The organism is Emticicia sp. BO119, from assembly GCF_013912375.1.
Classification (GTDB): domain Bacteria; phylum Bacteroidota; class Bacteroidia; order Cytophagales; family Spirosomataceae; genus Emticicia.
Genome location: NZ_JACETV010000001.1, coordinates 634,386 through 865,071, shown reverse-complemented (window position 1 = coordinate 865,071; position 230,686 = coordinate 634,386). Strand labels below are relative to the sequence as shown.

Here is a 230,686-nt window from a genome sequence, read left to right as displayed (position 1 = left end):
GCTAAATCAGAGTAGTAAGCAGGATAAACAAAATTTGAAACCTTTACCCCGTCTATTTCATAAGCATTGGCCTGTACCGGGTCAGCAATTTCCATGAGCAATTCTTCGTCTGATACACCATCCCCATCAGCATCTAACTTAACCTGAATCTTGATATAGGGGTTAACCAGCTTTTCTAGTACTTCATGGGAACAAGTAATTGTCCAGTTAGCGGAATACTTTACAAGGCCAAAGGGGTTGCCACTATTATTCCCAACGGCGTACCCTTTGATACCTGTCCCTACTATTTTCGATGAAATGTTGTCTATGAAATGATACCCGTTTAAACCCTCCGTATCCATACTATCTACAATCCACGTTAGCCAAGTTCCTGCCGGAGCATCGCTTTGCGTTGAATAGTAGTTAATCTTCGCTTCTTTGCCATACGCTGGAAATAAATCACGGTCAACTTGTATCTGAAAAGCAGCAATAGCCCTTTGCATGTCTGTAAAGGATATTCGGCCTGTTAAATCTATGATACCTATGTTTATCATTTTCTGGCTTTAGCTTTTCGTTTTTTACCTAAGAAGTAAGCAGTAACAGCAACAACCACGACACCTAAGCCAATCCAGAGTTTTGTACTATTATCAGCTACCCATGTTACTACTCCCATTTCTTTTTGCACGACACCCGGTCTATCAGGATAGAAGTAGTTAGGATTGGGCGTATATAGTACATCACTAAAATCCCATTTATAGTACAAGTGGTCACGACTGAAATCTATGGAGCCATCAGAAAGAACGGAATCAGAAGACAGAAACTCTAGGTACTGTACCCCATTATAGACATAGATACCCCCAGTATAAAAGCCCATCAAGTCGCCTTTGAAACTGGTATCAATGACATTCAATGAACCATTGTCTTGTAACTGATAAATTTTAGTCGTCTCATTAGCGGTAAGAATATCGCCTTTTTCAACCGTTTTATAATACTTGATTCCTTTAGCCATTTTCTTAGATTTTTAGCCGGATATAACTTCTTTTCTGGCGTTGTTTCCTGGGTTGCACGCTTTTTATGGCGTTACTGCAGATGTGAATTTTTAGTGTGATTTATTCCAGGTCTATCACACCTGATTAATCACATCGTGAAAAAGTTCATGTGAACATTTAAAGCTTTATCATAGCCGGACATTCACATTTTGTGAAAATTTCTCTGTGAATTTAGGCTGCTGAATCACAATCGATTTATCACAGTTACCATGGTAATTAACGCTACAAATGGAGTTACTCAAGGCACGCCCCAATAGCGTTGACAGTTCTATTTTTTATCCTTTTTCTTGCCTACTACGACAAAGACTATCACCGTAACAGCAATCACTACACCTGAGCCAACCAAAAGTGCATTTTTTTTCAACCAACTTTCTTGCGGCTGTTCTTGTGTTACTACAGCATTATTATTACCGATAGAATTTGAATCATTCGCTGTAGGCCCCGTTACAGTAGTTCTATTACCTGAAAAAATACCCAAAACAGTATTCAGGATACTACCCAAACTGCCCCAGAAATTAGTATTACCAGATGCTACAGCTGTAGTCAGATAATTGTAATCAGGATTAGCTTTAAAACTGACTGGTTCATTTGATCGAATGTAGAATTTATCCGATGAGAAATCAGGTGATTGACTTGCCAACACTCTGTTAATCATTACAAACTCAATATAGCTTGTAGTTCCAATTTTTACGGTTTGCCCGGTAGCATAACCTATTCTGTCACCTAAGACAGCATTGTCATACTCAATTGCTTCAAGCCCGATTTTTTGAAATATTTTTACCTGGCCATCACATTGAATAATATCGCCCTGTTCTACGCCTTTTTTTATTTTTATTCCTAGTGCCATTTATTTAAAATTTATTAGTTAGCTATCTAATCAAGGCGCAATTGAACCGAATGTTTTCCAAGTACCAGGAGTACCCGCCGTAGTGCATACCCAGCCCATCGTACCGCCAGCGATCGGTGCAGAATTATATACTATATCCCCAATAGCCCATGTGCCTGTGCTAGGGGCTGCCGATGCAAATCTGATTTTCGCATTCGTCGAAACGACATAATCTATCAGAGCCGGGCTCGTCCCTGTTCCTGAATACAGAGCCACACTATTATTTTTTGTAGGATTGGTAATACTTACATAAGTCGCATTATTAGCCTGCAAACACTGTGTAAGCATATTGTTAAAGGCACAGTTAGTAAACTCGTAATGACCTCCTGTACCCTCTACATAAGAGGTACTACCACCGTCGAAGATTGTATCCGAAATCTTATAATTCCCTAAACCTAGTCTTGCACAATAGGATACAGGGTTTGCAAAAGAAGCTTTGAAATAACAATTAGAGATGCTGATGCTTGTGCCCAGATTACCGGCAGCAGTAATGTAGCCACGACATTTAGCATCTATATTACAATTAGAAATATTAACAATTGCATCCGCGTTAAGTGTTGATGAAAACAATCCAATTCCTAATCCATAACTAGAAGTAGACTGCTCTACCGTAGAATACACGCTCACGCCGTTGATTCCCAGATATTTATAACTAATCTGATTGGCGGCAGTTCCGCCAATCATTACTAATGCGGGTCCCGGAGCCACCACATTGGAGATAACACTTACATTAGACACCTGTACATTGCCCACATTAAAACGGTAGGTACTTCCATTTCCAACTGATGTAAAATTAAAAGGCGAATAGGCACTATTGCTAGTAATACTCAATCCATTTACAGTAAGCGTATTGTCTGCATTTCTGCTAGAAAAAAAGGCAAACCCATAATAATTGCGGGCGATTGACACACAATTGGATACCGATATATTAATACCTCCTAGTGAGTAACCATTTTTTGAAAGCACATTGGTTATGGTGGCGAATTGCACATTTGAATGGAAATCAAAGGCAGCCTGTGGAAACGCCTGTGCGGGGTCATTATCTGTTACACAACCCGTGATTGATATAAACCGATTGGGGATAGTGCCTCCAAACATAATGCCATGTCTGCCAGCTCGGTAATACCCGCCAACAATGTTCACATTCTGACAGGAAGCAATTGAAAGCCCATAGGCTGTTGGTGCAGAAGCATAATAACTGCCATTGGTGATACAATTACTGATGAGCACATTGTAACTATTATAAACATATATTGCTCTCTCGTTTGCGCCAGAAATATTACAGTTTGAAATTATCACATTGCTCATCTCATGGACAGAAAGACAACGCATATCATTATTTCGCTTAATCGTCAAGCCGTCAATAGTAACGTTTTTATAGTTCAGTTTCCTGATGGAAGCTCCTACGATGTAACTATCTAGAATAGGCGATTTGAGTGTAACAATAGCTGTTAACATGTCTACTGATTCAATTTCAGCGAATTCGCCCTTTATGTAATCAGGTCGCTCAAGACTCCAGAGTGAATCGGTAGAAATTGCTTGTATAAATAACACATCACCTTTAGCGAAGCCAGAAACCGTATTGAGAGAAATTGTTAAGGACTTTGCCGCAATAGGTGCAACATTAGCAGCTAATATAGTTGTACCGTTTACATTAATAGTTGTTGTGTCATTGGTAGTATGGGTAATGACGCTACCGTTTCCTTTGACTGACAAATTATTGCCTGTATAAGTCAGCGTACTGGTTATTTTGTAAGTACCTAAGGGGAGGCTTATGCCGCCATCCTGTGTAGCGGTTGCATTTAAACTATTTTGAATTGGGGTTGTATCATCTGTGACCCCGTCGCCTTTGGCGCCAAACCATTTTACATTCACATCACCGTTATAGACACGCTTTAAGCGTTTGCCTGAACTGGTAACTATAACCGTACCTACATTATCGGGCGATGTGGTATCAGTCGGGTCGTACTGAAAGAATCCCTCTTTATTTTTATCACTGACATACAAGAGATTTTTGCCGTTTAGCTGAGTAATTGTTAAACCTCTTAACTGCTGTAAGGTATACCCTTTTTCAAGTGGCCCAGGTTGAGAAGTCGATTGGGCAACCGAATCAAAAACAATGATAAAAAACAGAAATATGAGTATTTTTTTCATGATTAAACTGGTGTTGAAGTTTCTACTAAAAATATGGTTCCACTTGCATCAAAACTAACGACCGTACTTAATTGTTGTATCTGCCCTAATAAAACTGGGAATTGCCATGTCTGACCAACACCTAATGAAGTATTGCCATTGCCAACATTGATTGTACCCGCAGCATCTCCGATATTAGAAATTTTAATAAAACTTTTCCCGGCAGAAATACTTCCAGATGTACTAGACTCGCTTCTTGTGAAATTATTGTATACAGATGCAAAACTTAGCTGAGTGTTTATCACTGTCGGAGTAATACTTCCCGTTATAGTAGTGGAAGAAGTACCGACTTTGGGGATGCTCAAATTACTGAACAACTTATATAAGAGGTAACCAATACCTGAGATAAGTGCGACTATGCCTATTTTTTTCATTTTGATTATTGTTTACGTCTTAAGAATAAAAAACTGTTTTCGGCTACATTCACCAGAATTGAAACGATAGCGACTTTTCGCCAACCTTTCTTTCTTCTGGTTTCCCTTATGGCTATTGATTTCCAATGAGCCGTTGAATCTTTATAAGTTTTCAGGTCAATAGTCAATAATAACACAGCGGCATTAGCCACATTCAATTTTGCTTTGGTTTCATTGGCCTTTCTGATTTCAGATACAGCCACTTGCACCATATCATCTTGGGCCATTGTCCTGATGGAACCGCTTAATAGCGTCAGCATCAGACTCATTGCGAATAGTATCAATTTTAGCTTCATTATCTTCAAGAGTTTGTTTTGCTGTTTGAATCTCTTTCTGTCTCTTGGCTTCGGAGTGCTTTTCGCCTCTGCAAAACCCTACGGCAAAGACAAATACAGTATAGAGTAATGCACCTGTTGCAACCTTTAATATTTGCTTCCATTTCTCATTCATAGCTTGATAATAGTTCTAGTGAAAATTTTCGAACGTCTCACACTTTATATGGCGTTGCTGAAAATTTCATTTCTTTTTTGAAATACCATTCAGCTTCTCTTTTTCGGCGTATTGTTAAGCCAGGTATAACCACCTTTTGACCATTGATAGTACCTTTGTTCCACTTTAAAAACTCATCTCTGATAGTTGGGTCATTTGGATTAGCCAACACTTTTTTCTTTAAAGTAGACATATTGAAATTGCTTGAACCTATATTATAAATCAATTGACCCAGAGCGTCAAATTGTTGTTGATTAACATTTTGAGGTATATGAGGAGCAAAATCCTTTTTGAATAAATCCATCATTAATTTACTCGCCTCCGCTTCTGTTATAGGCGAGTCGAATTCGCTAACCTTCATTCCATTCGGATAATAGGTACTACCATAACCGATTGTCCATATGCCGACTTTATCTCGGTAAGGCTTCGACCTGAACGCCTCCGACTTTTTCAGTTCGAATAAACTTTTTGCTGATAGTTCCATTACTTAGGGGCTTTGGATTTGAGGACTGCAAAAAGAAAACTACTACCTGTATAGCCCAATGCGATTGCACCGACATTGGTCACCACATAGATTTCTTTTATATCTTCCCTTAAGAAAATTGTTACTATAGTTAAGACGATTGTCATTAAAACACTGGTTAACTGATTTTTCAAGTGAAATCTCAAACCCTGTTTTTTAGCATTGTCCATTTGTTCCAGATAACTAACCAGAATTCCTACCAGCCCCAAAATAGACAGTTGTATAAATTCCGCATTGAAAAGCTGTTCCATGAATGTTAAGGTTTAAAGCGTTTTTTCAAATATTTATTCCAAACCAGCGAACCAATCCCCGATGCGATAGCACCTACAAAACCAAGAAAAATGGTTTTAAAAATATCGAATGTCATAAATGTGCTAGGTTCAATAAAAAGATGTTTCAGTGGTTCTATTAGGGACATAATCAAACCTCCCACAAAAGGAATGTTTATGCTATCATTATTACCGTTTGCGGTCATATTTATAAGGGTTTGGTTATTCTAATTTGATTCTTCTGATACTGGTATACTGCCCGTACAGAATCACATCGACTGTCTGACCTGTACCCGGTATTTTCACTTTGATAGTCTGATTCTGCCACATTTCGTTATAGCGATTTACAGCCAGTAGCAACCATTCATTCTTAGATGGATGTTTCTTCACACGAACCACAGGTATATGGTAAAAGTCGGCCGAAGCAGGTTTTAACTGTTCCCCTGTATAATAAGAATTGCCGTTGTCCGTTGAGAAATCCACTCTTTGAATTGGTTGATTACCTACCAGAATGGTATCGTTTTGCTTGAGTTCATACAAAGCCATTGCTACCTGATCATACCCGATACAAGTTGACACTTCCATCATTCCCACATTTGTACTATATAAGCCTGGCTTTTTCTGCCCACTTATTGGGTCTTTTCCGGCGAGGCCGTGGTAATCAAATCCCTCAACTGCATTATAGGGGTCATGCCAATTCCAAGTACCATCTCCGATAAAGTTTGCCCAGGCAGTGACATTATACATATGAGAGAATGGTACAGCTACTTTGTAGTCTACGAAATAATAGGCCGAATCATTGGTTTTCTTATGATACCTACGAACACTATTAAAATCAGAGCCCGGAACAGTTTCGACATAACTCCAATTAAGGGCTAGAACTTTTTTGCTTGGATGATAAAGTTTGGCTAATTCAAATTCCTGAATCGTAGAATAAAACCATGAATGACTAATAAAATGCTGATAATCACCAGCATTAATTACATCAATATATTCACTCAAATAACCAGATGTACCATCATACTGTCCGGTACTGACGTTTATGTAGTTTACCGTCTTTGTCTCAAATTCTTTGGCAACCTGCGCAAGCGATTGATTATACTTGTTATTTTCGGCCAACATTTCCGGTTGTGTAATCTGTTGTAGGGTTGAGGATTTAAAACCCCTTGTACCCACATAAGACATCAATAATACATTCGGATTTGCTTGTTTAAAAGCGCGAAAAAGGCTTGCCATTTTATCAGCAGCAACCTGATTATCTAAAATATAATATGACCATGCTTCAAAATCGACAAAAAAGAATTTGTGATTAGCGGCGGGTTGAATCACATAAGAATTAAACCAACCATAGAGATTTTGAATAGGTGTATTAGCTACCCATTGGGTTGCACCCGGACCGTTAAGCCTTGGCGCGCCGTTATCGTACGCCCATTCATCATAAGAGGCACCGATGCGATTGATAAGTGGTATGCTGTTGTTCAACTTCCAGTCAATCACATTGAAACCCCTTGTCAAATAGTTTTGATTCTGGTAGTTGTAAGAACCGTCTAATTGACCGAAACCTAAAATATTATATTTATCGGTAAGGGTACCAAATTCAGGAAAAACGTATGGCAATTGAGGTAACCGGTTCGTCGAATTTCGTTTGTAAAAACTGGCTACTTTTGAAGTGTTGTCGCCTTTAAAATGGACAATGCTCTGTTTGGTTTCAGTAATATTGTTTCCATCAAACATACAAGCCATGATGCTGACATCACGACCTTTCATATTCGAAAAGTCGATAGCTTCCAATTGTTGCTTAGTCAACCAGTTGATTGAATTTTCAACTTTGTATTTGACAACTCCCTGACCATTCCCGAAACCTCTGGTATCTAAAGCAACCTGTACAAAGTTGTTGACTGTAGGTGTAACAGAGAACTGACTATAAAACTCATTGTTAGGCTGATAATACCAGTATGATCCACCATTATCAACCTGATAACCTGAATCTCCGGTTAGCCCGGTGGAAAACTGATTGACTACACTAAGACTACCTGCACCCATTGCACAACTCTGCATATCGGTAATCATACCACGCAGATTCGTCTGAAAGGCTGAATTGGTAGAAGGATAATAATAATAACCTCTGGCCAATCTTCGGAATGAGCGATTACTATTATTTAAAAAAGCATAATTTCCGACACTAACTGCCGGAATGTAAATCGTTTTGTCTGAATTATTAAACCCAGAGCCTAAAGCATTTTTAGTACAAGCATCATTTAAGCTACTGTATTTCGTTTGTGAGAAAACAGCAGTTGAAATGAGTAATAATATGAGCCATATTTTTTTCATACAGTACCGTCTTTAATTGGTTGTGCGTTTAATCCGTTTTTATCAATGTCATGGTAGAAATGCATTACCCCCTGTTGGTCAATCAGGAGCATTTCAGTTGTAGGTTCGTAGAAATAGAATCCGGTCGGATAGAAAGTATTTCCACTGACCTCATTAAAAGCGATGCTTCCATCATCCATACTGGTCGTGTAAACCGTTCCGTTCTGGTTGGTAACCTCTTCGTCTAAGTTCTTGTCAAGAGCCTCATCTATTGAAACATAAGACAAATAAATACCATTATCCAGATAAGCTTTTTTAATTGTAAAGGCACTGAGTGTGTTTGATGGAGGCACGTTAGGCGTACCTGTCCCACTACCTCCCCCACCACTAGCACCTACTACCACTGTTGAAGATTTATCAAGGATTACAGGCGTAGATTTTTTTTTAGAAAAATACCTGATAATAGCGACGGTGATTCCCACTACCCCAATGATAGAAACAGCCCCAATGATTTTATTTCGAATCTTTTTTTTCATAGATAAACCTGTGGTATACCTGTCTTTTGAACCATTTTATACAATTCTTGCGGGCTGACTTGTGAAGGAATTCGTTCAGGAAGATTCAGACCTAATTTATATTTCAGAAGTATGTAACAAATCTCACTACAGAAAAACCTGTCGTTGTTTTTCCACTGCATTCTGAGAATCAAATCTGTAATCAATGCTGATTTGTCATACCCTTTCCCATTGTTCAGTGTAAAAAAATCCATGATTTGCGCATCGACTGAACTACCCAAATCGAAAAGCAGAAACTCCCTTTTATTGATTTCAGAAAGAGGTTTGAACTGTACCCCTTTATCTTGCCACGAACTCAAACGGAGATTAGCATTAGGAAAAATGAACTCACAATGAATAATCTCATTGCGATTGCCCAGACTGAGCATAAACTTTCTCCAAAGATTTTTCTCCGCTATTGCGTGTTCAAAACCAATCAGGGCCATGATTAAAGGCTTTCTTCGATGTCCCCTGTTTTGCCCTCTTTGCGATAAGCCGCTAAAGCTTTGGCCGCAACGGCTTTGTATTTGGCAGGGGTTTCGGCATTGGTACACAAATCCAGTTTACTTTCAGCGGTTACGTGCGGAGCCGCATGACTGGCGAAGGTGTGTAACAATCCGTCTTCGGTTTCAACGTACCCCTGAACACCACTGTCGAAAATGAAAACTTTCTTGGCTTCTGGTAATTTTTGAAATGGTTTAATTTTATCTTTCATGATTTTTGACAATTTGAATGAGTTTATAGCTGCGGATAACTCCTTATTTGGCGTTGCTTCAGCTAATTATTTAGAATCTGGCTTTAAATCTTCTGCCCAAATAGTATAATTATGAGCATGACCACTCCATTTTGCAGAACCATCACTGCTAAATTTTACTCCTACTAAACGTGTGCGTCTTTTAGTCTCATAGGCGTTTGCAATTCCTAAGAGCGCGGTTGAGGCAGCTTTTTTAAGCTTTCCTGTCCATTTAACATTTTTTGCCATGATTGATATTTATTAATGACTCCTTATTTGGTGTTACTCAAGTTGAATACGATTTAATTCTAATCCACTCTTACGTTAAAAAGGACAGGGCCTTTACCTTGATACCGATAGGGTTTAGCCGAATAAGTATATTTCTTCCCTTTGTATACCATATTTCCGAATCTATCATTTGTAAGTCCGGCCAAATGGTCAACTTTGGCAGTTTCCTGACGGTTGACTACTACCAATAATTCTGCGGCCGCTTTCTTTTTTAGCATAGGTGTCCATTCAATTCGTTTTTTCGGAGTGATTGTCTCAGTTGTAACTTTCTTAGCAGGCGCTTCTTTTGCTGGTTTACCTCCTAACAAAGTCACATTCTTTTCGAAGTTTTTCTTTAAAGTCTTTTTCCAGACTCCTTTTGGATAAGTTGTAACTGTCACTTCCTTAGCCACTCCTTTTAACTGTGCTTTTGTTTGCTTAACAGCATTTTTCAAGGCTGTTTTATTACGGTTAAATTCTTTAGTTGCCATTGATTAAATAATATTATAAGCGTTTAAAAAATCTTCGTTTGAAATTTCATAGCCGTTGCCAACTTCCTGACGAGTGATGGCAATAGACAGTTTTCGGAGCGTTTCTTGTGTACTGGTTAGTGCCTGATCGCGAGGGATTCCCGTTTCGGCCGCTACAGCCCTAACATATCTTTCAGTTTCATTTTCATTGGCCGGAGCGTATCGGCTGATAATCTTTTCGATTGTGCCGTATGAGAAAATGAAGTTTTTCAATAGAATCAAGAGCGCACGAACCCCATATCTGTACTCAATAAATTCCTCGAATGCGAGGTCTGACTTTTGTGTCAGTGGTATTTTACCTTTCCAGGCATTAGCAGGATTGTATCGGATATTGCCGGGGTTGTTATTGCGAACCCCACGTGGCAAATTCGCCTGACCTAAATAAGATTTTTGTTTGCTGTCTTTTACAGGAGGTAACTGAGAAATAAGAACCCAGAGAAAGAGAATTGACCCGACAATCAAAGTAATAATGCTTCTTTGATTGTGCTTTCTAAACTGTGTCAGTTGGGGTTTTCTCATTTGCTTTTAAGGCTTTGTACTCTTTTCTCCAGTTGTACCCTATCCAAGTAATCGACATCACGGAAGCGATTAAGCTAATGACTACCGCGACTGTGCCTAGTCTGAGTTTCATTTTTTAAGCGTCGATTTGATTAACCAATAGACACCCAAAAACATGAGCCCGAAAAGCCCACCCACACCTGCGACAATCAAACCGATAGTCTGATTATCCAGAGAAATAGTGATTTCAGGAAGCTTTAACTTACCGTTTTTGCTATCCTGTACTATCTCGTAGATTTTATCTATATCATTCATCTTATTTTGCGCCTAATAGATTTAATCGGTTCACTAATTTCACTTTTACACCTCCCTGCCATTCTGGTATATAATTCGATTCCGAATCAATAGCGGCCGTCATGGTTTCCTGAGATTTTTTGTAGTACAGGTTACTATATACCCGATACACATACACTAAATCCCGGTCAGACATTGCATATAGTTTTCTGAAAACTGATTCTTTTGTAGAGGCAAGCGTAAACCAACCCTCTGTTACATCTTTTACCGATTTTGCGGTAATTTCCGCATCCTGTTTGTAGGTATCAGGGTCAGCGATGGGGTCACCACCAGTAGGCAATTCGGGAAGAGGAATATCATTCAAGGCCGATTTTTTGATTGCACGGACAATGAAAAAGATTATTACTCCACCTACAACCGCCAGAATCAACCAAAGCTTTAATTCTTTCTGAATCCGAAATGCGTTTATTCCCTTAGAAGCAGCAGAGGCTAAACTATCTATCGCATTTGCATTACTGTTTTTATTCTCTTCCATCCTTTTGGCTACTTAGAAAAATGGCGTAGCATGGTTTTCACACTACGCCATTTCTTATGACAATAAAAATATTTTAGATTATCTGCGACCTCGTTTGAGGGCTTTTGGAAGAATGCGCTTCACTTTTTTCGGCCAGAGCAGAGCAGCCAAAACACCTACAGCAGCAACGATACCACCACCGATAAACCAGTTTTTATACTTCTGGAAGAAGGTTTCTGTAGTTGGCGTACCATCAGCAGTAGCTTTTACCGGAATTGAACCGAAATCACCCGTTTTAGGGTCAAAGTAGTTCAAGTATTTGTGCGTGTTTGAAGAATCGGTCGTTACACCATCAGTTGTAGCAACGGAATATACCGCCGTTTCTGGGAACGTAGCTACTTGTGGGTCCCAATACACACCAGAAGCATCCAATTTAATCCAAGGCATACTAATTGCAGTAGCTGTATCGCCAGCATTTACCAAACCGAAGAATGTTTTCAATGCAGCTAAATCTGCCATATATTTATCTTGCGCGGCAGTTTCAGTGATACCACGAGAACCTAATGCAGTTTTAGGAAGCAAATCCACGCGGTTTACATCTGGACGAACTCTACCGTAGATTTTCAGACCTGCTGTGCCGTCGGTCGCTGGTGTAATTACATAACCAGCTTCAATACCAGAGTTAGCATTGAGATCAGATTTATAGTTAGCAATAAGAACCTGCTTACTGACGCTTAAAGTTTTTGCCATTGTCTAAAGAGTTAAATTTTTGAATTTTAGGCTCAAAGTAGAAGTGTCCTCAGTCAAAAATTTTCGCTCGTTTCCTCTCGCTTCCTGTTGTTTCCTCTCATTTCCTCTTATTTCCTGTCATTTCCTCTTTTTACGTTGATCCTTCCGACAGTTACGACGATATATTCAACCACTTGAGGGTTTTGATAGCCCTTAAAACTTCTGAATCCAGCATTAGCCAAATCCTTTCTATTTTGGGGGGTAAAAAGGTTAATAAACGTATGCTGCGACATACCCTCAAAATAGATTTCTCTGATTTGTTTGACGGTCGCGATACGGAAATTTCCAGTTTCGGAATTGTAGAGGGTATTAAAAATCATGGTTATTCAAATTGGTGTGCTACATAATTTGCATACTCTTCGGGAGTCATTTCCAGATACGTCTTACCTGATGAGGCTGTCAGAATTGAGCCAAAATAATAATCAGTCGGATTCAAGAAGATGCTTTTTGCCCGGTCGTAATGTTCGACGTGGATATGATTTAGCATACTTTGGTTATACGCCTTTGTAATATTCTGGGCATAGCCAATGAGTTGACCTTTTTTGACGATTGAGTTATTTGCCACAGCAGGTATGATATACAGAACATCTATCTGCAAATTGTTTTCTGCAAATATTCTTACTCCTTTGTACCCTTTTTTATCAGAAAGTGCATTTTCAATGATATTCACCGAACCAGAAAAGGGTGCATATACCTTTTGCCCCTCGGTAACAACGAGGTCAATGCCATAGTGTTTGCCGAATCCTGTCCGACTGGCACCGAAATTGCCGTTACCCTGAGAATCTACCCGGATTTTCAGAGGAGAAACAATGCTTTTCTTTCGGTTAAAAGCGAATAATCCTGCTACTGTAGCAGCTATTCCCGTAGCAATCAGGAGCGTTTTCTTTTTCATGGCGCAATGATATTTAAGAACTCCTCTCTGAAACTTAAGCTTTCGATTTCGGTGAAGGCTCTGAATGTGGGGTCTGTACTACCATCTGGATAGATGTTGATGCCGTTCTTAAGTACTTTAATCTCACATTCCTTTTCTTTATTCTCATAAAAGTTATCTGTGACTTTTTCAAAGCCTTGCACTGACACTAGCCATGCTGTAAATTCTGGAAATGTTTGTTTTCCTGATTGCATATCAGCCAAATTTTCATCTCTGAAATGCTGATGTTGTTGCAACTTTGAAAAGAATTTAGGACTTGGCTTTTTGCCATTTCTGGTAGATAAATCTTCCTGAATAAACTGCTCAACTTCGTTTTCCTGATTTTCAAGAATAGGTTTCTTCATCGCAGGTTTTAAGATTTTACCTCTGTTTTTAAACAAAAGGAAACTAACCACTCCTACTACCACGCATAAGAAAATACCAAGCACCCATTTCCAAGTATTGCTCTGTGATTCTTCCAATTGATTGCGGTATGGATATCGGGAGTGTTTCCATTCCTGAAACTTTTCCATCTGGAAACGATCGAATAATTGTGCGTCAGTGGCTTGACTTTGTGTGATTTGTTGGTACTGATTCATAAGAACTATAGTTTATTTTCGAAATATTCACTTTGTAAATAGGTTACATATTCTTCTCTTTGGCCGTCGATACGTAACTTTTTAGGCATAGTAACTAACTGGTCATCGGCGTGCAGGTAGCGCCATGCAAACTTTTTCTTAAATGGCAGAGGTTTATTTTCTACCTCAATTTCTTTCAAACAGGCACGAATAATTTTCGACGGTGTTAAAAAATCTTCTGGTATTGTTGAATCAATAGGTAAAGACTTTAACACAATATTTTGAAGTTTGCCTCTTAAAAATGGGTGCGCCTGGTACAGGTTATGGAACTGGTAAAACACCTCATTGTAATTGTTTACTGTCGTAGCCGGAAAATTCTTAATGGCAGTTGTTGCCTGATTACCGAAAATATCTCCCAAATCGTCCAGGATAAAAACATTGTATTTCATTGCTCCCGCACAGGCAAAAAAGGCATTATGGTCAAACTCTGCCATCGGGTGTTCTTTCTGGACACGTACCACTAAGTCTCTACTTTCGTATGCCCAATTGATGCTGGTAAATTCTTCAAGTGTGACAATCTCCGGTTTAATCCCCCAGAAATCTCCATAGGTATCATCATTGAAATTATGGTCTAGGATAAAAACAGGCTTTCCTTGCAGATAATAATTAAGAGCCAAGATTTTGGTGAAATGACTTTTCCCGACTTTCATTGCCCCATATACACCTGTGTTAGAACCCTTAACCAATTCAGTATCCGATAATCTTATCTTTTGCATTCAATTACCTGTGAAAAAAGTTGTGTGAATATTGAGAGCTGCATCACAGCCGGGCGTTCACATTTTATCTGTGAATAAATGTGAATCATTGCTACCTGGTCTATCCTGATGAATCACATCTGTGAAAATTAAGGCTCTACCATTTATCGATCTATCACACTTACACGCCTAAGTAAGACTCTAAAGTCAGGTCAGGAGAAAAAACCGCCCAGGTATGAAACCCGAATTGCTGCAAAGCAATGTCCCACATGGTTGGCATCTGCAATTCTCCTCTCTCATTCTTTTTCTTGAGTTCATCCAGAATCACATCAGCTACAAAATCACGAAATAGTTTCTCCTGCTCTGCATCATCTTTCATGTTTTCCAACTGCTCAACTTTTTCGATTTTGTACTTCGCTTTTTTGTAAGCCTTCTCATCGTCAAATCTTCCAGCTTCATACTCCTCAACAATCTGCTTACTTTGTTCCAGATTGTAACTAAAGAATTTCTGACCCAAAAACCTGATAGCATTTTTACCGATGTTATTTATCTGAAAAAACATCTGTGTTTTGTATTTAGCCAATCGTTCCACCTGCACTTCGTCCAATCGGTTAATTACCTGCGGCTCAAAAGCTAATTGCACTTGTCCAAAGTTTGGATTCAGGAAAGGATTCGAGAATTGTTGCATTGGCTGTTGTACAGGTTGCTGAGGAACTTGCTGTTGTACCTGTTCATATTGTTCAGCGGGCCTTTGGCTTCTGTAACTCTCAATGATTTGTTGATTTGTATAGGGTGCAGGTTTGGCAAATTGCAATCCTAAATTTGTAGCTACATTGGCCGCCGCCTGGTCAATACCTTTATTGACCAAGTTTTCAGCTACGCTTGTTACTTTATCGGTAGCTGTATTGAAAACTTTATCTAAAATCTTTTCTTTAAAGGTCATTTGGTTTCTTTGGCTTTTGATTTTTTAAAAAGGAAGAACATTGCTACTTTAAATCCGGCATTCAGAATGTTGCTTTTGGCATCTACTCCTGCCTTATATCTCCACAATTCCCACTTACGCGCCAGCCTACTTTTCTTTCTTTCGTTTTTCAGATTATCAGCCAGCATTTTTTCAAAATAGGGCTTTAAAATCGGTTCGAGGTTCAAAGTGTTTTTCTTAGAATCGTAAACCCCGATTGCTGTAAAGATTTGGAGCAAAGAAGTCAGGAATTGTTCATTGCGAATTGTGCCCGATTCTAAGGTATTTCGCAGAAATTCGTTCTCTTTCGTTACCCGTTCCAATTCAGCTTCGATTGCCTCGTGATACTGATAAAATCGTGCAATTTCTTCTAACGATTTCTCTTCCGATTCTATCACTACGATTCCCTTATCGGAGTACTCAATAACCGCTAGATACGTCTTCGTCATTTTCTTCGTCTGATAGGTATTGTTTAACAATCTGTACGGCTGTAGGGTACTCATATTGCTGAGCAATGTTGACAATCTCCCCGATTTGTTCTTCGGATAATCCTAATTCTTCGTATTCTTCTCTACTCATAATTACTATATTATCTGAGCCTGCATCAGCATAAATCTGGTCGTACTCTGACCTGAGTTCATCATATACCGCCCTTTCGACGTATTGATTCGGGTCAAATGCCTGAACAGGCAGATAGTTATTTATTGCAGATAATGACCGAGATAGAGAAGAAGCAGGAATTAACGCGCCTATTGCCAAAGCTTCCAAGATCTTTCGAAGTATTAATTGTTCGGATATTTGATTTTCATCCGAATTGAGAGAGACAGAAATCGCAGAAATTAAGGCTTTTTGTTTAGAAGTGATGGACACGCCTCCGATTCTATCATTTGCGGCATCAGCAATAGTGATTGCCTTTAAGCAATTGCTTACATTTTCAGCGATTTCTTTTGTCGGGTGATTGGATTGGTTCACGATTGGTAGATTTTTAAGACTTTACTAAAATTACAAAGTCTTAAGAATCGCTTCCAAATTATGGCCATATCAAACCATAATTGTCCACAAATAGCCAGATTGATATAAATTTTAACTAACCTAGTATATCCACAATTAGCTGACTTTGATTACGGGTAAAAGATTTGATTTTTCTAATATTAGGCACAGCAGATTCTAATCCATAGATAGTAATCCATCTTTGGAATGTTTTTTTTGAGCATCTATAACGTTGGCAAAATTCGTCTCTGTTTAGTGGCAAATTTGTAGTTTGTCCTGCCATAATCTTAAACTATTACAATGGCTTACTAAAATTGAATCCTACTATTTCTTCTGAAATACCCAATACACAATAACCCTCAATCACACCAAAAGAGCCACCCAATAATATATAAGTGATTCTAGTTTGGATATATCTACCAGTAAATTCATTCTTTTTATTGTCAAATTCCTGTAGCCAAAGCTTATTACCAACTTTAAAATTTCGGTCGTTTAAACGGACTTCAAACGTTTTTTCCTTTGCCCATACTGCCTGAAAATATTCAGGCCATGTTTTTAGTTTATGTAGTGCCATATTTATTAAATAACAATTTCTGTGAAAAATTCATTGTGAATTGTACCGGTTAAATCACGGCTGCCGAATCACATTTAATGTTTGCGACATTGATGCCGCAAACATTATATAAGCACTTGATTATTAATCAAGTATCTTTCTGAAAACAATCATTTATACATTTTTCAACTGTGACAAAATGTGAGTCTTTGCTACTTGGTCTCTCCTGGTCTGTCACACTTGTTTAAACTTGTCTGTGAATAATGCTCAAATAATTACTTCCGGAGGCTCACATTTTTAGATCAAACTGTGACAATTTTACTGTTATCATTCCAGGTAACTTCACGTTTTAATTGTACTCTTTTCCTACAAGCATCATTGTAACTTAGCTTTCTTCCAGAGACAATTCTACCACATCCACAGGCACATACTTTAGTATTAAAAATCGTCTTAGGATACCGTGAAAAAATGGCGTTTTTCAAATAACGTGCTATCACATACGAAACCCCTAAATGCACTCCGTTGCCTATTGCTTGGTACTTTGCTGACTTGGTAAAACTGCCGAGTTCAGGCACTTCGGTGAAACCTTGTAGCTTACAAAATTCTTCAAATGTCCGTCTGTCAGGTTTATTCCCTTCACTAGCTGTTACACACCTTTCACGTTTGCCATTATACTTGACAGGTTCAGGGAGTTCGATAATCCGACCGTCTTTAGTTCCAAACTGAAAGGTTCTATTGCGTGATTGTTCAAACCCTAAATCGGTTGGTGAGAGATTGAATCTTTGTACATAGTATCCCTCAATCTCTACATCAGGTACACGAGTTACATTTTCCAATAAGAACCAATCTGGCTGACACTCCCGAACTATTCGTTTATATTCGTCAAGCATTTCTTGACTGAGTGTACCGGGATTTCTATTCAAACCGCTAAAATCCTGACAAGGTGAGCCGCCTATGATACCATCAAACCGCCCAGGCACTCCTTTAAAATCTCTAATCTCACCATTTACAATCTTATCAGGAGCAGTAACTACAGTAAAGCCATTTCGCACAAAACCTGAATCAAGCATACCAATATTTGGAAACAGGCTCAACACTAATTGCTGAAAGCCTGAATCTTGTATTGATATTTTATCCGGAATAAACTGCATTAATGGCGTTGTCTTTGATTGTTCCATGGTCCTGCACGCTGTTTTTGGCGTTATAATCAGGAATGATTTTTCCTGTTATTTTCAAGGGCCTAAAACGCCATAAATGGAGTTAAGACCATGGTTTCACTCTTTTAATGGCGTTGTGATATCTACCGTGAAAACTATTACATTACCGTTCTGAGCTTTTTCACATTCAGATCTCATCACGCTATTTATACAGTCACTCGAGTCACGCTAAAGGCAGAGTTGTGAAATTCTTTGAATCCCCTGCCGCTGCGGAGTCACGCTTCGGTACCTGCACGCCAGTATTGGCGTTACTGCAGCTATTTCATCACCTCACGCCGTATTTGGTGCTCCTTGAGCAATTCTGCCAATAGTTGGTTTTGGAACAGTTGAGGTAATTCGCCAAAATTCTCTAACCAACGCTTCATTTTCTTGCGATATAACTGCCTTTCTCTGTGTCCGCCACCAAGATGAGTATAATCATGTAAATCGGTAATGTCAGATTCATGGTAATTCATAAATAACCATTCTGTAGCCAATCCTCCGCGTGTGGTGCTTTGATATTCATATAAAAACCATCCTTTTAGATAGTCTTTATACAAATCATGGGGATAGGTACAGATTAGTAAATCATTATTCGGATTATCAAGTTTAACTGCTACCTGTAATAATTCTTCATGCTCTGCGGGTATTAATTCAAATTCATATTGATTAGCCGACTTACGAGTTTCCATCAAATAAGGAGGGTCAATAAAATAGGCCGTTTTTAATAGACTTGGATTTATTAACTCATTTTTCAAAAACTCAATGCCTGATTGATTAACAACTTTATACCCTTCCATACATTCAACTAATCGTTCGCACACTGTTGGGTTCAGGTCAATTAAAATATTTTCGTCAGCCCGTTTCATTTTTCTGGAAATAGTAGCATTCCCGGCAAAGACTTCTACGAAACGTTGATGTGGACGAATATGGTTGATGATGGCCTGATAAGTTCCCTGTGAGCCTTTTCCGCCAAAATATGTCTCGAATGGTTTTTCCACTATAAAAAATTCATCTTAAGATTAATCATTTCAACTTTTGCTTCTTGGCATGCGAAGAAATACGCATGGATAAAGGTGTTCCAATCAAATTTCGGTTCGGTAAGGAACGAAACCCACCAGTCCGACTCAATAAGTCGGTCGGCTGTAATCTCATATCCAAGGGCTTCATTTTCCATATCTCCACCGGGGAAAACCTGCCAGCATCCGAACCGTTTTAGGGGCTCAGGTGCTTGTACCATACAGATTTCTAAATAAGTTCTGGTAATGAATCGTGTAGTCTTGCTGTATGGGTTTAGTGAGTAAAGGTTTTATGCCCTGTTTGCTTGAATATGTTACACAGAAGTCATTAACCCTAAATTCGCGTACATGCTTCTTGTCACTTTTGACGGCATCTACGCATTCAGTAGCTATGTAATTCCTACCAAGCGTACGATTATAGAACTTTTTAACAGCTTTAGGGTCACTATCCAATACGCGTTCCTCTTCAACTAATTCATATTTAGGATATTCTACTTCTTTTGAACGTAGATTATCAGAACAGCCCCAAATACGGCCCCGAACTTTACGGACGAGGAAAACGGGTTTGTATTCTTCCTTACTAACTATGAAAGTTATTCCGTCTTCCTGAGTAGCAGTAACTACATACTTTTTTCCGTTGGATTCTTCAAAGGTCTGATTAGCTAAAAGCGGAGCAGTTTCTACATCTTTGGCTATGTATTTGCATACATAAGAGGCTAACGAGGCAATATTATCTACTTTTTTAATATCGGTTGTATTAGGATTAGACCAGTTATTATCCTGTCCCATGAAATAGGCATCTCTTTGCATTTCTTCCGCTACAGCATACAAAGTATCTTCTGATACCTTACGGTTAAGCCGGGTTGCTTCTTTCATTTCATCCAGCAAACGGCTATATCTTTGCATCGAGATTTTAGGCATTTTCTTGGTTTTATTGAACCTGTCTGCAATTTTTCTCAATCGCTGAACTTCAAACATTTGTTGCTTAGTATTCACTACAAAGCCATTTTCATAGATAAACTGCATTTTTTGGCGATACCGGGTCACATACCCGAGTCTTTCAATGTATTGATTCCACTTTTTTCGAAGTCTGTCGTAGGGTATATATCTATCTACTATCAGGTGAAAATGAACATTGCCGTTTTTCTGTGTTTCTGCACGCCAGAAGTAGCATTGTACCCCGCAGCCTTTAGGGTTTCCTTTACGGTCAACTTCCTGAGACGCACTGGTTAACCATTCTATAAAAGGCATGAAACACCTATCTTTTATAGTTTGGTCTTTATGTTTTTGTTTATCAGGTAAGGTAAGGGTGATGAAAGTAGGATATACTTGATTTCTATTGACCTCTTTTTTTAAATACTTGAATTTTACGTTCTCTGAGATACTTGTAAGCCAATTGTCAAGCCTTTTCTTGATCATACGCTTAGTATTCGGCGAGAGATAACCATTATACAACTTATCAGTTTCTTGTAATAGGTTTTTTAATGAGTTCTGTGATTGAATGTATTTAGCGGCCTCTTCCGGGCTTCCTGGATAGGAAGCTTTTCCGAATTTGCTACTAACAACAATCACGTGAGGTTTAATAGTTGCAGTAGTTTTGATTGTAGCTAATACGCGGGTAGTGTCGTTATCATCATCATGACTTTTGCTGACCTGCTTTAGCATACTATTTTTCAATGCAGTTGCCAACGCCTTTTTTGGCGTGGCTACGTTACCGAAAATATCAAATTGACTCATAACCGATTTATTTAGCTGCATTTAACTCCACATTCGGCGTTATTGCCGGCATTGACGCCATTTACGACGTGAATGCATGGAGTCTCCGAGTTATTGTAAAAGAGAAAAAAAGGTAAAACCGAGCGTTAGACAAGCCAAAGGCTTAGAACATAGATTCCTGCTCGTTTGAACGTAACTTGGGCTTCAAATCCTCAGGAATGCCCCAAAGGGTATGTTTGATAGGCCAATGAGCATTGTATTGATGCCCTGATGGATAAGTAATTTTTGCAACTACTATCTTTTCATTAACCCTTAAGACTTCTGTTAAACGAAACCCATTATCAAAAGCCAAACCAACTTCTAATGGCAGATTGATTAAATCTTCATCTTGTGGAATAGCAAGAAATAACGACCTCTCATAAGCGTTTAGCTTAGGCTTCGCGTTAACTAAATAACCTTTCTTGATTAGAATGCTTACAATTGATTGAGAAATAACATGGTCTTTAGCCATACCACCATATATATACCTATCTACGGCTTTGGGATAATGTTCTAAGAAGTGTATGTATGCTTCTTGTTGCTTTTCAGTTAGATTTTCCATTTTTCTAATATTTCTTAGTTTCACCATTAGCAATTAATACCGCTGTAAAAGCACTACAATACATTGATAGTTGAGTTCCATCTTTTACATGACCTTTTACGAAAACATCGTTAGTATCGCCAAACATTATGTAATAATTATCAACCCCATGTTTCTTAAGCAATGCCTCAATATCTTGCTTTACTTCATTGGCTTTCTTGTTAGTCATAATTGAGATTGTTAAAAGTGTTCTTCAATAAAATCAGCTATTTCAGCAAATGATTTTAACCCATCATTCAATTCAATTACATCGTAAATACTGAATTCGTTAGCAGAATCATTCGGACTAGGGGTCGCTGTTGGAAGTTCTGCCCATTCTAAAACCTCGATTGGAATACTATCCCAATTTGAAATTCTAGTAACCTCTTGGCTATAGAGATGCATTAGCACACCAGATGCACAATAACAATCGCAATCGTTAATAAATTGAACTCGAAATTCATGAAAGGTTTGATAATATCTACCACTCCTTAAGGCATCAATCCAAAGTTGTTTTACTCTTGCATTCATAGAGTTAAGATTAATTTGTGTTTACTTACAAAGCGGTTAGTTGAATAGAATACCCGAAACTATCTCTAAGGGAGTAAATGTATTTTGACGGCACTATATGCTCGCTAATGAAAACAGTCCGGCACTTATGTAAAAATCTAATGGATTGAGTTTTTTTGCAGATTTGATAAGATAGTACTTCTTATTCTTCTCCTGCTTGGTTGGTATTTTCTTTTCCATATTCGTCCCAATGGTCGTTTATAGGTTCGTTCCAATCATGTTGCTGTTGCGCCCATTGAGAATAATCGAAATTGGTTTCTTCATTTTCCTCAAAGGCCGCTTCGAATACTGCCGTTTTAGCAGTGAATCCACAGGCTATACAAGTTGTAAAATTGCTGTGGGTTTGAAATCTGCATTGTCCATGACACATATCAATAGTTAGATTAAGTGAACAGGATTTATTGTTTTCTTCCACTCCTGAAAGTGTTGTGAATGCTTTTTGCTAATGTGGGTTTTCAGACCTGCAAAACCGTTGTAAACCTGCGCTGAATCTTGCGGACAATAAGGGCAGGCAAAATCTGATTTATCCGTTTCTAAGGCCGTAGAAGGCACAAAAATCTTATCTGCAAGAAACTCCAACATATCTGTTCCCGACTGATGGCATTTGATTCTTAACAGGTAAGTGACTGCCTTTAAATCGTCCTTATTTCGTGTTTTTAAAGCGGCTTGAATCTTGTCTATCAAGGTCAATTCGGTGTTCAGGGTCATGCTCATTTTATTGGCAATTAGGTAAACTGAAACATTTTGTTTTCTTCAATGATGGTTGTTTCAAAAGGAAATTTATCCTTTGGCACTTTTTGGATGGTAGCCAGTAATACTGTTGAACCTGTAAAAATGATATGGTCTTTTCCATCCATTTTAATTTGCAAGCATAAGCACTTACCAGGGTTGTGTTTAGAGTCTTCTACTTTATAAGTGTGTACTTCAATTTTTCTATTAAGCACTTTACTAATTTTGACCTTATCGCCAATGAAAGTGCTGTTTTCAGCAATGATGTTAAATTCTTTGAACTGGTTCATTTAATAGTTTAGTCAATAAGTTTATAGTGTCAGCATGTTTTGCCCAGCCCAGATAACTCGCTAAGGTTTCTTTTCCCTTACCCGCTTTGATAGCTTTTGCAAACCGTTTTTTAATCGACTTTCTAAGCAACGTATGCGTGTGAAAACATTTGTAGCCAACAAAGTCAATACCCCGGGCTTTAACCGGAAAAATCTGATAATCAGGTTTAATCTGGAGTTTTAAATTTTGACTGAGATACTGCCTACATTCTGATAGCAAAATGTGAAGCTTTAGTTTGTTGTCAGATAGTATCACAATGTCATCAGCGTAACGGAAGTAATACTTCACTCCTTTTTGTTCTTTCAGCCAGTGGTCAAAGTAGGTAAGGTAGAAATTAGCGAAAAATTGGCTGAGGTAATTTCCTATGGGTAATCCTGGTGCGCTGTCAATGATTTCATCTAACAGCCATAGCAAATCGTTGTCTTTAAATTTCTTTCTTAGTAGAACCTTTAAAATATCGTGATCAACGGACGGGTAAAATTTAGTAATATCAAATTTCAAACAATACGTTGTGCCTTCCACATCTTTCAAGGCTTCTTTCAGGTTTCGTAGTGCCGAATGAATGCCCTTGCCTTTGATGCAACTGTAAGTGTCAGCTGTAAAGACAGACATAAAAATTGGCTCTAATACATTCATTATCGCATAATGTGTGATTCTATCTGGGAAGTAAGGCAAACGATACACTTCCCTCTCTTTCGGCTCATATACCTTGAAAACTTTATAGTCAGAGGTTTGGTAGGTTTTATTGACTAGCATCGTTTGAAGCTTCAACAAGTTTTCGTCCTGGGTGGAGTTATGAAGAACTACCCCAAACTGTTTAGCCTTGCCACGTTGTGCCAGATTATCGGCCTTATACAAATTGCCAATGCTATAAACTGTTTCAAATAAATTTCCTATTCTTTTCATATTGCCTCTGCTTTAGTTAGTCGCGTTCCTGTTGAGTACCAGCGCCCGTTCAAACTTTTATTTTTTGGCTTGTTGCCAAGGTGTATACTGTTAAATCTTTAATAGCAGTGATGGGAACCTACATTCGAATTCGTGTTATCGTAGTTGTAGTCGTTAAACGCGAAACCAGAGCCAGAACCCGACGAAGCACTACAGCATACCACCTATTTCTTTATAGTACCATCCAGTCTTTATACAATCCCAAATGCGTTTCGCCTACGAATTCGGCCGCTTTGCGGCTTGGATACACGAGGCGGGAACCCACATCCGAATGCGTGTTAACGCAGCCGTAGCCGCAAACGCGAAACCAGAGCCAGAACCCGACGAATTTTCCATATCAAACCACGGATAATATTTAGCCTGGTCATAGTCGTTCCAGTCGATCAGTTTACCTTCGGCCTTCCATGCAGCCTGACTAATGACATAAAGTTTGTATTGCGAGGTAATCGCTTTGCCGTGTCCGGGTTCAATACCTTCCACTTGGGGCAAAATGGTTGGGTCAATGCCTAAGCTAATAGTAGCGGCTTCAAAGGTTTCGAGATTTTTCATGAGTTTTAATTGATGTATTGGTTATAGATATTTAAGAATTGTTTACCTGCATATTCGGCGATTTCACGCGATTTAGAACAGAGGCGGGAACCCACACCCGAATACGCGCCACCGCAGCCGTAGTCGTCAAACGCGAAACCAGAGCCAGAACCTTTAGCGTGAAACCAAGGATAATACTTATATTTGTCGGTATCATCATAGGTCATCCATTCTCCGCCATTCAAGGCTTTTGCAATGATGGTGAGTTGTCCATAGGCGATTTCATGGGGTTCTAAATTGTTGCGTTTATCAAGCCATTCCTGATAGTTAATACCTAGAAATTCAAAGGCATCTTCTACGGTTTTGATGCTGCGAAAACCTTTAGATTTGCGCTCATATTCTGTGATTTGTTCAGGAGTCAGTTCGATTTCTACAGTGTCCCCATCATTGACTTTTACTTTTGCTTTCATTGATTGTATGATTGTTTAATAGTGAAATTCATGTTCTTGTAAAATACCTTTGGCGATTTCAACCGTGTCAGCCGGAAAATTCGCCGATACCATCCATGCCAGAAAATCTAAATTTTCGTGTGCTAGTTTGCCTTTATGAGACTTGCTGAAATTGATAATTACTTCGCCCTGGTCGTTCGTAGTGAACTTGCCTGATAAATCAAGAATAGGTTTACCGAAATTGCAGAATTTATGCAATTCGTCCAGGTCATGGGGCAGTTCAGGATACTTTTGAATTTGTGCTTCAAATACATCTACAGTCCCTAAAATATCCGCTTCGGCATTGTGAGCATTGTTTAGGGTTTTACCTGTATAGAATTTTACAGCTGCACTCAGGGTGCGAGGTTCCTGAATCTTAAAGATATTACCAGCATCAATGAAGCGTCTGTTCTTGTAAGGGAAATACATACCCACACGGGCGAACTCATTAAATAGTACTGGAATATCAAAAGCATTAGAATTGAAGCCACCCAAATCGCATCCCTCGAAAAATTGAAATACTGATTTAGAAACCTGTCTGAAAGTCGGGCAATCTTTTACATCAGCATCGGTAATGCCATGCACTTCGGTAGATTTCGGAGGAATAGGCATTTCAGGGTTTAATCTTCGGCATTTGGTTTCTCTTGTCCAATCAGGATGGAGTTTGCATAGGGCCAGTTCGATAATGCGGTCGTTTTCCTTGTCTACTCCGGTAGTTTCACAGTCGAAAAAAACTATAGGGCGGTGAAGTATCATTGTTTTACTTCCGTTTTAGGTTTAGTAAACTTATTTTCTACATCTACATGCAATTGTTCCAGCTTCTTACTCAGGTTAGTCAAAATATACTCCTTACCGCTTTCAGTAATTACCTGTCTTGAAAGAGCATCATTTAATACATCTACCACGACTTTACGGCCTCTTTCATCAAAATCAATCAGTTTCTCTAAGCAATGAATAATCTTAGCCAAATCAAGCCATTCAGCATGCTCTGCTGTGCCTTTCTTGGTTGGAGTAATTCTATGCCTGACAATTGTCTTACCAGTCGGTATTAATGAGGGTGGTACATGTATCATTTTCAGGGATAATTTAGCTGTTAGTACAGGGTCAAATATTGTTGGAACAGAACTCAGATACTTATTTGAATCAATCCCTAAATACCTTCTGATGGTTAATAAAGGGTCGTAGGTAGTATTTGCTGCCATAGTCAGAATGGTAAGTCTTTATCTGATTCAGTGGGCTGACAGATCGTGATATAGTACCAGATAAAGTATTCTATTTCGTCTATCAGTTTTTGCAAAGCTTGGCTATTTTGAAGGTCGTCCATACCGGAAACGGTTGTATTGCTCTTTCAAAAAACTATGGATAGCGATTGTTAAAAACTTAAGAATCGCTATAACTACACACAGAATTAAAAGCGTAATTGGAAGTAGTGAGATTAGTAGAGGAAAGGCTTTCATAAGACAGGTTCGATAGTGACGGCAATAGATTTGCCCTCGAATTCTGAATAAATCGTTTTAGCGTCTTTTGAACGGGCCTTAACTGTTAAGTCGAATTCTAAACCCCACACTAAATGGGCAGCATGGAGGAAGTAAGTTTTAACATTCGCAATCGGTAGCTTACTCTGGGTTTGGCGGAACATCTGAGCGAAGTTGTTTTGCTCACTCCCTAACTCCAATGCTTTGGTTTCTGCAATGGCAATGAATTGTTCCTTTTCGGCTATAGTTGCTGATTGGTATCGTTGACCGATGATGTTGAAGATTGAAACGGGTTCGCTTTTATCGCTGAATCCGTTTAATTCTGCTCTGGGCTTTGTCATATTAGTTATATTAATTAAGATGCTTACGAGACGGTGGTAGAATCACACAAGTTTCAGACACCATATTTTCAATGGAAGTAGCAATAGCTCCTATGAGCGTTCCTTCTTTTATTGAGGCTTCCTGAGCCAGTATTCTACCATCGCTTATCAGGAACATATATTCTTCAATTCCATGATTTTTCAAAATCTCCTCAAATTCATCCTTTATCTGCTTTGAGACTTGTTCAGTAATCACGTGAGCCATAATTTTAGTAGAGTTAGAAATGTTATTTTTTTGGTATTGATTATTAAAGAAAAACTAAATATTTTGCGTGTCTCAAAGGCTAGGGAGAGTACACCACCCCTCCCCCTATATTCAACCTTTGCTGACTATAAAAATGCTATCTAAAAACCATTACATTCAATCCTTTCCAACTAGAGACTTATTCCTAAAATCTGCTATTGAGGCAATTAATAATTCAAAAGCTGCTTTTCTAATTTATAATGACGATAGCGGCGAACTTTCCATCAATTTCTATGCTTTGGACGAAAATCCGGCACCACTTAGTAATGAACTTTATGGCCGCAGTCTTCAATTAAAAAGCCCTGAGAAAAGAATACTTGCTAAAACCCACAAACAACCTGTTCCAAACCACAGCAGAACCCACTTCCTAAAAAATATTCAGACAATCCTCATTGACGCTAAATCTGTAGTATTGATAGTTGACGACATCAATGTATTGAATTTCTCATCGGACTTCTATTCATTTGGCTTACCTGAAAAGGGAGAATCTCTTTTTAACCTTGTCTGGGAGGCTTACCAAATTGCTCGGTTAAACAATGATGATGAAGATTTAGAAAACGAAGACTTCGATTAAACTTCAATATTGAATCTATCTGGGTAGTACTAGGGTTGGCCCAGTTGTCATATTGCCCCAAATAATATGCATCCATCTGAACATTTTGAGCAATAATCATAATATGGTCTTCTGTTATGGAGATGCTTTTAGACTTAGATTCTTTTAACAACTCAAGCAACTGAGCATTACATATCTTTGGCATTTTGCCAGTAGTATTGAACTTATTTACAATTCGCTGGAAAGAAGCTAAATCCTTTTCTAAGCGCTGTCCATCTATAGCGAATCCGTCTTTATGGAACTCAAGCATAGTTTTTCTGTAGCGAGTGACGTAGCCTAAAAACTCAATTGCATGATTCCATTGCGCTCGTAGCTTGTCCGAATGAATGTATTTATCTATTACCAGATGAAAGCGTATATTGCCATTTTCCTCGTAGTCAGCTTTCCAGAAGTAATTTTTTATATCATACTGAACAGAGAGCCGGTCAAAGAAGAATAAGAAACACTTCTCTTTAATAATCTGGTCGGTATGAACCTGTTTTGATGGAAGCGTGAGGGTAATAAATGTTGGATAAGGTTGAGCAGGGTCAAAATCTTTAGGCAAGTTTTTCAACTCTGCTTTTTTTGAAAGGTCAGCTAACCATTTATCCAATCTCTCTTTAATTTGCTTTTTGGTTTCTGGTGAGAGATGACCGTTATATACGCCTGAATGACTGAGTGTGCTATTCATATTGGTACAGGATTAATATTCAGCGATAAAAGTTGAAGCAGGATAAAAAGACTCTCTTTTCAAATTGACCCTACCTAATGAAGCATCAAGGCTAATAGCGGCCTGTGCGTATCCAAATGAATCCAGAATACTATTCCAATCTTTTTCTACTGCCGCTATATCTACCATGCCGTAAAATCTTGCGTGACAAATCAAGTTTTCATTTTCAGTAGAAATCTTGCTTTCTACCGATTCTACTCCAGCACTGTGAACCAATAGGATTGCATTGATGATGGGTAAGAAAATATTGTTTCTTACTTCGTCGTCTGAGTGCATTTGCTTAGAGGGAAGCCTAAGCGTAATAGCTAAACTTTTCATGGGAGAAGAATGATAGCCCGGAGAGACTTCGTTTAACTGAATGTCATTTTCAGTATTTATAGCGTATGTATTCATTTGTTTAAAAGTTAAAATTTGATATTGAAAATGATTGAAAAACTAAATAACTTGCTTATCTCAAAGGTCAGGGAGAGTCTTCACCCCTCCCCCTTTTTCCAACCTTTGCTAACTAAAAAATGAAAAACAACCAATCTACTGACGACAAAAAAGAAACTACTTCAAGGAACTCTGAAATCACTACTACACCCACCAACAGAGACAAATTCAAAAGCGACCTAAACAATCTGTTTGACGAGTCCACACATTTTATCGCAATTGGGCTTGATGAGAAAGCGGACACTGATAAAATGATTAACTTTAACCTTGACTTCGCACGAATTGCAAATACTTTCGACTACTATTTGCAACAATTTGTAAAAGACAAACTCATAACCACAAAATCTATTAAGATTAACACTGAACTTGATGATACTGAATTTGCAGAAGAGGTAAATAGGGTATGGAACCAGAATGATTACCTAATGGTAATTGGATTAAACAAAGACCTCTCCGCAGAACTTATCCCCTACGGCCTTGAAATTGAGCAAATCATAGAGGCTCTTGAGGGGGTTTTAGAACTCTTAAGACCGAAAGACTCCGCAAAACAATAGAACCTCTTTTAACATAATCTTTGGGAAAGAAGAGCTTGATAACTATTGGTCCTGTCAAATACTCCTTAATATCAATTTTTCGATTAATAACTATAGTAGTCATAAAATCACCTGACTTATTGGTATTTTTCAAACTCTCCTTTAGTTCAGGACTTAGCTTTGATGAATATGTACGAACTGTCCCAATCGAATTTGGGTCTAGTTTACTTTGAGCCTCTTTTTCCGCATTGGAACTTTCATGTTCTATTAGTGATGCTAAGTCTTTCATTTGTTAAAGGGTTGTTAATGATGAAAAATATTTACTTTGATTGATTGCCATTTCAAAAAGTTTACGTTATTTCGACATAGCAAAGTGATATTTCACACAAATGTAAATAATTATTTACATAAAAAGCAAAATATTTACAATGTATTTTTAAAAGTAAATAAATATGAACTATCAAAAAATCAGAAACAACATTGAAGACACAATTAAACAGAAAGGTTTAATTAGAGAAAATGTGCTTGTAGCGATTGATATACCACGTCAATCTTATTTAAACATGTTTAAGAGAGAGAGTATAAATCTAAACACGTTACAAAAATTCGCAGATTATTTAGACGTTCCTGTAACATTTCTAATCGACGGAAGTAATAATATTATTACATCTCAAGCAGAAAAAGATTTAGAAAGGAAATATTTTAAGGCAGTTGAATTACTTGCTCTAAATGGTATAAAATTAGAGTTGGGAAAAACTAAGGGTGTGTTATTGCCAACTATTGACCCATTTTTTTTAACCAAATTGGGTCATAAAGTAACCCACCCTTAAGAAATGCGAGTGCATTTCATGTTGTACAATATCTGTAGAGGCATTTTGTCAGTTCCCGGCTGGGGGCTCAACAACAAAAAAGCCAAGATTTCTCCTGGCTTTTTTGTTGTTATTTCATACTTCTCTTTCTTTCTTTTTCTAAGAACATTCTTTATTTTTATTCTTCCTATTAGAATTTAGTGAGTTTTATAAATACCCATTTCTTTTCAGAAAATGATACACTTAACACGTCCTCCTAAACCAGCTATTCTTAATTCAAAAGCTGTGGAAGGAGAAATTCTAAAAATTAAGGAATTCCATTTAAACCCTTCTAATGCTCAAAGTAGGTATAATCAATACAAACTATATAGGCAAAAAGGGGTAATGGAAATATTGAGAAAAATGTCCTTTAACAAATGTGCTTATTGTGAATCTAATCTAACCACAGTCTCTTTAGGAGAGTTAGAAACTTATAGACCAAAGAGTATATATTGGTGGTTAGCATATGAGTGGGAAAATTTATTTTGCATTTGTCGAATTTGTAATCAACTATATAAATCTATCTCATTTCCCGTAAGAAATACTCACCCACTTGATATAATGCAAACAAAATCTGTTCAAGAATTAAATCGAATGGAAGAACCTTTACTTCTGGACCCCTGTATTGATAATCCCGAAGAACATTTGTCTTACGAAATTAACTCCAAAGAGGTGATTATTATTCCGATTTCTGAAAGAGGTAAAATATCTATTGGAATATTGGGTCTAAATAGAGCCGAATTAAGAAAATTAAGATATGGTGAATATATTATGTTTAATACTTTTTTAGATTCTTATAATTCAATTAATGAAGAAGCATTACATGAAGAATTAATTAATCAAATTATAGAAAGAATAAAACCAAATACTCAATTTACTGGAATGAATAGATGGGCTTTAAACAAATATTTATCTGAAAATCCCAAATCACCCTTATTAAATTTCACCCAAATATTTGACTTTCAAAATAATTTACAACTTAGTATTAAAAACACTATAGATATTGTTCCCAAAACTCCTGTTAATGATAAATTAATCCCTTCAACGAAATCTAATGGTATTCCTATAAATAAGTTCTCATCTTGTAGTGTAAATATAAAAAATTTTAAATCTATTGATTTGCTAAATTTCAGGTTAAGGACTTTTGAAGAAAATAGGTCGTATTCGTTGGAAAAATTTCCATTTGAAGACCCTTCTAAAACCTATAGGGAATCGTGGATGTTAATTTTAGGTGAAAATGGTGTTGGTAAAAGTTCTGTACTACAGGCCATTATTCTAACATTGCTACCTGACACTTTGCGTAAAAAGTATTTAAAAGACAATAATATATTAAAATATGGAGAACAGGAAGGTTCTGTAGAAATAACGATAGATGAAACTACTATATATTTCAAATTTAATAAAGAAGGGGAGATTGAAAGTAATTTAGACTCTTACCAAGATTACTTAATAGCTTATGGGGCTACCAGGCTCTTACCTAAAGGTAATTTAGTAGTAGAACAGATTACCAGTAAAATAAAAGTTCAGAATTTCTTTGATTATAGTATTGCACTTACAGATGGCAAACGATGGCTTTTGGAATTACCGCAAGACAAGTTTAATCAAGCCTGCACATATATAAAAATTTTACTTTCACTAAAAAAAGACCTAACTAGAGATAGAGAAAACGGTGAAGTTTATACTAATGAGGATGATAATAATGTAGAGCTATCTCAATTAAGTGATGGGTACAAAACGCTATTTGCCCTGGCTGTTGACCTGTTAATTACATTTTCAACCCTAAGGCCGGATGCAAGATATACTGATGTAGGGACCTATGCAAGTGGACTCGTTTTGATTGATGAAATTGGAACTCATCTTCACCCCAGATGGAAAATGGAAATTGTTGAGAGGTTGCGAAAAGCTTTACCTAAAGTTTTTTTTATTGTTACCACGCATGAGCCCTTATGTTTGCGTGGTATCAGAGATAAAGAAGTAATTATTCTGAAAAAAGACTCTGAACAAAACAAAATCATTTCGTTAGAAGATATCCCACCACATGAAGGATTAAGAATTGATCAGATTCTTACCTCTAAATACTTTGGACTCAACAGCACAATTGATAGTAAAACTGAAGAAACTTTTAAAGAATATTATCTACTATTATCAAAAACTGACAACGAACGTACTAGTGAAGAAAATAAGAGAATTAGTGATTTGCAGGACAATTTAAAATCACTAAAACAGCTAGGTGATAATTTAAGAGAAGAGTTATTCTATTATGTAATTGATGAACTAATTGCTAAGAATATTAAGAATGGAGGGCTAAAACCTAAAGAAATACTTAAAGAAGAAGTAAAAAATAAGATAAATGATTTAATAAAAACATTGGACGAATCTTTATTAGAATTATGATTAAAGCAAAAAGGCAGGAGGCTGATTTAACCTTTGTTAATAAGCCAAAAGATTTTCACGACAAGCTAAAAATAGAGTTTGAAACTGCTAAAGATTATTATTCAAATCCAACGAAAGATAAAGCTCAAAAGCCTGAATTTACTTGTTACAGAAATCCTATCATAAAAAATAAGCTCATTGAAATCTTTAACCACAAATGCGCATATTGTGATAGTAATGTTACACACATTTCAGCAGGAGATGTTGAGCATTTCCGACCAAAATCAAAATACTGGTGGTTTGCTGCGGACTGGAATAATTTACTATTTGCTTGCGAAAAATGTAATAGAACAGGAAAAAATGACGAATTCCCCCTATCTAAAAATGATTTTATTTATACTTATTCTGAAAAGGAAAAGTTTATTGAAGAAGAAACTAATTATCGTTTATTAATTAATCCTTGCATAGAAGACCCTGAAAATTACTTTGAGTATGACTTAAAAGAAGCAATAATAAAACCAAGGCAAACAGTTCAAAATAATTCCAGAAAAAAGATAATGGCTGAAACTTCTATAAATGTCTATAAATTACAGAGAATAGAATTAGTACATGAAAGAGAAAAGGTTTTAATATTGTTATTGGCACAAATTGAATTCACAAAAAAAGCCATAGAAAATTATCAAAAGTTGTATAATTATCCTAAAGGATTAACTATTAAGCTTGAGGAAAAAGTAAAAAGGGAAATCCAGATACTTTTAGAATTTAACAACTCTAAAAGACAGTATTTGGGAATGGTAAGGCAAATATTAAGAGACTTTTTTGTTGAACATGGATTTAACATCCCTGAATCACTTAAGACTTCTGAATAATGAACCTATAAATTAATAAGTAAAAGATTTACAAAAGCGTACCATATTTTATTCTCTTAATTGCAATGAAACTCATCCCCCTCTTCAAAGTCCACAATATGCAGGAAGCAATCGACTTCTATACCCAAATATTAGATTTCAAACAGAAATACCCCGAAGAAACAGCCGATGATCCAGTAGTGGATTTAATCAATGAAGGTGCGGAGTTGCAATTAACCACCCATGAAAGTGAAACACTATACGGTAGTGTCATAAATATTCCGGTAACGGATATTGATGAAAGATTTCAACGCTATCTTGACCGGGGTTTGGATATTTCTGGCAAAGCAAACTCACCTGTTCACCAAGGCCCCATAGACCAGACCTGGGGTGCAAGAGAATTTTATGTAACTGACTCAAGCGGCAATACACTAAGATTCAGGCAGTGGATTACAAGTGAATAATCCGGTTTATCTTTTCTAAATAAAAAGACCTCCGCCATGAGCAGAGGTCTTTCCTTAATCAAACAATTAACAATTAACTGCTCTATGGAACAGTCTTAATAAGCGTACGTTTATTAAGTTCTTTTATGTAAATAAGGGTGTCTTCTTCCTCTCCCTTTTATCATCTCTTTCGGTAAATATCCTTTCTAAACTTTTTCAAACTTATTCAATCATACCGAAACTACCAATTAAAAAAATATTAAGATGGTGAAACTCAAGCCTTTATCTACGTCTCTGCAGACTTCCAGATTAGATAAAGCACCAGTTGGTTTTCCTCTTGATAAAACAAAAATCAATAAGCTAAACTTAAAATTTGGGCCACGTTATCACATTTACTGTTATTTTTCGTTAGAAATACAGAAACCTACCAATACAAATACTTAATTTGCAAGACTTTTACGTGCTTATACTAAATAAAACCTATTTTCACCATGACAAAGAAGATTTTCCTTGGCGGTTTACTAATCTTTTGTGCCCTCCTTTTCAACTCCTGTGAACCAGACCATAATCGCAACTGTCCCGATATTTTTTATAATGACTTAGTCATTACGGCTATCTCAGCCCCTAAAATTGTACCAGGTAGCAGTAAATTGAGTATGATTTTAAAAGTGAATGAAAATTCAAGCAGATTCCTTCCCGTTTCCGGCCTGACAACAGGAAATTTTAAAGTATATGAACAAGGCTCAAACGACGAATGCGCTAATGCTATTTCTGAAAGTGAGGCTAACAAGCAATTCTCACCAAGTCCGCAGAAATTCAGGCATAATACCATGATTGTGCTTGATTTAAGTGCCAGTGTCACCTCAACAGCCTTAACGCAACTCAAAAGTTCTACCATTAGTTTTATCAATAATATTATTACCACCTCTGGAGATGATTCTTATCTGGTAAGCATCGCATGGTTTGACGGCGAAGATAAACTGAATACACTCGTTGACTTTACTTCTAATAAAAGTCAGCTTACAAACGCCGTTCAGAATCTGAGTGCGAGTATTTCTAAAGACCCATCAACAGATTTATACGGTGCGGTTATCAAGTCGGTGGATAAGGCGGAACAGAGATTAAAAGATTTGCAGAAAGAAAGTTATATATCGGCTTATTCGATAGTAGTATTTACCGACGGCACAGATCAGGCCGCCCGCTATTCGAAGCAGGTAGCATTAGACAAAGTAAGCAAAGCCAATTCTAAAATATCAGTATTTACCATTGGGTTAGGTACTGAAATAGACAAAGCTGTGTTAACCACTATTGGTAAAAATGGCTCCGTTTTTCCACAGAATAAAAATGAACTGGAAGCGAAGTTTATCGAATTAGCCAGAGTCGTAAGAGGCGAAGCCAATAGTTATTATTTATTTGAATATTGTTCGCCCAAAAGAGCCGGAAAAGTAGGCCTGGTATTGGTGGTAGCCTACGATGCTAAAAAGGGTACTTATACGACCACATTCGATGCCAATGGGTTGACAAGTAATTGTTATTAAGAATACAATTAAAACAAAACTGCCTCAGCTAAAAAGTTGAGGCAGTTTTGTTTTAATCACTCTACAAAAACCATTGTCAATAAATCAGAAACCCTCGAAAACAAATTTTAATAACAGGAGTTATATACGTATTTATTCACACAAAACGTCAATAGCTATGAGTCCGGTAATTGAAATAAAAAAAGACCAGAATGGAAAAGAAATGGTAGTGATTACTTTTGAAGATGGTAAAGAAATCATTACCAATATCACACCAGCAGGAGATCTAAAACTGATGGCTTTTAATACAGCTTTTGAACTGAAACATAGTGGAACAGAAAGTATCCTGATAAAGTTGAAATAAGAACCAGGCTCTTATTCCGAATCTATCAGGATAACTACAACACTGATTATCTATCCAATAGTTTTCAGATCCCTCCATCAACCCTTATTGAAGCACCATTAGTAGGTGACGACAAAGGGCTTGCATAATAGGCTACAGTATCCGCTATTTCTGATACATCAGCAAAGCGTTGCAACGGCGAAGTAGGACAGGTTTCTTTAAAGAAATTCTTCTCCACCTCCTTAATGGTTGTGTTTCATGCTTCTGAAAGGTCTTTGTAAAAGGCAAAGCACCTCAACTTCTTCGATGCAATCGATAGTAAGGGTTGCTTCTGTCTGATTGAAATAAGCCTGATAATCAGAAACCCACCAGTCTTCCATAGCAAATTGCAGAATATGCTCTTTGCCATCTTCATTAATATAATAAGCTTTAATCAAACCTTTTATTACGAAAAAATCGAATGGTACTAAGTTACCTGCCTGAACTAAAAACTGGTGCTTTTTTAATTTTTTTCTGACAAAATGCGACAATATATATTCAAACTCCTGGTCAGTAACAGAAGTAATTTTCTCAAAATGTTTTCTTAATTCTAAACTCATTTTTGATTAACTCAGAACTCGTTTAACATTATCTCACAGAATAAATACTTCTTACAAGGCTTATGCAAATAAGATATGATTGGCAATACAACACTTGATTCATAGACTATAATTATTTTATCTTAGTAAGAAATGCGCCACCAGGTATATGCACAGCCAATCTCTGATTAAACCCTGAACAAGACTTCAAATTACCAAAGATAATTCTATAATGGAGCCGCTACTATTATTCAATTCTCTCATAGTAGAAATAAAAGGCAAAGTTATCTCTGCTCCTAATAATTTGCGAAGAATATCATGCTGCCGTCTGTATTCCTTTTTCATATATTCATTTTCAGCTATTTTAGCTTCTGAATCATCAGGCAAAATCTCAGAATAAATTGATTCCTGTATAAACATATCAACAGTATCTCTGGCAATAGATGCGATATTTAACACATAACTCTGGTCTTCACTCAAAAGAAATTCTATAGCATCTGAAATTGCAGAGCAGGTGTCCAAAGCATAAGAAGCTAAATCACTTTCAAAGTTTTCAATGTTAGGAGTAATTTCAATAATCTTTTCATAGATTCCATCGAGCTCAGTATCATCTAATTCAATATCTTGTAGATATTGATAAATCATCACAATAGCTTCTTCCAGAACTTCAATACTTCCCCACCTGACTATACTACTAAATTCCCTGTAATTAGGCAATAGCTTTTCGCAGGTAAGTACAGCAAATAAAACCTGTTGTTTAAAAGATAATTTTACTATTTTCTTTTCTATACTTTTCAGGAAATCGTCCATTTAATTAGTGCTATTAATTATCGTGGCTCCGGTATTGGTTGCAAAGCATGCAAGATAATCATAATTTGAAATTATTTATTGCTTCGCTATCAGAAACAGCACCTGATATTAGCTTTACAGATTTAATAAATAATTCTATTAATCTCAATAAATCGTCTAATTTAGAACGATTCTGTAGCAAATATTTTCTAAATTTGGGTAACAGTGTTTAAGAAAAAAATAAAACAATCTGAATTATGAAAAAGCAAAACTCAAGAAGAACTTTTATTGCAAGTGGCTTTGTTTTATCTGTTGGTGCCAGCCTTATTCCAGCTGTTGCTCATAAATCTTATGCCGCCGACCCTGTTGATAGCAAATTAGTGAATGAATTTGTAAGAATAGCTCATTCTGACTTGAACAAATTAAAAGAGATGCTCGAAACAACACCGAATCTCTTAAATGCTGCATGGGATTGGGGTAATGGTGACTTTGAAACGGCAATTGGTGCAGCTGGACACATGGGACTAACCGAAACGGCTGATTATCTGATCGCAAAAGGAGCCAGAACAGATATTTTTGTTTTAACCATGTTAGGTAAAACAGCAATCGTGAAATCTTTACTGAGCGATTATCCCAACCTGCTTTATTCAAAAGGTCCACACGGGCTTTCGCTTTTACATCATGCAGAGAAAGGAGGTAAAAAAGCAGAAGAATTATTGGCTTATTTTCAATCTTTGGGTCTGAAAGAAAAGAAATTTAACTAATACAAACTCAATAAGATTATCTTCCCTGAAATCAGTTCAGTTCTATCCGGTTTTAGACTGATGAGTATTTGTTAAAAACCAATAGAAGTAATCAACTGTTCCTTACTCCAAAAAAATACTCACTTTAATGCGTTTTACAATCGGGCAGAAATAGGCATAATAGTTAATATTTTCTGCGTTCAAATAATGTATAAATTGTTGAAACTTTCTTGAGTCATTTTTACGCGTAAACGTTACGGTAACCCCGTCTTTAGTAGTACTGGGGTTGATTTCTTCATGCAGCAAATCATATCTTTCCAAAAGGTAAGTTACATCACCTTTTAAACTATTTATTGTTTTTTTCATAGACGAAACCTTCCGCAAATAACACCTGAAAATTATTCGTTATGCAACTTTATATAATGAAAAGCACTCTTATGGCAGGATAAACAGTAGAGGTTAAGGAGAAACTATTGCCTTTACAGCTTAACAAAAATAGAATAATTATTGCTGAAAATCAAAATAACAAAAATAAAATTAATAGGAACTCCTTCAGTGGCTGATTCATTTTAAATCCCCTGATTAATCATCATGCGAATGAAACACCTATTTTAATCTAACAATCTTTTAAGTTAATAGTTAGATAAGTACTATACCAAATCAGAACAAAATTATGAGTTATCAGAATATTGTCAGATATTTAGGCAATGATGCCGACTATTTGCTGAATCATAAGAGCCAGACCATTGATAAAAAACTATTGCATACGCCATCTCCTCATTATCTGGATGAGGTATTTCAAGGCAGCAATCGGAGTATTCAGACAATTAGGAGCCTGGCTGCATTATATGGGCATGGGCGGTTAGCTCATACAGGATTCCTCTCGATTTTACCAATAGATCAGGGAATTGAGCACACGGCTGGTGCATCATTTGCTAAAAATCCCATCTATTTCGATCCCGAAAATATTGTGAAGCTTGCCATTGAAGGGGGCTGCAATGCTGTAGCTACTACCTTTGGCAACCTGGCTATCGTGGCTCGTAAATACGCCCATAAGATTCCATTTGTTGTTAAAATCAATCATAACGAGTTGCTTACTTATCCAACCAAATACGAACAGATTATGTTCGGAGCGGTAGAAGATGCCTGGAATTTAGGTGCTGTGGCTGTAGGGGCTACTATTTATTTCGGTTCTGAAGGTTCAAACCGTCAGATTATTGAAGTAGCAAAAGCCTTTGAAAAAGCTCATGAACTGGGTATGGCAACCATCTTATGGTGCTATACACGTAATAATGATTTTAAAAAAGACGGTATTAACTACGAAACTTCTGCCGATATCACAGGTCAGGCCAATCATTTAGGAGTTACCATACAGGCTGATGTCATCAAACAGAAAATGCCAGAAAGCAATGGCGGCTTTACAGCTATCGGTTTTTCTAAAAGTGCTCCACAAATGTATAACCAGTTATCTTCAGATCATCCTATTGATTTGTGTCGTTATCAGGTAGCCAATTGTTATATGGGTCGTATTGGGCTCATTAATTCAGGTGGTGAGTCTAAAGGAGAATCCGATCTGGAAGAATCAGTAAGAATAGCAGTAATTAACAAACGCGCCGGTGGCATGGGCCTTATCTTAGGAAGAAAAGCATTCCAGCGTCCGCTTGACAAGGGCATTCAGTTACTCAACGCGGTTCAGGATGTTTATCTGGCCAAAGAAATTGATTTGGCATAATCTAATTTCAGATTATTTCAATAAATCCCTTAAACTATTTAGGGGATTTATTGTTTTCTGAATCAGAACCGAATTGCCGCATTGTTGAACTTTTCATCTTTTTCTTTAGGAAAATTCTAAACAATAACCTATATTTGCTATAGACAATCGCTCACGCCTGATAATCCTTGTATTCAAATTTCCTTTCCCGATAACTTATAATCTCTATTGGTACTGTTTTTTTCCTTTACTTAGATTGAATATCTATCATGAAAACCAATGAAGAATTTAAAAGAAACGTCTATAATGCCATAGAAAATAGCCATATCAAACCCGAAGAAATTATCGAGCATGATACCGCTATTACCTTTTCTATCGCAAATGATGAAAAAAACCCTGAATACTTGAAAAACTTAAGTAATTTACTCAAAGCTGAAAAATTAAGAGTTAAATCTTCAGTCTCATCTCAGGTGCAATCAATAAGTATTTCTATATTTAAATATTAATTATTCTTCTGAATCGGTTTTTACAGACTGATTTCAGAAGAATATATCCGCTTGATAAGTTTACTTTCTTCTGCTTGAAAACCTCTGTCCTATATTTTATTTTTGATCGGGTTTAATCCCTCGGCGATACTACTCAATATTACCTTACCATAAAAAATCGTAAACTTTTGCTAAATAATTAAGCCATGCCGCTTAATAACATCCGATAAATGAACCCACTTACACATCTCAGAAAGAAAATTACTTATACTTTGCATAAGTATCAGGTTGTGTATGCCGTAATGAAAGAGAGTGAGAGACGAGACAGCCTGATTATCATTTTTGATCATCAGACCCAATCATCAAAACTCAAAAACATAATAAATGAATTTAAAAATCAAAAACTTAACTACCAATGTTCGTTTTGTCCTGAAACCTGGGAGTTAACTCTTACAATTTTCAAATAACACCATTAAAATAATTAAATACATAATAATTCTAAATTATTAAAGCCATAGCTCTTTACACCTAAAACAATCTAAAATGGCATTGATTTTGCTTTTTTTTTAATTAGTATTTATTCTGGTGTATATTAAGAATGCAAGCTATTGGGGTTTATATAATAAATGCTTTGGAATACTTAATTCTAAGCAAAAATGACAATTTATTAAGATTTAGAGAGTAACCAACGCTTGAGCATGATGATAAAAAAACTTCTTTGTGTTGATGATGACAAGATAACTTTAACATTGATTAAACTGGTTGTTGAAAAAGCCTCTTTTGCAGAAGAAGTCATTACTAAAATGAATGGCAAAGAAGCATTAGATTATTATGACAGTATAGACGGAAGTCCGGTAAAAGAAAGGTATCCAGAATTGATTTTTTTAGATTTGAATATGCCGGTAATGGGTGGTTGGGATTTCTTAGATGAATTCGCTAAAGGTTTTTATAAGAAATTTAGTCAAACTAAAATAGTGATTCTTTCTTCGTCAACAGACCCTGAAGAAAGAGCAAGGGCAAAAATGTACCCAATGATTATTGATTACCTGACAAAACCTCTTACTATTAATGCGTTAAGAAGTATTAGGATATAAGGCGCTTATAAGAAATTAGCTGATACTTTGGCCTGATACTACAATATATAGCTGGCTCTACCCATCTTATACTATACACTGTACAAAATAATTTTAGTCCACAATTTCATCATTAACAGTAATCATATTGCAAATGGACTAATACAGGCATGAGAAATAAAGCATCAATATTGGCCAATCACTTTTCTACTACGCAAATGATTGAGGTACCCGTTGAACAAGCAAAACAAATAACATCGTTTGCTTTAAACGATTTATTAATACAATATTCAGAAGAGAGTTTTCTGATTGTAGATACTGATTTGGTAATTATCAATTTCAGCAATAATTTCAGTAAACAATACCAGCAATACTTTGGAAAAGAAATCCTGAAAGGCAAAAACATTCTCGATTATGCCCCTGCAAACAGAGTTGAAATAGCAAAAAAAACCTATCAAAAAGCTTTACAAGGAAATACCTTCGAACTTGAAATTGAAATTCCTTTACAAAATGGCATTTCTTATTGTTGTCTGAACAAATACAAGGCAATTTACGATAACGCAGGACAAATTATAGGTGTTTTTGTTTCTTCTTTTAACATTACGCCTACAAAAAAAGCTCAACAGGAAATCAATAAGCATGAAAACAGGTATCATTCAATCATTGAAAACTCCATAGATGCCTTTTTTCTCAGCAACCCGGACGGCTCCATTATTGAAGTCAATAATGCTGCCATGAATATTTTCGGATATAACCCCGAAGAATTTAAACTGTTAAAACATCACGATTTAATAAATTATAACGATCCAAGCTTTACAGCGCATTTAAACGACAGACAGATACCTGATAAATTGAAAGGCGAAGCTATGGGTATCCATAAAAGCGGGAATAAGTTTCCGTTGGAATTTTCTTCTGTTTTATATCAGGACATAAACGACGAAACAAAAGTTGGTACTTTTATTAGCGATATATCTATCAGAAAAAACGCTGAAAAAATTATTGAGTTAAGCGAAAAGCGTTTCAGAGCACTCATTGAAAATACCACAGATATTATTTTACTGACTGATGCAAAAGGAATGATACTTTATGCAAGTCCGGCATTTTCAAGAGTAACAGGTTATAATCTGGATGAAATCCATAAAAATCCACAGATAGTAGTTACCGCTATACACCCCGACTTTACGAAAGACGTTAAAATTACTTATTATGAATCATTAGCAAACCCGGGAGTACCCATTTCAAGACTCCTCCAGTTTCGTCATAAATCAGGGCATTACATATGGTTAGAAGGCGTTATCACCAATATGCTCGATGTCGAAAACGTAGCTGCTATCGTATCTAATTATCGCGACATAAGCCGCCGTAAAGCAGCCGAAGCTCAGGCAATAAAAATAGAAAATCGCTTTCAGGCATTAGTTGAAAATGCCGAAGATATTATTATACTTTTAAACGCCGATGGTATTATTCTGTATGTCAGCCCTTCATTCGAAAAACTTACTGGATTCAACGCCAACGAAATAGTAGGCGGGCCGAATATGCCCTTAATGCACCCCGAGCAGGCGCATGAAACCAAAGCTATATTTAAAAAATTATTAAAAACACCTGGGCTGGCTATTCCAAGAATAAACCGCCTGAAACATAAAAACGGGCATTATATCTGGGTTGAAGGTTACATCACCAATTTATTGCATGACGATAATGTGCAGGCCATTGTATCTAACTACCATGATATTACAGAAAGAATAAAAGCTGCCGAACTTATCAGACAATCTGAAATAAATCTTACTACTATTTTTGAAAATACCTCCGAGGCATTTTTATTGATGGATACCAATCGTATTGTAAAAGCCTTTAACAGTAATGCAAAGAAAATTGGTTTTCTGAATAGAGACAGAGAATTAAAAATAGGGTATGATGCGTTAGATTTTATTGACGATTCAAGAAAAGACTTTGTAAAATCATTATTTGACAGGGCCTTAGGTGGAGAACACCTTCAATATGACCGTATGTATCAACATGATAATGGTGAAATTTATTGGGTTGATTTTTCGATTAAATTGGTTGTTGAGAATGGCCAGAGCGCAGGCCTATGTATAACTGGTAGAGACATTACAGCTCGAAAATTAGCAGAAGAAGAATTAACGAAAAGAGAACTTAGATTTAGGTCTATTCTTAAAAACAGCCATGATATGCTCTTTCTTTTTGATGCTGAGGGTAAGATAGAATTCTTAAGCCCGGCTATCGAAAGATTATTCGGCTACGAGAGCCATGAAGTAGAAATACAAAATATCCTTGACAGTATTCACCCACACGATTTTGAAAATGTCATGCACCAATTGAGAGAAGCTTTTCATAATCCTGATGTTCCGGTTTCTATTAGGTTCAGAAAACAGAAAAGAGATGGCTCTTATGTATGGCTTGAAGGGACACTAACCAATATGCTGCCTAACCCGGATATAAACGTAATGGTAGCAAATTTCAGAGATATTACCGAACGTAAACTTTTTGAAGAACAACAAGCTCTTTTTGTGTCAATCGTTAATTCTTCTGAGGATGCCATCTTAAGTATCAGTTTAGAAAACATAATTCTTACCTGGAATAAGGGCGCAGAAAAACTCTTTAATTATACCGCCGAAGAAGTAATTGGCCAGAACTGTAACCTGATTCTTCCGCAAGATCGTTACCAAGAAGAAATCGAGATTATAGACAAGATAAAAAAAGGCATTTCTGTAAATTTTTACGAAACACAAAGACTAAACAAGAATGGACAATTAACTGATATTTCGCTTATAATTTCTCCAATCAAAGACAGTAATGGACGTATTACCGGCGCATCAAAAATCGCCCGTGATATTTCAGATAAAAAGAAAGCCGAAGATACCATAAAAAACAATGAAAAGAGATTCAGGAGTCTGTTACAAAATAGCAATGATGGGTTAAGCCTTCTGACTGTTGATGGTGTAATGCTTGAAATAAGCCCGACCGGAAAGAAAATTACTGGCTTTGAAGAAGATGAAATGATTGGTCAGGCAAGATATGATCTTATTCATCCAGATGATCTGGAACACGTATCCCAGGCATTTATTGATGTAATTGAAGACCCTGAAAAAACGCGCAATTTTGAGTATCGAAGTCTGACTAAAGATGGAACTTATAAATGGTTAGAAGCCTGTTGCCAGAACCTTTTATATGAACCCGCAGTAGGTGCAATTGTGATAAATTACAGAGATATAACCGAACGTAAAAATCAGGAAATTGAACGTGAACAATTGATTAAAACTTTGAATCAGAACAATAATGACCTTCGGAATTTCTCCTATATCACTTCTCATAACCTGAAGGCTCCCTTATCAAATCTGATGGGCTTTATTGATTTATTAGACTATACTTTAATTGAAGACCCCTCACTAAAGCCAATTATCGAGGGCTTCAAAGCATCTACGATACTATTAAACAATACAGTAAACGACCTCGTTAAAATTCTGATAATAAGAGACAGCGACTCAATCGAGCAAAAGGAAATCGGGTTCAATAATATGTTCTTACAAGTTAAAGGGCAGCTTAAAAGTTTAATTGAAGAAGTCCAACCCATAATTGAATTGCATTTTGAAAAGGCTCCACAAGTTGTTTTTAATGAAACATATCTTGAAAGTATTTTCATGAATTTGCTGACTAATGCCGTTAAATACCGTTCTTATGAAAGAAAACTTAAAATCAGAATTGAAAGCCACCACACCGACGATGGCATTGTTCTAACTTTTACAGATAATGGCATTGGCTTTGATGTAGAGCGTCATAAATCAAAAGTATTCGGTTTATACCAGCGTTTCCACGATCGTCCGAATAGTAAAGGATTAGGATTATACCTCATAAAATCGCAAATGGAAAGCCTGCAAGGAACCATTGAAGTAGATAGTACGGTTGATATTGGAACTACTTTTATATTGAAGTTTGCACCCACCCCCTGAAAGTTTGCCAATAAGTTACTGATTTTCGAACCTTGTTTTAAAATTCTTCATATATGGTTTTATAAAAATCATATATAAACACGACAGTATTTTCACTTTTCGCTTAATAACAACGAATCAATCTCTTTTTTCACGTCTTTCGCTCCCATTAATCTCTCTGATAAAACCACTAACGCTTTTTGAAGTTCTCTGATCTCCTTTTTCAAATCATCCAGCTTTTGCTGCTGTGTTTTTTTCGCATTAACCAAAGGAATAATAAAATCAGTATAAGCTAAAGAATAGGTACCATCTTCGGCTTTTTTCAATCCGCTAAAAGGCAGGTTTAAATCCTTGATTAGTTTTTCTACATCCTGCGCAATAAAGCCATCGTGGACAATATGGGAATTATCAGACCTATACTGATATGAAGCACTTTGCAAACCCAGAATAAAATTCAATCCTAATCGATTGGTATAAAGAATATTCTCTTTTAGACGTCTATCAGACACACTGCTAAAAGGCACCTGTCCCTCAATTGCAGTTATACTTGTATTACCTATCCGCACTTTATTGCTTGTATTTACTATTGTTTCTGACCCAATGGCGCTTGCATTTGAAATGCTATTAGCCGAAGCATCTGCAAAACTACCTATAAATAAGTTATAATCTCCCGAAACAAGCATATACCCTGCTCCTTTGCCTAAGGCAATATTATCATGATTTTCTGTTATAGGTGCAAACATATACAAAGCACTATCACCGATAGCTACATTATAAAACCCGCTGTTATTTGAATGAATTGCAGCCAAACCAACAGCCACATTTACATTTCCCGAAGTATTATTAAACAAGGCTTCTGACCCAACTGCCACATTAAACGCACCAGAAGTATTACTTCCTAAAGCTTTATTACCAATTGCTGTATTTCTGCCTCCGGTGGTATTAGCGGCAAGAGCTTTAAACCCTAATGCCGAATTATAAATACCAGTTGTACTATTTTGCAATGCCATTGCTCCAACAGCCGTCAGGTAGTCAGAATTAATACTGCTAAAAAGTGCTTTATGACCAACTGCTACATTAAAACCAACAAAACCAAGGCCATTATGGCTGTATAAAGCTTGGAATCCGAAAGCAACATTGTTTTTACTTGTTGTAATACTCCTCAACGACTCAACCCCTATTGCCACGTTTTCTTCACCATCTTTACTTTTTAGTAATGTCCCCACTCCTATTCCGATAGAATTTCTACTTTTTCCACCATTAACTAAAGCCTTGTATCCAATGCCAATATTTGGACTCCCGGTTTTAAGTCCTGACAGGGCATCAGCCCCGATACCAATAACATTCGAAACTGCGGCAGAATCTAAAGCAAAAGCTCCTAAGGCAATACCATTAGCCACATAACTTCCTATTTTGAAATTCTGGCTGCCAATAGTGCTATTGTTTGAAGCATTGGTAGCATTATAGAAAGCCCCGGCACCAATAATCGAATTATTATCGCCAACAACATTATTAAATAAAACATTGCTACCAGCAAGGGTACTTGTATTGCTATTATTATTAAAAAATAAAATATTTGCCCCTACAACTGCATTATTTTCAAATCCGGCTCCCAACCTCATTGCATTCGCTCCATAGGCCGAGTTTTCACCTTTACTACTGTTTGTGATTGTTGAGTACCCGATACTCGTTACATAGTCTCCATCACCATTCACAGACCTGGCACCCACCCCAATTATTGAATTATAATTGACTTTAACCGGATTGAGCAATACATTATTACCCATTGCTAAATTTTCGTTGCCTGATATATTTTTATTTAAAGCTTTTATTCCTAACATCGTGTTGTTGCGGCGTGTATATGAATCATTATTTGATGCATGAGCGTTGGTTCCTAATGCTACGTTTGTGGAATCAACTAATCCATTGCTTTGTCCGTGTAATCCTGATGGGGTAATTGTCAAAGCAATATTAAGCGTATCTGTACCATTGCTTGAGATTTGTGCCTGAACAGATAAAAGACTAAGTAGATATATAATTAACAGGTGCGTTTTCATAGGGTTTCAAAAGCAAAATTTATAGCTTAAAATCATAAATGGCAACTAAGGCAGTTGTGTTTCGGTATGCTACAAACTTAATTCAGCCAGTCAGAATAGAAATAAGATATTTTCAAGACAGGCATCTATTTTGATGCCACCAGTTGTTGAATCTGTGCGACTAACTGTTTCAATTGCCTGAGTTGCTTTTCTAATTCAATAATTTGCTGCTGTTGCTCTTTTGTAGCGTTAACAAGTGGAATCACAAAGTCTGAATAGGCTAATGAATACATACCATTGGCTGATTTTTTCAGACCGCTGAAAGGAAGGTCTAAATCTATCATTACTTTCTCAATATCCTGCGCAATAAAACCATCATATCGAGTTCTTGTTTTATCTTCTATATAAGTATAGGATACACTTTGTAAACGACTGATGAAATTGAGTCCCAACCTTGAAGTATATACGATGTTCTCTTTCAATCTTCTGTCAGAAGGATTACTCCAGGGCACTTGTCCTTCAATAACCGTAACACTACTATTGCCTATCCGTACTTTATTACTGCCGTTTACAATGGCATTATAACCTATAGCTGTGGCATTCGAGAAATCTCCGGATGCATTGGCGAAACTTCCTACAAAAGTATTATCAGAGCTGTCTACAATAGTATAGCCTGCTTCTCTGCCAATAGCCACATTATTACTTCCTGTTCTATTGGCATAAAGTGCACTAAACCCCATAGCTGAATTATAATTTCCTGTGCGGTTATTCCATAAAGTAGACCAACCCACCGCCGTATTATGCGTCCCCGTTTCATTATAAAACATTATGGTTGTTCCTACAGCTGTATTTCCCTCTATAAGAGTACTATTTGTCAACGCTCTGTACCCGACCGCCGTATTATTACTTCCCGACACATTGAGCGTCAATGCTCCGCTACCAAATCCTGTGTTGCTACTACCTGTTGAATTACGTAATAATGCACTCGCACCAACTGCCGTATTGTTTATGCCTGTAGAGTTTAAAGACAAGGCATTATGGCCTATCGCCGTGCTTGAATCGCCGGTTATATTATTTTGCATTGCAAAATTTCCAATAGCAGTATTACCATTTCCGGTAGTATTACTTTTCAAGGCATCAACTCCCGTAGCAGTATTTTCCTGACCAGTAGTATTACTCATTAGAGTATTACTACCAATTGAAGTATTATTATTGCCAGTTGTATTGGCAAACTGTGACTTAAATCCTATTGCGGTATTGCTTTGACCCGTGCTGTTTGACTTCAGTGCCTCATTACCCACCGCTGTATTGTTGACACCAGTAGAGTTTAAATCAAGTGCGGAGACTCCAATAGCGGTATTGAATGAACCGCTTGTATTACTTTTAAGAGCATTCACGCCTAAGGCAGTATTATTATTACCATCAATATTAGAAAACAATGAAGAAAAACCAACCGAAGTATTATTTATACCTATCGTATTGTTGTACAATGCTTTACTACCAAAAGCTGTGTTCTGACTTGCAGTGGTATTAGAATAAAGGGCATTTGTTCCATGCGCAGTATTATCAGTGCCAGTCGTATTACTAAACAAAGCGTTAGCTCCAAAAGCTGAATTATTACCCCCAGTTGAATTAGACATTAATGCCGCATATCCGCTGGCTGTATTATTGCTACCTATGGTATTAGTCATGAGTGCCTTTGAACCATTAGCGACGTTATAACTACCAGAGGTATTTGCCAGCAAAGCACTTGCTCCATTTGCTACATTATCCTGTCCTGAGGTATTTTGTCTTAGCGCATTGAATCCTATCGCAAGATTATTGTTACCTGTAGTATTACTCATAAGTGCATTTGGCCCTAAAGCCACATTTGTCGAATCAGTGGCACTATTGGTTTTTCCCTGAATACCTTTGGGTGTTATCGTAATTGCGCCACCAGGACCTTTATTATTGGTAGAAATCTGAGCATTGACGACCAATAAACTGAAACATAGCAGAATTGTAAAGATTGGTTTCATATTTACTGCCTGTCATGGGCAGGACTTGTTTTGGGTTTTCTTAAATTCACAGATATTTCTAAGCATTATTCTTTATCAAAAGTAGTCAATCAGTATAATGAGGGTCAATCCCCTTTTGAGGGGATTTTTCAGACTTATATCTGAAAAAGATTCTTCATTCCTCTATTCTATCCACTAATTCATCATGCACTATTTCACTATATATCGTCACACAGGAAACTGCATGAAAGAGATTTACTTTTTTTTCTCTTAATTTACCTCTGCAATCTATTATTCTATTTATATAATCTAAATTATGGTGAAACAAAAAATATCCTGTATCATAACCCTGCTTCATTTCTGTATTAGTGTGTCGTTTGGTAAAATTTCTTTAGAAAAATTACAAGTTGATTATCAGTCAAATCCTTTAGGAATTGATGTCGGCATACCTCATTTTAGCTGGCAGATGAAAGCCTTAGATACCAGACGTGGTTATTTTCAAACTGCTTATCAGATTGTAGTAACTAACACTCAAAACAAGATCGTATGGGATTCTAAAAAAATAAATAGCAGTATTTCTCATGGTATTGTATATGCTGGTACCCCATTAGAAGCTACAACCCGTTATACCTGGAGATTGACTGTCTGGAATAATTTCGATGAAGTAGTTTCTAAAACTGCTTGGTTTGAAACCGGCTTGGTGAGTACGGATATTTCCGCATGGAGCGGTGCCCAGTGGATTGGGGGTAGTACAGATGATTTGGTACTCTATGCTCATGCCCTTTCGGTCTTTAAATTTGAATACGGGATTCAATTAGACAAAAATTCAAATAGTACCAAAGCGGCTTTTGTATTTGGAGGGAATGATGCCCGTCTGATGAATAAGGACCTGAATCTGATGGGCGTTGAAGCTCAAAGAAATAAAAATTATATCAAACTCGAATTAGATATTTCTGGTGTATCTGATTTATCAGATGGGTTAGCTAAACTCAATATTTATAGGGTGGGCTATGACAAAACTGATAGTGAAGAAAAGGCTTTTAAAAGTCTTGATATTCCACAGACCGTAATTAACCAGACCAATAAATATGATAAACACCACATTTTAGCAGAGTGTAATTTTGGGCTTTTTGATTTCTATATTGATGGCAAAAATAAAATTACAGAAAAAACCAATGAGCCTCCTTCGCCTTTTGGTAACAATGGCATTAACCTTAATCCTGTTGGAAAAGGCAATAACTATATAAGTTTTCCGATGCTGGCAGATATTGGTTTTCAGACTAACACTAATCAGATAGCTTATTTCTCAGATTTGATTATCAGAAACTATCGATTACCATCTAACCCCTTATTTACTGAAAATCTGACCATTAACTCTTATAATGGAGTATTCAGGAGCGACAAACTCTCAGTCGTAAACAATCAGTATAAAATACATAGTGGTGCTTTAATATTAGCTGACCCAAGTCGTAACGCAGCTCCAATGCTACGGAGTACCTTCGTCACCCCGTCAAAGACCATTAGTAGGGCCAGGTTATACGTAACAGCAAGGGGTATCTATGAAATGCATCTCAATGGCAAGCGTATCGGTAACGATTACTTCAATCCAGGACTAACACAGTATAATAAACATCAGATGTATCAAACTTATGATGTTACCAAATATATACAAGAAGGTAAAACTAACGCCTTAGGCGCTTGGCTGAGCGAAGGCTGGTGGTCAGGGAATATTACCTATTCAGGAGAAAACTGGAATTTTTTTGGTGATCGGCAATCCCTCCTGTGCAAATTAGAAATTATATATGCTGATGGTACCAAACAAACCATTACATCAAATACTAATGACTGGAAATTATTTACCGAAGGCCCCATTAGATATGGCAGTTTTTTTCAGGGAGAATTTTATGATGCAACCAAAGAAAAAACTATTGAAGGTTGGTCAACTGCTATCTATGATGATAAAAACTGGAAAAGAACTGTTGAAGTACCTTTAGATGGCACTGCTTATATTGATAAAAACCCGGATCCGACTGGCAGAAGAACTCCTGTTAACTACAATAATTTAAAAATAACAGGTCAGTTAGGTGAAAATCCCGGTATCGTAATGACACTTACGGCAAAATCTGTGGAAGAAGTACGGCCAAAGGTATTTGTGTACGATATGGGTCAGAATATGGTAGGTTTTCCGCAGATAAAAATCAGAAATGGTAAAAAAGGGCAACTCATAACTTTGCGCTATGCAGAGGTGAAATACCCTGATTTGCCTGATTATAAAGGTAATGAAGGAATGATTATGATGGAAAATATCAGAGCTGCTCTTACAACTGACACATATTTATTAAAAGGAGGAGATGAAACCATTCAGCCAAGATTTACTTTTCATGGTTACCGTTATTTAGAAATAACAGGCATCAATACGGCGATTCCAATCTATGAAGTTAAAGGAATGGTAGTGAGTTCAATAACAGGTCTTTCTTCAAACTATTCTACCTCCAATGATTTAGTGAATAAACTATGGCAGAATATCACCTGGTCTTTAAGGAGCAATTTCTTATCAATACCTACTGATACCCCGGCCCGTAATGAACGTATGGGTTGGTCTGGTGACATTTCAGTATTTTCAAGAAGTGCTACTTACCTGACTGACGCAGATGTATTTCTGAGAAGACATATGTTGGCCATGCGTGATATTCAGCCTGAAAGCGGCCGCTTTACTGATGTGGCTCCGGTAGGTGGTGGCTTTGGCGGTACACTCTGGGGTAGTGCCGGTATAGTTGTACCCTGGGAAACTTACCAACAGTATGGCGATATTAAGATTTTGGAAGAAAACTATGATGCCATGAACCATTATATGATTTTTCTGAAAACAAAACTAAACGAACAAGGAATTCTTAATGAAGGGCCTTTAGGAGACTGGTTAAGCCCTGAAGGTAACAGAAATGACAATACACTTTTCTGGATGGCTCATTATGCTTATGATTTGGAAATAATGGCCAAAACAGCACGACTTTTGGGAAAAACCAGCGAAGCAGCAGAATTTATGGTAAGCCATAATGCCGTTAAAAAACACTTTAATGAGGTCTACATTGATAAAGGTTCATTCAAAACTATTAAATCGGGTGTAAAAACAGGGTTTATGGGTCCACCAAATGAGCGTAACGCTAATCAGCCATCAGATAAAGGACAGGTAATTGATACACAGGCTTCCTATGCTATTCCTTTAGCTTTAGGTATTTTTAATGAAGCAAACAAAACATATGCCATCGGGCATCTAAACGAAAGTATCTCCAGATCTAATAAAGATGATAGCGGAGTAGATCGTCCCCCCTATTCACTTATGACAGGTTTTATCGGCACAGCGTCTATCATGCAGGCTCTTTCTGAGAATAATCAAAGTGCAACAGCATATAGATTACTTCAACAGAATAGTTATCCATCATGGCTATACTCGGTTGTCAACGGGGCTACTTCCATCTGGGAACGTCTCAACTCTTATACCGTTGAAAATGGTTTTGGAGGAAATAACAGTATGAACTCATTTAACCATTATTCATTCGGCGCAGTTGCTGCATGGATGTATAATTATTCACTTGGAATTCAGCGAAGCCCTGATATAGCTGGCTTTAAACAATTTGTATTGAAACCGATCCCTGACCCAGACAAAAAAATGAAATGGGCTAAAGGATATTATGATAGTGTTTATGGTAGAATAAGTAGTGAGTGGAAAACAGAGATCGGTAAATGGACTTATAAAACTACCATTCCTGCCAATACGACAGCCACACTATATTTACCTGCCAATGCTTTAAATAAAATCAGCGAAACTGGTAAAACACTTATACAAAATAGAAGAATAAATTATGAAAATGGTGAGGCCAGAATTATCCTCAATAGCGGAAACTATACATTTGAGATAAAAGATTAAGAATCAATTCAGATTATGATTAAAGCATTCGGGTTATTGAAAATCCTGAATGCTTTTGATTTTATGGATATTGTAAATATAATTGTGCTTAATTCGATACTATAATCACCTCTTCTCAATGAAAATCATACTAACAATTTTACAAGCGGTTGCGTTTGTTTTACTTGCGATGCAATTGCTTTGGTGGTTTATGGCTATTGCAAGTGGACATAATATGCCTAAGCAAACCACTGATATTTTTTCAATAAATATAATTATATTGATTGTAGTAATAATAGGACTATTTTTTTTGAAAAGGAGAAAAAAATCAGAAGATTAATACCAAATTCAAGTCGGCTACAATAATCTTTCTTCTATTACAAATCGTTACTTTGCAATGGTTATATTATCCTGCTAAGAATTGCAGATATTAAAATTAACATGAAAATTTTCCTTAATATACTTAAGTGGGCAATTATCCTGGCATTAGTTATCCAGCTCACACTTACTATCTCCGTATTTTCGAGTGGCTATGAAATCTCATCAGACAGAACCTTTCATATTATCCGAGATATAATAGTATTACTGCTACTTTTAGGTGGTGTAATTTACTGGAGAAGAAAAATCAATTAATTATAGCATATCGATTGCTGATTGTTGGATAAAAATTTATTAATCAGCAATCGATATAATACAATTACTAAAAACTGAAGTGAAACATTTCTTCCAATCGCTGCTGATATTTTTTAATATCAATGCCAAATTCTTCTCGCAGGCACTTTACCAGATCGCTTTCACTTTCAAAAGTAGAAATATGTCTTTCACCATTATTTCTTTGCAAAAACTTATCGTTGAAAATTGTTTTTCTGCCATTTTCGGTCGGTTTGGTGCAAATCAGATTCTTTACAAAATGTGAGTCCTCCGAAGTCTGTTTAAGTTGACTTTGAGACTCAAATTTTTCAATCGCAACTTCCGATAGACTAAACACATACCTTTCTTTAAAGTTTGTACCCGTAGCCGACATCAACAAGCTGTACCTATTATTTTCCAACTGTTTAATCATAAAATAATTGGCTCCGTCGTGCTGCACCACATCGGGTTTTATCTCTATCGGATTAATAAATAAATCTCCATAACCTACATCTAAAAGCCAGTCAGACTCAAGCTTTACCCAGATAGCCATATGGTCATATTCAGGCCCCGGCTCATGATTGTTAATAATCTGTGCCGAAATAATATTTGCCTCATAACCTAACTGATTCAGTAACCAATTGAACAAGGTGTTGAGTTCATAACAAAATCCTCCACGAAAATAGTTAACTACTTTTTTGTAAATAGACTCCACATTCAGTTCAATCGGAATACCTAAATGAATATCCAGACACTCAAATGGTATATTATAAACGTGAAACTGATGCAGTTTAAAAAGGCTTGGAAGGCTTAGTTGATGCAAATCCGTATAGCTGATTCGAGCTAAATAATTTTCAATGCGCATAAAGTGTGAATTTATGGTCAATAAGTTAAGATTGTTGATAAAAGCCGAAACTGAGTTGCCATTAGATAAATGGCAATTCAGATTAAATAACCATTAAATTTTGCAAATAGTTTATAGGCAGTGTATTAATAGAGACGAAATTTATAGGCATAATGCTGTCACAGAAAAATGGTGGTACAAAATTTTGGGTGTTAAATATAGCTGAATTTTCAAGAACTAAATCCCTCCATTTGATGAAACTTAAACCATCTTCTTCTCAGATTTTATCTTTTGTAGTAGGCTTTTTTATGATTCTGCTATTGAGTCTGTTGGTTTATTCACTTAAATCGATCAATAATAAATATAATCATTACAAAACAAGCCTGATCTTGAGTGATCCGTATGAAATTGATGCAAAAATTATTGATGTATTTGCAATGGGAAGAGGCTTTGAGATTGAGTATAAGTTCAGAGGTAAAAGCTATAGCAAAGCAATAAAAATAACAGATAAATTATATAAAAAATATAAACCCGGAGATAAATTACCTATTACTATATCTATCCATAATCCAGAATTAGTCAGAATCAGCAGCCAGCTGCAAAAGTATAAGAAACCAAACTCATAGTTCTGAAAGGTAAAATTCTATAATGACCATTCCAATTATTTAATTATCCTGAATTATCCCCAAAAGCAGGTTCAGATTAAAGAAACTCTTTAATAATTAATTGAATTATTCTCTCAACGAAACAAGTCTCAAACTGTCCGAATCAACCCTGTATAATGTCTGTTTTACACCCTCTCCATATCACTTTTAGCTACTAATTTTGCTTAATAAATCCATTATTAACCAATTTATAAAACCATGCAAAATCAGAATTTAGCTATTACTCTATGGACACAGAAATCTACTCATGATGTCTACAAATCAATCAACAATGTAAAAAAATGGTGGTCAGAAGAATTTACTGGTGCCTCAAATCAACTCAATGATGAATTTGAAGTACGTTTCGCCGATGTTCATTTTTCGAGACAAAAACTGGTAGAATTAATGCCAGACCAGAAAATAGTCTGGCTCGTTACTGAAAGTCATCTAAGCTTTTTAGAAAACAAAAGCGAATGGACAGGCACTAAAGTCTGTTTCGAAATTTCAGAGGAAGGGGGTATGACAAAAATTCAATTTAAACATTTTGGCCTGACACCTGAAATTGAATGTTTCAAAGATTGCTCTGGTGGTTGGAATTACTACCTGAATGGGAGTTTACTACCTTTTATTAACACAGGCAAGGGAAATCCGAATATATTAGCAAACGATATCGCTAAAAAAGTCGGGCAAAAATGAGACATAAAGATACCCCCCTTAAATATTAGTACAAGAGAGGTTTTATATGGAACCTGTTTAAACTTTTCTTTTTTTTAGAAGCCTATCCCGAAAATTTACTGTTTGAGCGTCAGCGAGTTTAAATTTTCTTGATTTTTTTGTTACTTTTTGTATCAAGACAAAAAGTAAGGCTAAGAACAAGCATCAATTGTATAGTTTTATATAAGTTTAAACAGCCTTATGTCCAAAATCCCATTAAATGGGTTATGGTATAAATACCATAACCCAATACTTTTGCTATAGCAATTAATGCTTCTTATAAAATTATGAAAAACTATTACTTGACGCTTCAGATTCTGTTCTGTCTATTTCCCTTAAATACATTTGCCAATGATTCATTAAATCATCGGATTAACCCCTACCTTGATAAAGTAGAAGACTGGGGAAATGCCGGACAGATACTCATTACCAGAAATGGAAATAATTTATATAATAGAAATTACGGTTATGCGAACCGGGAAAAAGAAATTCCAGTCACAGACAACACAATATTTGAAATAGCTTCTGCAAGTAAATTTTTTACTGCATGCGCTATTATGAAGCTATCCGAAGACAATAAATTAAACCTCAAAGATAGTCTTTCACAATATTATCCTTCAGTTTCTGTAGACAAAGCTGGTATCACCATACATCAGTTGCTTACGCATACCTCTGGTATCAGAGGTGGAGATATTGTTGACGATTTTCAAGCCATATCCCGGTCTGACCTGATTGATAAAATTTTAAATACAGCACTGTTGGCCAAACCTAAAACGAGATTTATCTATTCTAATGCAGGCTATAACTTATTAGCCGCTCTGATAGAAAAAGTTACAGGCCTGAATTATTACGATTATCTTTCAAAAACCTTTTTTGAGCCCTTGAAGATGAAACATACTTTTACAAACGGGCATAAAAAACTTCTGAATGAACAGGTTGCGATTGGCTATCGTGGTATCCAAAACAACGGCGGGCCTGACAGACCTGATTTCAATGCCCGCACTTGGGGTGGAGGCTCCATTTGCTCTACCACAAATGATTTGAAATTGTTTTTAGAAGCAATACAGAAAGGGGAAATTATCAGCAACGAAAGTTGGGTTAAACTCACAACAAGACATATTAAAATTGCCAAAGATAATAATTATGGATACGGTTGTTTTCCTTATACCTTGAATAACCGAAACATTATTGACATAATAGGAAGTACCGAACGAGGGTTTAATTCAACTATTCGTATCTATACCGATACTCATATAACCTATTATTTTCTAAGTAATGCCAGTCAACCCATGGGTACTTTTGACAGAGTATTCGTTGACCCTCGTATGAGACATTTTATTTATGAAAATGACCAGATAAAAATGCCTCCAAACACCCGGAAACTACCCTTAAAACTAAAAAAAGAGCTTAAAGGTGCATATACTTTTCAAGACGACACCTTAGATTGTCTGTCTCAGGGAAATGTAATAAATATAAAAGCCAAAGGGCAAACAGCTATTAATTTATTGCTTAATTATTCAGCAACCAGAGCAACAAAAATCCAGAATCTTGAACCATATATTAAGGCTTATTTGAATGACTTTACTAATACCGACACCGTTGGTTTTAAAATGGTACTCTCTAAGGAACAAATTCCGTCCTATATGGCTGAAAAAAATATGATGCTTGAAAACAACGGCAAACTACTTAATTACTCGCTCAAAGGTTGCCATTTTGATACTGATACCAATTTTGTAGCTTCTCAGATTGAAATGAATTTTGAGAAACAAAAACTTAACTACTTTATATTATGGAATATAAGCGGGGAAAAACCATCAATAGATTTCTCAGAACCTGATGCTCCTGTAACAAACTATGCGCTAAAATTTGTGTTAACCGATGATAACCTCTTCAGTAGCTATGACTTTGTAAAAGCGCAGATCAACTCTATCCTAAACATAAATGAGAAGCAATTAAGAAACCCGAAAAACGACCTGGTCTTTAAAAAAGTAAAGTCCAGAACCTGATATAGCAAACCTTTAACAATATTCCTTAAATTCAGCAATAAGCAAAACAAGACCATTAATCATTCTGTTTTGGAAGGTTTTGACACCAATTTGAACAAACTTGATATTGCTTTGGACACCTGAAATAATCTTTACTTTTATTTATTTGCTGTAAAAAAAAGCAAATATGAAAAAGTTAATCTTAATTCTATTATCGGTAAGCAATATGGTTTTTGGTCAAAAGAATAAAACCAAAACACAAAGCACATCCCCTGTTCCCATCGACTACACAGTAAGTCTCAGTCCTGAAAAATGGGAGTTCAAAGAGGGTAAAGTAGAGTTTTTTGACAAAAATGGCATAAAAGCCATGCGCATCAGACAGGGAAATCAGGGAGCTGTAATGCTCAAAGACGTTGTATTTAAAGACGGCACTATTGAATTTGATTTTGAACCAGCTTCACCTATGACATTAGGCTCTTCCCCAACCGTTTATTTCAGAGGAAATCCACAAAAAAATGATACTGAGATTTTTTACATAAGAGCCCGGCCTAATAAACCGACAGCTAATGACGGTATTCAATATGCTTCTATTCTTGGTGGGGTAAATATGTGGGATATGTATCCCGAATACCAGGCTCCTGCGCTTTTTGAAGCAGATAAAACTAATCATCTGAAAATGATTATCTCAGGGCAACAAATGCGTGTGTACGTAAATGATATGAACCGCCCGGCTTTGCAGATCCCTAAACTTGAAGGCAATACAACAGAAGGAATTTTAGCTCTTGACGGAGGCATGGTTGTATCAAATATGCAGATAAAACCAGATGTAGTAGAGAGCCTGCCAGATTCTCCTTCTCCGGATTTAACAGACCATGATGCACAATATATCAGAAACTGGCTGTTAACAAAACCAGCCGATTTACCCGTCGGGACAGAAGTGACTATAGCAACCCTTCCCAAGCCTGAAACCTTTACTGAGTTTATTGAGGCTGAAAGCAAAGGAATGATTAACCTGACCAGAAAATTAGGTGGAAATACTCCCAGAAGAGTAGTCTGGTTGAAAACGAAACTTAAAGCTGCTGAAAATCAGAAGAACGTAATGCAGTTAGGTTTTAGTGACGATGTATGGGTATTTTTAAATAACCAGATGATATATTTAGACAAAAACACCTACTTACAACCACCTATGCGAAAGTATCCTGAAGGGCGCATTTCCATCCAGAATGCCAAAGTAAACCTTACTTTGAAACAAGGCGAAAACGAATTACTGATTGCCGTTGCCAACGACTTTTATGGTTGGGGTATCATTGCAAGGCTTGAGAATATGGAAGGGGTTGAATTTCTAAAGTAAGCAAGTATCTTATAGTTAAGTAAAATGACGGCCAGGCAGCTATAAACCGCTTTGCCGTCATTTCTGATTTTAATCAATACCCTATACTGGTATTATCCCCTCTCGGGTCTGACCCTCCCTCCAGTTTTCCGTCAGGACGCAATAGAATACAATCCATACGGCCTAACGAACCTGACATGGGTGCAAGCATGTATCCCTTTGCTTTCAGATTATTAATAGTGGCTTCACTAAAAGCATTTTTCTCATAAGTTGTATTATCAGGCAACCACTGATGATGGAATTTCAGCGCATTAACCGACTGTTGCATGGTCATACCAAACTCTAATACATTCAGAATAGTCTGGAAAACAGAAGTGATAATAGTTGAGCCTCCAGGTGTACCTACTACCATCAATAATTTACCATCTTTCTCTACAATCGTAGGTGTCATTGATGAGAGCATACGCTTACCAGGCACAATCTCATTAGCCTTGTTGCCAATCAGCCCAAACATATTAGGTACACCCGGTTTGATACTGAAATCGTCCATTTCGTTGTTCATCAGAAACCCCCCGCCCTGCACTACAACTTTGCTGCCAAATCCACCATTCAATGTAGTTGTAATAGATACAGCATTGCCTTCATTGTCAACCACTGAATAATGTGTAGTTTCATCGCTCTCATAACCTGGCACAACACCACCACTGATGGCTTTACTGTCAGTAGCTTTTTCAAATGAGAAATCGCTCATACGCTGCTTAAGATAGGTTTTACTTGTCAGTTCCTTCACTGGTACTTTTACAAAATCAGGGTCTCCTAACCATTTGGCACGGTCAGCATATACGCGGCGTTCAGCTTCAATCATTACCTGTACAGTTGAATCCGAATTCCAACCCCAACGTTTCAATGGATAAGGCTCTACAAATTTCATCAACTGCATCAATGCTACTCCCCCACTTGACGTAGGTGGCATTGTAATAATCTTAAAGTCCTTATATTGATCAACAATGGCCTCCCGCCAGACAGAATGATAGTTTCTGAGGTCTTGATGTGTAATAATGCCTTTACCACGTTCCATTTCTTTCACTAATAAATCGGCACATTCACCTTCATAAAAGCCCGCTCGTTTTTTCGTTTGAATCAAACCTAATATTCTACCCAGGTCTCTTTGCACAAGTGTATCACCTTTTTTCCATTCCTGTTTATCTGCCCGAACATAATAGGGCGAATCAGGTGCATTTACTTTTACAACATCTGATTTTACACGATTTAATCCTACTGCTTCTCTTTCAGTCAGTTTGATTCCATCCTGTGCTAACCCAATAGCCGGGGCTACAACTTTATCCCACGAAAGCTTGCCGAATTTCTCATGCATGGTTACCATTCCATCAACAGACCCTGGTACTCCACTTGCTAAATGCCCGAGAATACTCAAACCCGCAATCGGACTCCCACTTTCATCTAAGTACATATCTCTATGTGCTTTCATCGGTGCTTTTTCACGAAAATCAAGCGTATAGGTGCCTCCTTTTTTATCACGATATACCAAAAAACCACCTCCACCTAAATTACCCGCCCAGGGATAAACCACTGCCAGAGCAAAATGAGTGGCAACGGCTGCATCAATCGCATTTCCACCAGCCTTGAGTATGTCAACCCCAACCTGTGAAGCAATCGGGTGAGCAGAGGCAACCATACCATTATCAGCTAATACACCTTTTTTATCATAGAAAGTCTGAATACCCGGCACATCTACCGCATACTCGCTTAAACCTTTGATTTGTTGATTTTGATTTGGTTTGTTTTTGCAGGAAGCAATGAGAAATAGTAGAAAGAACAGATTTTTTTTCATTAAATTGTTTTTTAGGGTAATGAGTGTAATGCCAAAAACAAATTTAAGTTTTTAGTAGAAAATGTAAAGAGCTGAATGTTTTTTTTTGTGATTTTTAAGTACCGGATATATTTATTACTTCAGACTTTTCTGGCAAGCCAAAAGAATACTTTTTACATTTAATGCGTATTCATCAAAGTTATAGGGTTTTGTTTTGAATATATTCGCTCCTTTATTGATAGAATCGTCTTCTAAATGTTTGTTACTTGCAGTGGTAAGAATGGCGCAAAATGTATCTTTATGTTTTTTATCTGCCCGTATTTCTACCAGACTCTCAATACCGTTTTTCAGGTGCATATTCACATCTAAAACAATCATATCGAATTTATCCGAAGTTTGTAGAAAATCCATTAATTCCAATCCGTTTTTAACAGTTGTCAGCAAAGTCGGAATTTGTGTAAGTTGAACAGCTTCCTGAAAAAAGTCTCTGTCATCTTCATCATCGTCAGCTAAGATAATTTTTAATGGTTTTGGCATCATTAATAAAAATTATGGGCAGTTTAAAGTATTACTATGGTATTCAAGTCAATACTCAAATATACTAACATAAAATTAAATTCTACCAATTTAAAAACAGTTTGATAACCATTGTATCATAGTATCTGACAAAAGGCTCAGGAATAAAAGACTACAATAAGTTAGTACGGTAATTTATCTTAAGATTCTTCAAGAAAATGAAATGAAGCTACTTTTAAATCTAATCCCTACCGTACATTGACGACAAATTATTCGAAGAAAAACTTTGAAAAACAGACTAATTTAATGTATATTTCCGTTAGCAATAAAATAGCCTGAAAAATTATGTTCCCCGGTTTTGCAGACAAGGTGTTTTCTTATAACAACTGGCTGTAAGCTTAGTGGCTGTAAGCATTCTTACGGCTTAATCATGGTACGATAAAGCATTTCTTCCATTAACAATTTCCTGACTACATACTGATGGCAACTGTTTTTAACCTCAAAAGCAAGGTATCAGAGGCACTCCAATTGAGCAAACTCATGGCTCAGAACACCTTTGGTAATGATTTTTTTGTCATGATAAAAATCAAGGTTGATGGCGAACCAACCATGAACTCTCTTAAAAAATTCAAAGATTTTTTAGAAAAGGAAAGACTCCGGTATGTTTCCTCATTTTCTTCTAAAATGGGAATCATGAATATTTCAATTTATAGCTATTAACAAAGAAGAAATATCTGTAAAACAGAAAAGTGCTATATCTGGCTTCAGCTATAGCACTTTTTATATTAGTATTCGTTAAATTAAAAAAATAGTCTTTTATCCTTCAATATATCTATATAGTGTTGCTCTTATTGCCTCTACGGCTTAGCCGATTTTCTCAATGAAAAATAAAAAGTACTTCCTTTCTTCTCTTCACTTTCAAGCCAGATTTTTCCGCCATTAGATTGAATAAACTCTTTAATCAATAATAATCCTAAACCTGTGCCTTTCTCTCCCTTTGTACCATAGGATACATCGATATTCGTTCTCAGAAACTGTTGCTGTTGTTCCTGGCTGATACCCGCACCTGTATCTTTTACAGAAAAAACAACCATTTCCTTGTCAGTACTTTCTTGCGAGTGAATAACAATCGTACTATTCGGATAACTAAACTTGATAGCATTAGAAAGTAAGTTTCTGATAATAAAATCAAAATGTGAGGCATCAGCAAATACACTAAGTTCAGCAGGTACATCGCTGGTAATAGTAATTGACTTATTCTTTGCCTGATTAAGTAATACACCTATGTTTTTATTAATAAAGATTTGGGGCTGAAAGTCCGTCATACTTACTGCAACACCTTGCAATTGTATCTTGCCCCAATTGAGTAATGATGTTAATACCTCAAAAGAGGCCTCGCTTTGCTGTTTCAGTATTCCTATAATCTCTCTTTGCTCCTCCAGGTTAATACCGTCCATTTCTAAAATAGATAGCAATTGTGGCATATTACCAATAGGGCCTCTTAAATCATGCCCGATAATTGAAAACAATCGGTCTTTTACCTGATTCGATTCAGCTAATCTGATATTCATAGCTTTTATTTTATTGGCATTAGACCATATTAAAAATGTCGCTAACAGTACGATCAGCAATATAAGTATGGCAATAGTAATTTCAAACTTTCGCTCCTGATTGACCATATCAAGTTTCTCAGTTGACTCAATAAGTGCATTTTTGGCTTGCAAACCTGCTAATTCCTGCGATTTATTGATAATAAAAAGGCTATCCAACAATGCATGCTGTTGCTCTAAAGTAAACAGAGCGTCATCATAACGTTCCTGTTGCCGATAAATTTCTGCCATTGCCCTATACACTTCTGCTGCAAGTTTAGGGTGAGCTATATCTTTGGCAATTGACAGGGCATTTTTAAGGTGTTCAAGACTTTTATCAGTGCTTGATTCTTTCACAATATCAGCAATCTTTATTAATACTTTTGCCTGTTCTTCGGGCAATGAGTACTTCTGTGCCTTAGCCAATGCATCTTTATGATAAATCAGGGCGCTATCATCATTTCCTGATTGTCTGTGCGCTTCTGCTGCCTGTGTCAGAAAAGTAATATGCTTGTGAGCCGTCGTTGGATTGTCGGTTTGTTTAATACCCTTTTTGAAATGAGTAATAGCATGTGCATGATTCCCGCTTTTTAAATGCACCTTACCAATATGATGCAGTATCGCCAGATTGGTTTTCGATAAAGGCAGCGTTTTATTCAGTTCTTCTGCTCTTTTGTAGTAGACAAGTGCCTGAGAAGTATTATCATTCAATTCTTCAATACAACCTAATTTCAGATAGCTCTGCACCATATCTACTGTATCTCTCGCTTGTTTACTTAGTTGTATAGCCTTATTCAGATACTCGGCAGCTTTGGTTACATTTCCGTTTTTCCCTTCAATCACGCCTAATTCTTCATAAGTAAGAATTGTATTTTTTCTATCTCTGAGTGAATTAAAAATCTCTAATGCCGTTATGAGATGTTGGTGGGCTGTAGATAAATTATCATGCGCTATATTGATTAACCCCAATTGATAAAGTATTTGACCTTGTGCCTTTTTATCAGACAGTTGGGTTGCCAGTTTCAGCCCTCGTATTGCATAAAAAGTGGCCGAATCGGCTTGCTTTTGCTGATAGTAACGACTTATAGAAAGATAAAGTTGTATTTTATCTTTATCAGATTCTGTTGTTCTTAATTTATGTTGTAATTCAAGTATATTGGTCTGGGCAAAAACAGTTGAAGTAACTGCTAACAGCAAAATAAATAGTATCTTTCTATCCATCAGGTCCAAATAAATTTCAGTTCACGCAAATAGTAGCAAAAAATGTACCTGACTTTGCTTTCTTTCCTGGAATATTTAAACCATAAAGGATTTTAACATGGCTTTAATATCGGTTTTATTTTAATCGATTGTTATATCAGAAAATTACCACAATCTTTTCAGATTAGTTAAACCTCCTGACCGAACTGCAAGAGATAGCCATTATTATCATATATGGCAAATTCCCGCATTCCATAATCAAAAGTTTCAATTTCGTAGCATATCCTTGCTTTGTCTTTGAGTTGCTCCCACCACTCATCTACATGATCGGTATTAAAATAAAAACTACCAGTAAAGATGGGTTTGTCAAATGGCTCATGTTCATTCGGGAAAGCCAGCATAATTTCAATACCATCTTTACTCAGAGATGCCCATGCCCATTCTTCATCATAATTATCAAGATTAAAACCTAATATTTCTTTATAAAAGTCGATAGTTTCAGGTATTTGGGCCGTCCGTAAAATCGGTCTTAATGCTTTCAGATTCATAATTTTATTTTTTTGTTTTAACACGAAAATCTTCTCTGGTCGTAAAGTACTCCAAACTTATTACCCAACTGATAACAAGCAGGAAATTGAGTTTTTGAGCAATGGGCAGAATTTCAAGTCCTGTGCTGGTATAATAAACAAAGGCATTGAAATATAGCGTAATCAGGCAGAGTGCAGCAAGTATTTTCAGATACAAACGGTGCGACATAAAAACAAAAACTACCAGGTAAAATGTGGCAATCATAGCAAATGTAGCCGAAATAGTCACCATAATATCATGATACGGCGTAATAACCCAGAAGGCAAAAAACATAGAGGACATACCTGCATAGCGGATAATCATAGCACCACTTCGATGCTGTATTCTGACCGAAATTCTATAAAAAAAGATACCCAAACCCAGACAAAGAAAAAACATACCAAGAAACGCCCATATCATACCTGGGTTGTCAGCCCCATTTATTCCTTTAGTATCAAACAGGTTACACAGATAATTATTAGCCAGATCATACCCTACAGATTGTGAATTGGCTTGTGAACCTCCCGGATATAAAAAAGCGGCTATTGCTAAAAAAATTAATGATAAAGCCAGACAAATGGCAGTCAGGTGTTTCTGAAACATCAGAGTGAGTTTTATCTATAAAATTCGTGAAAGTTTTATGAGATTTTCAAACCTAAGATCATAAATTTATTCCATTTGCTAAAAGTCCGGTGCCTGAATCGAACCAACTTCATTTATTTTGCACATAAACACATATCCATTGAGCATACAGGCCATACCTTTACAGCGGGTTCGAATCGAACGGACAACTCACGTTTTGGATTAGTATGCATTACCGTAGGCTACAAGATTTATATACGGCCTTAAGATTAACTTATGAAGCAAGTGACATCAAAAAGCCGCTTGGGTTGAACACCAGGCGGCTTGATAAATCCTTAGAATGGATATTACTATCTTGCTCGATACAAACTCTGCCTGTACCAGCACCGTATAGTATGGTACAATATTTGATTTTCGTGCCAAAAAAGTTTTTTTAATACAAACAAGACTATCCTTCAAATAGAAGCTCCTCTTTAAATCTCCTGATAGCCCGGACTTGAATTTTCCTTCATCTTATTTTTTAATATTTATATAACAGCCTTTGGCCAACTGACTACCCCCAATTTACCGCTCATTTCCTAACTCTACTATGGCACTGGGTTTATAACCAATCCGTTCGGCAATTACCTGTATTTTTTCGCCTTTATTCAGCCTGAAAGATTTAGTATAAGGTAGCCAGGTGGCACTGCCTTCCATCTTATAGGCCAGTAATGCTCCCTCAGTCTCGGAGTACAATCTCGCCTGATTATTTTTAAGTACAAGCGTCGGTGGGGCTGTTACAGGAGGCTCCCGTTTGCCCTGCCACCAATCATTAAGCAATTGTTTCTCAGGAATCGCTCCTAAATCTTTATATCTTATCTCCCAATCCTTTAGTTCCTCCCTTAACTCATTTAGTTTTGCTTTATACGCCGGGTCGTCAGCCAGATTCACAAACTCATCAGGGTCTGTTTGAGTATCAAAAAGTTCCTCTTCAGGCTTTGATTCTCTGAACCAGTAAAGTTCATGGCCTTTTAATTGTCCGGCTTCTTTCAGCCTTAATGTCTCAGCCATACCCTTTTGCTGCAATCGATAGGTGATATTCTGATAGTAGGGCTTTTCAGGATTATAGTTTTTCATATATTGAAACCGTCCGTCACTCACTGTTCTTACCCTGTCATATTCTGTATCCATTCTGTCACGTGCACCATAGATATACTTTCTGGGTTGTCTTGCTTTATATTTGCCTAAAAACGCCTGCCCTTGCATAAATGTAGGAATAGGTATCTGCGCTAATGAAAATAAAGTAGGGGCAAAATCAACAAAACTTATCAACTGATTATCAGTTTCACCAGCATTATCTTTTTTTGGGAACTTGATAATCATAGGCACTTTCAACCCTCTATGATATACCTCACGCTTAACAAACGGAAGCCCGTCTCCATGATCAGGAAAAAAGAATATATAGGTATCTTCATAGAGTCCGTCTTCTTTTAGTTGAGCAATGATCTCTCCTACCTGTTTATCCATTACCTCTACATTGCTCATAAACCGTGCGAAATCTTTTCTTACAACAGGATTATCAGGTAAATACGGTGGAATTTCTACCAGCTCAGGACTTACTGTCAGAGGTTCTTTATCCCGCATCCATACCTGAGACTCATGCGTAACTACCAGATTGAATATCGCAAAAAAAGGCTGATTTTTATCTTTTCTATTACGCCAATGGGCTTTATTACTATTTTCGTCCCACATAGCTGCAGTTCTGGCGAACTGATAGTCCTCCTTTACATTATTGGTGGTATAATAACCGTTTTCCCTGAGAACCAGCGGATACGGTTTTACTCCCGTCGGTAACACTGCCGAATATGACGGAAGCCCCGTAATCCGTTGTTGTTCTTTGTCTAATTGAGTACGCATATTATGTCCTCCGGCTGATGTCTGATACATTCCGGTAGCAATCGCACATCTGCTTGGAGCGCATACTCCGGCCGTAGAATATACTTGCGTATATTTTGTACCTTCGCTTGCAAGTTGGTTAAGGTTAGGTGTATTCACTACCTTATCACCAAAATCCCCGATATGATAGGACATATCCTCACACGTAATCCAGATAATATTAGGCTTTTTGTACTGGGCAAAACTAATTTTAGCTATCAGCACTATAAGAAATTGAACCGCTACTTTTTTCATGATATTTTGGTTGAATCACCAACAATTCATTGTTTGGCTCTTGCAAATTGCCAAATTTATCTGAATAATAATAGTAAAATTTTGTTGTCAAAATAAATACAGGTCCGTCAATACTTAAAGCGCATTGTGGATTCTTTGCTACGCCCATCCAGCCTCCTGTGTAATCTTTACCATATATCATTTTAAATAAATATGAACTTTAACTGGCACACAATTTTCAGAAATTTTAGAAACAGTTTAACTCAAACAGTTTCTAAATACAATTAAACCATTACAACTATGCAAAATATAGAAAATACTCCAGTAAGGGAGGATGAAAACTCAACGACTCAACAACAAGGTAACCGAAATAGCAGCCAGCAAGGTCAACAAAATAGCCCCCAACCGCAACAAGGTTACAGTAATTCAACACAACAAGGAGGAAATCAGAATGCTGGTCAACAGGCCGACCAAAGCAGCACTTACAGAGGGCAGGAAGGACAGGAATACGATGTAGACACAAGTGATGCTGTGAATCGGCAGGCTGATTATTCGGGTAATAGCCAAAGAGATATTGAAGACTCAACGCTTGATGCAGATAAAGACATGGAGTCTCAACACGATTCGGACCAGAATATAAATCCTGGTGATAAAGCACCAAATAAAGATTTTAACAGATAAAGAATTTAGTTATATTTCTGTATTCAAGTGTGTGGTGAAACCCGAAATATGGGTTTCACCATTTTTATATCTTCAGGTATATATATATTTATCATTTACTTAAATCATATACTTCTATTATTGGCTCTTAAATATTCCTCCTTACCCAAAACAACAAATCTACTTAAACCAAACTTTTTTTGGGCAGCAAACTTAACTCAAACAATTTTTAAATTCTTGTGCCGAATTGTAACCTTTTTTTACATTTCAAGTAATCTGACTTATAATACTATGATATTATGTTGCACTACAGTAAAAGACACATGAAACACTAAAATCACACAACTTTTTATCGGTTTACATGTATATTATTAGTCGTAAACTTCCTCCCGAAAAGGCAAAAAAAAGAATGACAATTAAACCTTTATTCCATAAAACTGTCTAACCAATTTAGAAAAATTTAATCTTAAATCATCGAAACATTTTGTATCTTTGTCTCACTAACCTATTATTTGGTAGATTCTTATGAAAATAGCTATACAAAGAAATGACTTAAGGCATACAGTTGAAGAAGCACTACATAAAAGTAACATCCACTCTGAAGAAATTATAGATAATCAGGAAATCAGCAGCTTATCTATCTTGATCAATGAAACCGTTTTACCTACCCAACTGAATATGTTTATCAGGCTGATTCAGGAACAGGATTTAAAGTGTAATACAAATACTTTTCCTGATATGAGCGTGACATATATCTCGGTTTTCAGGTAATTATTTCAACCTCAAAACTGTAAAAGTAAATATCCATTTGTAGGATTATCTTCGTTCCTGCCTATTCTAAAGAACGCTCCAAAATTCTCATGAATCACTACTTTAGCATGATTTCAGAATCATGACCCATTGCGTATTTACCAGAACCATTCTTGAAAATTTATTTGCAAGTTCAGATAATACATATTTACTTTGAAACAAAAAGTACTTTTAGTATTATCTTTATTAGTCAACCAATGAGCTTTTATTCTAAACTCGACACCCTTCACGCCAATCTCCGAAAAAACCGCTGGCTACAATATTTTTCTATCTTTTGCCGATTTGCCCTGGCTGCGGGGTTTATTCCTTCGGGCCTTGTCAAAATTTTCGATGAGCGTTTCACCAATCTGTCGGTAAACCATCCGATGGGACATTATCTGGAAGCTCTTTACTATACCGAATACTACTACACTTTCATTGGCATTTTGCAGGTAACGGCTGCCATTTTGCTCCTGATACCTCGCACAGCTACACTTGGGGCACTCATTTATTTTCCGATCATTATTAATATCACTATCCTGTCACTGGCAGTTCGGTTTGTTGGTTCACATATAAGTGCTCCCTTAATGGTATTAGCCAATTTGTTTTTAATTCTCTGGGACTACCACAAAATCAAATATATCCTGCCGTTTAATGAACCACCCGAACATAAAATTCTGAGAGAGAAGAATGAACGTATTAAAAAGTTTCCTCTGAAATTTGCAATTGGCTCCTTAGCTACACTGATAGTGCTTATATTTATACTTAAAAATATGTATAATATTGAGCCATATAATACCCTGATGGACTGTGAAAGACAGGCGAAAAAAAGCAAAAACCCTAAAGCAGTCGATGATTTTTGTAATTGCATACATACTGAAGGAAAACCACTCAACAAATGCCTGAAAATTTATGAAAAGACTTTAGAAAATAGCACCCGAAAACTTTGAAATTTCAGAATGCAAAATTTGAAAATCCAAACTCTTAATCTATTCTTTTAGGGTTCTCATTCTTTATTAAAAAAATAATACTTTTTTAATAAAAAATTTGGTAAAATTTATTATCTTTTTTTAAGACAATAAATCTTTTCTTTCTACATTTGCTCCCGTGTAGTATATTTCATCTGAAATTATCACTCTCCAATGAAAAAAACTCTGAAAATAGTTCTTTGGTCAGTACTTGCTATAGTAATTGTACTTGGCGGATTGCTCGGCGTTTTCATCTACAAGGTTAAATATGGTTTTCCTGTTTCTTATGAGACGGAGGCTCCAGAAATTAAATTTCCAGCAGATAAACCAGTTATACTTCTGTTCTCCAAAACAACAGGCTTCCGTCATGGAGAATCAATAGAAGCCTCAAAACCAGTCATTGCTGATTTAGCAAAGAAAAATAACTGGTTTGTATATGAAACCGAAGATGGAGGGGTTTTTAATGCGGCCCAGCTTGCCAGATTCAATACTGTGATTTTTAATAATTCAACAGGTGAGGTAATTAATGATGAGCAAAAACGTGTCCTTGAAAAATATGTTGAAAGTGGAGGTAGTCTGATCGGTATTCATGGTGCTGGAGATGACTCGCACCACTGGGATTGGTACGAAAAAAACCTTTTAGGCGCAAAGTTCTCTCACCACCCGATTAATCCACAATTTCAGAAAACAGCTATAATCCTTGATAGTCAGGCCGACAGTTCGATTATTGCGGGTATTCCAAAAACATGGAATCATGCTGACGAATGGTATGTTTTCTTTGAAAACCCACGAAACAAAGGTTTCAATATTCAATTCACTATTAATGGTGAAACAATTAATCCAAGCGGAAATATCCTGTTCATCAGAGACAAAAACTATGGTATGGGCAAAGACCACCCCGTGGCATGGTGTAAGCCGATAGCTAACGGCAAAACTTTCTATACCTCAATTGGTCATAACGAGGAAGCCTGGAAAAATGAGAATTTCGTAAAGCTGATTGAAAACGCCATTAAATGGACTATTGAGAAGAAATAATATCCCAGTATCAGGATCATAAAAACGTAGGATACAATAAACATCTGAACAAATGAAGAAAATACTTATTTCCATTGGATTGGTAGCATTGAGTGCCGTATTATTATTTTCTTTTAAGGTATCTCCGCCTAAAAAAAATAAACGCCCGAATATCATTTTCATTATGTCAGATGACCACGCGTATCAGGCTATCTCGGCTTATGATAATCGTCTCACACAAACACCAAACATCGACCGTATTGCTAAAGAAGGTATGCTTTTCAGTAATGCCTGTGTCACTAATTCTATCTGTGCTCCTTCAAGGGCAGTAATTCTAACAGGAAAGCACAGCCACATTAATGGTAAGGTTGATAATTATTTCCCATTCGATACAACCAATGTTACTTTTCCGCAAATTTTGCAAGCCAATGGCTATCAGACGGCTATGTTTGGCAAGTTGCATTTTGGCAATAATCCGAAAGGATTCGACGAGTTTAAGATTTTACCAGAACAAGGACACTATTACAATCCTGATTTTATAACCAAAAAAGAAGGTAAAACTCAGGTAAAAGGTTATGTAACCGATATTATTACAGATATGACTCTCAACTGGCTCAAAAACCAAAGAGATGATGATAAACCTTTTTTCCTGGCCTATTTACATAAAGCTCCTCATAGAGAGTGGTTACCTGCCGAAAGACATTATAAAGAATTTACTCAAAAGACTTTCCCGGAGCCTTCAACACTATTCGATAATTACGAAGGTAGAGGTCGTGCCGCAAAAGAACAGGAAATGACCCTGATGCACCATATGACCTGGGGTGGTGATTCAAAAATAAAGCCAGAAAATATAGATAAGTTGGGGATCAAAGAAAATCACTGGACAGATAAAATGCTTTATAAATCAAACCTGGCCCGTATGGATGCAACCCAGCGGAAAGCATGGGATGAAACTTATGATAAGGTGAACGACGACTTTGTGAGTAAATTTCCGAAAATGACCGAAAAAGACCAACTAAAATGGCGCTATCAACGCTATATGCAGGATTACCTTGGTTGTATTGCTTCAGTTGATGAGGGTGTGGGAAAAGTACTTGATTTTTTAAAACAAAATGGGCTTGACGAAAACACAATTGTCGTTTATACCTCAGATCAGGGATTTTATTTAGGCGAACATGGCTGGTTTGATAAACGTTTTATCTATGACGAGTCATTCAAAACGCCACTGTTAATCAAATGGCCAAAAGTGATAAAAGCAGGTTCAAGAAACTCACAGATGGTACAGAACCTTGATTTTGCTCAGACTTTCTTAGAAGCGGCTGGTATTAAAGCTCCTGCCGATATGCAAGGAGAAAGCCTTGTACCGATTTTCAAAGGTCAGGGTAAAAACTTCCGCGATGCGGCTTATTATCATTTTTACGAATACCCAAGTATTCATATGGTGAAACGTCATTATGGTATTGTAACAGAAAATTTCAAACTCATACACTTTTATCATGACATAGATGAATGGGAACTATATGATCGCCGAAAAGATAAAAATGAACTAAAAAATGTGTATAATGCCCTCGCTTATGCCAAGATAAGAGAAGAAATGCACAAGAAGTTGACAGCCTTGCGAATCAAATACAAAGATTCGGAACAATTAGATAAAATGTATATTGAAAAGTATAAGGAATTAGAAAAAAAAGGGGCCATATTCAAATAATTATTCCGGATTTTACTATCTGAAAGGTTGCGTAAAATTCTTTTACAAACGCACCCTTTTAAATAGTAAGCAAGCTTAATTTAAGTAAATTGTACAAAATAGTTATCGTAAAGGTTACCATTATGGTGGGAACCTTTTCCCAAGACATGAACCACAAGCTTGAAACATATCGATTTTCTGATGATGGTCATATACCAAACAACATTTTGCCCGTCATTTTATATAGGCAGGTAACCAAGGCCAAAGACAAGTCAGAATGGTTTGAAAATACCTTTAAAACCAATGGGTGGACAAATAACTGGAGAGATGTAATTTACAGATGTGACCATTTTCACAGCACAACACATGAAGTATTAGGTGTTGGAAAAGGAACCGTCATCATGCATATTGGAGGACAAATGGGCATATCTATTGAAGTTTCGGCTGGAGATGTACTTATTTTACCAGCCGGGACAGGCCATTCCGCCATTTCCGAACACATCAATTACGAAATTGTGAGTGGTTATCCTCAGGGCAGGAAATGGGACGTACTTCTTGGCACAGCAGAAGAAAGAAAACAAGCCATACCTCGGATTGAAAAACTACCTGTTCCTTCAGAAGACCCTGTTTTTGGTAAAGATGGCGAGCTTTTAAGACTCTGGCAATAAGAATGCCTTAACTTAAGATTTGTTTATACCTCTTGCATTGATAACTCCATCCAACTTACCATTGTCATGAGCAATAGCAATGTAGTAAAAGAAAGGTTACCTATAACCCTCGCCATAGCTATCTTTATGCAAATGCTGGATTCTACCATTCTGAATACAGCCTTGCCAGCCATTGCCAAAGACCTTAACCAGTCGGCTATCAATATGCACTATGCCATTGTTGCCTATGTACTAACCTTGGCATTATTAATGCCTGTCAGTGGGTTTCTTGCTGATAAATTCGGAACCAAAAGCGTATTTATTTTTGCCCTGATTATTTTCAGTGCAGGCTCATTGTTCTGTGCGCTTTCTAAAAACCTTACGCATCTTATCATTGCCCGTATTATTCAAGGGGCAGGCGGTAGTCTGTTAACACCGGTAGGAAAACTGGCAATCATCAAAACCTTTGACACCAGAGAAATTGTAAAAGCCATGAACTTTGCTATTGTCCCTGCCCTGATTGGACCTGTGATGGGTCCATTAGTTGGGGGGTATATGTCGGTTTATCTTTCCTGGCACTGGATATTTCTGATTAATATTCCGATAGGAATTTCAGGAATTATATTAGCGCATAACTATATGCCTAACTATAAATCTGAGTCTCCAAAATTCGACCTGAGAGGGTTTGTTTATTTCTCCCTTGCCTCTCTTTTATTATCATTATCATTAGAATTATTGGGCGATATAAAAAACCTCACGCTGGTTCTGACAGTTTTTATTATTGGTGTTCTATCCCTAATTGTCTATTTTATTTATGCCCGAAAATCCCAGAATGCTATCTTCCCGGCTAATCTATTTATGGTACGCACGTTCAGAGTAGGAATTTTAGGAAATTTTGCTACAAGGTTAGGTATCAGTTCTGTGCCTCTGCTTCTGCCGCTTATGATACAAACCGTTTTTGGCCAAACAGCCATTGTTTCTGGCTGGATGATTGCGCCGATGGCTTTAATGGCGATTTTCGCTAAATCAAGAGTTATTAATATTCTCAACAAATTCGGATATAGAAATACATTGGTAATTAACACCATCATTATTGGCCTTTTAATATGCACATTGGCTATTCCAGGCATACATACTTCTATTTACTGGTTTGTGCCTGTCATTGTTACCATCGGTTTCTTCAACTCTATACAGTTTACATCAATGAATACCATTGCCATTGCTGATTTACGAAAGTATCATACCAGTAGTGGCAATTCTTTATTGGCGGTAAATCAACAATTAGCTATAGGCTTCGGTATCTCGAGTGGGTTGTTAATCCTGAAGTATTTTGAATATAATAAGGATATGGCGGATAACAGTATGCACACAGCTTTCCGATATACTTTTATTGCAATTGGTTTAATAAGTATTTTGTCGAGCTTTGTATTCAGAAGGCTTCATCCCTCAGATGGATCAAACTTGCAGTAGCTAAATTTAATGATATAGTTTTTTTAAGTCTGCTTCAATGGTACCCAATCTAATCGCTATAAAATTAACATCTCTTGATAGCTTTAATATTTTTAGAATCGAAATTATAAATTTTCAATTCTGAAAAATTTCCTTACCCTACAATCAAGTTCAGTAATACGGTTATACTTTTAACTGCATAATATTTGAAAACACAGCCAAATATTCTTATTTTATCATAGCTCTATTAAACTTTCTGATTTTATCAAGTACTTCTTCTAATCTTGCTCTATCTGATAAAGATTCAAAAAAAGAATAATATTCAGGGATAAATTCCTTGAAAAATGACTTAAAATCATTTTTGCCAAATTCATTTTTTTTCATTTCCAACCAAAGCGCTGCCTCATTGTACCCCAATTGAACCGCATAGACAGGTGTTCTGACAGGTCCATTAGGGCTGCTTATAAGATCAATAAAATAATAGACCTTTATATGTCCACGTTGAATAATTCGCATAAAGACCTGCTTTTCTTCTTCCCCTTTAAACAAGTTAGATGACAAAACTCTGACAGAGACAAAATGTAGTACATCATTCTTTATATAAATACCAAATGCCTTAATATCTCCAGGCATAAAGTTCTGTTTATGACCGTCGTCAAAAACAACTCTGATACCATATTGAAAAGAAGCGACATCAATCCCACTAATAACAGCAAAATTCTGAACAATCTCACATTTTAAGGTATCTGAATTTTTAAGAACCACATAACCCTCTATTTTTCTGGCACAAGTAGTATAACTTAATAAAATGCTAAACAAAAACAAGAAGTATTTCATATAGTTAGTTTCTTTATTAATCGACTCGAGCCAACGGTAACGGCTTAATCAATCTGGATATTTAATATAAAAGCTAACAACAAATTACATTAAAATACACAGGGTTTCACAATTAATTTCTGAATCGCCTAAAATTTCAAACCCTGATCATCATTAAATCTCTATATGCTATGCAATGTACTATTAGCTTGGATAAGTCTGTGAAACTACAAGGGTTGAATCAATCTGCAAAAAATGTCATTGCTTTGTATCTCTTGCTATTTAAAATGCTCAATCAGTTCCCTTCGATAAGTAAGACCAACTGGCAATGAAATATCATTGATATATAAAGCATTCCCGCTTATACGGGTGATGCGTTTGATAGAAACCAGATATGATTTATGAACTCTGATAAACTGAGAATTCGGTAATCGCTGATCAAGTTCAGAGAGTGTTAAGGCAGTTAAATAAATTTGAGTATCTGTGAAAATCTTCACATAATTACCCCAACTCTGCGCATATTTTATTTCTTCCATTTCTATCCTTAACCAATCGCCATCAACTCTGATTACTATAGAGGTTTCATATTGTGCAGATGGCGGTATATTAATTGTTTTATCTGGTAAGCCTAAACCATAATGATAAAAAGCTTTATCAATAGCTTTCAGAAAACGAGTAAACTGAATTGGTTTCAGCAAATAGTCTACAACATCATAAGTATAGCTTTCGAGAGCATAGTCGGAGTGAGCAGTTGTAAAAATTACTAACGGTTTGCTTTTTAATGTACTCAACAATTCCAACCCATTCATTTGAGGCATATTAATATCTAAAAACATCAGATCTACTTTAATATTATGCATCAGATTAATAGCTTCAAGTGCATTCTCACAACTACCCATTAATTCTAATCTATCAATCTGCATTATATAATGCTGCAAGACCATGTGTGCTCCACGTTCATCATCAACAATGATACACTTTAAACTCTTTGTATGGTTATTGTCAGACATTTATCTTTCGGTTAAGGTCTAATTTCAGAAGCGTTTTATAATGATTTTCAGATTCTTCCAATTCAAGCTTATAGCAGTCTGCATAAAAGGCTTCTAATCTTTTCTTTGTATTCGGAATACCCACTCCTGTCGAAATCAAATTAGGTCTATTGACGGGAATAGAATTGAGAATATCTAAAACTAATATACCACCCGACATAGAAATATTAATAGAAACAAAGCAACTTTTAACAGTTCCGCTGCTATGTTTAAAGGCATTTTCGATGAGCGGTAAGAGTAATAAAGGTACAATCTGATAATTTTGGGTCGATTCAAGCGGCTTTGGATAGTGATAAGTTATGACACATCTTTGACCAATTCTTTCTTTCTCCAAATGGATGTAACTTTTTAAATATTCAATTTCGTCAATAAGCTTTACTCGTTGTTTTGAAGCTGATTCTACCTGATATCTCATTAATTGTGAGAGTTGCATGATCATAACAGGCATACGGTTAGGCTCCTGAATACTGATTCCATAAAGATTGTTAAGAGTATTGAACAAAAAATGTGGATTTAATTGTGCCTGGAGTAATTTGGTTTGAGCTTCACTTAATTGTAGCATCTGATTAGAACTCTTAATCTGCTGTCGGTAAAAGTGTTCGAGCAAAAAAATAGCTTCCATTGTAATCAGGCTAACAGCAGCGTTCACAACATAAAGAAGATACATTTTTATCCAACTCTGTGATTTGTGAAATTCGGGATAAAACCAGAAATAATCGGCTATAAATAGAAATGTACCTCCGCATATTAAGACAATGACTGTAAAAAGCAAAAATCTATTAAAGTGTCCTTTAGTAAATTGTGGAAAAACAAATACTCTATAAAAAATTGCGAAAACATAAAGTATAAGAAAATGCAGAAACCCCTCAGTAACCTCCTGAACGGATGAAAGAAAATTCCAATGGCTTAGTGACATCAGAATAAAGAACCCCCAAAAAAAGATTAATTCTCTGACCCAATCAATTTTAAATGCAAACCAATCCGTTTTATTCATTTATTATCCTTTGTACAAAAGAAAAAGAATCATGATATTTCTCAAAAAACAAATGATGAACGTCGAATATCATCAAAAAGTAAGCATACATCATTCAAATTTTCATCAAATATGTTTCAAATTTAACTTGTGCTAAGAATTTTAATTCTTTTTTAAGGTGAAAACTACTATATTTGTACAAATGACACTTATTAGACTTCTTTTTATGTATCAAATTGATACAATAAAGAACCTTAAGACTTTGGTAAATATACATGAAAAAGTTATTGGCGGATCTTGCATAAAAAACCCTGTGCGCCAGCCCCTTAAATTTACAATATTGACCGATAAGTATTTTGGGTCAGTTTTAAGCCCTTTTAACAATAGCTATGAAAAAGAAGATATTTGAACCATTCAAGGTTCAGAAAGACGTTAGATTCTACTTGAATCTTTCATACGCTTGTAGCAAAATGCCCCTTATTTTAGGGGCATTTTTGTTTGTTGAATATACCCATCCAGTAATTATTCGACAAGCATTTCAAAAATTTACTTATTCCAACAGGCCTTTCCGGGTAATGGTGGTTATTAAACCTAACAGGAGAAATGTAATTATTATACTTAATAAAATCAATACAGTCAAGTGCAAAACTTTATTTCCTATCCTGATATGATTACCAATTAATGGTTTCAAAATCAATAATACAATCAGATTAATAACAAAATATAACCCCGAAATTGCAAAAATTGCACTATCAGTAAAACCCGAAAGAATTAGCATAATAAGTTTGAAAAATGAGATAAACTATAAAAAAGACCCAAGCTCGCCCGCTTAGGTCTCAAGAGGAATGGTTAGTTCCCAACCAGACCTGCGATAGGGATTCGAGCCTTATTGATTAGCATTTTTTCAAGAAGATTTCTCTTGCCCGAAAAGTACATCTCTATAAGCAACGTAAAGTTTTTTTGAAACGTCTATCTTCGCTAAATATCAAAAATATTTATGTCTGGGATTCATATCAAATTAACAAAACAAATACTTCATTTCAAAGGAGATCCTATTTATAGTTCTCACTGTCAAAACTTTTGAATTACTTTCTTCTGCTTGTCTTACTATATAATTTCTATCAGGGCTTTATAAAAACCTTATATCAAAGCACTATCCTGAACATTTTGCTTTGTATATTCGTATCTGTTAAGCTCACAATATGCAAAAAAAGACCTTCTTTTTCATTCTCCTACTATTGAGCATCAATGGCCATTTATATGCTCAAAACAATGATTCGTTGTTGGTTTCTGAGCAAAATCTTAGCTTTCAGTCTGATGATGTAATTTTATATGGTACATTTACAAGTCCTGGAGCAAGCATACCAGCCATGCCAATAGCTCTGATTATTGCCGGCTCAGGTGCAACTGACCGTAACGGAAATAATTTAGCCGCAGGTCTGAACAGCAATGCTTATCTGCAACTGGCAAAAGAATTGGCTAAAGCCGGAATAGCTTCATTCAGGTATGATAAACGCGGTATAGGCGAAAGCAAGTACATTAATACTCCTGAAGAAAGGATATTTGAGGCCGAAGTTAATGACGCGAAATTGCTTGTTAATCAATTAGCTAAAAGATACCCTGATTCAAAGATTTCTGTAATTGGACACAGTCAGGGATCATTAGTTGGAATGCTTGCAGCCACCCACGCACAAAAATTCATTTCTTTAAACGGACTTGGCCGTAATGGAAGCGTAACTCTGAAAGAACAATTGAGCAAACAAGCAAAAATATTAGGAGAGAAAGCAGAACCTGTCATCGACAGTTTGGTAATGGGCCACCTGGTAAATCAGATTCCTCCGTTTTTAGATAGGCTCTTTAAACCCAGCCAACAGCCCTATCTGATTTCCTGGTTCAGATATGACCCGGCCGAAGAAATCTCAAAGCTAAAAATTCCTGTTCTGATTGTGCAAGGTGATAATGACATTCAGATATCTATTGCTGATGCAGAAAGATTAGGGTCAAAAGCAATGCAAAAACAATTTCATATTATTAAAGGGATGAATCATCTGTTCAAGATTGTATCTGCAAGTACCGCCGAGAATGTGAAAGGCTACTCAAATCCACAACTTCCTGTTTCGGAAGAACTAGTAAACGTGGTTGTAAAATTCATGAAAGATTAAATCAAATTCTGGTTTTAAGACCTCCTTAACTTCTTTATTCAGGCTTAAACAACTTTGGATTCTGACCTTACACGTTAACAATAATATCCCCTATCTCAATGAGATTTATGATTTTATAATTTACAGGTTTCAAAATAAATTGAATAATATTTGTATAAACCCTGAATATTTTTTTAAATTTGACAATAGCGAAAAATACCCCAAAAAGACTCCGGTAATCTTTAAATCGGCTCAATAAAACTGACACACACTTTAGAAATCACTCGCGTTTCTATAATACCTATATATTTCAGGAATCGGTTGTTGTGAATAAACCTGTGAAAATCAGGCAATTATACCTATTTTTTATTTTTATTGAGTTGTGCTTTTTTGTAATAAAATACTGCCCCATTAAAAACGTAAAGTGCTGCCACCATGAAAAACTGTCCCGAAATCGCCCGAAACTATCGATTGTACAAAGAAATACTTGCTAAAAAGAAACAAACAAGTACTCCAACTATTCTGCTGATAGACTGCTCTGAAACCAGTCTCTGGAAAGAAAAAACCACCACTCTGAACCATGATGCTACCAACATGATAGAGTTACTGGTAGCCAAGCAAAACAACGACTTAAGATACCAGCTCAAACTATTCATCCCGGAATTAAATAAAAACCCAGCATTGTACTTTGATTCAGATGGTCCTACAATCCGTAACACCAATCCAATAAACCGCTTATCTGAATCCAAAATCAGAACACCCTATCTCAGCTTTTATAACGAAGATGGTAATATGCAAGCGTATCGGGATTCTTTCATAGAAACGCATGAGGCCGAGCTTCAAAACAATATTAATGTTGGTATGAAATATTTCTGCTCGAAAAATAATATTAATGCCGAAACTGAAGTACCAAAAATAACAGAATTTTTACCTCTTTTTCCTATATCTCAAAATGCTGACGTACATGCAGATGTAGTTTTTTCCTTAAATCATGGCAACACTGACTGATATATTCCAGATGGTTAAAACTGACTTCAGTAACCTGACGGATTTCAGGTTGAGAGGAAGTACTATTGAAATAATGACCTGTGTTAGCACAATTACCAATCACTATGTATCGGTATTTGTGAGCCAGCAAGATAATGCCTATGTTGTATCAGATGGAGGCTGGTTAGCGAAAGAGTATTATGAAAACTCGGTTTCTTACGAAGATGAAATGATTGTTCAGAAACTCGAACTTCAGTATCGTAAATATTTCGGTGTTGAGACCACTCTTCACGAAGGTCTGGTTCGTTATTACTATAAAACTACAGGGAAAATTGAGTTAGTGTCTGCATTGGTATATGACGTGAGCAACTACATAGCGGCAGTGGTAAATAGCCATTCAATATCGTATAACGAAGGCCGTGAACAATCACAAAGACAGCGGTTTAATCATGATGTAAACAGTTTTCTTTGGGATAAATATAGTGAACATCTGACTTTTAATGACTCGTTAACTAATTGTCATCCCGAACTTAATTCTATTAAGTTTAATGCAATTATCCGTCACCATACAGATACCTACCTCATCATGTATGTCAGTGGTTATTCGCGACAAAATTTTAATAAAGATGCCAGTGAAGCCTATACACATTTTCAGATGGTAGAAAAATATAGTCAGGGAGCAGAATTCATTAAAATAGCCATTATCAATACCAATGCCAATGGATATGTTCCTGTCAATGCTAATTCATATTTGAAACTTTTACAAGATCAAACCCATAATCAATTAGTTGAATTTTATAAGGATGTAAATACTTTAATGCAATATGTACCTTTAGAGGTTAGTGAACCGATAATAGATATGGAGAAATGATAGTAAGTTTATTTATAGTTGGTTGAACAAACTTAGCAATTATTAAAAAAACTGCTAAGTTTGTAAAAATAAGTAAACTGTCTATGCTCTATAAAACCCTGTACCATATTTGCTATATTATTATCTCCTTCGTTGCCGCAGCTATTTTTGCTATGGCTATGTACACTTTTGAGTGGGGAAAATTAACTATCAGTTTTTATAGTGCGTTTGCTTTATTAGAGGGGCTTCACATCCTGTTTATTGTAAGAAAACAGTTTCAACAAAAGCAGAGGGCTTTACTGCTAAATAATATCCACTTTGTGGTACTCGCCCTTGTATCGGTTTTTATCCTCTACTTTTACTCTAATATGAATTCCTGGCGAAATACAGGCGATAATAGTATTGAATTCCGTACTTTCTCTTATTTTTTCGATAATATTTTTCTTATCAACTTCGCTTTCTTTTTTGTCAATTTCTGGTTTTTGTGCAGGAATTTGTTGATTTGGGGGTTTAAGAAATTGGTGTAAGGTTTAATTAGATTTGCTAAATACAGTTAAGTCATGAATAATGAAACCGCGAGATATATTATTAATCATTTTCCAAATCTTCTTACTACAACAGAGAAAATGGCAATAAGGCATTCTAATATTTCATTTAAGCTTAATTTTACTATTCATGATTCTTCTTCACAAAAAGTAAAGGTTGCCTATGAAAAGGGTTGGTTAAATACAGACTCTGCTGTACTTGATTTGTTAAAAGATGGCTATGACACTTTTGAACTAAATGTGATTCAAAGAATCATGACAGAAACGCCGGAAAAGGTATATTTCAATAATTGTCCTGAATGTGGTCGATTGGCAAGGACTCCTTATGCACGGCAATGTCGCTGTGGCTGTCAATGGCATCATATTATACAAGCTCAATTCCGTTTCGAATCAGCTTTTCAGATTAATGGTCGGGGATTTTTTCTAATTGGCAAATTAATCAAAGGAGAAATTAAAGAAGGCAATTATATTGACCTTACTCCTATTGGTTTAAATTGTAAACCAATAGTTGAAAGAATTGGATTTGCGTTAAAACATCATGAAGGTGAAGTGTGGGAAGATTTTGGTTTAGGGACAAATGAATTGAATCCTGAGCAGCAATTATATATCAAAAGCTTAGGTTCCTTTCCTTTGTCTTTAGATATTCTGAATGAAAGGTGAAACCTATTTTCCCATATAATAATCAATCACCCTATCATCTACAATCACATCGCTTGGCCGGATTTCTTTGTTTAATACAATACCTTCTAATGTTTTGCAACGGCTCAGGGCTACATAGGTTTGCCCGTGACTGAAAGCGCCGTAGCCAATATCAATCACCACTTTGTCAAAAGTTTTGCCTTGGCTCTTATGTATGGTCATGGCCCAGGCCAGTTTAATGGGGAATTGTGTAAAAGTACCGAGAATATTCTCTTTGATTTCCTTGCGTTTGGCATCATATTGATAAGTAATTTCCTGCCAGTTTTCCTGTTCCATTTTATAGCTATGCCCGTCAATTTCTACCCATATATCATAGGCATTTAATCGGCTGATAGTGCCGACCGTACCATTTACCCAACGCTTCAGGCTATCATTTTTTATCATCATCACCTGCGCCCCGAGTTTCAATTTCAGAAAAACATTAGTCGGAAACTTAATTTCTATTTCATCTTCAAACTCGCTCTCGCTGATTTTTTTATTGGCTAATTGCTCATTTAGTTTCTCAAACTCCTCTCTGATTTTACCAGTCAGTACTGCTTCAAAAATAAATTCCTTACCAGGTAGGTTTTCGAGATTCTTTTTATTAATCTTCTTAACGTTTTTATTGGTAGTAGTCAGAAAAATTGAGCTGTTATTATCTCCCACATTATCCCGATGACGGGCATTCAATAGGACAAAATCTTCAAACTTAGCTTCATTTACACGTATGCGGTTCAGTACCTTTTTAAATTTCTCGTCTTTCTGGCGGAAAATATGCGTCAGCTCCTTTCTGTGATATTTAAACCCCTCCTTAAACACAGGACTATCAAAGAAATAATTACCCCCATAAGTAACATCAAAATATTCCTGCAAATCACTCTTCACCACAGGCGGAAGCTGAAACAAATCACCGATAAACACCATCTGCAAACCACCAAATGGTTCATCAGGTCTATTACGATTGAGGCGTAAGGCAGTATCAATGGCTTCCATCAGATTGGCACTTATCATGGATACCTCATCTATAATCACCATATCAAGATTTTCATAGAGTGCATTTTTGGCATATTCCGGTTTCAATTGAGCGACTTGAATCAGGCGCGGCGGGAGTTTGAAAAATGAATGAACCGTCTGCCCTTTTACATTCATGGCAGCAATACCTGTGGGTGCCAGTATCACATATTTTTTTTCAGTTCTGGCTGTAAAATATTGTAAAAGGCTCGACTTACCTGTACCAGCCTTACCACTTATGAAGATAGACTCTTTGGTGTCGTTCAGTATATGCAGAATATCCCTGAACTCATCAGTAAGCACAAACGCAATTTTCTGTCGGGAATAAATAAAAAAGCAAACTGCTACCACTAAAAAAAAAATACCTAAAACGATTAATCCTTGCATTTGGCTATGAAATCAGAAATATTATATACTGCAATTTAGCATGAATTATTGTTTCTATACTTTTTTTTCTGATGCCTTTTATCAATATGTCTTCTCACCTGGGCAAGAAACATTTATTTTGTTCAGACCGATAATAACCTAAAGGCCCATAAAATCGTTATCAATACAAAAGGCGGCCGTTCTTACTTATACCGTGCACCATTCTTGCGTTTTTCTCGTCATTAGCCAAATTTTAACCCGATAGTATGAAAATAAGCTTCAAAGGATTTTATTCTCACTCAATCATTCACTCTGCCTCTCTATCAGTCATACATTCCAAATGGCGTTTATTTGCAGGGTTGTTGTACTTATTACCTGTGGCATCGGTAATTGCGCAAAAAGCAACAATTGATACATTGGTAAATGCAGATGGTTACCAACTACATTTTACAATTATTTCAGGCAAAGGCACTCCTATTTTTTTTGAAGCTGGTGGAGGTAATGATAGTAGAATATGGAACAGAATTATTGAACCTATTTCCGAAATTACCCAAGCCCCAATTATTACCTATGATAGAATAGGCCTGGGGAAAAGTAGTAAGTATAACCAGTCAATAAATATTGAAAAAGAAATAGAATTGCTCACTGTCGCTCTTAAAAAATTAGGATTTTCTAAGAATCTCATGCTTGTTTCTCACTCAATGGGTGGTTTTTATCAGACACTTTTTGCCAGTCAGAACCCGCGACGAATAAGAGCTATGGTAATGATTGATGCTAATTTACCCTGCTTTTTTACTGAAGAGCAATTGACCAAGATGAAGGCTTCTGACAATTTCAGGCATACAATTGATGTTGTCAAACAAAACCCGTTACCACTTAAAATTCCCGTTGTGGATATTGTATCAGAACAAACCTTGTTTGAAGGGACTCCTGATGCCCAACGATGGAAGGATTGTCATAATGATTTTGTTGCTTCCTATGTCAATCGCACTTCATTAATTGCTTATCAAACCGGACATTATGTTTTTTTCTCAAACCCACAATTGGTTATTAATGCGATTGTTACGTTATATGCCAATAAAGTTAAGCCAAGTGCCAAAGCTGCTATTTTTAAAAGAGGCTATAAGCAAGAACAAATGGCTACCAATGAAGACCGACGAAATCTGATGAAATATTGGCATTCAGAAGATGATCTCAATGAATGGGGTTATGCAATGCTTAAACGTCAGGAGATACTGGAGGCCATCGAGGTTTTCAAATTAAATGTTTTACTGCATCCAAATAGTGCCAATGTGTATGATAGTCTGGGAGATGCGTATGTAAAAGCTGGTCAGAAAGATTTGGCAATAACCAATTATCAGAAAGCATTGGAGATAAACCCGAAAAAAGAAAACTCAAAGAAAATGCTAAAATTGCTAAGTAATTAACTAAAAACTGTATTTGTAAAAAGCCCCAACAAGCATCTGGCTTTTAAGGGCAATATAATGGAGGTTTTTGCCTCCATTAAATATTTTTGAGCCTACTTTTACCGCTCCTTCTGTCAGTTCCGAACCGAGTTGCTCGCCAAGGTTAAAAAGTTTATCAAAAGTACGTTTAAAGTCATTACTGGCATCTTTATGCTCTTTTCCTTCCAATAAGCTAATCGTATAATGAATACTACCCAAAACAAATGAAGGAGTAAATGAAGCCATAGCTCCTAAAAAACTACCAAATTTCCTTAAATCCTGCATAATATGAGTATTTTTTGTTGTCCAGAAATAAAATTCTGAATCAAAAGTACAGACAAGTCTGAACCCTCATAACTGAATGTTTACAAGCGGCTTGATTACTATTTGGTCCAAGGAAAAAAGTTTACGAATTATTCAATTTAGTATCGAATAATAAAAAAAACAATTTTAAAAGAGTAATTATACTTATAAGAATCTGTAATGGCAATTAATTACTCTTAAAACTCTTTTATGACCCTCCTACGAAGAAACTTATCGTAATAACTTTTACGACTTCTTTTAATATATAAATATCGGACAGCACCAACAATTATGCAGATAGCAGTAGTTACAATGATTGCATCAACAGTTGTCATAGTTAAAATGGATTATTTAGCAATTCTTTAATATTAACTAAAAATCAATCAAGATGTTTTAGTGATATATGGATTTATTTTTGCATCAAATAACCATGCTTAAACACTACCTTAAATCCAATGTTTCCAATTATTTTATTTCTTAAAAAATATTTTACATACAAAACAAGAATAAATACTTTATTTTACATACATTTACAGAATAAATTATTTTTTGATTGCTATGAAAGGAACCAACTTAGGTGAGTTTGAAGAATTAGTACTTCTTTGTATTGCCGCTTTGGTAAGTGATGCTTATAGCGTTGCTATTTGTGATGAATTGAGTAAACATACAGGTCGAACTGTCAGATTAGGTATTGTGCATGCCGTATTGAACCGCTTAGAAGGAAAAGGGTTGGCAACAAGCTACTTAGGCGAAGCTACCAATGAACGTGGCGGCAAACGAAAACGCTTTTATGAAGTAAGTCACGCAGGAAAAGCCGCTTTGATTAAGGCTAAAGAAGCCCGCGAGGCATTATGGCGTATTATTCCAGGCTTTAATCTGGAGGGTTCAATATGAAACATTTCAATACTCATTCCGATCCTCATAAAAATAAAAAGACTTTTAAGGATACAGAACCGCCTAAATTGGCGCAACGCCTGCTAATTTGGTATTGTAGAACAGATATATCAGAAGATTTACAAGGCGATCTGAATGAATATTTTGAGCGGAATCTGAAAAGTAAAGGTGCTACTCTTGCGAAGCTTATTTATTGGATAGATGTATTAAAATTCTTCCGATTGTACACAGTTCGTGAACCCAATTTTACTAATTTTTCCATATACCTAATTATGATTAGCAGCTATCTTAAAACATTCAGACGAGGGCTTGTGCGTAACAAACTATTCTCGTTCATCAACATCTTTGGGCTTGCCGTAAGTATTTCGGTAGGTCTGCTTGTAGTGGCACTACTGGTCGATTTGCATTCGTATGATGATTTGCAGGCTAAGAAAGACCGGATTTATAGGTTAAACTCCAAACACCAGACAACAGGACAGTCTCCTATGGACCTGGCTTCAACCTCTATAAAAGCAGGTAAAAGAATTCGTGAGACTATCACAGGATTTGAGGACCTGACTATTATACGAACTGGTTTTTATGGTGATGCACGAGTGGGTGATAATTATCTACCTTTAAATGCTATATGGGCCGATGAATCCTTCTTCAAAGTATTTTCATTCCCTTTATTAAAAGGTAACCCTTCTACGGCCTTAAAAGAACCCTACTCTCTGATATTAACTGAAACAACTTCAAAAAAAATATTTGGTAATACAGAGTCTCTGGGCAAGGTTGTAAAATTTGATACTGTAAATTATGTAGTCACTGGTCTGATTAAAGATGTCAGCAAGTTTTCACATATGCGCTTCGATGCTCTCGTTTCCTTTTCTACTACGAATACAACTGTCAGCAAAGATGATCCATACTTTTATGGTTGGGAAAATATCTGGCAAAATTATGTTTACCTAACCCTACCAGAAGGTACTGAAAGAAATACTCTTCAGACCAATCTTGATCGTTTATCAGCACAAGAAAATAAAGGCATGAAAAATGCTACAATTAATATTAGCCTGCAACCTCTTAAAGACATCGCACTTGGTGGACACCTATCTAATTCAATCGGGCCAACTATGTCTCCGGTGGTTCTTTGGGTATTAGGCGGTCTGGCCTTAGTAATTATCTTATCCGCCTGTTTCAATTATATGAATCTCTCTGTTGCGCGTTCGTTACGCCGGGCACGCGAAGTAGGTATCCGTAAAATTATTGGTGCGCCAGTGAGTCACATTTTTGGACAATTCCTAAGCGAATCAATATTCACAGCCCTATTATCTTTAATTTTTTCTTTTCTATTTTTTCTCTTTTTAAGAAAACATTTTTTATTACTTGACCCCCATCTAAGTGACCTGGTTTCTTTAGAACTTTCATTTAAATTAGTAGGTTACTTCCTACTATTAGCCGTTAGTGTTGGTATTGTTGCTGGGTTCTTTCCTGCACTATTTTTCTCTCGCATCAATGCTTTACAGGTTGTTAAAGACAATTCCAAATTCAAAGTATTCCGCCATATCAATATCCGTAAGGCATTAATTGTGGTTCAATATACTCTATCTTTGGTATTTATTGCTACTACAATAATTGGTTACAGACAGTATAAAGGTTTTTTGAATTTTGACTTAGGATTCAAAACAGATAATATTCTGAATATCAGCCTTCAGAATAACAAATCTGATTTAGTAGTTAAGGAATTGTCTGAAATACCGGCCGTACAAGGAATTTCAAGATCGGCAATGGTTACAAGTCTTGGAAGTATGCAAGGCACAATGATTAAGTATATCAACCCGAAAGACAAGTCAAAAGACTCAAATATGGTATCGCTGAATGTAGTGGATGGGAATTATCTGCCCCTACATCAACATAAGTTTATAGCAGGTACAAACTTTAAGTTACGTCCTAAACACGGAGAAGAAAGTGAAGTAATTGTGAATGAGCAGGTCTTAAAACGCTTCAACATTGCTGGTCAGGATCCTCAGAGGGCTTTGGGCGAACAGGTAATGATGGATAACAAAAATCTGACAATTGTAGGGGTACTAAAGGATTTCCATTATGGCACTATGGAAAATAAGATTGAACCAGTAATCTTTCTTTATTCAACCGAAATGCCTTGGGGTTCAGCTAATGTCAAAATTCAGACATCCAATTTACCTGCAACAATGGCCAGTATTGAAGAGGCATGGCGAAAAATTGACAAGGTACATCCTATGAAAGCTGAATTTTATGATGATCAGATTGAAAAAGCTTACAGCCAATTTTCGGTTATGATAAAGGTGGTAGGTTTTATTAGCTTTCTTGCGATCTGTATTGCCTCTTTAGGATTGTTTGGTATGGTAGTATTTACAACTGAAACACGACTGAAAGAAATCAGCATTAGAAAAGTTTTAGGCGCAACAGAAGGTGGGCTTATTTATTTGTTAAGTAAAGGATTTCTGATACTATTAGGCATGGCAGCTATTATCGCTTTACCAGCCACTTATTTATTCTTTGATAAATTTGTATTAACCAGATTTGCTTATCACTTACCAATGCAATTTTACGAATTTCTTCTGCCTCTTTTGGCTCTAATGGCTCTTGCCTCTCTGTTAATTGGCTCTCAAACTCTGAAAGCTGCCAGAAGCAACCCAGTGAAAAATCTGAAAACAGACTAGTTATAAAATAAAAAAGGAGAGTGAACAGATTTTTCTATTTCGCTCTCCTTTATCATTCTCTCTATAGTTAAACATCAATTATAATTAACCTGAAAGATTAATTAGTAATAAGCATTCTGCGATTATATGGTTCTGGAAAGCGGATCGGTATTTGCATAACTTCTATAGTCATATATTGGAGAATCTTTTAATTCAGCTTCTAACTCCTTGATGTATTGGCGAATGTGATAAGAATTTATCTGCTGTCTTTCTAAAGCCGCACCAAAATGATACAAGTCGTCATTAAAGTCATCTTCGAGATAAATGTAATTGTTAATCTGTGCTTTATAAACCGGCCCATTGCTATGCATTTGTTTTGCCTTGTGAAAATACTGCAAAGCGTTCTGAAACTGGGATGTAGCATCTACCTGAACCATAGCGTCTACACCCAGCATCTTTTCTAAGTATGTATTAACCAATTTAATATTTTGCTGCATATCAGAATAAGCTTCATCGAATTTTTTCTCATATTCTACCGATGCTGTTTTAAACTGGACTTTTTGTCCTTTCAAAAGTTTGCCTTTGGGAATATTATTGATTCCCCTTGTACGATTATCTATATATTTTGCTTTGAGTATCTCCTTATTTCCTTTTTCACACAAAAGTTTTTGTATTTTTTTTCTTTCATCATCTGAAAATTCTTTATACAGGAAACTAAATTTTTTGTACTCAAATTCTCGTCTCAGCTCTTGGCAAAGTTTATAGTGTTTTAACCATATACCTAATTTTCTGTGAAAAACTGCCAGATAGAAATAACTCATATAAAAATTAATATCGTAAATCCGTAGAATGGAGATAATCTGTATCAGGCAAAAGACCGAATTAATAGTAATTTGCTCATAGTTTTTAAGATGAATTTCTATCGAATTTCCCTCTTTTGTATCTGTCTTATTATTTTCATCACAGTTTACAATGCCTTTAATAAAGACAAATGGAGAATCCTTTTCATTTTTATTCACTTTTTCATAATGCTCTTCTTGATTTTGAGGATTAACTTTCTTATAAATTTTAAAATAATCACCCTCCCATTTTTCTAATAGATTTTCGCCTTTAGTTAATTTTTCAAAACCTGCAAAAACTTTCTTCTTTAAGAACCCTCTGTTAATGGTAATTTGAAACTGTAGTTCCTGAACTCTTTTAAACTGGCTGGCTATACCTACATAAGGATGTATAAGACTTAGCTCGGGTAATTCCATATCAGAAGAAATTTTAAAAGCTTCTGGCGAATCAGTTTTTTTTATAGCATCTTCCGGTTCAGTTACTGTCAAGTCTTGAGAGATTTTCTTAATCTCTGAAAAATCAATGCTTTTTATTCTGATTGCAGCAAAATGCATAACCGCTTCTTTAATTTCAGGACCGTTTGAAATACCTGTATAGATATATTTTGTAAAAGCCTGTGGATGAAATATATCTTTTAATTCTAAATTATTCTTGAATTTGTAAATTTGGGGTCTATCTGTAGAATTACTATTCCAGCTCGTAATCTCCAGAATAAGACTAAGTATAGCCTCTTCTAAAAATTTTATAAGTTTCTCTTGTTTTGAAAGTTCACCGTTTTCTGCATTCCGTCTTATTCCAGACTTCTCTGGACGTATGTTAACTACGCCCTTTATAGTTTGCAAAATTTTTCTTAGCTGGAAAGACATACTCACAGACTTACCAGCTTTTGAATAAAACCTACCTGATAAATAGTATAAAAATATGATAAAACCTAAATTTGTTATTTTTTCACCATCTTATTTTTTAAAGTCCTCATATTCAAAATACTCGGCCACATATTTATCCAAAAATGCCATTATCCGATAACCATTCTTCAAGGGGGTAATATATTCTGCTATTTTTGCTATTTTCTCTTTGTTCTGATTCCAATCATAATTTAATTCTTCCTTTTCCTTTACTAAATTGTTTTCATCTTCTGATAGTTTTTCATCTTCATTCGCTGATAGTAATGATTTCCTTTCTGTTAATAATTTTTCCTTTTCAATCAACTTTAAGTTCTTCTTCTCGTAGATTTCTTCAAATCTCAAAAAAGCAATAATTTCAACTAATTGCTCGTTATTAAAATCCTTATCCCATAAATACCAACCATTAGCACACAATTTTTTTAAATTTTCTATTCTTTTTAAATTTGTTTCCCCATTATTTAAGTTTTTTATTTTCTTAACCTCCTTAATTAATGACTCAAGTTTAACTTTGAAGTTTTCCTCAACTGTTAAGCCAGCTTCTAATTGAATTAATTCTTCTTTCCATGATTCATAATCAACTATATCTATCAACACTTTAACAAGTCTTTCCTTTTTTATCAGGTCGTTATCATTTGATGAAATTTCTGAAACAGCATTTGAAATCTTATTTCCATCATCCCATTTTTTAGAAATACGATTTAATACTACTACTGAATCAAGTTTTTTATCCTTAGATTTTGAAGTGTCTAAAACAGAAAAAAGTGTATCTCCGATATTAGATAATGTATGAGCTATATTTTTAAGATAAACTTTGTTATGACTGTTATGATAATCACGGATAATCTTGGTACTTCTATTTAAAATACTAATTAAAGGTTCCTGTTCATTATCTTCACCAAATGGAATCAATATTTTAAGTGCTTTCCTGTAAGAAAGAAAGGCATAGAATGGAAATCTAAAGTCTTTGTTATATTTTGCTTCAGGGTATTGTTGAAAATTTGGTTCATCATAAATTTCTACTTGAGGTCCTAACCTATATTCTACGAATTTCTCTTTAATTAAATCTGATAATAATGAATTAGTCTTTTCATCATCATTGTTCTGTACTTTACTTCCGATAGAAAAATTTTTATAATATAAAAGTGCCCCAATATTGCTATAAAAATTAGCTCTGACTATGGTATTTTCCATAGTATGTTTTGACACCTTCTCAACTAATGCTTCAAAAGCATTAATATAAGCCTTCAATTTATAAATCGTTAATCCTTCAATGCCAACTTTTTCCTGCATATATAGGCTTGCGGTATAAGCCTGATTAACAATTTGCAGGAGTTCATTTAACGAATTAAATTTAGAAAGGGTTTTCTTACTTTGCTCATCTTCGAAAATGCTTATTTGTCCATTTGTGCGTTTTTTTATAATTTCTAAATTGATTTCGAAATACGATTCGGTTAATTTTATTGAGTCATTATAAACTGATAGAGCAGATTCAAAAGATTTCATTTTCTCAAAAATAAGACCTAATTTCAGTTTTAATCTGATCATTAGTACAAACTCTTCCTGCTTTAATTCTTCAATCGGCATTGCCCTTAGTACTTGCAGCGCATCCTGATACGATACAATGGCATCATCAAATTCCTGATCGAAATAATGGCAGTCGCCCAAAAGGCCATTCAGAAAAGAAATAGAAAAAATATATTTCGTACCACTTAAATCCTTGAAGTCACGATAGCTGTTTCTAATATCCTTTATTTTGTTTCTTAAAAAGATCTTTATGAAGTAAGTTTCGTCTAAAGTAAAATTGAAAGCCGCAGACTCTTCTTCGAAAATCTTTGATAGATAAGTTATCTCATTGGCAGATTTATTGAAAAATTTATACTCAAACAAGCCGATCTCAGTTTCTCGTAAGTGGTTTTGGCTCAAAAAGTTGATCAGTTCTTCAATAAAAAAACGAAGTATAGGATTTTTATTGGCTGATAGTACTTCCGGAAGCAATTCAAGATTTTGAACTGAAAACGCAAATGGATGGAATTTTATCAGGTGGTCCATTAGGTATGGAGTTGCCACCAATACATTGTCACTATATTTCTTAAGGAACTGACTATAACTTAATAAAAAAGGACGATACAGATAAGTTATAAACCCGAATTTATATTGGGATTTTACTGAGAACCTTAAATACAATGATTCTTCCCTCGCAGTATTGAGAGAGTTATTTTTTACAACCACATAAAGTGGGTCGTCGATCATTTTTGACTCTTTATCTTTGTCTTTAATAATATAATCCTCTAATAATTTAACCATTTTTTTTGGAGAACCATTACTTCTATACGTAAGATAAATAATAAAATGCTGAAGAGTAAAAATAATTTTCAATCGCTCTTCAGGTTTTTTCCCAAGCATTCTTAAATATCTATTATACTTCACAAAGAAAGATTCCTGATCAGTTTTATTTATATCTTCATCATTAAATAAATCCTCATTTTCATGTTTTAAATTGGGATTTGCTTTTTTTGCTTCTTCATATTCAATCTTTTTAAGTTCATAAGTTTTAGTGAAAACGTCATCAGGAATCAATACTTTTTCAAGATACATTTCTACTAAATCTGTCAAACCACTTGATTTGGTATTGGTTTCTGGTTTGTCTTTTAAAAAGCTATCAACATAGATAATCTGATGGAAAATACTACTTATTGAAGATTGCCGGTCTGCAATATCTGCCAATGATGCATCAAACATTTCCCGGCCGGCAATAAAAATAAATCTGGCGTTTGCCTCTGTAATAAAATGCTTTAGAGAAGCTAATATATTAATAATTACTTTTTTTCTTTCCCGAAGATCAATTAATTGGCTTTGAGATAATTCAAATTGCTCAAGAGATTTGTTATCATCAAAATAGTAGCTCTTTCCGATTGCAGGTTCTACTTTATCTAATTCATCAAATACAATAACAAATTTTTTATTGTAATTTATAAAATCATTGTACTCTCGCAGTATTCTTATTAATTCATACTCTATTTCTTTGGCATTCGCGATGGGGAATGTTCTTACATCCTTATTAATAAATCCAAAAGGAATGTTCGTAGTTGAACTTTGAAGGCCTGATTCTTTCACTATTGAGGCATTTGCCCTTTCATATACATGAATAAGTTTTTTATATAAATTAACTTCAAGAATTGCTTTCTCATACCAACCCCAGAACTTCCTTTCAGAAGAGTTATTATCTTTTTCTACTTTATTTTTGTGATTGGATTTATACCTCTTATCTAACGAATTTTTATTAAGCTGATTCTTATACTCGTTGCAAATGGCTCTATATTTATATTTTAGTAACCTCAATATGATTAATCTTAGAAGGTCGAACAAATATGTAAGAACTATTGTTACAAATCCTATCAAAACAATCATACCAATTAATAACCAGAATAAATCATACCCTGTCATATTTTTAGACCCATTGGATTCCAAATGAAATAAGCTCTTGATTTTTTTCCCACTATGAGAATGAAAAAGAAGGAATCCAAATGATATTGATATAATAAATGATAAAAACCTGAACACTTTAGGTAAGGAAAGAGTATTTGCAAAACGCACAAACCAACTGCTACTAACCTGATCAATCAGCCCTTTAGTAATTTGTCTTAAAATATCAGTTTCTTTTAAATCGACTTGGGCAAAACTAATATCTACTTTAAGAACTTGTCCATTACTATTTTTTTCAGCCTCAGTATATTCAGACAAAACAGACTTAACAAAACTTGTCTTACCCATCCCCCTATATCCGGTTATCAGATATGCGCCATTCTTTTCACCGTTTTTTAGAATGTTCAGAAATTTATCTTTTATTTTTTTTCTTCCCACAAAAATTTCATCCCCATCACCATTAAGTGGACTATGATGAAACTTGTAAGTCGGAAGCTCTAAAAAAATATTCTTAATATAAGCTTGTATCGCGTAGTCATCTCGTTTTATTTCCACAGGCATAATTTGATAAGTTTAGGTGATTAGAATTACTATTTTTAATTAATTCAGAAAGAATATAATTAAACCTTTAATAAACAACGAATCACTCTAAAACCAAAAAAAACTTATTCTTCGGTAACTTTTAATAACTAAATCACTTTGAAATATTGAAACTTCTTCGAATTAACCTATGACTTTCTAAATAAAATAAACAAATTTGTCTATTAATCATGTGATTGTCTTGTGATTTTTAGTCTAACACCTAACTTCCATCTTAACTTATGAAAAGATTACTACATATATTTTTATTTACAATACAATTCTCGACGAATTTACTGGCACAAAAAGAGATTGATTCATTAGCAATTAAAATGGATGCGATTTTTAATAAATATGATGGTAAGGATAGACCTGGTTGTGCTATAAGTATTATCAAAAACAATGAGGTTATTTTTAAAAAGGGGTATGGTATGGCAAATCTCGAATACAATATACCTAACACTCCTACAAGTGTTTTTGATATTGCTTCAGTGTCTAAACAATTTGCAGGTTATGCTATTGCTACGCTCTTGCACGAGAAAAAGATTTCATTAGACGATGACATTCATAAATATTTACTCAATATACCTGATTTTGGAAAAAAAATTTGCATACGCCACCTCGTACACCATATTAGTGGTTTAAGAGACTGGCCTCAAACATTGCATGCGGCAGGTTGGCGTTGGGACGAGACATTTTCTTTTGAAGATATTCTGCGGATGGTTAAAAATCAGAAAGACCTTGATTTTGATCCGGGTTCTAAATATTCATACTCTAATACAGGTTATAATCTCTTGGCCGCTATTGTTGAAAAAGTAAGTGGACAATCATTCAGAGTTTGGACAGATATGCATATTTTTAAACCTTTAGGTATGATCTCTTCCCATTTTTCAGATGATTATACAGAGGTTGTTAAAAACATGGCTTATTCGTATTATCTAAGCGAAAAAGGATTTAAGAAAAGTCTCAGTGCGCTGACTGCCTATGGATCAAGTTCATTATTTACTACAATTGAAGATTTGAGCAAATGGGCAATTCATTTCAATAAATCTGTTGCTGCTAAAAACCCTGTCTTTATGCAGATGTTAGAAGAAGGCACACTTAATTCTGGCGGTAAAGTAAAGTACGGATATGGTTTAGCTTATGGCAGTGATGAAGGTTACAAAACTATTTCGCATACTGGATGGTGGGCAAGCTATCGTACTGTTTTAATGCATTATCCCGATCAACAATTATCATTTATTATTTTAAGTAATTCAAGTGATTTTGATTTAGGAAGCATTCCTGCTGAAGTGGCTCACGCACTATTAAAGTATCGTTTGAAACCCTTTAATAATTTAGCTTCGGCAAACATTATCAATAAAGATGCTCCAAATGTAAAAGTAAATGATGACATTTTAAAAAAATATGTAGGGTCATATCAACTGGGACCAGTCTGGGCTGTAACTATTACCCTCGAAAACGGGCAACTACAAACCCAGGCTAACGGCGAGGAAAAATTCCCAATGGATGCCAAATCGGATTCTACTTTCTGGATAAATGCATATGGTGCTTCGATCACTTTTGTAAAGGACAATAAAGGGGAAGTGAATCTATTAAAATATAGAAATATTCCTGCTAAAAGAATCACTCCCTGGCAACCTGAGCTTAATCAAATTGAGCAATATGCAGGTATATATTATAGTCCCGAATTAGGTAGCGAATATATGATTAGTAACCGTGATGGGCAATTAAAGATGCAAAATTTTCGATTGGGTGAATTTAGTTTAGGCATTGACCCTACAACAGAAAACCAGTTTTCTTCAAATATTGGATCTATAAAATTCTATAAAGACACTCAAAATAAAATAGTAGGGTTCAAACTCTCTGGCGGGAGGATACAAAATATAAAATTTGAGAAAAGACTTTGAAGAAATGGCCATTGCAGAATCTCGAATTTTGAAACTTGGTAAAATTTTAAATGATTGATATTACTTTGCTAAAATAGAAATGAATATTTTTATCAAGAATCATTGAATAGTTAGTTTCTTTGAAAACTTTACAGGCCACCCGTGTGATAGTACAACGATGGAATCAGCCAAGTTGAGATAAAATAAGCGTTTTGTAATTATTTTCGATTGCGTTTACCCATTATTAAAGCTAAATTTCTTTTATTTTAGGCACACAAGCCTAAGAAACTGTATAAACTTTTCTATATTGTCTCTGCTAAAGCTATTTCCTTGACTGAAATGGCCATATATGAAATTAAATCCATGTTTTTCCTCAATCCTTACAAGTGCGTTTATCGTTTCCATTAACAAGATAGATTTTTACACTGCCGAAATGATAGAATTCAATGGCATTTTAATTCCCGATGATCGTAGAAATAGAGATGTGCTTGAATGGTTATCGACACCGAAAAATGTAAAAGGCAAGACCGAAAAGAATTTATTGAAATAATTATAAAGCCACCCCTAAATTATTACTCAATTAAAAATTCCTTTTAATTTCGCCCTTTTATATTTTTCTGCTTTAAATTTTACTTTTCTCCATTATCTATCCCCAATACAGTCTTTTTCAAAGAATTTATATAATTTTTCTCAAAATATTAAAAAACATTACTCTATAAATTTTATATACTATATAGATTTTATATTTTTGTATTGTCAATCGAATAATCAGACATAAAATGAATCAGGTCGGTCATCTTAGTTAAACCAAAAAATATTACTAATCAATACCAAACAAGAGAATTAGCCACCCAAAATAAATCATCTACCATGCGAAAAAATTTTATTTTAATGAAAAAACTTATGAAATCCTCTTTTCTGATAAGTCTGCTGTTATTGCCTTTCTTTTTATCAGCACAAAATCAGCCGATTGTCAATGCTACCATTACCGGTAAAGTAATTGATGGAAGTACTAACGGGCCCCTCATTGGCGCTACCGTAACTATTAAAGGAACAACCAATGGAGCAGCTACAGATGCTAACGGAGAATTTTCGTTGATTACAGGTCAGAAACTCCCTTTTACTTTGGTTGTATCATATATCGGATATATTAAGAAAGAATTAGTGATTGAAGGGAGTAAAGTGGAAATCAGACTGGATGCTACACCTAATCAATTATCAGATGTAGTCATTACTTCCCGTCGCCGTTCAGAATCCTCTCAGAATGTACCATTACCTATCTCAATCATAAGAGGGGTAAGTGTGGAAGACGCCGGTGCATTCAATGTAAACCGTCTAAAAGAATTAGTACCAAGTGTACAGTTATATGCTTCAAATGCCCGTAATACTACCTTGAACATCCGTGGTTTAGGCTCTACTTATGGATTGACCAACGATGGTATTGACCCGGGTGTAGGCTATTATGTAGATGGTGTGTACTATGCCCGTCCGGCAGCTACTGCACTTGATTTTATTGATATTGATCAGGTAGAGATATTACGTGGACCGCAAGGAACGCTTTTTGGTAAAAATACTACTTCGGGTGCATTTAATATTACTTCTCGTCCGGCAAGTTTTGACCCGGGAGCAAGTTTTGAATTGAGCTATGGTAATTATGGATACATTCAGGCTAAGGCCTCTGTAACCGGGCCGTTGAGCAAGAAATTAGCTGCAAGAATCTCGTTTACAGGTACGCAACGTAATGGTACGATTTTTAACGTGCACAACAACCAATACATCAACGATATTAATAATATCGGTGTAAGAGGACAAATTCTTTATACACCAAGTGATAAAGTAAAAATTACATTGATTGGTGATATTACAGATCAGAAACCCAATGGCTATGGCTGGGCTGTAGCAGGTGTTGTAACCACCAAACGCGCGGCTTACCGCCAATTCAATGCAATTCTGGCTGATTTGAATTATAAATTACCGTATTCAAGTGCATTTGAAAGAAAAGTTGATTTAGATACGCAGTCGAAAGCAGATAATCAATTGAGCGGTGTTTCGGCTAATGCAGATATTAAAATCGGTAGTGGTACTTTGACTTCAACTACGGCTTATCGTTACTGGCACTGGACTCCATTAAATGACCGTGATTATACAGGTTTACCGATTTTCACGATTTCATCAGGCAACTCGGTGCATGACCAATGGTCTCAGGAAATCAGATATGCAGGTAAGGTTTCATCAAAGGTAAGTGGTGTGATAGGTGTTTTCGGTCTATGGCAGGATTTGAATTCTGACCCTGTACAAACCGAGGAGGCAGGTTCGGCACAATGGCGTTTTGCACAAAGCTCTACAAGTGCATTATGGAAAACACCAGGTTTGTTTGATAATTTCGGTATCCGTACTATCAACCGTATCCAAAGTACCAGTTTAGCTGCATTTACTCAGATTGACTGGGCTGTTACTAATAAATTTCATGTCTTGCCAGGTCTCAGGTATAACTACGATAAAAAAATAGCTGATTATAAGCGTGAAACTTACGGTGGATTGCAAACGACTGATGCTGCTTTGATTACCCTGAAAAACGGTGTATATAGCAATCAGGCATTTAATACTACTGCAGAAGCAGGTAATTTCTCAGGTGGATTAACGGCACAATACAGACCAAGTGACCGATTCAATGCTTTTGCTACCTATTCGGTTAGTTATAAGCCAGTTGGGATTAATATCGGTGGATTACCCACAGCCAGTGGCAAAGTGCTTATAGATTTGGCTACAGTAAAACCGGAATTTGTAACACATAAAGAAATTGGTATTAAAACTAAACCAACGCCAAATTCGATTGTGAACCTGACTATTTATGATACTTATATAAAGGATTATCAGACTCAGGTACAAACACCTGAACCAGGTGTAAACAGAGGTTATTTGGCTAATGCTGAAAAAGTAAGAGTATTTGGTGCTGAATTAGATGCGAGTTTGCGAGTAAGTAATAATTTATCATTGAATGGTGCGGTTGCTTATACCAATGGCAAGTATGTTTCTTTCAAAAATGCTCCTGTGCCTTTAGAAGAAGTTGGTGGAGAACAAGCATTTAAAGATGTTTCAGGAGGGGTATTACCGGGTATCTCTAAATGGGCTGGCTCAGTAGGCGCTGAAGGAACTATAAAAGGTAATTTATTAGGCTTTAAAGGTAATTATTTTCTGGGTGTTGATACTTACTTCCGTACGCAATTCTCGTCAAGTCCATCACCATCTCAATTCCTGAATATTGATGGTTATAACCTGACCAATGCCCGTTTAGGTTTCAGAGCTTATAATGGAGTTACGTTCTATGTTTGGACTAGAAACCTGTTTAATACAGAGTATTATGAGCAATTGTTGGCGGCTCCAGGTAGCGCAGGTAACTATGCAGGTATCATTGGTGACCCTCGTACGCAAGGAGTGACTTTTAGATATACGTTTAATTAGGGATTTGGTGATTGAATGAATGTGTGATTGAGCGATTAAAAAAATTGGCATGCTTGCACTTATCTAAGTTCAGGTGTGCCATTTTTGTTTTAGGGATAATTCTTAGAGAATGTTTATCTTTATGGCTCAAACAAAAATATTAAAATGCAGGTATTGGCGTATGATGAAAATAATCCCCATCTATGACATCAATCTGGGCGTTGAGAGCTCTCTTCTGGTATCTTGTGTTTCATTTCAGTATGATGTTGTTTGCCTCTTTGCCTATTTCAGTTCCTCCAATTGAAAAGTTATTCCAGATTATTATTATACTAGTAATTTCGATTATAAATATTGATTTATTTATTCTGAAAAGTCTCGTTTATCTTTCAGAAAATGAAATTACCTTAACAAGCGTTTTAGGAGGTACAAGAAGCTATGCACCTAAAGATTTTGTTAGAATCTCTGTCTATAATACCTGGTTATCAGTGACTTTTATTGAATTTGCTGATGGCAAAAAATTTCACATACTAACCCGTGAAAACTCTTATACTCCCTATAACAATCACCTATTTAAAAATTACACCAGTATTGCCAACGAATTAGACCGTCAGGTTCGCGATTACCTCCGAAAACGGTAAAGATACACCTACTATCTAAATTCTCCTTTTTCCATTCTTGGATCATTAACGCTTCATTTCTCCTAATATCCCATTCAATTGACATATTCTACCAATCATTTAGATATTTTTGAATTACCTACAGGCTAAGTCTATTTTTGTTTCATCAATCAAAAAACGAATCAAAGCCATGAAAACTAATACCCTTTCTACCCGTTTTATACTTTTTGTTTCAATTAGCTGCTTACTCACAGGCATTCTTATTGTAATAAAATTCTCCTGATTCGTGTTTCCTGATACAAACCCTTACGTTAAGATGAGCTAAAAATACCTCTTCTTCTTTAACCTTTTGCTTTTCATCTTTCCTGATTCTATATTGCCGTTGTTTAAATCATCGCAAACTTTCCGGCATTTATGAAAAATATTTTATTCCCATTTCTATCATTTAAGTTCTCTCTAAGGCTGATTATTCTAATTTGCTTTTGCTTTATAAGTCTGACCGATTATGCGCAAAAAACTAAAATGTCATTAGTATTCGAGGTATCAATGAATGAACCTGCCTCGCATTTCTTTCATGTAGTTTTTAATGGCAGAGGATTTAAGGAAGGGGTAATCGAATTGAATATGCCTGCCTGGACAACGGGTTATTATCAATTAATGAATTTTGCTAATAATGTTGAAAATTTTCAGGCTTTTAGTGGTGATGGAAGACCTTTACAGTGGGAAAAAAGTGGAGATAATTCCTGGAGTATTTATAACTCAAAATATATTGATATCAAAGTTACGTATGATGTAAAAGCTACAAGAAATTTTGTGGCAGGTAATTATCTGGATGAGGAAAGAGGGTATATATCTCCGGCTGGTGTATTTATGTACCCAAAGGGAATGATAAAAAATGAAGTAACCGTAAGCATTGATAAAAACAAAAACTGGTCGAAAATCGCTACCGGATTACCTAAAGTAAAAGATCAGGAGCATACTTATTATGCTAAAGACTATGATGTCCTTTACGATAGTCCTATCCTTATGGGAAATCTTGAATCCTTCCCTTCATTTACAGTCAAAGGTATTCCGCATTATTTTGAGGCATATAAAGCCGGGAAATTTGACCGTGAGCAATTGATGAATGATTTGCAGAAAATTGTCAGCACCACTTCGGGCATTATTGGTGATATACCTTATACAGATTATACTTTTATTGCTATTGGCCCGGGTGGCGGCGGTATTGAGCACCTGAACTCTGCTTCTATAGCCTTTAGTGGGGATGAACTGAATAATCGTGAAAGTAGAATAAGAACCTATAACTTTCTGGCACATGAGTACTTTCATCATTACAATGTAAAGCGCATCAGGCCCATTGAATTAGGGCCTTTTGATTATGCCAAAGGTAGCCGCACAAAAATGCTATGGCTTTCAGAAGGCCTGACTGTTTATTACGAATACCTGATTCTGAAAAGAGCAGGGTTGACGACAAAAGACGAAATATTAAAAACTTTTCAGGAGAGTATCAAGGCTTATGAAAGCAAACCGGGGCGACAGTTTCAGACACCTACCGAAGCAAGTTGGAAAACCTGGGACGAAGGGCCGTTCGGACGCACTGGGGATGAAGTAAATAAAACTATTTCTCCTTATGACAAAGGGGCTTTGCTGGGCATATTGCTTGATTTCAAAATCAGACATTCAACTAAAAACGAGAAATCACTGGATGATTTGATGCGTTTACTTTACAACAAATATTATAAGCAAAAAGGCAGGGGTTTTACCGAAAAAGAGTTCAGAACTGAGGCTGAGAAATTAGCCAAAACATCTTTGCAGGACTTCTTTGATTATATATATACCTTGAAAACTGTCGATTATCCAACCTACCTTAATTATGCCGGATTGAAAATTGATACGGTTGCGCGTGCGATGCCAACCGCCTGGGTAGGTCTTAATGTAAGAGACAGAAATGATAGCCTGATAATTAATAATGTGGAATGGCAATCACCTGCCTGGAATAGTGGTTTGCGCAGGCAAAATGCTATTTTGCAAGTGGATGGACAAAATGTAAATGCCAGGACTCTTAACGAAATACTAAGTAAAGGTAAAGCAGGTGATAAAATAAAGATCAGATTTGAGACGGCTAATGGCATCAGGGAAGAAGAATTGACTTTTGCCATAAAAAAAGAGATTCCATATACCATTACCCAAGTTGAATATCCAAATCCTGTGCAAGCTAAAATTCTGAAAGATTGGTTGAGGGAGTGATTATTGTATATGTCATGCAAAATCTCTAATGCAACATATTTCTGGGCTATACGTAATCATCAATCATGCTTAGTAAATTTCTTATAATTTCACTCCATAAACTTTGTTATAGATTTCAACTTTCACGGCGTTCAGGTTTATTTCTTCTGTGGCCATCAGGTATAAGTTGATGCTATTTTTCGTAATATCATAGGCCGGCTGCATATATTCTGGGTCAGCAATGTAAAATCCATTCCGCTCATAGAACTCAATCCGTTTTTTAGCAATATTGCCCATAGCTGAAGGTTCAGTTTCTAAAACCAGAGTTTTATATTGCTTTTTTAGTTCATCTAATGCCCTTGCTCCTACCCCTGTACTTCTATAAATCTGGTAAATTTCAAAAAATTCAACAAATAAAAAATTATTCATTGGCCATGTTACAAAATAACCCATTGCATTTTCATTTGCGTCTATCCCAAAAATACAAGTATTTTCATTTTGAAATAGAGAATAAAACTGCTCTTCATTTCTACGTTCATCTATCGGAAAAGTGAGGCAATATTGATTATAAATAAACTTCTTTTCTTCTTCTGATGCATTTTTTAAATCTCTAAAGTACATAGGTTACAGCTTTTCGTGGTGTAAGGTGCTAATCTAAATGTTTTTATTTAAAGTCTGTTATTAATTTATTGAATTTGTAAATTGAAAAATGATACTATCTCTGTTTTAAAACCAGAAATTATTCCTTATAACAATCTTCTCACCTATTTAAAAATACCTCTATATTTGTTTTTCAACCTTTAACATCATAAATTAAATGAACAAGCTACTCTTATTAGTGCTATTTAGCTTTGTATTAATTGAAACCAAAGCACAGAATACCCTTACGGCTGATGAAAAGAAAGCAGGCTGGAAACTCTTATTTAATGGTAAAGATCTGAAAGGATGGCATGCTTATGGAGCTAAAGAACCCAGGTCGGCATGGGTAATTGAACAAGGAGCCATTAAACTGAACGTACCTGAAAGAGCAGGAAATAAGGCCAAAAATGGAGGAGATTTAGTAATAGATGAAGAACTGAAAGGAGATTTCGAATTTAAAGCCGAATGGAAAGTAAGCAAATTTGCCAATAGTGGTATTTTCTTCTTTGTAAAAGAAGCCTCTCAATATCCTGTTATGCATAATACGGGGTTAGAACTTCAAGTAATTGATGATAAAATTTATGAGGGTGCCGCAGAAAATACGCATCGTGCGAGTGATTTTTTTGGCGTAGCAAATGCCCGATTGCGCGAAAGTAATCCGCAAGGAGAATGGAATCAGATTCATTTTATTCTCAAAAAAGGCAAATTAACTGTAACACAAAATGGCTTTACAGTACAAGAGCATGATTTGAACAGTCAGGAATGGAAAGATAAAATAGCTAAGAGTGGTCTTGCTAAAGCCCCTATAGGTAAAGGTATCTATACAGGAAGAATAGGACTACAGGATTGGGGTAGTACTGTTTGGTTTAGAAATGTTAAGATTTTAAAACTTTAATCACTTCAATGTGATGTCATAAAGGAAGAAATGACATCACATTTTATCCATTTTTTTTTTGCGTCAGTATAAGGTACTTAATACAGGCTATTTGGTTTTAGATACACATAATTAGCCTGAAAATCCAATATTGTATTAAAACGCTTCAAGACTTCATTACCAATAATGTGTGTTTTGAATCTGGCAGGATTAGCAGTTGCCAGTAATTTTACCGGGATATCGAACAATACGCTTTTACAAGGTTTAATCTTTCGTTATTGACCGAATAAACAGGAATATGTTTCCCTTGTGCGTTATGCAACACTACCTTTTTAATTACTTCCAGATCTTTCGGATGATTCTGTTCATGCGTTAATAGTGTATCTAACATAATAGTGCGCTGATAACCATTGTCGAATAGAAAACAAATCCTGTATTTTTTGTTTTTTATCTGCAGTTCACCATCAAAACAAAACAGGGAATACATATATTCTTTGGGAAATTCAGAATATTCTTTTCCAGTTTTAGGCAAAAGCTTATGCACAATCATTATATTTTTATCATAATCAATTTCTACTATTTTATCATCAAGCAAATCCCAACCAAAAAGCCATCAGTATCCAGACCAGACACAGCAACGGGAAATACCTATAACCCACTCCAGGTTTAATTACCAATCTCTAATGGTTTTCTGCTTTATGAGGCTAAATTATGAGTTAATAGCGAACCTGTTGTACCCGAATCGAATTTTAAATCAAGAGTATCAAACTGGTTAAGTACGATCCTAACTTTAATACTATTGTAATGTGAATCAAGAGTTGAAGCGATAAAAAACAAACAAGGAGCATTTTGTTAAATTGCAAAATGCTACCGCAGCGGCGGCCGCAGTTACAATTAATTCAAATATACTGCCTGTTTGCGAGTGCTATACTACAAAAAGTTGCTTGCACTACCAACGGCAGAGCGGACCGCCGAAGTGGTAATAATTATAGTCCTCGGTTTACAGATGCAGAAGCGATAACAATTTATCTTTTCGGCATCTTACAAGGTGAATTTACTAATCGCTCAACCTATAATTATATTGTCAATCATTGGTTGGGTTGGTTTCCTGATTTACCATCTTATCAAGCCTATAATTTTCGGATAAATGAACTATACTGGCATTTTGAAGTTATTATTGACTATTTGGTTAGCCAGATGGATTATTCAGATTGTTATGCAAATGTCTGTTTAATTGATTCCTTACCAATTATGTTAGCTAAGTATCCTGATAGAGCTAAGGTAGCACCTATGTTAGCCAGTCAAGGATATTGTGATGCTAAATCACAATACTATCATGGCGACCGTCGCGCGGAGTTAAGTTACATTGTTTAGGAAAAGATAGATTTGAGCAAATACCTAAACCAAGTATAATTCGTATTAGAGCGGCTAACGTACACGATTTAACAGCAGCTAAGCCTATCACTAGTCAATTAAATAACCAATATGTCATTGGCGATAGAGCCTATGCATCAGAATCATTAAACCAATTAATTAAACAAAATAACTCAGCGGTTTTAACTCCACTGAAACGTAAAAAAGGTCAAAGAACAAAATCTGCTGATGATAATTTGATTTCTAAATATATAAGTGCTGTCAGGCAACCTATTGAATCTTTCTTTAGGTGGTTGATAAACAAAACTGATATTCAGAATGCAGCTAAAGTTCGCTCTGAAAAAGCTTTGTGGACGCACTGTTTTGGAAGAATTGCTTCAGCTTTAATTTTATTCATCATTAACCCTTGATTCACATTAAATAATATTTAAAAATCAATTATTATGACTATTTTCTTAAAATTGCCACACGGGTTTTTCTCAACTGCCTTTCAGCTTTCTGATGCAATTTCTGATTATGTAATAACCAACCTCCAATAAGTCCTATCAGGCTGCCAATGGTAATATCTAAAAATCGGGCCGTGATTATTTGATTTGCATTTATTCCTGTCCCCCTACTTAGTTCTACCAGAAATACTGTCATAGGTGTAATAAATATAACTGCGAGTGCATAATGTCTTACAACTAATACCTCGATAATGTACTGCAAGATGATGATGCTTATACAGATTTGTAATGTACTCAGGTTTAATTGTAATAAAAACCAAGAAAAACCCATCCCTATAAACGTGCCGACTATCCTATGAAAACTTCTTTGCCCGACCTGTACTACGTTCAGCCCTTGCATGATAGCCAGGCATGAAATTGGTATCCAATAAGGATTATCAAATTCAAATAAATGCCCGGTTAATAGAGAAACTGTAATAAATAAGCCTATAATAAAAGATTCTGTCAGATTAATATACCTCCTTTTCTGATATCCGACATCTTTTATTTTATGTGAATGCTTCCGTATAATATATAAACTATAGACCATAGCAAATACAAAACCTCCCATGGTTCCTAAAGCAAGTAAACCGATTTTGGTAGGAATTGACATCAAATCGAATGGCATACAGCTGGCCATTGAAGCGAGCATTACAAAAAAGAAATTGCCTGGTGGTGATACGCTAAAATAATTAGTCAACCAGTTAATTCCAAAGGCGTAGACCCCTATTATAACAGCCGAAAGATAATGATTAAACCCAAAGGCGATACCTACCGTAAAACTTAAAATAAATCCAAACGCACATACCAATAAAGTAAGTAATCGGTTTTCGAGACTGGTAGAAGGTAAATACAATATTACCAATCCTCCCATACAGGCGAGTGTTCCATAATCGAGCCTTCCAAGATAATATCCAACTAACAAAGGCAGCCCTGTGCATATAGACGCTAACACAGGAATATGCCATAATCGCTCCGATTTCCTGAGTTGAAAAAAAAACCCAACTTCTCTTTGGATAATATATTTTAGCTTTGTCAACATAAAGCAAATATAAGCGATTGTTCAGAAAACAATTTAATTCGCCAAGAAAAGCTATAGTCCTGAAATGAGTATAATTATTGTCCTATACAATTAAACCAGGAATTGCTTCTGAATCAAGATTATATTCATCTGTTACCCTTCCTTTACCTGTTTCTTGCGGCTTAAGCTCAATCAAATATTTGTTATCAGTTCTTCAACTAAAATCCTCTATTTTGTTAAACATTATCCCTTATTTTTGGTTTTATGAAGAGGCCTTGCATTAATAGAAAATTATTTTTTGTTAAAATCAATTTCTAACAGAATTAACAGACTCTTCGCTATTAGCAGATGAAAACTTATATTTGTCATTTAATCTAAGACATTCTAACCTTTAATGAAATTCAAACTACTTATTCTCCTAAGTTTTCTATTTTTAAATGGCTCCTTTATCAAAAAAGAACCATTACCTCAAAAGCCTAATATCATCATTATCTATGCAGACGACTTAGGTTATGGAGATGTAAGTGCTTATGAGAAAGGTATTTTACAGACACCAAATATGGACAAAATGGCAAAGAACGGCATCAGATTCACGAATGGCCACGCTACTTCTGCCACTTGTACTCCCAGCCGATACGGCTTACTGACAGGTATTTATCCCTGGCGGAAAGAAGGAGCCAGAGTATTGCCTGGAGATGCTCCTTTGCTCATCGACACTTCGTTGGTTACCATACCAAAAATGCTAAAAAAGGCTGGTTATCAAACCGGAATAGTAGGAAAATGGCACTTAGGAATAGGGAAAGGAGAAATTGACTGGAATAAAGATCTATTACTGAATCCGAATGATGTAGGCTTTGATTATTCGTATATAATGGCAGCTACCACAGACCGGGTACCTACAGTATTTATTGAAAATCGTCGGGTGGTTGGTCTTGAGATTAATGATCCGCTTTTAGTTAATTATAATAAAAACTTTGAGGGTGAACCAACTGCATTGAGTAATCCGGAATTGATGACAAAACAAAAGTGGGATCATGGACATAATATGAGTATGCATAACGGAATACCCAGAATAGGGTTTCAAAAAGGAGGAAAATCTGCCCTATGGCATGATGAAGACATGGCGGATATTTTTCTGAAACAATCGCTTGATTTTATCCATATTCACAAAAACAAACCCTTTTTTTTATACTATGGCTTGCATCAACCGCATGTTCCTCGTTCGCCTCATCCACGTTTTGCTGGTAAATCTGGCTTGGGTGTACGTGGGGATGTAATTTTAGAAGCTGACTGGTGTGTGGGCGAAATCATGAAGAAACTGGAGGAAACCGGGTTAGATAAAAATACATTAGTCATTTTGTCAAGTGATAATGGCCCAGTATTAAATGATGGGTATATTGATGGTGCTGTAGAAATGAATGGTCAGCACACACCATCAGGTGGGCTTCGAGGTGGGAAATATAGCTTATATGAAGCAGGAACAAGAGTACCTTTTATTGCAAGTTGGAAAGGAGTAATCAGACCTCAGGTGTCAGATGCGCTTGTTTGTCAGATTGATTTCTTAGCATCATTTGCTCAATTGACAGGGCAGAAAAATCCATCTGCCGACAGCCAGAATTTATTGAATGTTTTTCTGGGTAAATCAAAAAAAGGCAGGAAAAATCTTGTATTGGAAGCCTCCAATCGATTAGCGTTCAAAAAGGGTGATTGGGTATTGATTCCTCCGCATAAAGGCAGTTCGATAGCAAAAGAAGTAAATATTGAATTAGGCAATTCGCTTCAATACCAGTTATTTAACCTGAAATCAGATAATGCTGAGCAGAATAATCTGGCAAAGGTGAATCCAAGAAAATTGGAAGAAATGAAAGAAGCCATGAAACAAATTGTAGATAACAGATATAATTTTGATGCAAAGGAGTTAGAACTAAAGTAAGGTCTGCAGGAAAATTATTGAGATCAAGACTGTTTTATTATAGCTATAAGAATTGTCTAAATAATTTATAAGTAAGCTTATCTATCTTATAAAAAATTAAGTCTTTAAATATCTGAATAATATGCCTGTAGGAAGTTCCGGTACAGGATACTTACTTCTAAACTTAGTCTTTCCTATCGGAACAGGAAAGCGACTTTGCTATGAAACACTCTTTTACAATTGTTTTAATACTTGGTACATTTGCCTTGCATGCACAAATTTCAACACAATCACTCATTAATGGCTCAATAATAATTAGCCCTCATGGAATACATGGCAAGACCAATAGTATTACTCAGGTACTTAATGTAGCCTTGGGAGATTCAGCTCTTTTAGCAAATACTTCTGGGACAATCAACACTGCTACAGGAACAAGTGCTTTACGTAATAACACTACAGCTTCCTACAACACTGCGATTGGTTTTAATGCCTTGCGCAACAATACTTTCAGAGAGCAAAATACGGCCGTTGGAGCTTATGCCCTTATGTCTAATAACACCGGGTATTTTCATACAGCTGTTGGTTTCAGAGCACTACTCTCAAATACAAGCGGAATTCATAATACTGCGGTGGGCAACTCGGCGCTTCAAAGCAACACAACCGGCAGTTCTAATACCGCAACGGGGCTTGGGGCATTATATAGTAATACTTCAGGGAATAATAATACTGCTACCGGGCACTCAGCTCTGATTTTTAACAAAACCGGAAATGATAATACAGCCATAGGTGTAAACGCTATGAGAAATAGTGATAATGGAAGCCAGAATACATCCGTCGGTGTTAATACCTTGACAAGTAATACAGAAGGTGGCAGCAATTCTGCAGTTGGCTATTATAGCTTGTATAATAATATCACTGGTGACGAAAATACAGCAGTTGGATCTTATGCTTTAGCCCAAAATAAAACCGGTAATGAAAATGTAGCAATAGGAAGTGATGCGCTTCAGAGCAATACTGATGGTGTTGATAATACGGCTATTGGTACGGCGGCGTTATCACAAAACCTTATTGGCAATTTTAATACGGCTATCGGAAATATTGCACTCCTGAAAAATAAAGCTCATGATAATACAGCCACTGGATATAAAGCCCTCATGGAAAATACCACTGGTGATTATAATGTGGTCAATGGGGCTTTTTCAATGCAGTTTAATACTACAGGCTATAGAAACGCCGCTTTCGGTGTTAATTCAGGTGAAACAAATACCAGCGGAAGTTATAATACTTTTATAGGATATGAAGCAGATGCTTCTTCAGGTAATTTAAACAATGCAACTGCACTTGGCAATGGAGCCCTTGTAAATGCATCTGATAAAGTACGTATTGGTAACGCAAGTGTTACGGTTATTGAAGGACAGGTAGCCTGGACGAATGTTTCTGACAGACGGTTAAAAGAAAACATTGTTTATACTTCACGGTTAGGTTTAGATTTTATCAGACATCTGCAAACAGTTTCTTATAATTTTATTGCTGATAAAACAAAAACACGTTATGATGGATTTATTGCTCAGGATATTGAGGCAGTTATGAGTGAATTGAAAATTCCGTTTAGCGGGTTGAAAAAATCAGAAACAGGTCAATATTCACTGTCTTATTCTGACTTCGTAATGCCACTGGTTAATGCCGTAAAAGAACAACAGGAAAAAATTGAAAAACTGGAAAAGGAAGTGGCCAGATTGCAGGAACTGGAGAGAAAAGTGGACCTATTAGCTAATAGGTTTGAAGATAAGGAATAGATCAACTTAAAACATTGTCACATTTAAACCATAATGTGACAATGTTCATCAAGAATTGATTCTGATTTCTTATAAGAACAAACACTTAATTCTTACCTCCTAACACAACTCTCAATTAAACGCATCACTTCTGCACCTTCGTAGCCGCTATCCGGATTTGGCCCTTTGTCTGAGAAATAATTTACAACAGCTTCAATCATCGGTTGTTGCACGTGCAGGAGGGGGTCGAATGTGAGTACTTCTGATTTGCCGTCAACTTCTACTATGATGTTATCAGTACTGAAAACTGTGAAGCTTATTCTGCCTTTTGTACCCTGTATCTCGCAGTAATCAGCGGCTTTGCCTGCATTGAAGCACCAGGTACCGTTAAAGACCACTCCGCTTTTAAATAAGACATTGGAAATTACCATATCATCGGCATTGTAGAATCCTGCCTGATTGGTGGCCAGACCTGTTACCTTCTCTACTTCGCCAAAGAAATAATGCATTAAATCTAATTGATGTGGGGAGAGATCATGGAATAAACCACCACCTGCCGTAGCGGGGTCGATACGCCAGATGGTTTTAGGGTCTTGCAGTTCCTCGGGTGTTAAGGGAGTTTTGGCTAATTCAAGACGAACCAGACGGACGTCTCCAATCGCTTTATCTGCAATGAGTTGTTTTACTTTTTTGAATCGCTGTTGCTCTCGGCGATAATGCGCTACTACGAGTTTGATGTTTTTATCTCTGGCTGCTTTGGCCATTCTTACGGCAGAGGCATAATCACCTGACATGGGTTTCTCTACATATACAGGTTTTCCGGCATTGAAAGCCGCAAGGGTATATTCTTCGTGGGTAGAGGGTGGTGTGGCCACGTAGATGGCATTAATATCCGGGTCGTTTATTAGGTCGTGGGCATCGCTATACCATTTGGGTACGCCGTGCCGTTTTGCGTAATCTTCTGCCTTTGCGGCATCGCGACGCATGACGGCTATTAATGCTGAGTTGGGTACTTTATTAAAAGCGGGGCCGCTTTTGAGCTCAGTTACATCACCGCAGCCGATAATTCCCCAGTTGATTTTTTTCATGCTGAACAGGTAGGTTTTGAAGTAAAGCAAATATCGGAGATAATAATTCAGGAACCCAAAAACTTTGCCATATTTCTTTAGGTCTTTTGCAAATCTACCTAATGAATGCCTGATTGTCGATTTGCTGGTTTGTCAGTCTACTTTGTATCTAGAAAGGTTGTGTCCATAGTCGGACGCAATCTTTGTCCGTTTTTGGACAAATCCTTGTTAATTAAAAAGACATAATTGGCCTATATGAGCTTCTGAGGGCATTTTTCAATTCTGGCATTCTATTTGTTTTCTATTATTATAACAAATCATTTTTAACTCGAAAATTTATGAAAAGAACCTTTTTAGGAGAGTTTGAAGAAGTAGTTTTACTGGTGATAGCCGGGTGTTCGGAAGAGGCCTATGGGGTAACTATCTGGGAGCGACTGCAACAACAAACAGGGCGTGCCATTACAATGAGCGCCGTGCATGCTACGCTTTACCGTCTGGAAGAGAAGGGCTACTTGGCATCTGAATTAGGTGGTGCCACAGCCGAACGCGGTGGCCGGCGCAAACGTTTCTTTGCTATTACTGCAACCGGAAGCAAAGCACTCCTTGAAATACAGGAAATGCGGGCAAACCTCTGGCAGGAGATTCCGGCAGGTAAACTGCAAGTGATCATTAAATAACTATGAAAAAGCTATTATGAACGAAAATAAACTACCCACCCCACCCCGCTGGCCAGACCGTCTGCTTGACTGGTTTCTGTCGCCGGATATGAAAGAAGATGTACAGGGTGATTTACATGAGTTTTATCAGAAACGCCTAACGCAGGTAAGTATTCGCCAAGCTAATAAAGATTACTGGCGTGCGGCGCTACAATACCTGACGCCTTATTTTTTCAGCAATCAATCGAAAAATCATAACTCAACTATATCCCTCTCTCCTATTATGCTTCGTAACTATCTTAAAATCGCCTGGCGTAACCTGATGCTTCGCAAGGCTTACACAACCATTAATATATTTGGGCTTGCCATTGGATTAGCCTCGTGCCTGCTCATTGTTTTGTTTGTTCAGCATGAATTAAGCTATGATAATTATCATGCCAGGGCTAATCGTATGTATAGAATGGAAATCAATGGTATGCTGGCTGGCAAAGAAATAAAGAATGCCTTTGCAAGTGCACCTGCAGGCCCAGCATTAGTACGGGAAATTCCTGGAATTGAAGCTGCTACGAGAATGGTTTCCAGGGGGACATTTATTGTAAAAAAAGGTATTGAGAGTTTTAAGGAAGAGCGCGTTATTTTTGCTGACTCCAATTTCTTTAATGTATTTTCTATTCCATTGCTGAAAGGAAACCCCAAAACTATTCTTAGAGAACCGAAAACATTGGTAATTACCCAAACCATTGCTAACAAATATTTCGGCGATGCAGACCCTATCGGAAAAACTCTAATCTTTGGTGAAAAAGATGTGTACAGAATAACCGGAATTTGTAAGGATGTACCGTCTAATACACATTTCCATTATGATATGTTTGCTTCAATAAATGGTGAGCAACTGGGTGAAAAATGGCTATCAAGTGGAGCGCTTACTTATGTAGTACTTCGCGAAGGATATACTATCAATAAATTGAATGCTGCTATGCCTGCGATTATTGAAAAATACATTGGTCCTGAAATTCAGGAATTTATAGGGATTAGCCATGCTGAGTTCAGAAAAAGAGGCGATAAAGTCGATTTTGTTTTTCAACCCGTTACTGGCATTCATCTGGACTCACACATGGAAGGGGAAATTGAAGCCAATAGTGATATTAAATATGTGTATATATTTTCGGCTATTGCTTTATTTATTTTGATGGTTGCCTGTATCAATTTTATGAATCTTTCGACGGCAGGTTCGGCTAATAGGGCTAAAGAAGTGGGAATACGCAAAGTACTGGGCTCGGTGCAAGGCCAGCTAATAGGGCAGTTTTTGAGCGAGTCGGTGTTGGTTACTTTTATGGCTTTAGGGGTTGCTTTGGTGATAGTCGCGCTGGCATTGCCTTATTTTAACCAGTTATCGGGTAAGGCATTTGATGTAAGCGTGTTAGTAAAGGGTATGATGCTTCCTGCTATTTTATTGGCGTGCCTTTTTATTGGCTTACTGGCGGGCAGTTATCCGGCGTTTTTCCTGTCTGCTTTCATGCCTGTGAGTGTATTGAAAGGTAAAATCAGTGCAGGATTCAAGAGTAGCTGGTTACGTAGTACTCTGGTTACCACACAATTTGTGGTTTCTATCGGCATGATTATCGGTACGATAGTAGTGTATAGGCAGTTGAATTTTATTCAGAATAAAAAAGTGGGTTTTGATAAAGACCAGGTAATAGTTTTGCATGATACCTATGTGTTAGATAAACAGTTAAACAGTTTTAAAAATGAAATCAAGCAATTATCTCAGGTAGCCAATGCTACTATGGCGGGGTATATTCCTGCAGGGGCATCGAACGATGGTGCAGATGGGTTTGAGCTGGTAAATGGTTCGGATCATCCGGCTACTTATCGGGATAAGACTTATAATATTGATAATGATTATTTGCCTACTCTGGGCATTAGTCTGGCAGCCGGGCGTAATTTTTCTAAAGATATACGTTCGGATACAGCTGCGGTATTAATTAATGAAGCTGCAGCGAGAGAGTTTGGTTTCAAGAACGCGATTGGTCAACAATTGAGAACGTTGGGTAACGGAGAGCCTGACAGTAAACGCATATTTACCGTTATCGGTGTAGTAAAAGATTTTCATTTTGAGTCGATTCATAACCGCATTGCACCTCTGGTTATGTATTATGGTGCTGATACTTATCAGATGGCTATCAGGGTGCGCACCAGTGATATTCCGAGTTTACTGGAGGTATTAGAACAGAAATGGAAAGCGCAAACTAACAATCCGTTTTCTTATTCGTTCTTAAATGACAGGTTTAATAAGACTTATCAGGCAGAGCAACGGACGGGACAGTTGTTCAGTATTTTTGCCACTCTTACGATTATTATTTCTTGTCTGGGTTTATTTGGACTGGCTATGTTTACGGCTCAGCAAAGAACCAAGGAGATTGGGGTGCGTAAGGTATTGGGCGCATCGGTGCTTAGTGTGGTTGTGTTGTTGTCTAAAGATTTTATCAAGCTAATTCTGATTGCCATTCTGATTGTGACCCCTATTGCCTGGTTTGTGATGAGCCGATGGTTGCAGGACTTTGCTTATCGGGTTGAAATCAGTTGGTGGATATTTGCTGTGGCTGGGTTATTGGCGATTGCTGTGGCGTTACTGACGGTTAGTTTTCAGAGTATTAAGGCTGCGTTGATGAATCCTATTAAGAGTTTAAGAATTGAATAAGTCTCCGGCACAATGTTTCGGTAGAGTTTATCACTCCCCAACCTTCTCCAAAACGGAGAGGGTTGGGTGGATACGCCTTAAAACTAATTACACCCCTTAATCTCCGCTTTAAACACGCTGCCTGCTTCAACCACAAAACCGGGTTTTAGCACAATTGATTTTCCGGCTTCATAGCTGATATTCGGCGACGGGCTATAGGAAGGGCTACCGATTTTCTTCGCTGATTCTATCGTCTCTACAGCTTTGGTCTGACCTTTTCCTGTCGTGATATTCGCATTCACTACTACATTAGTCGCGGCTACGGTCACATCTACGGTGGTTGAGCCTCCCGTGCTGCATTGCACAAAATACGTTGTATTAACGCTTGGCATTACCGAAACCGAAGTGCCGGTTTTAGTACTTGTACCGATCGTCCAGGTTAAAGTGCCCGTACAGCCGGTCGCCGAAAGCGTAACGGATGTGTTCGGACAAACCACAGGCTTTTCAGGAGTCACCTTAATAAAGTTTTGTCCGCTGCAATCATCATCCTGCGTAATAGTAATACTGGTTTCTGCACTTCTGCAACCATTATACGTTTGGCAATAACCCTTATAAATGCCCGGCTCTGTTATTACCCTTGTGCGCTCATAATAAGGGTTTATCGGCGTATTGGGTCTGAGCTGTGCCACTACCCAGAAAAATGTATCTGATAAACTCGGGCATGTACCCGTAAGTACAGCAGAGCTGCCTTTGCAAAGGGTATTATTATCAGCACTGATAACCGGAATTTCAGGAATCGGCGTAATATATACGGTGAAGACGGCAGAAGAATCACTATTGCAACCGTCCAGATTAGCCACTACTTTATAGTTCTTGGTGGCTGGTGGTGTAACCGTGATAATCACACCCGAATGTCCGCCTGTCCAGTAGAAATCTGAAGTAGTAAATGCACTGGATAACGTAGCCGTCAGTTGTACACTACTACCCGCACATACTTCCTCCGTATTACCAGAAATAACAGGAGCATCAGGTTTAACTTTAACAGTTATTTCACCTGTACTTATTCTGCCACTCGCACAATTGCCGTTAATACAACTGGCATAATAGGTAGTATTGACCGATGGCGACTGGCTCAGCGGCGAGCCTGTACCTATCGGCGTGCTTCCGGTTGCCTGTGTAAACCATTTAACAGTTCCGGTGGCACACGTAGCGGTTAAAGAAACTGAAGTGCCGTCGCAAATCGCCATATTATTGACCGAAACACTCGTCGGGTCAGCAGGAATTGCGGTCACAACTACCGGGTCGGTGGCTACTCTGCTACTCACACAAGCACTATTCTCACAGGTGGCATAATAAGTATTAGTGCCGATAGAGGGTGTCTGGCTGAGACTTGTGCCTGTACCGATAGCCGTTCCGCCTGAGGCCTGATTATACCAGACAATCATTCCGGTAGTACAGGTAGCCTCCAGCGAAACCGAAGTACCATTGCAAATAGCCGCATTACTTACCGAAACGCTTGTGGGGTCAGTTGGTTGTGTAGTTACTGCCACCTCCTCAGTAGCCGTTCTGGTCGCACTGCTATAAGTGCCACTGATACAGCTGGCATAATAAGTAGTGCTTTCGGTAGGGCTTTGGCTTAGTTTCGAGCTGGTACCCGAAAGAGAAGTTCCGATAGGACTGCCGCCACTTGCCTGATTATACCAAACTACCGTTCCCAGAGTACAGGTAGCTGTCAGTTCAATAGCCGAACCACTACAGATGGCGGTCTGGTTAACCGAAGCCGACTCAGGAGCTTCCACTTCCTGACCTTTCAGAAAATACCCTCCAAAGCCCGTTGTTTCAAAACTTACTACCCAGCGTTCCTGGATATTACTATAGAATATGTCATCATCTTCAGGGTCAATAATGGTCATCGGGCCAATATAGGTTTCGGGTAATCCCGAGCCATCACTACTGCTGCCAGCCCGTTTGACTATCCTGATATTTCTGATGCCGTCAATGTCACAATGGTCAAGCGGAATATTAAATAACCTCGCGGTATTAGCTGCATAGTACGCATCAAAATCAGCCTGTGTAAAGTATAAGGTTACCTTACCTGTTGCAGTAGTAGCATTAGATGCCGGATTAATCTCATAATGTCTTTTCACATAGGCCTCAGGAGCGGTTTCTTCAATCCATTCTTTAGCATCAATAACACCACTCACCTGATTGGCTCCTGTGGCTTCAACAGCACTGATAAGGCCATTAAATACACTGCAATGGCACGTTAATGCCTCTGCACCCGGTTGCACCTGACTATTAAAATAAGAGGTCTTATTAAGCGTATTTACTACCGGATTATTACTCGTACAAGACCCCAGACTCCATAGTTCATAGCCATAATTCACGTTATCATGGATGGTTCTGGCACTATAATATAGTTTACCATTCATAATAATTAAATAATTCGGGTTGCTTCCGGTACTACCCGGATAAATTTCTTTCACCATTACTGTACCGGCTTCTGTACCATCACTCGTCCATATTTCAGACCCATCCGTACCATTATCAGCAGTAAAATACAGCTTCCCGTTCAGATTCGTCAGATAGTTAGAAAACGAAGATGAGCTCCCAGGCTTAATGTCCTTCACGAGCATCGTGCCATCGCTTGTACCATCCGTTTTCCATAATTCTTTACCATTTTCCTCGGTTGTAACCAAAAAATAAACAGTTCCGTTTACACCCGTCATATATTCCGGGTCAGAATTACCACTCCCCGGGGTTATGTCTTTTACCATTACTGTGCCGACTTCTGTACCGTCACTGGTCCATAGCTCTACCCCGTTGGTGCCATTATGGGCTTTGAAATATAATTTACCATCCACATTAGTTAAGAAATTCGGGTTACCGGGAAGAGCCCCCGCTCTGATGTTTTTCACAAGCATTGTTCCGTCAGTTGTTCCGTCAGTTTTCCACAATTCCAGCCCGTTTGTAGCATCACTGGCTGCAAAGTATAAAATGCCATTGACATTCGTTAAGTACTGTACTCTCGAATCGCTTGTCCCTTCCACGATATCTTTTACTATTTCAGTGTTTGCACCGTCAGTCTTCCACAATTCTGTGCCATAAGCATCGGTATTTGCCTGAAAATATAAAACATTATTCATAACTACCAGTTCATCTCCTCTTATATCTACCCCATTCTCATTAATATTCATTACTTGCACAGTACCATCACTGGTTCCATCACTTTTCCATAGCTCCGCTACATGATCACTGGTATTTAAAGCAACAAAATACAAGACACTATTCAGGGCCCGAAAACCATCAATACTCTGCCCGGGATTCACGGCCCACACATCTTTTACTTTTATAGTTCCGGCATCCGAGCCATCAGATTTCCATAGTTCGTAAAAACTCGCTGTTTTTCTACTGAAATACAGCGTACCATTCACATTGGTCAGACTGGAAATATCCGAATCTCCACCGGAGGTAATATCTTTTACAAGGGTAGTTCCTTCATTTGTTCCATCTGTTTTCCATAACTCAATACCTGATATACCATCTGTTGCTACAAAATACAGCGTACCATTAACGGCCACAAACTTGTTCGGTTCAGAGCTTTCGTCAGTAGCTATATTGATATTTTTCACCATATAAGGCACTAAATCCATAGCTGTTACGACTACCTCATGAGTTCCAGCTTTACTGCTTTCACAATTACTGGTTTTACAGGTAGCATAATAGGTAACCGTAGATGCCGGATAGAAAGTAACCAGATTACCTGTACCAATAGCCGCACCGCCTGAAAGCTGATTATACCAGACAACATCTCCGGTGGTACAAACAGCATTCAAAGTAACCGGATTCCCATAAATAATCGCTGTACTACTCACACCAGCCCCGATCGGCTCATTTGGTATGGGGTTCGTCGTTACCTCATCTGTAGCTATTCTGTTACTGGTGGCTCCATCATCTTCGCAGGCTGCATAATAAGTAGTGGTGGTATTTACTGCAATAACCAGGGGCGAGCCTGTACCAACAGCCGAACCACCTGAAGACTGATTATACCAGGTTATTGTTCCGGTTTCGCAGGTAGCCGTTAAAGAAACGCTGCCTCCGGCACATAACACTGTTTTATCAACAGCAACTTCCGTAGGGTCTGGTAATTCCAGCCCATACAGGAAATAGCCGCCTAATCCTACCGTAGCAAAAGTAACCTCCCATCTTTCAAGGGCATTATTCCAACTGATAGCTGAATTCTCCGGATTAATCAGAACCGGCTCTACAGAATAACTCTCCGGCGTTCCGCTCTCATCCCCGCTCGTACCCGGATATCTATGGATGATGACATTAGCTTTCCCTGTATCATCATCGCTATTGGTTGGAAGTTTGGAGGCATCTCCGCCTACAGCATTGTTATAGGCATCAAAATCAGCCTGAGTAAAATACAAAGTTACACGTCCCGTACCAGCCGCCTGGGCTACCGCATCCGAATTGGAATAAATCTCATAGTGTCTTCTGACAAAAGTATCTGAGGCGGTCTCATCTATCCATTCTTTTACCTCCAGCGCATTACTCAACGGCATCTCTCCTGTTGCCTTGATAGTAGTAATAAGCTTATTGTATAAATCACAATGACAGCTAAGGGTATCGGCAACAGGTTGCGGCTGACTGTTAAAAAAGCTGGTTTTACCAATAGCACTTACAATTTTATTCGCATCAGTACAGGTTCCGAGGCTCCATATTTCATCACCGGTAGTATAGAGGTCACCTCCCGGCCTTGCCTTGAAATATATTTTTCCGTTCACATTGGTAATATTATTTGGTTGAGAACTTGTGCTTCCGGTAGAAATATCTTTTACTACAACAGTCCCGTCAGCAGAACCGTCACTTTTCCAGAGTAAATCCCCATTGATACCATCATTGGCAACGAAATAAAGTGTACCGTCACTATTTGTTAACAAAGAGCGCAATCCGCTTGATCCCCCCTCCCTTATGTCTTTTACTAAAACAGTACCTTCAGGTGTGCCATCACTTTTCCACAATTCTTCACCGTTAATACCATCATTTGCCACAAAGTATAATTTCCCGTTCACAGGTAAAATCTTCTGGATACCACTACCATTACTTCCCTCATAAATATCTTTAACAAGGTAAGTGCCTATGGGTGTTCCATCACTTCGCCAGAGTTCTTCGCCGTTTACGCCATCATTAAGAACCATATATATAATGCCGTTCATTTCTTCCATCAAATGCAGATAAACCCCGCCATTGCCACTGTTAATGTCTTTTACTATAAATGTTCCAGCGTCAGTGCCATCGCTTCTCCATAATTCAGGGCCATTCAAATTATCACTGGCATAGAAATACAGAATACCATTAATATTTTTCATATTGTCAGGCTCCGAAGCACCACCGGCAGAAATATCCTTTACCAGTATTGTTCCGGCTTCAGTACCATCACTTTTCCACAGTTCTCTGCCATTTTCGCCATCGTCTGCCGAAAAAAACAAGATTCCGTTCACATTTGTAAGCGCATAGGGATCCCCTCCAAGATTTCCACTTCTTATTTCTTTCACTATCATGGTACCTTCAGGAGTACCATCACTTTTCCATAATTCAAACCCGGTAGTGGTCTTATAGGCCGTAAAGAAGGCAATTCCGTTAACATCGGTTATATAATCTATTTCAGGTAGAGTCATACCGACATTAATTTCATTAAGCATAAAAGTTCCTTCGGTTTCTCCGTTACTTACCCACAATTCAGTTCCGTGTACCCCATCGTTAGCAGTAAAAAATACAAGATTACCTACTTTTGTAATCTGGTCGATAACTGACCCTCCTTCTCCGGGATTTATATCCTTTACAAGAACAGTACCTTCTACCGTACCATCGCTTTTCCATAGTTCCTTTCCATAGGCTTCTGTGACGGCTGAGAAAAATACAGTTCCGTTCACATTCGTAAAATTATTAGGAGCTGAAGAGGTTTCGCCTGGATAAACATCACTTACCAGATAAGGCAGCTGAGGCAGACGTACAACGCTTACCTCGCTGGTGCCAATAGCCGGAGTTTCACAGATACCGCTCTGGCAGGTAGCATAAAAGATTGTATTTTTTGTAGGATAATAAGCAACAGAAGTACCAAAGCCTATGGCGGCCCCTCCGCTGGCCTGATTGTACCACACCACCTTCCCAATACTACAAGTAGCGTTGAGGATTACTTTTGATCCGGCGACAATAGCAGTTTTATCAACCGATACATCTGTAGGTCTATCAATGTTGGTAAGAATTATTGTCTCGGGCGATACCCGGAAACTTTTTAAATCATCTGTTTCGCAGGCGGCATAATAACTATTAAAAGTATTTTCAGGGGTCTGTATAAATGGCGAACCGGTACCAATAGCAGTACCATCTACCAATTGTTTATACCAGACAACCGTACCCACAGCACAACTCGCAGTTAAGGTAACACTCTGCCCCTCACAAATACTGGTTGAGCTCGCTTTTACAGATTCAGGCATGCCAAATGTCAGGCCTTTTACAAAAAAGCCTCCAAAACCCGTGGTTGCAAAACTTACCTCCCATCTTTCCGCCTCACTGTTCCAGACTATATCTGCATCCGCCGGGTTAATCCACTCAAATCCGGCATTATAGGTATCAGGCATTCCGGTTTCATCATTGCTCTTGCCGGTATATTTAGCAATTCCCACATTTGCCACACCTTCAGTATCTGAATTGCTGGCAGGTAGTTTAGGTGCTTCCGGGTCAATGGCGCTATTATAAGCGTCAAAATCTGTCTGAGTAAAATATAAAGTTACCTTACCGGTGGCAACAGGAGTGCTGGCCACAGGATTAATCTCGAAATGGCGTCTCACAAAGTCGGCAGAAGCGGCTTCATCAATCCATTCTTTGACATCAACTACCCCCACCACAGGATTGTTCCCTACAGCATCTATTTTGCTGATAAGGTTATTGAATATATCGCAATGGCATATTTCGGTTGCTGCAATAACCTGTTGCTGAGCGTTAAAATACCTGGTTTTGCCTGTGGTTGCTACGATTCTGTTCACATCAGTACAAGTACCAAGGCTCCACATTTCAGCACCATAATTAAATATCTCTGAACTTGAATATGACCTGAAATATAATTTACCGTTAGCATCAGTAAGAAGGCTTGGGGCTGAACTTGAAGGCCCCTTGCTTATATCTTTTACCATATCGGTTCCTTCGACTGTCCCATCACTTTTCCAGAGAATAGTACCACGCCTTCCGTCATCGGCTCCAAAATACAAAGTACTTTCGCTCGTAACCAGAGCTGAACCAATCGAACTTTCAAAATCCTCCCAGATATCTTTGACCATTACCGTTCCACTTTCAGTGCCATCACTTTTCCAGAGTTCATTACCATAAGTACCATCATCTGCCGTAAAATATAAAACCCCCTCCATATTCACCAGGTATTCTATATTACTCGAATGAGACCCTGTACGAATATCTTTTACCAGATAGGTTCCGTCAGATGTGCCGTCGCTGCGCCAGAGTTCCATGCCATAGGTGCTGGTTGTAAGAGACATAAATGCTATATTACCAATTGCCGTAATCTCATCTATAGTGGTATTACCAGCCCCACTCGTAATGTTTTTTACAAGAGTGGTGCCGTCCTCCGAACCATCACTTTGCCAGAGCTCCTTTCCATTCACACCATCGTTGGCAACAAAAAAGAGAATACCGTTTACATTAGTCAGATTCGTAGGATTAGAACTCATATTCATACCACTATAGATATCTTTTACCATGATTGTCCCTTCGGTAGAACCATCACTTTTCCACAGTTCTCTACCCTTTCCTTCAGTAATAGCAGTAAAAAATAAAGTACCGTTTACACTGGTAAAACTACTCACATCGGCACTATTCATACCCGGCCATATATCTTTCACTAATACAGTACCACTGGCAGTTCCGTCACTTTTCCATAATTCCTTCCCGATGCCTTCTTCATCGTTCACAGCAAAATAGGCCGTTCCGTTTATATCAATGAGGTCACTGATCTGGGAATTGGTAATACCTTCAGTTATATCTTTTACCATAACTGTCCCATCTACTTCCCCGTTACTTATCCATAATTCATTGCCATTTACCCCATCGCTTGCGGCAAAAAACAAAAGATTACCTACTTTTTTAAGTGAGTTGATATACGAAGGGTCTGGTCCGGGATTAATATCCTTCACCAGCGTAGTTCCTTCCAGGGTTCCATCAGTTTTCCACAATTCCCGGCCATACTCCGCGTTTTCAGTGATAAAAAATAACGTTCCATTCACATTTGTCAGGTCCTCCAGCTCTGATTGCGTCTCTCCCGGATTAATATTGTCACTTACCATATAAGGTAATCGAGGCATACTCACCACATTTACTGTATGGGTAGCAACTCTTGCAGTTTCATAAATACCATTTCGGCAAGTAGCATAGAAAGTGGTGTTTTGAGCCGGATAATAGGTCACAGAAGTACCCCCGCCTATATCACTACCCCCATTTTCCTGGTTATACCAGACAACCTTTCCGGCACTACAGGCAGCACTAAGCATAACCTTAGCACCATTCACAATACTTGTCTTATTTACCATGACCCCGGTCGGGTCTGTCAGATTCACCACTGTTACCTCGCTGCAAGGTACCCGATTGCTCTCACAATAGCCGTTTTTACAACTTGCATAATACGTAGTAGCAGCAGCAGGGATAATATTAAATCCAGACCCTGTTCCTAAAGCAGAACCTTCATCGGCCTGGTCATACCACGTAATAGTACCGGTGCTGCAGTTGGCTGTTAAATAAACGCCTCCGCCAATAAAAACACTTGTCTGGTTTACTAGCACACCTGTTGGGGCATCCGGCATAGTCATAACAGTTATCTCTTCCGTAGCTACACGCACACTCTCGCAAAATTCGCCTGCACAGGCGGCGTAGTAAGTAGTATTTTCAGTCGGACTCTGGCTGAGTTCCGAACCTGTTCCGATAGCCGACCCGCCCGTTGCCTGATTATACCAGGCAATCGTTCCTGTAGCACAGGTAGCAGTTAGTATGACAGCCGTTCCGGTACATATATTTTCCTGACTCACCGAAACACCCGTTGGGTCTGCTGGTACGCTTGTAACAGTTACTGTTCCGGCAGATTCTCTGGTACTTTCTGCCGGTATATTGCTAACATAACAAGATGCGTAGTAGGTTTGGGTAACAGTAGGGTTTATAACTAATGAGCCTCCGGTACCAATAGATGAACCTCCGCTGGACTGATTATACCAGGTCACGGTTCCAGCCTGACAAGTCGCTGCCAGGGTAACATCATTTCCCTCACAAACATTGGCAGGGCTGGCTGATAAAGATGTTGGAGGTCTTATAGCACCCGACGCGATAGAAAAATTATGAAAATCAGTTTTTTCGGCTTTGGCATAAAGCAGGAATGTATTGATTCCAATTGTCGGCGTCAGATGACTATTCTGGCTATTTATTTTTTTTCCGGATGGATTAGCTTGAATAAAAGCCATCGCAGTTCTCATACTTTTCGGACTAACCGAAACCGAACTGAGATTACTGAAAGAAGGAGGCTCTGAAACTGAAAAGCCCTTAAATTCTTTGTTTTTTATCTTATCAGGTACACTGGCATTCAGTGTACGGTCAAGAGCATTAATTGGAGTGATAGCAGTACTGACTTGCTTTTTTACAGAGCTTTTGCCTGACTGAGGAAATTGAGCAAAAGTAATAGAAGACAGCAATAAGCAAAAAATCAAGTACAGCAGTTTACCAGAGATGGATAGGTGATTCATTAGCTAATTGAGGGAAAAGTATAACGAAAGCAATCTGATAATTACCATCTGAAGGCCCGGTTTTCAGCAGTAAAAAAAATCGGGTTTGATCAATGTTTAATTATTCCTTTTCCTTGTACAATTTTAATACCATCCTGCTTGCGATACGCGCGTATTTCTGTTTTTTTTTCCATTCCGCCACAAACACTTATTAAACGGATACAAATATATATCTATCACTCATAGTTATTTCTATCTGATGAAATAAGATAGAGTTGAGGTTGTTGGAAAAACACGCATAGTCAGGTAAACTATCATCTTTACCCGGCGATAACCTATACATGAATATATTATTTACCAGGAGATAGTTATGCTAAAATTACTCACTTCTCAAACTTTTTACAGGATTTATAAGTGCAGCTCTGATCGCTTTAAAACTGACAGTAATTAGAGCAATAACAATCGCCAGAAAACCTGACAAGGCAAATATCCACCATTCAAAATTGGTTTTATAGGCAAAATCTGCCAGCCACTGGTTCATGAGGAACCATGCAAGCGGAGATGCGATAATGATTGCTAATACTACCAATTGCAGGAAGTCTTTTGATAATAAGGTTACAATATTGGTTACTGTTGCTCCCAGTACTTTGCGGGTACCAATTTCTTTAGTGCGCTGCTCGGCCGTGAAGGTTACCAAACCAAATAAACCGAGGCATGATACTAAAATTGCCAATGCTGAAAAATAGAATACTACCTTACTTGTGCGTTGCTCGGTGCGGTATTGGTTTTCTAAAGACTGGTCGACAAATTCGTAATATGGCGGCATAATGCTATTATATTTCTTATAAATCTGTTCTAATGCTACAATACCTTCATGATTCATATCAGGACGGGTTTTGATCAAGAAATTATTATAATTATATTGACCGTGAGGCCAATAGCGTAACAAAAATGGTTCGATAGCTGCTGTGAGTGGGCGGAAGTGAAAATCTTTCAATACTCCGATTACCTTTCCTTTATTTTGCCAGAATGTAATTGTTTTGCCTAAAGCCTGTTCGGGTGTCCATTTCATTCGCTTCGCGGCAGTTTCATTAATTAAATAAGCATCTGTTGTATCACTTGCAATTTTTGGATCAAAATTTCTTCCGGCAATGAGTTTCATTCCGGTAGTTTTCAAAAATTCAGGATCCGAATTGGCATGTGTAATTACCATTCCCTCTCCCGGTGCTTGTCCTTCCCAAGAAAAATCGTAGGTTGAGTTGTTCATATCTACCAGGTTTCCTGTAGTCAGGGTTACTTGAGCAATACTGCTTTGTTGTTGCAAATCAGCTTTTATCATCTGAATTTTATTGTGCAGTTCTGGGCGTATCCAGGTTGATAATAATTGTGATTTATCAAATCCCAGACTTCTGTTCTGCATGAATGTTAATTGCTTGTAAATGACGATAGCTCCTGTTACCAGCATGACTGACATTGTGAATTGACTTACCACCAATGTGCGACGGAAAAGTTGTCCAGATTGAACGTTAAACACGCCCTTCAGCACTTTAACGGGTTGGAAACCGGATAGGTAAAAGGCGGGGTACATACCCGCCAGAAAACTAATTAACAAGGTAAAACCAATAATTACCAACCAGAACCCAGGTTCAGCAAATGGAATTGTTAATGACTTGGCTGCTATTTCATTCAGTAAAGGCAAAAACAGAATCAATAAACCAATGGCCGAAATAACTGATAGCAACGTCAACAATAATGATTCTCCCAAAAACTGTACGACTAACTGTAAACGAACCGCGCCAATGGCTTTTCTAACCCCTACTTCTTGTGCCCGTTTCATAGCTCTTGCAGTTGATAGATTCATGAAATTGAATAAGGCAATGAGCAATACAATACTGCCAACGGATATAAAAACCCATATATATAACCGACTGCCCTTAGTCTGCCAGTCTGTTTGAAAGCTAAAATCCGGATTCAGATAAATATCAAGCATTGGTTGCAACCTGATAGTGGGTTTATCAGAAGGCCGATACTTATTCATAAAACTGAATATCTTTTTTTCGAGGGATGCTACATCTGTATGAGGTTGTAATAAGATGTAATTGTAATGGCTATCATTATTCCATTTATACTGGTCTTTGTCGTTCTGTGTCAAAAGATAAGAAAACAGAATATCAAATTGAATATGTGAATTATGTGGGGGGTTCTGGGCGATTCCGGTTAGCGTAAAGGTTTTGTCTTTGAATTGAAATGGCTGACCTAATATATTGGTTGAATGTTTCCATTGACTGCCAAAGAATCGCTCGGCCGCGCTTTCAGTAATAATAATTTCATTAGGGTTCAATAAAGCCTGATTTACATTACCTCGTAGTAATGGGAAACTGAACATATTGAAAAATGAATGGTCGACACCCAGGATATCTATGTCTTCAATAATGGTAGAATCATGTTTTAATATGCCCCAATATCGGTCAAAGCGACAATATTGTTTGATTTCGGCAAATTCAGCTTTTAAGGTGGGGGATAATGGGCCCGGAGACGAAGCCACATCGTATAATGTACCTGCCTGATTCTGTTTTTCTACTATGCGATAGAGGTTGTGGGCATTGGTGTGAAAGCGGTCGAAACTAAATTCATCGTACACATAGAGGCAGATAGCCAGGCAGCAGGCAATGCCCACGGCTAGTCCACTGATATTGATGAATGAATAAACCTTATTTTTAAAAAGGTTACGAAAAGCGATTTTGAAATAGTTGCGTAACATATCTGGGTGAAGGATAAAGGATGATGAATAAATAGTTTTTCCATAAGTATCTGCCAGCCTGCGCCAGAGGCGAGGGTGAAGCAGTAAAAGTATATCCACCAGATACAATAATTTTGCAGTGGAATAGCCGTACTTATGCCCACGTTTATAAAAGAATTCGTCTAAATCACCTAATAATTCCTCTCTCAGATGCGGGGCGGCTATGTGGCTGATTAGCCATTCTGCCCAGCGGTAAGGACGAGGGGAATCTTTCATGACATGCCTCCTCCGAAGGCTACTTTGGGGATTCCTGACCATAAATCATTCCGAATCTGGCGTGCTTCCTGTAAGGCTTGTTCGCCCGATGTGGAAACTGTGAACAAGCGTTTTCTACGCCCTCCCCTTTCGGCTAAAGCTTCTCCAAAACGCGAAGCTACCAGGCCTTTTTCTTCAAGTCTTTGCATGGTTCGGTGTACCGCTCCCAAGCTAATAGGGCGTTCCAGTCGTTTGCTTAGTTCTTCTACCACTGCTACGCTGTAGGCATCGTCATATAGCAGGGCAATTGTTAATAATACTAATTCTTCAAATTCTCCCAGCTGGTCTCCTTTCATAATTCTTATAGGTTACTTTATATCTTTCTCATTTGTATAGCAAATACTGTTCCATGTGCCAAAATCGCCTTTTTAAGCAAATTCTGTATAATTTATAAGTATTTATTGTCCGAAATCGGACGTTAGGATGTACGGTAGTGGACTATGTGATTATATAAAAATTTTTCAGATTATACTTTGCAATAATCTTAGGTGTATGACTCTGTTCCATCTAAATATTCCTTTAAGAGTTTCTTATATCAGAATTATTCCTTTTCTTCGCTTTACTATTCGTCTTGACATTTATGAGATTACTATCCATCCCATTTATATTTACAATAATTTTTACCACAGCTACCTGGGCACAAAGACAGACCCTTCGGGCAGTTAATACTTATAGAAATCCAGTTATAGCCGGAGATTTTGCCGATCCTTCGGTCATTCGTGTTGAAGATACCTATTATGCGGCCGGGACTTCATCAGAATGGGGACCGGCTTACCCGATTTATAGCTCAAAAAACCTGGTAGACTGGGAATATGTGGGTCCGGTTTTTGCCGAAATACCTGAGTGGACTATGGGTAGCTTCTGGGCTCCTGAATTGTTTTATCATAATGATACTTTTTACTGTTATTATACTGCACGCCGTAAATCAGATAAACAGTCTTACATTGGTGTAGCTACTACCAAAGATTTGAAAAAAGGCTTTACAGATCATGGCTTAATTATCGAATGGACGACAGAAGCTATTGATGCCTACGTAGTAGAGGATAAAGGAAAATTGTACATTACCTGGAAAGCCTACGGTCTTGATAAAGGAAAGACAATAGAATTATTAGGGGCTGAGTTGTCGCCAGATGGATTAAAAGTAACAGGTAAAGCATTTAATATTATTACAGCTAACAAAGAAGACTGGGAAGCAGGTGGTGCGGAAGGGCAGTGTATTTTTAAAAGAGGCAAGTATTGGTATATGTTATATTCTGGCAATTCGTGTTGTGGAAGCAAATGCAATTATATGGTAGGGGTAGCAAGGGCCGAAAAAATTCAGGGTCCATGGATAAAGTATGCCGGCAATCCGATTCTGGTAAGTGATGATGTCTGGAAATGCCCGGGGCACGGCACAGTTGTAACTACTCCTGATAACCGCTATTTCTATTTGCATCATGCTTATAGCGCGGCCGATTTCACATTTGTTGGCAGACAAGGGGTTCTCACAGAACTGGTATGGAATAAATCCACCAAATGGCCGGTTTTCAGATTCGGTAAAACAACGCCTCAACAAGCCAATTCTCCGGCTGGTACAAGTATCGCTAATTATTCGGGTTTTAATGTAGACTTTAGTCAGCCCATACCAAATTTGAGATGGGTTCATGATGTAAGGCTTCCAAAACCCGATTACACTGTAAAAGATGGCTCTCTACAGATTGAAAACTCAAACCTGATTGAAACAGGAAATTTTATCGGGTTTAATATCAAAAAAGGGAGTTATACTTTCATGGTAGAGGTTGCCCCCAAAGATGAGTTAATGCAAAGTATTGTAATTTATGGCGATGCAAAAAATGCGCTTGGTTATGGTGTACGCAAAAATATGGTGGAGGTATGGCGAGTAAAAGATGGTGTGCATGAAACCATTAAAACGCTAGCTATTGCCAGCGGAAAAGATATTGCTCTTAAATTACACAGCTATAATGGTCGTTTCTATGAGTTCAGCTACGAATTCAAAGGAGAGAAACCTGATGCTGCCAACAAGACAGTTGAAGTGGATAATCTCTGGCTACCACGTTGGGACAGAGCTGCAAGGGTGGGCGTAAATGTATCCGGTAAAACTGCCGGTAAAGGTGAGATAAAGGCTATGCAGTTGAAATATGAGTAATCAATATTATAATTTCTTAATCTGATATATTAGTTTTAAGGAATACAGTGCATTATATTCGAATAAGTAAAATGGAGTGTAGTTTTGATATTCTTCGCAAATTTTACCTCCATTTTTACTGTTTATTATCTTCTACAATAAATCTAACGTGTGTTATTTGTGATAATATCTCAGAATAATTGCCTTCTAAAGCATTTTAGATTTAAAAATACCGTAAAATAATTTTTTAATTTTTTCCATTGCAGCTAAAGTTTAAAGAATTATCTTGCAGTGAAATAAAAAAGCGTGACTATACATTAAATACTCAATCATGACAAAATCCAGGTAAACTTTCAACAATACTGATTAAACCTATCGGTATCAAATCCAAAACTTTTTTTTGCTCTCCATTACGTTGGCTTAACGCCCTACGGTATTTATCTGTGTGCATATCTTATTCGTTCTGAATTAAATTGCGCACCGTCTAAAGCGTCTATATAATTTCACTCAAACTTTCACTTTCTATTACATGAAACTTTCTTTTAAATTCCCGGCGGGCTACAAGCTTGTCGCAGTGCTTGTTGTTTTTATATTATCACTCACTCAATGCAGTAAAGACAACCAACTTCACCCTGATAAATCTACTTCTTCAAAAAAAGTCGAAACTGAATTTAAAGTTTCTCTTTCCGATGCTCAGAATTTAGCAAAACACCAGCTAATGATTGTAGAAGAACAAAATTATCAGCGTTTACGTAGATCAAAAACAACCACTAATCCATTTAAACCTCAAAATCGCGAGATTCAATCCTTGAGAACCGTTAAGGACTCAGAGGAAGAGCTTTATCATATTATTAACTATAAAGAGGGAGAGGGATTTGTTATCGTTGCGGCAGACAAAAGGGCAAGTCCGATTCTTGCCTACTCAGATAATTCCAGTTTTAGCGACGAAAACCTACCTGGGGTCAAAAACTGGTTTCAAAATGCGGGGAAACATATAAAACTTGCTAAGTCGAAAAAAGAAATCCCGGCTGAAACAAAAAAACTATGGGAAATTCTGGAAGGTAATACCGCACAGAAAAAAGGTCGCACAAATGATCAATGTGATGAATTTACCACTTATTATGAAACCGGAAGATATGTGGATGCGTTAGCTCGTTGGTGGCAGAAGGGCTTTACAAGCTATTATTCTCCTTCGGATAATGGTTGCAATAGTGATGCACAATGTAACAGAAAGTTGGCTGGTTGCGGCCCGGTGGCTATGGGAATGGTTATGAGATACCATCATTTTCCTGACAATTTCTACGTATGCGTTAACGGTGATTGCGAAACTATGGACTATGCCAATATGCCTCGATTTCCAGCGAGTAACTGTCTTTATGGCAACAATAATGAAAAGCAACTTGCGTTATTAGTGAGACGATGTGGCGTAGAATCATCTACACAATATGGTATTTTAGGAAACTGTAATACAGCCACGTATCCGGGTAGTATCAACAATGCTTTTGCTAATTTAGGTTATCTTAACGGTGGGGGCACATGGGATGATTTATACAGTAATTATCCTCAGGTAAAAAGCGACCTACAGAATTTTTTTCCTGTCATTTTTGTAGGTACTACCGGGAGCGTTAATTTTACTGATGCTCATATCTGGGTAGGTGATGGTTATTCATATCTTTCTTATCAATATTATGTTAATAATTGCCCGGAAAATCAGATTTGTAACGATAATTGCGTAAGTGTTCTGTATGAATACATAGCTATGAACTGGGGTCATGGAGGAAATGATAATGGATATTATAGCGCTAATTATAGTTTCATTCATCAGGGAGATAATTATAATACCTATTTAAGAGCTTTAACAGGAATAAGAAGAAATTAATACTTGCCATGAAGAAAATAATGCTTTCAACAGTACTGGTAGTTTTGCTAGTCTCTTGTGAAAAAAAATATTTTGACGATGTTCCATTGCTTTTTTATCTGCAGGGAGTCTGGAAACTGGAAAAAATAACTAGTCCCAATCAGAATATTTCTGCCAGCCAACTAGGCTATGAACAATTACTTGAGATGAAAGAAGACGGAAACCGAAATAAATTTTATACTATTTATCGTGATAAAAAGTCGGTTTTATCAAAGCCTACTGTTGAAAGCATCATTTCTGAAAAACAGTCAAAGCAAAAATTCTCTTGCACATGGCAACTGGATTTCAAGAATTATATCTGGATGGAATATGACAATAGCCAGTCTACCGGGAGTAAACCTAATCCGATTCTAATTACAAGCGATCTCATCGATAATACCAGAAAAACACCTGTAGATACCATCAGATACTATTATTCCTATTATGGCAAAGAGAAAGATTGGTAGATATTTAAAGCTTTGGTTTTATATTCTGGGTTTGTCGGTCTGTCCGTTCATAGAATCTTTTGCCCAAGCAAGAGCTATAAAGTTAAATCTGGCTAATATATTTTCTAATTATCCAACCGTTCAGTACGAACAAGCTATTGGCAAAAGGTTTTCGTGGCAAGTGGGTGTAGGCGTATACACTGTTGCTAATAGAAACTACAATCCAGGTGGCACTATAATAATTATTGGCGGAAAACCGCTTAAAAGCTACGATGAAGGAAGGTTGGCTCAGATTATCGGAGACCTAAGATATTATGTATTAAAAACATCTGCCAGAAAGCTGAATGGATTTTATCTTGGTCCGCATATCATGGCCAATTATCCTACATTCGAAACCCTATCATTTGGTGCCAATATTGGTTATCAGTATGCCGGAAAAAAAGGACTGGTTTGCAATGTAGGTGGAGGTGCCTCTTTTGAATATGATAGAGAAACACTGAGTCATCAGATTGGAACTTTTCCGAGAGTCATTATTGCTTTGGGTTACTGTTTCTAAAGACTGGTTGAAGTTATCTCTATATATTGACTTCTCCTTAAACCACTTTCCAAAACAAATTATCTAGTCAATAATTTACTCTTCACCACAATTTCAATCACCTGCTCGCGCATGGTGCGGCTGATGGGTATGAGGTGGCTTTGGATGGTGATGTCGTTGTTTTCGATACTGCCGATTTTGGCAATGGCAACCAGATATGATTTATGCACACGTAGAAAGCGCGTTGGGTCAAGGTATTCTTCTACTGTTTTCAGTGGCAGTAAAGTCATGTATTTGCCACGAGTAGTGAAGATAATTACGTAGTTCTGGAGGGCTTGCACAAAGAGTATTTCATCAATCAGAATTTTTTCGTATTTGCTTTCACATTTAATAAACAGGTAATCCGGTTCTGAATTCTGGGGTTGGTTTTCTGTTTTTTGGTTTTTCAGATAGTGCAATTCTTTAGCCTTGTTTGTAGCTTTAAAGAACCGATTGAAAGTAATGGGTTTCAGGAGATAATCGACCGCATCGAACTGAAAACCCTCTAAAGCATAATTTGGGTAAGCTGTTGTAATAATGACCATAGGCAGATTAGTCTTGATTTTCAGAAAATCAAGACCTGTCATATGAGGCATCTGAATATCGAGAAATATCAGGTCGATTCGCTCATTTTCGAGTATTTTATTCAGTTCCAATGGGTTTTCGGCAATAGCTACCAGTTCAAGGTAATCAATTACCTCAATGTACTTCATTAAGCCTTCGCTTGCTAATGGCTCATCGTCCACTATGACACACCTGAGTTTCATTTTAAATCTATGGTCAAAGCTACTTTATAGGTTCTGGCATCTGCTTCAATATGCAATTGATGATGATGCGGATAAATCAGATTCAGTCTCCGTTCTACATTTTTCAATCCTATGCCCGACGAGGGTGAGGTAGACTCTCCTCCCCTACTGTTTTCTATGTGCATTTCTAATTGTTTATTCTCTTTTACATTCAGACACATTCGTATAAAGTTCTTCTGCGTTTTGCCTTTTGATACGTGTTTAAAGGTATTCTCCACAAAAGGTAGTAAAATAAATGGAGCAATACTTATACCATGTGCGGAGGCATGATTAATCTCAAATTGTAGCTCAGTCTGGTTTTCATTCAGCCGGAGGGATTCCAGTTCAATAAAATTCTCCAGAAAATGCAGTTCTTTGTTTAGTGGAATTTCCTGATCGTTGCATTCATACAACTGATACCTTAGCATATCAGAAAATGAAGCCAGAGACTCCGAGGCTAAATCAGGGTTTTTGTGAATCAATACGAAAATAGAATTGATAGTATTGAATAAGAAATGTGGATTTATCTGCGATTTAAGGTATTTCAGTTCAGTTTCCAGATTGTCTTTTTCTAAATCACGGCGTTTTTTCTCGGTTTCCAGCCAGTTTTTGCCAAGTTTTATACTCATGGCCAATGTCATACTGCCAGCGGTAGAGGGTAAGGCATTAGAAGTAAAAATAAGCAGATATTGGTCTGGGCGACGGCCAAAGAGTTGTTGAAAAGTCAAATCAGAGAAATAAGGAGCCAGATAATAGCCGCCCACAATAAAAGCTGAACATACAATTATAGTCAGGATTACGAGGGCTATATAGGTTTTGTATTTGCCTACATACAGAAATCGGGGTATCAGGAAATAGAGGTTAAAATAAGCTCCTAAAGCCTGAAAAATGATATAGCCGTAGAATTTAATAGGTAAAGAACCCAGAAAAAGGTAAGCATAAGCATCTTTCAGATTACCGATGTTAATCCACATCCATAACAGATGATAACCTATCCAGAAAACAATATGATGAAGTTTATATTTAAAAAACCAATTTTGCATCAAAACAAGAATAGTGACTGATTAACTAATACCGAAAGATACAGCGAATCTCAATCGTATTCAAAACCTGCTTGATGTAAGGTAAGAAATAATTGATGAAATGCAGTGAGCGCATCGCTGATAAATCATCTTAGGCTTTATCATTACCTTGTTTCTATTTTTTATGTTTGAAGCTAAAGTTAGGATATAAATAGTTAATATTGCTTTCCACCCGATATTTAAAAGCAATGAAGTTTGACATCTATTTATCATCACCCAATGTCGTAATAATTGACCCCTTGTTTATTAATAAGGAGGTGGTAGATTATTTTCTTGCTTTGCCAGATGAAGAGCAAATTACACCTGCTAAGGCAGAAAAAATCAATAAAGAATTGTTTCCCTATGGTGGTTATATTATCGGTTTTTACCGAATAAATGACTTTATTGAAGGTAAAAATGAAATAGATGTTTCCGAAATAATCAGAATTTTCAAGGAAGACTTTGAAGAGTATGATTTATCGGAAGAATGCTTATTTGGTGTGGATAGTGGCGAAATTCTGGTAATCGGGCTCGATTTTTTGAAGGTTTTTCTAGAGGAATATTCATCAAAATTCAACGATGATTTTTATTTAAAAGATTTATTAGACACCCTCAATTATCCTAAAAGTAAGTTCAGGTTAATTGAAGCATTTGATATTGATAATACATTTACTGAGTTTACAGGAGATGGAAGGTATTTAGTTACTGAGAATTTTATAACAACTATTAATTCTCTTTCTTAAAATATTAGTAGTTATCAATCAATTAATAAATGCTTCCTAAATCTCAAAAATAAGAATCATTGTTGCTCCCTTTTATATGCAGTAATAAAAAATATGCAAGGGGCTAGCTTTATTGTCAGCCTTTTTCGAGCAGGTCAGCTTTTGCACGGTTTTTACCCCTTATGACTTTCATTATACTATCCAGCAGTATGATTTTACCAAAGTCTTCTCCAAACACTTTGAAAACATAATTCTAAGTCAGAAATTTAAAAGATGTCTAGTCTTACAACTACTGGTCGTCCACAACTAGCCGTTCACACAACAAATACTATTATGGAAGAAGAGAAAACCAAAATCAATCTTGGGGGCAGATGAATCACTGATTACAGACCCGACTTTGCTCAACAAGACTACAATTATTGCCTATTAGGGGCAACCAACGAAACGCTCGCAGCGTTTTTCGGGGTATCTACTACTACCCTGAAAAAATGGATGAAGAAATATCCGGGTTTTAAGGAAGCTGTCAGGAGAGGAAAAGAACTGACTGATATGAAGGTAGCCGAAAGCCTGTACAAGAAAGCAATTGGCTATAATTATCTGCAAGTAACTTCGGAGTTTGTGAAAGCACCAGCTACCCAAACGAAACCGAAAAAGGTTACCGATACGGTGGGAACCTTTCTGAATGAGAAACCTTTGAAAGCACCAGCACCTCATACGGAACCGGAAAAGGTTACCAATCTGGTGGGAACCTTTTTGAATAAGGAGTCTGTCAGTGTACCAGTTACAGAAACGGAACTTGAAAAGGTTACCCATATGGTGGGAACCTTTTTGAATGAGCCCAGCGATGTTTTGAAGAAAATCAAAGTAACGACCAAAGAGGTAATACCTGACACCAGGGCTCAGATATTCTGGCTCAAAAACCGTCGACCTGATTTGTGGCGAGACAAACGAGAAGTGAAGGATATACCAGAAAGTAAAAAACAGGCGGTCATTACGATATTTGAATTACCCAATGACCACCGCAACGATTGAGATTATCGGGCCATAAGAGGGGTTTTGCAGGAGTAAGGCTTATGATTCAATTAATCCACCAATGCCTCCAATGTTAAAAAAACAGGAATCATTGTTTTGCCTTTTTCTGTCAGATAGTATTCGATGTGAAGCGGTTTTAGCTTAATGGTTACTTTTTCGAGTAAGCCCGCTTCTTCTAGTTCTTTTAGAGCTATTGCCAGTGTTTGCTTATTTGAACCTTCCAGTTGGCGTAATAAACTACTGAAACGCAATGGACCCACAACCGCCAAACGAAAGATTTCCGGCTTCCATTTCCCCGACAAAAGTTTTAATAATGTCTGTGCCGGGCAGGTTTCTGTATTTTCTTCAATCTTTTTAGTAGTCATGTTTTTTTGACTTATTGACTGTAAACTGAAGGTTTCTGACCTTTGTATAAACATATAAAATAATTCAATTGAAAATGGTTCAACCAATTCAGTTTCATGAACATTAAACCTTTAATATTTTTAGTAATTGCTGGTATTTTTAATTGCCAGGCACAAACCAAAAAACCAATGACAACCAATAATAATCCGCTATTGTGTGACCCTGAATCAGGTATTTGTGAGATTCCAGGCGCCGAGAATACTTCTAAAAAACAGCCAATCGCTCCTCAGAATAAGCCAGTGAAAATCATCTATTTCACAGACCCAATCTGTTCTTCTTGCTGGGGTATTGAACCTCAGTTGAGGAGACTAAAATTAGAATATGGCCACGATGTTGAGTTTGAGTACCATATGGGAGGGCTTCTACCTGATTGGTCTTATAATAGCGGGGGTATCAATAAGCCATCGGATGTAGCACACCATTGGGATGAGGTAAGCCTCCACTACAAAATGCCTATCAATGGCAATATATGGCTCGAAGACCCATTAGATTCATCCTATCCTCCATCTATTGCGTTTAAGGCGGCTCAATTGCAGAATGAAGAAAAGGCCGTTATTTTCCTGCGCAGCTTACGTGAAATGGTATTTTTACAGAAGAAAAACATAACCAGATGGGAAATAATAGCACAAGCCGCTATTAAAGCAGGTCTGGATGTAGTTCAATTAAAACAAGATTATGAGGGCAAAGCAAAAGAGCTTTTCCAGGCTGATTTAAGCCTGTCCAAAAAAATGGGTATCAGAGGCTTCCCATCTATTTTTGTAACCAATAGCACCGGTGGTTCAGAGTTTATTTATGGCACTAAACCATATCTGAATTATGAAAACGCTATCCAGAAAATTTGTCCGTCAGTTATCAAGAAGGCATATAAAAAAGATTGGCAGAGCTTGTTTGAAAAGTATCCTACCCTTACCTTAAGAGAATTTGTTGAGCTTAGCGAAATTTCCTTTCAGGAAGCAGAACAAACACTTGAAACACTGGTAGAAACAAATAAAATCAAAAAGCTTGTAACGAAAAATGGAGCACTCTGGATAAAATAGTATGATTTTTTCCTGTCAGGAAATTCCACTAAATTCCTGATGGGAAATTCATTCCTCCCTTAAAAAAGTGGTTCTTTAGGGGTTAAGAACTTTCTTGCATTCACCTTCACTATATTTCGTTATTCCCCTTGCCTCGGCCTCGCAAGAATTACCATAAGTTTTGTTATTACATCCAGACACTGGCTGATAGATGGCAGTACATATTCTTCCATCACTCGGTTTTTCCACACATTGCCCAAGTGAGTTTGCTTTTTTATTACAGCAAAAACAAGTAAGTAATAATGATAGAATAAGCATTGATTTTCCGGTTTTCATGATTTTTCTTTTTATTGAAATAAATAAAAATCCATGCCATTGCTCTTATTATTTCTTTTTAGGAGTTGTTTTGGGCTTATTTACAGGAGTTTTCGGTTGATTAGTCGTTTGCTTTACAGTATTATTTTTTAGTTGAGAATTATTCTTTACAGGTCGTGAGGCATGAATAACTCCCTTAGTTCTACTCTTAGTCAAAAAGAAATACCTGGCCCATATACTATGATACCTAAAATCGGTGGCATCTAAAGCATCTCTTTGATAACCAAACATAATTTCGGGCTTAGGTTTAATACCTACCCCAAATCTTTGAAGGCCTGTAGAGCTGAAATTAAAATTCTTTACACCTACAGCTCCATTTACATATATTAATTCTTTGTATCGGAAAGCTAAATCTGTAGCAAAGAACTGTCGTTGTCCGGCTGAACCATATTTTTTGGTTATATCAAGCTGGAGATAAGCCGCTGGAATAAATTTTATGTTCCAAGGTAAATAAAAAGTATATCCACCCTGCACAATCAACGCTTTATAAGGGCTTTGAGAAAAGTCTCCCTTATTAACGGAAGTCACTATATGCGGAAACGAAAGCCCTATGTAGTTCTCTTTATTTTTATTTTGCAAGGCTACGCCTGCGCCATATCTGAATACTTTTCCACCCATAAATTCTAATGGATTATATACACCTATATTTGCTCCGAAAGCTATATTGGTATGTCTATCAATGGGTATTTCATAGGCATAATCAAAGGATATTGAGTTACTCACTTGTTGTTGACCCCAGATATAAGCCCCAAAATGATGTGGGCTTTTGTCCGGGTGGTATGTACCTGAAGCTAAAAACTGGTAATTATTAAACCTATAGGAATCTTTTGGGTAATTGAGCGTATAACTTCCCGGAGAAAAAGATAGCAACGCATTATTGGCTGGAGCATTCACCAATAAGGCCGGATTAATGATTTGTTTGTCGAGATAACATTGTCTGAACTCTGCTATGGTCTGTGCGTGCGCAGCGCCAGCGGTAATCAGTAGTAAAATGATTAGTCGTTTCATTGGCTATTTACGTATATCAAGTCTGTGGTTATTATTACTAACAACACACAAGTCAATATATTGTTTTTAGACCATTAAAATTATATCTATATCAAATTACCTATGCTTTTCTTACAAATTCAGACTTCAAACTCATTGCGCCGAAGCCTTCGATTTTACAGTCAATATTATGATCTCCGACAGTCAGACGAATATTCTTAACTTTAGTGCCGGCTTTAACAGGTTTTGGTGCACCTTTTACGGGTAAATCTTTAATTACAACTATTGTATCTCCATCCTTTAACTCATTTCCATTAGAGTCGACTACCTTCAGGCTTACGTCTTCGACCTCCATTTCCTCAGGATTCCATTCATAAAAACATTCTGGACAAATCAATAAACCATCACTTGGATACACATATTCGCTTTTACATTTCGGACAAGGTGGAAATTCTGACATAAGGTTCTAATTAATAATTGAGGAAGATTTTTAACCTATCTTTATTTACACCCAAAGATACGATAATTTGTTTTATCAATGGGCTTTGTAATTGCACTTTGCTTTGTCACATAAGGCGTATATATGATACCATATTCACTTTTCGCCTGTTTTTCTTAACTCTGTATAACTTTTCCTTCCGTTTTCTTTATTACTTACTTTTTTGCTGGTACGTTTTTTTAAGTATTCATAATAAAATAATATAATTATGAAAACAACACAATTATCAGCCTTTTCACCTGGTCTTATATATAATTTCAGGTTTCTTAACTTTTTTCTGAATCCTGGTGATGGTACTTCTTATAACGGTGGAGATATTGATGATGAAGATGTATTAGAAGATGAAAATTTAGAAGATGAAGAATTGCCTGATGAAGCTCCTACTCCTACTGTAGATGATTTTAGTTATGCAAATGAAGACAAAAAGACTCCTCCTGAAAGAGAAGAAAGTAATTTCGAGCCGAACAATATTGATGAAAAATAATAGTTTATGAAAGACGTGTTATACAGTTACGCTCCCGGAAGCAACATAGGCAGTGTATCAATGGCTAACAGATTTACTTTTTCTTCTTCTCAACATCAGGTAAGAAGCCTGTAAGAACACCTATAAGTGGCAGATAAGAGCATACATCAAACATATAGCCGATGGTTGTATGGTCAGCCAATGTACCTAAAAGTGCGGAGCCAAGCCCTCCCATTCCGAAGGCTAATCCAAAGAATAAACCAGAAATCATACCTACTTTGCCGGGCATTAGTTCTTGTGCATAAACAAGAATAGCCGAAAATGCTGATGATATTAGTAACCCGATACATGCTGCCAGAATGGGAGTAAAAAGCTGACTGGCATAAGGTAATAATAAGGTAAACGGGGCAGCCCCCAAAATAGAAACCCAGATTATATATTTGCGGCCAAATTTATCACCTAAAGGTCCCCCTGCGAAGGTTCCTATGGCAATTGCTGCCAGAAAGATAAATAGCTGAATCTGTGCATCTTTTACGCTCAGTTTAAACTTATCCATCAGATAAAAAGTATAATAACTTGTCATACCTGCCATGTAGAAAAACTTTGAGAACATTAACAGGATTAAAATAAACATAGAGATAATTATCCGGTTTTTGCTCAAACTCAGGCTTGTTTCGTGCACTGCTCTGGCTACTTTAGGCAAAGCCACCGTTTTATACCAACTACCGATATTATACAATAATATAATACCGATTAAGGCAGCAATACCAAACCACAACACACTGTGTTGCCCATAAGGCACCACAATTAAGGCAGCTAATAAAGGGCCTAAAGCACTACCTGCATTACCACCCAGCTGGAAAATTGACTGAGCCAGGCCACGTTTACCACCCGATGCCAGATAGGCCACACGAGAAGAATCAGGATGAAAAATAGATGAACCTACACCAATCAGGCTTACTGATAAAAGAATCCAGTAAAAATCAGAGGCAAAGGCCAGATTGAATAGGCCAACCAACGAAATAGTCATACCAATAGCTAATGAAAACGGCTTAGGGTAACGGTCTGTATATAACCCTACAAAGGGTTGAAGAATAGAGGCTGTCAGCTGATAAGCTAAGGTAACCAGGCCTATTTGTGAAAAATCGAGATGGAAACTTTCTTTTATTAACGGATAGATAGCCGGAATAACGGCCTGAATCATATCATTGAGTAAATGGGCAAAGCTGATTGAATATAATATCGAATAGACCGTCTGCTGTATAACCCCGGGTTGTGGAGTAGTAGTTGACTTTGTTACATTCATCATATCATCTGATGATTTATAGTAAAAAATTAATGTCTTAAAATTAAAGTGGCATAATGTAAGGCTTTCTCAGCATTACGATCTTTAATACTTTGAAACAGGGAAGTATGCAAATCGTTAGTCTGGACAAATGCTTTGGTATCAGCGTGTATCTGCAAAAACCAGCTTTTGAGGTGCGTTGAAAATGCCTGATACATATCTGCCAGAATCTCATTGCCTGATGCCTTGGCAATACTGACATGAAAATTAATATCTGCTGTTATGCAATCTTCCAATAATCCGGCTCCTGAAGTTTGAATCCGCTGATCCAGAAACATTTCTATCTGAGCTAATTGCTGCACATTGCGATTTTCGGCAGCTTTTTGTGCAATCTTAATTTCTAACATTTGCCTCACCTCATCAATATCTTTGGCATGAGCCCTTTTTAATCTTTGATTTAAAGTTTCATTGCCTGATGAATACTCTTCAATGAAAGTCCCAACACCCTGTTGAACACGCAATAATCCTGAGTTTGCAAGCATTCGCACTGCTTCACGAATAGTTGAACGCCCCACACCAAATTGCTTCATCAGTTCAGGTTCTGTTGGTAGTTTCTGATTTACTACATAATGACCTGCCTGAATATAGATACTGATCTGGTTAGCTACCTCTTCAGCTAATGAGCGTTTATGTATAGGTTTATTCATCATATCATCTGATGACAAAAATAGAATTGGATATTCAAACCTGCAAACATTTCTAAAAAAAATATTTGATACTACTTCCTGATTTTCTTCGCAACCACTGCTATTTAATTCGTAGAATGATAAGATTTAGAAGATTAAATTAATGCCTGATTTTATTGTTGCTACTGCGTTTTCAACTCGTCTATTTCAGTATAAAAATCGCATTAAGAAATATTTCAACAGTTTCGGATCAGTTTTAATCCTCTATAGTCTGCTTTTCATCAATTAAAGTTCACAGATTATCAAGTCTCATAAAAACAGTTTCGGCAACGACATAAATTCATCAAAAAATTCGAGACTGATGAAAACGCTATTACTATTATTAACTGTTTTATTCTCATTTAATGCTACCGGACAAATTATTGGTAAGGTAACCTCGACTAATGGAGAAGCTGTTCCATATGCAAATGTAGTCTTATTCACTGTCAAAGATTCAGTTGCTATTACAGGAACAACTACTAATGAAAATGGAGAATTTAAGGTAAATACTGACGTAGATGGTGAGTTTTTCTTGCGTATCAGTAGTATAGGTTATCAAAGTTACCAGTCTGAAAGCTTTGTTTATACTAATTCCCCTATCCAACTATCTACCGTTAATATTGCAGAGGAAAACCATGAACTGAAAGAAGTAAAAATTTCAGCCAGGAGAGAGTTTATTCAAACCACTCCTATAGGCAAAGTTATCAATGTCCAAAGTAGTCTGATGGCCAAAGGAAGTAATGCTTTGCAGGTATTAGAACGGTTACCAGGAATTATATCTGACAGACGCAACAACCAGTTTAGCCTGAACGGGCAAAGCGGAATAACTATCCTTTTTAATGGAAGAAGAGTACCGATGTCAATGGAAGAGTTATTCAATTTATTAGAAAGCACCGTAGCAGATAATATTGAAAAAATTGAATTAATCACATCCCCCACTGCTCAATATGATGCTGATGGAGGCGCAGGCATCATCAATATTATTTTTAAGAAAAATGACAATGAAGGTACAAAACTCAATCTATCGGCTACAGCCGGGTTTGGCTACAGGGAGAAAGCATCAACTGCTGTCAGTTTATCTCATGGGTTTAAGAAGGCAAATGTCAATTTAGCATATTCATTCGGCCATAGCCATGATTATTCAGGTTATAGAGGTCAAGGCACTTCTTATTACCCATTTATAGGTGGTTTTAACAGCACTATTTTTGGTGGCTTAACGGACCGCACTCAGCAGATGCATAATCTGAATGTAGCTGCTGAATACAACCCTTCTCCTAAAACCTCAATTGGCGGAGAAATTTCATTGGTTTCGAGCCGGATGCATAACCTTGTAGAAATTATCGGTGACCGTATTATGCCCGATGGTAGTTTTTTAGGCTCGAAAGGACTCTCTGATGGAACTACAGGTAGACAAAATTTCATTTCATCGGGGTACTTTCAACACAATTTTTCTTCGAAATCTCAACTAAACCTTGACTTAAGTTATATAGACTACGCTAACAGTAGTCCGACTCTGGTTACTTACCAATATTTTGACAAAGATAGAAACGAGATTCCTCCGACCAATCCTATATTCAATTATGGTAATCGGGGGCAAAGTCAGTCCAGGATTAATGTAGCCGTTTTTAAGGCAGATTATACCCGGCAAGTTAATCCTGATGTGAAAATTGAAACTGGTATAAAAGGCAGTTATACACTTAACTCAAACAATAGTAATATTGAACGAAAAGTTAGTGATTTATGGGAAATTGACCCTCGAACACAAAGTAATATCAATGGAAATGAAAAAATACTTGCTGCCTATTCACAATTGCGTTTCGTTTTCAACTCTAAATCAATCTTTCATGCGGGGTTACGTTATGAATACTGGCAAAGAGATATTAATATTTACAAAAATGGATTCACAATCTCTAAGTTTTTTCCTTCATTGCTCTATACCTATACGCTTAATACTCACACGAATCTGAATTTTAGCTATGGTCGCCGAATTACACGCCCTGCTTATAACGACTTAATATCTAATCTTTTTTATAATGATGCTACCTTTATTTTTTCCGGCAATCCGCTATTGAAACCAACTATTACAGATGCGTTAAAAGCTGAGTTTAACAAAAACGGATTTAACATCGGTTTATCTTTTCAGTATGACCTGCATCCGATTCTTCGTTATCAGATCACTGCAAACCCTCAAAATGATATTGGGGTTTCATCACCACAGAATCTCGACTATCAGAAAAGTATTAATTTATTTATCAATGCTCCATTTCAGATTACTTCCTGGTGGAAATTCAGCATTAGCAGTACTACCGCAATACGAAGATATAAAATATCCTATAGCCTTAATCCGGCTGAGAAAACTTACCTTTTTCAGAATCTGAATTTTACTCAGCGTTTATCATTACCTGAAAACTTTGAAATAGAATTATCTGGCTGGCAGAACCTACCATTTTTTGAAGGAGCAAACCGACTGAAAGGTTTCGGTGTAGTCAATTTAAGCATTGCCAAAAAACTTAAAAATGATAAAGGAAGTTTTCAGTTGTCATTGCCTGACCTTTTCCAGACCTCTTCTATTTATACTCATATCGGAAGTATGACACCCATTGCTTTCAATATCAGAAGTGAGTCAAATTATAAAGATGAATCAGCTTTTTATAGAGTAATAAAACTTACTTACTCGAGAAGTTTTGGAAAAAACACCAAGAATATAAACAGAACCAACGGAGAAGAAGAACTTGAAAGGGTAAAAAAGTAAGTACATTAACTCGCTTAAGAATCGAATATTCAGGTAGATTTTGTTATTAATAAATAAGTGTTTTTTCCATCTTATAATTATTCAATTCAACACCATGCTTTATTAATGTTCGTTCGCTTAATACACAGAAACCCATTGTTTCAAAGAATGGCCTGGCGGTTTTACTTACATCAGATGTCAGCTTTGTCTGGTTTTGCTGCCTTGCCTCTGATTCTATGACATTATATAATTCATAAGCAATACCATGCCGCTGGTAGTCTTTATGAATATATAAAAAATCAAGGTAAGTACCTTTATCTAAAGTACAAAAACCTGCAATAGTATTATTTATTTCGGCCACTAATACATATTGTTGTGCCAGCCTTGATTGCCAGCGTGACACATTCTCTACTCCAGATGCCCAAACCTTTAATTGTTCATCGGTATAATCGTGCCTTACAGATAGTAAATATAGTATCTATGAATAATTCTTGCAGTTTTAGTAAATCGCTGGGTTGTCCTTTCCTGATAGTAATAATTTGTACCATAACTGCTTATCAATAAAATTAATCTCATCTATAAAATCAGATGCTGCCTGATAATTAACAGGCAGCATCTGATTTAAAATTTAAATTGACACTTAGTTTTATACACCTCTGTCTAACCAGTGTACGATGTTCAGCAGAAATTGTGCATTCTGTCTTGCAACCGGATGGTTCATACCTGCTTTAACTTTCAATGGTCCTGATAATTGTGCTGAAAACATAGCTGCCTCACCCATCACAACTAACCGACCTTTACCATAATCCATAAATGCTCCGTTAACGAAGCTCTGTCCTGATATACGAGGGGTAGTTTCGTTAAACCCCCAGGCAACACTGGGCATTAATATTTCATACTCATCATTCAGGCGTGTAAGTACTGTGGCTTCTTTTGGCGCAATAAATGCCTGCCCGGTAAAAACCATTAATGAATCAATCTTTTCTTCTTTTGTTCTTCCTCTGGTAATGATGTTCTGATTGAGATTATTTCTCTGGTATGAAAAAACCTCCGGCTTTTTGTCTCTTCTAATGGCAAAACCATCAATAAAATTAAATCCAAAAGCCAATGAAAGTTGAGCAGAACAACCTGCAAATGGCATATGGTCAGCAATCAACATCAGGCTTCCCCCTTCTTGCACCCATTGCTTCAGTGCATTTATCTCACTTTCTTTAAAAGCTGATTTTGCTGGCAATTTCCATTCAGCGCTGCTATCTGGCATAGCATTGGCAATAACTAAAATTTTAATATTTGACAAGTATTCTAAGGTAAACCTTTCATTGCCGGACTTTAACACGTATCCATCTTTTTTGAGTAATTGACCAAAGGGAGCATATCTACCTGCCAGCGTATGGAAATTATAATGGGCTTCGTCTAATACAATGGTCGAACCTTTACCGGTTTCATACATCGTTTTTTTTATCGGATAACTAAAGTCCATATCGGCCACTTGCTGGGCTTGTAGAAGGGAGACAGAACTAAAAAAAACAATAAGAAAACCAAGTAAAGTACATTGTTTCATATTTAAAAGTGTTTAGGGTTGCTAATTAATTCTGGTTCAATATATACTTTACCTGACAATTTATAGTACATCATGTACCATTATTTTTTTCTGGCTTTCTTAATAATATAAGAAGATTCAGCTTCTTTTTAAAGTGGTTGACCATATAAATAAATGCCTATTTTCTTGCTTTCATGACACTTCTGAGTCCATTACTATCAGAATAGTCAATATCTAATTCATTGCCATTAATAAACCCTATCTTTTTATCATCCTGATAAAGATCTGTCTGGTCTCCTGATTTTTTGAGTTCAAATATTCCTTCCTGTGTATCTACATTCCCACCACTGCTGAGTTTGATAATATAAGAGGAAGTTTTCTTATCTATAGAAGTAAGTTCTATACTTATAGATTTTCCACCTGAAGGCATATTAACATTCGTAACACCATCTCCGACCAGATAAACCTGATAAACACCTTTGACCTTAGCCGATAAGTCAGGGCCGATTGCATCTATTACGCTACATGAGAAAAGTACAAAAGTTAAAAATAAAACACATAGTTTTTTCATGAGAAAGTCCTGGACATTTGAATTTATAATTTTGAAATATAGTAATATCTTCACTCTTAAAACAAGTAAGAAGGGGTTAAAATTGTGTATAATACGATTTTTCAGTTTTAGCGATAGGCGGATATGCACTCTTTGCTTGCCAGATCAAACACTAAAACCCCTTCTCTGACGCTGTCCAAACTGGCAATTATATTGCCGCTTTTATCCCAGACTGAACTACCACCAACACTTTGGAAATTATCGCAATACCCTACACAGTTTACCATCAGCACAGGCATCTGGTATTGTGCTGCAATAATCGGATAATGCAAATAAGCCTTGTTTATTCCTTTTTCAGGTTTAGCAACACTGGCCAGATAAATCTTTGCGCCAAGCGTGTGAGCATTTTTCGCATGGCTAATCTGTAAAGACTCATAACATATAGCCGGCGCAAGTTTTAGTGTATCAGGCCAAAGAAGAATTTGTTGGTTACTTTCAACAAAATAAGGTAGCTCATCAGTATGTAACTGTTGTTTGGCGTAAACCAACTGAGGCTTATTGGCCTGAAAAATCAGCATTGTAATTTCTATTCCGGCTAAGTTTCTTATTGGAATACCCACACCAATAGATATATTGTGAGCATCGGCCATTTGCTGAAAAACACTCAAACGCTTATCTTCAAGTTTGGTAGCTAATGCCCCTGCTAATTTGGGCTCATAACCAGTCAGAGATAATTCAGGAAAAAATATTGCTTTGGCGTTTTTCTCTAATGCTAAGTGAATGAATTGCAGGTGATTGGTAATGTTTACCTCAATATTACCTTTTACAGCTTTTGCTTGTGCAAGACAGATTTTCATATTGTGCCCTAACCCCTAAAGGGCATTTACTTTGATTATGACTTTCAAATCGTTCAATTATCAATCGAAAGTAAACTTTATTATATTTAAAATCAAGTATTAACTTTAATCATCAATAGTCATTCTTCTTACGGGAAGAGTATAGTATTTTTGCAGACAGGTATCATCAACACTCCTTAACAAACCACTCATGACTTTACTGAAAAGGTTATTTTTTATACACCTTCTTACCATTTCTACTGTTTTTGGCCACTTGGGAACAATTGTTGGCAAAATTACTGATAGTCAGACCAACCTGCCTATTCGTGGTGCAAATATTATATTAACAGGGTTGAATCGTGGAGCGATTTCTGATGAAGCAGGCTATTTTCAGATAAGTAACTTATCACCAGCGCCCTATACCATAGAGGTATCGTTTATGGGTTATCTTTCACAAACACAAATTGTGGTAGTTAAAGCCGATGAAGCCTCTATCATCAACTTTACACTTTCGAGTACCGAGGTATCTTTAGACGAAATAAAGGTATCGGCCATTAATCCGCAACATCAGCAGGTAATTTCAAGCCTGGATATTAAACTTCGTACTATTAATAATTCGCAGGAAATACTCCGCATCATTCCGGGTGTTGTTATCGGCCAACATGCAGGGGGTGGCAAAGCCGAACAGATTTTTTTGCGTGGCTTTGATATTGACCACGGCACGGATATCCGTCTCACGGTTGATGGAATGCCCATTAATATGGTTTCTCATGCGCATGGACAAGGTTATGCCGATGCCCATTTTATTATTCCTGAATTGATTGATGGGGTTGAATTCAAGAAAGGGATGTATGACTCTGATAAAGGTAATTTCAGCACGGCAGGTTGGGTGAATTTCAGAACAAAATCTGTGTTAGAGCAGAATTTTTTAAAGGCAGAAGCCGGACAATTCAAAACTTATAGATTAGTTGGCGGATTTAATCTTTTAAATAAAAAAACGCAGAACAATAACCAAAATGCTTACGTTGCCGGAGAATATAATTATTCTGATGCTTATTTTGATGCACCTCAACATTTTAAGCGTCTGAATCTGGTAGGTAAATATCATGGACATATAAGCCCTAACACAAATCTTTCTTTTACTACTTCTACTTTCAGGAGCCAGTGGAACGCCTCCGGACAAATTCCTGATAGGGCAGTTGAGAGCGGATTGATTGGTTTCTTTGGAGCCATAGACCCCAATGAAGGCGGAGAAACCAGCAGAACAAACCTGAATGCAGAGTTCGTAACCCTTACCCTACGTAATCATGTCTGGAAAAATCAGTTTTTCTATGCCAACTATAATTTTGAGTTATATTCTAATTTTACTTTCTTTTTAGAAGACCCCCTGAATGGCGACCAGATCCGGCAAAAAGAAGCCCGTAATCTTTGGGGCTACAATAGCAATTACTCTATTGCACACGGAATCGGGCAGAAACAGTCTACTTTTAATATTGGCGTAAATTATCGACACGATTTAACCAATGATTCAGAGTTATCGCACACCAAAAACCGTACGGAACTTCTGAAAGCTATTAAACTGGGGGATATTAATGAGGCTAATTTTGGGCTATATGCAGATGAAAGCGTTCAGATAAGCAAAAGACTATCCGCTACTATTGGGGTTCGTTTTGATTATTTTCATAACCAATACATTGACCATTTGCAAGCCAATACTAAAAGTAAAACCTGTGCCTCTATCCTATCACCTAAATTGAATCTGTATTACACGCAAAATAGCCGACTTCAATTTTATCTGAATCTGGGTAAAGGTTTTCACTCTAACGATACCCGTGTAGTAGTAGAGAAGAATGGATTGGATATTTTACCTCCGGCTTATGGTTCAGATTTTGGTACTACCTGGAAACCATTCCCAAAACTACTTATTAACGCAGCCTATTGGTATTTATGGTTACAGCAAGAATTTGTGTATGTTGGCGATGCAGGTGTAATAGAACCATCAGGACAATCGGTTAGAAGTGGGTTTGATGTATCGGTGCGTTATCAACTGACAAAAAATTTATTTGCCGATTTTGATGCCAACTGGGCGAAACCTCGTGCTGTTGGGGAAGCTGAAGGCAAAAACCTCTTACCTCTGGCAGTGAAATTCACGAGTATTGGGGGTATTACGCTCAAAAATAAACATGGTCTTAGCGGAAGCCTCCGCTACCGTTATGTGGGAGACCGACCTGCCAATGAAGATGGTAGTATAGTAGCTAAGGGGTATTTTGTAACAGATGCTTTATTTAGCTATACGAAGAGTCGTTATACATTAGGTTTGAATGTCCAGAACTTATTTAATGCCTGTTGGAAAGAAACTCAGTTTGCTACAGAGAGCCGCCTGCAAAATGAAAACGAGCCAGTAGAAGAAATTCACTTTACACCTGGTACACCGTTCAATGCAAAGGTATTTTTTCAGGTGATTTTCTAAGAACAGCCATCACTCATTCCAGTTTATAAATGAACGGCTTCTTTGTTATTTTATAGCAATATTTGAACCCCACTTTTCAAGTTGCATTAATTAAGCTTTTTGCCACTTTCTCATCAATTAGCTCCTGCTCTGTTAATATAGGTGGAGTAATATTATCTAAAGCACCTGATAAATAAGTTTGTTTGAGCTGAATAGCTTTTTCTGGTGTAAATTCTTTCCATCTCCCTAAAATGTACTGGTCAGGAGTAATGAGGTAGGCAGAAGTTGGGGTAAGTTCGTATAACGAAATCAAGGATGGATTATCAGAACTGTTAACAGGTAATATCTGAATATCGTGAGTACCAAGATACGCTTGCATATCTGGAGAAACTATATCAGCATATATGATTAAGGTAAATTCATACCCTAACTTTTCAATGAGATAACCCTCTCTCATCAAGCAATCTTTAACACCATAACCCGGAGAGGTGTCTTTTGAGAGCCATTCACCTTGTTCGCTTGATAGATATTTACTGTATATATTGGGTACACTCAATCGCCCACAATTGACTTTTCTTTTTGCCTCATCATCATCTATAGCATTTTGTAAAATTGAATCTCTTACAGCGATTGCCTCTAAACTTGGCGGACTGATAAACAGTGTTGAATTGGTAGTGCAGGTAATATTCTGGTTACAAGCCATTACACGCTCATGATTATAGGTTTTTAACAAATCGGTTGTTGCATTATTTTGCAATATCTCTGAGAGTTTCCAGGCTAAATTATCTGCATCGTGTATGCCTGAATTGGCCCCTCTTGCTCCGAAAGGGCTGAAAACATGAGCTGCATCGCCAGCAAAAATAACTTGCCCGAATACAAAGTTTTCGAGCATTTTGTTACTGAACCGATATAAACTTACCCATTCAACCTTAACAGGCTTATCTCCAACTACCTGCTTTATCTTTTTTAATACAAAATCATGATTATTTACTATATCCTCAGACACACCTCTTCCTAACTTCACATCAAGTCGCCAGATATTATCGGGTTGTTTGTGAAGCAAAATAGTTTCGTGTTCATGATGAAGTGGTGCAAACCAGAACCATCTTTCTGATGGAAAATCAGCTTCCATTCTAAAATCAATAATCAGAAATTTTTCTTCTGAGCGAGAACCGATCATCTTTAATCCCATGAGGCGTCTGACGGTACTTCTGCTTCCATCGCAGGCTACCAGAAAAGCCGTGCTAAAAGTCTGCTCCCCTATAGGTGTTGTAACTTTAATATAACTTCCTCCTGAGTCTTGCGTCAAATTATCTATCCGGTGCTGCCTTCGTAATTCTATATTTTTTTCCTGATTGACCGCAGCTATCAGTATTTTTTCGACTTCATATTGTGAAATATTGACAAAAGCCGGATATCTGGCGCTTTTATCAGGTAGTAGTTCAAAACTGTAAATCTCCTTATTTCTGAAAAATACCCTACCTTTATTCCACTGTACACCTTGCTCTAAAACAAGCTTTGCTATACCTAACTTATCAAAAATCTCTAAAGTCCTCCTGGAAAAGCATATTGCTTTACTGCCCTTTCCGACTTCATTCTTTTCATCCAATAGTATAACTTTTACTCCTTTTTTAGCAAGTAGTAGTGCAAGTGTGAGCCCTGTAAGGCCGCTTCCAGCAATGATAATTTTATTAAACATCCCTGATTTTTGTTCAAGAAATATTTTTTGAAACAAAAATCAATTAAATAATCCATAAAATCAATCATTCAATAACTCATAACTTGTTGATTTATGCCTAAACCTCCCACTCTCTTTTGCTAACATTAAATGCCGTAGAAAAGACGCCTGAAAACCGTTATATTTGTTTAGAGAGTAAGCGAAATTTGCAAAAAACAAACTTACAAAATCATGACAATAGCTAAAAAAATTCTTAATTTACGGAAAGGTCAGGGACTCTCACAGGAAGAATTAGCAGATAAGGCTTCTATCAATCTGCGAACTTTGCAAAGAATTGAACAGGGCCATACAGAGCCCAGGGGTTTAACTCTCAGATTAATTGCTAATGCGTTGGGGCAGTCACCTGAAGATTTATTAAGCATGAACGCACCTATTGATTTAAAGGAAGACCCTACCTTTCTACAATTACTTAATCTCTCTGCTTTGGCGATCTGGCTGATACCCTTTGGCAATTTAATTATTCCTGCCTTTCTATGGTGGAAGTACAGGGACACCATTGTAGACGCAAAAGAATTAGGACGCCAGCTACTTCGGTTTCAACTGATCTGGTCGTGCCTTACTTATGGGCTTTTATTCGTTACTTTTGCCATTAGTATCGTTCGTCCTGAAGGAGTGAGTCCCTTTTTTGCAATTTATCCTTTAATTGTGATTGGGCTTCTTTTATTATTAAATACTTTTATAATCATTACGGCTTCGTTTCAACTCAAAAAAGGCAGGAAGCCCTTTTATGTTAAAATCCTGTCGTCGTTCAATCAACCAAAACCTTTAGTTCAAACTGCTTTTTTGATTTCAATAGGCCTTGGAGTCAGCATTACTACACTTGCACAGAATACTGAAGCCCCTCATCCATCAGGCAAAATGGTTAATTTAGGTGGCTGGAGACTTCACATCCTGGAGCAGGGTGCTCAACATACTTACGGCCCAAGTGTAATTTTAGAAGCAGGGAGTGGAGATTTCTCCTTCGACTGGGCATTGGTTCAACCCAAAGTAGCGGAGTTTGCCAGAGTTTACTCCTACGATAGAGCAGGTCTGGCCTGGAGTGAATTAGGCCCACGACCCCACACCATGCAACAAACTGTCTATAATTTACATTGCCTTTTGCAAAAAGCCCAAGTACCTAAGCCCTATATTTTAGTCGGCGCCTCCCTTGGTGGAATATTGGTAAGGCTTTATGAACAAACCTATCCTGATGAAATAGCAGGGCTCATATTGGTAGATGGAGGCACTGAAACCGGAAGATTCTTTATCAATGGCAGGATGCAAACCCCTGAACAAGATTCAAAAGGTGAGCCCATTCCACCTATCAAAACCGTTGCTACGCCCGAAGATAACAATTTAGCCAGAACTCCTGAAGCCGTAAAAGCTATTGGTGATGCTTTGAATAAAATAGGCCTACCTGCCAAACAAGTATATGGTTCTTTTAGGCATTTGCCCGATTCTATCCAAAAAATACGTTTATGGGCTTTAGGTAATTATGAATACTATGCTGCAAGCAATAACACTTATTTAATGGATGAATTACTTCAGATGATTAAAGTAAGAGCACAAAAACCTCAATCATTAGGCAATAAACCTCTTATTGTAATCACGAGAGGCAAACCCTTTTCAAATGATACAGAGGCTGATGAACAAAAACGCCTGCAAGACCAGAAAGACCTTATGAAACTATCAAGCCAGAGCAAACAAATAATTGCCCACAATAGTGGTCATCATATTCAACTTGATGAGCCTGACGTGGTGGTGGCAGCGATTAGAGATATGGTGATGAAGTTGATAAAAAAGTAACCCTTGAATATGAGATTTTGATTCGTATGTTTCTGAAAAGATAAACTATCTAATCAATTAAATTACAGTTTAAGATGTTTTTTGTGTAACCTTTTTTATAAACAAGAGTATCAAGACAAAATTACTTCGAAATTCATTTATGAAAAAACTAATTACTGTATTGATGCTGATTAGTCAGTTTGGTTTCACACAATCAAGAGAAAAACAGATAGATAATTTCCTGTTTCGTCAGATGAAAGACTTACAGATTCCGGGATTACAGGTAGCCGTGATTCAAAAAGGTAAAATTGTATTGAATAAATCTTATGGGCTTGCCAACCTTCAGGATAATGTTCAGGTAGACACCCAGACTATTTTTGCCATCAACTCCTGCACTAAAGCCTTTACTGGTGTAGCTATCATGCAATTGGTTGAAGAGGGTAAGCTTGATCTCTCTGCTCCTATTTCAAAGTATATTGATAGCCTGCCCGCCCAATGGCAACCTGTCAGAATTCAACAATTATTAACTCATGTCTCAGGTTTACCAGATATATTGCGCATCCAGGAGTCTTCTGAAGCAAAAAGATGGCAGAAAATACAGACTATGCCCATGGATTTCCCGACAGGAAACCAGTTCAGTTATAACCAGACTAATTATTTGCTTTTAGGCAGAGTTATCAGTAAGTTGAGGGGTAAGCATTTTACTGAAGTATTTAAAGATAAACAGTTTGATGTTGTAGGAATGCCCCATACAATATTCGGGGATTCACGCGATATAATTCCGCATTATGCTCCTACTTACAATATTAAATCCTACCTGGATGGATACCAGTTGTCAGAGCCTAAACTGACTAATAATTATGCAGAGTTTTCTCCTTCTCTTCGTTCGGGTTCTGGTTTAAACAGTTCGGCAGAAGATATGGCTAAGTGGGTAATTGCACTCCAACAAGGCAAATTACTAAAGAAAGAAACACTTAAAACTATGTGGTCGCCTATTACTTTCAATAATGGCAAGCCTACTAACTGGGCTTTAGGCTTTGGTGTCAATAAATTCCGTGCAAAACATCGGGCAGTAGGCATGAGCGGTGGGGGTCGTTCAGCTTTTCTAATCTATCCTGACGACGACCTGGCAATAATTATCCTTACCAATTTAGGTGGTTCTTCTCCTGAAAACTGGATAGAAGAACTCGCAGGTTATTATGATCCTGAAATTCCTGCCTCAGACCCTATCACCGTATTGAGAACTGAACTCAATAAACGTGGTTACGACAAAGCCATGCAGGTGGTAGAAGAAGCGCGTAAAAAAGACATGGCTTTTAAACCGGATGAAAACGAGCTTAACGATTGGGCATATCGTGTAATGAGTAAAGACAAAAATAAGGAAGCTCTTGAACTCTTCAAATTAAACGTTGCTTTGTATCCCGACAGCTGGAATGTGTATGATAGTTTAGGAGAAGTGTTATTGAAATTGGGGAATAAAGAAGAGGCAATAAAAATGTATCAGAAATCTATTGAACTGAACCCTAATAATAATGGGGGTAAGCATATACTGGAGCAATTGAGCAAATAGATAAATTTGCTTCAAACTTTTGTGTAACTCTGCGCCAATAATTGGTAAATTCTGAGATAAGTTTTCATCGCAAAGCACTCCAAAGTTTATAATACAGAGTTATACAGTTTATTCAGGCTTGAAAAAATTACGCAGTGTTTATTTTTCTTTATATTTGTTATGATTTCCACTCTATACAAGGCTTATTAAGGAAAAATGAAAAATCACGCTCTGATCCTCCTTATTATACTAATTTCAGGTTGCAGCAAAGAATCTGCTGACCCTAAAACACCTTCTGCTCCTGGTAAAAAACTCATTAGTCTTACGCTTAATAACAAACCTTACATCACTTTTGAGTTTCAGAACGATTTGTTGATCAAAGAAAATTCTTTCAGTTTTTGTGAAATCAATCCTACCGATGAATTTACGTATGAATATACAGATAGAAGACTGAGTAAATTGAAAACTACCATGCGAAGTATGTTTTCAAGTATATCAGCTTTGTGCAACCCTTCCTTAGGTATGAAGTCAGAAGAAACTTTTCAATACAATGCAGAAGGCCAGATTTCTAAAATTGTCAGAAATAATTCAATTACAGCGTTTGTGTATAATTCTAATGGCTGGGTAGAAAAACAAGTTACTTATGGTGATGCAAATCCGTTAGTAAGTACTTATGAATATGATTCGAAAGGGAACATTATTAAAGAAACCGATATTTACGGAGAATCCGTTTTCTATACATATGACGACAAGATTAATCCTTATTATCTTATTAAGCAAAAACCTCAATGGCTAAGCGCATTTAATAAAAGCCCTAATAATGTACTAAAAGCTACAGGCAGATATAATTTCGTACGTGTCTTTAAGTATGATTCAGAGGGTTACCCAACCGAAGTTTTAGAAGATAATGGACTAACTTATAAATATAATTATGAGTAAGGCCATTAAAAGGGAACTGTTTTTCAATAAATAAGTAATCACCTCTTAAAACCCTATTACAGATGTACAAATCTATCCTGATCTTATTCTGGGTTGTATTTACAATCGTAGCGAAGGCTCAAAACCCGAATCCAAAATTCAAACAGGCCTTAGCTGATTCTCTGGAGGCCGATGAATATGGTATGAAAATGTACACACTGGTTATACTGAAAAGCGGAAGCAATACTACTACCGATAAAATTCTTTTAGATAGTCTGTTCAGAGGCCATATGATGAATATGGGTAAAATGGTAGCTATGGGCAAATTAGTTGTAGCCGGGCCGTTAGGTAATAATGATAAAAACTACAGAGGCATTTTTGTACTTAATACAAAAACTACCGAAGATACAAATGCACTGTTAGAATCAGACCCCGCCTTAAAAGCTAAGGTATTAGAGGCCGAAATTTACCCTTGGTATGGTTCGGCGGCATTACCACTTTATTTAAAATACCATGATGAAGTAAAAAAGAAAGATTTCTGATAGCAAAATCACTCTATTCAACCTTTGACATTTCTAATCAAATAATATCAGATTTTCAGCACTTAACCAACTCCCATTGTTACTTTTCTGTGGTTAAGACCCCAGTTTAGCATACTATCAATTACATCAGACAATCTTTGAGCCGATTCTGTCAATTCGTACTCTACTAAGACTGGTGTGGCATCATACACCTTACGTCTTACCATCCCATTGAGTTCGAGTTCTTTTAATTCTTTTGATAACATCCGTGGTGTAATTTTCGGAATGTTTCTCTGCAAATCTGTAAACCGTTTGATGCCAAACATAAGCGAACCTAAAATAGGTAGTTTCCACTTCCCTGTCAGCACATTCAGGGTATCATTCAAAGCCAATACAAATTGTTCAGGGCATGATTTAGCTTCAGCGAAATCCATTATTTTTTTTGTGATTGTCATAGATATTATTTTTTACTATACAAAAGTATAGTACTATATTTTATATAGCAAATATAACTACTTTTGCCTCAATAAAATAATTTATCATATAAAACTTCTGATTATGATTTTAATAACTGGGGCAACAGGGCATTTTGGTACTGCAACCATAAACTTTTTGTTGAAAAAGGGTACTTCGCCTAATACAATAGCGGCTTTAGTAAGAGACGAGGCCAAAGCAGATGACCTAAAGGCAAAGGGTATTACAATTAGTTTGGGCGATTATAACGATTATGATTCATTAATAAAGGCTTTTAAAGGTATTGATAAGCTATTATTTGTATCCGGAAATGATATTGTAAATCGTGAGCAGCAACAGGAAAATGTGGTAAATGCTGCAAAGGAAGCAGGCGTAGGCCATGTGATATATACCAGCTTTGAACGGAAAAATGAAACAGAAACTTCTCCGATTTATATTGTAGCCAAATCTCATTTAGCAACGGAAAAAGCACTTAAAGAAGGTGGAATAACTTATACTATTCTGCGAAATAATATTTATGCTGATTATATTCCAATGTTTCTCGGGCCAAATGTTTTAGAGACAGGTGTATTTTTCCCAGCCGGAAATACTCCGGTCGCTTTCACACTTCGTGACGATATGGCTGAAGCAGCGGCAAATATCCTGACCAGCAAAGGACACGAAAACAAGGATTATCTAATCTCTAATACTGAATCAGTTACATTTCATAACATAGCAAAATTTATTAGTGAGGCATCGGGTAAAACAATAGAGTATGTTAGCCCTGATTCATCCGCATTTGTTGATCTATTGACCCAGGCAGGATTGCCAGCAGAAATAATAAATGTTTCGGCCGCCTTTGCAGAGGGTTTTAAGCAAGGTGAGTTTACTACAACAAAAACAGATTTAGACAAAATTTTAGGTAGAGAGCCTTCTTCAGTGAAAGATTATTTGTTTAGCGTGTATGGTAAATGATTATTTTCTCTGAATCACTATCTATTAAATCAACAAGGCAGCCATTGCGCTACCTTGCTGATTTTATACATGAATAAATATTTTACTATATTAAGAAACTGTTTGAGTTAACCTTATTTTGTTCAAAATGGCGGTCCGTCGCCGTGGTTCTTTTTTGCAAATACTGCGCTACCAAAATCCTCATTTAGCTCTGCTAAACTCTGGTTTTGTTATCTTGTCTTTGTAAAAAATAATTCATTTTGATTCATAAAATTTAACTCAAACAGTTTCTAAATCTGTAACTTGCCTATGGACAATTCTCTATTTTTGCAAGAAATACCTCAGACCCTCCTGCCTGAAAACCGGCATTCAGCTCGATATATTTAGCCGCATAATAGTTGACTCCGGTAGCTACATTGGCTGTACTCGTTATAGAATTAGAAGCCCTGTAATTTCCGGCAGCCTGATTTCCGGTAAATGTAAGATTAACGTTTATGGTTGCAGTTGCGACAGTTCTTACAGAAGTGCATCCATCTACTGTACAACTTGCATAATATGGTGTGGTGGTTGCCAGACTTGGCGTTGTAAAAGTTCCACCAGTTCCCACTGGTGTTCCACCTGTAGAACCAGTGTACCAATTGATTGTTCCTCCCCCGCAACCTGTTGCCGTGAGTGTTACCGTTCCAGGTCCGCATCTACTAACGCTCGTGGTGGTTGGCGCCCCAGGAATAGATTTAATAGTAGCTGTTACAGCTACTCTATTTGACGTACATCCGCTCACCGTGCAACTGACATAATAAGTAGTAGTGATAGAGATACTTGGCGTAGTAAAACTCGTACCGGAAGCCAGCACAGAACCTCCACTAACACCCGCATACCAGTTAATGGTACCCCCTGCACATCCTGTAGCTGTAAGCAATACGGTTCCGGTTCCACAACGGCTATTACCCGTTGGGGTTGGTGGTGATGCCGTGACAACAGTAATGGTAGCAATGGCAGAATAAACCTGTGCGCAACTTCCGCTTTTCACCACTGCTCTGTACTTAGTAGTTTGTGCAAGATTAGAAAAATTGAGCGTTGTGGTAGTATTTGTTATACTTACTATATTACTAACAAAGTTATCTGTAGAGGATTCCCATCTAAGAATTGAACCAGTATGTCCACTTAAGGTGAGTGTTCCTGAATTTGTTGGGGTACACACATTAGTACTGCCGGCTATGTTACCTCCAACCGAACTTGGATTAATAATGAAACTCGTTTTAGCACGACAAGTCCCTAAATCAGAAGTACTCACGTAAAAATTGGTAGTGCCTGGAGTGGCAGTATTAGGTACACCAGAACCTGCTACTCCTACAGGATTAAAAATATTAGAAGTAGCCAATGCCGCCCCTCCAGAACTGTTAGCATACCAACCTATATGCTTAAATAGCGTTGCTGTGGCTTCCATTGTATAATCTCCTATAACTCTGTTCCCCCATGTTGTCACAACTAATACATATGTATTTCCCGCGGTAAAATTATAAGTTATTTTTGAACTATATTGAAATGGTCCGCTATCATCATCTCCTATCAAAAAATTAGTAGAAGGAGAATTCGGATCAAATGAGGTCTGATATAATGTTATATAAGTATCATATCTATCAGCCGATTGCAATGCTGTTGCTGCTCCTGTTTGAATAGAGACTGACCCACTTACCGCTGCTACAAAAGTATGCGCTTTAAAATACACCGCTGAACCTTGATTGTTTGAAGCAATAGGTGTATAGGTCAGAACATTGTTTCCATTACCTCTTCTATAAATAGGTGATGTGTAGGTAAGCGTTCCTGTTAAAGTATTGGAATCAGTAATATTAGTTACAGCTAAACCCTGCCCGCCGGGTACAGATGCATCTTTACAAATATTGTAAGTAGCTACTGTGGGTGTCGGTGTCGGGTCTACTCTTACCTGGACAGATTGAGGAATTGCCGCGCAGTTGCTCGGGGTCAGGAAAAACTGATAGGTAACAGTTATCGGACTTGAGGTGGTATTTATCAAAGTTTCATTAATCGTAGCAGAATTTCCATTAGAAGCCGCATTGCTTATTCCGGTTACAGCAGAACGACTCCAACTAAATGTAGTACCACCTACAGAAGTAGTGGCTGTATAACTGAACGGTGTATTAGAGCAGACAGTAGCAACTTTTGAAGAGGTTAATGGTCTATCAAAGAATGGTGTAAAATCTTCAGTCACTACCCGATCTGTTTTTAATGAACCTGTAGAAGCCAGTCTACCTAAACCACGGCGAGCAAATGCTTTCCAGATGGAACATTTATACTTTTTATTGAATAGAATAGAATCAGCCTTTAAAATTGCATCACGGGCTTCTACAAAACTCGGACTACAAGGTTGAAGTTTAAGGCCTTCATTAACCAATTTCAGCGCAGCTACATTACCTACCAGAGAGCTTGTGTTATAAATATTGCTTACAATCTGATTATCCTGCATGATAATCTCCCAGGTCATATCCCACAACATGGTTGCCCAAATAGAGCCAATGCCATGAGGCAGAGAAAAATTACCGGAATCACCGACTCTTCCATAAGTTACTAATCCGTTAATTGTGGCCATATCGTAGGAATATGGATAAGGGCGAATCCCCCTTCCATCAGTAGTTTGTCCTAATACGTAAGACCCCATACCTCTTGGCAAATTCGCACTGGCAAGTGTTGGTGTTAAAGTAGACCAGTTTGTAGTGAGCATCAAGGCGAGATAATCACTCCAACCCTCTCCTGCCTGTTCTGCATTTTGTAAACAGGTCACATTATTTCGCCCACTGGTTAATCGGTTCGACCAACCGTGACCATATTCATGAGTTATCACTCCATTATCAAAATCAGAATCAGGAGTATAAGCAGGGTTTCCGGCGTCGCTGAATCTGTACATCTGCATACGAGGGTTTTGTCCATCAATAGGTGTACCAAAATTAGCATTATTTGTGCCCGAGCCATCCTGCGCATCAGCATATACAAAATCGCTTCCTCCACCACCTCTACCTAAATTAGCCTCCTGAAAATTACCACTTGGCTCATCAAACCCATATTTATATAATATATCATGAATAACGTTGTTCCAATAAAACAGATTTGTAATAGCAGCATTAAGATTGGCTGCGGCAGTTCCGGTTGCCTGTGTATATGGATAGTCAAATTCTAAAGTAGCTGATGACGGACTACTACCAATGGTTCCTTCATTGTCATTCGCCAAATCATCTTTTGCCCAAACGTTATTTCCCCGTGTGTTGGTATAATTGGCAGTACTGTCATTGTGCCAGCCATTGGTAACTCCGGGTCCGGTCCCTGAAGACACAAATTTAGTATAAGGGCTTGCTACTAGTGTTCTTGCTCCATGATTCGGGCTTTCCAATGGATAATCAAATACACGATAACTATTGGCGGCTAAGGGTTGCAATAAATTGATGTCATTTATGGCAGGATTTGTATGTCCATGAGTCAGGCCAGATTCATGTGTATGTCCTGGCACACCGAAATCACAATGAACCACGAGGTCCTTGGTATCTATAATATCTCCAGTTAAGGCATCAACCTGCACACTCCAGTTATTTTTATAATCTTTTGTATAAATCTGTACATTCCAAACGAGACTTACTTTAGATACCCTTTCCTGCCCGATTAAAGTATCATATGGGAACCAGTACAATTTTACAGGAATATTCTCCTTAGATAAATCTGCATTGGTATAAATAGCAGATTCGATTTGTCCATTAGGTAATCTATTGGCACTTACTTCCTGTGTATTTGCTGAATTATCAGACAATTTAAGGCTTGAAGCTGCCCGACTTATGGCGTTAAGCGGTGTTACAGGTATAATTGTAACAACAGGGACTTTAGACGCTATGCTGGTTACGAAATTACTGGTGACATTTGCGACATTATCATTTACCAAGACTGTATTCAGAATACCATTGTAAACTTCAATAGATTGATACTTCTGAACAAAATAAATATGATACCATCCGGTAGTTGGAGACAAGTGGTCACTTGAAATACCCATTTCATCAATATCACTATTCGATAACTGATATTTACTGGTGTTCGATTTAAGGTAAGTTTTTACCTTCTCTACTTCTTTCTGAGCATATCCACCAAGCGACACAACAAGGGTTCCCAAAAGCAGATATAGCCTTCTCAATGTTTGGCTACGAAAATGTAAAAGTTTTGACATAGAAATAGTTTTAAGTGAATAACAAACAGCTTTTCTCTTTGAGTGGAAATAAATAATACCAATTCAGAGAAATAGTAATCTATTTCGTCTGTTCATGTGTAATGAGGCGGAAAGCAGATTTTTAATTCAAAAGAAATTCTTTAACAACCAACAGAATTACTTTTCAGAAAGTAGAGAAAGGTTTTCAGATAATTTGCAAGTAATAATTTTAAAATGATTCATGGCGTATATGCAAGTAAGTAAAATAATGGTTCTATTTTACGACTTAGCACTCAGAAAAGCAACAATTATTTACTAAACGGTTAAGCTATTTTACTACAATTCTACAATAGTTGAAGAAAGATAATACCTTCAACTATTTTTATAAGGCATACAATCTCTCCATCCTAACTTTTTGATGCCTTCTCTGCACTTTCACTAACACTACAAAATCTAACTTTAATTACATTTTAATACGGCTTAATATTAACCTATATAAGTTCCTGTCAAGTAACTCTATATAAGCACTTTATAATATTAAAGCTTTTTAATTCAGTCTCTTTTAGTAGTTTTTTATCTTTCAATAAATCTAAATAATCTTCAAATAGTAATATTCTCAAAAACAATCGTTTAAACGTTATTTGTTTAAACAAATAAACATTCTACATTTGCGCAACATTTGAAAAAAAAATGAGCAAACAATATAAAAACCAATACCACGAGTTGATCGCCAATCTACACATGACAGATGGCTACATCTTTAATTATTTTGACCAGAAACTCGCTCCTTTTCAATTATCAGTGCAACAATATATAGTATTACGTCAATTACAGGAGGTTTATCCGGAAAGCCTGAATGCAGGAGAACTTAAAAGCAAAATGCACGAGATGAATTCGGATATGACCCGGCTGACTGACCGGCTGATTACCAAAAATCTGATTGTACGTGAAACTGACCCTGAGAACCGTCGTAGGGTAAAACTACGACTGACAGAAGAATCGAACGAGTTTGTCAAGAAAGTCGCAATTGATTTTCAGAATTTTGAGTCGATTGTCAGCCATCTGACTGACGATGAAGTAAAAATATTAAACTCACTTTTGACTAAAATCAGAACCAAATAAAATGAAACATTACATCACAACTATTGCATTTGTTTGCTTGAGTTTTGGAAGTGTCATTGCTCAATCGGCACAAATGCCTTTGAGTAAGGCTGTTGACCTGGCAATCCAGAATAACAAAGGCCTCAAAGCAGCAAATTTGCGTGTTGAAAACAACGAAGCTCATGCGCAAGAAGTAAAAGACCGCAAGTTACCACAAGCGAGTGCTTCCCTCTCCTACTCGCGTTTTAGTCTTATTACGCCTTTTGCCTTTGGTGAAGGCGAAGACGGGAAGCCTTTGTTTGGGCTTCCGAAAGGTGGATTCAGTGCTACAATGGGTGCTGTCTCAGTTAAAAAGGAATTGTTTGGAGGGTTTGCTGAAAAGGCAGCCCAGCAATCGGCAGATTTACTGGTTCATGCGAGTAAATTAGATGTACAGCGCAATCGGCAGGAATTAGTTTATGCTGTTACTGAAGCCTACTATACTATCGTAAAACTGAGCCGCTCAACTGATATTATTAACCAGAACATTCAGCAGTTTGAGGCACGCGAAAAAGATGCGCGAAATTTAGAAAAAGAAGGAATAATATTACCTAATGAAGTATTGAAACTACAATTACAAAAACATAATCTGGAATTGAATCGTTTGCAAGTTGAAAAAGCCAGGGAAACAGCCCTGTATAATTTTGGCCTTTTAATTGGTGTTGATGACATACAAGCTATTGGAGTTGATACTACCCTAAGTAGTACTCCTGTGGCACTTGAAACTTTGAACAGTTTCTTGTTACTGGCATCTCAGAGGCGTCCTGAATTACAAGCAAATGCCTTACGCCAGCAATCGGCTGATGCGCAGTTACGCCTGATTAAAAGCAATAAATATCCCCATATAGGTCTTTCAGCAGGATATAATTATGTTAATCCGAATGCCAATTTTATTCCTGAGGCAAATACTTTTATCAATGCGTGGAATATTGGGTTGGGGGTTTCTTATAATATTGGCTCGCTTTATAATCTGAAAGGGCGTATGAATACTGCCAAAGCTTCTATTAATGAAACTATTTTGCAAGGGCAACACCAGACGGACCAGGTTCATACAGAAGTAGTGACTGCCTATCATAATTATGAGTTAGCTGTTGAGCAACAAAAGGTGATTGTTACCGCCCTTCAACAAGCTCAGGAGAATTACCGACTGATAGAATCCCGTTTTCGTAATGGGCTTGTAGGTTCTACTGAATTGCTTGATGCCAACAGTTTTTTATTACAAGCACAATTAAACCTAATTAACTCAAAAGTTGATGGCCGATTAGCCTATGAAAGACTTTTGAAAGCTACAGGTGAAAATTAGTCCAGCTTACTTACTCCTCCTTTCTGTTTCAGTGAACAGAATAGAGATAGGAATCTTAAATATCTAAAAACACATTATTTTATACAAAAAAATCATGAATACCAAGATAATTATCAGAGTGGTGGGTGCAATAGTTTTGATTGCTGCACTTATATATGGATACAAAGAAATCCAGTACCTACAACGTTACGAAACCACCGATGATGCGCAAATTGATGGGAATGTTGACCCTGTGACACCAAAAATCGGAGGATATATTAAAGCAATTCGTTTCAGGGATAATCAGTTTGTAAAAGCGGGTGATACACTTTTTGTGATTGATGATGCTGATTATAAAATTCGTGTAGCGCAGGCTGAAGCAGCCTTACAAACTGCGGTGGCAACCGGAGGGGTAAGTCAGTTTAATATTGGTGTGGCTTCAGCTACCATTCAAAGTTCACAAGCCAATGTACAAACAGCCCGTAATCAGGTAGCAACGGCACAAGCCAATGTAACCGCTGCACAGATTCGTTTGAAAAAAGCTACCAACGATTTTGACCGCTATAGTCGTCTATTAACGGAAAAAACAATTCCTCAACAACAATTTGATAATGTTCTGGCTGAACGTGATGCTGCATTGGCCGCTCTTCAAGCAGCACAATCCCAATTAGAAACAGCGCAATTGCAGGTAAATGCAGCTACTTCTCAAACAGGCGTTACCAATTCGCAGCGGAAGGCTGTAGAAAGCCAGATTGGTGTGGCGCAAGCAACTGCCAAACAGCGACAGGCAGAATTAGACCTTGCTAAACTACAATTGTCTTATACAGTTGTATTAGCTCCGGCATCAGGTGTTGTATCTAAACGTTCGGTACAAGTAGGTCAATTGATTCAACCAGGGCAAGCACTTTGTTCTATTGTGAATACTGGCGACTTATGGGTAACTGCTAATTTTAAAGAAACTCAATTGACAGAAATGGAAATTGGGCAAACAGTAAATGTAGATATAGATGCTTATGGTAAAGAAAACCTGACCGGGAAGGTTGAATCATTTGCGGGGGCAACCGGTGCGAAGTTTTCGTTAATACCACCTGACAATGCCACTGGCAATTACGTAAAAGTAGTACAACGTGTACCAGTTCGAATTGAGTTAGATAAAAACAGTCCGGTTTTTGCCAGGCTACGTCCAGGATTGAGCGTATCTGTAGCTGTTGACATTCAAAAGAAATAACCATATGAATATTGGATTTGATAAGTGGATAATTGTGATAACCGTTACTACTGCGGCGCTCTTGCAAACCATTGACTCCTCAATTGTAAACGTAACCTTGAACCAGATGATGGGTAATCTGGGTGCATCGTTGGGGGACATCAGTTGGGTTGTTACAGGCTATGCAGCTGCCAGTGCTATCATGATTACCATGTCGGGTTGGTTAAGTGCCAAGCTCGGCCGTCGTAATTACTTCGCCGCTTCTATTATTATATTTACGATCTCGTCTGTTTTTTGTGGATTGTCGACTGATGTTTGGGAATTGGTATTTTTTCGTGTTGTACAAGGCATCGGAGGTGGTGGTTTGTTAACCACAGCACAAGCAATCCTGATTCAGACTTTTCCTAAAGAAGACCTTGGGTTAGCCAATGCCATTTTTGGCATGGGCGTTATCATCGGCCCATCAATCGGGCCAACTTTAGGCGGATATATAACAGACCACCTTTCATGGAGTTGGGTATTCTACATTAATATTCCGTTTGGGATATTGGCAACATTTCTTACTTTCAGCTATATTAAAGAACCCACTGAGCCTATTCCTGCTGGAAAGATGGACTGGTTTGCCTTAGTATTATTAGTAATGGGTGTAGGCGGTTTACAGATTATTCTGGAAAAAGGACACGAAAAGGACTGGTTTGATTCGGGTTTTATTGTTGTAATGACCCTAATTGCAGTGGTTGGGTTAGCAGGTTTTATATGGAGGCAAATTATTGCGCACATACCAATTCTGGATTTAAGACTACTTTCCAGCAGGCGTTTCGCAGTTGCTAACCTGTTTAATTTTATTTTAGGATTTGGCCTATTTGCCTCTGTATTTATTATTCCGGTTTTCTGCCAGACTATCCTTGGTTTTACAGCAAGTCAGACAGGGCTTCTGCTCATGCCAGGATCTATTGTTACAGGATTTATGATGCTTATGGTGGGTGTTATTATGCGTAAAAATCTGATGTCCCCTATCTGGTATGCGGCAATTGGTTTCGGATTATTCGTAGCCTTCTGCTATGATTTATCAGGGTTGAGTTTATCTACTGGCCCTGAAGATTTCTTCTGGCCTTTGATGATTCGCGGGATTGGTATGGGTTTAATTTTTATACCACTGATGACGATTACCGTAGCTGATCTTGAACCCGCCAAAATGGCTCAGGGTTCTGCTCTGTCAAGTATGGTTCGACAGTTGGGAGGTACTTTTGGCACAGCCATTATGACAACGTATATCTCTACGCGTACTGTCTTTCATACGAATCGCCTCGGGGATAATTTATCCATATATAATCCTGTATCAGTTGAAAGACTCAAACAATACACGTCTTTGTTTTTATCAAAAGGTGATGCCCTTATTACAGCCACAGAAAAGGCATACAAGATGTTGTACGGAAGTATTGTCCGGCAGGCATTAGTATTAACTTATGCCGACACTTTTCTGGTGATAGGTGCTTTTTTCTTACTCTGTTTACCACTACTCCTGCTATTTGCAGGTGGTAAGAAAATAGAAACAAACGAGCATGCAGAGATGGTGATGGAGTAGATTTCAAGAAGGTTTAGTTGCTTTACTGAAGCCAAAAGTATTCATTTTAGCCTTGGTAAAGCAACGTTTACTTTGAGTAAAGCACTTTAAGATTATTAAGATTATTTCTTTGTTTTACCCAATTCGAAAGTTTAATCAAATCCCGATTGTTTAAAGGTCTGTTTGCCTGGTAAATTAATACAGGGATTATTATAGTTGTGTCTACTTTTCCGTAAAACTGTTGTTTTGTCATTGATAAGGAATTAATTGTCGGAAATAAAACATTTGCTTCGGTAAACATTTTTTTGCTATCCGACTCCTTACTTTTCAATTCTTTTTCGAGTAAAGTTATGCGTTGCTGCTTAGCTATAAGTTCGCTTTGATTTTTCGAAATTTCATTATTAATATCAGATTTAAGGTTCTGCAAACTGGTATTCTGCCTGATAATTACTTTTGTATTTAACAGCCCATAATGCAGGAGTTGACGGTTTATTTCTTTAATATCTTGATTCGTAAATGTATCTGCTAAAAATGCTAATTCAAGTGTTTTACGAACTCGATTATATGAGCTTTTTTTATAAATGACTGTCTGACCCTTATTAGTGAATTCCTTTTCAATAAACGTATTTATCCGTTGTTCGAACTGCTGCTTTTCAAATAATGAATAAGCAAAATAGGCACTTGGCAAAAGCATAATAATAATTATAAATGAAATACTGTATTTTACCTGTCTCTCGTGCCTTTCATCTATATCTTCCTTAACAGGATATTTCAGATACTTCACAATTACTAATGTGGAAATACAAATAAATACACAGTTGATAAAATACAGATAAAATGCTCCGAAAAAATAAGTCCACTTGCCATTAGCCAGTCCAAAACCAGCGGTACATAATGGAGGCATTAGGGCTGTAGCAATAGCTACTCCAGGAATAGGATTGCCCTTCTCGACTCTGGTAATAGATATCACACCAACTAACCCGCCAAAAAAAGCAATCATAACATCATAAATATTGGGTGAAGTGCGAGCTAAAAGCTCTGATTGAGCCTCTTTAAACGGACTTATAAAAAAATAAACTGTAGAGGCTATGAGACTTACAATAGTGGCAATCATCAAATTTTTCAACGATCTTTTCAGCAAATCAAAATCATAAATACCTAAAGCGAAGCCTGTGCCAACAATAGGACCCATTAAAGGTGAAATGAGCATAGCACCAATAATTACTGCGGTGGAATTAATATTTAGACCTACAGAAGCTATGATTATCGCGCATACTAAAGCCCAGAGATTTGTTCCTCTGAACGAAATATTCCTTTTTACGTCTATTAATGTCTTATTTTTTTCCTGTTCTCCTTTATGAAGATTCACTAATTCTGCCAGAAACGCTTTCATATTTTATTGGTGGTTGTTAGAATTATGTATTACTATTAAGCAGGAAATCGCAAATTTAGTATTTCAATTTACTGTAATCTCTCTATTAAATTCTTAGACTCAGATTTTTCCGAAAAGATACTATTTAATAGCCCACCAGCCAAATTGAAAATTAATTCTTATTTCAAACTTACTCTGTTATACTCTCATGTCCGGCAGTTGCCCTCTTTCATAAAATTGATTAAGTACAGAACTTATGCAAGTACTACAACAATAATAGGCCACTTAAAACTTAAAAAATCCCATTCCTCAATAACAGTTATCAATGAAAGTAGTAGTAATAAATCTGCCGTAAAAGTTACTATCAATAATTATACTTATCTGAGTACTACTACCACAGTGGATGAGGCATTCGTGCTACCTGTTAGTGCGGTAGTAAGAAAAAAAAGCAGGCATTAAAAGTGGTGACACCGTAATAATAACTATCGTCACAGATAATTATCCTCGTATGGTAGAACTTCCATATGAATTCGGAGAAGCTTTAAATAAAAGTGCAAAAGTATTAAAGTTAATTGAACGCTTTCCAACAGAAATAAAAAGATTTACAATTCCAATCGAGAAGGCTAAAACTCAAGAAACCAGAAGTAAGAGAATTGAAAAACTACTATTGACCTTGAACCGGGAAAGAAGATATAACAGAATATTTAAACTAAGAGTAAAATTGTCTTTAAAGCTTAGCCAACGACTGATTTGTATCAGCCAATAACCAAAACAAAAGGATTTACTTGCAAGCCAAAATATGAAGTTTCATTAGTTTTTCTTGCATTTAAGAGAAAAAACTTTTAAAATTAATGGTCAAATTCCATGGGCACATGGATTGATTTATTTATTGTAATACTATTAGGAAAATCGTGTGATTCTGTTGCACGATTTTTTTTATTTACGATAAATATGACCCTCCGGTTTTAAAATATGAAAAAATGATTAAACATCGCACCCAAACGTAACCTGAAAACCGTTTAAATCTTTAAACACGATTTCTTTCATACCATAGTCGGTTTCAGGATTTATTTCAATTATCTCTGCCTGATTCTTAACAGGTTCAATCAGGGAATCAATCGAATCAACCGTAATATACAAACCTGCATCTTTGGTTGTTTCAACATGTTCTCTTTGATCTGGATACAACATAAATCGCGCGCCATCCCAGTCAAGTAAAGCCCAGTCTAACCCACAGCCGGGTTCGGCATGAGTACCCATACATTTAAAACCTAAATTCAGATACCAGTTGAGTGTTTTCTCAATATCAGGTACTCGTAAAAAAGAAAGACAGGTAGCCATTTTAAAAAGGATTAATTTTCTTTAAGTTTTTACAGGAAAATATACTTCATTAAATATAATTCTGAAGTAAGTATCTACAAGAAAGCCTCTGTAAAAGGGGTTTGAGCTTGCAATATATTATGTTCTAATTACTCTCCAACAGGTGGTACAGGTGTTGTTGAAGATTCAGTAACCGGGAATGCAACTGTACAGGATTGGCCGCCAAAATTAATCACGAATGATGCTATTCCTCCTGCAGAAGGTGTTCCTGCTACTGTATAGGTAACCACACCGGAACCTACGGCTAATGTGCCCGGTACTAAAACGGCGGATAAACCAGTTACCCCCGTAGACGACACTCCATTATCAGAAGTATAACTATTCCCATCTCCACCTGTGTAAGGGACAGTAAAAACCCCATTATAGGTAACGCCTGCCTTTGCTGTTCCTGAAAAAACAGCACTCGGACAAGTGAGATCTGAAATTGTAACTGGTTCTATCGAAACCTCTTCTTCTTCTTTATCACATGCCTGAAACCCAAAAAGAGTTATCAGACCTAAACATAATACTTTTAACGTTTTCATGACATTGAATGTTTTTTTGTTGATTGAATACTCAACGAATAAAAATTTCTATGCCATAATAACTGAGGGGGTAGGTATTCTACAGTTTTTTAAATAAATATAGAAGCTACTTAAACCCTACCAGATACTTTTCTAAAAAATACTTGATATTAGTCCCAAAGACGAAGTTGCGAGGATCAAACTCAATATAACCTCGCCTGATAGCCAATATATCATCGTTTGTGAGCCACCCTGCTTTGCTTAATGCATCTATATATGGCTCATTAATTCCTGCTAAACCAAACTGTATAATACCGGTTATCTCCCCGTTCAAATTGTAAATTGGGGAACCGGAAAACCCAGTTTTAGAAAAGCCGAATAGTACTAACTGATACGATTCTTTTACATTGTTATAAAATTGTGGAAACAGATAAATCAAGGTATCATTTCTTAGATTTCCATTTAAGTTATCAAAAGCCAGTGTAGGCATCTGTGTATATTTCGGCAGGTTGGCTTCTGTGTTAAAATTGTTGGTTTTTACCGAAACCACACGTTTTAGTTTTAAAACAATAAAATCAGTCTCTAATTTACCCTCCTGAAACACATGTTTCGAAAAATCATATTGCTTGCCAACATATTTGTATAGTAAGTCTACATCAACTGAATCCCATTTCAGATTGTGTTTTTCATCTACTGTGTAGTTGTAATATACCACCACTCTCTTAGGCTTTTTGGTAAAACCAGTAGGACGATAAACACTATAAGTCGTAGCCAGATATTTACCATTTATTAAAAATCCACCACCATATACGTTATATTGCTTACTTTTATCATCAACTATAACAGACTTTACCCTTATTAGCTTTTTCAGCAGGAATGAACTTACCTCTTGTGCAGATAGCGTAAATGAGAACAAAAAGAATCCAGGTACTAAAAAGAAAATCTTTTTCATAAAAGCATAGATAATTGACATTCGTGGACTAATCTCTCTATTAACCACCTCCAAAATTAATTGTTCATGTTAAGAGTTTAAAAGTTTTATAGTATTATTTTGAATTGAAGTAGTGCTATTAACCACTAATTTTATTCAATGGTAAACAAAATCTTCTCTGGATTTCACTCACAGGTAAATACCAGATTTGATTAAATTTGCGCATCAAAATTCTTTTTTATGAAAATTACCTGGACTTTCTATCCCAAAAATCAACCTTCAGTATGTCTTGAGCTTATTTATGATTATAGATTAGATGCACTAAAATTAGATAGTGGAGGAATTATTGATAGAGTAAGAAATGTAGCAGTAGTAGACTGGAAAACCTTTTCAGTTTTTAACAAAGGAGAAAATAATGAGAAGAAGGCTGCTTTTGCAAAGTTAGCCGATGCCACAAATTTTGATCATCCTGATATTGACAAAAATCTGGTTCTGCCTGGATTACAAAAAGCCTGAATACTTAGTTCATAATTTATGTCATCAGTTAATTCCTCATTTTCTTCTGCTCCGTACTGAACAATATCAAAGCAATCACTCCGCCTACAAAATAAGCGATAGTAAGCGGAATAACTGAATGCACCAACATGGCATCAATTAAAGATCCTCCAAAAGCTCCTACTACCAGATATGATGTACCATAGATAGAAGCCGCCATTCCTGCTTTATGACCCATAGGCTCAAGTGCCAGAGAACTACTATTGGGTTCAATAGCAATATTAATACTCTGCAAAAGCCCAACAATAGTAAATAAGACAAATAGATGAATAGGTTCAGTAGACCCAATTGTTAAAGTCAATAATAGAATTGCCAAAGAAACATAAATGTATAGTAGCAAACGTAAGGTATGGTGTGCACCAAGCCACCCAACCAGACGGGCATTCAGAAAGGTAAATATACTCATGCAAAGCCCGATTGCCCCAAAGATATAAATAAACAAATGAGGCTGCTGGTAAAGAGTGCCTACGATTCGCTCAGAACTGCTTACATAAGAACTGAAAGCAGCAAAAAGAATAGTAGAAATAGCAGTATAACGAATAAATATTTTATTACTGAATACTTCTCTGAAAGATTGAAAAACAGCCAACATATTTGCACCTGAGAGTTGTTGCGAAGGTGAAGATTCCGATAAACGTAATGACCAGATAAAAATAATAATTGCAAAAGCAGCTGGTGTCAGAAACACTGTCTGCCAGTTACTTACTGACAATATAAATCCCCCTAATAAAGGAGCTAAAACCGGAACAATGAGAAATATGGTAAAAATCATTGACATAGCATGAGCCATTTCATTTCCTGCAAATCTGTCACGCACGCAAGCCATAACGCTAACAAACATTGCTGATGAACCAATACCCATTATAAAACGAGCCATTAGTAACCAGAACATATTGGGTACTAACACCGTGGCAATACAACCACTCAGGTAAAGTATAAAGCCTGCTCTTATCACTGGAATACGTCCGTACTTATCTGCCATAGGGCCAAAAATTAACTGAAAGAATTGCCCGAAAAAGAAAAAGGTCACGAGCCTTGCAGTTGCTGTTGATTCTGTACCTAAATGAAACTCCTGCCTAACGGCGTCAAAGGTGGGAAGCATAATATCAATTGCCAATGCCGTAAGTAGCTCAATACAGGCCATCATAGCAATAAATTCGGTACGGCTAATGTTTTTGGTTGTGAGTGGAGAATGATTTACTTCTACTGGTTGCATTGATTAGAATCTAATTTTTTGTACTACAAAATTATCATTCATTAGCGAAATCTCAACGGTACAAAAACGACAAATAAAAGGGGCAAATCGGACAAGAAATAATTATTTAAAGTTGGAAATCATAATCAAAGTAAAAAGACTGATTTGCTACAAACAAAAAGACCCCTAAATCAAGAGGCCTTTTGCTTTAATTACAATTTATTTTACTTTTTAACTAAAAGTCTGCTAAAGTACGTATATATAAACGAAACAAAATTAAAAAATTATAAAATAATCCATAATTATTAAAAAAATTTAAAATAATAAAAGCATGGGGTAGAAGATGTAGGAGAAAAATTTAAAATTACACTCCTAACCCTTTAACCCATGCTGTCCGATTTATACCAAAAAATTACTCGCTCTTCAAACTCTTCACCGGATTCATCAAAGCGGCTTTGATACCCTGAAAGCTCACTGTAAGTATGGCAATAACAATCGCTAAAATGCCTGCCAGGGCAAACATCCACCACTGCAAGTCTATTTTATAGGCAAAGTCTTCCAGCCATTGATTCATAGCATACCATGCTAATGGTGATGCAATCAGAATTGAAATGATTACCAGTATAAGAAAGTCCTTTACCAGCAATTGCACAATACCACTTACAGATGCGCCTAATACTTTTCTGATACCCACTTCTTTTTTGCGCTGTTCCATCATGAAGGTCGACAAGGCAAACAATCCCAGGCTGGCAATGATAATTGCCAGAAACGCAAAGGCCGAAAATATCTTTTGTGTCCGTTGCTCACTATCATAAAGGGCTGCAAACTTTTCATCAAGGAAATAATACTCCATAGGCCCTGCCGGATTGAAGCTATCCCATTGCTTTTTAAGGTCAATCATAAAGCCCTCAATATCGGTTGTATTAATTTTGATAACCATGCCGCCGTAGTTTCTTCCGAGCATCATCATAGCCGGAGCTACTTTTTGCTTCACTGAAGTATAATTGAAATCTTGCACAACACCCAAAACTTTATACTCCTGTTGGCCTGAACGCACGATGCTTCGACCAATCGGGTTCTTATTTGCCCAACCCAATTCACGCACGGCAGATTCATTAATAATTACTCCTGAAGAATCTGTCGAGAACTCTTTTGAAAAAGCTCTTCCTTGCTTAATTTTCATGCCCAGCGTATTGATATAGTCGTAGTCTATATTAAAAATATCAATATGGATCTCTACACCATTGCCATTCTCATTTACTGGGTGTATCTGGGTACCATTCAAGTTAGAATTACCCGGAACCATGCGCGAAATACTGGCTGAAACTACCCTGTTATCTCGTTTTAATTGTTCCTGAAATGCCAGTTGATTGCCTCCTAATACACGTGAGTCAGGCATAAATATAACTTGGTCTTTATCATAACCCAGTTTTTTGTTCTGCATGTGTTGTAATTGCTGATACACAACAATAGTAGCAATAATCAATAAAGTAGAAACCGAAAACTGGAAGACAATCAGGCTACTTTGCAAAGGTTTTTTCTGCTTACCACCTGTAAACAGCATACCTTTTAATGTCTTGATAATACCAAAAGACGATAAAAAGAAAGCAGGATAAATACCCGCAATTATACCAGATACGAAACTTACCAGAAAAAGCGATGCTATTACCTTATAATCAAGAAAAAACAAGAAACTCACATTTTTATTGGCCAATTGATTGAAATATGGCAGAAATAAAAAGATCAACAAATAGGCAAATAACATAGCAAAAGAAGTCAGCAAGACAGATTCAGCAAGAAACTGCAAGATTAATTGCTTTTTAATAGAACCAAGTACCTTACGGATACCCACTTCTTTTGAACGTTTAGCCGATTGCGCCGTTGATAGATTAGTAAAATTGACACAAGCCAGTAGCAGGATAAACACTGCCAAAGCCGAGAAAATATAGATGTATTGTATATCTCCGCCGGGTTCTAATTCATATTTTGTGCCACCATATAAATGTAATTTCGTAAGCGGTTGTAACAAAAAACGGAAAGTCTCGACTGACTTCTGTGCTTCTGCCAGACTGATGCCCATATCGCGTTGTATCTCCGGCACAACATACTTTTCCACTAATTGCGGGAACTTCGATTCCAGTTTTTTGGCATCGGTATTTTTGTTTAACTCAATATAGGTATATGGACCAAGATTACTCCAGGTAGGGTTCTTTACATGCCAGGTCGACATACTTAAAAAGGCATCAAAATGAAAGTGCGAATTATCAGGCACTTTATCAAATAAACCTGTTACCTTATATTCTGTCAGTTGTGTACCTATTTGCAAAGATTTACCAATGGGGTCGTGGTCACCAAAGTATTTGGTCGCCATAGCTTTCGAAATTACAATGCTATTTGGCTCGACCAAAGCCTTATCAATATTGCCTTCTAATAAAGGAATCGAGAACATTTTAATAAAATTAGCCTCGGCAAAAGCCATGTGTTGTTCTTTAAACTGATTGTTCTCATATTTTACAAAGTCGACAGCTTGCGATACTCTGGTAAAGTCTTTTACCTCTGGGAAAGTATTTTTTATACCATCTCCTACAGCGAAGTCAACATTAGGATACAGTGCTATATTTCCGTTTCCGGTAACAGCTAAATTAACTCGATAAATTTGGTCGGCATTATTAACATATCTGTCATAGCTTAATTCATGGTAAACAAAAACTGCAATAAGCATAAAACAACTGATGCCGATGGATAATCCGAAAATATTAATGGCGGAAAACGCTTTATTGCGAATCAGATTCCGCCAGGCGATGGTGAAGTAATTGCGTATCATAATGGGTGAAAATATTGAAACTGGATGAGAATAATTAGCATAATTTGATTGCTCCACAAAACGGCGTTTCAGAAAATAAGGCCGACAAAACCTGAGTACTTCCCATATGTATAACCACTGAGCTTTTTTGAGTCCTAAGTCTTCTGCCTGTACTTCAAACTGCTCATGCATATCACCCTGCAATTCTTCCAGCAAATCTTCCGGAAGAAAAGCACTTAGCAGTTTATCGGCCCACTTTGGGGGAGTTGGACGGTTCATTGAGTAATTGAGCGATAAAGTGGTTAATTTTGTCAGAACTGTGATTTAACTGACTGTTTTGATTTAATTAATTTATTAAACTAAGTATTATCAATCAACTTCTCAATAGACGATTACTTGTATGATTGATTACAGTTTTGGTATATATTCGGTGAAATCAATTAATCAATTTAATCACAGTTCAAGACAAACTTTTATTCATTTTTTAAACTTTTTATCGGATTCATTAATGCTGCACGAATAGATTGAATGCTTACGGTGAAAAAGGCTATCATTATAGCAATCAAGGCAGTTATGACAAAAGGCCAGATACTGATGCTTACTCTGTAAGGATAGTTCTGCAGCCATTTTTCAATAGCATAATAAGCTGTAGGAAATGCAAATACTAAGGATAATCCTACAAGCCTGATGAAATCGGAGGAGAGCAATTGAACCACACTGCTTACTGATGCGCCCAATACTTTTCTGATACCAATTTCTTTGGTTCGGCGCTCGGCTGTAAGCGTTGCCAGGCCAAACAGACCAATACACGAAATGAAGATAGTGAGTATGGCACCGAAAATCATAATTTGCCGCCATTTGGCCTCATCAGCATAATTCTCTTTGTTAATTTCTTCGACAAACTGGTAAGTATAGGGGTTCATTGGGAAAAGCTTTTTGAAGGTTTTCTCTATGTATTGCAAACTGGCTGTTTCTGTATTTGGCTTAACTTTTATAAATGATTTTCCGTAATCGTTGCCTTGCCGCATGGTAAATACTTGTCCTTTGATTTCATAGTTCAACGGACGGGAATGGTAATCTTTCACTACACCAATCACCTTGTATTTTTCATTATTGTTATATGAAATAGTCAGAGTCTGACCGATAGGGTCTTTCCAGTTAGCATATCTGACAAATGCTTCATTCACCAGGACTGATTGAGAGGAATCAGTAGGAAAATCAGGAGAAAAATTACGGCCTTTCACAATCGGAATCTTAAACATGGGAAGAAAAGATTCATCAACTGTTTCATAAGCAAAACTTAGTGTCTGGTCTATGTTGATTTTAGCGCTTGTCCCCCAAAAACCATTATTTTTAGGTGCTACTGCTAATATATCCGGGTTTCTCAGCAACTCAGCTTTCAATAATTGGGCTTCTTTGCGGGTAAGGTTAGGCTTTCGTAGACTTATTACCTGTTTGTCGTCATATCCTAAGTCTTTATTGGTCAGATAATTCAGCTGAGAATAAATAGTGATGGCGGCAATAATCATAAAGGAAGCCAGAGAGAATTGCACAACAACCAATAATTTTTGCAGGTAGTTTTTTCCTGAAAAAGTAAAGCGTTGGTAAAGTGTTTGGACAGGATTATAGCCGGATAAGACCAGAGCCGGATAAAACCCTGCTAATAAACCTGTAAGGAAGAAAAGACCGATATATCCAAGAATAAGCTTAGTATCAAGCAAATAATTAAGCATAAGCACTTTATTAGCTAATTGATTGAAAGTAGGTAGCGTAAACCAAACTAAAAGAATGGCCAATAAAAAAGCAGCAGAGCATAGCATAAAAGACTCACCTAAAAACTGGAATATCAATTGAGACCTTCCGCCTCCTACTACTTTTCTTACGCCAATTTCTTTGGCTCGTTTTACTGATCTCGCTATGGACAGGTTTACGAAATTTATACAGGCGATCAAGAGAATAAACAGTGCTATACCCGATAAAATATAAGAGAAAGCAGGGTTACTGGCATCTACCAGTCCATTATCGGCATTGAGGTCTTTGTTTAAATGGACATCTGTAAAAGGTTGAAGCGAATACACCCACTGCTCATTCATTTCGTATTTTTCGGCATACAATTTTCTTACCTCTTTCGCCTCAATCTGGAAAATACTGTTTACTTTAGTAGCTACTGCTTTTGCATCAGCCTTTGGATTAAGTAGAACAAAGGTATTCAAAGAGGTACTCAGCCAGTTTTCACTATTTTCCATTTCTTCTTTACCTGCTTTTAATGGCAACAATACATCAAATTTGATAGAGGAATTTTGTGGAGATTTTCTGACAACACCTGTGACTGTGTAAGGTTCGAATTTATCATTTTCTTTTACCATCAGTACTTTACCTAAAGCGTTGGCTGTACCAAAACTTTTCTCAGCAATATTTTCTGATACTACAACTGATTTAGGCTGCTTTAGTGCAGTAGTAGCATCACCGTTTATCAGTGGGAACGAGAAAACATTAAAAAAATCAGGATCAGTAGTGAATACTTCCTGACTCACAATTTCATTATTCAATTTCATATCCCGCCTTTCAGCCTGATATCTGACATACGATTGTATTTCAGGCACTCCTGCTGCAAACCTTGGTCCTTGCAGGTAGCCAGTATTGCCTGTCTGGTAAATCATTCCTCCTTTGGGCGCGAAAGACTGATAGGTAAGCCGATATATATTCGGATTATTGGCGTGAAATCTGTCATAGCTTAATTCGTCTTTGGTATAGAGAATAATCAGCATGGCGGCGGCTAACCCAATGCTTAGCCCGATGATATTAATGGCCGAATAGGCTTTATTATTAAACAAAGTCCGAAAGGCGATTTTAAAGTAATTGCTTATCATTGTAGGGTTTATTAAAAAGTAATAGTCATTCATAGAAATAATTTGCGCATTAAGACGGCGCTTTAAATAATAAGGCCGACAAAATAGTAGTACTTCCCATATGTATAGCCATCGGGCTTTGGTTAAGCCTACCTCCTCAACCTGTGCCTCAAACTGCTCGTGCATATCTCCTTGTAGTTCTTCTGCCAAATCGGGAGGAAGAAAAGCATTCAGGAGTTTATCTGCCCAGCGAGGAGGTGAAAGATTATTAGGTTGTTTAGTCATAAAATAATAGCTTAATCCATAATGCGAGACAGAGGCTCGCATCACAAATCATTTTACATTTTTTGGTTTCCTAAGCTCGTGCGTGCCAAGCCTTTTTTCGGACGAGTACAGACGTGGTACACAGACCCACTACTCACTCTTTAAACTTTTCACCGGATTAACCAATGCTGCTTTGATGGCCTGAAAACTGACTGTGGCTAAGGCGATGAAAATAGCCAGCAATCCTGCCAGAGCAAACATCCACCATTCCAAATCTATATGATAGGCAAAATTCTTTAGCCATTCATTGAGTGCATACCAGGCAATTGGTATGGCTATGATGATGGCAATGCCCACCAATTGCAGGAATTCTTTGGATAATAATGCTACTAAACTGCTAACCGAAGCACCCAGAACCTTACGGATACCTACTTCTTTGGTTCGTTGCTCTGCTGTAAATGTCGCTAATCCAAAAAGTCCGAGACACGCAATGAGGAAGGCAATAAATGCAGAGCTGTTAATAATATTGAGTAAAGTATTTTCGGCTACATATTGTTGCTGAATGTCGTCGTCTAACAAAGTGGACTCAAAAGGGATAGTGGGAATTAGCTTCCGCCACTTTTCAGAGATTTGTTCTTTAAAATCATCTAAGGCAACATTATCAACATCCGCAATCAGGTATTTGAGTTGATCAGGTTTTGCAATCTTCAACATTAGTGGACGAAGCGGCTCTTTCAGTGTTCTATAATTGAAGTCTTTCACTACACCAACGATTGTATATTCTTCCTGTATTTTTTGATATTCTAAAAATAAACGGGTGCCTATGGCTTTTTTAAATGGAATGGCAAACTCACGTAGTGTAGTCTCATTAACAATTATCTGGCGGTTTGTATCTGCTGGTGCAAGATTTCGTCCGGCTATCAATGGAATATGTAGCGTAGATAAAAAGTTTTCATCAATTTTATTGACCCAGACTCCTGCACCGATTTTTTCCCTGTTGGCAGAAGGATAATAAAATAGAGGCATATTTTCGCCAAGCCAATGGCAGGGGTAATAAGCTGCCCCACCCACCTGTTTCACAGCAGGGCTTGAACGTAATTCATTAGAAAAGGCCACCTGGTGGATACTGGCCTCTTTGGTAGTAAAAGGAATTATCACTTTTTGTGTTTGCTCAAAACCTAAATCCCGGTTTTTAAAAACATTCAACTGCCTTGTAATTACAATTATTCCCGTAAGCAATATGACAGAAATAACAAATTGCGCCACCACCAGACTTTTACGGATTGATAGTGAATTATAACGGTTCTGAAAGTTGCCTTTCAGTACAGCTATAGCCTGATAGGCACTCAGATAGAAAGCAGGGTATATACTGGCCAATAATCCGGTTATTACAATCAGCATGCCTGAAATAGCGAATAAATCTCCTATAAGGCTCAAAGTGATGGAAATTTCGGCATCCAACAGGCTATTTAATACAGGCATTAATAGCCAGACTAAAGGTAAAGCCAGCAAAATGGATAGACTCACCATTAAAACTGATTCGCCAACAAAACGGCCGGCTAATGATAACCGGGTAGCACCCATTACCTTTCGTACGCCTACTTCTTTGGCACGACCAATAGAACGGGCCGTACTCATATTCATGAAATTGATACAAGCCATTACCTGAATCAAGATGGCAATTAATAATAGCGTGCGTATAAAAGTCCCCTCAATATTCTTTTCTAATTCAGAATCAAGATTAGAATACAAGTGAACATCAGTAACAGGTTGAAGGAATAAGGCTTTTCTGATTCCAACCTGCGCCAATTGCTCTTTTGCGTGGCGTTCAAGAAAAGGCGATAATTTGGCTTGTAACTTTTCAGCGTCGGTATTAGGTTTTAGCCGGATATAGGTATTGACTAAATTCATGCCTACCCATTGGTTACTTGTCCTGAGGTACTCAATCATGCCGCCCGCCTTAAAAGACATAATAAAATGCGCATTGATATGCGATTTCACGTTTGCATCGTCGTAAACCCCTGTAATTCTATACAAATCATTATTAATCTTAATTGACTGGTTTAGTGCCGCCTGACTACCAAAAAGTTTCTGCGCAGTTTTAGATGAAAGCACAACCGTCAAAGGTTCATTTAAGGCCCGGTTTGGCGAGCCCTCTATAAATCGATAGTTGAATAGCTGAAAAAACGAAGAATCGGCATAGTAGCCTTTGGTTTCATAAAAAGCATCATTTTCTTTTTTTAATAGAAAACGTTCTGCTCCCGGGTCTTTAAAAAGTCGGGTAACAGCAGCCACTTCTCCAAAATCCTCTTTCAAACCCTTGGCAATAGGTGGCGAAGTAAGTGCCATAGCAAAAGGTTGTCCGCCAGATTCGGTTACTTCTGTGGTAACTCTGTACAATTGTTGAGGTGCCACATGATGCTCATCATATCCATACTGACTTCTAATATACAGAAGCATATACAAACAGCAACTTGTACCAATGGTAAGCCCTAAAAGGTTGATGCTTGTGAAGGCTTTGTTTTGCCATAAATGGCGCAGTGCGATTTTAAAGTAATTGCGTATCATAATGAGTGAAAATATAGAAACAGGGTCGGAATAATTAGTATTTTTCTTGAATTTACGTTTCAAAAAATAAGGTCGACAGAATCGTAATACCTCCCACACATACAGCCATTGTGCTTTAGTCAGCCCCATCTCCTCTACCTGCACTTCAAACTGTTCGTGCATATCACCTTGCAGTTCTTCTGCCAGATCCTCAGGCAGAAACACCTTAAGTAGTTTATCTGCCCATTTGGGTGGAGAAGAATTTTCAGGTTGTTCGGTCATTTATATTATTTGTTTGTGAGCGAATGTGTGATTTAGTGATTATTTTAATACAAGCCTTGATTGCCTGTAGATAACTCACTATTTCGGATTAGGTTACAAGCATCGTACGGCGGCGGCTCAAGTTTATCCTCACTCACTTTTAAGACTCTTGACCGGATTTGCGAGTGCCGCTTTAACACTTTGGAAACTCACAGTCAGCAGTGCAATCAGAACAGAAACAAATCCTGCCAGAGCAAATATCCACCAGTTAACTGCTGTCCGGTAAGGGAAATCCTTTAACCACTCCTGCATGAAGTAGTAAGCAATTGGCGAAGCGATGACTATTGCTATCAGCACAAGCTTTAGAAAATCTTTTGATAGTAATGATACTACCCCAAATACACTTGCGCCCAACACTTTCCTAATACCAATTTCCTTGGTGCGTTGTTCTGTACTAAGAATTGAGAGACCCAACAAACCAAGGCAGGCAATAAAGATGGTAACTATAGTGAAACCATTAAAGATTTTTGAGATTCTATCCTCAGATTTGTACATCGATTCCACTACATCGTCCATGAAATAGAATTTAAAAGGAGACGATGATTCGTAGCTTTCATAAATGGTTTTCATTCGACCGATAAGTTCCGAAGTGCTCGTATTAGCTTTCGTTTTAACCAATAAGCACCCCCCTCCCTGCTGCCAGCTACTGGCGGTATCTTTTCTGATTATCAGGCAAAGGCCATCGATTTTATCATGAAGCGATTCATAGTTAAAATCTTTAATAACACCAGCAATTTCGTGTGGAGTCTCGTTTATGTCGATTCTTTCGTACACAGACCGTGAAGTTTTCAGATTTAGCTTCTTTATGGCTGCTTCATTCAGAATAATAGTATTGGGAGTCTGATAAAACTGAGGATTAACAGGTGCTGATTTCCATTGCAAACCCAACATGGGAATATAATTTTCATCGACTGTAATAGTAGCTAATGAAGTGTTCTCCTGACTGTTTTTTGTTTTTGTTGTAAACATATCATAGCCATCATATAGCGAATACTGAGAAGTACTTACCTGCTGAACCCCTGCCAATGACTCAACTTGTCTTTTAAATGTATTGTAATGTTTCGCAACAGACGAGGTAAATGGAATTGAAATAATATTATCATGCTTAATGCCAGTATCTGAATTTTTGAAAAAATACAATTGCTTGCCAATAATCAGGCTACAGATAATTAAGACAACTGAAATTGAAAACTGAAAAACAGTAATGAAATTTCGTGTACTGAGATCCGCAATCCGACGATTGATTTTGCCATATAAAACTACTACAGGGCTATAAGCTGATAATAAAAGCGATGGATACGACCCTGCCAGAAAGACACTAATAAAAAATAAACCAGCAAAAGACGCAGTAACATAGGGGTGAAAAAGGAAATTCTTATCAATGGTTATATTCAAAAGCCTAAAGAAAACAGGTTGTAATACCAGGCATAAAATATAGCCAGCTATAAACGAAATGATTGTATAAAGTGCCGATTCGATATAAAACTGTAGCGTTATTGAGTTTCTACTGGCACCGATGGTCTTTCTTATTCCGATTTCTTTGGCTCTTATAAACGAACGTGCCGTTGAAAGATTCATGTAATTAGTTAAGGACAACAAAAGAATAAGCAAGGCTACAAAAGGAAATATTTTAAGATATTTTGAAGTAGAAATACCGCCATAATTACTCATCAAGTGCGTCTGACTTAGTGGAATTGCCATGAAATTTTTATTGTTTTTTCCGTTCGGATTACCCGTTCTATACAGTTGTAGCAATCCGGCTTCAACTTTAGTGGCATCCTGTGGGTTTCTTAATAAAAAATAAGTAGTAAATGGCCCTGTTTCAACTATCTGTGATTTTACAGTTCCCTTTTTGTCTTCCATAGATTTTACACTCGCCAATGAAGCTATAAGATCATACTCGATACTTGAGTTAGAAGGCGCTTTTTCTGCCACACCTCTTACTGTAAAACTGGTACCACCTTTATATTGAAGCACTTTACCCATGGCATTTGCTGTACTGCCAAAATACTTTTCTGCCGTTTCTTCTGATAATACCATAGTAAATGGCTCATTCAGTACATACTTTGGGTCGCCCTCCAGCAATTTGAAAGAAAAAAAGCTAAAGAAGTTGCTATCGGCAAACATGAATTTATCTTCAAGGAATTTCTGTTCAGGAGCATCTTTTTTCTGAATAAGTGTGTTTCTTTCTCCTTTCATTACCCGTACAAAGCTTTCGACAAAAGCGTTGCTTCGCTGCATTAAAGGGGCTGTGGCATAACTCATACGTGGCATAAACAGTGAATCTTCTCCATTCCTGATTTTTGTTCTTACCCAATGTATCCTTTCTACATTCCGATGAAAACGGTCAAAGTTATATTCATGCTGTACATATAGAATAATCATCATACATACCCCTAAGCCTACAGCCAGCCCTAAGAGATTGATTGCTGAGAAGGTTTTATGGCGAAACAGATGTCGTCGTGCGATTTTAAAGTAATTGCTTATCATAATTAATGAGAATATTTTAACAGGTGGATAATCGTCAGTTTTGCCCATCAATCGGCGTTTCAAAAAATAAGGTCGGCAGAATTGTAGTACCTCAAACGCATATAACCATTGAGCTTTTTTCAAACCCATTTCCTCTACTTGCACTTCAAACTGCTCATGCATATCTCCCTGCAGTTCTTCTGCCAAATCTTCGGGCAGGAAGGTCATCAGCAGTTTGTCTGCCCATTTGGGGGGTAAAATATTTCCTGATTGCTTTGTCAAAATCCTTTTACAGCAACGGCTGCCAAATTTTTCGGTTTTACATTTATTATTTTATATTTTTCGGTTCTATCCCTTTGCCCTATGCCACTACTCACTCTTCAAGCTCTTCACCGGATTCAACAGCGCCGCTTTGATACTCTGAAAACTAACGGTTAAAAGGGCAATAATTATGGCCATTATACCGGATAGTACAAATACCCACCACTCTACTCCAACTTTATAGCTAAAATTCTCCATCCAGCGACTCATCACATACCAGGCAAGAGGTGCTGCTATAATAATGGCTATCAGCACTAATTTCAGAAAATCTCCTGATAACAATCTTACTACACTCAATACAGAAGCCCCCAATACCTTACGCACGCCTATTTCTTTTGTACGCTGTTCTGCCATAAAAGCCGACAGTCCGAATAACCCCAGACAAGAAATAAAAATGGCAATGAAAGCAAAGTAATTAGCAAGCCCACTGATTATACTTTCACTCATGTATAGCTTCATATACTCATCGTTGGCAAATGTATAGGTCAATGGAAACTTAGGGTTCATCTGTTTGGTTACAGATTCCAGACTATTAATTGCCTCTTTCACCTGGCCCGGCTGTGTACGCACCATAATGTATCGTTGGGCAATATTACCAGTAAACCGAACAATAAGTGGTTTAATAGGTTCATGTAAAGACTGAAAATGAAAGTCTTCTAATACACCGATAATTTTACCTTCTATTCCCCATAAGGTTAAGGGCTTACCAATCGGGTCTGTGTAGCCGATACGCTTCACCGCCGATTCATTAACCAGGTAGTTTACGCTATCAGTGCCATATGCTTTCGAGAAATCCCGTCCTTCCAGTTTCAGTTTCATCACTTTTGCGAAATCATACCCAACATTCGTATTGCTGAAATCTATCTGGATATTTGGGTCTTTTCCCGGCCAGCTTACACCTGTTGTACCATTATTTATTCTTGTTGGTATACTTCCAATGAATGTAACCGACTGAATACCGGGCTTTTGCAGTATCTCATTTTTAAATGCCAGATATTTTGGTCCTAATTCGCCTTCAGCTGGTATATAAATCAGGTTCTCACGGTCATATCCGAGGTTTTTAGTTTGCAAATAGTCAATCTGGCGATATACCACAATTGTGCCTACAATGAGCAGCATCGATAAGACAAACTGAAATACCACCAGAGACTGCCTGAACAAACGAGCGCCTGCTCCGAATTTAAGTGCGCCTTTCAGCACCCTGACCGGATTAAGTGATGAAAGAAACAGTGCAGGATAACTGCCTGAAACGACTCCCGTCAGACATGCCATTCCGAATAAAATGAGCCAGAATGAGGGCTGATTAATGTTCAGACTTATTTGTTTACCCGTCAATGTATTAAAGCCCGGAAGTATGATTATGACCATAATAACAGCAACAAACAGCGCTAAAAATGTAAATAAAACTGCCTCACCTACAAACTGTCCCACCAAAGAGCCTCTTTTTGCCCCCATTACTTTCCGGACACCTACTTCTCTTGACCGCCTGGCTGAGCGGGCCGTTGCCAGATTCATAAAATTGATACAGGCAATCAGCAACAAGAAAATGCCTACTAGCCCGAATAAACGCACGTACTCAATTCTCCCTCCGGCCTGCTTTCCATTTTCATAATTGGAGTAGAGATAAGCATCATTAAAAGCCTGGATAGTAAAATGTATATCATATTCCTTAGGATTCATATCCTTAACAAGTTTGCGCATCAGATACCGCATTTTGGCATCCAGATTAGCAGGGTTTGCATCCGGACGAACCATAATAAACGCAAACGTGGCATTATTACCCCAGCTTTTCATCCAGGTGTTTTTCTCTAGTGCATCATACCAGTTTAGCAGAAAATCATATTTTGCAGAAGTATTTTGTGGCAAATTCTCAAAAACTGCCGTTACCTGATAGTCCTTTTTGTCATTAATACGAATGGCTTTACCCATAGCAGCCTGTGCACTGCCAAAATAGTTCTCAGCTATTTTTCTTGAGATAGCAATATTGTTCGGGGCATTCAGCGCTGTCTTTGGGTTTCCTCCCAATAAAGGGACACTGAACATTTTAAACCAGTCTTCCCCAGCCCAACGACCCAATTCCTTATTAGCTTTATCTCCCACTGAAAAGGTCATTTTTTCCTCCCAGGTCAGATTTGCGGCATAGTTAATCTCCGGAAACTGTCGCTTCATTTCATCAGCTATCATACCGGGCAAGGCATCGCCGTCAACAATTTTTCCATCATAATACTGACGGTTCCTTAACTTATATAGTTGTTTACCATTGGCGTGGTAATTGTCTACGCTCAGTTCGTCCTGAATCCAAAGTAAAATCAGCAGACTACATGCCATACCCAAGGCCAGACCCATAATATTAATGGCGGAAAATGCTTTATTGCGGTGTATGTTCCGCCATGCGATTGTAAAGTAATTGCTTATCATAATTAGTGAGAATATAGAAATAAGGTTAGATTCATTCGTGTTTGTCTTCAATTTGCGCTTCAAAAAATAGGGACGGCAAAATCTTAATACCTCCCACGCATATAGCCATTGAGCTATTACCAAACCCCTCTCCTCCACCTGCATTTCAAACTGCTCGTGCATATCCCCTTGCAGTTCTTCTGCTAAATCTTCGGGTAGGAAGGTCATCAGCAGTTTGTCTGCCCATTTGGGTGGTAAAATATTTCCTGATTGTTTTGCCAAAATCCTTTTACAGCAACGGCTGCCGCATTTTTCGGTTTTACATTTATTATTTTACATTTTTTGGTTTCAAAACCCTATGCCCTTTGCCCCATGCTCTCTGACATCTACTCGCTCTTCAAACTCTTTACCGGATTTATCAGTGCTGCTTTAATGGCCTGAAAACTAACGGAGATAAGAACAATCAAAATAGCCGATACAAGCGTGATAATAAATATACCTATACCAATTATGATACGATAGTTATAATCCTGTAACCATTGTTCCATTATATACCAGCCTATGGGAGCACCAATGATAAAGGCAATGAGAAGAAGGCGAATAAAATCTTTGGTTAACAGTTGAACGACACTTAATACAGGTGCGCCTAATACTTTGCGGATGCCGATTTCTTTAGTGCGTTGCTGAGCAGTATAAGCAGCCAGACCAAACAAACCCAAACAGGCAATAAATATGGTAAGCCCTGTAAACAGGCCTGTTAAAGTGCCTGTTCTTTGTTCATCAGCAAACTTTGCTTTGTAAGATTCATCAGCAAATAAGTACTCAAACAGATAAGCGGGATTATACTTCGTAAAGACTCTCTCTAAAATCGCCAGATTATCAGCCATTGGCCTGGTAGTATTCAAACGGATGCTGATCCAGCCCAAACTAATCGGGCCACCTGGCCCTTCAATCAATGCCGGATTAATGCGGTCGAAAGGAGAAGCATAAATAAAATCTTTCACTACTCCTACAATATGCCATTCTGCATTACCGAATTTTATAGTAGTGCCAACAGGGTTTTTCAGACGCATGGTTTTCACAGCCGTTTCGTTCAGCATTACTGCTGTTGAATCGGTTGGATATTTTCGTACATCAATTTCTCTTCCGGCCAATAATGTAGTGCCGGTTGTTTTCAGAAAACTGGCATCTGTACCAAAGCGGTCAAACTCAATATCCTTATCACTCTGTGTACTGCCCGGCCAGGTTACACCCCACTGCCTCAGATTAATATTGCTGATTGGCCCTAAAGATTTACTCATAGAAACAACTGCACCACTCTCCATTAATTCCTGATGCAGTGCATTAAAATGAGAGGCTAAATCGCCCGGCAAGTCGGTAAAAAGCAGATTATTCTGATTAAACCCTTTATCCCGGTTCTGTGCATAATCAATTTGACGGCTAATGATTAATGTTGAGACGATCAGCACAATGGCAAATGTAAACTGCACGACTACCAGAATTTTCCTGGGGGTAAAAGCCGCTCTTTGCGAACGAACTGCACCTTTTAAAACCTTTGAAGGCTGAAAATTAGCTAAGAAAAAGGCTGGATAGGCTCCGGCAAGCAAACCCGTAAACAATAACACACTTAAGGCCGACAACCAGAAATTCAAAGAAGTAAAATTCATAGAGAGTGTTTTACCTGTCAGCTGATTAAACATTGGCAGACTTAGCAAAACAATCAACATGGCAACAATTCCTGCAAAAAAGGTTAGTAATACAGACTCTCCAATAAACTGTAACACAAGAGATAATTTCTGCGCCCCGGCTACTTTACGCACACCAACCTCTTTCGCTCTTTTTTCACTTCTGGCGGTACTCAGGTTAATAAAATTAACGGCAGCAATCAGCAAAATGAATAGTGCAATCAGGCCAAATAAACGTACGGTTACGATGCGACCCTCTACTAATTGTCCGTTTTCCTGCTTTGAATACAAATACCATTTACTGGCAGGATGCAGATAAATCTGGCGGTTTTTCACATCCTCAATGATGCCTTGCAGGTGGTTTGCAGTTACGCTTTTGATTTTCTGATTTACAGCGGTTTCATCTGCATGCGCTTTCAGTAAGACATAGGTATAATCGTTATTTGATTCCCAGGCATCAGAGCCCCAGCCAAGGTTTACAAAATAGTTGTAAGGTAATAAATACGAAATGTAGTTGAATTTGCTGTTTCGGGGTAAGTTCTCTAATACACCTGTTACCGAAAAACTTTCTTTATTATTAATCTGAACCACCTTACCTACAGCCAGCGTAGTACCAAATAATTTTTCTGCTAATGCTTCGGTAATTACAATGCCATTATTACCTGCCAGCACACTTTGGGCATTGCCTGATATAAGTGAAAAATCAAATAAATTCAGGAAAGAGGGATCGACAAATGCCCCATTGGCATTCATTTTCGTATCTCCTACATTTAATGTCAATCCTGTTGACCGGAATCTTGATGTTTCTTCTATTTCGGCATAGTCCTGTTTCAGTGCAGGGCCTAAAGGTCTTGGGGTTGTATCCCATGTTTGAGGAGTACCACTGAAAATATCCTTATTATAGACCTGATAGAGTCGGTCTGTTTTGCTATAGAATCTATCATATTGCAACTCATCCTGTATCCAAAGAATAATCAACGTACACGCTGCTAAACTAACAGCCAGACCACTGATATTGATGAACATATAGCTTTTGGCACGCATCAGGTTGCGAAAAGCGATTTTCAGATAATTACTGAGCATAATGGGGTTTATTAAAGAGTATATATTATTTAAATCATCAGCCCGAGCTGATAAACGACGTTTCAGAAAATACGGCCGGCAAAACTTTAGTGCTTCCCACCCATACAACAGTCTGGCCTTAGTTTTTCCCATTTCCTCTACCTGTATTTCAAACTGTTCATGCATATCCCCTTGCAACTCCTCAAATAAATAATACGGAAGCACCGCTGACAGAAGTTTATCAGCCCAGCAAGGTGGTTGTGGTATTGAAGGGTTTTGCTTTTTCATAATTTATTTATTAGTAAAATCGCTAATTAGTGAGTAGAGAATCAGCGAATAATACGATTACAAATTATTCACGAATTCACCATTCTTAATTTGCGATTTTTCACGAAAACGAAAGTTTCGGAATAGATGTCCATAGTTCGTTACGTATATCGCGCATTTCATCCAATGTACGCTTACCCAAAGCTGTTATATTGAATAATCTTTTTCGGCGCCCACCACGTTCATTGGTAGCTCCACCTAATACCGACTTCACAAATCCTTTTTCTTCCAACCTATATAAGGCTATATGTACACCGCTCAGGCTGATTATGCGGTCGGTTCGTTTTTTAAGTTCTGATGCAATTGCTACACCATAAGCGCCGCCTTCCAGTACCGCCACTGTCAGTAGCACCAGTTCTTCAAATTCTCCTAAATAGGGTCGTCCCATAGTTTCAGTATTTAATCAGGTATTTCATTATTATTTGCTAAACAAATAAATCTAACCTACTTCAGTCCATATTTAATTAAGCCGAGATTTATTTGATTATATTTTGTTAAACAAATGGAGTGCCAAGTACAAAAATCCTCTCAAAAACACTTTTAGAGAGGTATTATTAAAAATGTAGTGTCCGAAATCGTACAGTTTTCTGTCCGTTTTTGGGCGTTAAACTACATCTTGCTAAGATGGTTTATGATTTGTGCAGAGAATAAAAGGAAAATATTGAAGTAGTTTCAATCATTGAATGAAATATTTAACGCATATGTGAATCTGTTTTCCTTACAAGCTTTTAATTTTTTTATATAATTGGTTATTACTTAGCTTATAGATTTTCTGTCTCAAAGTTTTTTATGAAATTAAAAGTTTACTGAAACTGATGGTTTTTGCGACTATGATATTACTTCTATTTTAGTAGATAGAAAAGGAAATATCTGTGTTGGAGGCCCCAATTGGGATGAAGAAGGAAAAGTCCAAGGCAGGATATGTATTTATAATGGTAAAACTTTTAACTGTTCTCCATTCGAAGGTCTGGATAATACTTCAATCGGGAGCATTTTTGAAGATAGAGATGGCAATATCTCGGTTGGAGCAAAAAATTTAAGTTTGTACTGCTATGACGGCAATTTTATAACTGATTTTACTGAAAAAAATACCAGACAATAAAGATCAAACGTATTAATAAAATAATATTTTCGAAAAGAAGAGGTGTGTTCAAAGCTTCGGATAAGAAATACAAAAAAAAGCCAGCGCTTTTGCGTTGGCTTAAAATCCCTACTTTCCATTCTCCTACTCTACCACCCTCACTATCAAAGCCGTTCTTTGATTAGGTTTGGCAACTTCAAAGGCTATTAATAATTTTCCATTGATCAATATACTTGTGGCATTCTGGCCGTAGTCTGAGCCGTTTACTAACTGATCGTCGAGTACTTTTCCACTCACCACTTTGCTGTAAAAAATCTGGCTTGCACCGCCTTCAGTAGTTTGTTCCCATACAAAAATACCTTTTTTACCATCGGCTGATACCTGACCATTTTTGGCATTTGCACTTAATACCTTTAACAATTTTCCATTTTCATCTACTAATCTTACCCCTGATTGCTCATTCGCACCTGAAAACCAGGTTATTAAAGCACCGTTAGCAGTAGCTACTGAAGTTGCTCCTGAATGCGGACAGCCCTTGATCTCCCATTTATCGTTACGAAGAATTTCTGGTTTTGTGAAAGTAGCACCGTTGTCTGAAGAAGCTATACGGGCAATATCACGAATATCATTATTATTATCACGGTAAAAAACATTCAATTTTCCATTGTTATCAACTAATAAGCTTATATTACAGCAATCACACACCACAGGGTCAATCAATTTTTCTGGTTGAAATATGTTGTTTTTAGTAATTACCATCCGAAGGTCTCGCTCTTCATGTTTGGTGCTGCCTTTCACATCTTTCAGATATGCCACCGCAATTTCATCGTTTGGCAAAACAACCGCATCAAAGAAACCTCTTATTAATCTTGTTGTATCCGAATCGACCGAAGTTGGGTTAGTCCAGGTATTACCATTATCTTTTGAAACCGTATATCTGATTTGTGATTCACGTTTGGGTCTCGGCTCTGGAGTTTCGGGTTTTACATGATTTCCATGGCCTCCCTCATGCGTAGATGGAGCAGCGGGGGCGGCTACTACCTTGCGGTATGAAAATATCGCAGCCATAGTACCATCTTTCTTAAATAATAGTTTTGGCCTCATTAATCGACTACTCCCAAGGCCAGCATCCAAATAGATGAGTTTTTTGTCACTAAAACTCCTTCCCCCATTTTTCGAAACCGAGAAGTAGAGAGCTAATATATTATCATCACCTTTTTCTGTCCAATATAAAACTGGCTCGCCCAGATTATTTTTAGTGAATGTTGGTAAAGTATAGGCATGGGTAGCATCACCAAAATGAGTATTCTGTGCCAAAACTACTTCTGATAGCCCAAGTGTGAGAAGAGCCATCAATAAAAAACTATTTTTCTTCATTTGCGAAATCATTTAGTTAAATGAATAATGCTATAGAATTTAATCTATTTTTCTAATTCTTAGATAATATTATTTAGATAGAATCTAAATAAAGACAAAGCTAAAGCAGAAGCTTTAACCATACAAGAAAAATCATTTAAAAATCAGGCTTTAGTTTAATTATCTTCTGGCACTTACTTAAATCTCTCAAAATAGCTGAAAGTAATCAAACAATAAACCTTAAAATAAAAACCATTGTAAAGATTTGGAGAGCCTGTCGGGTCTACCTATCTTTAGGAAAACCTACCTTATATGCCAGAAGAATTTAACGAAAATAAATTTAATATTCAACGTCAGGCAGTACTTGTAATTCACGGAATGGGAGAGCAAAAACCCATGGATACACTCCGTGAATTTGTGGAATCAATTGCTCCGGAAATACCTCATAGTAAAAAACAAAAGTTTTTTAATAAACCAGATGTGCTGTCTGAAACTTTTGAGCTCAGGAGACTTACTGCCAACGAACATAGGTTTACTTTTAAAACTGACTATTTTGAATACTATTGGGCACACAAGATGAGTGGTACAAAATTGATGGATGTTTTATGGTGGTTCTGGACAATTCTTTTAAGACGACCAAAAAATATTCCTGACAGGCTGCGCTGGATTTATTGGTTCTTCTGGGTAAGTATTTTTATGAGTTTATTATTTATTCTGAGCTATCCTTTAATGAAAGAGGACAAATGCCCGGAAAATCTAATTAAAAATATATATGATTATGATTTTGTAAAAACGCATTTTTGCTGCTACCTTAAGTTCGTAGGAAAGTATCTGGGTAGTCTGACCTGGTTGGGTATTAATTTCTTTCTTATCTATTATTTAGGTGATGTTGTACGTTATACAACTCCACGTGCAGGTAATATTAAAGAAAGGCAGGATATAAGAGAAACAGGCATTGAATTGCTCAGAAAACTACATGATGCCAAAATAGATGTCAGAAATAAAGATGGGAGTACTTACAAAAGGAACAAATATGACCGTATTATTGTGGTAGGCCATAGTTTAGGGGCTGTAGTTGCCTACGATTTAATTAAATTTTTATGGATAAAACATAACGGAACTATTAAGTTGACAGATACTCAGTTAACAGAAATTGAAGATGCTGCTTATAACTTGAGTAAGAACCCCACAGCGAAAAACAGAGATACTTTCAGGGAAATACAGCTTAAACTGTGGAAGAGCCAGTTCAATAGGCTTGATTCTTGGCGGGTTTCTGATTTTATTACTTTAGGTAGTCCGTTAGCCCATGCCAAACTATTGCTTGCAGGTAACCCGGAGGAATTAGTAAAGAAACAGGCAGAAAGAGAATACCCTACCTGCCCGCCGACACCTGAAGGCGAAAAAACCTTCCATTTTCCGATTTCAGAGGTTAATTTCTTACATCATGCAGCTCCATTTGCCCTTACCCGCTGGACAAACATTACTTTCGAAAAAGATTTTGTTGGAGGAAATAATCATGTTTTCGGGCATGGGGTTGAAAACCATTTTCTAAGAACAAAGTCAAAAACCGGAAATATTATACCTTTCTGGTCTCATATTGGCTACTGGAACAAAAAAGAAAAAGAGATGATTAATTTAATAAGAAAAAAAATGCAGTTGAGAATACCTACACCACAGGACAAGTCAGAAGTTAACTAATTAATAAACCACCTTAAAAAGTCCTCTTCATTACTTTAAAAATCTTGTGTACATCATTTAATGAGAGTTTGAAATCACAGTATTCGGGGCTATCGTTGCGGCTATGGCAGGTAATGGTAGCTGTTGCTCTATCAAAAGCTATAATATCTTTAAACAATACATTGCGCTTGGTAAGGATAATCCACCCGAATCTTGATTCTCCGAAACCGTCCATCCACAAATCCATCGATAATTCTTTGCCTAATACAGTAGCTCTGTCGGGGGTATCATCTATTCTACCTCCGTTCATACTATCCCCGGAAATCCGGAAAGCAATAAAATTACCTCTGTCTATTTTATCAACTACAAAAGGCACTCTTTCTTCAAACTGAAATGTGCCAGCATCGCTTAATTCGTCAAGATAACGGGCAAATGCCTCAGTTGTGAGTAAAGGCACTTCCACAATCAGATCTCCATCTGTATTACTGATAAACTTATTACCATTAGTATTGACATAAGCATTCTCCAATCCGGCTTTTTTATAATTCAAAAACACCTCTCTGATAGTCTTTTCTGCAAGGCTTGATACATTCCTGTCACCACTTTCCCATAACTGTACCGCCCTCATGGTTACACCAACAAGTTCGGCGAACTCATTCTGAGAAAGCTTATTTTTCTTGCGAAAATTCTTGATTTCAGTTCCACTTACCGCAGGTATGCCAATAGTCATCGTCTGATTATGTTAAAAAAATAAAAATAATTTTCAAATTTTACTTGCATTTAACGAACAAGTTCGTTAAATTTGTTTCGTAATTACGAACAAGTTTATTTTTCATAAACAAAAATAGAGAAAATATGTAATTGTACAATAAAAATTTTATAAATTTTTTAAAACACTAAATCCACACAAACATTATTATGCTTAAAGCAAAATGCAAAAGTATTTAACAACAAGTGTCATGGTCGTATAATAGAAAATCTGACAAACTACATCTAACTCCTTTGCCCCGAAAATACCACACAACCCGAAGCAAAGTAGTTCGGTAAATAGTAGATGATATTTACCAGGTAATCAATCAGTTCACAGTTATGTGTAATTGTCTGGACTCCCTTGTCAAAGCAAAGGATTTAGCCAGATTATCTGTAATCCGTTCAAGATTTTTATTGATGCGTATGTAGTGTTTAAATCCTCCTCTTTTTAGAGGAGGTGTTTTTGACACACGGTCAAAAATTGATGTGCATTTATTTCATGACTAATATTTATTAGAAAATCCTCCTCCCTATGGAGGAGGTATTTTTTGAAAATTCATATTGAATGCCGTGACTATTCATATATTGATTTTTGGGTTAGAATAGAAGGATAGAAACCCTCCTCTATTCGGAGGAGGTGTTTTTAATAGGATAGGAAGCGCAAACAGATGGCTTATTTAGTAAGGTTAGGAATATATAGTAAAACCCTCCTTCGTTTGAAGGAGGTGTTTTTCAAAAGAAATTGTCTTTGTTAAACACGTTTAGGGAAACAGATAAAATCCTCCTTCATTTTGGAGGAGGCATTTTTTGAAGTTTTTCTTACCTGATAAATAACTTACCGGATCAGGTTCTGAAATACAACCTGAATCCTTTTTATTAGAAGAAGTTTTTTAAGCGTCTTTCTGCTGTTTTTTAGCATAATACAGTTTAGTAAGGTTTATTATTTAGGAGGATCACCAAACCCTCTTCCGTTTGGGGAAGGTGTTTTTAAACTCAAACAGCTGAGCATATAAACCCTGTAAAACCCAATAAAATGCCTATAAAAAACGTTAAATAATACGCTTCTGTCGATAATCTTTTAAAAGTAAAAGCCTGTTCCGGCTGCAAACCAGAATCAGGAAAATTATGTTTATATCTTCAACCCATATATAAAAGAGTGTTTAATAAATACTTCCCCAAAGTGTAGAAAATCATGCTTTCTGCCTCACTTTTGAATAGAAAAATAATCCCAAATCATAACAAATTAACTAAAAATGTCAGAGCAGTTAACAACTAAAGATTTTTTCAGTAAGACCTCCGTCAAACAAAAATTTGAAGAATTACTGGGCAAAAGAGCGCCCGCTTTTATGACCTCGGTTCTTCAGATTGTAGCCAGTAATGAATTACTGAAAAGAGCCGATCCAACCAGCGTGTATCATGCCGCAGCAACAGCCGCTACTTTAGATTTACCTTTGAGCAATAATCTTGGCTTTGCCTATCTGGTACCTTATAATGACAGAAAGAGCGGTCGGCAGCTCGCACAGTTCCTGATTGGTTATAAAGGTTTTAAACAATTAGCAATTCGTAGCGGACAGTACCAGACAATGGATGCCAAGATTGTGTACGAAGGGCAAAAGATAGAGGATGAATCGTTTCAGGGTTTTCATTTTGAATGGGACAAAAAACTAAGCGATAAAGTGATTGGCTATGCAAGTAATTTCAGACTGCTGAATGGCTACGAAAGTACTTTTTTCATGGATGCTGATTCGGTGCATCGGCATGGCAAAAGATACTCACAGACTTTTAAAAACGGAAAGGGCTTATGGGCAGAGGATTTCGACAAAATGGCCCTTAAAACCGTAACAAAGCTACACCTGAATAGTGGTGATGCTCCGCTCTCTGTTGAAATGCAAAAGGCTGTAATTACCGACCAGTCAGTGATACATAATGTAGAAGGAACAGAGGTAGAATATATTGATAATCAGTTAGAAAATAACGACCAAGAAGAAACAAGCAAGGAAAAAGAACTCCAGCGTATTGCGGATTTTATCTCTAATGCCAGAACTCTGGAACAACTGGAATTAGTTGATGAACACGTGTATGACTTTGGGCTGGTAGAGATGTATGAAACCCGTAAGCAGGAGTTGTACAGGAAATCGGCGTAAGTTATAAAATACTAAATCCACACACTTTTATAAAAATAAAATCGCGTTAGCCATTTTCGACAATACGTATATCTAATTTAGGTAAAATCAATTTTGTTGTAAAAATAATGCTTCGCGAATTCCAGCTCGCTTTCTGATTCTTTCATCTCACTCCTCTACTCTACTCCCTTTCGATTCCGAATAACTCGTACGCCACAATAAATTCTGAAATTTATCTCCCTGTCTTTTCTGGAACGAAATCCATGGGTCTAAGCCTGGTACATAAAAAGTCTTCCCATCAACCAGCAAGATTCTATATTCCATTTCAGATTGCGCCCGCAGGTAAGGGATATTTTCTTTAAGATAGATTTCTACAAGCCCTACCCCATCTATACTATACTTACCTACCATCGGTTGCATTTGTTTCTCGCTCACATTTTCGGCCAATGGCTCAACTATTGGTTGTTCCCGATGGCCTTCCATAATATCTATCAAAGCCGAAGTCAGTTGAGGTCTGACCCACTGAGGTATATTTGTATTACTCACAAAAGCAATAGTAAACTGCTGTTGACTATCCCAATAAACAAAACTGTAGAATCCGGCTACGCTTCCCCAAAAATAATGCGCATTACTATTTCTGCCCTGATACCAGCCACCTAAACGCAAGGCAGAAAGCTTGCCTTGAATAGATACCCATGAAGTAATGATACGGATAAGAGATTCGTCTACTATCGGTTGGTGATAAAAAGATTTTCCCCATTTATACAAATCATTGGCTGAAAACCAGATATTGCTACCACCATAAAAACCCTCACGGTCACCAATGTCGGCCAATTCTAAAACATCATTTTCATAAGTATAAGCCTTTATTCTTTCTCCGGGCCACTGATTAAGTAAGGGAGGTCTTATAAATGACTGCTGCATTTTGAGTGGTTCAAAGAAATTCTTACTCAGAAATGTCTGATAAGATTCTCCACTCACACGCTCAACAATAGCTGCGGCAATATCCAAACCTGGACTATCATAACTAAAATTGCTATCAGGTGGGTATAGTAGAGCTGGTTTTTGCTCATTCAGCAAAGTAAGCATAGCCTTGGTATTCAGTACATAAGTGGCGGGTATTTTCTCGAAATAATATCCATAATCCTGCAATCCGCCAGTGCTATGTGTGAGTAAATTCCAGATTTGGGTATTGGCATAAGGATATTCAGGAATATATTGCTGCACTGAGTCTAAAAGACTCAGTTTTTGTTGGTCGGCCAATAATAAAATAGCGGTTGCTGTCAGGGTTTCGGCAATAGCCCCTCCATCAGTGGGTATATCAGGAGTAAATGGAGTGGTGCTTGAAAAATTAGCATATCCATACCCTTTACTTAGTAAAATACTATCTCGCTCACCTACTACAATAGCGCCATTAAAAAGATTTTTCTGATTCAGCCGATTAAGCAAGGTATCAATAATAGCTACCTTATTTTGTGCAATAAGCGATTGATGGACAAATAGTAAGGCAAATACTCCTAATAAAGCAGACCGCATCATAAAGTAATCAGGCTCAATGAAATAAACATTGAATATACGGTTATTTTTTTAATCTGATTAAAAACCCACGATTTTGCTAAGTCGCGATACCTTGTTTCATTTCTTAAAACAACCACTCCAGAATGGCCGGGACCCAGTATAGTTTTGTGAAATAATAGGTAGCCAGGAGCAGAAAACTTATCACACACCATAAAACCAGTATAAAAAACAGATTCAGCCATAGAGAAGTCTTACTTTTATTCTGGGAGCGTATAAAAATTTCAGCTACCAACAGATTAGGAATATAAAAGAAAAAAGCCATGACATAATCAAATGCCCCTGTAAAAGTATTGTTATGTCCGGCTTTGTCGGTCAGCATAAACCAGAACCCATAGTCCATGCGATATAACCATGAACCAATGGCCAAAGCATAAAGTCTTAATGCCCATGCTCTGTGGGTGTCCGGATTTTTGGTAACAGCATACCTGTAGGTTTGAATAGCCGCCACCAGCATCAGACCACCATAAAGACCAAAACCGATATTCATCACTGTACCACCGATAGTACCTTTGGCTAAGATAAAGAAGAGACCTCCAACAGCAACCAGAATAGAAGCCGTTATATAAATACGCCCTATCCATCGATGAAACGTCAGGTATTTGATTCTGATAGCATCAATTAACTGAATGCTACCCAATATCAGAACGATGCCCCCCATAGCAAAGTGTAAACCAATGCCCATAGTAGCTTTTTGGGTATTTGGGTCATATAAGCCCGGCAAAACTCCGTTCCATTTTTCTAAATTACCCTGATAAAGCGCGGCAGCGTAGAAAGCCAGTATATAAAGCCCGAAGAGCCCAGCACTTACCCATACGGTAGTAATTAATAAAATACGAGTCCAATAGAAAATCTTAGTTATAACCCTTTCTAATTTAAAGTCTGCAGAGGATTTTACTCTATCAATGGTGTGTGCTTTTGGCATAAACGTAAAGGCAGGATAGTTTTATTTAGGTTGCTGTAAAATTAAACATTTGAATCTGAAAAAACTTTAAAACTTTATGAGTGGTATTTTACGCTTAAGCAAAATAAAAGTTAATCAGATTAGAACGCATATCAGTTGATATTTGCAGAATACAACCAAAATCTTTAATTTTGCAAAAAATAAAAGATACTCCATGTAAGATACTAAGTAGAGCTATTGGGCTCTTATAGATTCCGAATCAGCGGAATGTTTTGATAACTCTAATGTCAATTCCCCTCAAACACTTCTTTCTGTTGAGGGCAGTCTTAGTAATCATGTAATACCTTCTTCATATATTATTCTTTATTGCGCAAATGCCACAAACACGTTTTGGTTTGTTTGGCTCATTGCATCTTATTCTTCACGTTTTTACATCAATTTATATATGAGTATCATTATTAAATCTATTTCTTATACGCTTTCAGACAAAACCACTCTGTTTCAAAATATAAGTTTTGTCATTCTCAAAGGTCAGAAAGCTGCCTTAGTGGGAAATAATGGTTCTGGCAAATCAACTTTACTGAAAATAATTGCCGGACAATTACAGACATCTGCTGGTGCCGTTTTTCATACTGAAAAACCATATTATGTGCCTCAACATTTAGGTGAGTATAATCATTTGAACGTAGCACAAGCTTTAGGCATTGAAAATAAATTAAAAGCTTTGGGAGCTATACTGATGGGCGATGTTTCTGCTGAGACCTATATATTATTAAATGATGACTGGACAATTGAAGAGCGAATAAAGGAGGCGTTTTCATATTGGCATTTGCAACATTTATCCCTATACCATCCTATGCACTTATTGAGTGGCGGCGAAAAGACCAAAGTTTTCTTGGCAGGTATCCAGATTTACAAACCAGAAATCATTGTGCTCGATGAACCCACCAATCACTTAGATAGAGAGAGTCGCGAGTTGCTTTATAAATTTATCAGCAAAAGTAAACAGACTATTTTAATAGTGAGCCATGACAGAACCTTGTTAAACCTCCTGAATCAAACGCTTGAACTCTCTGAAAATGGAATAGAGATATATGGGGGAAATTACGAATTCTATAAAGTGCAAAACGATGGAAAATTAAAGGCACTTGAATCACAACTGGAAGAAAAACAAAAGGCTTTGAAACAAACCCAAAAAAAAGCAAGAGAACTGAATGAGCAACGACAAAAACAAGAATCAAGAGGCAAAGCAAATGGAAAAAAACAGAATCTACCAAAAATAATAGCCGGGAATCTGAAAAGCAAGGCTGAAGTAAGTACTGCCAAAATGAAAGATATTCTTCACGAAAAAATACATGAGGCAGGAGACAATCTTCGTCAAACGCAGGCGGAGATCAAGACGCAAAAGATATTAAAAATAGATTTAAGGAAATCGGACTTACACAAAGGGAAAATTCTGGTAGAAGCCATAGAACTTAATTACTCTTATGGAACTACAATGCTTTGGCACAAGAATTTCTCTTTTCAAATCCGTTCAGGAGATAGAATCAGAATTGAAGGTAATAACGGCACCGGTAAGAGTACCCTTCTTAAACTAATTACAGGTGTATTTGAACCATCTTATGGAACAATCTACAGGGCAGAGTTTAAGTACTTCTATCTGGACCAGGATTACTCTGTTATTGATAATCAACTGACAGTTTTTGAACAAATACAACAATTCAACGAACGCCATCTGCCTGAACATTATCTGAAAATGCTCCTGCATTATCATCAGTTTTCAAATGATTTGTGGGAAAGAAAATGTCTTTTTCTGAGCGGAGGAGAAAAAATGAAACTAATTCTGTGTTGTTTTGCTATAAACACCAATATGCCTGATATGATTATATTAGATGAGCCAACCAATAATTTAGATACATATAGCCAGCAAGTATTGATTGAGGCTATTAAATATTATGATGGTACTCTTTTGGTCATTTCTCACGACCAGTATTTTATTAATGAAATTGCGATAAAAAAACAAATTGAGATACCAAAGGCTGATCACAAATATTAACTTATGACATAAATAGGAACATTATTCCAAAATAAGGCGAAGTACTGATACAATACTCCCCTAATCAAATAATAAAGGCATAAATAATATTACTTATGCCTTTATATATCTAAATTTACTTCAATTATACTTTCCAACCTTCACGATAAGATGCTCTGCCTACAAACTGGTTGGCTTCTTCAAGGTTAGTGATTCTCATGTTTTCACCATCCCACAATAGTTTTTTGCGGGCAAAGAATTCAGCCTGACCTTTGCCATTATCCCGCTTCAACAGAAAACTTCTGATAGCCAGATTACCCATTAATACGGTTTCTGTCATTGGGCCTGCATAATCAAAAGACGATGTTAATTCTTTATGTTCTTTACTATTAAACCCTGCTTTACAGGCATCTACCCATCTACGTTGGTGACCATATTCAGGTTCAATATCTTTTGGCAAATCAGGGCCAACTTCTCTTGTGCCATCGCTCAGGTATAATTTCGGCATCATTGGTGAGCTATCATTGATATTGGTAGTGATGATTCCTTTATCACCAATAATCATTACACCATTGCTACCGTTAGTACCGCCCATGTCTTCATTGGCAGGAATAAGATCCGGATGCGCAGGTCTGATACCGCCATCCATCCAGGTCATTTCAATGCGGGACTGGCTCTTTTTTGTGGCATCAAAATGAAGTGTAATCAATGAGGATGCTGGACAACCTTCAGGATTATATTCCGGTGATCTCTTGGTATAGAGTGTTCCTACACTACATTCAGCATCAGTAGGATATTTCAGACCTAATGTTCTGAACGGAATATCTATCAGGTGGCAACCCACATCTCCTAAAGCACCTGTGCCATAATCCCACCAGCCACGCCAGCCAAATGGGTGCATACCAGGTACATAAGGTTTAAATTCATTAGGCCCGAGCCATAAATTCCAGTCAAGTTCTTTTGGTTTTAAGGCTTCATCAGGCTTTGGCATGGCATTGCCTTGTGGCCATACCGGCCGGTTTGTCCAGATCTGTACTTTGGCAATTTTACCCAATTTACCCGAATCAATCCAGCCTTGTACAGTCTTCAGTAGCGGGTTTGATGCACCCTGATTACCCATCTGGCTTACAATTTTACGTGTACGGGCCATCTCGGTCAACATACGTGCCTCACGGATGTTGTGTGTCATCGGTTTTTGCACATATACGTGTTTGCCACGCTCCATAGCAAATTTAGCGGCAGGGCCATGCACGTGGTCAGGAGTAGAGATAGTAACAGCGTCTATGTCTTTCTCTTTATCCAGCATTTCACGGTAGTCGGCATACAATTTGGCGTTTGGAAACTGCTTTACTGTCTGGCTGGCTGAACCCGAAAAGTCAACATCACAAAGAGCTACTATTCGCTCTCTGCCTTTTACTGAGGCATTGGTTATATCACTCCGGCCTTTACCACCGGCGCCGATGGCCGCAATGTTTAGCTGGTCGCTGGGCGAAATAAACCCAAGACCACCAAGTACATTTCTGGGGACAATAAAAAAAGAAGAAGCAATTGCTCCTTTCTTAATAAATTCTCTCCGAGATTTGTCTGATTTCTCTTTCATGTTTAGAATACTGTATTTAGGATTGAATAATTAGATGCAAAGGATTAATTAAGACAGATTTCTTAACTTATTTTTTCACTTTGCTAAAGTAGAAAATTTATAGGCAAATATATTCTACTGTAAAATAATTATTTAAAAAATTTTAAAAACAGAAATAATTATGGCCTTATTTACAAGTAATAGGCAAATAAAATTGCGATTTCAATAATAATAAACAGGCTGGGTAAAAACTCAATTCATTGGAATAGTTTTATGATTAAAATAAGAGAAAACTTATTTGAATAAATCTGAGAAATTACATGGCACTGATTGTCAGTTGTATTTTTGTAAAGGTGAAAAGCTGAGATTGAATATTTTCATATTTTCAGAATAACTCAACCAGTTTCTAAAAGAAACAATAGTTTTGCCTATGCTTTTTGAATTTCATCAGAATAACTTGACTAAGGCAATTTTAGAAAACATTTGTTCAATAAATTTAAATCAGGCAAAGAGATTTCATGGTTGAATAATTTCGAAAAGTCACACAGTAAGTTTTTCAAAGTAGGTTCATTAAGCCATAATAGAAGGTTAGGCTTATTATCAGAAAAATATATTCGGGCTAAATTTCAAATTAATGTTCAACAATAAGTTCAGAGGTCAAACGTTAAAAATTTATAGAATTTTGATTGGAAAATCCAGAACTAAATCTTATATTTACTTCAATACACCAACTGCATTATAATTTCTATCCCGAACGATTCTCCCTTTTTTAAATGTTTTCCTTTTCTATAAGCATATTTTGCCGTTAATAAGTTTTACTTTAACTAAAGACGCAATGAAGACTTTTAATGAACTCAATAACGACATCACTTACGCATTACGGCGTTATGAGATTGCTTATACTGAAATCAGCACCAGCGCATTACAAACAGCTCTGACCGTTTCCATCAGTAAAGAGGTTTCACAGAAGAAAATGAATGATTTCGTGAATTACCTCAACGATTTGAAAGTTATGTATCAATCGTCTTTTGCTCCTGGAGCAGGATTTATTAAACTGACAATTTTCAATAATTTTATGATTTGATGAGTAGCCGATGTATCAGGGTGATTTTTGTTTTTTTATTGGTTTAGAAGAAGAGGGCATTTACCAGAATTTCCTTTTACAGTAATTCTTTGTGCGAAATCTAAGTTTCATTTAATTGATAATAGCTGATACCATCAATCTGTACAATAGTTAAAGTCTTATTTTCTATCAGTTTTTGCATTACTTTCCTACGATAAAAACTATTTTCATTCAATTCATATATAGAATTTAAATCAACTTTGCGTACCAACATTCTAATATCCATTCTCTTCTTTTTTTTGAATAGCTCTATAATCAGATTCCTATAGTATTCTTCCATCTTTATCTTTTTTATTACTTCTAAACTACATTTTATATCATATATAAAAGAGACAGGAGCAAATCAGGTTACTAATTCTACATAATTTAACCTATCGTTAACAAAAAAGTACCCCATATGAGGTACTTTACTGTTTCAGACAAATGAAGCGAACAAACGGGAACATCACTTTGTTTCTTTACTACTATAATCCACCATAATCTCGTTTTCTGTCTCTGTAAACTGAACGATACTGAACTTCAGCAGGATTGACAAAACCGGGTTTGACAATAAATTCTATCCAGACACTCGGGCCATCAATACGAACATAATCACCACTTTGAGAGAGAGTTGCATTACCTGAATAAGAGATATAGGTATTGTCTAATTCTTTTTCATAAATATTGAGCATAGCCATACCTGTCACATCATCGGCATCAAGAGTCCACGGCTTGATAGCTGCTAACACAAGTGCCTTTTGTGAAGCATTCAGAGCACTGACAGGTATCCCTACTTTAGTGGTTGGAAACTGCCCATCTTTCCCTGGCCCCATGCTTACTTCGGAAAAAGCTGAAGTTAATTTAGCTGAAATTAATTGCGTAGCCGATAATGCTGCCAACATGGATGTCAAACTATTTTTTTCGTTGTCAAGAGGAGCATAAGCCACACCTGCCTGTAACCATGTGCGAGGTTCAACAGCCTGAAAAGAAGGAGTTACACCTACTACTGCCCCATTGCTGAAAGCAATATGCTGTATATAATTATGACCACCAAATTGCAATATCCATGTACCTGTCTGGCTTGGAGTACCAATAAAGGCAATATTATACTTTTTTGATGAGTAATTCCCCTCAGAATTAGCGGCCAGAATATCTTCAGCCAAATTTATCTGTAAAAACTCCCCATAACCTTCATCTGCAGTAGTTCCGGTTGCGGTTTCAATGACTTTTTTTGCGGCAATAACCTGTGGAGCAGTCATGGTACTGAATTCTAAACCATTTCTGCTCACATTACCAGACTGTATTGACCAATTGATCGCGTTTGGCCTGGTATAAGGCAATTGAACTGCCATCCATTGTTCTGTAGTTAATGTAGTCCGGAAAGTATCAATAGCAGCCATTACTCTACTTACTGAGCCTGTAGATGGTTTAGGAATAGTGGTATCGGCAGACACCGAAACTTCTAAATTACAGGTTTGTCCACCGAATGAAACCGGGAATATGGCTTTTCCGGTAGAATTTGGTGTACCCATAATTGTATAAGTAATTGTACCGTCGTTGTGAGAAAGAATGCCAGCTACCAGATGTGCCTTTAAACCTAAGACACCTGTTGAGGCTATACTATCCTTAGCGGTATAAGCAATACCGTTACCTCCGGAATAACCCAATGTGGCTCTACCCGAAAAAGCTACACCACTCATTGGAGTAGCTGAAATTGTAGCGGTAGAACAACTTAACCCGGAAATAAGAGGTGAGGTAATGATTTCGTCCGGCTCACAGGCCTGAAAAATGAGCATTGATATCATTAATAATCCTACCCAATAGAATCTATTTGTTTTCATGGTAAGTAAAAATTAAAGTTGTATGGATTTTTGGATTAAATACAAAGATAAACGTATCCCCTAAGGGATTTCAGAATAAAAAATAGGGAAATGAGAAAGCAAAAAGGTGAAGCGTATAGGTTACTCTGGTGAATTTGAAATATAAACGAGAAAAAAAGCTAATTAGTTTAGAAATAAGATTAAAATAGTCTAACAAACAAAAAATTATAACTGAAGTTTTTTACGATTTTATCCATTTATTTGAATAATTATTTAAAAATTTTTAATGAACATCGACATTCAATCCAAGAACTAAATCCCCTGATCTGGCTCTTTTTTGCGACGACACAAAAAAAAAGCAGGACAAAATCCTGCTTTTTTAAGTATGTTTTGCTGTGACTAAAAAAGTTTACAAATTTTGCGACATTTAATTTTAAAAAGCAAGTTGAACGTTAAAAAGTTTATTAAAATTTGATTGAATGTTTTTTAATTTGAACATTATAGCTAAAAACGAAAGAGTGATATGTAAATAATTTATCAGATTGTTAAGTTTTACATATATATATCTATGCGTCAATTACAATGAAACTTTTAGGTAAGCAAGGTAAATATTATCTCCACCGACGATTAATATAAGCTGCTTCCCAGAAATCAAATTCTAATCGAGAAGACATAATGAAGGCTTCTGTCATTTTATCCTGAATTGCAACTGTAGTTTGGGTGGCATTCGTATCACAGATATTAATAGCCGATTTCACGGCAATGCCAAATTCTTCTCCTGAATAGGTGTCAATCCATTTCTGATAAGGATTATTCAATCCTTTCTGCTGTTGATAGATATAATCACCCACAGCTTTGTAAATCCAGAAACAGGGTAATACAGCTGCCATACCTATTTCAACAGCCTCTAAAGCTGTGGTACTTTTCAGAAAATGTGTATAATGATGGCAGGCTGGTTGTATATTATCTTTATCCACAATGCCGAAACTCTTGAAATAAGATTCATGCAAGACATTTTCAACAACAATAGTGGTTTCTGCAAAACGAAAAAAAGCTAACATATCAGGTATATGAGTTGCCCTTGCTCCTATAATTGCCAATGCTCTACCAAAGTGTTCGAGATAGATAGAATCCTGCATCAGATAATACTGAAATTTCTCCAAAGGCAATGTCCCCTCTATAAGTTCCTTTATAAACGGCATTTGCAGAATAGATTCATAAATAGGTTCAATGCTCAACCAGGCTTGTTCAGACCATTTCATTTTTAATCAGTTTTTGTGGGTTAAAGAAGTGATTCAAAGGCCCATTACCTTTGCCAATAGCTACATCAGCCCCGTGTTTGATAGCCTGATGCACATAGGTTTGTCCAAGTGCAACTGCTTCATGGAGACTTTTACCTTGCGCTATGTAAGCAGCAATTGCCGATGACAAAGTACAACCTGAGCCATGTGTATTATTAGTAGGGAATTTCTCAAACTCATAGGAATGTATCTGCCCTTCCCCATCAAAATATAAAGAAGTAATTTGGGGCAAGTCTAAATGTCCGCCTTTCAGCAAAACTGATTGAGACCCCAATCCTAAAATCTTTTCACCTGCGATATACATATTCTCTAAATTGCCAATCGGCATTTGGGCTAAAATAGCCGCTTCATCCATATTAGGTGTAATTACTGAAGCTATCGGGAATAATTCCTCAATGATGGTTTGTATCGTTGTTTCTTCTATTAGTTTATGTCCACTGGTAGCAACCATTACTGGGTCAAAAACAATGGGTACAGCAGGGTATTTTTTGAGTGTTGTAACGATAACCGACACTAATTCAGACGTATGAACCATGCCTATTTTAATGGCATCAGGGAATATATCGTCTAAAATTGTCTCTATCTGCTCGGCTACAGCCTGATATGGAACAGGATAAATACTCCGAACACCTTGGGTATTCTGTACAGGCAGTGCTGTGAGAACCGAAGTGGCATAGCAACCTAAAGCCGAGAAAGTTTTAATATCGGCTTGAATACCTGCACCTCCGCTTCCATCAAATCCTGCAATAGTCAGAACAGACGGATAAGTATATTTTTTATTCATTTGGTTATTTCATTTCTAAGCTCATAAGCCGCTTTCTCAGGATTTCCGGCCGAACAAATGGCCGAGACTACAGCTATACAATCAGCTCCAGCTCTCATTACTTCGTTGGCGTTGGCTTTATTCATACTACCAATAGCAATAAGGGGTTTATCGGAAATGCTTCTTATAAGACTGATTCCATCCAGCCCCCATTCAGTTATGGTATCTGTTTTGGTTTTAGTTGAAAAAACCGGACTGATTCCAAGATGGTTAGCAGTCTCTGTCAGTTCAGTATCCATTTGAGAAAGGTATTCAATAGAATATCCAATTTGTAATTCGTCTCCCCATCTTAAACGTATTTCAACCGGTGAGCTATCATTATTTCCAACATGTACGCCAAACGCCTGTATGGCTTTAGCTACCTCAACATTATCGTTGATAATAAGTGGCACATTGTATCGGTCGGTAACCTCTTTCAATTGAAGAGCTCTCTCTATAAAAACCGTTGTAGACATTTTTTTTTCTCTTAACTGAATAATCTCTACCCCACCGGCAATTGCCTGTTCAGCTACCTTCAGAAAATCCCGACCCTGGCAAGCAGCTTCTGAAATAACAAGGTATAGCTGATAAGGAAATAATGGGTGTTTCTTCATTCTATGAAATTTTCAAAGTTTGACAAAACTCCTCCTCATTGATATTATGCAGCTTATCCAATAATTGAAGCTGTAAACTTCCTGGTCCTGCGCTTTTTCTGGCTGCCAGTTCTCCGGCAACACCAAATAATGCCATAGCTGCTGCCAAAGCTTCTACTGTATTCTGAATTACAGCTATAAAGGCGCCGATAACCGCCGTTGAAGAACAGCCCAGGCCTGTAACTTTAGTCATGAGTGCATCACCGTTGTCAAGATAAATCAGGGTATCTTTACCTACGATAATATCTGTTTTGCCAGAGATACACACCAGTGTTTCATATTCATCAGCAATCATTTTGGCCGCAACAATAGCCTCATTGCTTTCGGCTGTGCTGTCAACACCTTTCGTAGGTGTTGCATTGTCTTTAGCCAGTGCCATTATTTCAGAGGCATTTCCACGAATCACTGTTGGTTTATAGCCTAATAAACTACTAATAGTATAGTTACGATAGGCTGTTGCCCCTGCCCCAACCGGATCGAGAATCCATGGTTTGTTGAGTTGATGAGCCTTTTCAGCAGCTAATAGCATCGATTTTACCCAATACTCGTCTAAAGTGCCAATATTAATGACTAAAGACTGACAGATGCTTGTCATATCCTGGACTTCAGAATGTGCATGAGCCATAATTGGCGAAGCACCCACAGCCAACAAAGCATTAGCAGTATTATTCATTACTACAAAATTTGTAATATTGTGCACTAAAGGTGATTGGGTGCGGACAGTTTCGATATGTGTCCAAAGATTTTTTTCCATTGTTTTTGAATTTAAATACAATGGCTAAAGAAGATTTCCCTGAAATAAAAGAGGATAATATATAAGGCGCAAGGCTCTCTATTATTCGCTTTTCCCTACGTCGGTCTCAACCGTATCAGGTTCAAAGGGACTCTCTCAATTCTTTTTCAGAATACCCCTAAAGCCAAGACAAAGGTAGATAAAATAAACGGAAAGGCAAGTTTTAAGAATTGTTTAACACCATTGTTGGTTCTAACCATAAGTAAATAATTAAAGATTTGCCGGAAAATAAATAATCCTTAAATTTAGAATAACCCCTCTCCTGAGAATAATAACGTAATGTTACAATTTGCTAATACCTTCAAAAAGATCTATTTTTTTTGAAGGCAGGCTCTTTCCCACATTATTTCAATGCAAATGCACTATTCAAACAAATAATAAAACTATTCATTGATAACAAACAAAAAATATTTCACTTATTTTCTTTTTATTTCGTTTATTTTCTTTTACTTTTGTTTCAGGCAAATAGAATTATATATTTATTTTCACTATTCACCCTATGACTAACTATTTACGGATTTCAACACTTTTTTGTTTAATTGTGTTTTTGAACATGTGTTTGTTTAATCAGGTAAATGCACAGACACTTCTCAAAGAAAGAAAGCCAAGAATCATCATTACTGCCGACCCTGAGCTCGATGATAACAACTCCCTTATACGTTTTATTTTATATAGCAGCGACCTTGACATTGAAGGCCTTGTGTATGCCAGTAGCCAGTTTCACTGGACAGGCGACGGTAAAGGAACCAAGTGGTCGGTACCTAATAGAGAATACACCAGGTTTGGATTGAATATGTGCCCGTGTGAATCATGGCGTTGGGCTAAAGGAGAACGCTTCATTCATGATATTGTTGATGCCTACGAAAAATCATATCCAAACCTGAAAGTCCATAATCCGGAATATCCGACTCCCACTTTATTGAAATCAAAAATCCGTTTTGGGAATATTGAATTTGATGGTGATTTTTCTAAAGACACCCCAGGTTCAGAATTAATTAAAGCCGCCATATTAGACGATAAGCCCGGACAACTTTATATTACCTCGTGGGGAGGAGCCAGCACCATTGCCCGAGCTTTAAAATCAATTCAGGATCAGTACGAGTACACCACTCAATGGGATGTCATTAAAAAGAAAATAGCCAAAAAAGTAGTTTTCCTACCCTCTGGTGATCAGGATGATACCTACGCTACTTATATCAGACCTAATTGGCCTGATATTGAATATCGTCAGTTCAGTGATGTCCCAAATTACGGATATGGTGCCCAGTTAAGAGCCAAACCGGAAAATGCACCTTACCTCACATCAGCGTGGATGAAAGAAAATGTAACTGATCGAGGTCCGTTAGGAACTTTATACCGTGTATGGGGAGATGGAAAACAAATGGTGAAAGGAGATATTATGGACTATTTTGGTGAAGCAGGAAAAACCACTGACGAATTGAAGAAAATGGGATACGTAGTCTGGATGCCTCCACAAGCCAAAGGCTCATGGTTAGGAGAAGGCGATAATCATACCTTTATGAATATGTTAGGCAATGGCTTACGTGCCTATGAAGCCGGCTATTATGGCGGTTGGGGAGGCGGCTCTGCCAACAGGAAAGACAATTTTGCTTTCGGATTAGCCGACACAAGCGCTACTGCCATGGCAAATGCCCTGAGCAATGTAAATAATCGTGAAAAAGAAAACACATTCCCTGATTTTTTCCCTCAGGCCCAGCAGGATTTTGCCGCCCGAATGAAATGGGCCGTTACACCCAAATATGCAAATGCTAATCATGCTCCAATGGCAAGAATTGAAGGCCCATTGAAAATTATGGTTTCACCTGGCTCAAAAATACGATTAAACGGCTTTGTATCAGACCCGGATGGCAATACTGTTTCTACAAAATGGTGGCAGTTTAATGTCGGAACTTATCCCAATAAAGTAGATATCACAAAACCTGATGCCTTACAGACAGAAATTCAGATTCCAAAAGATGCCGTAGCAGGACAGACTATTCATGTTATTTTTCAAGCAACTGACAACGGCACTCCATCATTAACCAAATACCAAAGACTTATAATGACCGTAAGGAAATAGTAAAGTATCTTTAGGGCACGGGGACGGTTATTACTGCTTAATTATTTTAAACTTAAACCCTTTGTCACCACCCCCCAAAACACTTACTAAAATCGTCTGTGGGTCAATCAATTTATACTGAATCTTTTTTGGGAAATCGTGGCTCAGGTTTTCAAAAGACAATTGATCCTTAACAGTTTTATTTAATACAAACGGAATTGTCTGTCCATTGTTCTGATTAGGTACACGAGCCTGATAAGTAAGGTTACCATCAATCATCTTGATGGTAAGGTATTCTGATACCATTTTCTCACCGGATTTTATTTTGTAAGAGTAGCCGTCCATTGTCCCGTTTGTATTCTTTTTCCAGACTTCATAAATTTCTTTATTCTCGGTTTTCCAGATACCCTCCAAAAACTGAACCTGGTCAAGGTTATCTTTCGATGAATTGGTAAATAGCAGAATGGTACTAAATAAACAGATAAGTGTTTTCATAATGCTTGTGTTTAAATTGTCTTATTTTATACTTGCGAAATATTTGATTTGTAGTTTCATGCAGCAAAAATGGAAGACAATCTTTAACAAAAATTGTAAAATCACGACAGGCTAATCATTGTCGATAAATAATGTCGACATTCTAAGGTTATGCGCATAAAATTGTTTGGGACTAACGCCAGTGAAGTCCTTGAAATCTTTTATAAAATGGGCCTGATCATAATAGTTACTCTCGTAGGCAATAGTAGTCAGGTTTTCAGTATTTTGCGTTGACAATAATTTTAGAGCAGCCTGTAGTCTGATAATTTTAGACAATTGCTTCGGGCTTAAACCTATTATAGCTGAGAACTTCCGTTCCAGTTGTCTGCGATTAATTTGAACATTTTCCGATAATTCATCAACAGATAATTGTCCACCCAATCGCACAATCATTTCTACACTTGATTTAATCAATTGGTTAATAGATTCAGGTGTAATGAGTTTTTGTAATAAAAAAGCCTCTGCTATTGCAATTCTTCTTTCCGTTGTTTCTGCCTGCAATATTTTATTTTCCAAGACTATTCCGTCTATACCAAATAATTCCTGCAATGAAACAGCCCGGTTTTCCATCAGACCTACAGGTATAGTTGCAAAAGCATTAAATCCATCAGGCAGAAAACGAACGGAAAATATGGCAGTTTCTCCAAGAGGTTCAATATCCAAAGCCTCAGTAATTTGTCCGAAGACGAAACTTCTGGGTTGAATTAAATAGTTATCTCCTTTCAGATATTGTTTAAATAAACTTCCGCAATGAAAAATCATTTCCATACAGCCATCTGGCACTATCCGTTGTTTTTGTGGCTTCACTTCTTCTGGTGCAAGCAATGTCCAGTAGCATTTAATAAACGGTTTTAGTTCTGAACATGGCTTATAAGTTTTATAATTCATTTTTCTTATTCAACAAGTTGCTTACAACCTTTAGATTTTCTTCTGTATTTGCCAGTAGTGACCAAACGGATCTTTTACTGTTCCTTGTCTGTACCCATAGTCATAATCCTGCGCTGGGTTTACTTCAGTGGCCCCTGCATTAATTGCTTTTTTCATTACTTTGTCTACGTCAGTAACAAATAAACCAATGCAGACAGTACAGCCATTGTTTTTTTCAGGTGAAAAGAAATAAGATTTTGTGGTGATTTCGTGTATATGAAAAATAGCCCCATTAATAGATAGTTCTACCACATGAATACTCCCATCTTCATTCGAAAATCGCATTTTTTCAATTGCTCCAAATGCTTTCTCATAAAATGAGACATCTGTTACTCCTTTATTGATAAAAAGTTCAGGAGCAAAATATACGCTATTATCATTTGTTGGCATCTTAACTATACGAATTGAGTAAAATGTTTCAAAAACTTAATTTCAACGTTCTGATTTTTTCTTCTTTGCTTTCAGATAGTTTTCCCTGATTTTTGCGAGATTTATTTTGGCACAATCTGAGATTAATTCTTTAACAACAGGTAGAGGCATTTCTGTTTCATCAATAAAATTAATGCACCCTTTTTGAAAACTTGCGCCAATAAGCTTTGCCTTATATTTTTCATGTAGCTCTTTGGAGCCATAAATGGGCAAAACGTGTAAGGATATATAATTTTTTACGCTCGAAAGAGCATATTTCATTAAGCCACCTTTTTCTTTATAAATTATCATTTCTTTTCCCATCATTGGTTCAACTTTTACTTCAATATTCGCATCATTTTCAATGATAATCCCGTGGATATTTGATAAGACATTCTGCCTTTCGGAGGGCTGTCGAGATATATAAAATTCAGCATCCATGGTCCCTTATAAATTTATAATTATTTCAGAATAAAACGCAAGATATGTAGTGGCAATCTGGAAATACTTTTCATTCAAATTTAGTTAAAAATCAGGTCATTATTTATTTATTTTAATGTTTTAACGATCAAATTTGTCAAAGGTATCAATTTCATCGATTTTCTGATAAAGGCTATGGATATTCTCCTAACATCTAAACTAAGCGAATTTAAAACTGAAGTTTCACATTTATAAGCAAAGCCTTAAAAGCTACTAACCAACCAAAAGTTCTTTCAAGGAAAAACCGATTTTGATATACAACTTTATCAAAGTATTCTTATCCATCCATGCGTTAAGTTTTTCAATATTTATGTACTGACTGATTTGTCTGTTTTTCAATCAAGTTCAATCTTTAAAAAGCTTACCACATACAATTATACATTTGGCTAAACTTAATCACTCTCCGATTTATAAAAATCTATACATTCAGCAAACTGATGTTCCGTTTTATGAAAATCGCCTTATAAAACACATTTTGCCAACTCTTTCATTATCTTTGAATACCTAATTCAACCTGACATTTAGCAATGGCTTTAAGCAATAATTCTCCTGCTGATTTATCTCAACTCATTAATTTATTTGATTTTGAGCAAATGGCTGCCACAAAAATGACCCGGATGGCATACGAATATGTAGCCAGTGGCGCAGCAGATGAAGTGACACTCCGATGGAACCGGGAAGCATTTGATCATATTAAACTGAATACTACAGTATTAAATAATTTAAACTACCCGGATACAAAACTCAGTCTTTTCGGACAAGAACTGGAGCATCCAATACTGATTGCCCCTACGGCGTTTCATAAAATCATGCACCCCGATGCAGAAATTGCTACGGCTAAAGGTGCTGGAGCTGCCTCCACCGTGTATGTAGTAAGTTCATTTACCACTACTCCACTCGAAGAAATAGTTAAAGTAGCTACTCAACCATTATGGTTTCAATTGTATGTAAGAGACGATCGTATATATACGAAAGACCTCATCCAGAAAGCAGAATCACTGGGCTATCAAGCACTTTGCGTAACGGTTGACACACCTACACCAGGTATTCGCGACCGCCAGGCAAAAGTCGGTTTTGCTTTGCCTGATGATGTAATTGCTCATTATTCATTAGGTGAAATAGGCGCACCTAAAAACCCTATCACATGGAAAGATATCGAATGGCTACAATCATTTACTAAAATACCTGTCCTGCTTAAAGGAATTCTGAATCCCGAAGATGCGATCAAAGCCGTTCAGACTGGAGTTGACGGCATTGTTGTATCAAATCATGGTGCCCGGAATTTAGATACTGTTCCCTCTACTATTGAGGTACTTCCGCGTGTTGCCGAGAAAATAGATAACAAAATACCGATATTATTAGATGGTGGAATCCGACGGGGCACTGATGTAATAAAGGCAATTGCCTTAGGAGCTAAAGCAGTATTGATTGGAAAACCAATCTGTTATGGATTAGCTTGTGGTGGTGCTCAGGGTGTTGCAAAAGTAATACAGATATTAAAAGATGAACTATTATTAGCTATGATCCTTACAGGTAGAAACAGTTTGTTAAAAATTGACCAATCAGTAATATGGCATTAGACTAAATCATTCTTTCAGAACAACTCATACGACTATCAAAATAACTTCATTTTACCATTAGATAAATTTTTTTGACTGTCTGCTGTTCTGGCTTTAACTTACGAGCCAATTACAGCAAAAGTTGTTTTGAATAGGGCTACTTAATTTTAGTAGCTCCTATTTCTTCAAACATATAAGGTATTCTTTTCTCACCAGTTTAAGCAGATATGGAGACTTCCTCTTTCAAAGTTAATCTCAAATAAAAATATCCGATTATACCTGCAAGAAGCGAAGAAATCAGAATTGCAAATTTGGCATTGTTAATAATGGTGGTGTCTTCAAAAGCCAGTAAGGTAATAAAAATTGACATGGTAAACCCTATACCACCCAAAAATCCCACCCCTCCGATGGCATTCCAGTTTAGGTCGTCAGGAAGTTTACAGATATTCAGTTTTACAGCAGCAAATGATAATAAAAAAATACCCAATGGCTTACCTGCAATTAACCCTATGGCAATACCAATACTATACATTTGTACCAACACATCCCCCATATTGCCACTAATACTGATAGCAGTGTTAGCCAAAGCAAAAACAGGAAGTATAAAAAAGGCAACTGGTTTATGAAGATAATGTTGTAAAATATATGATGTTGATTTTTCATCGCCATTACCAAAGGGTATAGCAAATGCCAATAGCACCCCTGTGATAGTAGCATGTACGCCCGAATTTAACATAAAATACCACATTGCCACCCCTCCAAACAAGTAAGGAATCAGGTTTCTTATTTTTAGCCGATTAAATACCATTAGTATAACAAAAATCCCTAAGGCAGTCAGGAGATTGCCCCATAAAAGTGTTTTAGTATAAAAAATAGCAATGATTAAAATAGCACCAAGATCGTCTATAACAGCCAAGGCGATCAGGAAAACTTTTAGTGAAGCCGGAACTCTGTCATTGAGTAAAGATAATATCCCTAAGGCAAAGGCAATATCTGTTGCCATTGGAATACCCGCTCCTGCCTGGCCTATTGTGCCCCAGTTAAAAGCTAAAAAGAATAAGGCTGGCACTACCATTCCACCCAAAGCACCGAAAATAGGCAACAAAGCATCTTTTATATTCGATAACTCTCCGATATAGACCTCTCTTTCTAACTCCAGACCAATTAATAAAAAGAAAATTGTCATCAACCCATCATTTATCCAATGCCCTAATGAATGATCTCCTAATTCTATATGCCAGAAATCGGCATATACATCTGCAAAACCTGAATTGGCAGCAAAGAGTGAAATCGTAGTACAGGCAATCAGAATAAGCCCCCCGGCCTTTTCACTTTCAAAGAAATCGGTGAATAGTTGTGTTACTTTCATATTTGCATTACTTGATGTAATTACGAAAGTAAGGATTTATTTTGAAACAGTTTCTAAAAAGCCATTACAACAAATAAGGAATCAAAGCATTGGTCTGTTTAATATAAGAATGATAATCTTCTCCGAAAACCTGCATCAACCATTTTTCTTCCTTTTTAAGTTTAACCCAGAAGGAAATAAAAATTATAATTACGGCAAGTATTCCTCTGTAATCACCAACAATCAATGCTGTTCCAATAAAAAGTAACAATAAGCCGGTATAAATCGGATGCCTGATCCATCGATATAGGCCATTGGCAATCAACTCATGATCTTCTTTTTTCTGAACAGACAAGCTCCAGTTTCGACCTAATGTATATCTTGCCCAACAGGCTATGCCCAATCCTGTAGCACCGAAACTTAATCCAATGATTCCTACTAAGTCGGAATGCGGAACAAAATTCTCTCTTAACCACGTATGTCCAAACCATTCGCCAGGACCCAGAAGATACATAGACACAAAAACAGGAAACCAGTAAAAAAGAACCCGCTTTATAAGAGGTTCCTGCTCTTTGGTCTTTTTGCTGTTGTAGCCAGAAATAAACCAATACATCATCAATATCGCCCACAAAAGCTTAATACTAATTTTTATATAGTCGCTCATATTTTGTATAGAATAGTTGAGTAAGTAAAAGAGGTAAACAATATACTTTTTTATCTAATCTTAAGATAAAGCTATACAAAACAATTGGGCTACTAACCTATAAATTTGATAAGAGGCTGAATAAATGTACCAGAAAAAAAAATCAGGGATAAAAATATATCATATAATCATAAGATACTATTCTGACGCCTGAGTTTTGCTCTTGAGGCTTAGCTTTGTCTCTCCCCAATACAATAACATAATCCGTCTGGAGCTATTATAAAAAACACTCTCCAAAGCGTAGAACCATGTTTCTGAAAACTAAAATCTGAATCAATCTTATTAAAACCATTGGCTTTGAGTTCATCCAGTGTATCTTCTACATTGTTTACTTCAAAGAAACAGCCGTCTTGGGTAGGATCTCCTCCGTTCTCCGCCAAGCCTATTTCTACATCATCCCTTTTTAATACAGCTGATTTATACGGAGTATCGACATTTGAAATTTTACGGAATCCCATAACAGTTTCATAGAAATTTATTGCCGTATCCACATTTTCTACAGGTAGGTTCATTTTATCCTGCTGATACGGCCATGCATGCTTGTAAATTACCTTAGAGGTTTTCATATTATATTATTGATTGAAATTATAGTTTTATTCTAAAATTGATCATGGAGAAAATTTAGTTCTTACACTTAAGATTGTACTGGAAAGTATTAACAAATCTATTTTCCTAATCATCCGATTTTCTTTTTAAAAACATTAACACTCCTGCCAGCACAAGCCAACTTACTAAGCCAAAAATAAAGGTTCTGAAACCAAAAACGCTGATAAAATTGAAACTGGTAAAAATAGCCACCATACCGAATGCCATGATAGTAAACCCATAATAACCTATCCACCTAGGCAATTGTGCTTTCGTAACAATAATTATTGACCAAATACCAATAGCAAACATACAAGCTACAATAAAAATGTAGTCCATTGCAGCATTCAAGTATTTTCCGTAACCGAGTATTGTTTTCAATATAATCTCGTCGATTCCTGTATTATAATAACGACTGACAAAAAAAGGCAGGATAAATCCGTTGACAGATGCAGCTATCATCGCAGCTATTAATCCGAGACTAAATACAAAAAATGAGAGCATTGAGACTCTGTTAGATGTTTGTAATAACATTGATAAACCCCAACTACCAAACCCGATAAAAGGAAGACAAAAAATAGCCACAGAATGCGAAAAAACAATTACACCTTTTGTGTGAGTGATATGCTCCAAACTGCCTCCGCTTGGGTGAAGTATCATCGTGATGGTTGCTAATAATGAGCCAGAAAGTAAACATAATGCGGCAGTTTTTCTGAATTGAGATTCCATATAATTGTTTGTCAGGTATGAGATACAAAAATGATTCATACGCACAAAACTTTCACTTGATTCAAATCAAGAAATACACTATATCAATATATTCCTCTTACCCTGCTTAATGTTTCTGGAGTAATTTTCAGATAGGAAGCTATCATTTTAAGGGGAAATTGCTGAAGCAGTTTTGGTTTGTTGGCTAACAGATGATTATACTTTTGGAGCGGTGTAAACGAATTATCAAAATAGTGGACTCGTGCAGTGCCTTGTTCCATTACTTTTCCTAACTGAAAGAATACCGGAGAGATTTCGATAAGATGATGCAAAGTGTGAATGGTAAGCTCAAAAACCTCGCAATTGGTATAGGCTTTTATTTGAGTAAAGGAAGGTTTCTGACCCATAAAACTTGTATAGCTCATTATCCAGTCACCATCTGTATATAAATCAATAACGTTTTCATCAAGTTCATTGGCTAAAAACTGATAGACTGAACCTGAAACCAATAGAAAAACAGACTTACAAACATCTCCCTCAGCCAGCAGAACTTCATTTTTTTTAAACTGCTTCCGAACCAGTAGTTTTTCTATCAATGCCATATTGCTGGCATCAAAGCTTCCTATTTTTTGTAAAGCGGTCTGAAGCATAAACTAAGATAATGATCTTATTAATGATTATTTAGTATCCATTATCTGCCCACATATCCTTCATGTGGTTCTACATGAATCAATATCTGGTCTAATTCAGGCATTTCAATTTGCAGATAATCTTTCAGGTTATGAGCCACTTTGTGGCTTTCTCTTACGCTCATATCAGCATCTACTTCAATATGTAAATCTACATGATATTTCATACCTGCCTTTCGTACGAAACATTTTTCGGTATCTATTACACCTTCTATCTGCAAAGATTTCTCCCGAATGGTATCAATGATATCATCATACAGATTCTCATCCATGATTTCACCTAATGCAGGACGTACAATCAAATAGCAATTATATAATATAAAACCGGCAGCAAATAGAGCGGCCCAGTCGTCTGCTGACTCATATCCCTTCCCTAATAATAAAGCAATTGAGATACCGATAAATGCCGCCACAGATGTAATGGCATCACTTCGGTGGTGCCAGGCATCGGCTTTAAGCGAAGAGCTATTAGTCTCACGGCTTTTTCTGATAACAATCTGATAAGAGGCTTCTTTCCATAGTATAATCAAGCCAAGTACTATCAATGTCCACGCCTTAGGTAATGCATGGGGAGTTCTGATTTTCTCAATACTCTCGTAGGCAATCAGGGTTGCAGAAATTATAAGAAACCCTACAATCAGAAAGGTAATGAGAGGTTCTATTCGTCCATGTCCGTAAGGGTGATTTTTATCGGCAGGCCGGCTTGCATATTTTACCCCTAACAATACTAATAATGAAGAAAAAATATCAGTAGTTGATTCGATGGCATCGGCAATAAGTGCATAAGAATTACCGAAGAATCCGGCCAGCCATTTGGTAATAGCCAGAGCCATGTTTCCAAAAATGCTGAAGTAAGTTGCTTTTATTGCTTTCTCTTCGTGTGTGTCTGCCATCTAAACGGGATTATTAATAAATTGCACAGGATATTGGTGCAATCTGCTGAAACTCCTGCAAAGGTAGAGCATAAAGTTTTATAAAATTGTTATTTTTTATGTCTTTCCAATAAGAAAATATTCAAATCTGATAAAATCCTTTCTCCAATCAATAATTTACAAATGACTAAAAATTTATTTTACTACCTTAAAACATAGCCCATTCCAAAAACTGTATGGATCAGTTTCCGCTGAAAGTCTTTGTCGATTTTCTTTCTCAGATAGTTAATATATACCTCCACATAATTAGTTCTTCTGTCAAAATCCACATCCCAAACCTTCTCTGCAATCTGCACTTTTGATAGTACTCTCCCCTGATTTCTTAAGAAATACTCTAATAATTTAAATTCCTGTGCCGTCAGTTCAATAACTTTATCGTTTCGTCTGATAGACTTAGTGTCTAAATTTGCCTCCAAATCCTCAAATTTTAGTATATTCTGAGTTATATGAACATCAGAACTACGCTTAATTAGCGAACGAATCCTGGCCAGTAGTTCAATAAATATAAAAGGTTTTAAAAGATACTGGTCAGCTCCTGCATCAAAGCCAGCTATCCTATCGTTTAGCTCTCCCATAGCGGAAAGGATAAGTATAGGGGTTTTAACTCCTGCATCTCTCAATTCGCAAATTAAAGTTAACCCATTTATACCGGGCAATATAATATCAGTAATAATAACAGCATATTGGTTGCGCAAGGCCAATTGTTTGCCTATTAAGCCATCGTAGGCTACATCAACTTCATAAAAATTTTCTTCAAGGCCTTGCTTTATTAACTGCATGGTCTTGAAGTCATCTTCTATCAATAATAATCTCATGAAAAATAACTCCTCTAATAAAATTCTAATAATTTATTAAGCCATTTCTAATAACTGTAATAGAAATTTGTTTGCAGGATATCAATACAACTTATCGAACATAAGCCTGGTCAGATAGTAGCTTATGTAAAGTTAATTACCCAATCTTATTAGCCGGAGTTTATTTTTTACTTGTGAAGTCGTTTATACAGCAAAAAATCAATTCTGTACAGCAAATATAAGAACCAAATTTTAATTCGAAAGTTTTTCAGAGATTTTCTAAACTTCTTTTGCTAAAGTTTAAATATTAAAAATTTATCCATCAAAAGGATAAGTAAATGGCTTTATCTCTGACCACTAAAACGCTGATGCTCTGCAATTTATTGAGTGCTTTAATGCAAAAAAACATTAAAGCATAGCATCAGGTCAATTCAGGCTATAATATTGGTTTTTATAAGATGCCTCATTTGTTGCCATGTTACATCCCAGGAATGAGATTTCAGAAAATCATCGATGGTTTTCTTCCATTCTTTTCGTTTGTTGTATGATAATGCCTCTTCTATTGCTGCTTCAAACTCAAACACATTCTCAGCAGTACTGACTAACCCCATTGCCTCATAGGGGCTTATGATGTCTGGTACCGACGTAGAAACAATGGGTTTAAATGCCGCCAGATATTCTGGTGTACGGGTAGGAACGTGCGCTTGTCGTGCTTTGCTGGTTAAAACGAGCAATAATGCAGCGTTCCAACCACTGATATATGAGGGCAATACCTGATACGGTTTTTCACCTAAATAATGAATATTTTCTGCCTTTGGCAATGTATCTTCATCTATCCCAATTATTGGCCCTAACAGAACAAATTGCCAGTCAGGCCGGCGAGCCGCCAGTGCTCTTAATAATTCTATATCTAAACATTCATCAATTGCACCATATAAGCCTAATCTCGGAAAGAGAATTTCTTCCTGATCAGACGGCTCAGGTAATTCTATACGCGCCTGCATGAAATGCTCTTTGTCAATACTGCTTGGGAAATTATAGACCTGAGGATGCCAGTTCTGTTTTTCATCATAAATAGTTTTGCCATTGGTAAACACAAGATCAGTCTGAGAAATTAACTCATTTTCTGTATCGATTAAAGCAGGTTGAGTGTTTCGTATCAGATTTATACAATCATATATTACTACCCTTGGGTATAGTCTGGCAGTGTACCGAATACTTTTTATTGAATAATACCATGTACCGAAATTCTCAATTTTATAGTCGTTGCAAAGTTTTGCAAGCAAACTTTCCATAGTCTTAATGGTTTCACTTGCCGATAGTTCGGCTGGGAGTCTCACACTTACCACAAATAGATTCTTATATTTTTTCAGTTCCTTTATATTCAATTCAGGCTCAGGAGTTGTTACTCCGAAGATTGGATCTTCAATATAAAACACGCGCCATTTTTTTGAAGCATGGCTCATCAGGTGTTGCGGACGCTGAAAAACTGACTCCCACTTGATAGGTGAAAAACAAACCAGGGTATCAATATTATCATCTTCATGAACTTCAACAATTTGCTTATCATGAGGAAACGAGTATTCTTCTGTGTCAAAACTTTTCATAACCTTACTAATTTTTGCATAATATTAATTTAAATAAATGTTCCGATACTTATCATGGCAAATTATTAGTATTCAGCCAATTGCTATTCTATAAATGGGGAATATAAACGGAAAACTGGGGTTTAAAATACTCAATGATAAATTATACTTTTATCTACCCACATTCAACAAATACATCTGTATCAATTATTTGATTTATTATTGAGCAGATTCAATAGCCAGTAAAACCATTCAGTAAATTATGGCACAGGTTTTGTCAACAGATAGTTAATATAAACAATAATCAATCAAAAAAGCTGTTAACATAAAAATTATTAGAATCATGTCTACACAACAAATTGAACAAAAGAAATTTCTTGAAGATGCCCATCTGCGGCTTCTCAAAACAAAAACCATGATTATTGAGGCCCGACTTCAGATAATCAAAATAAAGGCTTCCACTTTAAAAGCCCGCGTGCAAGCTCTTAAAAATCTGGTGTTAATTAGTCATATAGACTATTAAAAAAAATAGGCTTTGCATAAAGCAAAACCTATTTAAACCTAAACAAACTTTCTTATTCTTTCACTTATTTTTATTCTTGTGCAGCCTCTTCATTAATATGAGCTTCTGCCAGATCTGTCAATTTTTTATCTGCGGCACCTTCTTCATCCAGTATTTCCTGTAATAACTCTGCTGCGTCAAAATGTCCAAGCATACGCGCAAGAGTTCTTAATGTGCCGTAAGAAGCTATTTCATAATGCTCTACTTTCTGAGCCGCCATAATCAATCCACAGTCGCGCACCACAGTACCTTTTTCGGTCGATTCCACTATTTCGTCTCCTTCCTTTAGTAAACCCTCCATTGCCGGACAAACTTTTGCCTGAGCTTTTTCACCAATAATCTTAAATGCTTCTTCTACTTTTGTAACGTGTCCTTCTGTTTCTTTAAGATGCATTTCAAAAGCCTCTTTCAAGTCCTCAGATGTAGATGCTTTGGCTAATTTAGGCAATGCTTTTGTAAGATGTTTTTCTGCCCAATAAATATCTTTCAATCCATCTACAAACAATTCTTTGAGTTTTTCGCCTTCTTGCTCTGACGATACGTAAGTTTTCATAACAGTTTTTTGTTTTAATTAATAAAAAGAGGAAGTACTATTTAAGAGAAAAAAATATGCCACTGGGCTAAAGTCAATTGAACATTATTTTCTGGGAATTATGTTACCAGATAATTGAGGAAGGTATTTAAAGAAGTGGTAAAAAAGTAACACAAAAATTACTGAAACAATCAATAATATTTGGTATTTTTTTTTCTATTAGGAACAAATTATTAATTGCAGAATTTTATTTTTTATTAAATTTTAATTAAATGAAGTTTTTTTTGGTCTATCAGACAATTTTTCAATAAAAAAAACTATTTTTATAAAGACTTACTAAACCCAACATAACATATGATTCAAATAAATAGAAAACAGAAGTTTAAATAGCCCATGAAAACTAAACTTCGCTCCTTAAATTTCCATTGCTAAACGTAAATGAATTGATAATGATGGTTGTAAAAAAGCTATCAGACCATTTCTAATGTAGAGCCTTTTTTTATTAAAACAGGTTTTCTGTAAAATTACGTGGTTCTCCCATCTATAAAATTTACACATACGATAAAATACCTTATTTACTATGCACGTATCATTGAACGTAGTCCTGGCGGAAGACGACAAAGACTATCAGGAAATATTTAATAATGCACTCACTGAGGTGAATATCCCCACTATGCTTACAGTTGTAAGCGATGGGGTAGAACTCATGAATATTTTAAAATCGCCTGACACTCCGACCTATAATATTGTGGTGTTAGATATCAATATGCCCAAAAAGGATGGAATTGAGTGCCTGAAAGAAATCAGACAAGATAGAAATCTGAGTAGTACCTTTTCAGTTATTCTGACATCAAGCTTTGACCCTTTGATTAAAGCAAATGCTTTTGATGCTGGTGCGAATTTATTTCTGACTAAACCAGAGAATTTTGACGAATATGTTGAGGCCGTCAGAAAAATACTGACCTCCGACTGGCAAATGAATTTACCAATCTTCTTTTAAGAGTTTAACAAGCCATCTTGGTAAAGATAGAGTAGAAAACTCATGTCGGATTTATGGGGTTGATATCTGTAAAATAAACCTGTACCTGCCTTGTTTATTTATGTGTAAAAATGTTTATCAGCCCCTGGCAGAGATATTTTGCGCTTAAGATATACTATGCTACCTCATTTAACTGTTATACCCATATACTGCATTATAAATACTATTATCTCTTCACCTTATTTTAATAACCTTATTTTGTATATCTAAGCTGTAAATTACCCAATTATGATACTAATGCAGAAAATCAATAATATCAGAGAGATTATCAAGGATGCTTTACAAAGGTTTGGCATACATTACGAAGAAATCACTGCAAGTAGCACTGATGATGGCAAAACCATTATACTAGCAAAAAAAAACTGCCCTCTCATGTTCGAAGATTTCATTGAGTTTATTACTCAGCAAGGTTTCAAGTATAAATCCTACTTTTGCCCAAACAGAGATCGGATTAAGATTGATGTGTCAGTATAGTTCAGTATTTTTTTTGTGATTATGTGCCTAAAGATACACTTCTTTACACAAATAATTTTCAGTTTACTCAATTAATTGACACTCCAGCTTCAATTGCTTTATTCTTAAACCTGTACAGATATGGTGCTTTATTTGCCGCTCCGGTAAATTTCTTTTCCATGCGCTCTAATATATCTAAATCAAGAATCATTTTCTGGAAATTATTACGTCGGAAAGGTTTATCTAAAACCGTCTCGTACAAATCCTGAACTTCTTTCATAGTAAAGGTTTCAGGAAGCAGATTAAAGCCAATCAATTTATGGTTTAACATCAATCTCAGGCTATCCAAGGCTTTCATTACAATTTCGGCATGGTCAAAAGCCAAAGGTGGTAATTCTTTAATATCATACCATTCACACGATTCATCTAATTCAGAGATTTCTGGCACTACCTTGTGAATATCTACCAAAGCATAGTAGCCTATTGATATAAACCTCCGCTGTAACCACTTCACATCTTCAGAAGTCAGTCCAAGTTCATCAAAAACCCCTTTGTGAGAATTTAAAACATCTCTCATCAATCCAGGTGATGAGCGTTCGAGGCTGCCAAAAACCTGAAATTGCTCTAAATAAATATCTCTAATACCTGTTCGCTCGGCAAGTATTCTCAAGGCCGCGTGGCCCAGGCTTTCATTTTGTAAAATGAAGCCTCCGGGTAGTGTCCAGATATTTTTCAGAAACTTTATTTTAGGCAATAGTACTCTTAACTGTCTTTCATAAAATCCGAAAATGACACAATCAATTGATACCTGTTCTATATAGTCTTCCTTGTTAAGTATATTCATATGGGGAGTTGCTGGTGTCTTGTAAAAATAATATAGAAATTTGCATTTTGGCTACTTTTTCTATAATGTGTACTATTTGTTCTCTGATTGATACAAAAATAGACAAAATTTCATTATTGTCTAAAAAAAAGACAATAATTCTTGTTTTATATTTTCTAAGTATCCACATTTGTATCAGAAAGAGTATGCTTAATCATATTCTGCAAATACAAATCAATTATTCCATCATGATGAAACACTTAAAGACGAGTACCATTCTTCTGACTCTGCTTCTTGCCTACTCATGGGTGCAGGCACAAATCAAAAAACCTAATCTTTTGGTTTTCAGCAAAACTGCTGCATTCAGGCATGCTTCAATAGAGGCCGGGAAAAAAGCACTTGCAAAAATGGCTACTGAAAAAGGGTTTTCTGTAGCCTTTACTGAAGATGCAGAAGCATTTAACGAAACCGACATAAAGAAATACAATGCAGTACTTTTTCTGAACACGACAGGAGATATATTAAACGACCAGCAACAAGCTGTTTTTGAGCGATTCATTCAGGCTGGTGGGGGTTATATCGGCATCCATGCAGCAACTGATACCGAGTACGAATGGCCGTGGTATGGAAGACTAGCAGGAGCTTATTTTTTAGATCATCCAATGGTGCCAAGCAATGTACAAAAAGGCAAATATACTGTTGTACAGAAAAATCATTGGGCTACCCAGGGAATGCCGGATACCTTTGAAAGAAGCGATGAGTTTTATAGCTTCAAAAATATTTCGCCAAAAATCAATGTCTTATTAACGATTGATGAAAAGACATACCAAGGGGGTAAAAACCCTGATTACCACCCTATGAGCTGGTTTCAGGAGTTTGATGGAGGACGCTCCTTTTATACGGCTATGGGGCATACTGACGAAACTTTCAGCGAGCCTTTATTTCTTAACCACTTGTATGCTGGTATTAACTATGCAATGGGAGGAGCAACCCCTAAAACATTGAATTATGCCAACGCACGCCCCGAAGAAAACCGCTTTGCCAAGGTAATTTTGGAAGAAAAACTGAACGAACCTATGGAATTGAGTGTGCTGAACGATGGTCGCATTTTATTTATTGAACGTAAAGGAGATGTTAAGCTCTATAATATCAAAACCAAACAATTAAAAACTATTGCAACGATACCTGTAAGTACAAAATATAAGAATAAGGAAGGTAAAGAATCAATGGGAGAAGATGGTCTGATGGGTTTAAATAAAGACCCGGATTTTGCAAAGAATCATTGGATATATCTGTATTACTCTATACCCGAAGAGCCTAAAAATATTCTGACCCGTTATGAATTAAAAGGTGATGAGTTAGTACTTTCATCGAAAAAAGTATTGTTGGAAATTCCAACTCAACGTGAAGAATGTTGCCATACTGGTGGGTCTATTGCATGGGACAAAATGGGTAATCTATACCTATCAACTGGTGATAATACTAATCCTCATGGGTCAAGCGGCTATAGCCCAAGTGATGAAAGGCCAGGCCGAGAGTCGTGGGATGCACAGAAGTCATCGGCTAATACGAATGATTTAAGGGGTAAAATCATCAGAATCAAACCGACAACTGAGGGTGGTTATACAATTCCTGAAGGAAACCTTTTTCCCAAAGGTACAGCAAGTACACGTCCTGAAATCTATACAATGGGTCATAGAAATCCTTTCAGAATTACGGTCGATAACAAAACTGGATTTGTATATTGGGGCGAGGTGGGCCCTGATGCAAGCAAACCTGCAGACGATAGAGGACCTGCCGGACATGATGAAGTAGGACAGGCACGTAAAGCCGGAAACTTTGGCTGGCCACACTTTGTAGGAGATAATAAAGCCTACAATAAATTTGATTTTGCCAATAATAAATCATTGGAGAAATGGGATGTAAATGCCCCCACCAATACTTCGCCTAATAATACAGGTTTGAAAGTTTTACCTCCTGCACAAAAAGCCTTCATCTGGTATCCTTATGCTGCTTCCAAAGAGTTTCCATTGGTTGGCAGTGGTGGTAGAAATGCTATGGCAGGGCCGGTATTTTATGCAGATAATTTCAAAACTGCGGCGAGTGCTTTCCCAAAATACTACGATGGTAAACTCTTGATTTATGAGTGGATGCGTGGCTGGATTATGGCAGTAACAATGGATAAAGAAGGAAATTATGTATCGATGGAACGTTTTATGCCAAGTTATAAATTCAGCAACCCAATGGATATGGAATTTGCTGAAAATGGTGACTTATATATGTTAGAGTATGGATCGGGCTGGTTTACAGGCAACGATGATGCCCGTCTGATTCGGATTGAGTATAATGGAGGTAACCGAAAACCACAAATTGCGGTGGCGGCAAACCAGATGGGTGGTGCAGTACCATTTACTTTGAAATTAAGTTCGAAAGGCTCTGCCGATGCAGATGGAGATGCACTGAAGTATAGCTGGCAAATCAGCTCTAAAAATGGATTTAATAAAGTAATAGCCACACCTGATGCAAGCATAACCTTAACCAAACCCGGTATTTATAAAGCTACCCTCACAATAAACGACGGAAAAGGTGGTACAAATGCGCAATCACTTGAAATAGTAGCAGGTAATGAACCTCCGGTATTGAGTTTTGATATGCCCAAAGGTAACAAATCGTTTTATGTAGCAAATAAATCGTT

Annotated in this window: 205 protein-coding genes and 1 riboswitch (2 of these 206 only partly in view); of the genes, 80 read left to right on the top strand and 125 right to left on the bottom strand. The window is 37.0% G+C overall.

Annotation, left to right across the window (positions count from 1 at the left end):
- The 44 genes from H1R81_RS03800 to H1R81_RS03585 all read right to left on the bottom strand — a co-directional run.
- Positions 1 to 533: the 5' portion of a hypothetical protein gene (locus H1R81_RS03800; RefSeq protein WP_181839340.1), read on the bottom strand. 271 nt of this gene lie to the left of the window's left edge; 533 of the gene's 804 nt are visible here — the first part of the coding sequence; the start codon lies at positions 531 to 533; its stop codon lies beyond the left edge, outside the window.
- Positions 530 to 988: a hypothetical protein gene (locus H1R81_RS03795; protein WP_181839339.1), complete on the bottom strand. Its 459-nt coding sequence runs from the start codon at positions 986 to 988 to the stop codon at positions 530 to 532. Before H1R81_RS03795 ends, H1R81_RS03800 begins: the two co-directional genes overlap by 4 nt.
- Before the next feature lie 308 nt (positions 989 to 1,296).
- On the bottom strand, positions 1,297 to 1,875 hold the full coding sequence (locus H1R81_RS03790) for a hypothetical protein (protein ID WP_181839338.1): 579 nt from the start codon (positions 1,873 to 1,875) through the stop codon (positions 1,297 to 1,299).
- A gap of 30 nt (positions 1,876 to 1,905) precedes the next feature.
- Positions 1,906 to 4,068, bottom strand: a complete 2,163-nt coding sequence (locus tag H1R81_RS03785; protein ID WP_181839337.1) for a glycosyl hydrolase family 28-related protein — start codon at positions 4,066 to 4,068, stop codon at positions 1,906 to 1,908.
- 2 nt (positions 4,069 to 4,070) lie between these two features.
- The gene (locus tag H1R81_RS03780; RefSeq protein ID WP_181839336.1) at positions 4,071 to 4,481 is read right to left on the bottom strand and encodes a hypothetical protein; all 411 of its coding nucleotides are present in this window, start codon (positions 4,479 to 4,481) and stop codon (positions 4,071 to 4,073) included.
- Between the two features lie 5 nt (positions 4,482 to 4,486).
- Entirely contained in the window at positions 4,487 to 4,747 is a 261-nt protein-coding gene (locus H1R81_RS03775; protein WP_181839335.1) for a hypothetical protein, read from the bottom strand.
- Positions 4,734 to 4,970: a hypothetical protein gene (locus tag H1R81_RS03770; RefSeq protein ID WP_181839334.1), complete on the bottom strand. Its 237-nt coding sequence runs from the start codon at positions 4,968 to 4,970 to the stop codon at positions 4,734 to 4,736. The genes H1R81_RS03775 and H1R81_RS03770 overlap by 14 nt, the downstream gene beginning before the upstream one ends.
- A gap of 37 nt (positions 4,971 to 5,007) precedes the next feature.
- On the bottom strand, positions 5,008 to 5,493 hold the full coding sequence (locus H1R81_RS03765) for a lysozyme (protein WP_181839333.1): 486 nt from the start codon (positions 5,491 to 5,493) through the stop codon (positions 5,008 to 5,010).
- On the bottom strand, positions 5,493 to 5,783 hold the full coding sequence (locus tag H1R81_RS03760) for a hypothetical protein (RefSeq protein WP_181839332.1): 291 nt from the start codon (positions 5,781 to 5,783) through the stop codon (positions 5,493 to 5,495). Before H1R81_RS03760 ends, H1R81_RS03765 begins: the two co-directional genes overlap by 1 nt.
- 5 nt (positions 5,784 to 5,788) lie before the next feature.
- Positions 5,789 to 6,007, bottom strand: a complete 219-nt coding sequence (locus H1R81_RS03755; RefSeq protein WP_181839331.1) for a hypothetical protein — start codon at positions 6,005 to 6,007, stop codon at positions 5,789 to 5,791.
- Between the two features lie 16 nt (positions 6,008 to 6,023).
- Positions 6,024 to 8,132 carry a hypothetical protein gene (locus H1R81_RS03750; RefSeq protein ID WP_181839330.1) on the bottom strand — a complete coding sequence of 703 codons (2,109 nt, stop codon included), beginning with the start codon at positions 8,130 to 8,132 and terminating at the stop codon, positions 6,024 to 6,026.
- On the bottom strand, positions 8,129 to 8,647 hold the full coding sequence (locus H1R81_RS03745) for a hypothetical protein (protein WP_181839329.1): 519 nt from the start codon (positions 8,645 to 8,647) through the stop codon (positions 8,129 to 8,131). Before H1R81_RS03745 ends, H1R81_RS03750 begins: the two co-directional genes overlap by 4 nt.
- A complete protein-coding gene (locus H1R81_RS03740) occupies positions 8,644 to 9,111 on the bottom strand; it encodes a hypothetical protein (protein WP_181839328.1) in 468 nt (155 codons plus the stop codon). The genes H1R81_RS03745 and H1R81_RS03740 overlap by 4 nt, the downstream gene beginning before the upstream one ends.
- A 2-nt stretch (positions 9,112 to 9,113) precedes the next feature.
- A complete protein-coding gene (locus tag H1R81_RS03735; RefSeq protein ID WP_181839327.1) occupies positions 9,114 to 9,392 on the bottom strand; it encodes a hypothetical protein in 279 nt (92 codons plus the stop codon).
- Positions 9,393 to 9,446: 54 nt separating this feature from the next.
- Positions 9,447 to 9,647 (bottom strand): hypothetical protein, encoded by a 201-nt coding sequence (locus H1R81_RS03730; RefSeq protein WP_181839326.1) that lies wholly within the window; start codon positions 9,645 to 9,647, stop codon positions 9,447 to 9,449.
- Between the two features lie 59 nt (positions 9,648 to 9,706).
- Complete coding sequence (locus tag H1R81_RS03725) at positions 9,707 to 10,156, bottom strand: hypothetical protein (RefSeq protein ID WP_181839325.1); 450 nt, start codon at positions 10,154 to 10,156, stop codon at positions 9,707 to 9,709.
- A 3-nt stretch (positions 10,157 to 10,159) separates the two neighbouring features.
- The gene (locus H1R81_RS03720; protein WP_181839324.1) at positions 10,160 to 10,714 is read right to left on the bottom strand and encodes a structural protein; all 555 of its coding nucleotides are present in this window, start codon (positions 10,712 to 10,714) and stop codon (positions 10,160 to 10,162) included.
- Positions 10,686 to 10,826, bottom strand: a complete 141-nt coding sequence (locus tag H1R81_RS03715; protein ID WP_181839323.1) for a hypothetical protein — start codon at positions 10,824 to 10,826, stop codon at positions 10,686 to 10,688. Before H1R81_RS03715 ends, H1R81_RS03720 begins: the two co-directional genes overlap by 29 nt.
- A complete protein-coding gene (locus tag H1R81_RS03710) occupies positions 10,823 to 11,008 on the bottom strand; it encodes a hypothetical protein (protein ID WP_181839322.1) in 186 nt (61 codons plus the stop codon). Before H1R81_RS03710 ends, H1R81_RS03715 begins: the two co-directional genes overlap by 4 nt.
- A gap of 1 nt (position 11,009) precedes the next feature.
- Positions 11,010 to 11,522 (bottom strand): hypothetical protein, encoded by a 513-nt coding sequence (locus tag H1R81_RS03705; RefSeq protein WP_181839321.1) that lies wholly within the window; start codon positions 11,520 to 11,522, stop codon positions 11,010 to 11,012.
- Between the two features lie 78 nt (positions 11,523 to 11,600).
- Entirely contained in the window at positions 11,601 to 12,251 is a 651-nt protein-coding gene (locus H1R81_RS03700; RefSeq protein WP_181839320.1) for a hypothetical protein, read from the bottom strand.
- A gap of 361 nt (positions 12,252 to 12,612) precedes the next feature.
- Positions 12,613 to 13,182 (bottom strand): M23 family metallopeptidase, encoded by a 570-nt coding sequence (locus H1R81_RS03695; protein WP_181839319.1) that lies wholly within the window; start codon positions 13,180 to 13,182, stop codon positions 12,613 to 12,615.
- The gene (locus tag H1R81_RS03690; RefSeq protein ID WP_181839318.1) at positions 13,179 to 13,799 is read right to left on the bottom strand and encodes a hypothetical protein; all 621 of its coding nucleotides are present in this window, start codon (positions 13,797 to 13,799) and stop codon (positions 13,179 to 13,181) included. The genes H1R81_RS03695 and H1R81_RS03690 overlap by 4 nt, the downstream gene beginning before the upstream one ends.
- 5 nt (positions 13,800 to 13,804) lie before the next feature.
- On the bottom strand, positions 13,805 to 14,554 hold the full coding sequence (locus H1R81_RS03685) for a hypothetical protein (RefSeq protein WP_181839317.1): 750 nt from the start codon (positions 14,552 to 14,554) through the stop codon (positions 13,805 to 13,807).
- Positions 14,555 to 14,714: 160 nt separating this feature from the next.
- Positions 14,715 to 15,476, bottom strand: coding sequence for a hypothetical protein (locus H1R81_RS03680; protein ID WP_181839316.1), 762 nt, complete (start codon positions 15,474 to 15,476; stop codon positions 14,715 to 14,717).
- A complete protein-coding gene (locus H1R81_RS03675; protein WP_181839315.1) occupies positions 15,473 to 15,943 on the bottom strand; it encodes a hypothetical protein in 471 nt (156 codons plus the stop codon). The genes H1R81_RS03680 and H1R81_RS03675 overlap by 4 nt, the downstream gene beginning before the upstream one ends.
- On the bottom strand, positions 15,915 to 16,466 hold the full coding sequence (locus H1R81_RS03670) for a hypothetical protein (RefSeq protein WP_181839314.1): 552 nt from the start codon (positions 16,464 to 16,466) through the stop codon (positions 15,915 to 15,917). The genes H1R81_RS03675 and H1R81_RS03670 overlap by 29 nt, the downstream gene beginning before the upstream one ends.
- 313 nt (positions 16,467 to 16,779) lie before the next feature.
- Positions 16,780 to 17,058, bottom strand: a complete 279-nt coding sequence (locus H1R81_RS03665; RefSeq protein ID WP_181839313.1) for an ASCH/PUA domain-containing protein — start codon at positions 17,056 to 17,058, stop codon at positions 16,780 to 16,782.
- Positions 17,059 to 17,339: 281 nt separating this feature from the next.
- Complete coding sequence (locus H1R81_RS03660; RefSeq protein ID WP_181839312.1) at positions 17,340 to 18,215, bottom strand: DNA cytosine methyltransferase; 876 nt, start codon at positions 18,213 to 18,215, stop codon at positions 17,340 to 17,342.
- Between the two features lie 296 nt (positions 18,216 to 18,511).
- Positions 18,512 to 19,234 carry a hypothetical protein gene (locus H1R81_RS03655; protein WP_181839311.1) on the bottom strand — a complete coding sequence of 241 codons (723 nt, stop codon included), beginning with the start codon at positions 19,232 to 19,234 and terminating at the stop codon, positions 18,512 to 18,514.
- A 222-nt stretch (positions 19,235 to 19,456) separates the two neighbouring features.
- Positions 19,457 to 20,989 carry a hypothetical protein gene (locus H1R81_RS03650; protein ID WP_181839310.1) on the bottom strand — a complete coding sequence of 511 codons (1,533 nt, stop codon included), beginning with the start codon at positions 20,987 to 20,989 and terminating at the stop codon, positions 19,457 to 19,459.
- Between the two features lie 142 nt (positions 20,990 to 21,131).
- Positions 21,132 to 21,569 carry a hypothetical protein gene (locus tag H1R81_RS03645; RefSeq protein ID WP_181839309.1) on the bottom strand — a complete coding sequence of 146 codons (438 nt, stop codon included), beginning with the start codon at positions 21,567 to 21,569 and terminating at the stop codon, positions 21,132 to 21,134.
- Positions 21,570 to 21,573: 4 nt separating this feature from the next.
- Complete coding sequence (locus tag H1R81_RS03640) at positions 21,574 to 21,777, bottom strand: hypothetical protein (protein WP_181839308.1); 204 nt, start codon at positions 21,775 to 21,777, stop codon at positions 21,574 to 21,576.
- A gap of 11 nt (positions 21,778 to 21,788) precedes the next feature.
- Positions 21,789 to 22,118, bottom strand: a complete 330-nt coding sequence (locus tag H1R81_RS03635) for a hypothetical protein (RefSeq protein ID WP_181839307.1) — start codon at positions 22,116 to 22,118, stop codon at positions 21,789 to 21,791.
- 181 nt (positions 22,119 to 22,299) lie between these two features.
- Positions 22,300 to 22,527 (bottom strand): hypothetical protein, encoded by a 228-nt coding sequence (locus tag H1R81_RS03630; protein WP_181839306.1) that lies wholly within the window; start codon positions 22,525 to 22,527, stop codon positions 22,300 to 22,302.
- Positions 22,528 to 22,535: 8 nt separating this feature from the next.
- Positions 22,536 to 22,871 (bottom strand): hypothetical protein, encoded by a 336-nt coding sequence (locus tag H1R81_RS03625; RefSeq protein WP_181839305.1) that lies wholly within the window; start codon positions 22,869 to 22,871, stop codon positions 22,536 to 22,538.
- Between the two features lie 11 nt (positions 22,872 to 22,882).
- Positions 22,883 to 23,176, bottom strand: coding sequence for a hypothetical protein (locus H1R81_RS03620; RefSeq protein ID WP_181839304.1), 294 nt, complete (start codon positions 23,174 to 23,176; stop codon positions 22,883 to 22,885).
- Positions 23,154 to 24,122, bottom strand: a complete 969-nt coding sequence (locus H1R81_RS03615; protein WP_181839303.1) for a reverse transcriptase/maturase family protein — start codon at positions 24,120 to 24,122, stop codon at positions 23,154 to 23,156. The genes H1R81_RS03620 and H1R81_RS03615 overlap by 23 nt, the downstream gene beginning before the upstream one ends.
- 255 nt (positions 24,123 to 24,377) lie before the next feature.
- Positions 24,378 to 24,710 (bottom strand): hypothetical protein, encoded by a 333-nt coding sequence (locus H1R81_RS03610; protein WP_181839302.1) that lies wholly within the window; start codon positions 24,708 to 24,710, stop codon positions 24,378 to 24,380.
- Between the two features lie 5 nt (positions 24,711 to 24,715).
- Positions 24,716 to 25,159, bottom strand: coding sequence for a hypothetical protein (locus H1R81_RS03605; protein WP_181839301.1), 444 nt, complete (start codon positions 25,157 to 25,159; stop codon positions 24,716 to 24,718).
- 15 nt (positions 25,160 to 25,174) lie between these two features.
- Positions 25,175 to 25,933: a 3'-5' exonuclease gene (locus H1R81_RS03600; RefSeq protein ID WP_181839300.1), complete on the bottom strand. Its 759-nt coding sequence runs from the start codon at positions 25,931 to 25,933 to the stop codon at positions 25,175 to 25,177.
- Entirely contained in the window at positions 25,930 to 26,379 is a 450-nt protein-coding gene (locus H1R81_RS03595) for a hypothetical protein (RefSeq protein WP_181839299.1), read from the bottom strand. The genes H1R81_RS03600 and H1R81_RS03595 overlap by 4 nt, the downstream gene beginning before the upstream one ends.
- 251 nt (positions 26,380 to 26,630) lie before the next feature.
- Positions 26,631 to 26,993: a hypothetical protein gene (locus tag H1R81_RS03590; protein ID WP_181839298.1), complete on the bottom strand. Its 363-nt coding sequence runs from the start codon at positions 26,991 to 26,993 to the stop codon at positions 26,631 to 26,633.
- A gap of 10 nt (positions 26,994 to 27,003) precedes the next feature.
- Positions 27,004 to 27,237, bottom strand: a complete 234-nt coding sequence (locus H1R81_RS03585) for a hypothetical protein (protein WP_181839297.1) — start codon at positions 27,235 to 27,237, stop codon at positions 27,004 to 27,006.
- A 67-nt stretch (positions 27,238 to 27,304) separates the two neighbouring features.
- Here H1R81_RS03585 and H1R81_RS03580 point away from each other — a divergent pair, with 67 nt between their 5' ends.
- Positions 27,305 to 27,850 (top strand): hypothetical protein, encoded by a 546-nt coding sequence (locus H1R81_RS03580; protein WP_181839296.1) that lies wholly within the window; start codon positions 27,305 to 27,307, stop codon positions 27,848 to 27,850.
- Here the strand turns inward: H1R81_RS03580 and H1R81_RS03575 are convergent.
- Entirely contained in the window at positions 27,771 to 28,559 is a 789-nt protein-coding gene (locus H1R81_RS03575; protein ID WP_181839295.1) for a hypothetical protein, read from the bottom strand. The two genes, H1R81_RS03580 and H1R81_RS03575, sit on opposite strands and share 80 nt — an antisense overlap.
- A 12-nt stretch (positions 28,560 to 28,571) precedes the next feature.
- A complete protein-coding gene (locus tag H1R81_RS03570) occupies positions 28,572 to 28,991 on the bottom strand; it encodes a hypothetical protein (protein ID WP_181839294.1) in 420 nt (139 codons plus the stop codon).
- Between the two features lie 119 nt (positions 28,992 to 29,110).
- Here H1R81_RS03570 and H1R81_RS03565 point away from each other — a divergent pair, with 119 nt between their 5' ends.
- From H1R81_RS03565 to H1R81_RS03535, 7 genes are all read left to right on the top strand, one after another.
- Positions 29,111 to 29,584, top strand: a complete 474-nt coding sequence (locus H1R81_RS03565) for a hypothetical protein (RefSeq protein ID WP_181839293.1) — start codon at positions 29,111 to 29,113, stop codon at positions 29,582 to 29,584.
- A 431-nt stretch (positions 29,585 to 30,015) separates the two neighbouring features.
- The gene (locus tag H1R81_RS03560) at positions 30,016 to 30,393 is read left to right on the top strand and encodes a hypothetical protein (protein ID WP_181839292.1); all 378 of its coding nucleotides are present in this window, start codon (positions 30,016 to 30,018) and stop codon (positions 30,391 to 30,393) included.
- Between the two features lie 213 nt (positions 30,394 to 30,606).
- Positions 30,607 to 32,805 (top strand): AAA family ATPase, encoded by a 2,199-nt coding sequence (locus tag H1R81_RS03555; RefSeq protein ID WP_181839291.1) that lies wholly within the window; start codon positions 30,607 to 30,609, stop codon positions 32,803 to 32,805.
- Positions 32,802 to 33,653 (top strand): retron system putative HNH endonuclease, encoded by an 852-nt coding sequence (locus H1R81_RS03550; RefSeq protein WP_181839290.1) that lies wholly within the window; start codon positions 32,802 to 32,804, stop codon positions 33,651 to 33,653. The genes H1R81_RS03555 and H1R81_RS03550 overlap by 4 nt, the downstream gene beginning before the upstream one ends.
- 65 nt (positions 33,654 to 33,718) lie before the next feature.
- Positions 33,719 to 34,096, top strand: coding sequence for a glyoxalase superfamily protein (locus H1R81_RS03545; RefSeq protein WP_181839289.1), 378 nt, complete (start codon positions 33,719 to 33,721; stop codon positions 34,094 to 34,096).
- 470 nt (positions 34,097 to 34,566) lie between these two features.
- Positions 34,567 to 35,613, top strand: a complete 1,047-nt coding sequence (locus tag H1R81_RS03540) for a VWA domain-containing protein (protein ID WP_181839288.1) — start codon at positions 34,567 to 34,569, stop codon at positions 35,611 to 35,613.
- 157 nt (positions 35,614 to 35,770) lie between these two features.
- Complete coding sequence (locus tag H1R81_RS03535; RefSeq protein ID WP_181839287.1) at positions 35,771 to 35,956, top strand: hypothetical protein; 186 nt, start codon at positions 35,771 to 35,773, stop codon at positions 35,954 to 35,956.
- Between the two features lie 64 nt (positions 35,957 to 36,020).
- On the opposite strand, the gene H1R81_RS27390 is transcribed toward H1R81_RS03535, so the two are convergent.
- The 3 genes from H1R81_RS27390 to H1R81_RS03525 all read right to left on the bottom strand — a co-directional run bounded on the left by H1R81_RS27390 (position 36,021) and on the right by H1R81_RS03525 (position 37,323).
- The gene (locus H1R81_RS27390) at positions 36,021 to 36,173 is read right to left on the bottom strand and encodes an SDR family oxidoreductase (protein ID WP_310588048.1); all 153 of its coding nucleotides are present in this window, start codon (positions 36,171 to 36,173) and stop codon (positions 36,021 to 36,023) included.
- A gap of 4 nt (positions 36,174 to 36,177) precedes the next feature.
- Complete coding sequence (locus H1R81_RS27385; protein WP_229251041.1) at positions 36,178 to 36,534, bottom strand: Crp/Fnr family transcriptional regulator; 357 nt, start codon at positions 36,532 to 36,534, stop codon at positions 36,178 to 36,180.
- 186 nt (positions 36,535 to 36,720) lie between these two features.
- Positions 36,721 to 37,323, bottom strand: coding sequence for a DUF416 family protein (locus H1R81_RS03525; RefSeq protein WP_181839286.1), 603 nt, complete (start codon positions 37,321 to 37,323; stop codon positions 36,721 to 36,723).
- Positions 37,324 to 37,559: 236 nt separating this feature from the next.
- Here H1R81_RS03525 and H1R81_RS03520 point away from each other — a divergent pair, with 236 nt between their 5' ends.
- Positions 37,560 to 38,066: a hypothetical protein gene (locus H1R81_RS03520; protein WP_220275166.1), complete on the top strand. Its 507-nt coding sequence runs from the start codon at positions 37,560 to 37,562 to the stop codon at positions 38,064 to 38,066.
- Between the two features lie 102 nt (positions 38,067 to 38,168).
- On the opposite strand, the gene H1R81_RS03515 is transcribed toward H1R81_RS03520, so the two are convergent.
- Entirely contained in the window at positions 38,169 to 38,411 is a 243-nt protein-coding gene (locus H1R81_RS03515) for a hypothetical protein (protein ID WP_181839285.1), read from the bottom strand.
- A gap of 307 nt (positions 38,412 to 38,718) precedes the next feature.
- Between H1R81_RS03515 and H1R81_RS03510 the strand changes: the two genes are divergently transcribed.
- The 5 genes from H1R81_RS03510 (at position 38,719) to H1R81_RS03490 (ending at position 45,282) form a co-directional block, all read left to right on the top strand.
- Positions 38,719 to 39,777, top strand: coding sequence for a class I fructose-bisphosphate aldolase (locus H1R81_RS03510; RefSeq protein ID WP_181839284.1), 1,059 nt, complete (start codon positions 38,719 to 38,721; stop codon positions 39,775 to 39,777).
- Positions 39,778 to 40,025: 248 nt separating this feature from the next.
- Positions 40,026 to 40,262 (top strand): hypothetical protein, encoded by a 237-nt coding sequence (locus H1R81_RS03505; RefSeq protein WP_181839283.1) that lies wholly within the window; start codon positions 40,026 to 40,028, stop codon positions 40,260 to 40,262.
- Between the two features lie 209 nt (positions 40,263 to 40,471).
- Positions 40,472 to 40,708 (top strand): DUF3801 domain-containing protein, encoded by a 237-nt coding sequence (locus H1R81_RS03500; protein ID WP_181839282.1) that lies wholly within the window; start codon positions 40,472 to 40,474, stop codon positions 40,706 to 40,708.
- A 231-nt stretch (positions 40,709 to 40,939) separates the two neighbouring features.
- The gene (locus tag H1R81_RS03495; protein ID WP_220275165.1) at positions 40,940 to 41,335 is read left to right on the top strand and encodes a response regulator; all 396 of its coding nucleotides are present in this window, start codon (positions 40,940 to 40,942) and stop codon (positions 41,333 to 41,335) included.
- A 149-nt stretch (positions 41,336 to 41,484) separates the two neighbouring features.
- Positions 41,485 to 45,282: a PAS domain S-box protein gene (locus tag H1R81_RS03490; RefSeq protein WP_181839281.1), complete on the top strand. Its 3,798-nt coding sequence runs from the start codon at positions 41,485 to 41,487 to the stop codon at positions 45,280 to 45,282.
- Positions 45,283 to 45,374: 92 nt separating this feature from the next.
- On the opposite strand, the gene H1R81_RS03485 is transcribed toward H1R81_RS03490, so the two are convergent.
- Together H1R81_RS03485 and H1R81_RS03480 are read right to left on the bottom strand one after the other, a co-directional pair.
- The gene (locus tag H1R81_RS03485) at positions 45,375 to 47,318 is read right to left on the bottom strand and encodes a tail fiber domain-containing protein (protein ID WP_181839280.1); all 1,944 of its coding nucleotides are present in this window, start codon (positions 47,316 to 47,318) and stop codon (positions 45,375 to 45,377) included.
- A 125-nt stretch (positions 47,319 to 47,443) separates the two neighbouring features.
- A complete protein-coding gene (locus H1R81_RS03480) occupies positions 47,444 to 49,315 on the bottom strand; it encodes a tail fiber domain-containing protein (protein ID WP_181839279.1) in 1,872 nt (623 codons plus the stop codon).
- A 295-nt stretch (positions 49,316 to 49,610) separates the two neighbouring features.
- Between H1R81_RS03480 and H1R81_RS03475 the strand changes: the two genes are divergently transcribed.
- The 3 genes from H1R81_RS03475 to H1R81_RS03465 all read left to right on the top strand — a co-directional run bounded on the left by H1R81_RS03475 (position 49,611) and on the right by H1R81_RS03465 (position 53,831).
- Positions 49,611 to 53,219 carry a family 78 glycoside hydrolase catalytic domain gene (locus tag H1R81_RS03475; protein WP_181839278.1) on the top strand — a complete coding sequence of 1,203 codons (3,609 nt, stop codon included), beginning with the start codon at positions 49,611 to 49,613 and terminating at the stop codon, positions 53,217 to 53,219.
- 118 nt (positions 53,220 to 53,337) lie between these two features.
- Positions 53,338 to 53,538 (top strand): hypothetical protein, encoded by a 201-nt coding sequence (locus tag H1R81_RS03470; RefSeq protein WP_181839277.1) that lies wholly within the window; start codon positions 53,338 to 53,340, stop codon positions 53,536 to 53,538.
- A gap of 101 nt (positions 53,539 to 53,639) precedes the next feature.
- Positions 53,640 to 53,831, top strand: coding sequence for a hypothetical protein (locus tag H1R81_RS03465; RefSeq protein WP_181839276.1), 192 nt, complete (start codon positions 53,640 to 53,642; stop codon positions 53,829 to 53,831).
- 67 nt (positions 53,832 to 53,898) lie between these two features.
- Here the strand turns inward: H1R81_RS03465 and H1R81_RS03460 are convergent, their stop codons facing one another.
- Positions 53,899 to 54,693, bottom strand: coding sequence for an arylamine N-acetyltransferase (locus H1R81_RS03460; RefSeq protein ID WP_181839275.1), 795 nt, complete (start codon positions 54,691 to 54,693; stop codon positions 53,899 to 53,901).
- Between the two features lie 233 nt (positions 54,694 to 54,926).
- Here H1R81_RS03460 and H1R81_RS03455 point away from each other — a divergent pair, with 233 nt between their 5' ends.
- The 4 genes from H1R81_RS03455 to H1R81_RS03440 all read left to right on the top strand — a co-directional run bounded on the left by H1R81_RS03455 (position 54,927) and on the right by H1R81_RS03440 (position 59,366).
- A complete protein-coding gene (locus tag H1R81_RS03455; protein ID WP_181839274.1) occupies positions 54,927 to 55,298 on the top strand; it encodes a hypothetical protein in 372 nt (123 codons plus the stop codon).
- 237 nt (positions 55,299 to 55,535) lie between these two features.
- Positions 55,536 to 56,012 (top strand): SRPBCC domain-containing protein, encoded by a 477-nt coding sequence (locus tag H1R81_RS03450; protein ID WP_181839273.1) that lies wholly within the window; start codon positions 55,536 to 55,538, stop codon positions 56,010 to 56,012.
- Between the two features lie 305 nt (positions 56,013 to 56,317).
- Positions 56,318 to 58,036: a serine hydrolase gene (locus H1R81_RS03445; RefSeq protein WP_181839272.1), complete on the top strand. Its 1,719-nt coding sequence runs from the start codon at positions 56,318 to 56,320 to the stop codon at positions 58,034 to 58,036.
- Positions 58,037 to 58,202: 166 nt separating this feature from the next.
- Positions 58,203 to 59,366: a hypothetical protein gene (locus H1R81_RS03440; RefSeq protein ID WP_181839271.1), complete on the top strand. Its 1,164-nt coding sequence runs from the start codon at positions 58,203 to 58,205 to the stop codon at positions 59,364 to 59,366.
- Between the two features lie 73 nt (positions 59,367 to 59,439).
- Here the strand turns inward: H1R81_RS03440 and ggt are convergent, their stop codons facing one another.
- Positions 59,440 to 61,197, bottom strand: coding sequence for a gamma-glutamyltransferase (gene ggt / locus H1R81_RS03435; protein WP_181839270.1), 1,758 nt, complete (start codon positions 61,195 to 61,197; stop codon positions 59,440 to 59,442).
- A gap of 114 nt (positions 61,198 to 61,311) precedes the next feature.
- On the bottom strand, positions 61,312 to 61,716 hold the full coding sequence (locus H1R81_RS03430; RefSeq protein ID WP_181839269.1) for a response regulator: 405 nt from the start codon (positions 61,714 to 61,716) through the stop codon (positions 61,312 to 61,314).
- Between the two features lie 456 nt (positions 61,717 to 62,172).
- Here H1R81_RS03430 and H1R81_RS03425 point away from each other — a divergent pair, with 456 nt between their 5' ends.
- Positions 62,173 to 62,412 (top strand): hypothetical protein, encoded by a 240-nt coding sequence (locus tag H1R81_RS03425; protein ID WP_181839268.1) that lies wholly within the window; start codon positions 62,173 to 62,175, stop codon positions 62,410 to 62,412.
- A gap of 137 nt (positions 62,413 to 62,549) precedes the next feature.
- On the opposite strand, the gene H1R81_RS03420 is transcribed toward H1R81_RS03425, so the two are convergent.
- The 5 genes from H1R81_RS03420 to H1R81_RS03400 form a co-directional block, all read right to left on the bottom strand.
- Complete coding sequence (locus H1R81_RS03420; RefSeq protein WP_181839267.1) at positions 62,550 to 64,502, bottom strand: ATP-binding protein; 1,953 nt, start codon at positions 64,500 to 64,502, stop codon at positions 62,550 to 62,552.
- 167 nt (positions 64,503 to 64,669) lie between these two features.
- Positions 64,670 to 65,029, bottom strand: a complete 360-nt coding sequence (locus H1R81_RS03415) for a VOC family protein (protein ID WP_181839266.1) — start codon at positions 65,027 to 65,029, stop codon at positions 64,670 to 64,672.
- A gap of 4 nt (positions 65,030 to 65,033) precedes the next feature.
- Positions 65,034 to 65,651 (bottom strand): hypothetical protein, encoded by a 618-nt coding sequence (locus tag H1R81_RS03410; RefSeq protein ID WP_181839265.1) that lies wholly within the window; start codon positions 65,649 to 65,651, stop codon positions 65,034 to 65,036.
- Between the two features lie 543 nt (positions 65,652 to 66,194).
- The gene (locus tag H1R81_RS03405) at positions 66,195 to 67,799 is read right to left on the bottom strand and encodes a sulfatase (protein ID WP_181839264.1); all 1,605 of its coding nucleotides are present in this window, start codon (positions 67,797 to 67,799) and stop codon (positions 66,195 to 66,197) included.
- Positions 67,756 to 67,980 (bottom strand): hypothetical protein, encoded by a 225-nt coding sequence (locus tag H1R81_RS03400; protein WP_181839263.1) that lies wholly within the window; start codon positions 67,978 to 67,980, stop codon positions 67,756 to 67,758. Before H1R81_RS03400 ends, H1R81_RS03405 begins: the two co-directional genes overlap by 44 nt.
- Before the next feature lie 98 nt (positions 67,981 to 68,078).
- On the opposite strand from H1R81_RS03400, the gene H1R81_RS03395 reads away from it, so the two are divergent.
- The 7 genes from H1R81_RS03395 (at position 68,079) to H1R81_RS03365 (ending at position 75,013) form a co-directional block, all read left to right on the top strand.
- Positions 68,079 to 68,459, top strand: coding sequence for a hypothetical protein (locus H1R81_RS03395; RefSeq protein ID WP_181839262.1), 381 nt, complete (start codon positions 68,079 to 68,081; stop codon positions 68,457 to 68,459).
- Between the two features lie 504 nt (positions 68,460 to 68,963).
- On the top strand, positions 68,964 to 69,209 hold the full coding sequence (locus H1R81_RS03390) for a hypothetical protein (protein WP_181839261.1): 246 nt from the start codon (positions 68,964 to 68,966) through the stop codon (positions 69,207 to 69,209).
- A 236-nt stretch (positions 69,210 to 69,445) separates the two neighbouring features.
- Positions 69,446 to 70,177 (top strand): DoxX family protein, encoded by a 732-nt coding sequence (locus H1R81_RS03385; protein ID WP_181839260.1) that lies wholly within the window; start codon positions 69,446 to 69,448, stop codon positions 70,175 to 70,177.
- Positions 70,178 to 70,369: 192 nt separating this feature from the next.
- Complete coding sequence (locus H1R81_RS03380; RefSeq protein WP_181839259.1) at positions 70,370 to 71,230, top strand: ThuA domain-containing protein; 861 nt, start codon at positions 70,370 to 70,372, stop codon at positions 71,228 to 71,230.
- Between the two features lie 52 nt (positions 71,231 to 71,282).
- Positions 71,283 to 72,917: a sulfatase gene (locus H1R81_RS03375; RefSeq protein WP_181839258.1), complete on the top strand. Its 1,635-nt coding sequence runs from the start codon at positions 71,283 to 71,285 to the stop codon at positions 72,915 to 72,917.
- A 146-nt stretch (positions 72,918 to 73,063) separates the two neighbouring features.
- Positions 73,064 to 73,564, top strand: coding sequence for a cupin (locus tag H1R81_RS03370; protein ID WP_181839257.1), 501 nt, complete (start codon positions 73,064 to 73,066; stop codon positions 73,562 to 73,564).
- 66 nt (positions 73,565 to 73,630) lie between these two features.
- Positions 73,631 to 75,013 carry an MFS transporter gene (locus H1R81_RS03365; RefSeq protein WP_181839256.1) on the top strand — a complete coding sequence of 461 codons (1,383 nt, stop codon included), beginning with the start codon at positions 73,631 to 73,633 and terminating at the stop codon, positions 75,011 to 75,013.
- Between the two features lie 207 nt (positions 75,014 to 75,220).
- On the opposite strand, the gene H1R81_RS03360 is transcribed toward H1R81_RS03365, so the two are convergent.
- The 3 genes from H1R81_RS03360 to H1R81_RS03350 all read right to left on the bottom strand — a co-directional run bounded on the left by H1R81_RS03360 (position 75,221) and on the right by H1R81_RS03350 (position 77,524).
- Positions 75,221 to 75,829 carry a hypothetical protein gene (locus H1R81_RS03360; protein ID WP_181839255.1) on the bottom strand — a complete coding sequence of 203 codons (609 nt, stop codon included), beginning with the start codon at positions 75,827 to 75,829 and terminating at the stop codon, positions 75,221 to 75,223.
- A gap of 257 nt (positions 75,830 to 76,086) precedes the next feature.
- Positions 76,087 to 76,818, bottom strand: coding sequence for a LytTR family DNA-binding domain-containing protein (locus tag H1R81_RS03355; protein WP_181839254.1), 732 nt, complete (start codon positions 76,816 to 76,818; stop codon positions 76,087 to 76,089).
- Positions 76,811 to 77,524 carry a sensor histidine kinase gene (locus tag H1R81_RS03350; protein WP_181839253.1) on the bottom strand — a complete coding sequence of 238 codons (714 nt, stop codon included), beginning with the start codon at positions 77,522 to 77,524 and terminating at the stop codon, positions 76,811 to 76,813. The genes H1R81_RS03355 and H1R81_RS03350 overlap by 8 nt, the downstream gene beginning before the upstream one ends.
- 1,508 nt (positions 77,525 to 79,032) lie before the next feature.
- Here H1R81_RS03350 and H1R81_RS03345 point away from each other — a divergent pair.
- The 5 genes from H1R81_RS03345 (at position 79,033) to H1R81_RS03325 (ending at position 83,013) form a co-directional block, all read left to right on the top strand.
- Positions 79,033 to 79,992 (top strand): alpha/beta hydrolase, encoded by a 960-nt coding sequence (locus tag H1R81_RS03345; RefSeq protein ID WP_181839252.1) that lies wholly within the window; start codon positions 79,033 to 79,035, stop codon positions 79,990 to 79,992.
- A gap of 414 nt (positions 79,993 to 80,406) precedes the next feature.
- Positions 80,407 to 80,979, top strand: coding sequence for a hypothetical protein (locus H1R81_RS03340; RefSeq protein ID WP_181839251.1), 573 nt, complete (start codon positions 80,407 to 80,409; stop codon positions 80,977 to 80,979).
- Positions 80,963 to 81,829: a hypothetical protein gene (locus H1R81_RS03335; RefSeq protein ID WP_181839250.1), complete on the top strand. Its 867-nt coding sequence runs from the start codon at positions 80,963 to 80,965 to the stop codon at positions 81,827 to 81,829. The genes H1R81_RS03340 and H1R81_RS03335 overlap by 17 nt, the downstream gene beginning before the upstream one ends.
- Positions 81,830 to 81,912: 83 nt before the next feature.
- A complete protein-coding gene (locus tag H1R81_RS03330) occupies positions 81,913 to 82,335 on the top strand; it encodes a hypothetical protein (RefSeq protein ID WP_181839249.1) in 423 nt (140 codons plus the stop codon).
- Positions 82,336 to 82,368: 33 nt separating this feature from the next.
- On the top strand, positions 82,369 to 83,013 hold the full coding sequence (locus H1R81_RS03325) for a hypothetical protein (RefSeq protein WP_181839248.1): 645 nt from the start codon (positions 82,369 to 82,371) through the stop codon (positions 83,011 to 83,013).
- A gap of 3 nt (positions 83,014 to 83,016) precedes the next feature.
- Here H1R81_RS03325 and H1R81_RS03320 read toward each other — a convergent pair whose 3' ends face one another.
- On the bottom strand, positions 83,017 to 84,429 hold the full coding sequence (locus tag H1R81_RS03320; RefSeq protein ID WP_181839247.1) for an ATP-dependent RecD-like DNA helicase: 1,413 nt from the start codon (positions 84,427 to 84,429) through the stop codon (positions 83,017 to 83,019).
- Positions 84,430 to 84,674: 245 nt separating this feature from the next.
- Between H1R81_RS03320 and H1R81_RS27290 the strand changes: the two genes are divergently transcribed.
- The gene (locus tag H1R81_RS27290; RefSeq protein WP_220275164.1) at positions 84,675 to 85,835 is read left to right on the top strand and encodes an alpha/beta fold hydrolase; all 1,161 of its coding nucleotides are present in this window, start codon (positions 84,675 to 84,677) and stop codon (positions 85,833 to 85,835) included.
- Here the strand turns inward: H1R81_RS27290 and H1R81_RS03310 are convergent, their stop codons facing one another.
- On the bottom strand, positions 85,836 to 86,138 hold the full coding sequence (locus tag H1R81_RS03310; RefSeq protein ID WP_181839246.1) for a hypothetical protein: 303 nt from the start codon (positions 86,136 to 86,138) through the stop codon (positions 85,836 to 85,838). It lies immediately after the preceding gene.
- Positions 86,139 to 86,714: 576 nt separating this feature from the next.
- Between H1R81_RS03310 and H1R81_RS03305 the strand changes: the two genes are divergently transcribed.
- Both H1R81_RS03305 and H1R81_RS03300 read left to right on the top strand, forming a co-directional pair.
- The gene (locus tag H1R81_RS03305; protein ID WP_181839245.1) at positions 86,715 to 87,050 is read left to right on the top strand and encodes a PadR family transcriptional regulator; all 336 of its coding nucleotides are present in this window, start codon (positions 86,715 to 86,717) and stop codon (positions 87,048 to 87,050) included.
- Positions 87,047 to 89,728, top strand: coding sequence for an ABC transporter permease (locus H1R81_RS03300; RefSeq protein WP_220275163.1), 2,682 nt, complete (start codon positions 87,047 to 87,049; stop codon positions 89,726 to 89,728). Before H1R81_RS03305 ends, H1R81_RS03300 begins: the two co-directional genes overlap by 4 nt.
- Positions 89,729 to 89,850: 122 nt before the next feature.
- Here the strand turns inward: H1R81_RS03300 and H1R81_RS03295 are convergent, their stop codons facing one another.
- A complete protein-coding gene (locus tag H1R81_RS03295) occupies positions 89,851 to 91,413 on the bottom strand; it encodes a hypothetical protein (protein ID WP_181839244.1) in 1,563 nt (520 codons plus the stop codon).
- Positions 91,414 to 91,503: 90 nt separating this feature from the next.
- Positions 91,504 to 95,436, bottom strand: coding sequence for a tetratricopeptide repeat protein (locus H1R81_RS03290; RefSeq protein ID WP_181839243.1), 3,933 nt, complete (start codon positions 95,434 to 95,436; stop codon positions 91,504 to 91,506).
- Between the two features lie 260 nt (positions 95,437 to 95,696).
- Here H1R81_RS03290 and H1R81_RS03285 point away from each other — a divergent pair, with 260 nt between their 5' ends.
- The 4 genes from H1R81_RS03285 (at position 95,697) to H1R81_RS03270 (ending at position 103,648) form a co-directional block, all read left to right on the top strand.
- The gene (locus tag H1R81_RS03285; RefSeq protein ID WP_181839242.1) at positions 95,697 to 97,364 is read left to right on the top strand and encodes a serine hydrolase; all 1,668 of its coding nucleotides are present in this window, start codon (positions 95,697 to 95,699) and stop codon (positions 97,362 to 97,364) included.
- A gap of 870 nt (positions 97,365 to 98,234) precedes the next feature.
- On the top strand, positions 98,235 to 100,805 hold the full coding sequence (locus tag H1R81_RS03280; RefSeq protein ID WP_181839241.1) for a TonB-dependent receptor: 2,571 nt from the start codon (positions 98,235 to 98,237) through the stop codon (positions 100,803 to 100,805).
- 182 nt (positions 100,806 to 100,987) lie between these two features.
- Positions 100,988 to 101,422, top strand: coding sequence for a hypothetical protein (locus H1R81_RS03275; protein ID WP_181839240.1), 435 nt, complete (start codon positions 100,988 to 100,990; stop codon positions 101,420 to 101,422).
- Positions 101,423 to 101,923: 501 nt separating this feature from the next.
- Complete coding sequence (locus H1R81_RS03270; protein WP_181839239.1) at positions 101,924 to 103,648, top strand: M61 family metallopeptidase; 1,725 nt, start codon at positions 101,924 to 101,926, stop codon at positions 103,646 to 103,648.
- An 81-nt stretch (positions 103,649 to 103,729) separates the two neighbouring features.
- On the opposite strand, the gene H1R81_RS03265 is transcribed toward H1R81_RS03270, so the two are convergent.
- Entirely contained in the window at positions 103,730 to 104,248 is a 519-nt protein-coding gene (locus tag H1R81_RS03265; RefSeq protein ID WP_181839238.1) for a GNAT family N-acetyltransferase, read from the bottom strand.
- Between the two features lie 196 nt (positions 104,249 to 104,444).
- On the opposite strand from H1R81_RS03265, the gene H1R81_RS03260 reads away from it, so the two are divergent.
- Positions 104,445 to 105,161 (top strand): DUF1080 domain-containing protein, encoded by a 717-nt coding sequence (locus tag H1R81_RS03260; RefSeq protein ID WP_181839237.1) that lies wholly within the window; start codon positions 104,445 to 104,447, stop codon positions 105,159 to 105,161.
- 208 nt (positions 105,162 to 105,369) lie between these two features.
- On the opposite strand, the gene H1R81_RS03255 is transcribed toward H1R81_RS03260, so the two are convergent.
- Positions 105,370 to 105,684 (bottom strand): hypothetical protein, encoded by a 315-nt coding sequence (locus tag H1R81_RS03255; protein ID WP_181839236.1) that lies wholly within the window; start codon positions 105,682 to 105,684, stop codon positions 105,370 to 105,372.
- Positions 105,685 to 106,004: 320 nt separating this feature from the next.
- Here H1R81_RS03255 and H1R81_RS03250 point away from each other — a divergent pair, with 320 nt between their 5' ends.
- Entirely contained in the window at positions 106,005 to 106,514 is a 510-nt protein-coding gene (locus H1R81_RS03250; RefSeq protein ID WP_181839235.1) for a hypothetical protein, read from the top strand.
- A complete protein-coding gene (locus H1R81_RS27755) occupies positions 106,463 to 106,924 on the top strand; it encodes a transposase (RefSeq protein WP_181839982.1) in 462 nt (153 codons plus the stop codon). The genes H1R81_RS03250 and H1R81_RS27755 overlap by 52 nt, the downstream gene beginning before the upstream one ends.
- A 37-nt stretch (positions 106,925 to 106,961) precedes the next feature.
- Here the strand turns inward: H1R81_RS27755 and H1R81_RS03240 are convergent, their stop codons facing one another.
- Positions 106,962 to 108,041 (bottom strand): FUSC family protein, encoded by a 1,080-nt coding sequence (locus H1R81_RS03240; RefSeq protein WP_181839234.1) that lies wholly within the window; start codon positions 108,039 to 108,041, stop codon positions 106,962 to 106,964.
- A gap of 373 nt (positions 108,042 to 108,414) precedes the next feature.
- Here H1R81_RS03240 and H1R81_RS03235 point away from each other — a divergent pair, with 373 nt between their 5' ends.
- Both H1R81_RS03235 and H1R81_RS03230 read left to right on the top strand, forming a co-directional pair.
- Positions 108,415 to 109,953 (top strand): arylsulfatase, encoded by a 1,539-nt coding sequence (locus H1R81_RS03235; RefSeq protein WP_181839233.1) that lies wholly within the window; start codon positions 108,415 to 108,417, stop codon positions 109,951 to 109,953.
- A gap of 200 nt (positions 109,954 to 110,153) precedes the next feature.
- Positions 110,154 to 111,728, top strand: a complete 1,575-nt coding sequence (locus H1R81_RS03230; RefSeq protein WP_181839232.1) for a tail fiber domain-containing protein — start codon at positions 110,154 to 110,156, stop codon at positions 111,726 to 111,728.
- Positions 111,729 to 111,820: 92 nt separating this feature from the next.
- Here the strand turns inward: H1R81_RS03230 and H1R81_RS03225 are convergent, their stop codons facing one another.
- Positions 111,821 to 112,795: a Gfo/Idh/MocA family protein gene (locus H1R81_RS03225; RefSeq protein WP_181839231.1), complete on the bottom strand. Its 975-nt coding sequence runs from the start codon at positions 112,793 to 112,795 to the stop codon at positions 111,821 to 111,823.
- A gap of 317 nt (positions 112,796 to 113,112) precedes the next feature.
- Between H1R81_RS03225 and H1R81_RS03220 the strand changes: the two genes are divergently transcribed.
- Both H1R81_RS03220 and H1R81_RS03215 read left to right on the top strand, forming a co-directional pair.
- Complete coding sequence (locus H1R81_RS03220; protein ID WP_181839230.1) at positions 113,113 to 113,451, top strand: PadR family transcriptional regulator; 339 nt, start codon at positions 113,113 to 113,115, stop codon at positions 113,449 to 113,451.
- A gap of 16 nt (positions 113,452 to 113,467) precedes the next feature.
- Positions 113,468 to 116,131, top strand: coding sequence for an ABC transporter permease (locus H1R81_RS03215; RefSeq protein ID WP_181839229.1), 2,664 nt, complete (start codon positions 113,468 to 113,470; stop codon positions 116,129 to 116,131).
- 83 nt (positions 116,132 to 116,214) lie between these two features.
- Here H1R81_RS03215 and H1R81_RS03210 read toward each other — a convergent pair whose 3' ends face one another.
- From H1R81_RS03210 to H1R81_RS03200, 3 genes are all read right to left on the bottom strand, one after another.
- Positions 116,215 to 125,910 carry an ELWxxDGT repeat protein gene (locus tag H1R81_RS03210; RefSeq protein WP_181839228.1) on the bottom strand — a complete coding sequence of 3,232 codons (9,696 nt, stop codon included), beginning with the start codon at positions 125,908 to 125,910 and terminating at the stop codon, positions 116,215 to 116,217.
- A 358-nt stretch (positions 125,911 to 126,268) separates the two neighbouring features.
- Positions 126,269 to 128,905 carry an ABC transporter permease gene (locus H1R81_RS03205; RefSeq protein WP_220275162.1) on the bottom strand — a complete coding sequence of 879 codons (2,637 nt, stop codon included), beginning with the start codon at positions 128,903 to 128,905 and terminating at the stop codon, positions 126,269 to 126,271.
- Complete coding sequence (locus H1R81_RS03200) at positions 128,902 to 129,240, bottom strand: PadR family transcriptional regulator (protein WP_181839227.1); 339 nt, start codon at positions 129,238 to 129,240, stop codon at positions 128,902 to 128,904. Before H1R81_RS03200 ends, H1R81_RS03205 begins: the two co-directional genes overlap by 4 nt.
- 284 nt (positions 129,241 to 129,524) lie before the next feature.
- Here H1R81_RS03200 and H1R81_RS03195 point away from each other — a divergent pair, with 284 nt between their 5' ends.
- The 4 genes from H1R81_RS03195 to H1R81_RS03180 all read left to right on the top strand — a co-directional run bounded on the left by H1R81_RS03195 (position 129,525) and on the right by H1R81_RS03180 (position 133,968).
- Positions 129,525 to 131,090, top strand: a complete 1,566-nt coding sequence (locus tag H1R81_RS03195) for a glycoside hydrolase family 43 protein (RefSeq protein WP_181839226.1) — start codon at positions 129,525 to 129,527, stop codon at positions 131,088 to 131,090.
- Between the two features lie 508 nt (positions 131,091 to 131,598).
- Complete coding sequence (locus H1R81_RS03190) at positions 131,599 to 132,948, top strand: C10 family peptidase (RefSeq protein ID WP_181839225.1); 1,350 nt, start codon at positions 131,599 to 131,601, stop codon at positions 132,946 to 132,948.
- Between the two features lie 8 nt (positions 132,949 to 132,956).
- On the top strand, positions 132,957 to 133,433 hold the full coding sequence (locus H1R81_RS03185) for a hypothetical protein (protein WP_181839224.1): 477 nt from the start codon (positions 132,957 to 132,959) through the stop codon (positions 133,431 to 133,433).
- Entirely contained in the window at positions 133,411 to 133,968 is a 558-nt protein-coding gene (locus H1R81_RS03180; protein WP_181839223.1) for a DUF3575 domain-containing protein, read from the top strand. Before H1R81_RS03185 ends, H1R81_RS03180 begins: the two co-directional genes overlap by 23 nt.
- A 59-nt stretch (positions 133,969 to 134,027) precedes the next feature.
- Here H1R81_RS03180 and H1R81_RS03175 read toward each other — a convergent pair whose 3' ends face one another.
- Positions 134,028 to 134,753 (bottom strand): LytTR family DNA-binding domain-containing protein, encoded by a 726-nt coding sequence (locus H1R81_RS03175; RefSeq protein ID WP_181839222.1) that lies wholly within the window; start codon positions 134,751 to 134,753, stop codon positions 134,028 to 134,030.
- A complete protein-coding gene (locus H1R81_RS03170; RefSeq protein ID WP_181839221.1) occupies positions 134,750 to 135,814 on the bottom strand; it encodes a sensor histidine kinase in 1,065 nt (354 codons plus the stop codon). The genes H1R81_RS03175 and H1R81_RS03170 overlap by 4 nt, the downstream gene beginning before the upstream one ends.
- Positions 135,815 to 136,041: 227 nt before the next feature.
- Here H1R81_RS03170 and H1R81_RS03165 point away from each other — a divergent pair, with 227 nt between their 5' ends.
- Together H1R81_RS03165 and H1R81_RS27285 are read left to right on the top strand one after the other, a co-directional pair.
- Complete coding sequence (locus H1R81_RS03165) at positions 136,042 to 136,575, top strand: hypothetical protein (RefSeq protein WP_181839220.1); 534 nt, start codon at positions 136,042 to 136,044, stop codon at positions 136,573 to 136,575.
- A gap of 471 nt (positions 136,576 to 137,046) precedes the next feature.
- Complete coding sequence (locus H1R81_RS27285) at positions 137,047 to 137,586, top strand: hypothetical protein (RefSeq protein ID WP_220275161.1); 540 nt, start codon at positions 137,047 to 137,049, stop codon at positions 137,584 to 137,586.
- A gap of 50 nt (positions 137,587 to 137,636) precedes the next feature.
- Here H1R81_RS27285 and H1R81_RS03155 read toward each other — a convergent pair whose 3' ends face one another.
- The gene (locus H1R81_RS03155; protein ID WP_181839219.1) at positions 137,637 to 137,951 is read right to left on the bottom strand and encodes a helix-turn-helix domain-containing protein; all 315 of its coding nucleotides are present in this window, start codon (positions 137,949 to 137,951) and stop codon (positions 137,637 to 137,639) included.
- A gap of 96 nt (positions 137,952 to 138,047) precedes the next feature.
- On the opposite strand from H1R81_RS03155, the gene H1R81_RS03150 reads away from it, so the two are divergent.
- Positions 138,048 to 139,028 (top strand): ClpXP adapter SpxH family protein, encoded by a 981-nt coding sequence (locus H1R81_RS03150; protein ID WP_310588047.1) that lies wholly within the window; start codon positions 138,048 to 138,050, stop codon positions 139,026 to 139,028.
- Positions 139,029 to 139,391: 363 nt separating this feature from the next.
- Here the strand turns inward: H1R81_RS03150 and H1R81_RS03145 are convergent, their stop codons facing one another.
- Positions 139,392 to 140,390, bottom strand: a complete 999-nt coding sequence (locus H1R81_RS03145; protein WP_181839218.1) for a type IX secretion system membrane protein PorP/SprF — start codon at positions 140,388 to 140,390, stop codon at positions 139,392 to 139,394.
- A gap of 100 nt (positions 140,391 to 140,490) precedes the next feature.
- Complete coding sequence (locus H1R81_RS03140) at positions 140,491 to 140,829, bottom strand: zinc ribbon domain-containing protein YjdM (protein WP_181839217.1); 339 nt, start codon at positions 140,827 to 140,829, stop codon at positions 140,491 to 140,493.
- A gap of 247 nt (positions 140,830 to 141,076) precedes the next feature.
- Here H1R81_RS03140 and H1R81_RS03135 point away from each other — a divergent pair, with 247 nt between their 5' ends.
- The gene (locus H1R81_RS03135; RefSeq protein ID WP_181839216.1) at positions 141,077 to 141,352 is read left to right on the top strand and encodes a hypothetical protein; all 276 of its coding nucleotides are present in this window, start codon (positions 141,077 to 141,079) and stop codon (positions 141,350 to 141,352) included.
- A 73-nt stretch (positions 141,353 to 141,425) separates the two neighbouring features.
- Here H1R81_RS03135 and H1R81_RS03130 read toward each other — a convergent pair whose 3' ends face one another.
- Positions 141,426 to 142,640: an MFS transporter gene (locus H1R81_RS03130; RefSeq protein WP_220275160.1), complete on the bottom strand. Its 1,215-nt coding sequence runs from the start codon at positions 142,638 to 142,640 to the stop codon at positions 141,426 to 141,428.
- Positions 142,641 to 142,666: 26 nt separating this feature from the next.
- On the bottom strand, positions 142,667 to 143,326 hold the full coding sequence (locus H1R81_RS03125) for a FadR/GntR family transcriptional regulator (RefSeq protein WP_220275159.1): 660 nt from the start codon (positions 143,324 to 143,326) through the stop codon (positions 142,667 to 142,669).
- Positions 143,327 to 143,663: 337 nt separating this feature from the next.
- On the opposite strand from H1R81_RS03125, the gene H1R81_RS03120 reads away from it, so the two are divergent.
- Positions 143,664 to 146,093, top strand: coding sequence for a TonB-dependent receptor domain-containing protein (locus H1R81_RS03120; protein WP_181839215.1), 2,430 nt, complete (start codon positions 143,664 to 143,666; stop codon positions 146,091 to 146,093).
- 46 nt (positions 146,094 to 146,139) lie between these two features.
- Here the strand turns inward: H1R81_RS03120 and H1R81_RS03115 are convergent, their stop codons facing one another.
- The 4 genes from H1R81_RS03115 to H1R81_RS03100 form a co-directional block, all read right to left on the bottom strand.
- A complete protein-coding gene (locus tag H1R81_RS03115) occupies positions 146,140 to 146,550 on the bottom strand; it encodes a GNAT family N-acetyltransferase (RefSeq protein WP_310588054.1) in 411 nt (136 codons plus the stop codon).
- Positions 146,551 to 146,718: 168 nt separating this feature from the next.
- Entirely contained in the window at positions 146,719 to 147,633 is a 915-nt protein-coding gene (locus tag H1R81_RS03110; protein ID WP_181839214.1) for a hypothetical protein, read from the bottom strand.
- A gap of 157 nt (positions 147,634 to 147,790) precedes the next feature.
- Positions 147,791 to 148,183 (bottom strand): hypothetical protein, encoded by a 393-nt coding sequence (locus H1R81_RS03105; RefSeq protein ID WP_181839213.1) that lies wholly within the window; start codon positions 148,181 to 148,183, stop codon positions 147,791 to 147,793.
- Positions 148,184 to 148,290: 107 nt separating this feature from the next.
- The gene (locus tag H1R81_RS03100) at positions 148,291 to 149,019 is read right to left on the bottom strand and encodes a carbon-nitrogen hydrolase family protein (RefSeq protein WP_181839212.1); all 729 of its coding nucleotides are present in this window, start codon (positions 149,017 to 149,019) and stop codon (positions 148,291 to 148,293) included.
- A gap of 190 nt (positions 149,020 to 149,209) precedes the next feature.
- Here H1R81_RS03100 and H1R81_RS03095 point away from each other — a divergent pair, with 190 nt between their 5' ends.
- Complete coding sequence (locus H1R81_RS03095) at positions 149,210 to 151,468, top strand: TonB-dependent receptor (RefSeq protein ID WP_181839211.1); 2,259 nt, start codon at positions 149,210 to 149,212, stop codon at positions 151,466 to 151,468.
- Positions 151,469 to 151,544: 76 nt separating this feature from the next.
- Here H1R81_RS03095 and H1R81_RS03090 read toward each other — a convergent pair whose 3' ends face one another.
- Positions 151,545 to 153,146 carry an FAD-dependent monooxygenase gene (locus tag H1R81_RS03090; RefSeq protein WP_181839210.1) on the bottom strand — a complete coding sequence of 534 codons (1,602 nt, stop codon included), beginning with the start codon at positions 153,144 to 153,146 and terminating at the stop codon, positions 151,545 to 151,547.
- A gap of 210 nt (positions 153,147 to 153,356) precedes the next feature.
- Here H1R81_RS03090 and H1R81_RS03085 point away from each other — a divergent pair, with 210 nt between their 5' ends.
- The 4 genes from H1R81_RS03085 to H1R81_RS03070 all read left to right on the top strand — a co-directional run bounded on the left by H1R81_RS03085 (position 153,357) and on the right by H1R81_RS03070 (position 157,958).
- On the top strand, positions 153,357 to 154,970 hold the full coding sequence (locus H1R81_RS03085) for an alpha/beta fold hydrolase (RefSeq protein WP_181839209.1): 1,614 nt from the start codon (positions 153,357 to 153,359) through the stop codon (positions 154,968 to 154,970).
- 139 nt (positions 154,971 to 155,109) lie between these two features.
- Positions 155,110 to 156,519 (top strand): serine hydrolase, encoded by a 1,410-nt coding sequence (locus tag H1R81_RS03080; protein ID WP_181839208.1) that lies wholly within the window; start codon positions 155,110 to 155,112, stop codon positions 156,517 to 156,519.
- A gap of 195 nt (positions 156,520 to 156,714) precedes the next feature.
- Entirely contained in the window at positions 156,715 to 157,437 is a 723-nt protein-coding gene (locus tag H1R81_RS03075; RefSeq protein ID WP_181839207.1) for an RHS repeat protein, read from the top strand.
- Positions 157,438 to 157,499: 62 nt separating this feature from the next.
- Complete coding sequence (locus H1R81_RS03070; RefSeq protein WP_181839206.1) at positions 157,500 to 157,958, top strand: YciI family protein; 459 nt, start codon at positions 157,500 to 157,502, stop codon at positions 157,956 to 157,958.
- Positions 157,959 to 158,020: 62 nt separating this feature from the next.
- Here H1R81_RS03070 and H1R81_RS03065 read toward each other — a convergent pair whose 3' ends face one another.
- Positions 158,021 to 158,392 carry a helix-turn-helix domain-containing protein gene (locus H1R81_RS03065; protein WP_181839205.1) on the bottom strand — a complete coding sequence of 124 codons (372 nt, stop codon included), beginning with the start codon at positions 158,390 to 158,392 and terminating at the stop codon, positions 158,021 to 158,023.
- A gap of 103 nt (positions 158,393 to 158,495) precedes the next feature.
- Here H1R81_RS03065 and H1R81_RS03060 point away from each other — a divergent pair, with 103 nt between their 5' ends.
- Positions 158,496 to 159,365, top strand: a complete 870-nt coding sequence (locus tag H1R81_RS03060) for an SDR family oxidoreductase (protein ID WP_181839204.1) — start codon at positions 158,496 to 158,498, stop codon at positions 159,363 to 159,365.
- Between the two features lie 286 nt (positions 159,366 to 159,651).
- Here the strand turns inward: H1R81_RS03060 and H1R81_RS03055 are convergent, their stop codons facing one another.
- Positions 159,652 to 163,566: a M36 family metallopeptidase gene (locus tag H1R81_RS03055; RefSeq protein WP_181839203.1), complete on the bottom strand. Its 3,915-nt coding sequence runs from the start codon at positions 163,564 to 163,566 to the stop codon at positions 159,652 to 159,654.
- Between the two features lie 669 nt (positions 163,567 to 164,235).
- Between H1R81_RS03055 and H1R81_RS03050 the strand changes: the two genes are divergently transcribed.
- The 4 genes from H1R81_RS03050 (at position 164,236) to H1R81_RS03035 (ending at position 168,759) form a co-directional block, all read left to right on the top strand.
- Positions 164,236 to 164,667 (top strand): MarR family winged helix-turn-helix transcriptional regulator, encoded by a 432-nt coding sequence (locus H1R81_RS03050; protein ID WP_181839202.1) that lies wholly within the window; start codon positions 164,236 to 164,238, stop codon positions 164,665 to 164,667.
- 1 nt (position 164,668) lies between these two features.
- Positions 164,669 to 165,988, top strand: a complete 1,320-nt coding sequence (locus tag H1R81_RS03045) for a TolC family protein (protein WP_181839201.1) — start codon at positions 164,669 to 164,671, stop codon at positions 165,986 to 165,988.
- Positions 165,989 to 166,082: 94 nt separating this feature from the next.
- Positions 166,083 to 167,195: an HlyD family secretion protein gene (locus tag H1R81_RS03040; protein WP_181839200.1), complete on the top strand. Its 1,113-nt coding sequence runs from the start codon at positions 166,083 to 166,085 to the stop codon at positions 167,193 to 167,195.
- A gap of 4 nt (positions 167,196 to 167,199) precedes the next feature.
- The gene (locus H1R81_RS03035) at positions 167,200 to 168,759 is read left to right on the top strand and encodes a DHA2 family efflux MFS transporter permease subunit (protein ID WP_181839199.1); all 1,560 of its coding nucleotides are present in this window, start codon (positions 167,200 to 167,202) and stop codon (positions 168,757 to 168,759) included.
- A 67-nt stretch (positions 168,760 to 168,826) separates the two neighbouring features.
- Here H1R81_RS03035 and H1R81_RS03030 read toward each other — a convergent pair whose 3' ends face one another.
- Positions 168,827 to 170,131 carry a TIGR00341 family protein gene (locus H1R81_RS03030; protein WP_181839198.1) on the bottom strand — a complete coding sequence of 435 codons (1,305 nt, stop codon included), beginning with the start codon at positions 170,129 to 170,131 and terminating at the stop codon, positions 168,827 to 168,829.
- A 216-nt stretch (positions 170,132 to 170,347) separates the two neighbouring features.
- Between H1R81_RS03030 and H1R81_RS03025 the strand changes: the two genes are divergently transcribed.
- A complete protein-coding gene (locus H1R81_RS03025) occupies positions 170,348 to 170,569 on the top strand; it encodes a hypothetical protein (RefSeq protein ID WP_181839197.1) in 222 nt (73 codons plus the stop codon).
- Positions 170,570 to 170,618: 49 nt separating this feature from the next.
- Positions 170,619 to 170,876, top strand: coding sequence for a YdeI/OmpD-associated family protein (locus H1R81_RS03020; RefSeq protein WP_181839196.1), 258 nt, complete (start codon positions 170,619 to 170,621; stop codon positions 170,874 to 170,876).
- A 218-nt stretch (positions 170,877 to 171,094) separates the two neighbouring features.
- On the opposite strand, the gene H1R81_RS03015 is transcribed toward H1R81_RS03020, so the two are convergent.
- From H1R81_RS03015 to H1R81_RS03005, 3 genes are all read right to left on the bottom strand, one after another.
- Positions 171,095 to 171,451, bottom strand: a complete 357-nt coding sequence (locus H1R81_RS03015) for a VOC family protein (protein ID WP_181839195.1) — start codon at positions 171,449 to 171,451, stop codon at positions 171,095 to 171,097.
- Between the two features lie 128 nt (positions 171,452 to 171,579).
- Entirely contained in the window at positions 171,580 to 172,014 is a 435-nt protein-coding gene (locus H1R81_RS03010) for a hypothetical protein (protein WP_181839194.1), read from the bottom strand.
- A gap of 106 nt (positions 172,015 to 172,120) precedes the next feature.
- Entirely contained in the window at positions 172,121 to 172,945 is an 825-nt protein-coding gene (locus H1R81_RS03005; RefSeq protein WP_181839193.1) for a hypothetical protein, read from the bottom strand.
- 219 nt (positions 172,946 to 173,164) lie between these two features.
- Between H1R81_RS03005 and H1R81_RS03000 the strand changes: the two genes are divergently transcribed.
- Complete coding sequence (locus H1R81_RS03000; protein ID WP_181839192.1) at positions 173,165 to 173,440, top strand: hypothetical protein; 276 nt, start codon at positions 173,165 to 173,167, stop codon at positions 173,438 to 173,440.
- Between the two features lie 28 nt (positions 173,441 to 173,468).
- On the opposite strand, the gene H1R81_RS02995 is transcribed toward H1R81_RS03000, so the two are convergent.
- From H1R81_RS02995 to H1R81_RS02955, 9 genes are all read right to left on the bottom strand, one after another.
- The gene (locus H1R81_RS02995) at positions 173,469 to 174,695 is read right to left on the bottom strand and encodes an MFS transporter (RefSeq protein ID WP_181839191.1); all 1,227 of its coding nucleotides are present in this window, start codon (positions 174,693 to 174,695) and stop codon (positions 173,469 to 173,471) included.
- 391 nt (positions 174,696 to 175,086) lie between these two features.
- Positions 175,087 to 177,756 carry an ABC transporter permease gene (locus tag H1R81_RS02990; protein ID WP_181839190.1) on the bottom strand — a complete coding sequence of 890 codons (2,670 nt, stop codon included), beginning with the start codon at positions 177,754 to 177,756 and terminating at the stop codon, positions 175,087 to 175,089.
- Positions 177,757 to 177,950: 194 nt separating this feature from the next.
- Complete coding sequence (locus tag H1R81_RS02985) at positions 177,951 to 180,611, bottom strand: ABC transporter permease (RefSeq protein WP_181839189.1); 2,661 nt, start codon at positions 180,609 to 180,611, stop codon at positions 177,951 to 177,953.
- 129 nt (positions 180,612 to 180,740) lie between these two features.
- Positions 180,741 to 183,419: an ABC transporter permease gene (locus tag H1R81_RS02980; protein WP_181839188.1), complete on the bottom strand. Its 2,679-nt coding sequence runs from the start codon at positions 183,417 to 183,419 to the stop codon at positions 180,741 to 180,743.
- Positions 183,420 to 183,548: 129 nt separating this feature from the next.
- On the bottom strand, positions 183,549 to 186,209 hold the full coding sequence (locus tag H1R81_RS02975; protein ID WP_181839187.1) for an ABC transporter permease: 2,661 nt from the start codon (positions 186,207 to 186,209) through the stop codon (positions 183,549 to 183,551).
- A gap of 87 nt (positions 186,210 to 186,296) precedes the next feature.
- Positions 186,297 to 188,927: an ABC transporter permease gene (locus tag H1R81_RS02970; RefSeq protein ID WP_255463001.1), complete on the bottom strand. Its 2,631-nt coding sequence runs from the start codon at positions 188,925 to 188,927 to the stop codon at positions 186,297 to 186,299.
- A gap of 104 nt (positions 188,928 to 189,031) precedes the next feature.
- On the bottom strand, positions 189,032 to 191,680 hold the full coding sequence (locus tag H1R81_RS02965; protein WP_220275158.1) for an ABC transporter permease: 2,649 nt from the start codon (positions 191,678 to 191,680) through the stop codon (positions 189,032 to 189,034).
- A 100-nt stretch (positions 191,681 to 191,780) separates the two neighbouring features.
- Positions 191,781 to 192,107, bottom strand: a complete 327-nt coding sequence (locus H1R81_RS02960) for a PadR family transcriptional regulator (RefSeq protein WP_181839186.1) — start codon at positions 192,105 to 192,107, stop codon at positions 191,781 to 191,783.
- A gap of 837 nt (positions 192,108 to 192,944) precedes the next feature.
- Positions 192,945 to 194,177, bottom strand: a complete 1,233-nt coding sequence (locus H1R81_RS02955; protein ID WP_229251040.1) for a sialidase family protein — start codon at positions 194,175 to 194,177, stop codon at positions 192,945 to 192,947.
- Positions 194,178 to 194,468: 291 nt separating this feature from the next.
- Between H1R81_RS02955 and H1R81_RS02950 the strand changes: the two genes are divergently transcribed.
- Positions 194,469 to 195,854: a hypothetical protein gene (locus tag H1R81_RS02950; protein ID WP_181839184.1), complete on the top strand. Its 1,386-nt coding sequence runs from the start codon at positions 194,469 to 194,471 to the stop codon at positions 195,852 to 195,854.
- 13 nt (positions 195,855 to 195,867) lie between these two features.
- On the opposite strand, the gene H1R81_RS02945 is transcribed toward H1R81_RS02950, so the two are convergent.
- Positions 195,868 to 196,563 (bottom strand): helix-turn-helix domain-containing protein, encoded by a 696-nt coding sequence (locus tag H1R81_RS02945; protein ID WP_181839183.1) that lies wholly within the window; start codon positions 196,561 to 196,563, stop codon positions 195,868 to 195,870.
- A gap of 1,273 nt (positions 196,564 to 197,836) precedes the next feature.
- Between H1R81_RS02945 and H1R81_RS02940 the strand changes: the two genes are divergently transcribed.
- Positions 197,837 to 198,727 (top strand): recombinase RecT, encoded by an 891-nt coding sequence (locus H1R81_RS02940; protein WP_181839182.1) that lies wholly within the window; start codon positions 197,837 to 197,839, stop codon positions 198,725 to 198,727.
- Positions 198,728 to 198,874: 147 nt separating this feature from the next.
- On the opposite strand, the gene H1R81_RS02935 is transcribed toward H1R81_RS02940, so the two are convergent.
- Both H1R81_RS02935 and H1R81_RS02930 read right to left on the bottom strand, forming a co-directional pair.
- Positions 198,875 to 200,245, bottom strand: a complete 1,371-nt coding sequence (locus tag H1R81_RS02935) for a serine hydrolase (RefSeq protein ID WP_181839181.1) — start codon at positions 200,243 to 200,245, stop codon at positions 198,875 to 198,877.
- Between the two features lie 103 nt (positions 200,246 to 200,348).
- Complete coding sequence (locus H1R81_RS02930) at positions 200,349 to 201,206, bottom strand: DUF2306 domain-containing protein (RefSeq protein WP_181839180.1); 858 nt, start codon at positions 201,204 to 201,206, stop codon at positions 200,349 to 200,351.
- A 424-nt stretch (positions 201,207 to 201,630) separates the two neighbouring features.
- Here H1R81_RS02930 and H1R81_RS02925 point away from each other — a divergent pair, with 424 nt between their 5' ends.
- Positions 201,631 to 203,241 (top strand): ATP-binding cassette domain-containing protein, encoded by a 1,611-nt coding sequence (locus H1R81_RS02925; RefSeq protein WP_181839179.1) that lies wholly within the window; start codon positions 201,631 to 201,633, stop codon positions 203,239 to 203,241.
- 124 nt (positions 203,242 to 203,365) lie between these two features.
- Here the strand turns inward: H1R81_RS02925 and H1R81_RS02920 are convergent, their stop codons facing one another.
- Entirely contained in the window at positions 203,366 to 204,820 is a 1,455-nt protein-coding gene (locus H1R81_RS02920) for a Gfo/Idh/MocA family protein (RefSeq protein ID WP_181839178.1), read from the bottom strand.
- Between the two features lie 814 nt (positions 204,821 to 205,634).
- Between H1R81_RS02920 and H1R81_RS02915 the strand changes: the two genes are divergently transcribed.
- A complete protein-coding gene (locus H1R81_RS02915; RefSeq protein ID WP_181839177.1) occupies positions 205,635 to 205,883 on the top strand; it encodes a hypothetical protein in 249 nt (82 codons plus the stop codon).
- A gap of 100 nt (positions 205,884 to 205,983) precedes the next feature.
- Here the strand turns inward: H1R81_RS02915 and H1R81_RS02910 are convergent, their stop codons facing one another.
- From H1R81_RS02910 to thiM, 6 genes are all read right to left on the bottom strand, one after another.
- Entirely contained in the window at positions 205,984 to 206,202 is a 219-nt protein-coding gene (locus tag H1R81_RS02910; protein ID WP_181839176.1) for a hypothetical protein, read from the bottom strand.
- A gap of 184 nt (positions 206,203 to 206,386) precedes the next feature.
- A complete protein-coding gene (locus tag H1R81_RS02905) occupies positions 206,387 to 207,742 on the bottom strand; it encodes a DUF3500 domain-containing protein (protein WP_181839175.1) in 1,356 nt (451 codons plus the stop codon).
- Positions 207,743 to 208,332: 590 nt separating this feature from the next.
- A complete protein-coding gene (gene tenA / locus H1R81_RS02900; RefSeq protein ID WP_181839174.1) occupies positions 208,333 to 208,983 on the bottom strand; it encodes a thiaminase II in 651 nt (216 codons plus the stop codon).
- Positions 208,970 to 209,806 (bottom strand): bifunctional hydroxymethylpyrimidine kinase/phosphomethylpyrimidine kinase, encoded by an 837-nt coding sequence (gene thiD / locus H1R81_RS02895; RefSeq protein WP_181839173.1) that lies wholly within the window; start codon positions 209,804 to 209,806, stop codon positions 208,970 to 208,972. Before thiD ends, tenA begins: the two co-directional genes overlap by 14 nt.
- Complete coding sequence (thiE, locus tag H1R81_RS02890; protein ID WP_181839172.1) at positions 209,803 to 210,438, bottom strand: thiamine phosphate synthase; 636 nt, start codon at positions 210,436 to 210,438, stop codon at positions 209,803 to 209,805. Before thiE ends, thiD begins: the two co-directional genes overlap by 4 nt.
- A gap of 1 nt (position 210,439) precedes the next feature.
- Positions 210,440 to 211,231, bottom strand: a complete 792-nt coding sequence (gene thiM / locus H1R81_RS02885) for a hydroxyethylthiazole kinase (protein WP_181839171.1) — start codon at positions 211,229 to 211,231, stop codon at positions 210,440 to 210,442.
- 75 nt (positions 211,232 to 211,306) lie between these two features.
- A riboswitch (TPP riboswitch) is annotated at positions 211,307 to 211,400 on the bottom strand.
- Positions 211,401 to 211,823: 423 nt separating this feature from the next.
- Between thiM and H1R81_RS02880 the strand changes: the two genes are divergently transcribed.
- Positions 211,824 to 213,350, top strand: a complete 1,527-nt coding sequence (locus tag H1R81_RS02880) for a DUF1593 domain-containing protein (protein WP_181839170.1) — start codon at positions 211,824 to 211,826, stop codon at positions 213,348 to 213,350.
- A 30-nt stretch (positions 213,351 to 213,380) separates the two neighbouring features.
- Here H1R81_RS02880 and H1R81_RS02875 read toward each other — a convergent pair whose 3' ends face one another.
- The 4 genes from H1R81_RS02875 to H1R81_RS02860 form a co-directional block, all read right to left on the bottom strand.
- Positions 213,381 to 213,824, bottom strand: a complete 444-nt coding sequence (locus tag H1R81_RS02875; RefSeq protein WP_181839169.1) for a DUF6265 family protein — start codon at positions 213,822 to 213,824, stop codon at positions 213,381 to 213,383.
- A 111-nt stretch (positions 213,825 to 213,935) separates the two neighbouring features.
- Entirely contained in the window at positions 213,936 to 214,751 is an 816-nt protein-coding gene (locus H1R81_RS02870) for a helix-turn-helix transcriptional regulator (RefSeq protein ID WP_181839168.1), read from the bottom strand.
- A gap of 30 nt (positions 214,752 to 214,781) precedes the next feature.
- A complete protein-coding gene (locus tag H1R81_RS02865) occupies positions 214,782 to 215,180 on the bottom strand; it encodes a VOC family protein (protein WP_181839167.1) in 399 nt (132 codons plus the stop codon).
- Positions 215,181 to 215,222: 42 nt separating this feature from the next.
- Complete coding sequence (locus H1R81_RS02860) at positions 215,223 to 215,639, bottom strand: hypothetical protein (RefSeq protein ID WP_181839166.1); 417 nt, start codon at positions 215,637 to 215,639, stop codon at positions 215,223 to 215,225.
- 566 nt (positions 215,640 to 216,205) lie between these two features.
- Between H1R81_RS02860 and H1R81_RS02855 the strand changes: the two genes are divergently transcribed.
- Positions 216,206 to 217,258, top strand: coding sequence for an alpha-hydroxy acid oxidase (locus H1R81_RS02855; RefSeq protein WP_181839165.1), 1,053 nt, complete (start codon positions 216,206 to 216,208; stop codon positions 217,256 to 217,258).
- Positions 217,259 to 217,454: 196 nt separating this feature from the next.
- Here the strand turns inward: H1R81_RS02855 and nhaA are convergent, their stop codons facing one another.
- From nhaA to H1R81_RS02815, 8 genes are all read right to left on the bottom strand, one after another.
- Complete coding sequence (nhaA, locus tag H1R81_RS02850) at positions 217,455 to 218,606, bottom strand: Na+/H+ antiporter NhaA (RefSeq protein WP_181839164.1); 1,152 nt, start codon at positions 218,604 to 218,606, stop codon at positions 217,455 to 217,457.
- Between the two features lie 64 nt (positions 218,607 to 218,670).
- The gene (locus H1R81_RS02845) at positions 218,671 to 219,249 is read right to left on the bottom strand and encodes an isoprenylcysteine carboxylmethyltransferase family protein (RefSeq protein WP_181839163.1); all 579 of its coding nucleotides are present in this window, start codon (positions 219,247 to 219,249) and stop codon (positions 218,671 to 218,673) included.
- 209 nt (positions 219,250 to 219,458) lie between these two features.
- Positions 219,459 to 219,854 (bottom strand): VOC family protein, encoded by a 396-nt coding sequence (locus H1R81_RS02840; RefSeq protein WP_181839162.1) that lies wholly within the window; start codon positions 219,852 to 219,854, stop codon positions 219,459 to 219,461.
- A gap of 106 nt (positions 219,855 to 219,960) precedes the next feature.
- A complete protein-coding gene (locus H1R81_RS02835; RefSeq protein WP_181839161.1) occupies positions 219,961 to 220,602 on the bottom strand; it encodes a hypothetical protein in 642 nt (213 codons plus the stop codon).
- Positions 220,603 to 220,685: 83 nt separating this feature from the next.
- Positions 220,686 to 221,231 (bottom strand): Crp/Fnr family transcriptional regulator, encoded by a 546-nt coding sequence (locus H1R81_RS02830; RefSeq protein ID WP_181839160.1) that lies wholly within the window; start codon positions 221,229 to 221,231, stop codon positions 220,686 to 220,688.
- 41 nt (positions 221,232 to 221,272) lie between these two features.
- Positions 221,273 to 222,163, bottom strand: coding sequence for a cation diffusion facilitator family transporter (locus tag H1R81_RS02825; protein ID WP_181839159.1), 891 nt, complete (start codon positions 222,161 to 222,163; stop codon positions 221,273 to 221,275).
- A gap of 182 nt (positions 222,164 to 222,345) precedes the next feature.
- On the bottom strand, positions 222,346 to 223,017 hold the full coding sequence (locus H1R81_RS02820) for a response regulator transcription factor (protein ID WP_181839158.1): 672 nt from the start codon (positions 223,015 to 223,017) through the stop codon (positions 222,346 to 222,348).
- Between the two features lie 410 nt (positions 223,018 to 223,427).
- Positions 223,428 to 224,603, bottom strand: coding sequence for a glycosyltransferase family 1 protein (locus tag H1R81_RS02815; RefSeq protein WP_181839157.1), 1,176 nt, complete (start codon positions 224,601 to 224,603; stop codon positions 223,428 to 223,430).
- A 322-nt stretch (positions 224,604 to 224,925) separates the two neighbouring features.
- On the opposite strand from H1R81_RS02815, the gene H1R81_RS02810 reads away from it, so the two are divergent.
- A complete protein-coding gene (locus tag H1R81_RS02810) occupies positions 224,926 to 225,105 on the top strand; it encodes a hypothetical protein (RefSeq protein ID WP_181839156.1) in 180 nt (59 codons plus the stop codon).
- 70 nt (positions 225,106 to 225,175) lie between these two features.
- Here the strand turns inward: H1R81_RS02810 and H1R81_RS02805 are convergent, their stop codons facing one another.
- The gene (locus H1R81_RS02805) at positions 225,176 to 225,697 is read right to left on the bottom strand and encodes a ferritin-like domain-containing protein (RefSeq protein WP_181839155.1); all 522 of its coding nucleotides are present in this window, start codon (positions 225,695 to 225,697) and stop codon (positions 225,176 to 225,178) included.
- 559 nt (positions 225,698 to 226,256) lie between these two features.
- Between H1R81_RS02805 and H1R81_RS02800 the strand changes: the two genes are divergently transcribed.
- Both H1R81_RS02800 and H1R81_RS02795 read left to right on the top strand, forming a co-directional pair.
- Complete coding sequence (locus H1R81_RS02800; RefSeq protein ID WP_181839154.1) at positions 226,257 to 226,676, top strand: response regulator; 420 nt, start codon at positions 226,257 to 226,259, stop codon at positions 226,674 to 226,676.
- 267 nt (positions 226,677 to 226,943) lie between these two features.
- A complete protein-coding gene (locus H1R81_RS02795; RefSeq protein WP_220275157.1) occupies positions 226,944 to 227,189 on the top strand; it encodes a hypothetical protein in 246 nt (81 codons plus the stop codon).
- Positions 227,190 to 227,256: 67 nt separating this feature from the next.
- Here H1R81_RS02795 and H1R81_RS02790 read toward each other — a convergent pair whose 3' ends face one another.
- Entirely contained in the window at positions 227,257 to 228,012 is a 756-nt protein-coding gene (locus H1R81_RS02790) for an NrtR DNA-binding winged helix domain-containing protein (protein WP_181839152.1), read from the bottom strand.
- 227 nt (positions 228,013 to 228,239) lie between these two features.
- Between H1R81_RS02790 and H1R81_RS02785 the strand changes: the two genes are divergently transcribed.
- Positions 228,240 to 230,686 carry the 5' portion of a ThuA domain-containing protein gene (locus H1R81_RS02785; protein ID WP_181839151.1) on the top strand. The gene runs 1,279 nt beyond the window's last position, so the window shows 2,447 of its 3,726 coding nt (coding positions 1-2,447); its start codon is at positions 228,240 to 228,242; the stop codon falls past the right edge of the window.

Excerpts from the sequence above, each read along its gene's own strand:
- H1R81_RS02940 (WP_181839182.1), top strand. The coding sequence starts at position 197,837 with ATGTCAGAGCAGTTAACAACTAAAGATTTTTTCAGTAAGACCTCCGTC.
- H1R81_RS02930 (WP_181839180.1), bottom strand. The coding sequence starts at position 201,206 with ATGCCAAAAGCACACACCATTGATAGAGTAAAATCCTCTGCAGACTTT.
- H1R81_RS03165 (WP_181839220.1), top strand. The coding sequence starts at position 136,042 with ATGAAGTTTGACATCTATTTATCATCACCCAATGTCGTAATAATTGAC.
- H1R81_RS03155 (WP_181839219.1), bottom strand. The coding sequence starts at position 137,951 with ATGACTACTAAAAAGATTGAAGAAAATACAGAAACCTGCCCGGCACAG.
- H1R81_RS03195 (WP_181839226.1), top strand. The coding sequence starts at position 129,525 with ATGAGATTACTATCCATCCCATTTATATTTACAATAATTTTTACCACA.
- H1R81_RS03765 (WP_181839333.1), bottom strand. The coding sequence starts at position 5,493 with ATGGAACTATCAGCAAAAAGTTTATTCGAACTGAAAAAGTCGGAGGCG.
- H1R81_RS02955 (WP_229251040.1), bottom strand. The coding sequence starts at position 194,177 with ATGAAGAAAAATAGTTTTTTATTGATGGCTCTTCTCACACTTGGGCTA.
- H1R81_RS03700 (WP_181839320.1), bottom strand. The coding sequence starts at position 12,251 with ATGGCAAAAACTTTAAGCGTCAGTAAGCAGGTTCTTATTGCTAACTAT.
- nhaA (WP_181839164.1), bottom strand. The coding sequence starts at position 218,606 with ATGAAAGTAACACAACTATTCACCGATTTCTTTGAAAGTGAAAAGGCC.
- H1R81_RS03545 (WP_181839289.1), top strand. The coding sequence starts at position 33,719 with ATGAAACTCATCCCCCTCTTCAAAGTCCACAATATGCAGGAAGCAATC.
- H1R81_RS02860 (WP_181839166.1), bottom strand. The coding sequence starts at position 215,639 with ATGGATGCTGAATTTTATATATCTCGACAGCCCTCCGAAAGGCAGAAT.
- thiM (WP_181839171.1), bottom strand. The coding sequence starts at position 211,231 with ATGGAAAAAAATCTTTGGACACATATCGAAACTGTCCGCACCCAATCA.
- H1R81_RS03685 (WP_181839317.1), bottom strand. The coding sequence starts at position 14,554 with ATGCAAAAGATAAGATTATCGGATACTGAATTGGTTAAGGGTTCTAAC.
- H1R81_RS03640 (WP_181839308.1), bottom strand. The coding sequence starts at position 21,777 with ATGACTAACAAGAAAGCCAATGAAGTAAAGCAAGATATTGAGGCATTG.
- H1R81_RS02945 (WP_181839183.1), bottom strand. The coding sequence starts at position 196,563 with ATGACTATTGGCATACCTGCGGTAAGTGGAACTGAAATCAAGAATTTT.
- H1R81_RS27290 (WP_220275164.1), top strand. The coding sequence starts at position 84,675 with ATGAAAATAAGCTTCAAAGGATTTTATTCTCACTCAATCATTCACTCT.
- H1R81_RS03105 (WP_181839213.1), bottom strand. The coding sequence starts at position 148,183 with ATGAAAAAACTATGTGTTTTATTTTTAACTTTTGTACTTTTCTCATGT.
- H1R81_RS03125 (WP_220275159.1), bottom strand. The coding sequence starts at position 143,326 with ATGATGAATAAACCTATACATAAACGCTCATTAGCTGAAGAGGTAGCT.
- H1R81_RS03795 (WP_181839339.1), bottom strand. The coding sequence starts at position 988 with ATGGCTAAAGGAATCAAGTATTATAAAACGGTTGAAAAAGGCGATATT.
- H1R81_RS02800 (WP_181839154.1), top strand. The coding sequence starts at position 226,257 with ATGCACGTATCATTGAACGTAGTCCTGGCGGAAGACGACAAAGACTAT.
- H1R81_RS03320 (WP_181839247.1), bottom strand. The coding sequence starts at position 84,429 with ATGCAAGGATTAATCGTTTTAGGTATTTTTTTTTTAGTGGTAGCAGTT.
- H1R81_RS03495 (WP_220275165.1), top strand. The coding sequence starts at position 40,940 with ATGATGATAAAAAAACTTCTTTGTGTTGATGATGACAAGATAACTTTA.
- H1R81_RS03475 (WP_181839278.1), top strand. The coding sequence starts at position 49,611 with ATGGTGAAACAAAAAATATCCTGTATCATAACCCTGCTTCATTTCTGT.
- H1R81_RS03285 (WP_181839242.1), top strand. The coding sequence starts at position 95,697 with ATGAAAAGATTACTACATATATTTTTATTTACAATACAATTCTCGACG.
- H1R81_RS03335 (WP_181839250.1), top strand. The coding sequence starts at position 80,963 with ATGGCAACACTGACTGATATATTCCAGATGGTTAAAACTGACTTCAGT.
- H1R81_RS03325 (WP_181839248.1), top strand. The coding sequence starts at position 82,369 with ATGAATAATGAAACCGCGAGATATATTATTAATCATTTTCCAAATCTT.
- H1R81_RS03355 (WP_181839254.1), bottom strand. The coding sequence starts at position 76,818 with ATGTCTGACAATAACCATACAAAGAGTTTAAAGTGTATCATTGTTGAT.
- H1R81_RS03180 (WP_181839223.1), top strand. The coding sequence starts at position 133,411 with ATGGCAAAGAGAAAGATTGGTAGATATTTAAAGCTTTGGTTTTATATT.
- H1R81_RS03750 (WP_181839330.1), bottom strand. The coding sequence starts at position 8,132 with ATGAAAAAAATATGGCTCATATTATTACTCATTTCAACTGCTGTTTTC.
- H1R81_RS02915 (WP_181839177.1), top strand. The coding sequence starts at position 205,635 with ATGAAGACTTTTAATGAACTCAATAACGACATCACTTACGCATTACGG.
- H1R81_RS03250 (WP_181839235.1), top strand. The coding sequence starts at position 106,005 with ATGCTACCGCAGCGGCGGCCGCAGTTACAATTAATTCAAATATACTGC.
- H1R81_RS02935 (WP_181839181.1), bottom strand. The coding sequence starts at position 200,245 with ATGATGCGGTCTGCTTTATTAGGAGTATTTGCCTTACTATTTGTCCAT.
- H1R81_RS03230 (WP_181839232.1), top strand. The coding sequence starts at position 110,154 with ATGAAACACTCTTTTACAATTGTTTTAATACTTGGTACATTTGCCTTG.
- H1R81_RS03785 (WP_181839337.1), bottom strand. The coding sequence starts at position 4,068 with ATGAAAAAAATACTCATATTTCTGTTTTTTATCATTGTTTTTGATTCG.
- H1R81_RS03415 (WP_181839266.1), bottom strand. The coding sequence starts at position 65,029 with ATGAATCTGAAAGCATTAAGACCGATTTTACGGACGGCCCAAATACCT.
- H1R81_RS03570 (WP_181839294.1), bottom strand. The coding sequence starts at position 28,991 with ATGAATACATACGCTATAAATACTGAAAATGACATTCAGTTAAACGAA.
- H1R81_RS03595 (WP_181839299.1), bottom strand. The coding sequence starts at position 26,379 with ATGGCAGCAAATACTACCTACGACCCTTTATTAACCATCAGAAGGTAT.
- H1R81_RS02820 (WP_181839158.1), bottom strand. The coding sequence starts at position 223,017 with ATGAGATTATTATTGATAGAAGATGACTTCAAGACCATGCAGTTAATA.
- H1R81_RS03410 (WP_181839265.1), bottom strand. The coding sequence starts at position 65,651 with ATGTTTCAGAAACACCTGACTGCCATTTGTCTGGCTTTATCATTAATT.
- H1R81_RS02905 (WP_181839175.1), bottom strand. The coding sequence starts at position 207,742 with ATGAAAACAAATAGATTCTATTGGGTAGGATTATTAATGATATCAATG.
- H1R81_RS03720 (WP_181839324.1), bottom strand. The coding sequence starts at position 10,714 with ATGAGAAAACCCCAACTGACACAGTTTAGAAAGCACAATCAAAGAAGC.
- H1R81_RS03755 (WP_181839331.1), bottom strand. The coding sequence starts at position 6,007 with ATGACCGCAAACGGTAATAATGATAGCATAAACATTCCTTTTGTGGGA.
- H1R81_RS03425 (WP_181839268.1), top strand. The coding sequence starts at position 62,173 with ATGGCAACTGTTTTTAACCTCAAAAGCAAGGTATCAGAGGCACTCCAA.
- H1R81_RS03365 (WP_181839256.1), top strand. The coding sequence starts at position 73,631 with ATGAGCAATAGCAATGTAGTAAAAGAAAGGTTACCTATAACCCTCGCC.
- H1R81_RS03110 (WP_181839214.1), bottom strand. The coding sequence starts at position 147,633 with ATGAAACAATGTACTTTACTTGGTTTTCTTATTGTTTTTTTTAGTTCT.
- H1R81_RS03130 (WP_220275160.1), bottom strand. The coding sequence starts at position 142,640 with ATGATGAATGTAACAAAGTCAACTACTACTCCACAACCCGGGGTTATA.
- H1R81_RS03390 (WP_181839261.1), top strand. The coding sequence starts at position 68,964 with ATGAAAATAGCTATACAAAGAAATGACTTAAGGCATACAGTTGAAGAA.
- H1R81_RS02805 (WP_181839155.1), bottom strand. The coding sequence starts at position 225,697 with ATGAAAACTTACGTATCGTCAGAGCAAGAAGGCGAAAAACTCAAAGAA.
- H1R81_RS03615 (WP_181839303.1), bottom strand. The coding sequence starts at position 24,122 with ATGAAAAGAATAGGAAATTTATTTGAAACAGTTTATAGCATTGGCAAT.
- H1R81_RS03790 (WP_181839338.1), bottom strand. The coding sequence starts at position 1,875 with ATGGCACTAGGAATAAAAATAAAAAAAGGCGTAGAACAGGGCGATATT.
- H1R81_RS03445 (WP_181839272.1), top strand. The coding sequence starts at position 56,318 with ATGAAAAACTATTACTTGACGCTTCAGATTCTGTTCTGTCTATTTCCC.
- H1R81_RS03650 (WP_181839310.1), bottom strand. The coding sequence starts at position 20,989 with ATGAGTCAATTTGATATTTTCGGTAACGTAGCCACGCCAAAAAAGGCG.
- H1R81_RS03275 (WP_181839240.1), top strand. The coding sequence starts at position 100,988 with ATGACATCAATCTGGGCGTTGAGAGCTCTCTTCTGGTATCTTGTGTTT.
- H1R81_RS03305 (WP_181839245.1), top strand. The coding sequence starts at position 86,715 with ATGAAAGGAACCAACTTAGGTGAGTTTGAAGAATTAGTACTTCTTTGT.
- H1R81_RS03225 (WP_181839231.1), bottom strand. The coding sequence starts at position 112,795 with ATGAAAAAAATCAACTGGGGAATTATCGGCTGCGGTGATGTAACTGAG.
- H1R81_RS02840 (WP_181839162.1), bottom strand. The coding sequence starts at position 219,854 with ATGAAAACCTCTAAGGTAATTTACAAGCATGCATGGCCGTATCAGCAG.
- H1R81_RS03215 (WP_181839229.1), top strand. The coding sequence starts at position 113,468 with ATGAACGAAAATAAACTACCCACCCCACCCCGCTGGCCAGACCGTCTG.
- H1R81_RS03645 (WP_181839309.1), bottom strand. The coding sequence starts at position 21,569 with ATGGAAAATCTAACTGAAAAGCAACAAGAAGCATACATACACTTCTTA.
- H1R81_RS03745 (WP_181839329.1), bottom strand. The coding sequence starts at position 8,647 with ATGAAAAAAAAGATTCGAAATAAAATCATTGGGGCTGTTTCTATCATT.
- H1R81_RS03610 (WP_181839302.1), bottom strand. The coding sequence starts at position 24,710 with ATGAAAAATCTCGAAACCTTTGAAGCCGCTACTATTAGCTTAGGCATT.
- H1R81_RS03710 (WP_181839322.1), bottom strand. The coding sequence starts at position 11,008 with ATGAATGATATAGATAAAATCTACGAGATAGTACAGGATAGCAAAAAC.
- H1R81_RS03360 (WP_181839255.1), bottom strand. The coding sequence starts at position 75,829 with ATGAAATACTTCTTGTTTTTGTTTAGCATTTTATTAAGTTATACTACT.
- H1R81_RS03080 (WP_181839208.1), top strand. The coding sequence starts at position 155,110 with ATGAAAAAACTAATTACTGTATTGATGCTGATTAGTCAGTTTGGTTTC.
- H1R81_RS02880 (WP_181839170.1), top strand. The coding sequence starts at position 211,824 with ATGTGTTTGTTTAATCAGGTAAATGCACAGACACTTCTCAAAGAAAGA.
- H1R81_RS03040 (WP_181839200.1), top strand. The coding sequence starts at position 166,083 with ATGAATACCAAGATAATTATCAGAGTGGTGGGTGCAATAGTTTTGATT.
- H1R81_RS03065 (WP_181839205.1), bottom strand. The coding sequence starts at position 158,392 with ATGACAATCACAAAAAAAATAATGGATTTCGCTGAAGCTAAATCATGC.
- tenA (WP_181839174.1), bottom strand. The coding sequence starts at position 208,983 with ATGAAATGGTCTGAACAAGCCTGGTTGAGCATTGAACCTATTTATGAA.
- H1R81_RS03450 (WP_181839273.1), top strand. The coding sequence starts at position 55,536 with ATGCAAAATCAGAATTTAGCTATTACTCTATGGACACAGAAATCTACT.
- H1R81_RS03220 (WP_181839230.1), top strand. The coding sequence starts at position 113,113 with ATGAAAAGAACCTTTTTAGGAGAGTTTGAAGAAGTAGTTTTACTGGTG.
- H1R81_RS03400 (WP_181839263.1), bottom strand. The coding sequence starts at position 67,980 with ATGATATATGGTAAAGATTACACAGGAGGCTGGATGGGCGTAGCAAAG.
- H1R81_RS03330 (WP_181839249.1), top strand. The coding sequence starts at position 81,913 with ATGCTCTATAAAACCCTGTACCATATTTGCTATATTATTATCTCCTTC.
- H1R81_RS03485 (WP_181839280.1), bottom strand. The coding sequence starts at position 47,318 with ATGAAAACGCACCTGTTAATTATATATCTACTTAGTCTTTTATCTGTT.
- H1R81_RS03005 (WP_181839193.1), bottom strand. The coding sequence starts at position 172,945 with ATGAAAAAGATTTTCTTTTTAGTACCTGGATTCTTTTTGTTCTCATTT.
- H1R81_RS02835 (WP_181839161.1), bottom strand. The coding sequence starts at position 220,602 with ATGGAATCTCAATTCAGAAAAACTGCCGCATTATGTTTACTTTCTGGC.
- H1R81_RS03630 (WP_181839306.1), bottom strand. The coding sequence starts at position 22,527 with ATGTGTCATGGACAATGCAGATTTCAAACCCACAGCAATTTTACAACT.
- H1R81_RS03015 (WP_181839195.1), bottom strand. The coding sequence starts at position 171,451 with ATGGCTACCTGTCTTTCTTTTTTACGAGTACCTGATATTGAGAAAACA.
- H1R81_RS02815 (WP_181839157.1), bottom strand. The coding sequence starts at position 224,603 with ATGAAAAGTTTTGACACAGAAGAATACTCGTTTCCTCATGATAAGCAA.
- H1R81_RS03675 (WP_181839315.1), bottom strand. The coding sequence starts at position 15,943 with ATGACGAAGACGTATCTAGCGGTTATTGAGTACTCCGATAAGGGAATC.
- H1R81_RS02920 (WP_181839178.1), bottom strand. The coding sequence starts at position 204,820 with ATGAAAGAGAAATCAGACAAATCTCGGAGAGAATTTATTAAGAAAGGA.
- H1R81_RS03535 (WP_181839287.1), top strand. The coding sequence starts at position 35,771 with ATGAGTCCGGTAATTGAAATAAAAAAAGACCAGAATGGAAAAGAAATG.
- H1R81_RS03520 (WP_220275166.1), top strand. The coding sequence starts at position 37,560 with ATGAAAAAGCAAAACTCAAGAAGAACTTTTATTGCAAGTGGCTTTGTT.
- H1R81_RS03600 (WP_181839300.1), bottom strand. The coding sequence starts at position 25,933 with ATGATACTTCACCGCCCTATAGTTTTTTTCGACTGTGAAACTACCGGA.
- H1R81_RS03395 (WP_181839262.1), top strand. The coding sequence starts at position 68,079 with ATGCAAAATATAGAAAATACTCCAGTAAGGGAGGATGAAAACTCAACG.
- ggt (WP_181839270.1), bottom strand. The coding sequence starts at position 61,197 with ATGAAAAAAAATCTGTTCTTTCTACTATTTCTCATTGCTTCCTGCAAA.
- H1R81_RS03350 (WP_181839253.1), bottom strand. The coding sequence starts at position 77,524 with ATGTATCTTCTTTATGTTGTGAACGCTGCTGTTAGCCTGATTACAATG.
- H1R81_RS02985 (WP_181839189.1), bottom strand. The coding sequence starts at position 180,611 with ATGACTAAACAACCTAATAATCTTTCACCTCCTCGCTGGGCAGATAAA.
- H1R81_RS03340 (WP_181839251.1), top strand. The coding sequence starts at position 80,407 with ATGAAAAACTGTCCCGAAATCGCCCGAAACTATCGATTGTACAAAGAA.
- H1R81_RS03620 (WP_181839304.1), bottom strand. The coding sequence starts at position 23,176 with ATGAACCAGTTCAAAGAATTTAACATCATTGCTGAAAACAGCACTTTC.
- H1R81_RS03515 (WP_181839285.1), bottom strand. The coding sequence starts at position 38,411 with ATGAAAAAAACAATAAATAGTTTAAAAGGTGATGTAACTTACCTTTTG.
- H1R81_RS02965 (WP_220275158.1), bottom strand. The coding sequence starts at position 191,680 with ATGAAAAAGCAAAACCCTTCAATACCACAACCACCTTGCTGGGCTGAT.
- H1R81_RS03295 (WP_181839244.1), bottom strand. The coding sequence starts at position 91,413 with ATGTCTTTCCAGCTAAGAAAAATTTTGCAAACTATAAAGGGCGTAGTT.
- H1R81_RS03695 (WP_181839319.1), bottom strand. The coding sequence starts at position 13,182 with ATGAAAAAGAAAACGCTCCTGATTGCTACGGGAATAGCTGCTACAGTA.
- thiD (WP_181839173.1), bottom strand. The coding sequence starts at position 209,806 with ATGAATAAAAAATATACTTATCCGTCTGTTCTGACTATTGCAGGATTT.
- H1R81_RS03070 (WP_181839206.1), top strand. The coding sequence starts at position 157,500 with ATGTACAAATCTATCCTGATCTTATTCTGGGTTGTATTTACAATCGTA.
- H1R81_RS02990 (WP_181839190.1), bottom strand. The coding sequence starts at position 177,756 with ATGAACCGTCCAACTCCCCCAAAGTGGGCCGATAAACTGCTAAGTGCT.
- H1R81_RS03045 (WP_181839201.1), top strand. The coding sequence starts at position 164,669 with ATGAAACATTACATCACAACTATTGCATTTGTTTGCTTGAGTTTTGGA.
- H1R81_RS03385 (WP_181839260.1), top strand. The coding sequence starts at position 69,446 with ATGAGCTTTTATTCTAAACTCGACACCCTTCACGCCAATCTCCGAAAA.
- H1R81_RS03440 (WP_181839271.1), top strand. The coding sequence starts at position 58,203 with ATGAAAAAGTTAATCTTAATTCTATTATCGGTAAGCAATATGGTTTTT.
- H1R81_RS03210 (WP_181839228.1), bottom strand. The coding sequence starts at position 125,910 with ATGAATCACCTATCCATCTCTGGTAAACTGCTGTACTTGATTTTTTGC.
- H1R81_RS03375 (WP_181839258.1), top strand. The coding sequence starts at position 71,283 with ATGAAGAAAATACTTATTTCCATTGGATTGGTAGCATTGAGTGCCGTA.
- H1R81_RS03660 (WP_181839312.1), bottom strand. The coding sequence starts at position 18,215 with ATGGAACAATCAAAGACAACGCCATTAATGCAGTTTATTCCGGATAAA.
- H1R81_RS03480 (WP_181839279.1), bottom strand. The coding sequence starts at position 49,315 with ATGAAACCAATCTTTACAATTCTGCTATGTTTCAGTTTATTGGTCGTC.
- H1R81_RS03290 (WP_181839243.1), bottom strand. The coding sequence starts at position 95,436 with ATGCCTGTGGAAATAAAACGAGATGACTACGCGATACAAGCTTATATT.
- H1R81_RS03260 (WP_181839237.1), top strand. The coding sequence starts at position 104,445 with ATGAACAAGCTACTCTTATTAGTGCTATTTAGCTTTGTATTAATTGAA.
- H1R81_RS03525 (WP_181839286.1), bottom strand. The coding sequence starts at position 37,323 with ATGGACGATTTCCTGAAAAGTATAGAAAAGAAAATAGTAAAATTATCT.
- H1R81_RS03635 (WP_181839307.1), bottom strand. The coding sequence starts at position 22,118 with ATGAATGCAAGAGTAAAACAACTTTGGATTGATGCCTTAAGGAGTGGT.
- H1R81_RS02830 (WP_181839160.1), bottom strand. The coding sequence starts at position 221,231 with ATGCTTCAGACCGCTTTACAAAAAATAGGAAGCTTTGATGCCAGCAAT.
- H1R81_RS02910 (WP_181839176.1), bottom strand. The coding sequence starts at position 206,202 with ATGGAAGAATACTATAGGAATCTGATTATAGAGCTATTCAAAAAAAAG.
- H1R81_RS02870 (WP_181839168.1), bottom strand. The coding sequence starts at position 214,751 with ATGAATTATAAAACTTATAAGCCATGTTCAGAACTAAAACCGTTTATT.
- H1R81_RS03585 (WP_181839297.1), bottom strand. The coding sequence starts at position 27,237 with ATGGCTCACGTGATTACTGAACAAGTCTCAAAGCAGATAAAGGATGAA.
- H1R81_RS03135 (WP_181839216.1), top strand. The coding sequence starts at position 141,077 with ATGAAAACAACACAATTATCAGCCTTTTCACCTGGTCTTATATATAAT.
- H1R81_RS03075 (WP_181839207.1), top strand. The coding sequence starts at position 156,715 with ATGAAAAATCACGCTCTGATCCTCCTTATTATACTAATTTCAGGTTGC.
- H1R81_RS27385 (WP_229251041.1), bottom strand. The coding sequence starts at position 36,534 with ATGAGTTTAGAATTAAGAAAACATTTTGAGAAAATTACTTCTGTTACT.
- H1R81_RS03055 (WP_181839203.1), bottom strand. The coding sequence starts at position 163,566 with ATGTCAAAACTTTTACATTTTCGTAGCCAAACATTGAGAAGGCTATAT.
- H1R81_RS02925 (WP_181839179.1), top strand. The coding sequence starts at position 201,631 with ATGAGTATCATTATTAAATCTATTTCTTATACGCTTTCAGACAAAACC.
- H1R81_RS03430 (WP_181839269.1), bottom strand. The coding sequence starts at position 61,716 with ATGATGCCAAAACCATTAAAAATTATCTTAGCTGACGATGATGAAGAT.
- H1R81_RS03240 (WP_181839234.1), bottom strand. The coding sequence starts at position 108,041 with ATGTTGACAAAGCTAAAATATATTATCCAAAGAGAAGTTGGGTTTTTT.
- H1R81_RS02950 (WP_181839184.1), top strand. The coding sequence starts at position 194,469 with ATGCCAGAAGAATTTAACGAAAATAAATTTAATATTCAACGTCAGGCA.
- H1R81_RS03540 (WP_181839288.1), top strand. The coding sequence starts at position 34,567 with ATGACAAAGAAGATTTTCCTTGGCGGTTTACTAATCTTTTGTGCCCTC.
- H1R81_RS03150 (WP_310588047.1), top strand. The coding sequence starts at position 138,048 with ATGAACATTAAACCTTTAATATTTTTAGTAATTGCTGGTATTTTTAAT.
- H1R81_RS02875 (WP_181839169.1), bottom strand. The coding sequence starts at position 213,824 with ATGAAAACACTTATCTGTTTATTTAGTACCATTCTGCTATTTACCAAT.
- H1R81_RS03000 (WP_181839192.1), top strand. The coding sequence starts at position 173,165 with ATGAAAATTACCTGGACTTTCTATCCCAAAAATCAACCTTCAGTATGT.
- H1R81_RS03200 (WP_181839227.1), bottom strand. The coding sequence starts at position 129,240 with ATGAAAGGAGACCAGCTGGGAGAATTTGAAGAATTAGTATTATTAACA.
- H1R81_RS03370 (WP_181839257.1), top strand. The coding sequence starts at position 73,064 with ATGAACCACAAGCTTGAAACATATCGATTTTCTGATGATGGTCATATA.
- H1R81_RS03470 (WP_181839277.1), top strand. The coding sequence starts at position 53,338 with ATGAAAATCATACTAACAATTTTACAAGCGGTTGCGTTTGTTTTACTT.
- H1R81_RS03265 (WP_181839238.1), bottom strand. The coding sequence starts at position 104,248 with ATGTACTTTAGAGATTTAAAAAATGCATCAGAAGAAGAAAAGAAGTTT.
- H1R81_RS03050 (WP_181839202.1), top strand. The coding sequence starts at position 164,236 with ATGAGCAAACAATATAAAAACCAATACCACGAGTTGATCGCCAATCTA.
- H1R81_RS03030 (WP_181839198.1), bottom strand. The coding sequence starts at position 170,131 with ATGAAAGCGTTTCTGGCAGAATTAGTGAATCTTCATAAAGGAGAACAG.
- H1R81_RS03590 (WP_181839298.1), bottom strand. The coding sequence starts at position 26,993 with ATGACAAAGCCCAGAGCAGAATTAAACGGATTCAGCGATAAAAGCGAA.
- H1R81_RS02825 (WP_181839159.1), bottom strand. The coding sequence starts at position 222,163 with ATGGCAGACACACACGAAGAGAAAGCAATAAAAGCAACTTACTTCAGC.
- H1R81_RS03465 (WP_181839276.1), top strand. The coding sequence starts at position 53,640 with ATGAAAATTTTCCTTAATATACTTAAGTGGGCAATTATCCTGGCATTA.
- H1R81_RS03705 (WP_181839321.1), bottom strand. The coding sequence starts at position 11,522 with ATGGAAGAGAATAAAAACAGTAATGCAAATGCGATAGATAGTTTAGCC.
- H1R81_RS03420 (WP_181839267.1), bottom strand. The coding sequence starts at position 64,502 with ATGGATAGAAAGATACTATTTATTTTGCTGTTAGCAGTTACTTCAACT.
- H1R81_RS03170 (WP_181839221.1), bottom strand. The coding sequence starts at position 135,814 with ATGCAAAATTGGTTTTTTAAATATAAACTTCATCATATTGTTTTCTGG.
- H1R81_RS02845 (WP_181839163.1), bottom strand. The coding sequence starts at position 219,249 with ATGAGCGACTATATAAAAATTAGTATTAAGCTTTTGTGGGCGATATTG.
- H1R81_RS03780 (WP_181839336.1), bottom strand. The coding sequence starts at position 4,481 with ATGAAAAAAATAGGCATAGTCGCACTTATCTCAGGTATTGGTTACCTC.
- H1R81_RS03555 (WP_181839291.1), top strand. The coding sequence starts at position 30,607 with ATGATACACTTAACACGTCCTCCTAAACCAGCTATTCTTAATTCAAAA.
- H1R81_RS03665 (WP_181839313.1), bottom strand. The coding sequence starts at position 17,058 with ATGGCACTACATAAACTAAAAACATGGCCTGAATATTTTCAGGCAGTA.
- H1R81_RS03730 (WP_181839326.1), bottom strand. The coding sequence starts at position 9,647 with ATGGCAAAAAATGTTAAATGGACAGGAAAGCTTAAAAAAGCTGCCTCA.
- H1R81_RS03175 (WP_181839222.1), bottom strand. The coding sequence starts at position 134,753 with ATGAAACTCAGGTGTGTCATAGTGGACGATGAGCCATTAGCAAGCGAA.
- H1R81_RS02810 (WP_181839156.1), top strand. The coding sequence starts at position 224,926 with ATGTCTACACAACAAATTGAACAAAAGAAATTTCTTGAAGATGCCCAT.
- H1R81_RS03310 (WP_181839246.1), bottom strand. The coding sequence starts at position 86,138 with ATGCAGGATTTAAGGAAATTTGGTAGTTTTTTAGGAGCTATGGCTTCA.
- H1R81_RS03770 (WP_181839334.1), bottom strand. The coding sequence starts at position 4,970 with ATGAATGAGAAATGGAAGCAAATATTAAAGGTTGCAACAGGTGCATTA.
- H1R81_RS03205 (WP_220275162.1), bottom strand. The coding sequence starts at position 128,905 with ATGAAAGATTCCCCTCGTCCTTACCGCTGGGCAGAATGGCTAATCAGC.
- H1R81_RS03605 (WP_181839301.1), bottom strand. The coding sequence starts at position 25,159 with ATGAAAGCAAAAGTAAAAGTCAATGATGGGGACACTGTAGAAATCGAA.
- H1R81_RS03190 (WP_181839225.1), top strand. The coding sequence starts at position 131,599 with ATGAAACTTTCTTTTAAATTCCCGGCGGGCTACAAGCTTGTCGCAGTG.
- H1R81_RS03090 (WP_181839210.1), bottom strand. The coding sequence starts at position 153,146 with ATGTTTAATAAAATTATCATTGCTGGAAGCGGCCTTACAGGGCTCACA.
- H1R81_RS03380 (WP_181839259.1), top strand. The coding sequence starts at position 70,370 with ATGAAAAAAACTCTGAAAATAGTTCTTTGGTCAGTACTTGCTATAGTA.
- H1R81_RS03145 (WP_181839218.1), bottom strand. The coding sequence starts at position 140,390 with ATGAAACGACTAATCATTTTACTACTGATTACCGCTGGCGCTGCGCAC.
- H1R81_RS02855 (WP_181839165.1), top strand. The coding sequence starts at position 216,206 with ATGGCTTTAAGCAATAATTCTCCTGCTGATTTATCTCAACTCATTAAT.
- H1R81_RS03120 (WP_181839215.1), top strand. The coding sequence starts at position 143,664 with ATGAAAACGCTATTACTATTATTAACTGTTTTATTCTCATTTAATGCT.
- H1R81_RS03725 (WP_181839325.1), bottom strand. The coding sequence starts at position 10,156 with ATGGCAACTAAAGAATTTAACCGTAATAAAACAGCCTTGAAAAATGCT.
- H1R81_RS03270 (WP_181839239.1), top strand. The coding sequence starts at position 101,924 with ATGTCATTAGTATTCGAGGTATCAATGAATGAACCTGCCTCGCATTTC.
- H1R81_RS02790 (WP_181839152.1), bottom strand. The coding sequence starts at position 228,012 with ATGAATATACTTAACAAGGAAGACTATATAGAACAGGTATCAATTGAT.
- H1R81_RS03095 (WP_181839211.1), top strand. The coding sequence starts at position 149,210 with ATGACTTTACTGAAAAGGTTATTTTTTATACACCTTCTTACCATTTCT.
- H1R81_RS03455 (WP_181839274.1), top strand. The coding sequence starts at position 54,927 with ATGAAACTTAAACCATCTTCTTCTCAGATTTTATCTTTTGTAGTAGGC.
- H1R81_RS03300 (WP_220275163.1), top strand. The coding sequence starts at position 87,047 with ATGAAACATTTCAATACTCATTCCGATCCTCATAAAAATAAAAAGACT.
- H1R81_RS03185 (WP_181839224.1), top strand. The coding sequence starts at position 132,957 with ATGAAGAAAATAATGCTTTCAACAGTACTGGTAGTTTTGCTAGTCTCT.
- H1R81_RS03575 (WP_181839295.1), bottom strand. The coding sequence starts at position 28,559 with ATGAATAGCACACTCAGTCATTCAGGCGTATATAACGGTCATCTCTCA.
- H1R81_RS03560 (WP_181839292.1), top strand. The coding sequence starts at position 30,016 with ATGAACTATCAAAAAATCAGAAACAACATTGAAGACACAATTAAACAG.
- H1R81_RS03100 (WP_181839212.1), bottom strand. The coding sequence starts at position 149,019 with ATGAAAATCTGTCTTGCACAAGCAAAAGCTGTAAAAGGTAATATTGAG.
- H1R81_RS03010 (WP_181839194.1), bottom strand. The coding sequence starts at position 172,014 with ATGAAAACGTTAAAAGTATTATGTTTAGGTCTGATAACTCTTTTTGGG.
- H1R81_RS03740 (WP_181839328.1), bottom strand. The coding sequence starts at position 9,111 with ATGGCCCTGATTGGTTTTGAACACGCAATAGCGGAGAAAAATCTTTGG.
- H1R81_RS03775 (WP_181839335.1), bottom strand. The coding sequence starts at position 4,747 with ATGGCCCAAGATGATATGGTGCAAGTGGCTGTATCTGAAATCAGAAAG.
- H1R81_RS03235 (WP_181839233.1), top strand. The coding sequence starts at position 108,415 with ATGAAATTCAAACTACTTATTCTCCTAAGTTTTCTATTTTTAAATGGC.
- H1R81_RS03280 (WP_181839241.1), top strand. The coding sequence starts at position 98,235 with ATGAAAAAACTTATGAAATCCTCTTTTCTGATAAGTCTGCTGTTATTG.
- H1R81_RS03060 (WP_181839204.1), top strand. The coding sequence starts at position 158,496 with ATGATTTTAATAACTGGGGCAACAGGGCATTTTGGTACTGCAACCATA.
- H1R81_RS03085 (WP_181839209.1), top strand. The coding sequence starts at position 153,357 with ATGACAATAGCTAAAAAAATTCTTAATTTACGGAAAGGTCAGGGACTC.
- H1R81_RS03035 (WP_181839199.1), top strand. The coding sequence starts at position 167,200 with ATGAATATTGGATTTGATAAGTGGATAATTGTGATAACCGTTACTACT.
- H1R81_RS03020 (WP_181839196.1), top strand. The coding sequence starts at position 170,619 with ATGGTAGAACTTCCATATGAATTCGGAGAAGCTTTAAATAAAAGTGCA.
- H1R81_RS03715 (WP_181839323.1), bottom strand. The coding sequence starts at position 10,826 with ATGAAACTCAGACTAGGCACAGTCGCGGTAGTCATTAGCTTAATCGCT.
- H1R81_RS02795 (WP_220275157.1), top strand. The coding sequence starts at position 226,944 with ATGATACTAATGCAGAAAATCAATAATATCAGAGAGATTATCAAGGAT.
- H1R81_RS03625 (WP_181839305.1), bottom strand. The coding sequence starts at position 22,871 with ATGAGCATGACCCTGAACACCGAATTGACCTTGATAGACAAGATTCAA.
- H1R81_RS02980 (WP_181839188.1), bottom strand. The coding sequence starts at position 183,419 with ATGACCGAACAACCTGAAAATTCTTCTCCACCCAAATGGGCAGATAAA.
- H1R81_RS03345 (WP_181839252.1), top strand. The coding sequence starts at position 79,033 with ATGCAAAAAAAGACCTTCTTTTTCATTCTCCTACTATTGAGCATCAAT.
- H1R81_RS03565 (WP_181839293.1), top strand. The coding sequence starts at position 29,111 with ATGAAAAACAACCAATCTACTGACGACAAAAAAGAAACTACTTCAAGG.
- H1R81_RS03490 (WP_181839281.1), top strand. The coding sequence starts at position 41,485 with ATGAGAAATAAAGCATCAATATTGGCCAATCACTTTTCTACTACGCAA.
- H1R81_RS03690 (WP_181839318.1), bottom strand. The coding sequence starts at position 13,799 with ATGAATCAGTACCAACAAATCACACAAAGTCAAGCCACTGACGCACAA.
- H1R81_RS03500 (WP_181839282.1), top strand. The coding sequence starts at position 40,472 with ATGAACCCACTTACACATCTCAGAAAGAAAATTACTTATACTTTGCAT.
- H1R81_RS03510 (WP_181839284.1), top strand. The coding sequence starts at position 38,719 with ATGAGTTATCAGAATATTGTCAGATATTTAGGCAATGATGCCGACTAT.
- H1R81_RS03405 (WP_181839264.1), bottom strand. The coding sequence starts at position 67,799 with ATGAAAAAAGTAGCGGTTCAATTTCTTATAGTGCTGATAGCTAAAATT.
- H1R81_RS03550 (WP_181839290.1), top strand. The coding sequence starts at position 32,802 with ATGATTAAAGCAAAAAGGCAGGAGGCTGATTTAACCTTTGTTAATAAG.
- H1R81_RS03505 (WP_181839283.1), top strand. The coding sequence starts at position 40,026 with ATGAAAACCAATGAAGAATTTAAAAGAAACGTCTATAATGCCATAGAA.
- H1R81_RS02995 (WP_181839191.1), bottom strand. The coding sequence starts at position 174,695 with ATGCAACCAGTAGAAGTAAATCATTCTCCACTCACAACCAAAAACATT.
- H1R81_RS03760 (WP_181839332.1), bottom strand. The coding sequence starts at position 5,783 with ATGGAACAGCTTTTCAATGCGGAATTTATACAACTGTCTATTTTGGGG.
- H1R81_RS03680 (WP_181839316.1), bottom strand. The coding sequence starts at position 15,476 with ATGACCTTTAAAGAAAAGATTTTAGATAAAGTTTTCAATACAGCTACC.
- H1R81_RS02960 (WP_181839186.1), bottom strand. The coding sequence starts at position 192,107 with ATGGGACGACCCTATTTAGGAGAATTTGAAGAACTGGTGCTACTGACA.
- H1R81_RS03460 (WP_181839275.1), bottom strand. The coding sequence starts at position 54,693 with ATGCGCATTGAAAATTATTTAGCTCGAATCAGCTATACGGATTTGCAT.
- H1R81_RS03140 (WP_181839217.1), bottom strand. The coding sequence starts at position 140,829 with ATGTCAGAATTTCCACCTTGTCCGAAATGTAAAAGCGAATATGTGTAT.
- H1R81_RS02865 (WP_181839167.1), bottom strand. The coding sequence starts at position 215,180 with ATGCCAACAAATGATAATAGCGTATATTTTGCTCCTGAACTTTTTATC.
- thiE (WP_181839172.1), bottom strand. The coding sequence starts at position 210,438 with ATGAAGAAACACCCATTATTTCCTTATCAGCTATACCTTGTTATTTCA.
- H1R81_RS27285 (WP_220275161.1), top strand. The coding sequence starts at position 137,047 with ATGAAGAAATATCCGGGTTTTAAGGAAGCTGTCAGGAGAGGAAAAGAA.